This is a genomic window from Gloeobacter violaceus PCC 7421, assembly GCF_000011385.1.
In the GTDB taxonomy this organism is placed as follows: Bacteria; Cyanobacteriota; Cyanobacteriia; order Gloeobacterales; family Gloeobacteraceae; genus Gloeobacter; species Gloeobacter violaceus.
The window spans coordinates 280,054-510,739 of record NC_005125.1 but is presented as its reverse complement, the minus strand read 5'-3'; the positions used below and the strand labels follow the sequence as shown (position 1 = coordinate 510,739).

Annotated in this window: 206 protein-coding genes and 1 pseudogene (1 of these 207 cut by a window edge); 99 read left to right on the top strand and 108 right to left on the bottom strand. The window is 61.6% G+C overall.

Translation table 11 applies throughout. The features are described from left to right. Positions 1-322 carry the 3' portion of a methionine synthase gene (metH, locus tag GLL_RS02485; RefSeq protein WP_011140480.1) on the top strand. Its footprint begins 3,269 nt before the window's first position, so the window shows 322 of its 3,591 coding nt (coding positions 3,270-3,591); its start codon lies off the left edge, out of view; it ends in the stop codon at positions 320-322. Positions 323-412: 90 nt separating this feature from the next. On the opposite strand, the gene GLL_RS02480 is transcribed toward metH, so the two are convergent. Continuing rightward, positions 413-1,951: a YifB family Mg chelatase-like AAA ATPase gene (locus tag GLL_RS02480; RefSeq protein ID WP_011140479.1), complete on the bottom strand. Its 1,539-nt coding sequence runs from the start codon at positions 1,949-1,951 to the stop codon at positions 413-415. Positions 1,952-2,164: 213 nt separating this feature from the next. Here GLL_RS02480 and GLL_RS23585 point away from each other — a divergent pair. Continuing rightward, positions 2,165-2,269: pseudogene (locus GLL_RS23585) on the top strand (hypothetical protein); the annotation flags it as partial. Between the two features lie 281 nt (positions 2,270-2,550). Here the strand turns inward: GLL_RS23585 and GLL_RS02470 are convergent. Then, complete coding sequence (locus tag GLL_RS02470; RefSeq protein WP_011140478.1) at positions 2,551-3,663, bottom strand: glycosyltransferase; 1,113 nt, start codon at positions 3,661-3,663, stop codon at positions 2,551-2,553. Positions 3,664-3,902: 239 nt separating this feature from the next. Next, positions 3,903-4,211, bottom strand: a complete 309-nt coding sequence (locus GLL_RS02465; RefSeq protein WP_231848354.1) for a PipX family protein — start codon at positions 4,209-4,211, stop codon at positions 3,903-3,905. A gap of 68 nt (positions 4,212-4,279) precedes the next feature. Here GLL_RS02465 and GLL_RS02460 point away from each other — a divergent pair, with 68 nt between their 5' ends. Next, positions 4,280-5,212: an NAD(+) kinase gene (locus GLL_RS02460; protein WP_011140476.1), complete on the top strand. Its 933-nt coding sequence runs from the start codon at positions 4,280-4,282 to the stop codon at positions 5,210-5,212. 3 nt (positions 5,213-5,215) lie between these two features. Here GLL_RS02460 and GLL_RS02455 read toward each other — a convergent pair whose 3' ends face one another. From GLL_RS02455 to GLL_RS02400, 12 genes are all read right to left on the bottom strand, one after another. Beyond that, a complete protein-coding gene (locus GLL_RS02455; protein WP_011140475.1) occupies positions 5,216-5,599 on the bottom strand; it encodes a PAS domain-containing protein in 384 nt (127 codons plus the stop codon). A 286-nt stretch (positions 5,600-5,885) separates the two neighbouring features. Next, positions 5,886-6,869, bottom strand: coding sequence for a sugar phosphate nucleotidyltransferase (locus GLL_RS02450; RefSeq protein ID WP_011140474.1), 984 nt, complete (start codon positions 6,867-6,869; stop codon positions 5,886-5,888). Positions 6,870-6,939: 70 nt separating this feature from the next. Further along, the gene (rfbC, locus tag GLL_RS02445; protein ID WP_011140473.1) at positions 6,940-7,494 is read right to left on the bottom strand and encodes a dTDP-4-dehydrorhamnose 3,5-epimerase; all 555 of its coding nucleotides are present in this window, start codon (positions 7,492-7,494) and stop codon (positions 6,940-6,942) included. Between the two features lies 1 nt (position 7,495). Next, positions 7,496-8,371: a glucose-1-phosphate thymidylyltransferase RfbA gene (gene rfbA, locus GLL_RS02440; RefSeq protein ID WP_011140472.1), complete on the bottom strand. Its 876-nt coding sequence runs from the start codon at positions 8,369-8,371 to the stop codon at positions 7,496-7,498. After that, positions 8,371-9,453, bottom strand: coding sequence for a dTDP-glucose 4,6-dehydratase (gene rfbB, locus GLL_RS02435; protein ID WP_011140471.1), 1,083 nt, complete (start codon positions 9,451-9,453; stop codon positions 8,371-8,373). The genes rfbA and rfbB overlap by 1 nt, the downstream gene beginning before the upstream one ends. A 588-nt stretch (positions 9,454-10,041) precedes the next feature. Next, entirely contained in the window at positions 10,042-11,520 is a 1,479-nt protein-coding gene (locus GLL_RS02430) for a hypothetical protein (protein ID WP_164928526.1), read from the bottom strand. 103 nt (positions 11,521-11,623) lie between these two features. Next, positions 11,624-12,769 carry a DUF1972 domain-containing protein gene (locus tag GLL_RS02425; protein WP_164928525.1) on the bottom strand — a complete coding sequence of 382 codons (1,146 nt, stop codon included), beginning with the start codon at positions 12,767-12,769 and terminating at the stop codon, positions 11,624-11,626. 107 nt (positions 12,770-12,876) lie between these two features. Next, positions 12,877-13,764 carry a sulfotransferase domain-containing protein gene (locus GLL_RS02420; protein WP_011140468.1) on the bottom strand — a complete coding sequence of 296 codons (888 nt, stop codon included), beginning with the start codon at positions 13,762-13,764 and terminating at the stop codon, positions 12,877-12,879. A gap of 95 nt (positions 13,765-13,859) precedes the next feature. Next, the gene (locus GLL_RS02415) at positions 13,860-14,798 is read right to left on the bottom strand and encodes a sulfotransferase family protein (protein ID WP_011140467.1); all 939 of its coding nucleotides are present in this window, start codon (positions 14,796-14,798) and stop codon (positions 13,860-13,862) included. A 79-nt stretch (positions 14,799-14,877) separates the two neighbouring features. Next, positions 14,878-16,113: a glycosyltransferase family 4 protein gene (locus GLL_RS02410; protein ID WP_011140466.1), complete on the bottom strand. Its 1,236-nt coding sequence runs from the start codon at positions 16,111-16,113 to the stop codon at positions 14,878-14,880. Positions 16,114-16,264: 151 nt separating this feature from the next. Continuing rightward, a complete protein-coding gene (locus tag GLL_RS02405; RefSeq protein ID WP_164928524.1) occupies positions 16,265-18,139 on the bottom strand; it encodes a hypothetical protein in 1,875 nt (624 codons plus the stop codon). 123 nt (positions 18,140-18,262) lie between these two features. Next, on the bottom strand, positions 18,263-19,153 hold the full coding sequence (locus GLL_RS02400) for a hypothetical protein (protein WP_011140464.1): 891 nt from the start codon (positions 19,151-19,153) through the stop codon (positions 18,263-18,265). A 371-nt stretch (positions 19,154-19,524) separates the two neighbouring features. Here GLL_RS02400 and GLL_RS02395 point away from each other — a divergent pair, with 371 nt between their 5' ends. After that, positions 19,525-20,940, top strand: coding sequence for an IPT/TIG domain-containing protein (locus tag GLL_RS02395; RefSeq protein ID WP_011140463.1), 1,416 nt, complete (start codon positions 19,525-19,527; stop codon positions 20,938-20,940). Positions 20,941-20,955: 15 nt separating this feature from the next. Here GLL_RS02395 and GLL_RS02390 read toward each other — a convergent pair whose 3' ends face one another. From GLL_RS02390 to GLL_RS02360, 7 genes are all read right to left on the bottom strand, one after another. Further along, a complete protein-coding gene (locus GLL_RS02390; protein WP_011140462.1) occupies positions 20,956-22,131 on the bottom strand; it encodes a glycosyltransferase family 4 protein in 1,176 nt (391 codons plus the stop codon). 34 nt (positions 22,132-22,165) lie between these two features. Continuing rightward, entirely contained in the window at positions 22,166-22,825 is a 660-nt protein-coding gene (locus GLL_RS02385) for a sugar transferase (protein ID WP_011140461.1), read from the bottom strand. 4 nt (positions 22,826-22,829) lie between these two features. Beyond that, positions 22,830-24,314: an oligosaccharide flippase family protein gene (locus tag GLL_RS02380; protein WP_011140460.1), complete on the bottom strand. Its 1,485-nt coding sequence runs from the start codon at positions 24,312-24,314 to the stop codon at positions 22,830-22,832. Between the two features lie 13 nt (positions 24,315-24,327). Then, the gene (locus GLL_RS02375) at positions 24,328-25,401 is read right to left on the bottom strand and encodes a glycosyltransferase (protein WP_011140459.1); all 1,074 of its coding nucleotides are present in this window, start codon (positions 25,399-25,401) and stop codon (positions 24,328-24,330) included. 34 nt (positions 25,402-25,435) lie between these two features. Continuing rightward, positions 25,436-26,743, bottom strand: coding sequence for an O-antigen ligase family protein (locus GLL_RS02370; RefSeq protein WP_231848350.1), 1,308 nt, complete (start codon positions 26,741-26,743; stop codon positions 25,436-25,438). A gap of 75 nt (positions 26,744-26,818) precedes the next feature. Further along, on the bottom strand, positions 26,819-28,849 hold the full coding sequence (locus tag GLL_RS02365) for a GumC family protein (RefSeq protein WP_011140457.1): 2,031 nt from the start codon (positions 28,847-28,849) through the stop codon (positions 26,819-26,821). 57 nt (positions 28,850-28,906) lie between these two features. Next, complete coding sequence (locus GLL_RS02360; RefSeq protein WP_231848348.1) at positions 28,907-29,812, bottom strand: polysaccharide biosynthesis/export family protein; 906 nt, start codon at positions 29,810-29,812, stop codon at positions 28,907-28,909. Positions 29,813-30,843: 1,031 nt separating this feature from the next. On the opposite strand from GLL_RS02360, the gene GLL_RS02355 reads away from it, so the two are divergent. After that, a complete protein-coding gene (locus GLL_RS02355) occupies positions 30,844-31,236 on the top strand; it encodes a hypothetical protein (RefSeq protein WP_011140455.1) in 393 nt (130 codons plus the stop codon). A gap of 12 nt (positions 31,237-31,248) precedes the next feature. Here GLL_RS02355 and GLL_RS02350 read toward each other — a convergent pair whose 3' ends face one another. After that, entirely contained in the window at positions 31,249-32,076 is an 828-nt protein-coding gene (locus tag GLL_RS02350) for a hypothetical protein (RefSeq protein ID WP_011140454.1), read from the bottom strand. Positions 32,077-32,242: 166 nt separating this feature from the next. Between GLL_RS02350 and GLL_RS02345 the strand changes: the two genes are divergently transcribed. Both GLL_RS02345 and GLL_RS02340 read left to right on the top strand, forming a co-directional pair. Beyond that, positions 32,243-32,722, top strand: a complete 480-nt coding sequence (locus tag GLL_RS02345) for a hypothetical protein (RefSeq protein WP_011140453.1) — start codon at positions 32,243-32,245, stop codon at positions 32,720-32,722. 15 nt (positions 32,723-32,737) lie between these two features. Next, on the top strand, positions 32,738-33,586 hold the full coding sequence (locus GLL_RS02340) for a tyrosine-type recombinase/integrase (RefSeq protein ID WP_011140452.1): 849 nt from the start codon (positions 32,738-32,740) through the stop codon (positions 33,584-33,586). A gap of 72 nt (positions 33,587-33,658) precedes the next feature. On the opposite strand, the gene pstB is transcribed toward GLL_RS02340, so the two are convergent. Genes pstB through pstS form a run of 4 tightly spaced genes read right to left on the bottom strand, consistent with a single transcriptional unit; the run spans position 33,659 to position 37,433 of the window. Beyond that, positions 33,659-34,465 (bottom strand): phosphate ABC transporter ATP-binding protein PstB, encoded by an 807-nt coding sequence (gene pstB, locus GLL_RS02335; protein ID WP_011140451.1) that lies wholly within the window; start codon positions 34,463-34,465, stop codon positions 33,659-33,661. A gap of 17 nt (positions 34,466-34,482) precedes the next feature. Continuing rightward, positions 34,483-35,370, bottom strand: coding sequence for a phosphate ABC transporter permease PstA (pstA, locus tag GLL_RS02330; protein WP_011140450.1), 888 nt, complete (start codon positions 35,368-35,370; stop codon positions 34,483-34,485). Positions 35,371-35,376: 6 nt separating this feature from the next. Then, positions 35,377-36,354, bottom strand: coding sequence for a phosphate ABC transporter permease subunit PstC (gene pstC, locus GLL_RS02325; protein WP_011140449.1), 978 nt, complete (start codon positions 36,352-36,354; stop codon positions 35,377-35,379). A gap of 35 nt (positions 36,355-36,389) precedes the next feature. Then, a complete protein-coding gene (pstS, locus tag GLL_RS02320) occupies positions 36,390-37,433 on the bottom strand; it encodes a phosphate ABC transporter substrate-binding protein PstS (RefSeq protein WP_011140448.1) in 1,044 nt (347 codons plus the stop codon). A gap of 262 nt (positions 37,434-37,695) precedes the next feature. On the opposite strand from pstS, the gene surE reads away from it, so the two are divergent. Beyond that, positions 37,696-38,487, top strand: a complete 792-nt coding sequence (gene surE / locus GLL_RS02315) for a 5'/3'-nucleotidase SurE (RefSeq protein ID WP_011140447.1) — start codon at positions 37,696-37,698, stop codon at positions 38,485-38,487. Here the strand turns inward: surE and glmU are convergent. Continuing rightward, positions 38,484-39,854, bottom strand: coding sequence for a bifunctional UDP-N-acetylglucosamine diphosphorylase/glucosamine-1-phosphate N-acetyltransferase GlmU (gene glmU / locus GLL_RS02310; RefSeq protein WP_011140446.1), 1,371 nt, complete (start codon positions 39,852-39,854; stop codon positions 38,484-38,486). The genes surE and glmU overlap by 4 nt on opposite strands. A gap of 95 nt (positions 39,855-39,949) precedes the next feature. Between glmU and purS the strand changes: the two genes are divergently transcribed. Next, complete coding sequence (purS, locus tag GLL_RS02305) at positions 39,950-40,216, top strand: phosphoribosylformylglycinamidine synthase subunit PurS (protein ID WP_011140445.1); 267 nt, start codon at positions 39,950-39,952, stop codon at positions 40,214-40,216. Here purS and GLL_RS02300 read toward each other — a convergent pair whose 3' ends face one another. From GLL_RS02300 to GLL_RS02270, 7 genes are read right to left on the bottom strand one after another with little or no spacing between them, the layout of a single operon-like run. Then, positions 40,217-40,627: a hypothetical protein gene (locus GLL_RS02300; RefSeq protein ID WP_164928522.1), complete on the bottom strand. Its 411-nt coding sequence runs from the start codon at positions 40,625-40,627 to the stop codon at positions 40,217-40,219. Then, positions 40,606-40,983 (bottom strand): phage holin family protein, encoded by a 378-nt coding sequence (locus GLL_RS02295; RefSeq protein ID WP_011140443.1) that lies wholly within the window; start codon positions 40,981-40,983, stop codon positions 40,606-40,608. Before GLL_RS02295 ends, GLL_RS02300 begins: the two co-directional genes overlap by 22 nt. A gap of 13 nt (positions 40,984-40,996) precedes the next feature. Continuing rightward, complete coding sequence (locus tag GLL_RS02290; RefSeq protein WP_164928521.1) at positions 40,997-41,359, bottom strand: hypothetical protein; 363 nt, start codon at positions 41,357-41,359, stop codon at positions 40,997-40,999. 60 nt (positions 41,360-41,419) lie between these two features. Next, entirely contained in the window at positions 41,420-42,070 is a 651-nt protein-coding gene (locus tag GLL_RS02285; protein WP_164928520.1) for a chromophore lyase CpcT/CpeT, read from the bottom strand. A gap of 40 nt (positions 42,071-42,110) precedes the next feature. Then, positions 42,111-43,700 carry an ABC transporter permease gene (locus GLL_RS02280; protein WP_011140440.1) on the bottom strand — a complete coding sequence of 530 codons (1,590 nt, stop codon included), beginning with the start codon at positions 43,698-43,700 and terminating at the stop codon, positions 42,111-42,113. Further along, positions 43,697-44,566 (bottom strand): ABC transporter ATP-binding protein, encoded by an 870-nt coding sequence (locus tag GLL_RS02275; RefSeq protein WP_011140439.1) that lies wholly within the window; start codon positions 44,564-44,566, stop codon positions 43,697-43,699. Before GLL_RS02275 ends, GLL_RS02280 begins: the two co-directional genes overlap by 4 nt. Before the next feature lie 53 nt (positions 44,567-44,619). After that, entirely contained in the window at positions 44,620-46,128 is a 1,509-nt protein-coding gene (locus GLL_RS02270) for a long-chain-fatty-acid--CoA ligase (protein WP_011140438.1), read from the bottom strand. Positions 46,129-46,273: 145 nt separating this feature from the next. On the opposite strand from GLL_RS02270, the gene rpsF reads away from it, so the two are divergent. After that, complete coding sequence (gene rpsF, locus GLL_RS02265) at positions 46,274-46,564, top strand: 30S ribosomal protein S6 (protein ID WP_011140437.1); 291 nt, start codon at positions 46,274-46,276, stop codon at positions 46,562-46,564. A gap of 5 nt (positions 46,565-46,569) precedes the next feature. Then, positions 46,570-47,022, top strand: coding sequence for a single-stranded DNA-binding protein (locus GLL_RS02260; protein ID WP_011140436.1), 453 nt, complete (start codon positions 46,570-46,572; stop codon positions 47,020-47,022). Here GLL_RS02260 and GLL_RS23380 read toward each other — a convergent pair. Continuing rightward, positions 47,019-48,155, bottom strand: coding sequence for an FHA domain-containing protein (locus GLL_RS23380; RefSeq protein ID WP_011140435.1), 1,137 nt, complete (start codon positions 48,153-48,155; stop codon positions 47,019-47,021). The genes GLL_RS02260 and GLL_RS23380 overlap by 4 nt on opposite strands. 143 nt (positions 48,156-48,298) lie before the next feature. On the opposite strand from GLL_RS23380, the gene GLL_RS02250 reads away from it, so the two are divergent. The 8 genes from GLL_RS02250 to GLL_RS02215 all read left to right on the top strand — a co-directional run bounded on the left by GLL_RS02250 (position 48,299) and on the right by GLL_RS02215 (position 64,452). After that, on the top strand, positions 48,299-50,389 hold the full coding sequence (locus GLL_RS02250) for a substrate-binding domain-containing protein (protein ID WP_011140434.1): 2,091 nt from the start codon (positions 48,299-48,301) through the stop codon (positions 50,387-50,389). A gap of 11 nt (positions 50,390-50,400) precedes the next feature. Then, on the top strand, positions 50,401-51,036 hold the full coding sequence (locus GLL_RS02245) for an FHA domain-containing protein (protein WP_011140433.1): 636 nt from the start codon (positions 50,401-50,403) through the stop codon (positions 51,034-51,036). A 97-nt stretch (positions 51,037-51,133) separates the two neighbouring features. After that, the gene (locus GLL_RS02240; RefSeq protein WP_011140432.1) at positions 51,134-51,409 is read left to right on the top strand and encodes a hypothetical protein; all 276 of its coding nucleotides are present in this window, start codon (positions 51,134-51,136) and stop codon (positions 51,407-51,409) included. Beyond that, positions 51,409-51,939, top strand: a complete 531-nt coding sequence (locus GLL_RS02235) for a phage tail protein (protein ID WP_011140431.1) — start codon at positions 51,409-51,411, stop codon at positions 51,937-51,939. Before GLL_RS02240 ends, GLL_RS02235 begins: the two co-directional genes overlap by 1 nt. A 2-nt stretch (positions 51,940-51,941) precedes the next feature. Further along, positions 51,942-61,775, top strand: coding sequence for a hypothetical protein (locus GLL_RS02230; RefSeq protein WP_011140430.1), 9,834 nt, complete (start codon positions 51,942-51,944; stop codon positions 61,773-61,775). A 33-nt stretch (positions 61,776-61,808) separates the two neighbouring features. Beyond that, positions 61,809-62,375, top strand: a complete 567-nt coding sequence (locus GLL_RS02225) for a hypothetical protein (protein ID WP_011140429.1) — start codon at positions 61,809-61,811, stop codon at positions 62,373-62,375. 42 nt (positions 62,376-62,417) lie between these two features. Beyond that, on the top strand, positions 62,418-64,091 hold the full coding sequence (locus GLL_RS02220; RefSeq protein WP_011140428.1) for a VgrG-related protein: 1,674 nt from the start codon (positions 62,418-62,420) through the stop codon (positions 64,089-64,091). A gap of 193 nt (positions 64,092-64,284) precedes the next feature. Then, a complete protein-coding gene (locus GLL_RS02215) occupies positions 64,285-64,452 on the top strand; it encodes a hypothetical protein (protein WP_011140427.1) in 168 nt (55 codons plus the stop codon). Between the two features lie 202 nt (positions 64,453-64,654). Here GLL_RS02215 and GLL_RS02210 read toward each other — a convergent pair whose 3' ends face one another. Beyond that, positions 64,655-65,242: a hypothetical protein gene (locus GLL_RS02210; RefSeq protein ID WP_164928519.1), complete on the bottom strand. Its 588-nt coding sequence runs from the start codon at positions 65,240-65,242 to the stop codon at positions 64,655-64,657. 392 nt (positions 65,243-65,634) lie between these two features. Next, the gene (locus GLL_RS02205) at positions 65,635-66,903 is read right to left on the bottom strand and encodes a serine/threonine protein kinase (RefSeq protein ID WP_011140425.1); all 1,269 of its coding nucleotides are present in this window, start codon (positions 66,901-66,903) and stop codon (positions 65,635-65,637) included. A 175-nt stretch (positions 66,904-67,078) separates the two neighbouring features. On the opposite strand from GLL_RS02205, the gene cimA reads away from it, so the two are divergent. After that, positions 67,079-68,650 (top strand): citramalate synthase, encoded by a 1,572-nt coding sequence (gene cimA / locus GLL_RS02200; protein ID WP_011140424.1) that lies wholly within the window; start codon positions 67,079-67,081, stop codon positions 68,648-68,650. Here cimA and GLL_RS02195 read toward each other — a convergent pair. From GLL_RS02195 to GLL_RS02185, 3 genes are all read right to left on the bottom strand, one after another. Further along, positions 68,640-69,500: an SDR family oxidoreductase gene (locus tag GLL_RS02195; RefSeq protein ID WP_011140423.1), complete on the bottom strand. Its 861-nt coding sequence runs from the start codon at positions 69,498-69,500 to the stop codon at positions 68,640-68,642. The genes cimA and GLL_RS02195 overlap by 11 nt on opposite strands. Before the next feature lie 23 nt (positions 69,501-69,523). Beyond that, entirely contained in the window at positions 69,524-69,910 is a 387-nt protein-coding gene (locus GLL_RS02190; protein ID WP_011140422.1) for a four-helix bundle copper-binding protein, read from the bottom strand. 108 nt (positions 69,911-70,018) lie between these two features. Continuing rightward, entirely contained in the window at positions 70,019-71,116 is a 1,098-nt protein-coding gene (locus GLL_RS02185; RefSeq protein WP_164928518.1) for a sensor histidine kinase, read from the bottom strand. 93 nt (positions 71,117-71,209) lie between these two features. Here GLL_RS02185 and GLL_RS02180 point away from each other — a divergent pair, with 93 nt between their 5' ends. The 4 genes from GLL_RS02180 (at position 71,210) to ppc (ending at position 78,542) form a co-directional block, all read left to right on the top strand. Next, complete coding sequence (locus tag GLL_RS02180; RefSeq protein ID WP_011140420.1) at positions 71,210-72,745, top strand: glycoside hydrolase family 3 protein; 1,536 nt, start codon at positions 71,210-71,212, stop codon at positions 72,743-72,745. Positions 72,746-72,781: 36 nt separating this feature from the next. After that, positions 72,782-73,669, top strand: coding sequence for a geranylgeranyl diphosphate synthase CrtE (gene crtE / locus GLL_RS02175; RefSeq protein ID WP_011140419.1), 888 nt, complete (start codon positions 72,782-72,784; stop codon positions 73,667-73,669). A gap of 79 nt (positions 73,670-73,748) precedes the next feature. Next, on the top strand, positions 73,749-75,590 hold the full coding sequence (locus tag GLL_RS02170; RefSeq protein ID WP_164928517.1) for an iron uptake porin: 1,842 nt from the start codon (positions 73,749-73,751) through the stop codon (positions 75,588-75,590). A gap of 132 nt (positions 75,591-75,722) precedes the next feature. Next, entirely contained in the window at positions 75,723-78,542 is a 2,820-nt protein-coding gene (ppc, locus tag GLL_RS02165) for a phosphoenolpyruvate carboxylase (protein ID WP_011140417.1), read from the top strand. A 16-nt stretch (positions 78,543-78,558) separates the two neighbouring features. Here the strand turns inward: ppc and infA are convergent, their stop codons facing one another. From infA to GLL_RS02150, 3 genes are all read right to left on the bottom strand, one after another. Then, on the bottom strand, positions 78,559-78,780 hold the full coding sequence (gene infA, locus GLL_RS02160) for a translation initiation factor IF-1 (protein ID WP_011140416.1): 222 nt from the start codon (positions 78,778-78,780) through the stop codon (positions 78,559-78,561). Between the two features lie 20 nt (positions 78,781-78,800). Then, on the bottom strand, positions 78,801-79,568 hold the full coding sequence (map, locus tag GLL_RS02155; RefSeq protein ID WP_011140415.1) for a type I methionyl aminopeptidase: 768 nt from the start codon (positions 79,566-79,568) through the stop codon (positions 78,801-78,803). A 129-nt stretch (positions 79,569-79,697) separates the two neighbouring features. Continuing rightward, complete coding sequence (locus tag GLL_RS02150; RefSeq protein ID WP_011140414.1) at positions 79,698-80,081, bottom strand: AbrB family transcriptional regulator; 384 nt, start codon at positions 80,079-80,081, stop codon at positions 79,698-79,700. Positions 80,082-80,368: 287 nt separating this feature from the next. On the opposite strand from GLL_RS02150, the gene GLL_RS02145 reads away from it, so the two are divergent. Genes GLL_RS02145 through GLL_RS02135 form a run of 3 tightly spaced genes read left to right on the top strand, consistent with a single transcriptional unit; the run spans position 80,369 to position 82,169 of the window. Further along, positions 80,369-81,085 carry a heme oxygenase (biliverdin-producing) gene (locus GLL_RS02145; RefSeq protein WP_011140413.1) on the top strand — a complete coding sequence of 239 codons (717 nt, stop codon included), beginning with the start codon at positions 80,369-80,371 and terminating at the stop codon, positions 81,083-81,085. 27 nt (positions 81,086-81,112) lie between these two features. Next, complete coding sequence (locus GLL_RS02140; protein ID WP_011140412.1) at positions 81,113-81,721, top strand: ferric reductase-like transmembrane domain-containing protein; 609 nt, start codon at positions 81,113-81,115, stop codon at positions 81,719-81,721. Beyond that, positions 81,711-82,169 carry a hypothetical protein gene (locus tag GLL_RS02135; protein WP_011140411.1) on the top strand — a complete coding sequence of 153 codons (459 nt, stop codon included), beginning with the start codon at positions 81,711-81,713 and terminating at the stop codon, positions 82,167-82,169. Before GLL_RS02140 ends, GLL_RS02135 begins: the two co-directional genes overlap by 11 nt. Here GLL_RS02135 and hisH read toward each other — a convergent pair. Together hisH and GLL_RS02125 are read right to left on the bottom strand one after the other, a co-directional pair. Next, complete coding sequence (gene hisH / locus GLL_RS02130; protein ID WP_011140410.1) at positions 82,150-82,830, bottom strand: imidazole glycerol phosphate synthase subunit HisH; 681 nt, start codon at positions 82,828-82,830, stop codon at positions 82,150-82,152. The genes GLL_RS02135 and hisH overlap by 20 nt on opposite strands. Before the next feature lie 28 nt (positions 82,831-82,858). After that, positions 82,859-83,692 (bottom strand): prephenate/arogenate dehydrogenase, encoded by an 834-nt coding sequence (locus tag GLL_RS02125; protein WP_011140409.1) that lies wholly within the window; start codon positions 83,690-83,692, stop codon positions 82,859-82,861. A gap of 220 nt (positions 83,693-83,912) precedes the next feature. On the opposite strand from GLL_RS02125, the gene GLL_RS02120 reads away from it, so the two are divergent. Next, complete coding sequence (locus GLL_RS02120) at positions 83,913-84,209, top strand: hypothetical protein (RefSeq protein WP_011140408.1); 297 nt, start codon at positions 83,913-83,915, stop codon at positions 84,207-84,209. A gap of 73 nt (positions 84,210-84,282) precedes the next feature. On the opposite strand, the gene GLL_RS02115 is transcribed toward GLL_RS02120, so the two are convergent. Beyond that, entirely contained in the window at positions 84,283-86,199 is a 1,917-nt protein-coding gene (locus GLL_RS02115) for a DUF1565 domain-containing protein (protein ID WP_164928516.1), read from the bottom strand. A gap of 222 nt (positions 86,200-86,421) precedes the next feature. On the opposite strand from GLL_RS02115, the gene GLL_RS02110 reads away from it, so the two are divergent. From GLL_RS02110 to tilS, 3 genes are read left to right on the top strand one after another with little or no spacing between them, the layout of a single operon-like run. Next, positions 86,422-87,426, top strand: a complete 1,005-nt coding sequence (locus GLL_RS02110; RefSeq protein ID WP_231848344.1) for a thiamine phosphate synthase — start codon at positions 86,422-86,424, stop codon at positions 87,424-87,426. Continuing rightward, positions 87,419-87,625: a sulfur carrier protein ThiS gene (thiS, locus tag GLL_RS02105; protein WP_011140405.1), complete on the top strand. Its 207-nt coding sequence runs from the start codon at positions 87,419-87,421 to the stop codon at positions 87,623-87,625. The genes GLL_RS02110 and thiS overlap by 8 nt, the downstream gene beginning before the upstream one ends. Before the next feature lie 4 nt (positions 87,626-87,629). Then, positions 87,630-88,577, top strand: a complete 948-nt coding sequence (tilS, locus tag GLL_RS02100) for a tRNA lysidine(34) synthetase TilS (RefSeq protein WP_164929556.1) — start codon at positions 87,630-87,632, stop codon at positions 88,575-88,577. Between the two features lie 12 nt (positions 88,578-88,589). On the opposite strand, the gene GLL_RS02095 is transcribed toward tilS, so the two are convergent. Further along, positions 88,590-88,940, bottom strand: coding sequence for a hypothetical protein (locus tag GLL_RS02095; protein WP_011140403.1), 351 nt, complete (start codon positions 88,938-88,940; stop codon positions 88,590-88,592). 187 nt (positions 88,941-89,127) lie between these two features. On the opposite strand from GLL_RS02095, the gene GLL_RS02090 reads away from it, so the two are divergent. After that, positions 89,128-89,763, top strand: a complete 636-nt coding sequence (locus tag GLL_RS02090; protein ID WP_011140402.1) for a 50S ribosomal protein L25/general stress protein Ctc — start codon at positions 89,128-89,130, stop codon at positions 89,761-89,763. Here GLL_RS02090 and GLL_RS02085 read toward each other — a convergent pair whose 3' ends face one another. Next, the gene (locus GLL_RS02085) at positions 89,764-90,519 is read right to left on the bottom strand and encodes a M23 family metallopeptidase (RefSeq protein WP_011140401.1); all 756 of its coding nucleotides are present in this window, start codon (positions 90,517-90,519) and stop codon (positions 89,764-89,766) included. A gap of 122 nt (positions 90,520-90,641) precedes the next feature. Here GLL_RS02085 and bioF point away from each other — a divergent pair, with 122 nt between their 5' ends. The 4 genes from bioF (at position 90,642) to GLL_RS22820 (ending at position 93,840) form a co-directional block, all read left to right on the top strand. Further along, a complete protein-coding gene (gene bioF / locus GLL_RS02080; RefSeq protein ID WP_011140400.1) occupies positions 90,642-91,808 on the top strand; it encodes an 8-amino-7-oxononanoate synthase in 1,167 nt (388 codons plus the stop codon). A 196-nt stretch (positions 91,809-92,004) separates the two neighbouring features. Beyond that, positions 92,005-92,145 carry an AbgT family transporter gene (locus GLL_RS02075; RefSeq protein ID WP_231848342.1) on the top strand — a complete coding sequence of 47 codons (141 nt, stop codon included), beginning with the start codon at positions 92,005-92,007 and terminating at the stop codon, positions 92,143-92,145. A gap of 94 nt (positions 92,146-92,239) precedes the next feature. Next, positions 92,240-93,043, top strand: coding sequence for a GTPase (locus GLL_RS02070; RefSeq protein ID WP_164928514.1), 804 nt, complete (start codon positions 92,240-92,242; stop codon positions 93,041-93,043). Positions 93,044-93,051: 8 nt separating this feature from the next. Continuing rightward, positions 93,052-93,840: a tetratricopeptide repeat protein gene (locus GLL_RS22820; RefSeq protein ID WP_165444149.1), complete on the top strand. Its 789-nt coding sequence runs from the start codon at positions 93,052-93,054 to the stop codon at positions 93,838-93,840. 30 nt (positions 93,841-93,870) lie between these two features. Here the strand turns inward: GLL_RS22820 and GLL_RS02060 are convergent, their stop codons facing one another. Further along, positions 93,871-94,797 carry a hypothetical protein gene (locus GLL_RS02060; RefSeq protein WP_011140398.1) on the bottom strand — a complete coding sequence of 309 codons (927 nt, stop codon included), beginning with the start codon at positions 94,795-94,797 and terminating at the stop codon, positions 93,871-93,873. Positions 94,798-94,977: 180 nt separating this feature from the next. On the opposite strand from GLL_RS02060, the gene crtO reads away from it, so the two are divergent. Then, positions 94,978-96,681 (top strand): beta-carotene ketolase CrtO, encoded by a 1,704-nt coding sequence (crtO, locus tag GLL_RS02055; protein ID WP_164928513.1) that lies wholly within the window; start codon positions 94,978-94,980, stop codon positions 96,679-96,681. 194 nt (positions 96,682-96,875) lie between these two features. Here the strand turns inward: crtO and GLL_RS02050 are convergent, their stop codons facing one another. Further along, complete coding sequence (locus GLL_RS02050) at positions 96,876-97,556, bottom strand: hypothetical protein (protein WP_011140396.1); 681 nt, start codon at positions 97,554-97,556, stop codon at positions 96,876-96,878. 411 nt (positions 97,557-97,967) lie between these two features. Between GLL_RS02050 and GLL_RS02045 the strand changes: the two genes are divergently transcribed. Next, positions 97,968-98,756 carry a photosystem II S4 domain protein gene (locus GLL_RS02045; protein WP_011140394.1) on the top strand — a complete coding sequence of 263 codons (789 nt, stop codon included), beginning with the start codon at positions 97,968-97,970 and terminating at the stop codon, positions 98,754-98,756. Positions 98,757-98,760: 4 nt separating this feature from the next. On the opposite strand, the gene GLL_RS02040 is transcribed toward GLL_RS02045, so the two are convergent. From GLL_RS02040 to GLL_RS02030, 3 genes are all read right to left on the bottom strand, one after another. After that, positions 98,761-98,946 (bottom strand): hypothetical protein, encoded by a 186-nt coding sequence (locus tag GLL_RS02040; protein ID WP_164928512.1) that lies wholly within the window; start codon positions 98,944-98,946, stop codon positions 98,761-98,763. A 123-nt stretch (positions 98,947-99,069) separates the two neighbouring features. Then, positions 99,070-99,276 (bottom strand): DUF6800 family protein, encoded by a 207-nt coding sequence (locus tag GLL_RS02035; protein ID WP_164928404.1) that lies wholly within the window; start codon positions 99,274-99,276, stop codon positions 99,070-99,072. 27 nt (positions 99,277-99,303) lie between these two features. Further along, positions 99,304-100,719: a phosphoglucomutase/phosphomannomutase family protein gene (locus GLL_RS02030; protein WP_011140391.1), complete on the bottom strand. Its 1,416-nt coding sequence runs from the start codon at positions 100,717-100,719 to the stop codon at positions 99,304-99,306. A 117-nt stretch (positions 100,720-100,836) separates the two neighbouring features. Between GLL_RS02030 and GLL_RS02025 the strand changes: the two genes are divergently transcribed. Further along, the gene (locus GLL_RS02025; RefSeq protein ID WP_164928511.1) at positions 100,837-102,369 is read left to right on the top strand and encodes a thioredoxin-like domain-containing protein; all 1,533 of its coding nucleotides are present in this window, start codon (positions 100,837-100,839) and stop codon (positions 102,367-102,369) included. Positions 102,370-102,421: 52 nt separating this feature from the next. Here GLL_RS02025 and GLL_RS02020 read toward each other — a convergent pair whose 3' ends face one another. Both GLL_RS02020 and cobO read right to left on the bottom strand, forming a co-directional pair. Beyond that, positions 102,422-103,558, bottom strand: coding sequence for a DUF2283 domain-containing protein (locus GLL_RS02020; RefSeq protein ID WP_011140389.1), 1,137 nt, complete (start codon positions 103,556-103,558; stop codon positions 102,422-102,424). A 327-nt stretch (positions 103,559-103,885) separates the two neighbouring features. Continuing rightward, entirely contained in the window at positions 103,886-104,491 is a 606-nt protein-coding gene (gene cobO, locus GLL_RS02015) for a cob(I)yrinic acid a,c-diamide adenosyltransferase (protein ID WP_197530100.1), read from the bottom strand. A 65-nt stretch (positions 104,492-104,556) separates the two neighbouring features. Between cobO and GLL_RS02010 the strand changes: the two genes are divergently transcribed. Together GLL_RS02010 and GLL_RS02005 are read left to right on the top strand one after the other, a co-directional pair. After that, a complete protein-coding gene (locus tag GLL_RS02010; protein ID WP_011140387.1) occupies positions 104,557-105,153 on the top strand; it encodes a precorrin-8X methylmutase in 597 nt (198 codons plus the stop codon). 117 nt (positions 105,154-105,270) lie between these two features. Continuing rightward, positions 105,271-107,538 (top strand): cation:proton antiporter, encoded by a 2,268-nt coding sequence (locus GLL_RS02005; protein ID WP_011140386.1) that lies wholly within the window; start codon positions 105,271-105,273, stop codon positions 107,536-107,538. Positions 107,539-107,805: 267 nt separating this feature from the next. Here the strand turns inward: GLL_RS02005 and GLL_RS02000 are convergent, their stop codons facing one another. Then, positions 107,806-111,033 carry an efflux RND transporter permease subunit gene (locus GLL_RS02000; protein WP_011140385.1) on the bottom strand — a complete coding sequence of 1,076 codons (3,228 nt, stop codon included), beginning with the start codon at positions 111,031-111,033 and terminating at the stop codon, positions 107,806-107,808. A 46-nt stretch (positions 111,034-111,079) separates the two neighbouring features. Further along, positions 111,080-112,399, bottom strand: coding sequence for a hemolysin family protein (locus tag GLL_RS01995; protein WP_011140384.1), 1,320 nt, complete (start codon positions 112,397-112,399; stop codon positions 111,080-111,082). Between the two features lie 300 nt (positions 112,400-112,699). Between GLL_RS01995 and GLL_RS01990 the strand changes: the two genes are divergently transcribed. From GLL_RS01990 to GLL_RS01975, 4 genes are read left to right on the top strand one after another with little or no spacing between them, the layout of a single operon-like run. Beyond that, positions 112,700-113,767 (top strand): sensor histidine kinase, encoded by a 1,068-nt coding sequence (locus GLL_RS01990; protein ID WP_011140383.1) that lies wholly within the window; start codon positions 112,700-112,702, stop codon positions 113,765-113,767. Further along, positions 113,760-114,398 (top strand): response regulator, encoded by a 639-nt coding sequence (locus GLL_RS01985; RefSeq protein WP_011140382.1) that lies wholly within the window; start codon positions 113,760-113,762, stop codon positions 114,396-114,398. Before GLL_RS01990 ends, GLL_RS01985 begins: the two co-directional genes overlap by 8 nt. A gap of 54 nt (positions 114,399-114,452) precedes the next feature. Next, complete coding sequence (locus GLL_RS01980; protein WP_011140381.1) at positions 114,453-115,682, top strand: bifunctional cobalt-precorrin-7 (C(5))-methyltransferase/cobalt-precorrin-6B (C(15))-methyltransferase; 1,230 nt, start codon at positions 114,453-114,455, stop codon at positions 115,680-115,682. Beyond that, the gene (locus GLL_RS01975; RefSeq protein ID WP_011140380.1) at positions 115,679-116,398 is read left to right on the top strand and encodes a precorrin-2 C(20)-methyltransferase; all 720 of its coding nucleotides are present in this window, start codon (positions 115,679-115,681) and stop codon (positions 116,396-116,398) included. Before GLL_RS01980 ends, GLL_RS01975 begins: the two co-directional genes overlap by 4 nt. Here GLL_RS01975 and GLL_RS01970 read toward each other — a convergent pair. From GLL_RS01970 to GLL_RS01955, 4 genes are all read right to left on the bottom strand, one after another. Further along, positions 116,367-118,100: a sensor histidine kinase gene (locus GLL_RS01970; protein WP_011140379.1), complete on the bottom strand. Its 1,734-nt coding sequence runs from the start codon at positions 118,098-118,100 to the stop codon at positions 116,367-116,369. The genes GLL_RS01975 and GLL_RS01970 overlap by 32 nt on opposite strands. A gap of 16 nt (positions 118,101-118,116) precedes the next feature. Continuing rightward, complete coding sequence (locus GLL_RS01965) at positions 118,117-119,865, bottom strand: amidohydrolase (protein WP_011140378.1); 1,749 nt, start codon at positions 119,863-119,865, stop codon at positions 118,117-118,119. Between the two features lie 101 nt (positions 119,866-119,966). Further along, positions 119,967-121,190: a M20 metallopeptidase family protein gene (locus GLL_RS01960; protein WP_011140377.1), complete on the bottom strand. Its 1,224-nt coding sequence runs from the start codon at positions 121,188-121,190 to the stop codon at positions 119,967-119,969. 29 nt (positions 121,191-121,219) lie between these two features. Further along, entirely contained in the window at positions 121,220-123,094 is a 1,875-nt protein-coding gene (locus GLL_RS01955) for an alpha-amylase family glycosyl hydrolase (RefSeq protein WP_164928510.1), read from the bottom strand. A 102-nt stretch (positions 123,095-123,196) separates the two neighbouring features. Between GLL_RS01955 and GLL_RS01950 the strand changes: the two genes are divergently transcribed. Continuing rightward, positions 123,197-123,820: a helix-turn-helix domain-containing protein gene (locus GLL_RS01950; RefSeq protein WP_164928509.1), complete on the top strand. Its 624-nt coding sequence runs from the start codon at positions 123,197-123,199 to the stop codon at positions 123,818-123,820. A 291-nt stretch (positions 123,821-124,111) separates the two neighbouring features. Beyond that, positions 124,112-125,515 (top strand): IS4-like element ISGvi2 family transposase, encoded by a 1,404-nt coding sequence (locus GLL_RS01945; protein ID WP_011140150.1) that lies wholly within the window; start codon positions 124,112-124,114, stop codon positions 125,513-125,515. Between the two features lie 167 nt (positions 125,516-125,682). Here GLL_RS01945 and GLL_RS01940 read toward each other — a convergent pair whose 3' ends face one another. Then, positions 125,683-126,288 carry a hypothetical protein gene (locus GLL_RS01940; protein ID WP_011140374.1) on the bottom strand — a complete coding sequence of 202 codons (606 nt, stop codon included), beginning with the start codon at positions 126,286-126,288 and terminating at the stop codon, positions 125,683-125,685. Between the two features lie 258 nt (positions 126,289-126,546). Next, positions 126,547-127,581 carry a zinc-dependent alcohol dehydrogenase gene (locus GLL_RS01935; protein WP_011140373.1) on the bottom strand — a complete coding sequence of 345 codons (1,035 nt, stop codon included), beginning with the start codon at positions 127,579-127,581 and terminating at the stop codon, positions 126,547-126,549. A gap of 352 nt (positions 127,582-127,933) precedes the next feature. Here GLL_RS01935 and GLL_RS01930 point away from each other — a divergent pair, with 352 nt between their 5' ends. From GLL_RS01930 to GLL_RS01915, 4 genes are all read left to right on the top strand, one after another. Then, complete coding sequence (locus tag GLL_RS01930) at positions 127,934-129,004, top strand: linear amide C-N hydrolase (RefSeq protein WP_164928508.1); 1,071 nt, start codon at positions 127,934-127,936, stop codon at positions 129,002-129,004. Between the two features lie 143 nt (positions 129,005-129,147). Further along, positions 129,148-129,894, top strand: coding sequence for an aquaporin Z (gene aqpZ / locus GLL_RS01925; protein ID WP_011140371.1), 747 nt, complete (start codon positions 129,148-129,150; stop codon positions 129,892-129,894). A 115-nt stretch (positions 129,895-130,009) separates the two neighbouring features. Then, positions 130,010-130,327, top strand: a complete 318-nt coding sequence (locus GLL_RS01920) for a Rieske (2Fe-2S) protein (RefSeq protein WP_164928507.1) — start codon at positions 130,010-130,012, stop codon at positions 130,325-130,327. After that, entirely contained in the window at positions 130,321-130,836 is a 516-nt protein-coding gene (locus tag GLL_RS01915; protein ID WP_011140369.1) for a DUF2808 domain-containing protein, read from the top strand. Before GLL_RS01920 ends, GLL_RS01915 begins: the two co-directional genes overlap by 7 nt. On the opposite strand, the gene GLL_RS01910 is transcribed toward GLL_RS01915, so the two are convergent. Further along, positions 130,833-131,213, bottom strand: coding sequence for a hypothetical protein (locus tag GLL_RS01910; protein WP_164928506.1), 381 nt, complete (start codon positions 131,211-131,213; stop codon positions 130,833-130,835). The genes GLL_RS01915 and GLL_RS01910 overlap by 4 nt on opposite strands. 235 nt (positions 131,214-131,448) lie before the next feature. On the opposite strand from GLL_RS01910, the gene GLL_RS01905 reads away from it, so the two are divergent. The 4 genes from GLL_RS01905 (at position 131,449) to GLL_RS01890 (ending at position 136,850) form a co-directional block, all read left to right on the top strand. Then, the gene (locus tag GLL_RS01905; RefSeq protein WP_164928505.1) at positions 131,449-132,738 is read left to right on the top strand and encodes an alkaline phosphatase D family protein; all 1,290 of its coding nucleotides are present in this window, start codon (positions 131,449-131,451) and stop codon (positions 132,736-132,738) included. 255 nt (positions 132,739-132,993) lie between these two features. Continuing rightward, positions 132,994-134,070: a PepSY-associated TM helix domain-containing protein gene (locus GLL_RS01900; RefSeq protein WP_011140366.1), complete on the top strand. Its 1,077-nt coding sequence runs from the start codon at positions 132,994-132,996 to the stop codon at positions 134,068-134,070. 22 nt (positions 134,071-134,092) lie between these two features. Further along, positions 134,093-136,303 carry a TonB-dependent siderophore receptor gene (locus GLL_RS01895; protein WP_011140365.1) on the top strand — a complete coding sequence of 737 codons (2,211 nt, stop codon included), beginning with the start codon at positions 134,093-134,095 and terminating at the stop codon, positions 136,301-136,303. Between the two features lie 163 nt (positions 136,304-136,466). Continuing rightward, positions 136,467-136,850 carry a TonB-dependent receptor domain-containing protein gene (locus tag GLL_RS01890; protein WP_011140364.1) on the top strand — a complete coding sequence of 128 codons (384 nt, stop codon included), beginning with the start codon at positions 136,467-136,469 and terminating at the stop codon, positions 136,848-136,850. A gap of 15 nt (positions 136,851-136,865) precedes the next feature. Here GLL_RS01890 and GLL_RS01885 read toward each other — a convergent pair whose 3' ends face one another. From GLL_RS01885 to GLL_RS01870, 4 genes are all read right to left on the bottom strand, one after another. Beyond that, positions 136,866-137,708 (bottom strand): DUF2887 domain-containing protein, encoded by an 843-nt coding sequence (locus tag GLL_RS01885; protein ID WP_011140363.1) that lies wholly within the window; start codon positions 137,706-137,708, stop codon positions 136,866-136,868. Between the two features lie 210 nt (positions 137,709-137,918). Then, on the bottom strand, positions 137,919-138,086 hold the full coding sequence (locus GLL_RS01880) for a DUF4351 domain-containing protein (protein ID WP_164928504.1): 168 nt from the start codon (positions 138,084-138,086) through the stop codon (positions 137,919-137,921). Positions 138,087-138,169: 83 nt separating this feature from the next. Beyond that, a complete protein-coding gene (locus tag GLL_RS01875) occupies positions 138,170-138,490 on the bottom strand; it encodes a type II toxin-antitoxin system RelE/ParE family toxin (protein ID WP_011140361.1) in 321 nt (106 codons plus the stop codon). Then, positions 138,490-138,750 (bottom strand): type II toxin-antitoxin system ParD family antitoxin, encoded by a 261-nt coding sequence (locus GLL_RS01870; RefSeq protein ID WP_011140360.1) that lies wholly within the window; start codon positions 138,748-138,750, stop codon positions 138,490-138,492. The genes GLL_RS01875 and GLL_RS01870 overlap by 1 nt, the downstream gene beginning before the upstream one ends. Before the next feature lie 376 nt (positions 138,751-139,126). On the opposite strand from GLL_RS01870, the gene GLL_RS01865 reads away from it, so the two are divergent. Beyond that, positions 139,127-139,393: a Uma2 family endonuclease gene (locus tag GLL_RS01865; protein ID WP_011140359.1), complete on the top strand. Its 267-nt coding sequence runs from the start codon at positions 139,127-139,129 to the stop codon at positions 139,391-139,393. 115 nt (positions 139,394-139,508) lie between these two features. Here GLL_RS01865 and GLL_RS01860 read toward each other — a convergent pair whose 3' ends face one another. The 4 genes from GLL_RS01860 to GLL_RS01845 form a co-directional block, all read right to left on the bottom strand. Then, entirely contained in the window at positions 139,509-139,982 is a 474-nt protein-coding gene (locus tag GLL_RS01860; protein ID WP_011140358.1) for a TonB-dependent receptor domain-containing protein, read from the bottom strand. A 122-nt stretch (positions 139,983-140,104) separates the two neighbouring features. Further along, complete coding sequence (locus tag GLL_RS01855) at positions 140,105-142,342, bottom strand: TonB-dependent siderophore receptor (protein WP_011140357.1); 2,238 nt, start codon at positions 142,340-142,342, stop codon at positions 140,105-140,107. Between the two features lie 157 nt (positions 142,343-142,499). Next, on the bottom strand, positions 142,500-142,796 hold the full coding sequence (locus GLL_RS23095) for a helix-turn-helix transcriptional regulator (protein WP_231848338.1): 297 nt from the start codon (positions 142,794-142,796) through the stop codon (positions 142,500-142,502). Between the two features lie 90 nt (positions 142,797-142,886). Next, positions 142,887-143,183 (bottom strand): hypothetical protein, encoded by a 297-nt coding sequence (locus GLL_RS01845; RefSeq protein WP_164928502.1) that lies wholly within the window; start codon positions 143,181-143,183, stop codon positions 142,887-142,889. A gap of 79 nt (positions 143,184-143,262) precedes the next feature. On the opposite strand from GLL_RS01845, the gene GLL_RS01840 reads away from it, so the two are divergent. Beyond that, positions 143,263-144,054, top strand: coding sequence for a Uma2 family endonuclease (locus tag GLL_RS01840; RefSeq protein WP_011140354.1), 792 nt, complete (start codon positions 143,263-143,265; stop codon positions 144,052-144,054). A gap of 190 nt (positions 144,055-144,244) precedes the next feature. On the opposite strand, the gene GLL_RS01835 is transcribed toward GLL_RS01840, so the two are convergent. The 3 genes from GLL_RS01835 to GLL_RS01825 all read right to left on the bottom strand — a co-directional run bounded on the left by GLL_RS01835 (position 144,245) and on the right by GLL_RS01825 (position 148,446). After that, complete coding sequence (locus tag GLL_RS01835; protein WP_164928501.1) at positions 144,245-146,509, bottom strand: TonB-dependent siderophore receptor; 2,265 nt, start codon at positions 146,507-146,509, stop codon at positions 144,245-144,247. A gap of 165 nt (positions 146,510-146,674) precedes the next feature. Continuing rightward, on the bottom strand, positions 146,675-147,307 hold the full coding sequence (locus GLL_RS01830) for a response regulator (RefSeq protein ID WP_011140352.1): 633 nt from the start codon (positions 147,305-147,307) through the stop codon (positions 146,675-146,677). Then, positions 147,304-148,446: a sensor histidine kinase gene (locus GLL_RS01825; RefSeq protein WP_164928500.1), complete on the bottom strand. Its 1,143-nt coding sequence runs from the start codon at positions 148,444-148,446 to the stop codon at positions 147,304-147,306. Before GLL_RS01825 ends, GLL_RS01830 begins: the two co-directional genes overlap by 4 nt. Positions 148,447-148,660: 214 nt before the next feature. Here GLL_RS01825 and GLL_RS01820 point away from each other — a divergent pair, with 214 nt between their 5' ends. The 5 genes from GLL_RS01820 (at position 148,661) to GLL_RS01800 (ending at position 155,759) form a co-directional block, all read left to right on the top strand. Further along, positions 148,661-149,989, top strand: a complete 1,329-nt coding sequence (locus GLL_RS01820) for an efflux RND transporter periplasmic adaptor subunit (RefSeq protein WP_011140350.1) — start codon at positions 148,661-148,663, stop codon at positions 149,987-149,989. A gap of 3 nt (positions 149,990-149,992) precedes the next feature. Then, positions 149,993-151,198, top strand: coding sequence for an ABC transporter permease (locus tag GLL_RS01815; RefSeq protein WP_011140349.1), 1,206 nt, complete (start codon positions 149,993-149,995; stop codon positions 151,196-151,198). Between the two features lie 121 nt (positions 151,199-151,319). Continuing rightward, complete coding sequence (locus GLL_RS01810) at positions 151,320-152,114, top strand: Uma2 family endonuclease (RefSeq protein WP_011140348.1); 795 nt, start codon at positions 151,320-151,322, stop codon at positions 152,112-152,114. Positions 152,115-152,380: 266 nt separating this feature from the next. Continuing rightward, positions 152,381-154,654 carry a TonB-dependent receptor gene (locus GLL_RS01805; RefSeq protein ID WP_164928499.1) on the top strand — a complete coding sequence of 758 codons (2,274 nt, stop codon included), beginning with the start codon at positions 152,381-152,383 and terminating at the stop codon, positions 154,652-154,654. Positions 154,655-154,658: 4 nt separating this feature from the next. Continuing rightward, complete coding sequence (locus GLL_RS01800) at positions 154,659-155,759, top strand: PepSY-associated TM helix domain-containing protein (RefSeq protein WP_011140346.1); 1,101 nt, start codon at positions 154,659-154,661, stop codon at positions 155,757-155,759. Between the two features lie 57 nt (positions 155,760-155,816). On the opposite strand, the gene GLL_RS01795 is transcribed toward GLL_RS01800, so the two are convergent. Continuing rightward, positions 155,817-156,560, bottom strand: coding sequence for a Uma2 family endonuclease (locus GLL_RS01795; protein ID WP_164928498.1), 744 nt, complete (start codon positions 156,558-156,560; stop codon positions 155,817-155,819). Positions 156,561-156,945: 385 nt separating this feature from the next. Between GLL_RS01795 and GLL_RS01790 the strand changes: the two genes are divergently transcribed. The 3 genes from GLL_RS01790 (at position 156,946) to dpsA (ending at position 159,254) form a co-directional block, all read left to right on the top strand. Then, a complete protein-coding gene (locus GLL_RS01790) occupies positions 156,946-157,368 on the top strand; it encodes a ferrichrome-iron receptor (protein ID WP_011140343.1) in 423 nt (140 codons plus the stop codon). Positions 157,369-157,586: 218 nt separating this feature from the next. After that, complete coding sequence (locus GLL_RS01785) at positions 157,587-158,408, top strand: class I SAM-dependent methyltransferase (protein WP_011140342.1); 822 nt, start codon at positions 157,587-157,589, stop codon at positions 158,406-158,408. Between the two features lie 282 nt (positions 158,409-158,690). After that, positions 158,691-159,254, top strand: a complete 564-nt coding sequence (dpsA, locus tag GLL_RS01780; RefSeq protein ID WP_011140341.1) for a DNA starvation/stationary phase protection protein DpsA — start codon at positions 158,691-158,693, stop codon at positions 159,252-159,254. Between the two features lie 213 nt (positions 159,255-159,467). Here the strand turns inward: dpsA and GLL_RS23375 are convergent, their stop codons facing one another. Next, on the bottom strand, positions 159,468-159,596 hold the full coding sequence (locus tag GLL_RS23375; protein ID WP_269446169.1) for a hypothetical protein: 129 nt from the start codon (positions 159,594-159,596) through the stop codon (positions 159,468-159,470). Positions 159,597-159,997: 401 nt separating this feature from the next. Here GLL_RS23375 and GLL_RS01775 point away from each other — a divergent pair, with 401 nt between their 5' ends. After that, positions 159,998-161,212 carry a TIGR03118 family protein gene (locus GLL_RS01775; RefSeq protein ID WP_164928497.1) on the top strand — a complete coding sequence of 405 codons (1,215 nt, stop codon included), beginning with the start codon at positions 159,998-160,000 and terminating at the stop codon, positions 161,210-161,212. A gap of 5 nt (positions 161,213-161,217) precedes the next feature. On the opposite strand, the gene GLL_RS01770 is transcribed toward GLL_RS01775, so the two are convergent. Continuing rightward, positions 161,218-161,481, bottom strand: a complete 264-nt coding sequence (locus tag GLL_RS01770) for a hypothetical protein (RefSeq protein ID WP_164928496.1) — start codon at positions 161,479-161,481, stop codon at positions 161,218-161,220. Between GLL_RS01770 and GLL_RS01765 the strand changes: the two genes are divergently transcribed. Next, complete coding sequence (locus tag GLL_RS01765; protein ID WP_231848336.1) at positions 161,480-162,451, top strand: helix-turn-helix transcriptional regulator; 972 nt, start codon at positions 161,480-161,482, stop codon at positions 162,449-162,451. The two genes, GLL_RS01770 and GLL_RS01765, sit on opposite strands and share 2 nt — an antisense overlap. A gap of 490 nt (positions 162,452-162,941) precedes the next feature. Here GLL_RS01765 and GLL_RS01760 read toward each other — a convergent pair whose 3' ends face one another. Beyond that, entirely contained in the window at positions 162,942-164,159 is a 1,218-nt protein-coding gene (locus tag GLL_RS01760) for an IS256 family transposase (protein WP_011140337.1), read from the bottom strand. Positions 164,160-164,249: 90 nt separating this feature from the next. Between GLL_RS01760 and GLL_RS23090 the strand changes: the two genes are divergently transcribed. Both GLL_RS23090 and GLL_RS01755 read left to right on the top strand, forming a co-directional pair. Beyond that, on the top strand, positions 164,250-164,615 hold the full coding sequence (locus GLL_RS23090; protein WP_011140336.1) for a ferrichrome-iron receptor: 366 nt from the start codon (positions 164,250-164,252) through the stop codon (positions 164,613-164,615). A gap of 16 nt (positions 164,616-164,631) precedes the next feature. After that, a complete protein-coding gene (locus tag GLL_RS01755) occupies positions 164,632-166,461 on the top strand; it encodes a TonB-dependent siderophore receptor (RefSeq protein ID WP_231848334.1) in 1,830 nt (609 codons plus the stop codon). A 15-nt stretch (positions 166,462-166,476) separates the two neighbouring features. On the opposite strand, the gene GLL_RS01750 is transcribed toward GLL_RS01755, so the two are convergent. The 6 genes from GLL_RS01750 to GLL_RS01725 all read right to left on the bottom strand — a co-directional run bounded on the left by GLL_RS01750 (position 166,477) and on the right by GLL_RS01725 (position 172,950). Then, entirely contained in the window at positions 166,477-167,283 is an 807-nt protein-coding gene (locus GLL_RS01750) for a DUF4351 domain-containing protein (RefSeq protein WP_164928495.1), read from the bottom strand. A 156-nt stretch (positions 167,284-167,439) separates the two neighbouring features. Further along, positions 167,440-167,757, bottom strand: coding sequence for a hypothetical protein (locus tag GLL_RS01745; protein ID WP_011140333.1), 318 nt, complete (start codon positions 167,755-167,757; stop codon positions 167,440-167,442). Between the two features lie 116 nt (positions 167,758-167,873). Further along, positions 167,874-168,551: an O-methyltransferase gene (locus GLL_RS01740; protein ID WP_197530097.1), complete on the bottom strand. Its 678-nt coding sequence runs from the start codon at positions 168,549-168,551 to the stop codon at positions 167,874-167,876. Between the two features lie 7 nt (positions 168,552-168,558). Next, positions 168,559-171,087 (bottom strand): TonB-dependent receptor domain-containing protein, encoded by a 2,529-nt coding sequence (locus tag GLL_RS01735; RefSeq protein WP_011140331.1) that lies wholly within the window; start codon positions 171,085-171,087, stop codon positions 168,559-168,561. Between the two features lie 157 nt (positions 171,088-171,244). Then, the gene (locus GLL_RS01730) at positions 171,245-172,237 is read right to left on the bottom strand and encodes a helix-turn-helix transcriptional regulator (RefSeq protein WP_011140330.1); all 993 of its coding nucleotides are present in this window, start codon (positions 172,235-172,237) and stop codon (positions 171,245-171,247) included. Then, positions 172,234-172,950: a Crp/Fnr family transcriptional regulator gene (locus GLL_RS01725; RefSeq protein WP_011140329.1), complete on the bottom strand. Its 717-nt coding sequence runs from the start codon at positions 172,948-172,950 to the stop codon at positions 172,234-172,236. The genes GLL_RS01730 and GLL_RS01725 overlap by 4 nt, the downstream gene beginning before the upstream one ends. A gap of 268 nt (positions 172,951-173,218) precedes the next feature. Here GLL_RS01725 and GLL_RS01720 point away from each other — a divergent pair, with 268 nt between their 5' ends. The 6 genes from GLL_RS01720 to GLL_RS01695 all read left to right on the top strand — a co-directional run bounded on the left by GLL_RS01720 (position 173,219) and on the right by GLL_RS01695 (position 182,091). Further along, positions 173,219-174,223 (top strand): helix-turn-helix transcriptional regulator, encoded by a 1,005-nt coding sequence (locus GLL_RS01720; RefSeq protein WP_164928494.1) that lies wholly within the window; start codon positions 173,219-173,221, stop codon positions 174,221-174,223. A gap of 184 nt (positions 174,224-174,407) precedes the next feature. Further along, positions 174,408-174,842: a hypothetical protein gene (locus GLL_RS01715; RefSeq protein ID WP_011140327.1), complete on the top strand. Its 435-nt coding sequence runs from the start codon at positions 174,408-174,410 to the stop codon at positions 174,840-174,842. After that, entirely contained in the window at positions 174,839-176,686 is a 1,848-nt protein-coding gene (locus GLL_RS01710) for an ABC transporter ATP-binding protein (protein WP_011140326.1), read from the top strand. Before GLL_RS01715 ends, GLL_RS01710 begins: the two co-directional genes overlap by 4 nt. Further along, positions 176,676-178,433: an ABC transporter ATP-binding protein gene (locus tag GLL_RS01705; RefSeq protein ID WP_011140325.1), complete on the top strand. Its 1,758-nt coding sequence runs from the start codon at positions 176,676-176,678 to the stop codon at positions 178,431-178,433. Before GLL_RS01710 ends, GLL_RS01705 begins: the two co-directional genes overlap by 11 nt. Before the next feature lie 124 nt (positions 178,434-178,557). Beyond that, the gene (locus GLL_RS01700) at positions 178,558-179,517 is read left to right on the top strand and encodes a helix-turn-helix transcriptional regulator (protein WP_231848327.1); all 960 of its coding nucleotides are present in this window, start codon (positions 178,558-178,560) and stop codon (positions 179,515-179,517) included. Between the two features lie 276 nt (positions 179,518-179,793). Further along, the gene (locus GLL_RS01695; RefSeq protein ID WP_164928493.1) at positions 179,794-182,091 is read left to right on the top strand and encodes a TonB-dependent siderophore receptor; all 2,298 of its coding nucleotides are present in this window, start codon (positions 179,794-179,796) and stop codon (positions 182,089-182,091) included. Between the two features lie 73 nt (positions 182,092-182,164). Here GLL_RS01695 and GLL_RS01690 read toward each other — a convergent pair whose 3' ends face one another. The 5 genes from GLL_RS01690 to fldA (GLL_RS01670) form a co-directional block, all read right to left on the bottom strand. Next, the gene (locus GLL_RS01690; protein WP_011140322.1) at positions 182,165-183,079 is read right to left on the bottom strand and encodes a DUF4351 domain-containing protein; all 915 of its coding nucleotides are present in this window, start codon (positions 183,077-183,079) and stop codon (positions 182,165-182,167) included. Between the two features lie 197 nt (positions 183,080-183,276). Continuing rightward, positions 183,277-184,125 carry a DUF4351 domain-containing protein gene (locus GLL_RS01685; RefSeq protein WP_011140321.1) on the bottom strand — a complete coding sequence of 283 codons (849 nt, stop codon included), beginning with the start codon at positions 184,123-184,125 and terminating at the stop codon, positions 183,277-183,279. Between the two features lie 179 nt (positions 184,126-184,304). Next, on the bottom strand, positions 184,305-185,090 hold the full coding sequence (locus tag GLL_RS01680) for a class I SAM-dependent methyltransferase (RefSeq protein WP_011140320.1): 786 nt from the start codon (positions 185,088-185,090) through the stop codon (positions 184,305-184,307). A gap of 3 nt (positions 185,091-185,093) precedes the next feature. After that, on the bottom strand, positions 185,094-185,444 hold the full coding sequence (locus GLL_RS01675; protein ID WP_011140319.1) for a hypothetical protein: 351 nt from the start codon (positions 185,442-185,444) through the stop codon (positions 185,094-185,096). 91 nt (positions 185,445-185,535) lie between these two features. Beyond that, positions 185,536-186,048, bottom strand: coding sequence for a flavodoxin FldA (gene fldA / locus GLL_RS01670; RefSeq protein WP_011140318.1), 513 nt, complete (start codon positions 186,046-186,048; stop codon positions 185,536-185,538). Positions 186,049-186,496: 448 nt separating this feature from the next. Between fldA (GLL_RS01670) and GLL_RS01665 the strand changes: the two genes are divergently transcribed. From GLL_RS01665 to GLL_RS01655, 3 genes are all read left to right on the top strand, one after another. Next, positions 186,497-188,749: a TonB-dependent siderophore receptor gene (locus GLL_RS01665; protein WP_164928491.1), complete on the top strand. Its 2,253-nt coding sequence runs from the start codon at positions 186,497-186,499 to the stop codon at positions 188,747-188,749. Positions 188,750-188,752: 3 nt separating this feature from the next. Then, a complete protein-coding gene (locus tag GLL_RS01660) occupies positions 188,753-189,865 on the top strand; it encodes a PepSY-associated TM helix domain-containing protein (RefSeq protein ID WP_011140316.1) in 1,113 nt (370 codons plus the stop codon). A gap of 163 nt (positions 189,866-190,028) precedes the next feature. Continuing rightward, positions 190,029-192,221 carry a TonB-dependent siderophore receptor gene (locus GLL_RS01655; RefSeq protein ID WP_164928490.1) on the top strand — a complete coding sequence of 731 codons (2,193 nt, stop codon included), beginning with the start codon at positions 190,029-190,031 and terminating at the stop codon, positions 192,219-192,221. A 15-nt stretch (positions 192,222-192,236) separates the two neighbouring features. On the opposite strand, the gene GLL_RS01650 is transcribed toward GLL_RS01655, so the two are convergent. Together GLL_RS01650 and GLL_RS01645 are read right to left on the bottom strand one after the other, a co-directional pair. After that, positions 192,237-193,085 (bottom strand): DUF4351 domain-containing protein, encoded by an 849-nt coding sequence (locus GLL_RS01650; RefSeq protein ID WP_164928489.1) that lies wholly within the window; start codon positions 193,083-193,085, stop codon positions 192,237-192,239. 128 nt (positions 193,086-193,213) lie between these two features. Then, entirely contained in the window at positions 193,214-193,777 is a 564-nt protein-coding gene (locus GLL_RS01645) for a Uma2 family endonuclease (RefSeq protein ID WP_011140313.1), read from the bottom strand. Positions 193,778-194,081: 304 nt separating this feature from the next. Here GLL_RS01645 and GLL_RS01640 point away from each other — a divergent pair, with 304 nt between their 5' ends. The 5 genes from GLL_RS01640 (at position 194,082) to GLL_RS01620 (ending at position 197,528) form a co-directional block, all read left to right on the top strand. Further along, a complete protein-coding gene (locus GLL_RS01640; protein WP_011140312.1) occupies positions 194,082-194,753 on the top strand; it encodes a Crp/Fnr family transcriptional regulator in 672 nt (223 codons plus the stop codon). 35 nt (positions 194,754-194,788) lie between these two features. Continuing rightward, complete coding sequence (gene fldA / locus GLL_RS01635; RefSeq protein WP_011140311.1) at positions 194,789-195,301, top strand: flavodoxin FldA; 513 nt, start codon at positions 194,789-194,791, stop codon at positions 195,299-195,301. Between the two features lie 78 nt (positions 195,302-195,379). Further along, positions 195,380-195,646: a hypothetical protein gene (locus GLL_RS01630; RefSeq protein WP_011140310.1), complete on the top strand. Its 267-nt coding sequence runs from the start codon at positions 195,380-195,382 to the stop codon at positions 195,644-195,646. A 36-nt stretch (positions 195,647-195,682) separates the two neighbouring features. Beyond that, positions 195,683-196,708: a class I SAM-dependent methyltransferase gene (locus GLL_RS01625; protein WP_011140309.1), complete on the top strand. Its 1,026-nt coding sequence runs from the start codon at positions 195,683-195,685 to the stop codon at positions 196,706-196,708. Positions 196,709-196,805: 97 nt separating this feature from the next. After that, positions 196,806-197,528 carry a Uma2 family endonuclease gene (locus GLL_RS01620; RefSeq protein ID WP_011140308.1) on the top strand — a complete coding sequence of 241 codons (723 nt, stop codon included), beginning with the start codon at positions 196,806-196,808 and terminating at the stop codon, positions 197,526-197,528. Positions 197,529-197,570: 42 nt separating this feature from the next. Here GLL_RS01620 and GLL_RS01615 read toward each other — a convergent pair whose 3' ends face one another. Continuing rightward, entirely contained in the window at positions 197,571-197,975 is a 405-nt protein-coding gene (locus GLL_RS01615; protein ID WP_164928488.1) for a COG4315 family predicted lipoprotein, read from the bottom strand. A 579-nt stretch (positions 197,976-198,554) separates the two neighbouring features. Between GLL_RS01615 and GLL_RS01610 the strand changes: the two genes are divergently transcribed. Then, a complete protein-coding gene (locus GLL_RS01610; protein WP_164928487.1) occupies positions 198,555-200,858 on the top strand; it encodes a TonB-dependent receptor in 2,304 nt (767 codons plus the stop codon). Between the two features lie 4 nt (positions 200,859-200,862). On the opposite strand, the gene pgsA is transcribed toward GLL_RS01610, so the two are convergent. Beyond that, the gene (gene pgsA, locus GLL_RS01605; RefSeq protein WP_011140305.1) at positions 200,863-201,354 is read right to left on the bottom strand and encodes a CDP-diacylglycerol--glycerol-3-phosphate 3-phosphatidyltransferase; all 492 of its coding nucleotides are present in this window, start codon (positions 201,352-201,354) and stop codon (positions 200,863-200,865) included. Positions 201,355-201,433: 79 nt separating this feature from the next. Between pgsA and GLL_RS01600 the strand changes: the two genes are divergently transcribed. The 4 genes from GLL_RS01600 to GLL_RS01585 all read left to right on the top strand — a co-directional run bounded on the left by GLL_RS01600 (position 201,434) and on the right by GLL_RS01585 (position 205,605). After that, positions 201,434-202,369 (top strand): hypothetical protein, encoded by a 936-nt coding sequence (locus GLL_RS01600; protein WP_164928486.1) that lies wholly within the window; start codon positions 201,434-201,436, stop codon positions 202,367-202,369. 136 nt (positions 202,370-202,505) lie between these two features. Then, positions 202,506-203,276, top strand: a complete 771-nt coding sequence (locus tag GLL_RS01595; RefSeq protein ID WP_164928485.1) for a cell division protein FtsQ/DivIB — start codon at positions 202,506-202,508, stop codon at positions 203,274-203,276. Between the two features lie 190 nt (positions 203,277-203,466). After that, positions 203,467-204,618 carry a cell division protein FtsZ gene (ftsZ, locus tag GLL_RS01590; RefSeq protein ID WP_231848325.1) on the top strand — a complete coding sequence of 384 codons (1,152 nt, stop codon included), beginning with the start codon at positions 203,467-203,469 and terminating at the stop codon, positions 204,616-204,618. 78 nt (positions 204,619-204,696) lie between these two features. After that, complete coding sequence (locus tag GLL_RS01585) at positions 204,697-205,605, top strand: D-alanine--D-alanine ligase (RefSeq protein ID WP_011140301.1); 909 nt, start codon at positions 204,697-204,699, stop codon at positions 205,603-205,605. A gap of 45 nt (positions 205,606-205,650) precedes the next feature. Here GLL_RS01585 and GLL_RS01580 read toward each other — a convergent pair whose 3' ends face one another. Together GLL_RS01580 and GLL_RS01575 are read right to left on the bottom strand one after the other, a co-directional pair. Continuing rightward, positions 205,651-206,136 carry a GNAT family N-acetyltransferase gene (locus tag GLL_RS01580; RefSeq protein WP_011140300.1) on the bottom strand — a complete coding sequence of 162 codons (486 nt, stop codon included), beginning with the start codon at positions 206,134-206,136 and terminating at the stop codon, positions 205,651-205,653. A gap of 164 nt (positions 206,137-206,300) precedes the next feature. Further along, positions 206,301-207,011 (bottom strand): helix-turn-helix transcriptional regulator, encoded by a 711-nt coding sequence (locus tag GLL_RS01575; protein WP_011140299.1) that lies wholly within the window; start codon positions 207,009-207,011, stop codon positions 206,301-206,303. 97 nt (positions 207,012-207,108) lie between these two features. Between GLL_RS01575 and GLL_RS01570 the strand changes: the two genes are divergently transcribed. After that, entirely contained in the window at positions 207,109-207,771 is a 663-nt protein-coding gene (locus GLL_RS01570; RefSeq protein WP_011140298.1) for a DJ-1/PfpI family protein, read from the top strand. Between the two features lie 199 nt (positions 207,772-207,970). On the opposite strand, the gene GLL_RS01565 is transcribed toward GLL_RS01570, so the two are convergent. Continuing rightward, positions 207,971-208,675: an SDR family oxidoreductase gene (locus tag GLL_RS01565; protein ID WP_164928484.1), complete on the bottom strand. Its 705-nt coding sequence runs from the start codon at positions 208,673-208,675 to the stop codon at positions 207,971-207,973. Positions 208,676-208,830: 155 nt separating this feature from the next. Here GLL_RS01565 and GLL_RS01560 point away from each other — a divergent pair, with 155 nt between their 5' ends. The 4 genes from GLL_RS01560 to GLL_RS01545 are packed head-to-tail and all read left to right on the top strand — an operon-like array spanning position 208,831 to position 211,337. After that, complete coding sequence (locus GLL_RS01560; RefSeq protein WP_011140296.1) at positions 208,831-209,523, top strand: energy-coupling factor ABC transporter permease; 693 nt, start codon at positions 208,831-208,833, stop codon at positions 209,521-209,523. Beyond that, the gene (locus tag GLL_RS01555) at positions 209,513-209,830 is read left to right on the top strand and encodes a PDGLE domain-containing protein (RefSeq protein WP_011140295.1); all 318 of its coding nucleotides are present in this window, start codon (positions 209,513-209,515) and stop codon (positions 209,828-209,830) included. Before GLL_RS01560 ends, GLL_RS01555 begins: the two co-directional genes overlap by 11 nt. Next, positions 209,827-210,606 carry a cobalt ECF transporter T component CbiQ gene (gene cbiQ, locus GLL_RS01550; RefSeq protein ID WP_011140294.1) on the top strand — a complete coding sequence of 260 codons (780 nt, stop codon included), beginning with the start codon at positions 209,827-209,829 and terminating at the stop codon, positions 210,604-210,606. The genes GLL_RS01555 and cbiQ overlap by 4 nt, the downstream gene beginning before the upstream one ends. After that, on the top strand, positions 210,603-211,337 hold the full coding sequence (locus GLL_RS01545) for an energy-coupling factor ABC transporter ATP-binding protein (protein ID WP_011140293.1): 735 nt from the start codon (positions 210,603-210,605) through the stop codon (positions 211,335-211,337). The genes cbiQ and GLL_RS01545 overlap by 4 nt, the downstream gene beginning before the upstream one ends. A gap of 52 nt (positions 211,338-211,389) precedes the next feature. Here GLL_RS01545 and frr read toward each other — a convergent pair whose 3' ends face one another. Then, entirely contained in the window at positions 211,390-211,911 is a 522-nt protein-coding gene (frr, locus tag GLL_RS01540; RefSeq protein WP_407920008.1) for a ribosome recycling factor, read from the bottom strand. 90 nt (positions 211,912-212,001) lie between these two features. Continuing rightward, a complete protein-coding gene (locus tag GLL_RS01535; protein ID WP_164928483.1) occupies positions 212,002-212,652 on the bottom strand; it encodes a class I SAM-dependent methyltransferase in 651 nt (216 codons plus the stop codon). Positions 212,653-212,766: 114 nt separating this feature from the next. Here GLL_RS01535 and GLL_RS01530 point away from each other — a divergent pair, with 114 nt between their 5' ends. From GLL_RS01530 to GLL_RS01515, 4 genes are read left to right on the top strand one after another with little or no spacing between them, the layout of a single operon-like run. Next, positions 212,767-213,288, top strand: coding sequence for a tetratricopeptide repeat protein (locus tag GLL_RS01530; RefSeq protein WP_011140290.1), 522 nt, complete (start codon positions 212,767-212,769; stop codon positions 213,286-213,288). Beyond that, positions 213,281-213,511 (top strand): chlororespiratory reduction protein 7, encoded by a 231-nt coding sequence (locus tag GLL_RS01525; RefSeq protein WP_011140289.1) that lies wholly within the window; start codon positions 213,281-213,283, stop codon positions 213,509-213,511. The genes GLL_RS01530 and GLL_RS01525 overlap by 8 nt, the downstream gene beginning before the upstream one ends. Then, the gene (locus tag GLL_RS01520; RefSeq protein ID WP_164928403.1) at positions 213,508-213,738 is read left to right on the top strand and encodes a hypothetical protein; all 231 of its coding nucleotides are present in this window, start codon (positions 213,508-213,510) and stop codon (positions 213,736-213,738) included. The genes GLL_RS01525 and GLL_RS01520 overlap by 4 nt, the downstream gene beginning before the upstream one ends. Positions 213,739-213,793: 55 nt before the next feature. Then, positions 213,794-214,690, top strand: coding sequence for a homogentisate phytyltransferase (locus GLL_RS01515; RefSeq protein ID WP_011140287.1), 897 nt, complete (start codon positions 213,794-213,796; stop codon positions 214,688-214,690). Here the strand turns inward: GLL_RS01515 and GLL_RS01510 are convergent. The 5 genes from GLL_RS01510 to GLL_RS01490 all read right to left on the bottom strand — a co-directional run bounded on the left by GLL_RS01510 (position 214,674) and on the right by GLL_RS01490 (position 219,864). After that, the gene (locus GLL_RS01510; RefSeq protein WP_011140286.1) at positions 214,674-215,984 is read right to left on the bottom strand and encodes a sensor histidine kinase; all 1,311 of its coding nucleotides are present in this window, start codon (positions 215,982-215,984) and stop codon (positions 214,674-214,676) included. The two genes, GLL_RS01515 and GLL_RS01510, sit on opposite strands and share 17 nt — an antisense overlap. Beyond that, positions 215,981-216,673 (bottom strand): response regulator transcription factor, encoded by a 693-nt coding sequence (locus tag GLL_RS01505; protein ID WP_011140285.1) that lies wholly within the window; start codon positions 216,671-216,673, stop codon positions 215,981-215,983. Before GLL_RS01505 ends, GLL_RS01510 begins: the two co-directional genes overlap by 4 nt. 8 nt (positions 216,674-216,681) lie before the next feature. Then, the gene (locus GLL_RS01500; protein ID WP_011140284.1) at positions 216,682-218,886 is read right to left on the bottom strand and encodes a TonB-dependent receptor; all 2,205 of its coding nucleotides are present in this window, start codon (positions 218,884-218,886) and stop codon (positions 216,682-216,684) included. A 271-nt stretch (positions 218,887-219,157) separates the two neighbouring features. Beyond that, entirely contained in the window at positions 219,158-219,589 is a 432-nt protein-coding gene (locus tag GLL_RS01495) for a putative toxin-antitoxin system toxin component, PIN family (RefSeq protein WP_011140283.1), read from the bottom strand. A 2-nt stretch (positions 219,590-219,591) separates the two neighbouring features. Further along, positions 219,592-219,864 carry a type II toxin-antitoxin system Phd/YefM family antitoxin gene (locus GLL_RS01490; RefSeq protein WP_011140282.1) on the bottom strand — a complete coding sequence of 91 codons (273 nt, stop codon included), beginning with the start codon at positions 219,862-219,864 and terminating at the stop codon, positions 219,592-219,594. 206 nt (positions 219,865-220,070) lie between these two features. Between GLL_RS01490 and GLL_RS01485 the strand changes: the two genes are divergently transcribed. After that, positions 220,071-220,379 carry a transposase gene (locus GLL_RS01485; protein WP_011140281.1) on the top strand — a complete coding sequence of 103 codons (309 nt, stop codon included), beginning with the start codon at positions 220,071-220,073 and terminating at the stop codon, positions 220,377-220,379. Between the two features lie 277 nt (positions 220,380-220,656). Here GLL_RS01485 and GLL_RS01480 read toward each other — a convergent pair whose 3' ends face one another. Both GLL_RS01480 and GLL_RS01475 read right to left on the bottom strand, forming a co-directional pair. Beyond that, positions 220,657-223,659 carry a bifunctional YncE family protein/alkaline phosphatase family protein gene (locus GLL_RS01480; RefSeq protein WP_164928482.1) on the bottom strand — a complete coding sequence of 1,001 codons (3,003 nt, stop codon included), beginning with the start codon at positions 223,657-223,659 and terminating at the stop codon, positions 220,657-220,659. A gap of 69 nt (positions 223,660-223,728) precedes the next feature. Further along, a complete protein-coding gene (locus GLL_RS01475; protein ID WP_011140279.1) occupies positions 223,729-226,749 on the bottom strand; it encodes an alkaline phosphatase family protein in 3,021 nt (1,006 codons plus the stop codon). Positions 226,750-226,960: 211 nt separating this feature from the next. Between GLL_RS01475 and GLL_RS01470 the strand changes: the two genes are divergently transcribed. Next, the gene (locus tag GLL_RS01470; RefSeq protein WP_407920007.1) at positions 226,961-228,847 is read left to right on the top strand and encodes a S9 family peptidase; all 1,887 of its coding nucleotides are present in this window, start codon (positions 226,961-226,963) and stop codon (positions 228,845-228,847) included. 63 nt (positions 228,848-228,910) lie between these two features. Here GLL_RS01470 and GLL_RS01465 read toward each other — a convergent pair whose 3' ends face one another. Then, the gene (locus tag GLL_RS01465; protein WP_011140277.1) at positions 228,911-229,585 is read right to left on the bottom strand and encodes a response regulator; all 675 of its coding nucleotides are present in this window, start codon (positions 229,583-229,585) and stop codon (positions 228,911-228,913) included. Positions 229,586-230,686 lie beyond the last annotated feature (1,101 nt).

Here is a 230,686-nt window from a genome sequence, read left to right as displayed (position 1 = left end):
GTACCTCTACTACTACGGTCTATCGGTGCAAACCGCCGAGGCCCTGGCCGACTGGACCCACGCCCGCATCCGCCGCGAACTGGGCATCGACGGCCAGGACACAGCCGAGATGCGCAGGCTCGTTGCCGGGGGCTACCAGGGGGCGCGCTTCAGCTACGGCTACCCGGCCTGCCCCAACCTCGAAGACCAGGCGATCCTGCTCGATTTGGTGGGCGCTCGCCGCATCGACTTGGCCATGGACGAGAGCCACCAGCTGTTGCCGGAGCAATCGACCACCGCCATCGTCTGCCATCACCCCGAAGCCCGCTACTTTGCGGTCTAAGCCTACCGCAGCCGCTCGCCTGCAAGGGCAAATTACAGTGTTGGGTTCGAGCAGAGATTGACTATGCCGAGCCCCAGCGGTAGGCAGCCGTCAACCTGTCTGCATCCGCTCCAGCGACCGAAATTGCAGCGCCTCGGCGATGTGTGGGGGAGCGATCTGGTCCGAGCCTGCCAGGTCTGCGAGGGTGCGGGCGACTTTGAGCACGCGCTCGGCAGATCGAGCCGACAGGTGCAATCCCCGAATCGCCCCTTCGAGTAAGCGCCGCGCACTTTCGTCGAGAGTACAGAACAGCCGCAGGTGGCTTGTCTGCATGTGGGCGTTGCAGCGCACCCGCGGATGACCCGCGAAGCGTGTTTTCTGGCGTTCGCGCGCGGCGATGACCCGCTTGCGCACCGCTGCGGAGGGTTCGCCGGGGACAAGGTGGGCGATTTCTTCGGGTTTGGGGCGGCCTACGAGGATCTGTAAGTCGATGCGATCGAGCAGTGGTCCTGATAGCTTTGCCCAGTAGCGCACCCGCTCGCGCACGGTGCAGCGGCAGGGGCGCAGCGCATCGCCAAAGTAGCCGCAGGGGCAGGGGTTGGCGGCGAGCACAACGGCAAAGCGGGCCGGGAAGGTGAGCGACTGGCGGGTGCGGGAGATGAGCACCTGGCCGTCTTCGAGGGGCTGACGCAGCGATTCGAGAACGGGTCTGGCAAATTCGGTGGCTTCATCCAGGAAAAGTACCCCGTTATGAGCGAGGCTCACTTCGCCCGGTTTCGGTATCCCGCCACCTCCTACCAGAGCGGCGGCGGAGATGGAGTGATGCGGCGCTCGGAAGGGGCGTCCAGTTACCAGGCAATCGCGGCGGCCGAGCAAACCCGCTACCGAGTGGATGCGGGTCGATTCGAGCGCCTCCTCGAAGCCGAGGGCCGGCAAGATTCCCGGTAGACGGCGCGCGAGCATCGTCTTGCCGGAGCCGGGAGGACCGAGCAATAACAAATTGTGCCCGCCGCTTGCCGCCACTTCCAGCGCCCGCCGCGCGAGGGGTTGCCCGCGGACGTCCTGCAAGTCGGGCTCGTCCGCAGCAGGCGGACGTTCGAGAAGTGAAAGCAAGTCGCCCGCGAGCGGCTCGAACCTGCCTGGCTCGGCCAAAAACTGCGCCACCTCCTGCAAGCCGCGTAGCGCGTAGACGGCGATCCCGTCCACCAGCGCCGCCTCAGGACCGTTCGCCTCCGGCACGACGATCCCGCAAAGCCCCATCTGCCGGGCACCCAGAGCCAAGCACATCGCCCCGGTGACCGGCCGCAGGCTGCCGTCGAGGGACAACTCGCCCACAAACAAAAAATCCCCCAGCGCTTCGGCTTGCAGTTGTTCGGAGGCGGCGAGCACTCCCAGGGCGATGGGCAGATCGAAGCTCGGTCCTGCTTTTTTGAGATCGCCGGGGGCAAGGTTGACGATGATCCGCCGCATCGGAAAGACAAAACCGGCGTTTTGCAGCGCCGCTTTGATCCGCTCGCGCGACTCCTGCACCGCCGCGTCGGGCAGACCCACCAGGGTCGTCTGGGGCAGGCCGAAGCCGACATCGACTTCGACAGTCACCCCCAGCGCATCGATGCCCGAAAGGGCGGCACTTCGAACGCAGGCGAGCATGGCGACCTTCTTGCAATACCGCCAAACTTACGGGTGCCTGCCGCCATTCCCTCGAAAACTGTTGCACCAAAGATGGTCAATGGGGCCGGACGTGTGGCAGGTAGGAGTAGTAACTCTCATTTAAGTTAGAGCACCGGTCCAGTACTGCCATTTGTCCCAGAAGTGTTGAATCAGTGAGCGTTTGCACACAATTCGAGCGGCCAGACCCACAACCGCATCAAGCTGATTAAGCGTCAGGGCTACGGCTTCACGAATTTCAGGAATCTGCGACTACGGCTGCTCGCTTGCTTTGCCAAGAAAGGCTGCGCCTCACCCTAAGGTCAGGAGAGCCTTCTCGCCAATTCAAAAATGAAGAGAGTCAGACGGTCGATGGAGGGCTTCCGGCGCACGGCGATTTTGTTGAGCGTGATCCAGACATGTCGGCGTCAGGGCCGCTCAGCGGTTGAGTTGATCAGGCAGCCCCTGGAAGCTCGGCAAACCGGCACCACCCTGCCGTCATTGATCCCTGCCGCAAGCACCTGAATAGTTACGACCGCCATACCAGGGAATTACGCGGTTGGCACCTGGCGAGACGGTCTGCTATGCACGGTGCGATGGCTTTACAAAGCTTTTAGGCTTCCCTCGGAGGCAGAACCGCAATCCGCGCTGCCGAGCAACCCGTGGTACACCGCCAGTGTCTCCCCACAGACTCGCGCGACTTTCAAGCCTTCTAAGTTCTGCTTCGCTTTGCCCCGCCAGTATCGAAGGGAAACAGAATCGCTAAGCAGCTTCTCCAAAGCCGATGCTAGGGCTTCACTGTTGCGAGGTGCCACCAAAAGTCCAGCTTGTCCATTGTCCAACGCTTCGGGAATCCCATCCACACGACTGGCCACAATTGCACATCCCACTTCGCGAGCTTCGGAGATTACCAGGCCATAGGGTTCTCGATGCGAGGCCAGAACGAAAATATCGGTGGCAAGCAGGTATTTTTGCGGCTCGAGCTGAAATCCTTCAAAGTGAACTCTATCGAACGCTGAGGTTTTTCGCGCCTCGGCTTCAAACTTCGCTCGGTCGGGACCATCTCCCACTAGATAAAGATGTGCGTCGGGAAATTTCTTAGATATTCGTTCAAAGGCCTCGATCAATTCAGTGATGCCCTTGCGCTCGGCCATTCCGGCAACTGTTGTGATCGCCGGATGTTGCAAGTTCGCCTTCGAGTACTGATCCAGTGAGCGCATGCGCGGACTGCCCAAGGTGCCGTTCAAGACGGTTGTAACCTTGTGAGAAGGAAAACCACGCAACACTATAGCCTGAGCAACAGCTTGGCTGACGGCAATCACCCTATCGGCCAAACCCATAACCCACGCTCCCTTCTGGAACTCAGAGTGAACTGTCGAAACAAGCTTGTACTTCGAGCCAATCCGGAGCAATTTAGCGAGGACCATGCCCGGTATCATGTGGGCATGAACAATATCAGGTTGGAATTCGCGCAAAATCCTTTGATAATGAATTGCCGCCTTCAAGAATTTAATAGGATTCTTCTTTAAAGCTGTATGCTCCAACTCTACGTGCGTAACGCCATAGGCTTGCAGTAGTTCCTGGTACTCGCCGCGGGCAGCGACAAGCAAAACATGGTTTCCTGCTTCCGCCTGTAGACAGGCTAGATCAACAACAACATTCGTGACGCCGTTTCCGTCTCTTCGAATATGATTTACAATATGCAGTATGCGCATGGGTGAAGACCGCAATAGCAGTGACAATGTTTGCTGATTTTCAAAGTTTTGATTGAAGCACCGATCACCGGTTGAACAATCTAGCTTACCATCCGTAACCGCACCTTTGGGCCGGGTAAAGCTCGGCTTTTCACCGAAGTCTCACAAGGTGCTTGCGAGAGAAGCGCCGTCTAGGCAGAATTGGTTGGTGCCCTAGCTGTGGCTAAACTCGCTCAACAAACTCCCCGGGTCCATAGTCCTCAAAAGTGACGTTGCTGGAATTGTTGAAGACGATCCAATGCGGTGTTCTCGCCCAGGGCGCGCAGTATCTTGATGCGGTTCTCGACGATGCGCCGAGCTTTTTCGCGGCCGATGGGTTCGAAACCCAACACCGGGATGAGGGTAACCAGAAAAAACAGCTGCTGAGTGTACAAAGTTGAGTAGAGGGCAGACTCCTCTCCCACCGGACAAATCAGAAACAACAAACCGAATGTGGGATGTGTCAAGTACTGCTCGCTGGTCATCCTGCGCAACATGGCATCGGTATGTCCTTCTAGTAGATCGACCATGTCCGGGCCGGATATGCTGTGGTGAGGGCTGCCTATCGCGGTCGGTCCATCCCAATCGACATATCCCCATGCCTGCTTTTGAAACCGTCGTTATTGCCTACCGGGCCGAAGAAGCCCACAGCCGGATAGCCGCCGACCGGTGCGAATCCCTTCTGCACAAAGTCGGCTGCCGGGTGCTCAAAGGGCCCACCGGTCCCCAAGACAATCCCTACCCGCACTTTCTCGAGGCGACGGGCGGGCACATCGATCTGGCCATCGTCCTGGGGGGCGACGGCTCGATTCTGGCGGCGGCCCGCTATCTGGCTGCCGTCGATGTGCCGATTCTGGCGGTCAACGTCGGCGGACATCTGGGCTTTCTTACCCAACCGCCGGAGGTACTGGGAGGGCGCTACTGGGAACGGTTGCTCGCAGGCGAGTGGGAACTGGAAAAGCGCATGATGCTGCAGGCATCGCTCACCGGGCCGCCGCCGCTGCCGGAGCGGCAGCCTTACTTTTGCCTCAACGAGTTTTGCTTGAAGCCGGCAAGTGAGATGCGTCTTACCAGCATCATTTTGGAACTGGCCATCGACGGTGAGATTATCGATCAGATCCATGGGGACGGATTGCTCGTCTCAACACCGACCGGTTCCACCTCCTACACCGTAGCCGCCAACGGACCGATCATCGCGCCATCGCTGCAGGCGATTACCATCACGCCCATCTGCCCACTATCGCTTTCGAGCCGACCGGTGGTCCTGCCGGCCACCGGCACCATCGAGGTGAGTCCCCTGCGCGACCCCGACCTCAACATCAAACTTTGGAGCGACGGCGCTTTTGCCGCCCCCGTGCACCCTTGCCAGACAGTGCGCATTGAGGTGGCCCGACACCCAACGCGCCTGCTCATCCTGGAGGAGGATCATTCTTACTTTCGTACCCTGCGCGAGAAGCTCAAATGGGCAGGAACGCGCATCCAGGCTGAGCGCGACCCGGAATGCCTGCTGCCCCCCCAGAATCACCCTTGAGTCTTACAACTCGCGTTGGCCTGCCAGTTTATAACTGTGTACGTCCGTGCAGGTGCCAAACCAGCGCAACACCTGGCCGTCGCCGTCGTGGATGGGCATCGCTTTACCAAGGTGCCAGCGGTAGGTGCCGTCGGAGGAACACCTCAGGCGATATTCCACTTCATAAGCTTCACCGCTGCGCAGCGACTGCAGCGAGCGGCGCAACAGCAGGGGCAAATCCTCCGGATGCACAGCGTGCTGCCAGCCGCAGCCCTGCAATTGCTCCAGGCTCGAACCCGTGTACTCCAGGCAGTACTGATTGCAGCATTCTAGATATCCTTCCGGACTCGACGTCCAGACAATATGGGGAACGCATTCCAGCAAAAAACGAAAGCGCCAGTCGTCCATGGAAGTTCTCCTGATCAACGGGAAATCGAAGCAGTTTGCTTATCACACTGAACCGCAGTTGGGCTTATGTGTTAAGCCGATAGATCACTTATCAAGTGTTTCTTTCAACTCTATATGGACGAACCATTTGAAGGTGAAAGAACAACTCTATGACCGAGTATTTGTGTTGGTTGTCATCGAATCTTTACTGTCTGAAGCGTCACACAAAAATTCTGGCTCCGAGAAATCCCGGAGCCCTGATACTGGCCGTTCACAGGCGACGGCACTGCGGTGGCCATGCATCTTCCTAGAGATTGGGCAGTCCGAGTGAGACCTGCATCCCGTCGCCCCAGATCGAACGCACCAGGTCGCCCTTGAGCTTGTGGCCCCACCGCGCGCTCGTCCACACCACGCTGTCCACCACCACGCTGCCCGCGCGGATCGTGCACCCGTCGCTCACGCAGCTGTACCCCAGTACCCGCGCACCCTTCTCGATCGTGCACCCGGAACCGATCAGAGCCTGTTCGGAGACCACCGCCCCGGACTCGACCACCGTGTTCGCCCCCACCCGCTGCTTCAATTCGGGATGGGTCAACAACTCCCAGTGCGTGTACAGATACTGCGAGAGCGTCCCGACATCCGACCAGTACGCCCCCGTGCGCATTGCATATACCGGTGCTCCCTTAGAGACCAGCAGCGGAAACAGGTCGTTGCCGAAATCGAAAAAGGCCGCCTCGGGGATGTGCTCGAACACCTCAGGCTCCAGCACGTAGATGCCCGTGTTCGCCAGACGCGAGCGCTCGCTGCCCTTGGCGGGCTTTTCTTGAAAGCTCTCGACGCGGCCGTCGGGGTCGGTGAGGACGACGCCGAAGCGGCTCGGGTCGCCGACTTCTTTGACGGCCATGGTGGCGACGGCGCCGGATTGCTTGTGGAAGCGCACCAGGGCGCCCAGGTCCAAATCGGTCATCACGTCGCCGGAGATAACCAAAAAGGCGTCGCCGGCCAAAAAGTCCGCCTGCCTGCGCACGCCGCCGGCGGTGCCGAGGAGTTGTTCTTCCCAGGAGTAGCGCAGCTCGACGCCGTGGCGGTGTCCGTCCGCGAAGCGCTCGGCGATTTTTTCACCGCGGTAGTGGAGGTTGGCGACGATCTGGTCGAAGCCGTGTTTGCGGCACAGGGCCAAGATGTGGGTCATGACCGGTTTGTTGACGACGGGCATCAGGGGTTTAGGGAGGGCGTCGGTGAAGGGGCGCAGGCGGGTGCCTTTGCCGGCGGCGAGCACAAATGCTTTCATTCGGTTTGCTCCAATCGGATAGTTTGACGGTCGGTGGCCTTCGGCGTGGCTGGAACCGCATCCCAGGGCCTTACGGATAAGTGGGCAAATCGAGCGGATCGATGCGCGACAGAGGCAGGTTGCAACGGTCACGCGCCGAGAGAACCGGCTCCTCGATGCGCCAGGCAATTCCCAAGGCGGGATCGCTCCAGAGCACCCCCCGCTCGTCTTGGGGATAGAAAAATTCATCGCACTTGTACATAAATTCAGCCTTCTGCGACAGCACCAGCAGGCCATGGGCGAACCCACGCGGGACAAACAATTGCTGTTTGTTGGCTGCGGATAACAGCACTCCAGCCGATTGACCAAAACTCGGTGAACCCTTGCGGACATCGATAGCCACGGCGAAAAGCTCACCGTGCAACGCCGTGTATAGCCTGGCTTGGGGACGGTGCAGTTGGTAGTGCAGGCCGCGAAGGGTGCCTTGGGCTGATCGCGAGCGATACTCCTGTACGAAGCTGACGGAAATGCCCGCCGCTGCAAACTTTTGTCGCTGATAGCTTTCAAAAAAATACCCGCAGCTTTGCTCGTAAACGGCCGGTTCAATCACGACCACACCGGGCAGGGCAGTCGCGATAAAGCGCATCTCACCGGTTTCCCCTTTCGACGAGGTTTCTGAGGTACTGGCCGTACTCGGTCTTGCCCAGCCGCCCCGCCTGCTCCAGCACCGCCTCGACACCGATGTGACCCATCTGGTAGGCGATCTCCTCCAGACACGCCACCTTCAGACCCTGCCGCTTCTCGATCGTCTCGATAAAATTCGACGCCTGCAACAGCGACTCGTGCGTGCCGGTGTCCAGCCACGCCATCCCCCGACCGAGACGCTCCACCCGCAACAACCCCCGCTCCAGGTAGGCGTTGTTGACGTCGGTGATCTCCAGTTCCCCCCGCGCCGAGGGCTTCACCCCCGCGGCGATCTCGCTTATCTGTGCGTCGTAAAAATACAGACCGACCACCGCGTAGTTGGATTTCGGCGCTTTGGGCTTCTCGTCGATCGACAGCACCCGCCCTTGCTCGTCGTACTCCACCACCCCGTAGCGCTCTGGGTCCGAGACGCGGTAGGCAAAGATCGTCGAGCCGAACGTGCGGGTGGCCGCTTTTTGAAGCATTTCGCCCAGGCCGTAGCCATAGAAGATGTTGTCGCCCAAGATCAGACAGGCCGGGCCGCCCTCCAAAAACTCGCGTCCGAGGACGAAGGCCTGGGCGAGGCCGTCGGGGCTCGGCTGGACGCAGTAGCGGATCTCGATGCCGTAGCGCGAGCCGTCGCCGAGCAGTTCTTGGTAGGCGGGCAGGTCGCGGGGGGTGGAGATGAGCAGCACCTCGCGGATGCCGGCGAGCATCAGGGTGGCCAGCGGGTAGTAGATCATCGGTTTGTCGTAGACGGGCAGCAGTTGTTTGCTGACCCCCAGGGTGAGGGGGTAGAGCCGCGTGCCCTTGCCCCCAGCCAATATGATCCCCTTCATCAGGCTGTCCTCCCGCGATAGTTGATGGCAAACCACTCTTTGTAATCACCGCTCAGCACCTGCTCCACCCAGTCGCGGTGTTGCGAGAGATACCAATGGACCGTTTTGCGAATGCCGCTCTCGAAGCTTTCAACCGGCTTCCAACCCAGTTCGCGCCCAATCTTGCTTGCATCGATAGCGTAGCGGCGATCGTGACCAGGCCGGTCGGCGACAAAACGGATCTGTTCGCGGTAACTGCCGCTGCCCAAGCGCGGGCGCTCCTGATCGAGAATTGCGCACAGCGTGCGGATTACCTCCAGATTGGTCTTCTCATTGTGGCCGCCGACATTGTAGGTCTGGCCGGGTGTGCCCGAATCGAGTACTCGTTCAATGGCACGGCAGTGATCCTCCACAAACAACCAGTCGCGGATGTTGGCGCCGTCGCCATAGACAGGCAACGCTTTGCCGGCCAGGGCGTTAAGCAGCATCAGGGGAATGAGTTTCTCGGGATGCTGGTAGGGGCCGTAGTTGTTGGAGCAGTTGGTGGTGAGCACCGGCAATCCGTAGGTGCGGTGGTAGGCGCGCACCAAATGATCGCCAGCCGCCTTGGAAGCGGCGTAGGGGCTGTTGGGCCGGTAGGGCGTCGTCTCCGAAAATGCCGACTCCTCCGCAGACAGCGAGCCGTACACTTCGTCGGTGGATACCTGCAAAAATCGGAAATCTTCCACCTCAGGCTGGGTCAATTGCTTCCAGTGGTGCAAAGCCGCCTCAAGCAGCAAAAAAACACCGTCGACATTGGTTTTCACAAAGGCATCGGGAGAATGAATGGAGCGATCGACGTGACTTTCGGCGGCAAAATTGACGATATAGCGTGGACGGAAACGCGCCAGTAACTGTGCAATCAACTCGGGGTCGCAAATGTCCCCCCGGACGAACACATGCCGGGGATCGGCCTGAAGGGCATGGAGGTTGGCGGGATTGCCGGCGTAGGTGAGCTTGTCGAGGTTGACAAGGGTGCCATTGTGCCGCGAAAGCCAGGCGCAAACGAAGTTGGCGCCAATGAATCCAGCGCCGCCGGTCACCAATATCGTTGGCTTGTCCATTTTTTCTCTCAAAACGTTTTGGTGGGCAGTGGACGACAAAACACGCAGCCAGGGGACTGTGCCGTGGTGCTGGCCCGCAAGGTTGCCGTGACGGCAAACCGGTCGGTGTCGGCCGAGCCTGATAACTTCAGGGTTTTCCCTGAACATTACGGCCAGAGGGGTGGGTTAAAATCAGTCTGCCCGGCAGGGTGTGTACAAGCGCGGCGGGCTTGAGGCAAACAAACGATGCACTAAGGCAGGTTCAGCGATGCATGAATCGATAAAGAGTCGCACCGGTTGGTTATGGTCAAGATTGCTCAGAGCGCTCGGGTCAACCTCTGGCCAGAACGGGTCGGATGCTATGCAGGTCGCTCACTCTGATGCGCCATATCCGCCCGGCTATCTTCAAAAGTTAAGAACAACCACCCTCCAACGACTGTTAAAAGTACATCAGATAGACCTTTCGAACTACGTCCGCTACGGAAACGAGCAGAGAATCACCGACGGCGCGGTTACCGTGGCCGAACTGGTCGATGACTGTCGTCGCTCGATGCTGGCTATTGAAGATGAGCTGGATAGGCGGGGGATTCGACGGCTTTAACTGGCGTATCAAGAGGAGAACCGAGTGATCGAATAGGGCGGCAGAGCAAGGTTCTTTGCGATCCCGCCAGAGGTTTTGCGCAAAGATGCCGGGCTACTCACCAGGGTCAACGGATCGCCTGAGACTTGCTCAAAACTGCCTTGGGGAATCACTGCGGCAGTGGTTATTTGCTGGGTTGAGGATGCAAGATTTACGACAATCGCTTGCCGGTTGCGGCCGTCGCCGAAGCTCCAACCAAGCAACGACGGGTAGCCCGCGCCTCTGCCCGCCCGAATGGTCGGGGCGCCTGGAAAATCGAGCTTTTGTCCCAAGGTCTTACCGGCCAGCGCTGCGCCCACAAGTTTCAGCGCCGAGCCGGTGGCAGTCAGTGCGAGGGGAACCGACTGGGGTGGAGCCGCCGCCCGGGTAAAATCAGTCGGCACCAGAAAACCCCGCTCGTTGCTGAAGATGCTCGCAAACAGGGCATTGCCCAGTAGCGTATGGCAAAGAACATGGGTGATTCTAGGTTCATCGATAAACAGCAGCGTCGTCACTGTCACACCCAGACCGTGGACCCATGTGCCAGCCAGCGGCTGGCTTCTATCGAACAGGTTGTACTCGGTGATCCAGATCTCGCGCCCCACCGGGAGCGAACCAATGCCCTCTGTGCGCAGTTCGTTCCAGGCCACAAATGGCGTGCCAAGAATGCTGGCGATCTCAGTGGCGGAATAGCGCAACGATCGGGAGCGTTGCGAACGGCGATAGGGGTCGGAAAGACCCGTACCGTAGTAATGGTGCAGGGTCAGGGCGTCCCCACCTTGCAAAGTCGACAGCAGATCAGCATTCCACCCAAGCCAGCGACGGTCGCGAACGCGCTTAGGAGGAGCAGCCACAGAAGCCACTTTTGCTTCGGGAAACTCTTTCTTGATTGCTGCTGTCCAGCGGTTTGCCTCCTGAGCGTAAGCGGCGGCAGTCGGAAACTTGGACTTGTGGTCGGCACTGCCGATATAGAACTCGTTGCCAAGCTCGACATACTTGACAGGCAACCCAAGCCCCTTCGCCTCCCGCAGCGACCCAAGCTGGGTTTCGAGATCTGAACTCAGCAAGTTGAGGACATAAACCGGAACCGCACCAGTTGCCCTAATTGACGCCTGAAAGTTCTCGAGACGTACCGAGCGAGGCTTCAGTTGCCGCAGGTAGTTGGGCATCGGAAAGCCAGTAACAAACCACCCCACCTTCCAGTTCCAATAATTGGATTCTGTTCCTCCCGGATAACGCAAAAGTGCAGGTTTGAGTGGTACCAACGCCCTTATCAAGGCGGAATCGTCCCAGGCTACTTCTCCAAGGAAGTTGGCACCGTTGTATCCAAAGTAGTCGGGAGGAAGCTGGCGTTCGTTGCCCGTCGCTCTGGGCGTCAGCACCTGGCTTTGCACCGGCCGGGGGGCAGTGCTAAATAGCAAAACTGCCAAGCAAAGCGTGACGATGGTGTGTGCAGCCGGTGCAACCATCTGCCGTGGGCGAACAGTGTTTGTCTCTCTCCCCATTGCCACCATCTCGGTATCAGTGCAAACCTATTGACGAAAAGTCCGCAATGCAGGAAGTCAGCCTCATCTAGACCTTGCCGCTGTTGAGCAGTGACGGTTGCTTGACAGCCATCGTGTTGCCGGTGGCCAGAGCCACGTAGGCATCTGCAACAGCGTCCCAATCGTACAACTGCTCAATGCGCTGGCGCAGTTGCTTGCTGTGATCCGAAGCGGCGATGGTGCGTCGGAAGTCGGAGGCGAGCGTCCCAACGGTAAAGAACTCCCCCAACTCGCCTAGGGTCTCTCGGCTGAACGGAGTGTCAATGGCCAGCACCCGCGGGCACAGCTGCATCGCTTCAAGCAAGGCGGGATTGGTGCCGCCAACGGAGTTTCCGTGGATGTAAAGAGCACAGTAGCGTCGCAGTACCGTCACCACATCAGCATCGTAAACCGCTTTACAAACCAGAACATGTTCGCCGTGGCGGGCAGCCAATTCCTTCAGCCTCAAACTGTAGGGAGTGTCGTGGCTATAGCCGATCACCAAATGCTTGTATCCTTCCCGGCTCAGACCTGAATCGACAAACCCTTCGGCAGCCTCCACCGGCAGATTGTCTGCCTCAATGCGGGTGATCTGAAGCGAATACTTGCCCGGCTCCACGCCGTACTGCTTAAGAATTTCGGCCGCCCGTACGGAGGACACCTGCGGCAATTGCGGCACACCATAGGGGATGAAAACGGAACTCGCACCAAAACGCTTGCGATAATAAATACTCAACTCCCGAGAGTCCGAAATCAAGTTGCATAGCTTCGCAATGATGGCCGACGCCCCAAAATAGTAGAGCTTAAATGGCAGAGACCACTTCGGTCGCCGCCATTCGAGTCCGTCGGTATTGACGCTCATCGGAATGCCCGTAAAGAGGGTCATCAAGATGCCCGGTAGATTAGCGTTGTTGAACCAGAAGACATAATCGTACTGCTTGCGGTTTGACAGCAGGTGCAAACCCGTCTGGATAGAGGAGACAAACGTGTCTAGGCTTCGGTTGGTCGAACCGGGTACGTAAACGAGTGTTCGTCCCTCGTAAGCGGCCGGTTGCTGCTTGTACATGTGCCCGCGACAAAACACTTCACACTCGACGCCGTCGGCTGCAAGCCGGGAAGTAATTTCCTGCACAGCGGTCTCGAAACCGCCGTACTTGGCAGGCAGACCCCGAGTCCCGCAAAACGCAATTTTCATTCGGACAACTCCTGAAATGATAAGCAACAGCCTGCAATTGGTTAAGTGCGCCCTCGGCAATAGCTGCCGGGGGCGCACGGACTACAGAATCAGCCAAGGACAAATCGTCAACGATTCCAACTGTGCAGCGGTCGATCAAGCATCGAACTGAGGGCGCCGTTGTGGGGGAGAAAATACTCAATAAGGCGTTGCCGAGTCTCGGGTTTCATCGGCGGCGGAGTAAACGGTTTCTCATTGAGGCTAAGCAGGGCTTTGCGGATGGTGTAGCGCAGCTTTGAAGGTAGAAAGGGCCTGATCATCGCCCTGAGGAAATGGTCGTTGTCGGAGGTCATCATCTTGGTCAGTTCCACCGATCGCGACAGGGCAGCAGCGTTTGAACGCCGCTCAAATGAAGGTGTAAACGCCCCATCGACCCCGGCCGCTTCAAAGATCTTGCGGCATACTGCGGCGGGATCTTTCTTCAAATCGTCCACCAGGAAGACTTGGACGCGGTGCTCTCCGAACGTGTTGTAGAGATTGGCCAAATGTTTGTAGTAAGTGCTGCGGTTGAGGTAGGCTCCCGAGAATACCCGGATGTTGTTGCTGCGCAGCCGCTCGGGCTCCTCCGCCAGAGCTTGCTCGAAGGAAGGCGACTCTTCCCAGGCCTTGCAGCGCAAGTACCAGTAGGCGGAGTAGGCACGGTCGATGGGATGGCGCAGCAACAGCACAATCCGGCAGTCGGGATTGTGTTCGTACAGGCGCTGGACCATCTTCGGCTGGTACATCACCTCGATGCACTTGGCGATGATCGTCGAGTGCCCTGGGCTCGCTTCCGGGAAGTACTGCCTGAAGGTGGCATCGTAGCCCTTGGCGTACTGTACATCGGCAAGGAAGCCGCAATATTCTGTTTGATCGTGGGTGGCGATGTCTGGATGTTGGCCTAGATAGTCTTTTAGCGATGTCGTGCCGGCCTTGTGGGCGCCAGCGACCATCAAGCGAATGGGCGGATTTTTCATCGATGCTCTCCGGTGAAATCCTTGGGTGGAATTAGGCAGGCAACACTCTGCGCAGCGGCCTTCAACCGAGGCCAACAACGTGTAGATGCCCTGGATCAAGCCGGGGGGACAAGCCAAGTTGGCATATTACTGTATCCACGCTTTGCAAGCTGATGGGCGAGGCGCTCGTTGTAGGGTGCATAGACAGATTCAAGGTAGGAGCGCGTTCTGCTGGACATTCTTTCTTCAAAGGGCTGGCCGTTGAGGGTGAAGTATAGCCTGCGAGCGGCGTCTTTGAGATCGGGGAACAAGCGCAAAACTCGCTCGGCTTTCATATTAAAAGCGAGCGCCGCCTTGTGCAGCAACGCAACTTTGTAGCTGATGGTTTTATTCTCCACCCTGAGGGTCTCAGGAACGACAGCCTCAACGCCAAGCCAATCATAGAGTTCCGCAAGCAGCAGCGCTGGATCACGCTTAATTTGATCAAAAAAGAACACTCTAATTGAGTCGGGAAAGACTTCAAACCAGTCGTTCATGTAGTTGGCATAGAAGCCGCCTTGAATACCCCAGTAAGGATCATTTGTCTGCTTGCAGACCTCAGTGTAGGGAATGTTCTCGCACAGTTTAATATAACGATCGAAGATCATATCTTTGCTGATATTGAGCATTGCCTTCTGATAGTTATAAAACGAGAACAACCGCTCGACTGGCTCGCGCAAGATCATGACAATCCTGGCTTGACCAAGTTGCTGTCTCATCAAACTAGCGAGTTTGTACCCTCCTTCAAAATAACCAGGCGTTGCTTCCATCACGTAGCGTTCTGTCCGGTATCGCTTGAAATTGAGAAGATATTCGGTAACGGGTGCCGGTTCACCACCGTATCGAACGGGTAAGAAGTAGCACGTTTCCTTCTTACTCGAAGGACAAATGTCCGGGTGTTGGGACAGATAGGTAAACACCGAGGTCGTGCCGCCTTTGACAACTCCGGCGATGACCAGATTTGGCAATACACCCGCTTCGGTTTTGACGATTGGTGCGATTTGCTGAACAGCCATAGGGAGGACACCTTTGCGATTCAATTGCTGGATTGACGCCGCAAACGATCGCTGCGGCGATGTTTGCAATACAAAGCATTTAACGCGGAACGGGCACCTTTGCGCCCATCAAATCGTTGTAGACGCCGACAATCTGTTCGTAGTGGTGATTTTGACTGAAATACCGCTCGATTTTCTGCCTTCCCGCCAGACCCATCTCCATTGCCCTGCGCCGATCGCGGGCCATGGCAAGCAAGCACTCGCGCAGGTGTTCACTATCGCCGGGTGCGAAGAGCAGTCCGTCGGTGCCATCTTCGATCAATTCGGGGATTCCGCCGATGTCGGCACCGATCTGAGGTCGGCTGTGGGCATACGCTTCCAGCACGGCCATTGGGCAGTTTTCGTACCACTCCGACGGCAGCACGCAGCACAAACTGTCTGCGATAAGTTGTTGCAGTTCTCGGCCTCGCTTCGGCCCGAGGACGCGGATGTGGGAGAGGCCTCTGCGGGCCACAGTGGCTTCGACCTCCTCACGGGCCTCGCCATCGCCCACGATCAACAGCGGTACTTCTGTCAGTGGTGCGGCCGCCTCAATGAGCGTGAAGATCCCTTTCAAGCGCTCAAGGCGGCCAAAGTACAGAAAATAGTCGCCCTTGCCGGGGTTGACGGGAATGTTTGAAACATCGACAAAGTTGTGTACTGTCACCATCTTGTGCGCCGGGATTCCCAATTCGGCCAGTTTTCGTCTTTGAAAATGGCTGACGGTGATGAACCGATCGACTTTGTCGATGACACCGCCGAGGGCGTGAGAGTAATACAACTCGGCGGCACTGAGCAACGAGCGGCTCAGCGATCCCCGATTGCACCGCTTTGCCACGGCTTGCCAGAAATCTTTGCCGTTGCAGCTCTGGCATAGCTGACCGTCGGCGGACATCAGCGTCGATACCGGACAGACCAGCCTGTACTCGTGCAGCGTCTGCACTATGGGGATCCCCGCCTCTTTCAACGGCCGCAGAATCGATGTGGTCAGTTGCCCGTAGTAGATGTGCAGGTGGGCAATCGCCGGTCGGTGCTCGCCAAGCAGGCGACTCAAGGCATCTGCAGCTGGTTTTGAGTGCACGAAGCGGAGAAGATCCCTTGCGGAAGGGGATGTGAAGTTAATCGGTTCCGGAAAGTAATGTGCCCAGGGGGTCTCGCAATTTTCTGGTTGGCGGGCTGCAAATGGAATGACCTGATGCCCCCATTTTTCCAGCAACTCTCCCAGACTGAAAAAATATCGGTCTGAGCCTCCCCGAATGAAATAGTTTTGAGAAACATTCAGTACTGTTGGCAACATGGGTTTGCACCAAGCGGTTGAGCAATTTTTTTCAGCTTCAAGCTTCAGGTCTACCTGGATTGGAGCCTTGTCGTTCGAAAGGACGACCGGTGCAGATTACCGGTCGTCCTCGTGCGTCGCTACAAGCGATGACTTGACCTGTACGCCAAGCTCAGGGATTAGCCTTGAGAACCTGGAAATTATCGTAAACAATCTGGATGGATGGAGAATCCTTGCTGTATGCCATGATCCCGGCTTTGCTCTGCAAGTCGAAGTAGCGGCCTTTGTCGCCACCTGCCAGAGTAACGGTTCCAGGCAGATTCACCACACCCGTGTCTAAATCCGCATAAACGGCGCGGTAGGCCGACCTGATGGTGGAACCGTTGGGATCAGCCGTCAGGTACAACTCCAGCGACTGTAGGGTCGAGGGGTTAGCGAGCGAGACAGTACTGATGGTCGTACCCACTGCTCGTCGCTCCTGGTAGAATTCGATACCTATCGTGTTTGTGTCCGTGGCCCTGGCTACGAGTTTGATGAAATTATCTTGATCGGGGCCTGTAAAGATGCCTGCCTGCTGATAAGGCGGCACCGCAATTTGGGACAGCGGGCCTAGGATTTTAGCAGAGGCAGTAAAAGGTACACTTCTGCCGTCAAAGGCTAGTTGCAGACCGTTGACAAGATTGTTGTCCGTTCGGCTGGGGCTGCTGTCAGCTGTTGTTAAGACTAGCGTGCCGGTATTTGCGGTGCTCAGGCGGAGCAACCCCGCATTGTAGGAAGGGGTGCTAGTGAAGGTATCGTTGTTGTTGCGCTGGGTGCTGGTAAACCCCAGACCCGCTCCGTTGACATCCGTGAGGGTGCCGGACACGGCCGAGCGAAAAAAGAGAATCAAAGCAGAGTTGCCGGGCGTTAGGCCGGGCGTTGCAGGGTTGAGCGACGCGCTTTCCGGCCTTACATTAGCAAGCAGGAAAACGCCGTCCTGATAGTCGTAATTCTTGCCCGATTCGGGGGTGGGATTTTTATTACCAGGGTCGACGATCCCATACCAATGGTTCGGCACAAGCGCCCCATTTTTGTCGCGCACGGGGAATATGCGCCAGTTGTGGGGCTGGTCAGGGGTATTCTGTGCATCATTGATGTAAGCGTTGTCGAGCTTGATGCCGAAAGGGCCGTTCGGAAACCGCCCAATGGTGCCAGCCGTCGGGGCGACGTCGGTCCCATCGACCGAAATTTTCGGAAGCAACCGCTGGTTTTCACCACCGCTTTCGTCGCTGCCGCCTTCAAAGACCAAAATCTGGTTATCGGTTCCTCCAGATTTCGGCCGAAGTTTTGTGTAGCCTTGCAAACCGGTTTTGCGCGCCGCATACCTGGCAAGGGGCCAAGCGAGCAGAGGCTTGCTCGCATCGGCGCGAACCCAGTAAGGCGAGTAAAGTTCTTCACCGACGAGGGCTTTATCACCACCAATCTTGAGCAGTTCGGTGCCGATGACGGTGCTCCAGCCGAAGCTTCGCGAGATTTCCGCCGCCGCCGGCTCGTTGTTGCCCTCATAACCAACGGCGTTGAGGCCTGCAAGCGGGATCTTGAAGATCGGCTGTGCCGGGTCATCAGTACTAACACTCAACGTCGCATAGTTCTCGGCATTGGTCGAATGCGTAGAACTGTTCTGGATGATTCCCGAACCACGCTGGGGAGCAAACTGAATCGATAGCTCGAGTGACGCGTTCGGTGCGAGCACCAAAGGCAAAGCAGGTGCATTCAGTATCTGAAAGTCGCCCGCTCTTTTGTAGTCTCCGCTGCGACCGTTCGCCGCATTGACGATCTCATCCGAATCTCCGAGGACAAGACTGCTGATTGTCAGAGGTTCCAGGCCTGAGTTTGTCAAAGTCACCGATTTTGGGGAGCGAATCTCTTCGTCGACTGTGCTGAAAACCACACGATTGTTGACAATTTCAGAGTCTGGAGTTCTCACACTTAGCTTACCGCTTGCTTTGGCGGCGGGGGAGCTCACCAGAGTAGCAAGCGCCAGCAACCCCGCTGTCAGCACCGACATGCGCACGGCCACCAAGTATCGGCAACGATTTCTAATCAACATACGCATCCCTCCAAAGTCGTAGCAGGCTGGTTCACGCCAAGCTCACTATTTCTCATTGACCATCAATCTGTCTGTAGGTATCTATGCCTCCGCCAGCATTTGCTGGTCGGGATACCCTTGTGATCCTACATCTTTCTGGTACATGTCGAACGGCTTTCCATCCCAAAACTTACTAGGAATGTAATGCAAAATCAGCGCCCAGCGCGGATTTGTGTTGTATCCACCCTGGTGGACAATCAGTTGATTTGAAAGAATCAACGTGCCCGCCTGCCCAAGGATGGGTATCGTTTGCTTTTCATTGTAGAAAAGCGCCATATCACCGAACTGGTCGGAACGGCTGACTTTTTCTCGACTCCAACCGAGTGAACGCCAGCGGACGTAAAACAGATTGAGAAGTTTACGAGCAACGTGCCTGTGGGAGTGGGCGATGACCGTGTACGGCCCGTCGTCGATGTTTTGAACATCGCTGAGGTACAAAAAAGCTTTATACCGAACGGTCAGGCCGTCGGTGTGCAATCGGCGCTTAGTTTGCTGGTCGGGCATGTCCAGTTGAACGACGGCGCTTTGGGCCACCAGCGTCTCGCCGGTACGCTTCTCAAGCATTGTCTTGACAGAATACAGCAAGCGGCTGTAGCGCTCATCCAGTTTCTGAACATTGATAAACTGCACCATGCCGAGGTTTATATCGGTGCTTTCAGCTCGATGATGCATGTAGCACTTCCCACCATCTTGCTCATCCTCGCAGTAGTGTTGCGGGGGGATCACATAGCTATGTCCTCGTACATAGCTTTGGGCAAATGCAATGATCTCCCGAGATTCGGCCGAACTCAAAAAATCGGGAATCACCTCGTACCCATCGGAGGTGAATCGGTTGTGCGGCTGTTGCCGAATGCTTGCAGCACTGACAAGAACCTTTCTAACCATCCGTACATAATTTTGCAGATGGGGAAACATTCGCTTCACTGGGCTCACCGCCTCCTCACTGAATTTGTATAACTACTGGGAACAATGTGGCAGAAAGGGCCGGCAAATACCGATGCAAGACCAAAGACGCCTGCACCCGCGTACGGAACGCATCGTATATCCTCCAGGATCCAGTCGTGTCGTATGGTACGGCACAGCTTTCATCTGGGTTGATTGGCTCACCTGTACAGTGGATTTTGTTTTACATCGCAATGATTTCGTGAGATGAATGTCACAGTCTGCTGGCAGCTTGTATTTTTCATTCGCGCGTGAGGATCCCCTTCAAGGACTTTAACTTAAATGCTTTGAAGGCTCCACGTGTTGCGCTTGGCGCAGACTTTACGCAGTAATGCCACCCGAAGCACCCCGATAGCGGAGACATGGAGATAGTTATGTATTACCTTCAACTGTTCAGACCAGTGCCAATTCTCTCATATTGCGCTTTGTTCTACACACTATTGGTACTGCTGGGTCTACCAGAACTCGGCTCGCGCGCGCTTGCGGCGGGTATTTCTGGTTTTTCACCCTCAAGTGGTCCAATTGGTACAACGGTGACCATCGACGGTTCAGGCTTCAAAGATGTCTCCTCAGTCCAATTTGGCGGAGGCAATGTAAGCTTTACACAAACTTCCGACAGCACGATAACAGCCACTATTAACTCCAACGCCGAGACAGGCAAAATTACGGTGAAGGCATCTTCGGGCAGTCTCACCAGTTCAAACTCCTTCACCGTAACCATCGCCAAGCCCAGCATCAGCAGCTTTTCGCCCGCCGGCGGTCCACCGGAAACAAAAGTAGTGGTTAAAGGAGCGAATTTCGAGGGAGTGCAATCGTTCAAGATCGGCAACGTTTACCTTCCTTTTACCTACGATTCGAGTTCTCAGCTAACCGCCACCACCAAAGTAGGCAACGTTACCGGCAAGATTACCATAACCACCTCCGGTGGCAGCGTCACCAGTTCGAATACCTTCACCAGCGATCCTCCGAGTATTACCAGCATCACGCCTTTGCAAGGTTCGGCCTACCCTGCCACTGATATCACCATCAAGGGCATCAACTTGAGTGGTATCGGAGGCGTTGCCTTCGGCAAAGGCTACGCCGAGCGCTGGGAATACATCAGCCATAATGAGCTGCGGACCCAAGTGCCCTGCACGGCAAGTACCGGCAAAGTGACCATCGACACGTTTGCAGGCAAAATCACCAGCTACAACGACTTCACCGTGCCGGACGCCGGTGTACCGAGCGATGTGCCCCAACGCATCGCCTGCGTCAAAGAACCGCTCACCCCCCCGGACGGTTTCACGGCCATCACCTACTGGGGACAGGCGATCGTCGATACCAGCAAAACTGGTGAAGCCACCGTCGAGATCGACTACATGAAACTCTGGTGCACGATCAACGGCACCGAGAAGCTCCTCGCCGACGATCAAGGTTCGGTCTATGGACATCTGTACGTGCGCTCGGGTTGGTACAGCATCCGCGAGACCGAGCCGATGCCCTACACCTACAACGCCCAGAACGACTCGGTCGTGTTGAAACTTTCCCAGCATCCCGACAAAATTTTTCACTGGTACATGAACACTCCGCGGGCTTCCTGGTCGCCGCAGGACACCGTCAGCGGCTGCCGCGTCGAGGGGCGGATGAAAATCAGTGGACCGGCCCTGGTGCAGTTGGGTGCCGACTGGTGGGTGGACGCCTACGCCCCCTGGAACGGCGCGCAGGTGAACAATCGCGAGATGGGCTATACCAACTGGTACCGCCAATCGCCGGATTGGCGTGTTATCGACTTGCCGTGAGGCGAGGACCATCGCTCAATCCGCTGCTTTTTTGGAGGCGGTTTGCTTCACCTGGATGGTCTCGACGATGGCATCACGGTAGTCGATAGCCAACCGGTCCCATCCAAACCGGCGGGAGCTGCGCAAGGCGCGCTCCTGCCAATTTTCAGCAAGTACCTGCCTAAGGCAGCGGGCGTATGTGTCGATGTCCGTGACATCGCACAGCAAACCGGCATCTGCGACAATATGGCGGCGCATGGCATCGTCGGTTGCAACTACCCCTAGCCCCGAGGCCATGGCCTCCACGTAAGCCAGCCCCCAGGGTTCGTCGACCGAGGGTAAGGTAAACGCCTGACACGAACGATAGACCGCCGGCATCTGCTCGAACGGGAACGAGTCGATGCGAGAACGCCCAGCCCCAAGCAAGCGCTCGGCTAGGGCGCTGTAGTAGGGGCGATCCAGGCCGTCGCCGCAGATGAGCAAGCTGACCCCTGGCAAGCGGGAAACCGCTTCGATGGCTAGATTGACGCGCTTGTGGCCGTCTTTGCGCAAAGAAGCGACGCACAAAACCACTGGCGCAGGCAGGCCAAGCTCGATGCACTCGCCCTCCGGACGAAAGCGAGCCAGATCGATACCGTTGGGAATCACCGCTACCGGCTGCTGTGGCCGGTGTCGGCGAGCGAACTCGGCAATCTCCGTCGAAAGGGCAATCAGGCGATCCGGACGAAAGTCCAGGCTGCGCCGTAGATCACGACCGTTGCGCAACAAGCCGCAATGCTCAGTGTAAAGCAGCGGCGTGCCGATCAAGGCACGCACGGTCCAGGCGGCCGCCAACCCCCCCAACCCGTTGATGGGAAAGACTAGGTCGGCCGGTTTTCTAAGCAAGTGGGAAACCGTCGGAAAATAGCCAGTTAGATACTCCCACCACAGCTCAGGCACGTTCGTAAAGCGCCGCCACAGTGGAGCAAGCAGCGGATGGCGAAACACAGCCCGAGAGCGAGTGCGGGAGACAGCGCCGACGGGCGTGCTCAGAGGGCCGCACGGCTCGCCGCTGAGCAACTCGACATCGAAGTATTCGGAGAGGCGCCGGGACATCTCGATGGCGAAAATCTCCGAGCCCCCACTCCAGATCACTCCGGCACTTGTATGGATGAGTGCCACCCGGTACCGTTCGCGTGTACGGCCATCTGCTCGTTGTTTCTGCGTCAGCATGTCTGTCCTTCCAGAAGGGCAATATTTGCCGCTATCAATACGCTCCCCGCTTGACCAAAACAACCTGAACGGTTTTCCAGAGAATGACCAGATCAAGGCGCAACGACCAGGTTTCTGCGTACTGTAAATCGAGATCCAGCATCTGCTCAAAACTCAATTCGCTGCGGCCACCTACCTGCCACAGACCAGTCATCCCAGGCAGCACCGACAGGCGAGCACCGAGTCGGCGCGCATCGAAAAGCGCACTGGCGCGCTGGCAATCACGCTCCTGTAGAGGCCGCGGACCGACCAAGCTCATCTGTCCCAGCAAGACGTTAATCAGCTGAGGCAACTCGTCGAGGCTGGTGCGGCGCAGAAACTGCCCAAAGGAAGTAACGCGAGGATCGTTTTTCATTTTGAACAACACTCCGCCTTCGGACTCGTTGAATTTTTCGAGGCGGGCCAGTTGGGTCTCCGCGTCGGTGACCATCGTCCGGAACTTCCAGACGTGAAAGTACTGGCCGCCCAGACCCATGCGCTGCTGCCGAAAAAAGATCGGCCCAGGCGAATCGAGCCGGATTCGCAAGGCGATATAGGCGAAGATCGGTGCAAAAAGTAGCAAACCTAGTGCGGCACCGGCTAAATCAAGCAGACGCTTGACGGCTTGCTGCATTTGGAGGTTGCGTACCTCGGGCTTGCGAGTAAGGGTTTCCATAGTTCTAATGCTTGGAGGTAGTGTTGGCCAGATCTTGTTGGATGTAAGCTTTGTCTTGGCCCCGCAATTTGGGCAGACGGATGAGTAACCCCGTCACCGATACGAGATAGAACGCCAGCATCATTAACGCCTCAAGGGCTATCGGCAACGTCACTAGCCAGGTGGAAGCGACTGCAAGCACAGCCACTGCGGGCGGCAATAAAATAGGCCTTGCCAGGTCGCCCAAACGCCAGCCGTTGGTTCGGCAGACGGCTAACCAGAACCAGACCAACGCAGCTGGCCCCATGACCACCGCCACCGCCAGGGCCACCCCCTGGATGCCTCCCAGCCACGCACCGGCAAGATAGGCCGGGATTGAAAGCGGTACCAACGCCCAGTTGATCCGGGCATTGATCCCCGGTTTGCCGGCGGCGGTCAGGGAAGTGCCCAATATTTGCATCGTCCCCCGCACGTAGGCAAAGACCAGGACCAGTTGAAAGACCTTGATTGCATCGACCCAGTCCGCTCCGTAGAGAAACGGAATCAGCCAGGGGGCCAGCACAAAGGAAAGGGCGTTGATCGGGGCGGCAATCAGACCGTACTGTTCGATGGCCCGTACCACGTAGGGCCGGCACTCGGCAGGCTCCATTCTTGAGAGGGCCGAGAAATGGACGCGGTTGGTCTTTGCTGCAGCAAAAACCGGCACCATCGCCAGTTGGTAGGCGACGTTGTAGTAGCCGAGCGCCTGGGCTCCAAGCAAGCGGCCGATGACCAGATTGTCGCCGCTGGTGTTGGCTTGGGCGGCCATGCTGATGCCAAGCATGCCGGTAATAAAACGCCGCACTTCTTTGAGCGCCTCAGGATCGGGCTTAAAGGCATAAGCGAAACGATAGCCACTCATGCGCCTACGGGTGACGGCATCGGTGCAGGCGTAAGCGACTTCAGCCACCGCAAAGGACCAGACACCTCCTCCGCACAGTGCACAGATGGCAGCGCCCAGCAGGCGGGAGGCCCCTGCTGCACTGTCGCTGATGGCTATATCCTTGAATCGCTGCTGACGCAACATGACCGCGTCGTGGGCACCAGTGCCGGCGTTAATCAAAAACACCAGCGCGTGAAAAGCTGTCAGCGGCCACAGCAAGGGTTGATCAAAAAACAGCGACAGCGGAAACCCTGCCAGAGCCTGCAAAATGAACATTCCGAAAGAAATGTTCACCCCAAGGCTGTAGACGGCATCGACCAGCTTTTTGTCCTCCAGCCCCCGCTGCACCAGGACTGAACCTACCGCCCCGTCACGAAAAAGCCGTGAAAAGTTGGTAAGCACCAGCACCATTGCCCACAACCCGAATTCGTTCGGCGAGAGTAACCGGGCCAGCAACAGCTGCATGAGAAACTGAGAGCCCCTTTCGAAGAAAAAGGCACTCAGCAGCCACATTCCTCCTCTGGCCAGATGTCCGCGCAAAGGCAGGCGGTTGAGCAGGGGTTTAATCCAGCCAATTTTGTTTCCCATCAGGCTACCCGTCTCATGAGCGGGTAGAGGAAGCGCGCGCCATCCCAGGAACTTGAGCAGCAAGCTTGGTGCGGATAAAGCTGCTTAATCCGAGCAGCAAAACTTCCTTGCCATCCTTAGGGGAGACGACGCAGATCGAGCGGCGTAGCATCCACTTGAGGGCGTCCCAGGGGCGCATACCCGTGCCCCTCGCCTCATCAAGGGTCAAAGCCACAATCTTCAAAAGCGAACATTGGGAGGCACCTTCGTGAAGAGAGAGGAGTGCCAGATACTGGCCGTCACGACTGATATCGAAGCGGCCCGCCACCCCGGTTTGCTTGGCGGCGTCGTTGACAAACTGTCCAACCGCTTTGTAACAATGCACAGCGTGCTCAAAATTCTTGCTGCGGCTACGCCTGTTTTTGCCGTGAATGCGGTAGTACATCAACGGCTCTTTGACAAAGCCCACTTGGCCGTGAAAAGGAGCAACCGCTACCAAGTAGCAATCGGCCCCCCCGTCGTATGAACGGCCACAAACCCACACTTGCCGGTTAGGTATCGGCAGAATTTTGTCCAGCACACTACGGCGATAGGACAGGGCAGATGTGATGGCGCACGGATAGCGGCCCCAGGTAAGCAGCATACGACGCACATCTCCTTGCACCAGACTTTTGGCACCGTAGCCTATCTTGGTATCTTCGGCATCGACAGTCACCCATGAGTGGGACACTTGCACCCACTCTGGATGCTCACCGAAGGCTTCGACTACACGCTCAACCTTGTTTTCGTAGTAGCGATCGTCTGAATCGAGAAAACAAACGATCTCTCCGCGGCTATTGCGCAGACCAGTATTGAAAGCTTCGGCCTGCCCGCTGTTTTTCTCAAGAAAGATGGGACGAACTTGATCGCCATAGGAGCGAATGACTTCAACCGAGTGATCGGTCGAAGCGTCGTCCACCACCACAATTTCGCAGTTACGATAGGTTTGCTTCAGGGCACTGTCAATAGCCTGGCCAATCAGATGGCCAAAATTGTAGTTACAGATGATGATGCTGACTAGCGGTTGGCTCGATATTGGCGAGTGGGAGGAAGGACTTTGAGTGCTCATTGTGTACTCCAAGATGTCAAAAGTACATCGTTCACTACCTACTTGCAGCCAGTTTCTGTTGAGTCCGAGGGAATTGCTTGACGGCCCACATTGCCTCGTCTGTTTCTGTGCGCCCGCGGTCCAACGAAAGCATCGTGCACAGCAGCAGGATGGCCATGCGAGTGAAGTCAAAGGCCACCACGGACGCCAGGATCATAAAAAGCAGTAGTGTCCACCACACGCAGTCCGGACGGTCGGCGCGGGTACGCCAGAGCCAGCGCATGAAAGTCACCGCAAAGATTCCAAAAAGCAGTGTTCCTGCCAGACCATTGCAGTAGAGCAGTGCACCTAGTAAAAAACTGTGGCTTCCAACCTTTGCAGGCTCGTAGCCAGGTACAACGGTACGGCCTGGAATACCGTGGCCAAAAATCGGCGCGTCCCCCAAGCTCTCGAAAGTTCGCCCATAAAGTAGCGAACGGGCTTCGGTAGAAGCCTTGCGCAGGTTATTGGTCGAGTCGACCGTCCGCTCGTAGGTGGTTACCAGTGCTTCGGTCACCGGAGGCAGTGCAAGGGCCCCGAAACTCAGCGCGGCAATCAAAGCGAAAAGCGCCCAGATACCCCCATGTTTACCTAGCGTCAACAACATGCGCAGAGCCAAAACCGCTATCAGCACCGCCACCGAGGAGCGGGCACCGTCGAGGATAAGTGCCACCACCGCGGCCGAGCCCAGCAGCAACGGCCAAGGCGATCGCCCGCTCAGCCCAAGCAAGAAGACAAAAGCCGTAGCCTGGGCAAAAAACTCAGGATGGCCAAAAAAGGCCGCGTAGCGCGGCGTACCCAGAAAACTTGTACCGTCCTCGGCGTCAAATAACCGCAGGTAATTCGTGTCGCCCAGCCCTTCGACATAACGCTCCTGCTTAGAAAGCAGCAGACCGGTCAGTGAGCGCATGATCGGTAAGCTGCTTTCTCCAATTACAAAGTGCGCCACCAGCCATACCGCCAGCACCTCAGCCATCAACACTGCGATGGCCCAGATAGCCACTTGCACGCGCACGCGCACATCGTTGCTCTGGATGTACCAGAGCACCAGCGCTCCACCAATCCACAGCAACGTCGGAGAAAGCAGCGAGTTGCCCGTGATCTTCTCAACGTGCAAATTCATATTGACCGTGACGTAGGCACCAAAGGCAAAGAGCGCCCACACCTCGGGCCGCGGCGCTTTAAGACGGATCCGCCCGAACTGCCACAGTTCTGAAGCAGCCAGACCGGCCAGCAACAGCAAACTAATATAACCAAAGCCAATGCCCCACCAGAGGGGCAACAGCACAATAATGCCGAAGACCGAGCGTTCAGCATGGCTCATCTGGCCCCACATGGCGCGCAGGCTATCCACTAGCCCGGCGCGGATTGCAATCGGTGCATCCATTGGTGACATGACTTATGAATCGGCCGCTTGCAAAGCCGGCCGCTCGTAGCGATAGCGGTAGGCGTCCTTGGCGGACTCGCTGCCGTTGATGACGAGGCTGATGCTGCTGCCGAAGCGCTGCAGTGTGTACAGGCTGCTGTTGACCGAGTCGCGGTTGCTCACGCCCGAGCGCACCACAAAGAGCACGTTGCGGATGGCGGCGGCGATGAGTTTGGTCTCGGCCACCAGATCCTCCGGCGCTGTGTCGATGAGCACGTAATCGTAATTGCCCGTGCGCTCGAGTTCCGCCAAGTAGCGGGTGAACTGGCCTTTGGCGATGTACTCACCTACAGAAAGGCCAGCCTCGGGCAGGCAGGCGGGCAGGAAGTTCAACGACGGCGCGAGGGCGACCGGTTCGCTGCTCTGCCCTTCGATTTGCAGTCGCCGCCCCAAGCCCGCCTGGCGGAAATCAGCGTCCACCACCAGCACCCGGAAGCCCAGTTCGCGCAGTGCCTTGGCAAGTCCTAGGGTGACGGTGGTCTTTCCTTCGCCGACGCCGGAACTGGTAATCATCAACCGACGGCTCTCGAGCGGCAACAGACTCACCACCGAGGCCAGCTGCCGGAACTCCTCAGCCTCCGCCACTTTGGCAGCCGACTCCTTCAGGCGGGGAATGCGCGCCAGAACCGGCAGTCCGGTGCCCTCGAGTTCGCGCAGGGCGAGTAGCGGATTGCGCCGCTCCAGCCACAGCGCCAAGGCGATGCTGCCGGACAGCATCGCCACCAGCCCGCCGACCGCAATCAGCAGCCCCGACGGGCTCGGCCTGGAGTTGACCGAGGGCGCATCGAGAATCTGCACGTTCGGGTAAGCGTCAAAAGCATTCACTTTGGCCTGCTGCATCTGTGCCACCATACCCTTGTAGACGCCTTCGGCGATCTCATAGCGGCGGGTCAACTCGCGCAACCGGCTTTGGCGGGGAGCGAGGGTCTTCAGCTGTGAATCGATGCTGTCGATGCGGTTTTGAATGCGCTCTGACTGTCTGCCCAGGGCAGCACTCTCAGCCTGGGCCTGGATAAGCTGCAAAATCAGATCGATGCGCGAGTCGCGGTAGTTGTTGCCCCCCAAAGAGGTGTTCACTTTTGCGGCGTCGGGCACGATGCTGCCCACTTGCTGTTTGATTTTTGCGAGCAGTTCTTCGCGCTGCAGCTCCAACGACTTGACACGCAGGTTTTTGTCGGTGTATAAACCGCGCGCCTGAACCAGCTGCGATTCGACATCGGCAAGCTTGGCGCGCAGAGCCTGATAGGCCTTGTCCTCTCCCAAATTCAAGGCGGCGGTGGCACGGCCCATGTCCATGCCGACAGCCTGCTCGAGGCTGTCGGCGCGTTGGGCAGCCGCCTCAGATTGAGCCTGCGTCAGCGCCTGGCTGGAGCGCAGCGTGTTGAGCGTCGCTACAAGCCCGCGCGTTTGCTCGTCTGCGTCGAGCAGCCCTGTTGACTGCTTGTAATTAGAAAGCGCAAGCTGGGCGCGCTGCAACTCTTTTTGGGCGCGCTGCAATTCCTCTTTGGAGAATTGATCGCGCCGCTTCGAGTCGTCGATGCGTAACTCATTGAGACGCTGCTGATAGGACTGCAGCACCGCTTCTGAGCGCTGCTTTGCAAGCTCAGAACTAGAACCTTTGGCTTCAAGCACCAAAATGGTAGACTGATCGCCCGCCTTGCTTTTGAAAAGCTTGGCGTACTGCTCCAGGCGGGAGAACTTTTCCGCTCGCTCGGGATCTTTTTCCCAAATGGGGCGAAGCACGTTGCTGCTCAGCAAAATATCTGATTGGATTCCAGTTGGATTGAGTTGGTTGGAGTAGGTAAGCCCCTGCTGCTGCAAATTGCCCAGCGGCCCGAGATTAGCGCTCAAACTGCTACTGTTGTTTGGAATAATCAGCTGCGCAGTCGAAGTCCAGGTGCGCGGATAAAACAAAGCAATGCCCACCGTCGCAGCCAGCAACACACTGTTGAGCGCCAGCAGCGGACGCCAATGGCGACGCCCAATCGCAACAACACTACTCATAAAAACATCCTTCTAGCCAAGCTAGGTTTGCGGTAAATCTGTCAACCCCAACGCCTATTATCGGAACAGCCACACGAACGGCATCAGCAACGGCTGGATCAAGCTCAGAAATCCTTCGGCGTTGGCCGGGGAGCCAGCGTTGACCACGATGCTGTCGTCCTGGAGCAGCTTGAGATCGTTAGTGCCGTCCATCACCTGGGCGACCGGGAAATTCTGGGCCGTGCGCTGGCCATTGGTCGGGTCGGTGCGAATCAAAGTCACCTGGCGGCCACCGCGCAAGAAAGACTCGCCCGAACCGCCCGCCGCAGTGAGCGCTCCCGCCAGGGTGGTGCCGGGCCGGACTTTGACCGGGCCGACCGCGTTGCTGGGCAGATCCTGACCGGAGACGTAGACGGTAATCTGCTCAGGAGCCAACTGCGAAGGCAGGTTCGCCATCTCGTACTGCCCCGGGCCAAGACTCGCGACGACAATGCGATCGCCGCTGATCACCGGAACATCCTGCCCCAGGGGTAGACGCGTGCGCTGGCCGTTGCGCTCCAGTTCGATTTGGGCCAGGTTTGCGTCGGGGCGCACTCCCCCCGCCTCTTTAATGGCGTTGTAAACGGTGCGCACCGCGCCGACTTCCATCTTGGTGGCCACTGAGGCGGGTGGTTGTAAAGTAACCAGACCAGGACGGTAGACCGAACCACTTACGTCAACAGCCACCGAACTCATCGAGACCAGCCGCACCTGCACATCGGGCACGCGGATGTACTCCCGCAACCGCTGGGCGAGTTCCTGCTGCAACTCGAGCTCTTCGCGACCGGCAGCTGGGATGCGGCCCAGCTGGGGCACAAAAATGTTGCCGTCGGCACCGACCACGAAGCCCTGCTCACCCGCCGAACTGAATTCTTCGCCGTTGACAACGGTTACTGAGACCCGGTCGTAGGCGCTCAGGGTCATCGCTGAGGCGGACCCGACCATCGGCGCTGTCCCTAGCAAAGCCAGCAAGCCAGGAAGGATTGTCCACTCTCGCCAGTTGCGCTTTTGCATCGTTGCTCTCCGTGTGACTCAGGCAATTGCCCGTGCAAAAAAAAAATGCGCGAACGGCCTCCCTTTCGAGAGACCGTTCAAGCGCACTCAGAGGTGTCGTCTTAAGCAGCCTGCCGCGGTGCCTGAACCGCATCTCGCAGGGTTTTTACCCTGCATCACTCTTCGTTTGACGATTTGCAAGTGTTTACAAAGTAGCTACGTGTTTTCGCGTAGTCAGTATCACGGAGCACAGAACTATCGAAAAACGTAGGGTGGTTGACTATAAGCCCTGGGGATCGGCAGAAGCTCACTGTTTTTCAAAGAGCGTGAAGCAGATGACGCATTTTTGTCGCTCCTGCCCCCTGCAATGCCCAGACTTTATTACCTGAAAGTTGCTTTTCGGTTGTAAAAGCGACTCCGGGTTCCTTGATTCTTTGCTAAGACAGACTAGCAAATCCAGTTAGTAGTTAAGTGCTAATTTTTATAACGGGCTTGCGTGACATACCTAACGTTTGATAAGGTTCTGGCTGTTAACACTCTGTTTCTCTCACGGGATTGTATCGAGGGGTTATGACTTGTTCACCCTGGTTACCCACTTGAAGAGGCGTAGGATCGCTGGACCAGTCCGGAAGAAGGCGGCTTCTAAGACACCTTCCACAGCTGAGTTGCAGGCTTTTTTGGTTCTTAGTGTGGGTGACCTCTGAGCTTCGACCGCCGTAGGTATGTTAGGTTTTCTCTATGTCGTGTTTAAAGTTCTGTGGGCTCTGCTGATTTGGCGAGGCAAGTGATTGGTCGCTTCGGAGTGTGTTCTTTTGATAGTCGCTCAGCCAGCGGAAGGTCCCCAGGTGAGCCCTGCCCGTGCGCGGGAGACATTTTTACAAACATAGCAAGCCACGCGCTTCGAAGCCGGTCATCCTCAGCGGAGGCGGCGGGCATGCATTTTTCTTTCGAGCACTTCTAGGGCCTCAGGCCGGGAAAGAGTCATGCCGGGCAAGCGCAGCAAGCGAAGTAAGGTCGATCGATTCCACTGCCCCCATTGCGAGGCCCGTCTGTGGCGCCTCGGCAGCCAGAAGTACCACCTGTTCTATACCCACCTTTCGGAAATGACTGCGGAGGGCGGGATTCCGCGCAAGCAGGCTGCTTTGCTCATCAGCCAGAAAAGCGAGTACGTAGATAACTGCGCGTGGTTGGAGGAGTTTTTTTGCGGCGAGCACGGCAAGATGTGGATGCTGGTGCGTCAGAGCAGCGAAGGCGTACTCACCGCAATAGTGCCTTCCGAACACGACTGGAAGCGCACCACCGGTACGCTTTTTCCCAACCGGCCCAATCCCTCCGTCAGTGAGTTTACCTACCGAATGAGCCGAGGAGCCGGCTAGCGGCAGGCATCGCTAGTTGACCGAGCGCACCTGCGACTCGTAGAGAGCATGGGCCTCGTAGAACCATTCAAACAAGGTGTTCAGCGTCCGCTGGTTAAGCCCTGCGACTTCAAGGTCATCCGCCTCAAGCAAAGCCTGGGTAACGTGCAGGCAAAGGTGAGCGGCATCGCGCAGGTGGGTAAAGTTGACGCGACCGCGCACCTGGGCCGCGCGCGAATTTTCCAGTTGCAGATCGAGCCAGCTTCCCGGTGGCGCGAGCAGGCGAATTTTGCGGGCCGGGTCACTCAGAAACTGCAGCCCTTGCCACCGGGCGCGCTCGTCGAGGTTGTCGGCACTCTTAAGCGGTACGGGCCCCCCCTGACGGTTGAGCATCGAGCGCAGGGTCTGGCGGATGGAGACCAGCTCGCCATGCTCTGGAAAAGCGACCAGCTGCTCCTCGACAATGTCGACCAAACGGCGCAGATAGGGTTGAGACTCTGCGACGTAAGTTTCAAAGCCGTGGGGTTTTTCGATGAGATAGAGCATCGTGACCCCCACCCGATAAAGCTGGTCCAGTACGAACCGCGACGCCACCGTGTCGCGGTAAACCTCCAGAGCGGTATGGGAGTAATAATGGCGGACCATACGGGCAAAGAGGGCCGCCACGGTCACACTCAGGGTGTCGGGCTCTTTGTCGCGTTGCACGGCGGCTTCGACCCGCTCGAGCTGCCTGTGCAGAATCCGGGCGGATTTTAGGAATGCCTTTGCCAAACCTGCCTCCGTCCGCTCCAACTTGCGCAGTTCGGGCAAATTGAGCCTGTCGAAACCGGCTCGAAGGTTCTGGGTATACTCTTGAGACACAGATAAAGTGAAATTGTAGGGTGGCAGCCCTTATATAGTAGCGGTCCGGGACGCTTCGCCATAGTCCGCAGCAAAATGACACATACTGTTAACCTCAAGATCGCTCCGCAGGCACAGCAAACGGTCCTATCCTGTACGTAAGCAATGGTCAAAAAGCGAGGTAACCGTGAGCTACACCCAGCAACTGGCACACTTGAGCGCCATGGACTATGTGGTTGTGGGAGTGGCTCTGTGCTACCAAAAGAATGCGGAGGGCAAAACCGATCCCGTGCGGGTGGTGGAGCCTATCCCGGCGACCGCGCTCGAGGCGATGAGCCGCGGCAACCGTACCTCCTATCTCAAGATTTATGCCACCACTCTCGGTGCGGTCATTGTTGATCAGCGCCCGGTGCTGCCCACGGACATTCTGGGCGAAGATGCCCATGTCTGCCACGATTTTCTGGGCCGCACCCAGGCGGCTGCCCGCACCTACAAAGCCAAAAGCGACCTGCGCTTGGTGCCTGTGGGGGAGGTTTGCACTCCCGAGACCGGGCAATTCAGGCTCCATTATGATCCTGCCTTTCGCCGCATTCTGGGAGGAGAAAGGCTGATCAGCGACAGCGACAACGTCAAGCAGCACAGCCACACCCACAAAACGCTGGTTTGAGCAGATGGGGCGGGCGTGAGTTGCCTCGACGACTTTTGGGATTATCTGGAGCGCGAGCGTCGGCTGCAGCCTGCCACCTGCCGGGCCTACCGCTGCGATCTCAAGCAATGGTTCGGCTATCTCCAAACGGCCAATCCCCTCGCAGCGCGGCCGGAGCAGTTGCGAAGCTATCTTGTCCAGCTTGGCGAGCGGGGGATCGGCCACGGCACGTTGCGTCGCAAGCGCAGCAGCCTGCGGGTGTTCTATGGGTATTTGCACCGGCAGGGCGTCATCGCTGCCGATCCGGCGGCGGCTTTGCCCACAGAGACCTCGCGTGTGCCCGGGCCGCCGCCGTTGCGCCCGCAGCAATTGGAAGCCCTGCTGGGTGCGGTGGGCGATGACGCCTGCGGTGTATGCCATCGGGCCTTGATCCTGGCCCTGTATGCGGGTGGATTGCGTTCGGCGGAGGTGAGTGCAGCCAACCTGGAGAACCTGGACTGGGAGCGCGGGCTGTGGCGGCTGCCGCAGCGCGACGTCCTGCTGGATCCGCGCTTGTATGCCGCCCTCCTCGACTACCTTCGGTGTGGCAGGCCAGGTTTGGCGGCCGGCATTGCCGAGCGGGCTTTGTTTGTCTCTCGGCGCGGCCATCGGTTGAGCGTGCGTGCCCTGCAGGCATACCTGTCCCGCTACGGAGTCACTGCACAGCAGCTGCGCAACAGCTACGCCGCCCACCTGCTGGAGGGGGGAACCGATCCGGTAGACGTGCAGGCGCTGCTAGGCCTGCGCTCGACTCAGGCCGCTGCAGGCCGACAACCCACCGTCGCCCAAGGCCTTCGGCGCGTCTACGATCTGGCCCATCCGCGCAGCGGTCTGCACAAAAAATAACCGACTCAGAGGCCCGTTCTTGAAAACAAAAACGGGCCTCGGCCATAGATTGTGAACTCTAGGCGGTGTGAATCAACCGAAGCGGCCGGAAATGTAATCTTCGGTGCGCTTGTCCTTGGGAGAAAAGAAGATCTCCTTGGTGGGACCATTTTCGACCAGTTGGCCGATGCGGCTCTCGTCGGTGTTGAAAAAGAGGGTGTTCTGGGAGACGCGGCCCGCCTGCTGCATGTTGTGGGTCACGATGATGATCGTGAACTGATCGCGCAGCGTCTCGATGAGTTCTTCGATGCGCAGCGTAGCGATCGGGTCGAGGGCTGAGCACGGTTCGTCCATCAAGAGCACGTCGGGATTGACCGCTAGGGAGCGTGCGATGCACAGGCGCTGCTGCTGGCCGCCCGAAAGACCGAGGGCCGAAGTCTTGACTTTGTCTTTGACTTCGTTCCAGAGGGCGGCTCTGCGCAGGCTCGTCTCGACGATTTCGTCGTAGTTGCCCTTAAATCCAAACACCCGCGGCCCGTAGGTGATGTTGTCGTAGATGGTCATCGGAAACGGGTTGGGCCGCTGGAAGACCATGCCGACGCGGCGGCGCAGACGGGTGATGTTGACTTTGGGATCGTAAATGTTTTGACCGAACAGTTCGATTTGCCCGTCGATGCGTACCTTGGTCTCCGCCTCGGCGATGCGGTTGAGGGCCTTGATAAAGGTGGATTTGCCACAGCCGGAGGGGCCGATAATCGCCGTGACCGACTTGGCGGGAAGATCGACGCTGATATTATCGAGGGCCTTCTTGGTGCCGTAGAAAAAGGCCATGTTGCGCACTTTGTAGGCGATACCGGCCTTGGTGGGCACCTGATCGGCTTGAAGCTGCTCACTGCTCATTGCGGAAATATCCCAATTTAGAAACGACGACGGAAGACATAACGGGAGATGATGCTGATGGCCAGCACCAAGATCAGTAGCAGGAGGGAAGCTCCCCACGCCTTGCGTTGCAGATCTGCGTAGGGTGTGGTCGCGTAGTTAAAGATTAACACCGCCAGCGAAGCGGTCGGCTGGCCCACCTTGTCAATCCAGTACTGGCTGAACAGCGCGGTAAACAGCAGCGGCGCCGTCTCACCGGCGGCGCGGGAGACCGCGAGCATCACGCCGGTGATGATCCCCGGCAGGGCCGCCGGGACGATCACCCGGGCGATCGTGTTGAAGCGATCGGCTCCCAGTCCCAGCGAGCCCAGGCGCAATTCCCAGGGCACTAGTTTGAGCGCCTCTTCGGTCGTGCGCACGATGATGGGCAGCATCAAGATGGCGAGGGCGAAGCCTCCCGCGTAAGCCGAGAAGGTCTTGGTGGAGAGCACCACCACGCCGTAGGCGAATACACCGATCACGATCGAAGGCACACCGGCCAGAACGTTGACCCCGAAGCGGACAACTTCAATGATCCCCCGATCGTCGCGGGCATACTCAGAAAGAAAAATACCCGAAAGTACCCCAAACGGGACGCTGATCAGTGCAGCAATGCCCACCATCAGCAGCGTGCCCTGAATGGCGTTGCCGAAGCCGCCGCCGGGGGTGCCGGCCGGGGCGGGCAACTCGGTGAAGATGTCCGGGCTCAAGGAGGAGAAACCCTGGATGAGTACGTAGATCAGCACCGAAAAAAGCGGGATGATCGCAAAGAACGTGAAGACGACCGACAGGGTGGTCATGCTGGTCGTAAACAGCGCCCGCCCCGGTTCGAGCGGGCTTGTCAGATCGTCGGAAACCGGCTGTTCGGGCCTAAGGGAGGTTGTCATGGCGGTTTAGTTGCGCTCCAGCGAGACTCTGCGCACGATCAACTCAGCGACGACATTGACCAACAGCGTGATCACAAACAGCAGCAGAGCTGCGAAAAACAGCGCGCCGATGTGCACCGGGGTGTTGGCCTCGGCGAACTCGTTGGCAAGCAAAGCAGCAATCGTGTAGGCAGGGGCAAAGATCGACGTGTCGATTTGCGGCGTGTTGCCGATGACCATGGTGACGGCCATCGTCTCGCCCAGGGCGCGGCCAAGGCCCAGGATACAGGCGCCGACGACCCCCGAGGAGGCCGCAGGCAGGAGCACCCGGAAAATCGTCTCCCAGCGGGTGGCGCCGAGGGCCAGCGAGCCGTTGCGCAGACTGCGCGGGATCGCCCTGAGCACATCGCGGCTAATGGAGGCGATGGTGGGCAAAATCATAATGGCCAAAAGTATGCCCGCCGTGAGCAGGCCCGGCCCGTAGGGCACACCGAAGATCGATTTGCCGCCAATCTGGATCCAGCCCAGGGTTTGATTTAAAAACGTTTCGACCGCACGGACGATCGGGATCATCACGAAGATGCCCCACAGTCCGTAGACGACACTCGGGATGGCGGCGAGCAACTCGACCATAAAGGCGATGGGAGTGAGAACCCACTCCGGCAGAAAGTCCTCGGTCAAGAAAATCGCGATTCCAAGGCCCACCGGCACCGCCAGGAGCATGGCGATGGCGGAACTGGCGACTGTCCCAAAGACGAAAGTGAGCCCGCCAAACTCCTCGACGACCGGATCCCAGGTCGAGTTGACCAGAAAACCGAGGCCGAATTTGGAGATGGCGGGCAGTGCGTCGCGGGCGACCACGAACGCCATCCAGAAGAGGGTGCCGACGACAGCCAGGGCCGCCACCAGGAACACACCGCGGGCAATGGTGTCGGGTTGTAAAGAACCCCCGCCGGCGGTCAGGTTCTCGGGAGCTTCGAGCTGGTTCGATGGTTGCGTCTGCATAACCCTTCTTGGAATGGCAAATGGTCGGTGGATGTTTACTTGATCTGCTCGGCCGCCTTGATCACGTTTTTGGAGACGGCGGCAGGCAGCGGGGTGTACTTGAGGGGCTCGACGTACTGTTGCCCCTCGGTCAAGGCCCAGTTGACGAACTTCTTCAGTTCAGCGGCCTTGGCCTTGTCGTTGCCTTCTTTGTACACCAGCAGCCAGGTGAGGCCCACGATCGGATAGGAACCGGCCCCGTCCGGATCTTCGATGAAGACGCGGAAATTTTCGGGGTACTTGGTCCCGTCGAGGGCGGTCTCGGTCGCCTTGACCGTCGGCAGCACGAACTTGCCTTCGCGGTTTTCGACCGCGGCCACCGGCAGGTTGTTCTCGGTGGCGTAGGCGTACTCGACATAGCCAATCGCACCGGGAGTCTGCTGGACCTGGGCGGAGACGCCCTGGTTGCCCTTGGCGCCGATGCCGGTGGGCCAGTTCACCGAGGTGCCCTTGCCGACTTTCTCGGACCAATCCGAGGATTTGATCGCCGACAGGTGGTTGGTGAAGATAAAGGTCGTACCGGAGCTGTCGGAGCGGCGCACCACGGCGATGGGCAAATCCGGCAGCTTGACGTCGCGGTTGACCGAGGCGATGGCCGGGTCGTTCCACTTGGTGACCTTGCCCAGAAAAATATCGGTCAAAGCCACGCGGGTGATCCGCAAACCCGACTTCACACCGGGCACGTTAAAGGTGATAGCCACTGCACCGGCGGTCATGGGCAGCATCAGCATCTTCGAGGAGCCGCCGACCTTGGCGAGCTGCTCGTCGTTCATTGCCGCGTCGGAAGCGCCGAAATCAACCGTCTTGTTGGTGATCTGGTTGATGCCGCCGCCGCTGCCGATGCCCTGGTAGTTGATTTTGACATCGGGGTTCTTCTTGTTGTACTCGAAGAACCACTTTTCATAGAGTGGCTGCGGGAACGTTGCGCCGGCGCCGCTGAGGGTCAGGGCGTGGGCGACCTGCGTCAACAGGGGAGAAGCGAGTGAAGCCAGAGCCACTACCGAAACAAAAGCCCTGCGGGTCCACTTGTTGGTCTGCATAGGTTCTCAACCTTTTTTGTCTGGGGAACGTTGTTGTCCAGCACAGTAAACACTGAGCGCCCCCAGGGTAACGAAATTCGATTAAGGCAAGGTTAACAATAGTCAGGGAGCGCCCACACGCATGCGGTGACCGAATGGGTGGCATCACCTGCATTACAGGCGATGCGCAGGCAACGGGCGAGCGATGTGTCGCCGGCATGCTGACATTTACGGTGTTCTGGCAACGCGCGGTGGTCGGGGCGGGGGATGAAATAATAGAGCCATGCGCATTCTTGTCAGCAACGACGACGGCATCCTCGCCCAGGGTATCCGCACCCTGGCCAATACCCTCCATCGTGCCGGTCATACCGTGACGGTGGTCTGCCCGGATCGCGAGCGCTCGGCCACGGGCCACGCCCTCACGATGCACAAGCCCCTGCGCGCCGAAGCGGTCGAAAACCTCTTCGAGCCGGGACTGGCGGCCTGGGCAATCAACGGCACCCCCTCCGACTCGGTGAAGCTGGGTCTTGACGCGCTGCTGGGCGAACGGCCCGATCTGGTGGTCTCGGGGATCAACTGCGGAGCGAATTTGGGTTCGGATGTCCTGTACTCGGGCACGGTCTCGGCGGCCATGGAAGGGACGATCGAAGGCTTGCCGAGCATTGCCGTTTCGCTCGCAAGCCGCGTCCGCTGCGACTTTCAGCCGGCGGCCGATTTTTTGGTGCGCTTTGTGCGGGCTCTGGAGGTGCAGCCGCTGCCGGAGGCGTTCTTGCTCAACGTCAATGTGCCGGCCCTTCCGGAAAGTGAGATCCTCGGCGCGCGCGTCTGCCGTCTGGGAATGCGCCGCTACCGCGACCAGTTCGTCAAGCGCGTCGATCCGCGCGGGGTCAACTATTACTGGTTGGCCGGAGAAGTGATCGAATCGGAGGAAGCCCCCGACAGCGACGTGGTCGCCGTGGGCGAGGGGTGTATCGCGATCACCCCGCTCAAGTACGACCTCACCTACGAACCGGGGATCGGATTACTGGGCGCCCGGCAGTGGGAGAAAATCTTTGATCCCCTGGCGGGCGGCTAACCATCCTCGGTGCGCTCGTAGGGCGCTTTCCAGTCGGGCTTCACCACCTGGCGGCTGCGGGCAATCACCAATCCGCAGGGCACATCTTCGGTGACGGTGGAGCCGGCGGCGACGGTCACCCCGTCGCCCAGCTTGAGCGGGGCCACCAGGCAGGAGTTGGCGCCGGTACGCACCCCGTCGCCGATTTCGGTACGGTGCTTGTGTTTGCCGTCGTAGTTAACCACGATCGTGCCGGCGCCGAAGTTGACCCGCTCGCCGACACTTGCGTCGCCCACATAGCTCAGGTGCGCCGCGTTGGTGTGATCGCCGATGGTGGCGTTTTTGATTTCTACGTAGTTGCCGACCCGGCAGTGGGAGCCCACATCGGCACCGGGCCGCAGGTGTGAGTACGGACCGATGGTGGAGTGCGCTCCCACGCGCGAACGGCGCAAGACCGAGTACAGAATTTCGGTGCCCGCCCCCACGACCGTATCTTCCAGCAGGGTCCCGGGACCGATGCGGCAGCCTCCGGCGATGCGGGTGGCGCCGCGCAGGTGGGTCTCCGGCTCGATCACCACGTCCGGTTCGATTTCGACGGTCTCGTCGATGGTGACCCGCAACGGGTCGACGATGGTCACCCCCGAGAGCATCAACCCCACCAGCGTGCGCTCATTCAGGATGCGGCTCGCCTGGGACAGTTGCAGCCGGTCGTTGATTCCAAAGATCTCCTGGGGGTCTTCCACTGCGACGGCGCGCACGTGGGTGAGCATCGGCAGTGCGTCCGGCAGGTACAGCTCGCCCTGGTCGTTGTCGGCGCTCAATGCAGGCAATACCGTCATCAGCGCAGGCCACCGAAAGCAGTAGACTCCGCCGTTGATCAAGTCGTTGCGGCGCTGCTCCTCGGTACAATCGCGATCTTCGATCACCTGGCGCACCCGGCCATCGGCGTCGAGGAACACCCGGCCATAGCCGCCCGGATCGGCGATCCGGGCGGCGAGAATCGTGGCGTCGGCCGCGAAGCTGCGGTGTTTTTCGACCAGATGGGCGACCGTGCTGGGCCGCAACAGCGGCGCGTCGCCGTTGAGCACCAGGACTTCGCCCTCGAAGCCCTCCAGGTGCGGGATCACCTGCTGAACGGCGTGCCCGGTGCCCCGCTGTTCGGTTTGCTCCACAAACTGGACCCCCGGACGGGCGATGCGCCCGCGCACCAGCTCGGCCCCCTGACCCACGACAATAAAGCATTCGGCCAAGGCAAGTTCGCCCAACGCGGCGAGCACCCGTTCGAGGATGGTGCTGCCCGCCAGGGGATGCAGCACCTTGGGCAGGGTGGAGCGCATGCGGGTGCCTTTGCCCGCCGCCAGTACAATCGCCGCCAATCGCGCACTCATCGTCTCTCCGTCTCTCCTTACTGATGCTCAAACAGTATATCGGCGGGGGTGGAATTGCTAAAATTGGCCCTACAATCAGCCGAAGCAGCAGACGTATGCACTACAAAGCAACTATCCGGGTAACGCTGCGTCCCTCCGTTCTCGATCCGGCGGGTGTGGCGGTGCGCTCCGGCCTGCAACAACTGGGGTACGCCAGCGTCGCCAATGTGCGCATCGGCAAGTACATCGAACTCGAACTGGAGGCGGACAACGACGCCGAAGCGCGCCATCAGGTCGACCGCCTTTGTGATCAGATGCTCGCCAACCCAGTGATCGAAGTCTACAAATTCGAAGTAGTGGCCCTCGAAGCAGCCCGGCGCTAGCTATTCAGGCTTTTTGCCGTCGCCTAGAAACCGCTCGACGACGATGCGGGCTCCCTCGCGCAGGGCGAGGGTGGCCACTGTCGAGACTACCGAGGCGACGAGCGAACTTTTGCCCACCTCCCGGGCGATCACTTCGTCGCGGTTTGCTCTGCGCTTGCTCCCCCCGGGCAGGCCCAAGGCGACCAGGGCTCCGGCGGCGGCGGCCACGCCCACGGCGCCCAGGGGGTAGCGATTCACCCAGGTGCGCCAGTTGAGATCTGCTTTGACGCGCTGTTCGATGGCGCTGGCGGTCTGGGCGATGCGCTCGCGGGTGCGCTGCAGGTCCGCCTCGGCAAGCGGTGCGGTCTCGGGCGCCCCGGAGGGGGCCGGTTTGCCGTTGGCGGCCACGGTTACTTCCTGCGAATCAGCCATGTGATCGTCTCCTGCGCTTCTTCGATGGCCCGCCCCGGGCTGTTGCGCTTGAGGTTGCGCATTGACCCCGCCGCGATGAGGCTGCCGCTACTTAAAAACAGCAAAGCAACAACGATCGCCGCCGCCCAGGTCGGTAGCACCAGTTGCAATCCGACCAGCAGGGCCACCCCGGCAAAGGCCATGCCGAGCACCAACAGGAGCAGCCCGAGCACGACCCCGCCCGCGTGGAAGGCCAGCTTCTGGCCGTCGGCGGTGAACTCCTGCCGAGCCAGGCGAATGTGCTGGACTACCAATTGCTCGAACTGGCCCACCAGTTCGGTCAGCAGATCTTTGAGGCTCGGTTCGCTCTGGCGCATGGACCCGTCTCTCCTAGCGTTTGAGCAAGCGGGCCAGGACAAAGCCGACTCCAAAGGCGATCCCGAGGCTCGCCACCGGATAGCGCCGGACGGTCGAGCGGGTGCGCTCCAACAGATCGTCGACTTCGGCGCCTTCTAAGTAGCGCGCGCCCGTGCGCAGTTGCGAGGCGACTTTTTGGGAGTATTCGCTTGCCTTGGTGCCCTGGGAACCCAGGCGCTCGAACTGCTCGGCGGTCTCTTCGAGCTTGCGCGCCGCCTCGTGCAGCGCCCGATCGAGGCGCTCCTGGACACTGGCTTTCGATTCGGCGCCGGGGGGAGCGGCCTCCGGTGGTGGTGGGGTGCTCTCCGTGGGGCTCGGGTTTTCCTCGGGTGCCATCGTCATCTCCTCGCCTGGGCTCACTTTCAGTATAGAGATCCTGCCCGTACCGCCCGGCCCTCAGGGGGTCAACCGACGAAACCGGTACGGTTCTTCCTTGGCTCCCCACACCTGGTTGCCCTGGGCGTCAAAGCCCCGGTCCCGGGTGTCCATACCTTCTTTATATAAGGTGATCTCGTTGGTGATCCGCGCCGCCCCACGCACGTTGCTCTGACAACCACCCTCCGGGGTGGTGCCCATGTACTTGTCGCCCGCCTGTACCAGCCGCACAGTACAAGTCGGATCGCCGTCCAGAGCCATGGGTGCGATCAGCCGCTCGGCGGCGGGTTTGGCGCACAGTCCCGCCAGAGGTTTCGCCTCGACGAATTTGAATCCTGCCGATTCGACCGCGCGGCCGTCGGCGCTCGCGGCGATGCGCAACAGGCGCTGCCGGTAAGGCGCACCCAGATTGTTCGACATCGTCTGTTCCTGGTAAAGATAGATAGCTTTTGACTTGTCGCCTTCAAGCTGCACAGAGCAGGTGGTCATCCGCACATCGGGCCGGGCGGCATCGCTTTGTGCTTGCTGGGTGGTCGTCATGATCCCCGTCAGGCGCGTGACCACCTCTTCCACCTGCCGCTCGGTAGCTGGAAGCGCATTTTGCTCAGCCGGGGAGGGTACTGCCGCAAGCAAACCGGTGCTGAGCAGCAAACAGCAAATGACCATGCGCATGGGCTGATTCAAGCTCTCGGATTGGCCTGAGGATAACACTTCAATACATTCGGCGCAGATCCCAACGGTGCTTGAGGTGGCAAACGGCCACCAGCACAGCCGCGGCGGCGGCGTAGCCTCCCTGGACAGCCGGTGTGGCCTTGCCGTACCACCCGGCAAAGTCAAGCGTGGATGACTGGCCACCGCCGCTAACAACCAAGTAGAGGAACAGCATGAAAATCAACACAAAAGTCTTTGGACCGCCGGAAAGCATACCACCCGCCAGAGCCGCTGCCGCCACAAACAGCGAACCTGCCATCAGGGAAATGCCTTCACCCGGTTGTACCCACACCAGACGCAGCAGCGGGATCGCCGTGAAGCAGAGCGTCACCACCAACAGCGATCCGTATTTCCAGCCGGCAAAGTTGCTCCTGGCAGCAGGGACGGTCAGCAGCAAAGCGGTCAGACCCGCCTGCCTTTCGCGGGTAGGAATCCCAGCCAGCACGGGTACCAGTGCCACGAACATCAGGGGCAAGATCGTGGAATGCACAGTCTCGATCGGTAGGAAGCTATTGGCTACCGCAAGGCCGACAACCACGATCAAGATTAGGGGCGAGAGACTCAGCGTCAGGAGCGCATCGCACAAAACGAGCCGCAACCAGCCGGGTAGGCCGGCGATAGCGGCGATGGCATAAAGAGGCTCAAGAACACGGGCCAGAGGCTTGACCAGCCCGTTGAGCCAGGCGAGCGGGTTGATTGTGCTGCTACGCTCGGACAACTTGATACGAGTCGGGTCGAAGCGCGCGAAGGCAGTGAGGGCAAGACCGAGAAGAGGTAGGGCCAGGAGGATTGTGGCCAGGCGGGTGAGGATGGCACCCTGGCTCCAACCCACAGTGGTCATCTCCAAAGTAGGCTTACCCCGATCGAAGGGAACTGCCCCTAAACTCACTTCTTTACCCTGGGTTTGCCGAGTAATCTCATCGATGGCATAGCTCAGGCCGGTGGTATCTATGAGTTGCCACCCATCAAGAGCCCGACCCGAAGCAAGCAACGCAGCAGGAACACTCAACAAAACAGCCCAGACAAAAAAATAAATGACATCCCCCAGGCGACCTGATATCCAAGGAAATGTCTCGAAGACAAGGGCTATTGCCGATACAAAGGCGACTGTCGGCAGCAAGATCCAGAGGTAAATCGATAAATATACCAAGGGCTCAAGCGGGGATTCCGCTCGCAGCAGGTGCATGACCATGACGCCCAGCATCAAGCCCACACCGATAGAGCCCAATAGAACGGCGTTGCCGAGGAATTTGCCCGCCAGATATTCGATGTTGCGCACGGGGGTGGCGGCGACAACGAAGCCGGTGCGCGCGGTGATCTCGCGCTGGAGGGAGTGGCTGACTAGATAAAAGCCCGTCAAAGTGAGCAGCACCGAACCCAGAACCGATGTGACCAGGGCAATGACGGTCGAATTGTACAAAACCCGTTGGCCGTTCACCGCCATCAAGGTTGTGCCGCTGCTGGGATCGGGTACGAGACTGTAGGCCGTCAGGCACAGCAGCAAAAAGAGCACGGCTGTGGAAAGGCGGCGAAAGCGAAGCCGAAAATCGGTAACCACGATTGCTTGGATGCGTTGAAAAGCGATGTTCATCCGAAGGCCGTAGGTGCAAAATTCATCAGATACAAAAACGCGTCCTCCAGATTCGCTTCGACAGGGACAGCGTTTTGCAGGGGACAATCTTGAGCGACTATGCGCGCGTGAATACCATCGGGTTTGCGCACAGCAGCGGAAAGCTTGAGGGAGGAGCGGATCCCATCGAACTGGGCCGAGGACAGTACAGCTTCCCAGACCCTGCCACCAGTGGTGGCGAGCAAAGCTTCCGGTGGAGCGCAGGCGAGCAGTCGTCCCTTTTTGATGACGGCAATCATTGTGGCGATCGATTCGATATCCGAGACAATGTGGGTCGAGAGAATCACCAGTTTGCCGGAACCGATATCCCCCAACAGATTGCGGAAGCGGACGCGCTCCTCCGGATCAAGCCCGGCCGTCGGTTCATCGACGATGAGCAGGTCTGGATTGTTGATCAGTGCCTGGGCAATCCCAAGGCGCTGCTTCATGCCACCTGAGAAGGTGCCGGCCGACCGGTGGGCTACGGTGTGTAAATTGACCAGTTCCAGCATCTCAAGGACGCGCGCCCGGCTGGAGACGCCTTTGAGGGCTGCAAAGTAATTTAAAAATTCGAACGCCGTCAGGTTGTCGTATACGCCGAAGTCCTGGGGCAAATAGCCGAGGCGTCGGCGCAAATAATCGGGTTGGCGAAGGATATCCACATCTTGAAAACGGATTTGGCCCGCTGTGGGGGTGGTGATCGTCGCCAGCATCTGCATCAACGTCGTCTTGCCCGCACCGTTGGCGCCAAGTAGGCCAAGAACACCCCCATCAAGCGACAACGACACTCCCGAGATGCCTACGGCACCGGATGGAAAGACCTTGCTGAGCTTGTGGATATCAAGCATCGTTGAGGGCGCGCGGGAGCCCGAGGCGAAGGTGCATGCATTTGTGAGAGTAACTACTGCGCAGAATACCCTTTAAATCCTTCCTTGAGGACGCGCTTAAGGATTTTGCCGGTAGTGGAGCGCGGCAACTCTGCCATCACGGTGACCCGGCGCGGACATTTATAGTCGGCGAGCTTCTCACGGCAGTAGCGGATGATTTCCTGGGCTTCGGGCGGCTCCTGCTCAGAAATGGGTTCTACAAAGGCGTGCACCACCTCGCCGCGCAACTCGTCGAATTCGCCCACCACCGCGGCCATCCGCACCCGCGGGTGCGACTGGAGCACCTCTTCGACCTCGCGGGCATAGACATTCAGCCCGGCCACGATGATCAGATCTTTGAGGCGATCGACGATGTAGAAGTAGCCGTCGCCGTCGCGGTAGCCCAGATCCCCGGTGCGCAGCCAGTCGTCTACAAAGACTTGGGCAGTCTCCTCGGGCAAGTTGAGGTAGCCCTTGAACGTGTTCGGCCCGCGCACCAGGATCTCGCCCACCTCGCCGTCGCTCAAAAATTCGCCGCTCTGGGGATCGCGGATGGTCATCTGCTGCCCCGGCAGCGGAATGCCGATCGATCCGGCTTTGCGCACCCCGCGCAGGGGATTGACGGCGGTGACCGGGGAGCATTCGGTCGGCCCGTCTCCTTCGAGGATCACGGTCTGAAATTTCGCTTCAAACGCTTCGAGGACGGGCAGGGGCAGCGGCGCCCCGCCGCTGATGCAAAAGCGCAGGTTGGTGAGTGCCGTGCCCTCGGTGGTAAGCAGGGCCGCGAACAGCGCGGGCACGCCGATAAAGGCCGTGCACTCGAATTGTTTGAGGTGCGCCAGAGCCTGGGCGGGTACAAAGCGCGGCTCCAGATACACACTCGCGCCGTTGCGGGTGCAGACCAATAGACCGATGGTCATCCCGTAGGCGTGAAACAGCGGCAGAACCATAAAAAGCCGGTCGGAGGGGCCAATTTCAAGCGCCGCAGCGCAGGCCTCCGAGTCGTAACCAAGGTTGCGGCTGGTGAGCATCGCCCCTTTGGGTCGGCCGGTAGTACCGCTGGTATACAGAACGGCCACCACATCCTCGGGGGCTACCGCAGCCGGCTCCAGCAGCGGCGGCGCGGCAAACAGATGCTCAAACGGCGTGCCCAACTCGCCGCCTCCGACCGTGACCACCTGGATATTCAGTTCCGCGATCAATTCGGCGATGGGCGGCAACAACTGACCCAGGGAGACGAGCACCCGCGCGCCGCTGTCGGTGAGCAGATGGCGGACCTCCTGGGGTTTGAGCAGGGGATTGACGGTCACCAGTTGCGCGCCGAGTCTCCAGATGGCGTAGGCTGCGATTGGAAAAGGCAGCACGTTGGGCAGCATCACCGCCACACGATCGCCGCACACCACCCCCAACTGAGCCAGACCGCCCGCCACGGCGGCACTTGCGCGCGCCAACTCCCCAAAGGTGAGCGACTTTTCGGGGCCGATAAAAGCGGGTGCATCGGGGTGAAGCTGGACCTGGCGATCGAGAATGCGCGATAAATTCATGGAGGTCGGACGAAAAACTCTCACCCACGGTATCAGCTTTTGCAAACAGAAAGCCTTCTCCCCGCGGAGGGTGCTTTTTGTTACTGTGGTGAAAGTGTTCCTTGCTCCCTTCGGGGGGCCAGAATCGACCGTAAGGAGCGATCCCGTGTCCACCAAGTACGAGACCATGTACATTCTTCGTCCCGACCTCACGGACGAGATCATCGATCAAACGATCACCCGCTACCAGACGCTGCTTGCCGAGCAGGGCGCCGCCCCCGTCGAGACGCAGCACCGGGGCAAGCGCCGCCTGGCCTACGAGCTGAAGAAATTCAAAGAAGGCATCTACGTCCAGATGAACTACGACGCCCCGACAACGGCGGTGGCCGAACTGGAGAAGGCCTTCCGGCTCAGCGAAGAGGTGATCCGGTTTTTAACTGTTCGCGAAGAGGATTAACCGCCATGAACGCCATTGCTTTGATGGGTACGCTTCAGTCCGAGCCGGAATTGCGCTTCACCCAGGACGGGCTTGCGCGCCTTTCGACCCTGCTCGGCTTCAGTGCCGGCCGCCCCGAGGAACCGGACTTTCAGATCCGGATGGTCGCCTTCGGCAACCTGGCCGAAGAAGTCGCCCGCACCCTCCATCACGGCGATGGTGTCCTGGTAGAAGGCCGCCTGCAGGCGGAGACCAGGGGTCGCCCCGACGGCACCAAAGAAAAAGTCACCGAATTGATTGCCCGCAAGGTCTACCCGGCCACCGTGGGCGAGAGCCTGGCCGGAGCGACCCCTGCTCCTGCCGCCGCCCCAGCCGCCTCCGCCAAAAACGGTGCTCCCGCCGCCCGCCCGGCGCCCCGTCCGGCGGCTCCCGCCCGGCCCACGGCTCCCGAGCCCGATCTCGACGATATTCCGTTCTAGCCGGCCGCTTTGCGACTTTGGTAGAAAAACCAGCCCAGCCCCAGCAGCAGCACCAGCGGCACCGGGATAAAAAAGGCCACCGACTGGCGCAGCAAGAACACCCAGATCACAGCCAGCAGGGCGAGCACGCCCAGGGCGAATAAAGTCACCAACAGCCAGGGGAACTGCGCGGGTTCTTGCAGCAGCGTCGGATTGCTGTCGATGACCGGTGCCGGTGTTTGCAGCATCGTCTGCTGTTCAGGCGGAATGTAGGAATTGGCGTTCGGGGCGGCAGGAGCCGGTCTGGCTGAGGGAGCGGACGGTGCGGCGAAGGATTGAAAGAATGTTTCCTCCGGGACAGGTGGAGCGGACGGTGCCTGGGGGTGGTAGACCGTTGCGTCGGGATCGACTGTTTGCTGGAAGAATGTCTCACCGCCCATTGGCGGCACCGGTGGAACGTAGGGCGCCTGGGCGCTCGGCGCCGGTACCACCGCCGGACGTGGAGGGGGCGGTACGGTGGGGGCGCTCGGGGATGGGGCCGGCGGCATCTGGAGCATCGTCTGCTGCTGGGAAGGCGGCGGTGGGGTGCTCACCGGCGGCAAGGGCAGGGGCGCTGTGCCATTGGGCGACGGTGCCGGCTGGGCCGTAATCTGAGGAAGCGGTGGGGCACTCGGCGGCTGGATCGCCGTCGCATCGGCGGGCATGGCCGCGGCAACGGGTGGCAGCGGCGCGGCGACCGGGCGCGGCGGCGGCAGCGGTGCCGGCGGCAAATCTATAAGCGTCTCGGGCGGGTCCGGCATCTGGGTGTGCATCCGTCCCGGCTCGACAATTTGGGTGAGAGCCCGGTAGCGTACCCGCAGACGCGGGCCGCTCGGTCCCCCGAGTTGCAATTCGTCGCCCGAGCGCAACTCCACCGAGTCGTTGTTGACGCGTTGGCCACGCACCAGGGTGCCGCCCCGGCTCGCATCGGTGAACACGACACGCCCGGCGCGGATGGCAATCAGGCCGTGGTTGCGGGAGACACCGATGTCGATGTCGGCAAAATCGATGTCCTTTTCTTTCTGTTCGCCCCGCCCGAGGCTGATCTCTTCTTGATCGAAGGCAAGCACTTTTCCCGCCAGGGAGCCCGTCAGGCATTCGATGGTGATATGCATGGCCAATTCTCAACGCGGCGCTGGTCGCTGCACACGCCCAGCTTACCTCCCTAGGGAAAATGGCTGTGTTAGATTCTTGGCTAGATCCGTGGCAGTACCGGCATTCTTCTACTACAGGTTCCAGCCCGGGCAGGAGTTGCGCAATGCAACTGTTTGAAACTTCCTACAAGGCTTACCGCTGTTCGCGCAACATGCCGCTCAATTGCGACGTGCTCGTACAGACCGCCCAGCAGATCCCCGGGGCCAAATTCTGCCAGGAATGCGGCTTTCCGACGTTGCTGGCCGAAAAATCCGAGATCCGCGGCACGCGTGGTACCTACCGGATCGTCAAGTTCGTGGGCACCCGCGGCATGGGCAGGCTCTACCAGGCGATCCAGGCGGGGGACAACCAGCCGTGCGTCGTCAAGGAGTACCTGCTTCCCAGCCGCTGCTTCAACAAAGCCGAGACCCGCCAGCGCAAGGACGCCTTCAAGCGGGTGGCGGGTCTATTGCCCGCCGACGGCAAAAACCAGGACTTTCGGCTGGTCAGCCCCTGGGAAGCGATCGCCGACGAGCAGGGCGAACGGTGTTATCTGGTGACCAAAGGCGCGCTCGAAGCGTCGCCCACCCTCGCGCGGCATCTGGCCGAAAGCGGCCCGATGAACGCGGCCCAGGTGCGCTCGGTGCTCAACCAGGTGCTCCAATCGCTGCAGTTTCTGCACAGCCAGAAATTTCGGTTGCCCTCAGGCCAGGTGCAGCCGGGTCTCGCCCACGGACATCTCACCCTCGACAGTTTGCTCATCAGCCGGGGCGGGGCGCAGTTTTTTGTCTACGTCTGCGATCTGGCCCTTTGGGAGCAGTTGTTTGACCCGCCTCCGGCGGTGGCCGACGAGCCGCTGCCCGAGCACGATCTGATCGCCCTCGGGTACGTGGCGTATTTTCTGCTGACCGGTCAACTGGTCAACCCGGCCACCGGCGGCTACTTCGACCCGCGCGACCCGCAGCAGTGGCCGGCCGTGGAGCCGCGTCTGCAGGAGTACCTGTACCGGCTGATGGGCCTCGATGTGCCCTTCGAGACGGCCGAGGCGGCGCGGGCGGCTTTGCTCAAATTGCCGGGAGAAGAGCAATTCGCAGCGGTGAGCGCCCCGGTCGAGTACGACAAAAAGGACAAAGCCAACCTGACCCTTTTTGCGCTGTTGGCGTTCGCATTGCTCGCGATGATCGCCGGATTGTTGTTTATTTTTTGGCCCCAACTGGAGCGCTGGTTCCCGAAGCCGCCCCAGATCGACACGCGCGTGGCGAGCTTTGCGGAAGTGAGCGGCGTGCCGGAGGGCACATTTAGTTACGCCGCCGAGCGCGACGGCACCTGGAGCTATCTATTGCAGGGCAAACCCGCCGACGACCAGCGGCTTGTCGACCTGCTCACCGAGCCGCGCGCCCGCGTCGAGATGCGCTTTGCGCCCGTCGTCTCCCCCAAGATCGACACCGAGAGCGAAGCGGTGCGGCTGGTGCAGCTTATCCGCACCGACTTTGCGATCACCAGCCTGACCGAAGATCTCAGCGATGAACTGGAGAGCAAGCCCATCGCCATCGATGGGCTGGTGGTCTACGTCGCCTTCAGCAAAAAACCGCGCAACCTGCCCAACGCCCTGGGGGGCAAGATCAGCCTCGAAAATCTCCAGAAGCTCTACACCGGCAAGGTCCGCAACTGGAAGGATCTGGGCGGGCCGGATCTGCCGGTGCGACTGTTTGCCCCCACCGAACCGGAGGCTGTGCGCATGTTCGAGCGGCTGGTACTGGGGAACGACCCCCAGCGCGTCGCCACCTTCCGCAGCCTGGCGACGGTGTTGCCCACCAAGGAGACCCAGCGGCTGGTGCTGCCCGAATTCGACAACAACCGCTCGGGGATCATCGCCTTCAGCACCCTGGTCAAAGCCTTCGACCAGTGCTCGGGCTATCCGCTGGCCCTCGATCAGGGCAAAGGCGAAATCCAGCCGCTGGTGCAGACCGACCCGCGCTTCGACGGCCGGCCCATCCACCCCAACGTCAACCTGTGCGCCAAGGCCTTTCGTCTCGACGCCGGGGCGTTCACCCAGCGGCGCTACCCGCTCGGTTTTCCCCTGGCCGTGGTCTATCCCCGCGACAACAGCCGGCCGACCTCCGGCCTCAAATTTGCCGAATTGCTGACGACCCGCCAGGGCCAGCAGTATCTTGAAAAACTGGGCGTCGTCCCACTGCCGCTGTCCAACAAGTAAACGGTACCGCCATGGCCGCTCCCAAGTGCCCCAATCCGCAGTGCGAATACTTCAACCGGACACTGCCCAACACCGCCCAGGTCTGCCCGATGTGCGGCACACCCCTCGGTAACGTCGTGCGCAGCGGCAGCGCCGCCCCGGTCGCCGCCGCTCCACCGCCGCCGCCTATCGTCTCGCCCTACCAGCAGCCGGCCCCGCCGCCGCACGTCTACGCGCCGGCCGCCCCGCCGCCCGCGTACCCACAGCCCGCTCCCGCCGCCTACCCACAGCCGCCGGTCGCCCCGGCCGCCGCGCCGCCTGCCTCCCAGGGGCGGCCGACGCTCAAACTGGTGCACGCGCTCATCGGCCGCGAATTCGCAGCGCCGGGCGACGAAAGTTATATCGGCCGGCGCGGCGGCACGGTCAAACCGGCTCCCGAAATTGATCTGACCGGCATCCCCAACGATCAGGTCATCTCGCGGCCCCACGCCTGTATCCTCTGGGACGCCGCCTACGCCACCTACACGATCACCGACAACAACAGCCGCAACGGCACCTTCGTCAACGGCCAACCGCTCACCCCGGGGGTTTCCTACCAGCTGGTGGACGGCGACACGCTGCAGTTGGGCCGCGAGAACCTGGTGCAGTTCAAGGTGGCCATCGCCTGAAATATATTCCCTAGTTTGGATTCGAGGGCTCCGACTTTTGGCCACTGGTAGGCCGGCAAGGAGCTTCCTACACTGATCCCAGCCTCGGGTCCGACCCATGGATTTCAACTCCAAACCGCCCCAGCTCGAAACCCGGTTCCACGCCTCACCCGTTCAGGCACCCGCCGCTCAGGCGCACTCGGCCGCAGGCACGGCCGCAGGCGCCGCTTTGCAGACGCGCAACAAGCAAAAACTGGCGCTGATGCTGCAGGCGGGCAAAGTGCTCAAAAGCCACCTGGTGATGCGCCGCTTGAGCGACCGGGTCTACGAACTGATGCGCGACGAGCTGGATCGGCACCGCGAGCGCGGACGCGACTACGGGGGGCACTTTTGATGGCACAAAACGGCAACGTCGTCCACGAACTGAACTACGTTCTGCCCAACCGCTTCTACGTCGAGATCGACAGCGAGTTGACCGCGTCGTTCATGCAGTGCAGCGGCATCGGCTTCACGATGAAGAAAAATTCCTACGCCGAGGGCGGGGTCAACGAGCAGGAGCGCATCTACCTGGGGCCGGTGACCTACAGCGATGTCACCCTCCAGCGCGGCATCACCGACAGCCTCACTTTTTGGGAGTGGGCCTACGGGTCGCTCGATCCGGCCACCCCGACCAAACGGCGCAATATCAACATCGTGTTGTTCAATCAGGCGGGCGAAACCATGCAGTGCTGGACCCTGATCGGCGCGGTGGTGACCGGCTTCAAAGGTCCGCAGTTGATGGCGAACCTGCCCGCGCAGAACGCGACGGCGGCCATTGAGCAGGTGATCGTCTCCTACGAGGGCCTGCGCATCCAGAGAAGCGGCGGCGGCGGGGCGATGATGAACCTGACCCGCGACGCGAGCGGCTACTTCGGCAGTAATTAGCGATGGAACCGCAGCCGTCGCTCTCGGATTTTTCGGTTCCGCTGGGCATGTCCGCGCCCGCGAGCGAGCCTGAGACCCTCGCTCCCGAACTGGTCAGCCCGCCCGAGCCGCTCGGGCAGGACATCCAGCTGCCGCAAGCGCTGATTGCCCCGGTGGGAGCGTCGCCGATGGCCGCGGCGGATCTGACGGCGCTGATCCCGGAGGGCATCCCCGGTTACGATCGGCCGCAAAACCCCTTCGAGGGCTGGCCCTTCCAGGCTCCCGAACCGCCGGAACTGCCGCCGCTCGAGGTTCCCGAACCCCTCGCCCCCGGCCAGATGAGCCTGGAGGAGGCGATGGCGGCGGATGCAAGCAATCGAAACGACGACCGCCGCGGTGAAGATCCCCGCCGGGAGCAGCAGGAAGAGCGCACTGTCGAATTGCCCCGCTACCAGCCGGGGGAGTTGGGCGAGTTGGGCGACGAGTTCGAGCCGCCGGAGGCCCTTCGGTTCGCACCGGAACCCGACGACGATCTCCCCGCCGCGGCGGATTTGCCGCCTCCCGCCGCGGCGTTGGCGGACTTTACCAGCGCGGACGATCCCGAGGCCCTCTCGGCGGAGTACTTGAGCCAGGTGCCCGAGTCGCCCGTGGCCGAGGTGCCGGGAGATACTTTGGAAAATCCTCTCGATCCCGCCGAGCATTCTCAGCAACCGGAAGCGTTCTCCCCCCCGGAGGAGGCTCTGCAGGCCTACAACGCCCTGTCGCCTTTGCCGCCCACCGAGCAGCTTTTTCCTTCGACAGCGGCCCAGGACCCGCTGGTTCCCCCCGGGTCGCCGCCGCAGGCAGTCCCCGGAGCCCCCGAGCTGTCCGGCGCAGGGAGCGCGGAGGGTTCGGGGCCGTCGCTGGGCACGGGCGATCCCCGCTCGCTGTTTTCGCTAGAAGCAAGCTTTGCCGCCGAACCGGGCTCGACACCCTTTGTCGCGGGCAACTTGAACCCGCCTTTCCCGGGCGATGCTTCGGCGCTGGTGCCGCCTGGCGGCCCGGGGCAAGATGTGCTCCCTGCCGTCGATCCGCCCGATACCGCCGCCCAGGAATTTCTTTCGCTGGAGGATCGGTTCGTCCAGGAAGGTTTTCTCCTGCCCGATCAGCTGGCTGCCCCCGAGATTCTCCCAGACGAGATTCTCCCAGAGTTGCCATCACCGGAGCTGCTCGAAGCCGAGGTGCCCCCGCCGCCCGATGGGTTGCCCACAGCAGCGGTGGACCTCGCTGCGTCGCCGCCTACGGATAACGGTGAACCGCTATTGGGCGAAGCGGAGAGTTTAATACCCGCTGTGGACCCGGAAGCTGCCGAACCGACGATGCAGCCGTCCATTCTGGAGGCAGCGGCGGACGGCACGGCAAGCCCATTTGCCGGGTATCCCCCCGAGTTGCTCACTGGGGCGCATGGGTCGCCCGTGGGCGAAGGGCCGATACCTCCGGTCGATTTTTTCTCAGCACCGGATGAAGGTAGTCTTCCACCCTCTGTGGCGGAGCCATTCGCCCAGGGAGATGAACTGGCAAGCACCGGGCAGCCGGGCATGATCCCCCAGCCGGAGCCGTTGGGGGCACAATCGCAGCCGCGCGAGCAGTCCGATCCGGCGATTGAACCGCAGTCGATCGCCCAGGCCGAGCCGCTTTCAGCCGCCACCGCCACCCCATCCGAGTGGCCCGAGGCAGAACCGTCTCTGCCTGCCGCTCCGGCAGAGATCCCCTTTCTAGAGCAAGCTGAACCGTTCTACGCCGACGAAAGCGCCCCGGAGTCACCGCCCGGCGATGGCACCAGTCCGGTTGCGGATGCGGAGGAAGCCTTCCCGGTGCCGCCGCTCATTCCCCAGGCGACGGACCCGGCGGCGGACTTCCCATTGCCTGTCGAGCCGGTGATGCTGACGCCGTCGGAGCTGCCGGGCGAGGTCACTGCAAGCGAAGCGCTTCGTGCAACCGCGTCTTCCGAGGGCGAACCACAGCGGTACGTACCGCCGGACGATGCGGGTGCATCCGCATTTTCCTCTGGGGTGCCGGAGTTTTCCACACTACCACCGGAGAGCGAATCGTCCGTCGAGGCACCCGGGCTCGATGCCCCGGTCGAGACGTTGGAAGAGGTTGCGTTTTTGCCGACGCAGGACGAACTGGCGGACAACGAACCGGTCGAGTTCGTCGAGCCGCTGCCGGTGGTATCGGAGATGGAATCCGAAGCGGCCCCGGAGGAGTCGGTAGAGTCGGTACCTGGCCCGGAAGATGCGCTAATCCGTGAAGTTGGCGGCGGTGGGCAAGCTTTTGGCGCACCGGCCGGTGAAGCGGGGATCGCTGATACCTCACTGCTTTCGACCGAAACCTCCCCGCAGGTCTTCCCGTCGCCGGCGACGCCGGACGAGATCGGGCAGAGTGCGGCAGACACTGCAGCGGGACGCGAAGCGGAAATGCCTCCCCGGCTACAAGATCCTGAGCTTCCGGAGAGCCCCCTGGTATCAATCCTCGACTCGCAGACGGTTGCCGAGCAGCCGACAGTCGTCGAGTCCGATCCGCAGCCGACGACCGGGAGCGAGCCGCAGGAATTCGTACCGTCGGCTTTCGAGGCCGCATCGCGATCCCCGTCCGAGGCCCAAATATTCCAACCGGAGCCGCTCGCTGATCCGGGAGTGCCGCTTCGGGAAGAGCCGTCGATCGAACCAGCCGTTCTCTCGACTGCCGAATCGATAAACGCCGGGGATCTTGGGGAGACTTCCGAGTCGCCGTTTGTTGCGTTGGAGGAGCAATTCCCCCGGGAGGGATTGCCCGAGTCGGTCTTGCCCGCCGCTGCGGAACCCTTCGTTCCGGCCGATATCCCGGCGCCGTCGTCGGGTGGTGAGTTGCAAATACCGATTGGCGACGAGCAACCTCCAGCAGCGTTCTACGAGGCTGCCGGGTTGACTGCCCAACCGCTCCAGGCGCAGATGCCGACCCGCCCGGAAGCTTCAGGCGAGCCGATGCCGCCCGAAGGGTTCGCGGCCCAGGTCGAACCGTCGATGTTGGAGTCCCTGGCACCCGAGCCGTCTCCAATTGCCGAGATCTCGTCTCCTACTGGATCGGAATCAATCGCCGTCCCGCAACTTTCGCTCCCCGAACAGCCCGCCGCCGAGCCGGATCTGACGGTGCCTTTGGAACTGCCGCTCGACGACGAGACCACTGCAGAGCAAGTCGCACAGGCACAAGCATCGGAGCTGTCCGGCGAGACACCAGCGCTTTCGCTGCCGCAAACGGTGGAGCTGTCTGGACAATCCGAGTCGCTCCTGTCCTTCGAAACGCAGGCACCGGGCGAAGCGCCCGAGGTGAGCTTTCCAGTCGAAACCGAAACGGTCGAATCGGCCGGTAAAAGCGATGGATCGGTTTCATCCCTGGAAGCGGTGGAATCGATCGGGGAGCTTGAGCCGTTCTCGGTGCTGGAAGCCGAAGCGAGCGAGCCGAGCGGGCAATCGGATACATTCCTGTCGCCGGTAACCACCGAACCGACCGACGAAACTCTATCGGTCGGAATGCCGGCATCCCAATTAGGGATTCCAGGCGGCGAATCTGAAATCTTCGCGCTGCAAGAAGCGGAGACAGCCGCCGCGGTACCCGAGGCGACTCTGCTGTCCGCATTGCAGGGGCCTCCGGCGGCAGAAGCACTGGGCGCTCAACCGGAGGCGATTCTGCCCCTTGAAGGGCAAGATCCGCAGGCGACCGAGTTTTTGGAGACGGCCGGGGAGCCGGTCTTTGTGTCGCTGGAGGCGCAGTTCTCCCGCGAGCAACCTCCCGGTAGCGAACCGGTCGCCGGGCTGACGGCCCAAACTCCGGAACGGCTTGCCCAACCGCAGGCCGTTGGCGAGACGACTGCCGAGGTAGCGGAGTGGTTCGCCCCACCGGAAGCCATCGAGACTCCGACCGAAGCACCGGAATCGCTTGCCCAGCCGGAGGCGTTTGCCGAGGGTGCTTCCGAAGTACTGGATCTGCGCTCTCAGCCGCAAGCCGTCGGCGAGGGCGGTGTTTTCGACGAGCTGGATCCGCTTGCCGACAGGCCGCCGGACCTGCTTGGCCGGCTGCAACCCCTGAGCGAACAGGCACTGCCGGAGCAGAGCGGGGCATCACTGCTTGAGCGGCCGGAGCCGCTTGGCGAAGCGCAACCGCTGACCCCACAAGAGCCCCTGGCAGAGACGGAACTCGCTATTCCGTTGGAGCCGCCGAGTGCAACGGCATCCACCGACGATGCGGTACCGTTTGCTCGACTTCAGACTCCAGAAGAGTTCCAGCCATCGGAGGCGCCCCTTCGGCAAACGGATAGCCCGATCGAGCCAACTGCCGATGAACTGGAGCCGGAGTACGAAGCACTGGTCGAAGCCGGACTGGAGACGCAACCGGTTGCCGTACCCACCCCGGAATTGGCCGCGCCGGCACTTGACGTTTCCGAGGGCGAGTTTTTCTCAGAGCCGCTTTTGCAGGCAGAGCAGGCGGAGTTGCCTCCTCAACCCGAGCCGCTTTCGGCTCTCTCGGCCTTCACGGAGCCGGAGGAGGGCTTTGCACCCTCGCCGACGGCCGAAGTTGCCGCTGTCGCACCGGAGCTTGCGGCGGCTGCAGAACCGACATCCGATGACGAAATAGCGGTGGAAGAAGTGGTGGCGTTCCAGCCGCCGGAGTTGCCTGGCGAGCCGGATGACTTCCTGCCACTGCAACCGGCGGAGTTGTCCGGCCAACCCGAAGCGCTGCTGTCACCGCCACTCGAAGCGCTGGAGCCGAGCGGTGGGCCGGAGACGGTCGCATCGATCGGAGATGGGGATCTCGATGCGGTCTTGCCGCCACCCGAAGCGGCGGCAGCAGGCGGCGAAGCCGGGATCATCCCGCAGCCGGAACGAACGGTTGTAATCGAGCCATCCGAGCCGGACTCACCGTCGCCATCGCTTGAGCCGCAGGCGGCCGAGTTTTTGGAGACGGCCGGGGAGCCGGTCTTTGTGTCGCTGGAGACACAGTTCACCCACGAGCACCCCCCCGGTAGCGAACCGGTCGCCGGGCTGACGGCCCAAACTCCGGAACGGCTTGCCCAACCGCAGGCCGTTGGCGAGACGACTGCCGAGGTAGCGGAGTGGTTCGCCCCACCGGAAGCCATCGAGACTCCGACCGAAGCACCGGAGTTGCTTGCCCAGCCAGAAGCGTTTGCCGAGGGTGCTTCCGAAGTACCGGATCTGCACTCTCAACTGGAGGCCGTCGGCGGTGGCGCTGTTCCCGACGGGTTGAATCTGCTTGCCGACAGGCCACCGAGCGAACAGGCGTCGCCGGAGCAGAGCAGTGCAACGGCATCCACCGACGATGCGGTACCGTTTGCTCGACTTCAGACTCCAGAAGAGTTCCAGCCATCGGAGGCGCCCCTTCGGCAAACGGATAGCCCGATCGGGCCAACTGCCGATGAACTGGAGCCGGAGTACGAAGCGCCGTCCCTGGAGGAACAATTCGCCCAGGAGCAGGAGCAACCGACATCGACTATTTCTGTAGATGGCACGGCAGTGGCGCAGGAAGCGCCCGATACCGAAGTCGGTTTCACAGAGCAGGTCACCTGGACACCGCCGGAGGTGCTCGATCCCGTCGAATCGGTCATGCCGCCTGCCGAGCCGTTACTTCCGGCCGAGGAGTCGGTACCGTCCGAGGTTGGGGTTATCGAGCCTTCGGCGGAACCGGCAGTCCAGCTGGAGCCGCAGGCCGTCGAGCCTGAAGCACTGATTTCATCGGGCTTGCCGGGCGAAGTACTCACGTTTGGGGAAGAAACGGTCGCCCCGCCCGAAGCACTGGTCGAAGCCGGACTGGAGACACAACCGGTTGCCGTACCCACCTCGGAATTGGCCGCGCCGGCACTTGACGTTTCCGAGGGCGAGTTTTTCTCAGAGCCGCTTTTGCAGGCAGAGCAGGCGGAGTTGCCTCCCCAAACCGAGCCGCTCTCGCAATCACCTCCCGAGGAGTCTCCTGCCCAGCCCTGGATTCCCCTGGAAGAGCAGTTTGTCGGCGAGGAGCTTCCCGAGTCACAGTCGCAAGTATTGCCCGACGAAGCGTCTGCAGTCACTTCTCCAGCCGAGGTTCCAGGTGAAGGTCAAGAAACCCCCGAGCTGACGTTCGCCGCGTTGGAGGACCGGTTTTCCCAGGAGGAGGGATTCGAGCCGGGGATGTTCACGGCAGAACCGCCCGTGGCTTCGGAAGACCCATCGATCAACCTCGAGTTGCCGCTGGAGACGGTCCAAAGCGAGTTGCCCGCCGAATTGCCGGGACCGCCTCAAAGCACGGACGGTTTGCCGCAAACGGTCGTCCCGACCGGGACGGCAATCGAGCAAGCCACTGCCGCGGAGACGGCCGCCGCTGCGGCGGAGCCGTTCGGACCATCCCTGGAAGGCGATTCAGCGCTCTTCGAAGAACAGCCCATAGAACCCGAGGCGCAGGAGTTGCCGCTCTCGGCTCTCTCAGCCTTCGTGGAACCGGAGGAGAGCTTTGCGCCGGAGCCGACGGCCGAAGTTGCCGCTGTCGCACCGGAGCTTGTGGCGGCTGCAGAAGCGACTGCCGACACCGAGTTTTTGGAGACGGCCGGGGAGCCGGTCTTTACATCGCTGGAGGCGCAGTTCTCCCGTGAGCAACCTCCCGGTAGCGAACCGGTCGCCGGGCTGACGGCCCAAACTCCGGAACGGCTTGCCCAACCGCAGGCCGTTGGCGAGACGACTGCCGAGGTAGCGGAGTGGTTCGCCCCACCGGAAGCCATCGAGACTCCGACCGAAGCACCGGAATCGCTTGCCCAGCCGGACGAGATTTCTGAGGGAGCTTTCGAAGCGACGGAGTTGCCCGCCCCAACGCAAGCGATTGGCGAGGGCGGGGCTTACGACGAGTCGGATCCGCTTGCCGATACACCGGCAGACCTGCTTGGCCCGCCGCACCCCCCAGGCGAGGAGGCGCCGCCAGAGCACAGCGGGACGTTGCTGCTTGAGCAGCCGGAGCCGCTCGGTCAAAGTGCCGATGAGCCGGAATCGATCTTGCCGGCTGAAGCGTTGGGTGAGCTGGAGCCACTCGCCGTATCGGAGCCGCTCGGGGAGTTGGAGCTGCTTGGCCAGCCGGAGCCGCTTAGCGAAGCGCAACCGCTGAGCTCGCCGGAACCGCTCGGGGAGGGCGGCTCGATTGCACCGGAGTTGCTTATTGCCCAGGACGCACCGGTTGGAGGAGCTTCCGAGGAAGATCTGCTATCGCTGGAGGAGGCTTTTGTCGATCGGAGCGCTGCTCCAGCGGCGACGGAAAGTGCCGCCGCCGAAGCGGTCGCCCTTGAACCCGGCGACTCCGCAACGCCTGCAACCGAGGAGCTGCCGCCAGCGGTTGCAAGGGGTGTCGAGCCTTCGTTGTCCGTCTCCCAGCCAACTTTTGAGTCGTCCGCACCATTGCCCCAGGCAGAATTGCCTGAGGACAGGACCGCCGGCGAACACCCCGAACCCATTCACCAAACCGCGCCCGAAACGGTGTACCCCGAGCTGCTGCTGCCGGAACGCGGCGATGGGCAGGCGGGACTGGAAGATTTGCCTCCTGCACCGACCGCGGTGTCCCCCGGCCAGGAAGCCCCATCCCTTGAAGCGCCGTTGGTCACAGAAGCGCCACCGGTCGCGGAACTGCCGGTGCAGAGCGAGGATGCGGCCGAACCGGCCGGATTGACTGGCGAACTGCCTGAAATTTCGGCGGAACCGGAGTGGCGTCAAGACGCGCAAACGCTGCCCATCGGCGAGTCGCAGGCGGAAGAAACCGAGTCTGCCGATGGACCTGCTGTGGCGGGCCGAGAAGAAACCTTCGAGATTGACGAGCTTGCAGCGGCGACGGAAGGGTCGCTTGAACCGCTGGGGGCGGCGTTCGACCTCGGTGCATTTCCAGGATTGCAAACTCAGCATCTGGGGTCGTCCGACCCGCTCGGCAGCACCGACTACCTCGGCGTGGGCAGCTCTGCAGCGTTGTTGCTCCCCAGTGTCGTCCAGGATCTGACGGTTCTAAGATCCCTTGTCGAAGACGAGGACGATTTAGCGGCCACCCTCCCCGACGGACCGGAGCTGCCGGCTTTGGCGGCCATCGAAGCGGACTTGACGCCGGTAGATCTGGTGCCGGCCGTCGAGCCGGACCTGCCCCCGTTGAGCGAGCGGGAGATCTGGCCCGGCTGGAGTGGAGATCGCAGCACCCCCGACCCGACGGCGCTCGAAGCACTACCGGTTGACGGCGAAGCAGCCGACGACCGGTCGGAATCGCCTCTGGGTGTCGCCCGAGATCTGACGGTGCTTCGTTCTTTGAGCGAAGCGGCCCTGCCCCTGGAGGCGGACGGGATAGTGTCGGCGTCGCCCGCATTTGCGCTGCCGGATGAGCAAAGCGAAACCACCGAGATCGAGCCGACCCGCCCGACAATCGATGACACCCAGGAGATCCCTGACGCGGACGGGGCGTTCGATCCGGCGCTGCGGACGGATGAACCGGCGCCGGAGGATGATCCTGTCGCCGCCGAAGGACCTCTGGGCGTTGCCCAGGATTTGACGGTGCTGCGTCCGCTCGCCGGGGACGGTTTCTCCCCGACCGTTGCTCAGGATCTGGGTGTTCTCACTCTACTGGGGGTGGCGGCGGGCGTTTTCGCAACGGCCGGAAGCGAGGCGATCGACCCGGTGGAGTACGGACCGCTCCTGTACGCCCTGGCCGAGCAGGCGGAGGGGCCGCTCGACGAGGCGGACGGTGGACTGGAAGCGCTTCTAACGCCTCTGGATGCGACCGTTCCCGAACCGTTGCCCTTGGAGTCGGCGGCGGGCCGGTCTGCAGCTGCGGATACGGCGACCTCCCGACCGCTCGGGATGGACGTGCAGCCGCTCGGGGTGCCGGAGGTGCCGGCGCTCGGACTGGAGACGGCCGTTCCCCTGGCGTCCGTGGCCGACCTGCAGGACTTCGACGCGGATCTGCCGGAAGCAGATCTCGAAGCACCGACATTGCCGATAGCTTCCGAGCGCACCCTGGGGCAGGGGCCACTGCTCTTTGCCGCCCAGCTGTTGGCGGATCAACAGCCGGAGGAAGACGCGGAAGAAGAGCCGGAAGTCCCTCCAGACGATGTCGCTTTGCAAAGCGATTTTGCCCAGCAGGAGCCGGACGGTTTCTCCGGCGCGGGTGAGGACGAGATGGAGGTCGAACCGCTCGTCCTGCAGGAATACCTGCTGCAGCTGGAGGCCCGCAAAAACGCAGAGGAAGAGGACGAAGAAGAAGAAGAAGAGGATGGCGGCGGCTCGGATCTGCCGACCGTGGCGGGGGAAGCGGCGGCCCTCAGCGGCGCGGCCTCTGCTCCGCTGCTGTTTGCGGGTTCCGGTGCGCTCACCGATGCCCTAGGCGGTAGGGACCACCAGATTCCCGACAACTGGTCAGACATCGAGGAACTGCTCACCGTCTCAGCCGCCGAAATCGGCCTGGGCACCACCCTTCCCGCGGACACCGGCAGCAGTAGCAGTACCGGTGGCGGCGGCGGCGGTGGCGGCGGCGGCGGTGGCGGCGGCGGCGGTGGGGGAGTGCCGGAGGCCGCCTCGACCTACAGCGGCTACATGGGCGATTCGATGGAGCAGGTGCTGCTGAGCGGACAGCTTCCCGCCCATGTCCCCCCGCCCGCGGGGGCCGCCGCTGCCGCTGCCGCCGCCCCGGGTGACCCGGAGGAAGCGGAGGAGGAGGGCGAAGGCGAAAACGCGGATCTCGAAATGCTGGCCCAGGAAATCTACGGCCTGTTGCGCCAGCGCCTCGAAGTCGAGCGCGAGCGCTCGGGTCACCACTACCTGGGCCGTATGCCCTGGTAAGTGTACGCAGCACGCAAGTGAAGGAGAAAGACCATGACCCTCGTAAAGGCCCAACTCGTCCCCCAAGAAGGCGGCGGCTCGACGATCACGTTCTTGTACAACCCGAGCGCCATCTCGTTTACGCGCACGGTGGAGTGGAAAGAAAACAAAGGTTCGGTCGGCAACAACGACACCCTGCCCAGCACCGACTACAAAGGCGTCAAACCTTACCAGGTGACAATCGAGAACATGCTCATCGACACCTACGAGTCGCGCTCCTCCTGCCAGTCCTATATCGATGCGCTCAAGGACGCCGTCTCCCCCAAACAGGTCTCCGATGCGACCGCCGGTGCGGACGGAGCCGCCGACGGCGGCCTGCTCAACCGCAAACGGCCTCTGGTCTACATGTTCACGATGGGCTCCAACATCCAGTTGCGCTGCGTGGTCACCACACTGACCTACAATTACACGATGTTTCTGCCCAACGGCGATCCGGTGCGGGCGATGATCACCCTCAAGCTCCAGGAGGTGGACGACATCGCCGCGGGCTCCCAGGGGGACAACGCCGGGGCGGCCAACCGGCAGACAGATTCGCGCAGCGCCCGCACCCCGACCGGTTAGCCTCCAGCCGCTGTTCACTATTGCCATTCCAGGGTCTCAGCGATGCCAAAGTACAACTCGAAGCCCAATATCACCCTCGACGGGATGAGCGCCGAGGACACCGATCAGCTCGTCATCAGCACCCAGCAGATCTGTGTCGAGGAGAGCCTGCACCTGCCCGACGCCTTTACGCTCATCCTGCACAACCCCTTCACCCCGGGCCGGATGCGCGACATCCACCACTGGATCAACCACCCGGCCCTCAAAGTCGGTGCAAAGATTACCTTCGGGTTTCGCGCCGCCACCACGACCGCGCCGGAGTTCATGGCGGACAACGCCCTGCCGAAGCTGCTGGTGGGTGAGATTACCGGCATCGAGACCCACTTCACCGAAGATCCCTCCGCCCCGATGGTTCTGCGCGGCTACGACATGTCCCATCGGCTGCACAAGGGCCGCTTCAACCGTTCGTTCGTCAACATGACCGACAGCGACATTGTCCGCAAGATCGTGGCGGAGGTGGGCCTGCAGGCCGGCGGCGAGATCGAAGAAAGCGGCATCCCCCACGACTATGTCTTTCAAGAAAACCAGACCAACATGGCGTTTTTGCGCGAACGGGCGGCGCGCATCGGGTTCGAGTTTTTTGTGCAGGACGAACAGGTGCACTTCCACCGGCCGCGGCAGATCGAGCCGGTGCAACTGCGCTGGGGTGTGCGGCTGAATGCCTTTCGTGTGCGCATGAGCACGGCTGAGCAGGTGAGTTCCGTCGAGGTGCGCAGCTGGGATTACATCGAGAAAAAGACGATCGTCGCCACCGCCCAGAGCGAACAGGTGGTCACCAAGACCGGTTACGAACCGGGCAGTTCCTCCAATAGCCAGTTCGACCTCCAACCGAAGCTGGTCGTGGTCGATCATCCCGTCTTCAACGCCCAGGAGGCCGACACCATGGCCCAGGCTATCTGCGACGAGATGGGAGGCGAATATATCTTTGCCGACGCCCGCGCCGAGGGCGAGCCGAAGGTACGGCCGGGGCGGCTGGTGCAGCTCACCGGATTGGGCGAAAAGCTGACGGGCGATTATTACGTCACCGACGCGCGCCACCTCTACCACGACCTGGTCTACACCACCGAATTCAGCGTGCGCGGCACCCGCGGCGGCAATCTGATGACGGGGTTGTCGCCCCAGCCCAAGCTCAAACCCGGCCAGACCAACCTGGTGGGCATCGTCACCAACAACAAAGACCCCGAGGGCATGGGGCGGGTGAAAGTGAAATTTCCCACCCTCACCGAGGAGCACGAGAGCAATTGGGCGCGTGTCGTCGGCCCCGGCGCCGGACCCAAGCACGGCATCTACTGGATGCCGGAGGTCAACGACGAAGTGCTCGTCTGCTTCGAGCACGGCGACATCCACCGCCCCTACGTGGTGGGCGGCGTCTGGAACGGCAAGGACGACACCCCCGAGACGGTGGACGATTCGCTCACCCCGGTGAAGTTGCGCACGATGAAGACCCGTGTCGGCCACTATCTGCGCTTTGCCGACGAGGACACGCCGCCGGACAAAAAAGGGATCTACATCCGCACCGCCGACAATTATCAAATCCAGATCAACGAGACCGACCAGTTCATGGAGCTGCGCACACCGGGGGGCTGTTTTATCAAACTCGACGACGCCACGGGCTCGATCACGATCGAAGCGCCGATGACGGTGACCATCAAGGCGGGGCAAGTGTTCATCAACTAATTGACACAATTGCGAAGATTTCTGGAAAGGGCTCCACTGGGATAGCAGGCTGTGGTCCTGGCGGGCTGGTGCGGCTGGGATCGCTGTAGTAACCCCCCCTTCGTCGTCGGACCCGGCGGCAAAGCACGAAAAAATTTGCCGGGCACTCCGGTTCGTAAGAATGTACAATTGGCCCAACATTTCAATCCACACCATGCGCGACCAGTTCATCCCGATCGACACCTGCGTCCAGTCCCATCTGCTGTTTATTGCCGCTTTGCGCCGCGCTCTGGCCATTGAGCAGCCCCTGCCTTTGCGCCCGCCCGCCCGTATGCACGACCGCCGTCCCCGGCAGCCCTCGCCAAGAGCGGTGGAGCACTAAGCCGGACGCGCTGTAGAGGTAGAGGTTGTTTAGAGCGTTTCGCGATCTCGGACGTCACACGGGCTGACCTGAAAAACTCACCAGTGAGGGCTTTAGGCTGTTGTGCCGTTCTATATCCGGCTGAAAAACGCTCCAATTATTAGAAGATCAGCACCGTCATCGCACACCTGCAAGCAGGGATAGCTGCCGCTTCTATTTATCGTCAGCCGGGAAGCTTGATGTTTGGATGATGCCGCTTTTCGTGCTCGTGGGCGGCCGACTGTACAGTGAGCATATACGAGATCAGCGCACCGCCGAAGGCGGCAGGCCAGAGGTTTCCAGCAATGTGGCTGCGCAGGTAGGTCTCGGAGACACTCAGCGGAACGAACAATAGTCCAGTTGCGGTAATCAAAAAAGCAGGCACACTTACCGTCAGCACGTTCAATGGAGCGCCAAGGAGTCTCAGGACCAGTATCAGGGCGCCGTTAGCTGCGGCGACGGTGGTTGCAACCCGCAGACACGCCGCCGTGGAAGACAAAGGAGCGATCGAGGAAGCCCAGGGAAACAAGAAGCAGAAAACATACAACAGCAATGTGCAGGCCAACCAGATGACCAGGAATGCCCCGCCCGGCGAGCTCTGGCGCAGCGGACCGAACCAGCCGAACGCCCAGATCAAAAACAACAGTGGAACAAAGAAAACGCTAGGAAAGAGCAGCACGGTCAAGAAGTCCGCTTGGGGCCAGATCGACCAGTGACGGGCAGGCGGCATCAGGAGCACTGCTATCGCCAGTACGAACGAAGCTTTTTGCATAGAGGACATCCGCATGCGGACTGCTGTTGCAGGTTGAATTCTACAGCATTTGGATTCGCAAAAATTAAGGCAAAGAAATTCCTCTGCCGTCGGCTGTTGCTTGGTTTTCAATTGCCTCGCATCCAAATATACCTGCAGCCCAGCGACAGGCAAGCCTTTGTGCCGCAGTCGACACGCATCGTGCAGGCCCTGGAAAAGTCAACCCAGCCCACCCGCAAAATCTCGTACCCGGCCGTGCCCCTGAGTCCGGGGGGTGTCGGGGGGCTGGCAGCCCCTCGACGCGGGGAGGTTGGAGAGCGCGAGAGGGGAACCCGAAGGGGGTTCCGCCTCTCGCACCCACAGACCCGCGTGCCCAGCAAAAATCCACAAACCCCCTCAGTTGTTGCCGATCGTTATCGGTTCAGCCAGCGCTGGACGTGCGCCAGGATCAAGTGGTGCTCAGCCGTTGTCAGATCGAAGCTCAAACGCTGCTTGCCCAGCAAAGCCATGACCCTCCCGGATTTGTTAAAGATGCGTTTTCCCAGAATCCAATGGCTGAGGGTAAATAGCTCACGATCCACTTCAAGACACGTGCAGCACAACAGCCGAAGCAGTGTGTTGCTCGCTGTGAACACCAGTACCCCCCAAAATCCGACGGTCAACAGCACCATGAATATCCACACGGTCAGGCCGTCGCCGGGTTCGAGCACTTTGAGGGTGTGGGTCGAAGCAGTGGCGATCACAAACAAAATAAAGCAGGCAAAACCGGTGAGGATGTCCTCGAAGGCGGGTTCGCGGGCAGCCACTTCGACGCAGAACCTCTCCCGGCCGGGGCGAAGGGCGATCCGGCCCTGGTAGGTGGTCTCGGAGGGATGCGCGAGCGAATCTTTGCACCGCAGACCCGAGATCGCTTCGCGGGCGTTTTTGAAGCGCCGCTCCGGATCGGAATCGACAAGTTTTTCCACCCAGTGCCGCAGGCCGGGGCTCAAGGGCAGCTGCTCGGGGATCCGGATGTGGAAACCGCCATCGACAAGATCGGCAGGGTTCATCCCTGTGGCCAAATGAACAAGCGTTGCTCCCAGACTGTAAAGATCGGAACCCGGGACTGCTCTTCCGCCGAATTGTTCGGGTGCCATGTAGCCGTAGGTGCCCACCACGGTTACTGTTCGTCCGCTCACCTGCTCCGCCTGGACCGAACCGAAATCCACCAGATACAGACGCCCGTCCTCGCCGCAGATCACGTTGCTCGGTTTGATGTCGCGGTGGACCACGGGCGGGGCCAGGCTGTGCAGATAATCCAGGATCTCCAGAATTTCGAGGGCCGCCTGCTCGATTTGCGCCTCGCTCCAACGCTTGCCGCTGTGTACCTGCTCGGCGAGAGACACGCCGGGAATGTAATCTTGAACCAGACAAAAGTAGTCCCCTTCCGGTTGCTGCCACTGAAAGAATTCGTGGTAGCGCGGGATGCGCGGGTGATCGAGACTTTTGAGGGTCTGGGCTTCGCGCTCAAACAGCGCCAGGTTCCGCCAGTCCATCCCGGTGCCGAAGTACAGGGCTTTGAGCGTCAGCGCTTGGCCGGTAGCCGAGTTTTGCACCAGCCAGGTTTGCCGGGCTCCCGTCGAGCCCAACTGGCGTTCGAGCAAGTAGCGATCTTGAACCAGGGCTCCGGATGTGAAGGGCATAGAGCGCAGAGCATCCACCGACAGAAATAACTGTATCTCACCCTATTCAAAGTCGGCATGACAGCAAGCCGGCAGCGATTCCCAGCGGGGTTGAATCTGCCTTGAAAAGGAATAATCGTAACGTAGGATACTGGGGAGAACCTATACTGAAGTCCCGCATCGCCGGACCGAGACAGTGGAACGCATCTATCTTTACGACACAACATTGCGCGATGGCGCCCAGCGCGAGGGGATGAGCCTCTCAGTCGAGGACAAATTGCGCATCGCCCACAAACTCGACGAACTGGGGGTGCCTTTTATCGAAGGCGGTTGGCCGGGGGCCAATCCCAAGGACGATCAGTTTTTCGAGCGCCTGCACAGTACCCGTTTTAAGCACAGCGCGGTGGTTCCTTTTTGTTCGACCCGGCGACCGCAGGTGCGCGCGTCGGAAGATGCCGGATTGCGCAAAATTCTCGCTGCGGGGACCGAATGGGTCACCACCTTCGGCAAGTGCTGGGAGCTGCACGTGCACGAAGGTTTGCGCACCAGCCTCGAAGAAAATTTGGCGATGATCGAAGATACCGTCGCCTTCTTTCGCACCCAGGATCGGCGGGTAATTTTCGACTGCGAACACTGGTTCGACGGCTACTACAAAAATCCCGAATATGCCCTGGCCGCCCTGCGCGCCGCAGCCCATGCCGGAGCGCAGTGGGTGGTGCTGTGCGACACCAACGGCGGCATGCTTCCCCAGCAGATCCGCACGAGCGTCGAAGCAGTCCGGGATTACTGCCGGGAGCACAATCTCGAAGTGCAACTCGGCATCCACACCCACAACGATTCAGAAACTGCCGTGGCCAATGCCCTGGCCGCCGTCGAAGCGGGGGCGCGCATGGTGCACGGTACCGTCAACGGTTACGGCGAGCGCTGCGGCAACGCCAATCTCTGCGCGCTCATCCCGAATTTGCAACTCAAGATGAACTACGCGCTCATCGCCCCGGAGCAGTTGGCCCGGTTGACGGAAGTCTCCCATTTCGTGAGCGAAGTGGCAAATCTCGCTCCCAACGATCACGCCGCCTACGTCGGGGCGAGCGCCTTTGCCCACAAAGGGGGCATCCACGTGAGCGCCGTGCAGCGCAACCCCCAGACCTACGAGCACATCGTGCCGGAGAGCGTCGGCAACCGCCGCCGCATTGTCATCTCCGACCAGGCGGGCCTCAGCAACGTGCTCACTAAGCTCACCGAGATGGGCTTCAGTTTCGAGCGCCACGACCCGGCGGTGGGCCGTATCCTGCAGCAAATCAAGCTGCTGGAGTCCGAGGGTTACCAGTTCGAGGCGGCCGAAGCCAGTTTCGAGTTGCTGGTGCGTGAGTGCCTGGAGATCCGCAAATCCCTATTCTCCCTCGAAGGACTCTACACCGCCTGCCAGACCTTCCCGGACGGTACAGTGCGCTCGGAGGCCACCGTGCGTGTGCGCGTCGGCGAAGTGCTCCAGCACACCGCCGCCGACGGCAACGGGCCGGTCTCAGCCCTCGATGCCGCCCTGCGCAAGGCGTTGGTCGGCTGCTATCCCCAGGTGGCGGGCATGCACCTGGTCGACTACAAAGTGCGCATCCTGGATAGCGCCCACGGCACCTCCGCCCGCACCCGGGTTCTGGTCGAATCGAGCGACGGTCTGGGCCGCTGGACGACCATCGGGGTGTCGGCCAACATTATCGAGGCCAGTTGCCGGGCGGTCATCGAAGGGATTGAGTACGGCCTCAGCCGTTGACCACCTCGCCGCCGTTGGGATGCAGGATCTGGCCCGTGATGTATGACGAGTCGTCGCTGGCGAGAAACACGTAGCTCGGCGCCACTTCCTCCGGCTGACCCACCCGGCCCATCGGCGCAGAACTGCCGTGGGAAGCGGTGCGCTCCGGGGACATCGAGGCGGGGATCAATGGTGTCCAGATCGGGCCGGGGGCGACGCCGTTGACGCGAATGCCCTTTTCGAGCAGTGCCTGGGAGAGAGACCGGGTAAAAGCGACAATCGCCCCTTTGGTGGAAGAGTAGTCGAGCAGTTGCGGCGAACCTTTGTAGGCCGTCACCGAGGTGCTGTTGATGATGGCGCTGCCGGGTTTGAGGTGCGGTAGCGCCGCTTTGGTCATATAGAAAAAAGAAAAAATGTTGGTGCGAAAGGTGCGCTCCAGTTGCTCGGCGCTGATGTCCTCGATGCTCTTTTGCGGGTGCTGCTCGGCGGCGTTGTTGACGAGGATATCGAGGCGTCCGAATTCATCAACCACCTGTGCGACAGCCTGCCGACAGAACGACTCGTCGCCGATATCCCCGGCAATGGTGAGACAACGCTGACCGATTTCTCGTACCAGACGGCAGGTCTCCTTGGCATCGTCGTGCTCGTCGAGATAAAGAACGGCCACATCCGCGCCTTCTTTGGCGTAAAAGATGGCGACCGCCCGGCCGATGCCGGAATCGCCGCCGGTAATCAGCGCCACTTTGTCCTGGAGTTTACCGCTGCCGCGGTATTTGGGATCGTCGGCCTGGGGTTTCGGAGTCATCTCCGATTCGAGGCCGGGCTGGCGCTCCTGTTGCTGGGGCGGCTGGAGTTGCTGGGACTGAGACATGAAGACAACCTCAGAAAATAGATTTAGACGGTGGCGCCCAGGGACGAATCGGCGTAGGTCATTTTCTGGCAGGACTCCCCCGCCCGGCGGCAGGCCTCGGCGCAGGCTTGGAACTGCGGGTCGTCGCCCGCCATCTCGCTGTGGGCCGCCACCTGCTCGCAGACGGCGGCACAAATCGGGCTCAGGCGGGCGTGGTACTCGGAGCGGCGGCTCATCAGATTGGCGTGGGTTTGACAGAGTTCTGCGCAGTCGAGTAGCAGGCGCACCGGCGCCAGACCGGCCGCCTCGCCCCCAAGTTCGATTCGGCGCATCGCCGAAGCCAGGCAGAGATCGTGGGCCTTCAGGCACAGATCGATGCACTGCTGCATTTGGTCTTGGACATTGCTCTCGGCGCTGTACGAACCGTCCATGGGCGTCCTTTCAAGTAGATATGGCTTCCGCTTCACTTTAGGTTGGCCGCCCCGCCCGGCCGCTCTTCAAATCAGTCGAACATCGTCTACGCCCCAAGGCAGATAGTTTCAGCGGACGGTGGCGGTGGGCACCGGCCGCACCGGCAGCCGCACGCTCAGCCAGGCGCCGCCGGTCTCGGGGTGGTTGTCGGCTTTGACTATGCCCTGGTGCGCTTCGACAATCTGACGGACGATGGCGAGCCCCAGGCCGGTACCGCCGGTCTGGCGGGCGCGGGCCGGATCGGCGCGGTAAAAGCGCTCGAAGACCCGATCGAGATCCTGACGCGGAAAACCGGGGCCGCCGTCGATAATCTCGATGGTTACCCAATCGGGCTGTGAGCGCATGCGCACCCAGAACGCTTCGCCCTTAGGGCTGTAGCGCACGGCGTTGTCGAGCAGGTTGAGCAAGGCCCGGTAGAGGCGCTCTTCATCGGCACAGACGTTCACGCTCGCGGGGCTGTCGATCTCTATGCGCACCTGGCGGCGCTCGGCGAGCGGCTCCAGGGTGGCCCAGGTCTGCTCGACAAGTTGCACCAGATCCACCCCTTCTTTGAAATTCAACTGGGTGCGGCCCGCCTGCCAGCGGCTAAATTCGAGCAGATCCTGCACCAACAGATTGAGGCGCTGCACCTCGCCCAGTAGCCGCTCGAGCCAGCGCTGCTGATCCGGCCCCACCCGCGGCAGGACCATCTCGGCCACCAGCCGGATGGAGGTGAGCGGGGTCTTCAGTTCGTGGGCGGCGTCTCCCACCCAGCGGTCGCGCTGCTGAAGGAGTTGGGCCACCGCACTTTGATCGTCAAGGTAGAGTCCCACCCGCAGACCCGGCAGCGGTACCGCCAGCGCACCCACCATCCAGTCGCCGCGGACGGTCTTGAGGCCGACGTTGCGCTGCTGTACCGTCATGCCCCGGCGCGCCTGCAGCACCAGGTCCATCAAGGTGGCGTCCAGTTCGACCACGGGTAAACCGATGGCCGGCAATTCCAGGTAGCGACCGGCCAGGGAGCTGGCGGCGATGAGCCGGTTTTGGCTATCGAGCAGAACGTAGGCGACGGGGGCGGCTTCCAGCAAAGCGCGATAGATGGCGATCGACCCGCGCAGAGCGAGCCAGGTGCCCAGAGCGCCCAGCAGTGCTCCCGAGGCAATACCCACAGCCAGCCAGGGCCACACGGCGCCTTCTCCCCTCGCGTGCCTTCCGCCCCTATTGTGGCAACGCTCCCCTTGGGACACAATCGATGGGCCGTCGATGGGTCGCAGGTCGGAATGGCCAATTTACCGGGCGCCGCACAACTGAACTTAAAAGAAGCGATCGGCCAGTTGTTGGTGCCGCGCATCTCCGGGTTTTTGCTGGATCACCAGCGGCTCTATCCGCAGTGGGAGCTGGACGCAGCCCGCCTCGAAGCGGCGATAGTCACCCACGGCGTCGGCGGTGTGCTCGTCTACGGCGGCAGCCTGGGTGACACGTTCCTCAAAATTCAGGCGCTGCAGCAGCAGGCGGCCCTGCCGCTTCTAGTCGCCGCCGATCTGGAGGCCGGGTGCGGCCAGCACATCCGCGGCGCCACGGTGCTGCCGGTGGCCCGTGCCCTGGGGGCCGCGGCAGAAGCCGACTACGCCTACCACTGCGGGGCGATCACCGCCCGGGAGGCGCGCTCGGTGGGCATCAACTGGGTGCTCGCCCCCTGTCTTGATGTGATGAGCAATCCCCGCAATCCGGTCATTGGTTTACGCTCCTTCGGCGAAGACCCACGGGAGGTGGCCCGCCTGGGGGTGGCCTTTGCCGCCGGATTGCGCGACGGCGGGGTGCTCTCCGCTATCAAACATTTTCCCGGCCACGGCGACGTCGAGGTCGATTCGCACCTGGCGCTGCCGGTGCTCGGGCGCGGACGCGACAGGCTCGAAGCGGAGGACTGGCTGCCCTTTCGGGCGGTCCTGGCGGCGGGGGCCGACAGCTTGATGAGCGCCCACCTGCGTGTGCCCGCCCTCGATCCCGAATGGCCCGCCACCCTCTCGCGGCGGATCCTCACCGAGATCGTCCGCGAAGGGTGGGGCTACACGGGCATCATCGTCACCGACGCCCTCAACATGGGGGCGATCGCCGGTTGGCCCGCCCCGGCGGTGCGGGCCCTGCAAGCCGGTGCGGACGTGATCATGATGCCCGAGAGCGTGCCCGACACGGTTGATCTAATCGTCTCGGCGGTGCGGCGGGGATTGCTCAGCGAAGAGCGGCTCTACGCCTCGGTGGAGCGGGTGCTCGCCGCCAAGGCGCGCCTGGCGCCCCCATCCGCTTCGCCCCTCGCCATCGAGCAGCGCTCCGGCCAGGCCCTGGAGCGGATGATCGCCAAGGCGGCCGTGACCGTCGAGCGCGACCGGGCCGGGCTGTTGCCGGTTCCCTGTCTGAAGCCGACCCTCAACATCCTGGTGGTCGACCGCTGCCTGGACGGCGCGGTCGCAGCCGATTCGCCCATCCTCGAGCGCCGCGAACTGGGGCCGCACTACGAGACCCACTGGCTGGAGGCAGCCTCGGGTGAGGAGTACCTGGCGTTTTTGGGCGAGCGCGCCGCTGCCCATCGGCGCACGCTGGTGCAGGTGCTCACACCGGTGCGCGCCTACCGGGGAACGGCCGGGGTGCACCCGGCCGCAGAGCACTTCTTGCAAAGCCTTGCGGGGGAGCGCACGATCCTGGTGAGCTACACCAATCCCTACCTTGGACGGCAGTTCGAGCAGCTCTCGACGGTGCTCAACGCCTTCAACAACGGCCCCGCCAGCCACGCGGCGGTGCTGGAGCGCCTGGAGAGCTAGGGTCCGGTACAATTTCTGTGCAGCAAACCGCAAGCCATGTCACAGTTCGACCTCGACGCTTACCTGCGCCAGTGCCGCTCGCAGGTGGAAGCCGCCCTCGACCGCTATTTGCCCCAGCAGTACCCGGACAAGCTCTACGAAGCGATGCGCTATTCGCTGCTGGCGGGAGGCAAGCGCCTGCGGCCGATTTTGTGCCTGACCAGCTGCCGGATGTCCGGCGGCAGTGCGGATTTGGCGATGCCCACCGCCTGCGCCTTGGAGATGGTGCACACCATGTCGCTCATCCACGACGACCTGCCCGCCATGGACGACGACGACTACCGCCGGGGCAAGCTCACCAACCACAAAGTCTACGGCGAGGACATGGCCATCCTGGCGGGCGACGCCCTGCTCGCCTACGCCTTTCAACTGATCGCCGAGAAAACCGTGGGGGCGCAGCCCGAGCGCGTCGTCGAGGTGCTCGGCCGTCTGGGCAAAGCGGCGAGCGGCGCCGGTCTGGTGGGAGGCCAGGTGGTCGATCTCGAATCGGAAGGCCGGACAATCACCCTCGAAACCCTCGAATACATCCACACCCACAAGACCGGTGCCTTGCTCGAGGTCTCGGTGATCTCCGGCGCCATCCTGGCCGGGGCCGACGGCGGGGTCGTCGAGCGGTTGACCCGCTACAGCCGCTGCATCGGACTGGCCTTCCAAATCCGCGACGATCTGCTCGACATCACCGCCACCCAGGCTGAACTGGGCAAGACCGCCGGTAAGGACTTGCGCGACCGCAAGGCGACCTACCCGAGCCTGCTGGGCTACGACGGCGCGCGCGACCGCGCCGAGCAGTTGCGGGAGCAGGCGGTGGCGGAACTGGCGGATTTTGGGGCATCGGCGCGACCGCTGACCGCCCTTGCCGAATTTATCGTGCAACGGCGCCATTAAAAAACTGTGCCCGGCGCGAAATCGTATGCGATTATGATTCTGGACCACGTGTGCGCTGAATGGTTGAGGAGTGTTAACAATGCGACATGCTTACGTAAGCTTGGGGCTGGCCGGTGTGCTGGGCCTTCTTGCTGTGGTCGCGCAACCGGCTTCGGCCGAGATGCCGACGACGAGCGTCAACGATCTGAGTAGCCCATCACTGTTCGGGCAACGGGGCCGTTCGACCGCCCAGGTCAACTCGGTCTCGGAGTTGACCGACGTCGATCCAAATTCCTGGGCGTTCCAGGCGCTCAAGAGCGTCGTCGAGCGCTACGGTTGTCTGGAGGGCTATCCCGACAAGACCTACCGGGGCAACCGGCCGCTGACCCGCTACGAATTTGCCGCCGGTCTGAATGCCTGTCTCGAAAAAGTCAACGAACTGATCACCGCTTCCACCGCCAACCTGGCCACTAAAGAAGACCTGGCCACGCTGCAGCGGCTGCAGGAAGAGTTCCGCAACGAACTGGCGGCGCTGCGCGGTCGCGTGGACGCCCTCGAAGCGAAAACCAAAGAAATCGAGTCGAAGCTCTTCTCGACGACCGCCAAACTCGACGCCGAAGTGATCATGGCCGCCAACATCCAGGGCGGCGACGTCAACTACAACTACGTGGATGGCGCCGGCAACTCCCAAGGGTTCGGTGGTCAGGCCAACGCCAACTTCATCACCCGCACCCGCCTCAATATCCGGGCCAATTCGCTGATTACCAGGGGCGACCAGTTGCGCGTCCGCCTCAACGGCCGCGCCGGCGAATCGACGCCCTTCACCTCCAGGCAGGGCCGCGTCGCCCGCGTCGACTACGCCGAATCGACCGGCGGTCCCCTCGACGGCCGCTCCGCGGTCGACTTCGACAAAGTCTACTACGACTTCCCGCTGTCGCTGTTTGGCGGCACCAACAACCTGCGCATCCGCTTCGGCCCGCGCATCGAAAATATTGACCTGCTCGGCCGCAACAAGTTCACCCAGAACGAAGGCCAGCAGTTCTCCTTCCGCAACTTCCGCAAAGACCCGCTGCTGATTCAGATTCAAGAAAGCTCCCACCCCGGCGCCCATATCGACCTGCGCTTCTCGCGGCAGTTTGCCCTGCGCATCTTCTACGCGGCGCGCGACGGCGGTTCGGCCGGTGGTATTGCCGACGAGCCGGGCAACGTGCCCTTCGGCGGTTCAGGTCTGTTCGGCGGCAGCACCCAGATTGCGGCTGAGATTGGTTTCCAGCCCACCCCGTCGATCGACATCGGTATCGGCTACAGCTACGTCAACGTCTCCTCCGCGGGCGGCAGCACCGGCTTTATCTTCGGTGACGCCTCCGGTTCGGGCGGCGGCGACGGTCGTCTGCGCTACGACGCAGGCAACGTCAGCAACGTCGGCCACAACATCTTCAACGCCCACGTCGATTGGGACATTCTGCCCCAAGTCGCCATCTTCGGCCGCTACACCTTCGCCAACTCCAACTTCTACGGCTACGCCAACGGCGGTGCGAACGGCGTGAACGTGGGCGGTTCGCTCGATTCCAACACCTGGATGGCTGGTCTCGCCTTCCCCGATCTGTTCGGCCGCGGCAACGCGCTGCAGGTGGCCTACCTGCAGCCCATCCAGATCTCCAACAACGGCGTGATTGCCTTCCCGACTGAGGGCAGCAACCCGTCCGACGATCCGCGCGGTGCGCAGAACGTGTTCGAAGGCAGCGTCAACCCGATCACCGGCGTGGTGAGCGGCCTGCCCTTCAACCGCACCGGCACCGAGGGCAACGTCGCGGTCGCCTACCGCTTCCGGGTCTCCGACCGGCTGTCGCTCACCCCGGAGGTGCTCTTTGTGATCAACCCCAACAACGTCAACCAGAATGGTCTGACGGTGGGCAACGTCCGGGCCACCTTCGAGTTCTAAGCTGTTTGTCATCGATACAAAAAAACCGGGCCTGGACCCGGTTTTTTTGTATCATCAGAAGACTTTCTATAGCCAATCGCCCCAGGCTGCGCTGGTTCATAGAATGGCGGTACATTCGCAAGAGGCCAAGACGTGAACTGGGACACTCCGATCGACCTTGCTGCCGCCGGTTCTCCCTCGGCACTCTCCCACCAGTCGCTGCGCGACAACATCGAACTGGTAGAGCAACTTTTGCGGCAGGTGGCTGCCCAAGAAGGCGGGGGCGATCTGGTGGAACTGCTCGATCGGCTGTGGGCCTCCCACCAAGATCGCACCGGCGAGGGCCTGGCGCTCATCCGCGAACTTTCGCTCGAGAAATCGGTGCTCGCCATCCGGGCCTTTTCGATCTATTTCCAGCTCATCAATATCGTCGAGCAGCACCACGAGCGCAAGCGGCTGCGGTTGCAGGCCAGTTTCAGCGCCGATACCGCCCAGCCGGGCTCCTTTTGCTGGCTGTTTGACGAGATGAAAAGCCTCGGCGTCTCCACCCCCGAGATCGAGCGCGTTCTGCAACAACTCGATGTACGCCTGGTGTTTACCGCCCATCCCACCGAGATCGTCCGCCGCACGATCCGCACCAAGCACCGCCGGATCGTGCACCTGCTGGATGATCTCGACAACGCCCTCAGCGAATGGCAGCAGCAGCAAGTGCACACGACCATGCTGGAGGAAATCCGCATCTGGTGGCGCACCGACGAGTTGCACCAGGTGCGCCCGACCGTGCTCGACGAGGTGGCCCACACGGTCCATTACTTCGAGGAAGTGCTCTTCGAGGCGATGCCACGGGTGCGCAGCGAACTGGTCCGCTGCCTCGACATGTTCCATCCCTCGCTCACCCGTTCGCTGGGTACCTTCTGCCGCTTCGGCTCCTGGGTGGGCTCCGACCGCGACGGCAATCCCTCGGTGAACGCTCTTGTCACCTGGAAGACCGCCTGCCACCAGCGCAGCCGGGTGCTCGCCAAGTACATCAAGAGCGTCGAGCGCCTGCGCGATTTGCTCAGTCTCGCCGAGGGCAACCCGCCTCAAGATCTGCTGCTGGCCCTGGAGCAGGACCAGCGCGACCTGGGCGAGGTCTACGAACGCTATTCGGTGGTCTATCTGCAGGAACCTTACAGGCTGAAGCTGTCCTACATCCTCGAACGGCTGGAGCACACCCGCGAGCGCAACGCCTGGCTGGAGGTGCACGGTCCCCAGCGCCTCAGCCAGCCCGACGAGCCGGGGTGGCTGCACTATTACCGCCACGCCCACGAACTGCTGGCGGAACTGCACCTGCTCAGGCAGTGCCTGCGCACCACCGGAATCGGTTGCCGGCCCCTGGAGACGCTCATCGATCAAGTGGAGGTGTTCGGCTTTCATCTGGCCGGTCTCGATGTGCGCCAGGACAGCACCCGCCACGAGGACACCCTCACGGAGGTGAGCGCCAAGCTGCGCCTGACGGCCACCCCCTACGCCGAACTCGACGAGCAGGCGCGCCTGGAGTGGCTGGTGCGCGAACTGCAGACCCTCAGACCGCTCATCCCGGCGGAATTGCCCTTCTCGGCCCGCACCGAGGAGACCATCCAGACTTTTCGGATGATCCGCAGGCTGCAAAAAGAATTCGGCTCCGAAATTTGCCACACCTACATCATCTCGATGAGCAAGCAGGCAAGCGATCTCCTGGAGGTGCTCCTCCTCGCCGAAGAGGCAGGATTGTTCGATCCGGCCACCGGCACCGGCACGCTGATGGTGGTGCCGCTTTTTGAGACGGTCGAAGACCTGCGCAACGCTCCGCACGTCCTCGAGCAGCTGTTCTCGCTGCCGCTCTACCGCTGTTACCTTACCTGCCACCAGAATCTGCAGGAGGTGATGCTGGGCTACTCGGACTCGAACAAAGATTCGGGCTTCCTCTCGAGCAGCTGGGAAATTTTTCTGGCCCAGCAGCACATCCAGCAGGTGGCCCGCCGCCACGGTGTGCAGCTGCGCATCTTCCACGGCCGCGGCGGTACCGTCGGCCGCGGGGGCGGCCCTTCCTACCAGGCTATCCTCGCCCAGCCCGACGGCACCGTGAGCGGCCGCATCAAGATCACCGAGCAGGGCGAAGTGCTCGCCTCAAAATATTCTCTCTTCGAACTGGCCGCCTTCAATATCGAGACGGTGACCGCGGCGGTCATCCAGGCGAGCGTGCTGCCCACCAGCCCGCCCGGCAGCCGCAACTGGGAACTGCGGCTGCAGGAATTGTCGGATGTGGCCCGGCGCACTTACCGGCAACTGGTCTACGAGCAAGAAGGTTTCATCGACTTTTTCTGCCACGTCACCCCCATCGACGAAATTTCCCAACTGCAAATCAGCTCCCGGCCGTCCCGGCGCGAAGGCCGCCGGGATCTTGCCAGTCTGCGGGCGATTCCGTGGGTGTTCTCCTGGACCCAGAGCCGCTTTTTGCTGCAGGCCTGGTACGGTCTGGGCACCGCCCTGGACGGCTTCATCCGCTGCAACCGCGAGCGCAACCTGGCCGAGTTGCGCTCGATGTACCGGCAGTGGCCGTTTTTTCGCACGCTGATTTCGAAAGTCGAGATGACCCTGGCCAAAGTCGACCTGCAAGTTGCCGCCAATTACGTTCAGGAGCTGCTGCCAAAAGAACACGAGCACACCGGCGAGTGCATCTTCGCGCTGATTGCTGCTGAACTGGAGCGCACCCGCGAGTGCGTGCTCGCCATCACCGAGCACCGGCAATTGCTCGAAGACAATCCCCCCCTGCAGCGTTCCATTGCGCTTCGCAACGCCACGATTGCACCGCTGGGTTATTTGCAGGCTACCTTGCTCAAATACCTGCGCTACGAAAACCGCCAGCCTCGATCCTATTCGCGCAACGAGCTGTTGCGGGGGGCGCTATTGACCATCAACGGCATCGCCGCCGGTATGCGCAACACCGGCTGAGCGGGCCGGGGGCCGCCTACTTGCGCAGGCGGTAGGTGATGCGCCCCTTGGTGAGATCGTAGGGGGTCAATTCGACTTTGACGCGGTCGCCGGGCAGGATCTTGATGTAGTTGCGGCGGATCTTGCCGGAGATGTGGGCGAGGATGTTGAAACTGTTGTCGAGTTCGACCCGAAACATGGCGTTGGGGAGCGACTCGACAACGGTTCCTTCCATCTCAATGACGTCTTGCTTTGCCAAGGACAACTCCTGAATAAAGGTCAGACCTTCGAACGGTCGGTAAGAATCTCGTAGCCGTCTCGGGTGACCAGAACTGTGTGTTCGAACTGGGCTGAGAGCGAATTGTCGAGGGTGACCACCGTCCAGCGATCGGCCAGCGTGCGGGTGGCGTGGTGGCCGAGGTTGACCATCGGTTCGATGGCCAGGGTCATACCCGACTTGAGCTTGGGATCGGGAATCTCCCGGGTGCGAAAGTTGGGCACCTGGGGCTCCTCGTGCAGGTTGCGCCCGACGCCGTGGCCGACGTACTGGCGTACCACCGAGAAGCCGTAGCCTTCGACGTAGTCCTGGATGGCCCCGGAGACTTGCTGCAGATGCACGCCCTGGCGCACCTCGCGGATGCCCTTGAGCAGGGCCTCCTCGGCCACCCGGATCAGTGTGCGGGCCTCCTCGGCAAGCGGCTCAAGACCGATGGTCACGCACGAATCGCCGTGCCAGCCGTCGTAGATGGCCCCAAAGTCGACTTTGAGGACATCGCCGGGTTTGAGCCGACGCTTGGCGCTCGGAATGCCGTGGACGACCTCGTGGTTGATCGACGTGCAGATGCAGGCGGGAAAACCGTGATAACCCTTGAAGGCGGGGATGACGCCAAAATCGGCGCAGCGGCGCTCGGCGTGGGCGTCGAGATCGCCGGTGGTCAGGCCCGGTTCGGCTAGGGCCATGATTTCTTTGAGAACCGTTGCCACAATCCGGCCAGCTTCGCGCATCTTGGCGATCTCGCGGGTGGACTTGATCTCAAGCAGGGCCATGGCTTTCCTTCATCGACTGTAAACACAGCATCGCTATCATTAATATTATTGCAGAACTTCGTACCTAGCCGCCGCCGCCCGCACCCGCCCGCTCCGCTGGAGCGTTTGGCGGAGGCAGGCGATCCCCAGCTACTCGAGCGGTGCCCCGTCGGTATCGACCTGGACCAGCTTGATGTGCTTGCGGCCGATTTGAATCTCGAATGTCGTGCCGGGTGTCAGACCCATTTGACGGGTATAGGCAGCACCGATGAGCAGGTTGCCGTTCTGTTGAACCTGAATGCGATAAGTCGCCTTGCGCCCGCCGCGCACACCGTTGGTCTGTTCTTCTTCGACGGGTCTGAGGTTGATGTTGTTGGCCTGGAGCACCGCGTTTTGAAAGGCGAGCATCTTGACGCGCTGCTGACCGGTCTTGGTGGTTGTAGTATAGCCGGCCATTTCAGCAAGCTGCTTGGCACTCCGTCCGGGATTCTGTTTGATAAGCTGCAGCAATTCCTTGCCTGCGACTGCCCCCATGACAACTCCTGTGGAAATGAATCTATCTGCTGATTCTAGAGTATTTTGGTTGTTGATAACAACAAGATCAAGGTCGGATTCGACTTTTGCTGTCGGCAACCCGGACGATATGCGCTCCTGTACAGCCCTGTTCTGCGACGTTTCCCGGCACCCATAGCACTGCGCGCGCTGGGAGTCGCCGGGATGCGGGCAATCGCTTCAGAATTCTTAATGGCCTTCACCGGGCTGCCCTTGTGCTCCCGCCGGGAGGGTAAGGCACAATTCATAGGGAGTGTAGGGAGAACAGAATGGAGCCATTGTCCATCATGCTGCGTGAGGGCACGCGCCAGGCCCACACGATGGCAGAGAACGTCGGTTTTGTGAAATGTTTTTTGAAAGGTACGGTCGAGCGTAGCTCCTACCGCCAGTTGATGGCCAACTTCTACTTTATCTATGGCGCCCTGGAGGACGCCCTGGAGGCGCACCGCGATCATCCGGTACTTCGGGGGCTTTATTACCCCGAACTGTATCGGCGCGCGTCGATCGAGACGGATTTGCGCTATTACTACGGTCCCGGCTGGGCCGATCAGGTGCGTCCCTCGGCGGCGGCCGAGCGCTACGTCGAGCGTATCCGCACCGTGGCGCGCACCGAGCCCGCTCTGCTGGTCTCCCATTCCTACACCCGCTACCTGGGCGATCTGTCCGGTGGCCAGGTGCTCAAGGAAATCGCCCAGCGGTCGATGGGGCTGGGAGACGGCACCGGCACCGCGTTCTATGATTTTGAGACAATTGCCGATGCCCGCACCTTCAAAGCCGGGTACCGGGCGGCCCTCGACACCTTGCCGGTCGACGGGCCGCTGGCCGGCCGGATTACCGAGGAAGCGATCGAGGCGTTCCGCTACAACATGCGCCTGTTCGAAGAGCTCGAAGGCAGCTTGATTCGCGCCATCGGCCAGATGGTCTTCAACTCGCTGACCCGGCGGCGTTCCCGCCAGAACCGCGAGGTGGTCACCGCCTCCGAGTAGGGCGCTCTCGCCCAATACACTGGAAGCATGGTCCGCGCCAACACCCCCTGGCTCACCACCCTCGCCGTGCTGGTGGCCGCCTACATCGTCGCCGCTCTGCTGGAGACGGTCACGCTCATCCTGTTCAGAGGCCATCTGCAGGGCCAGCGCCTGGGCGAGTACTACGGTTATGCTTCCCTCGCCTGCCTGGGGCTGGTGCTTAGCGCCCCGGCCCTCGGTCGGCAGCTGTTGCTTTCTTGGCGGCGCGGGCTGGGGCTTTCGGCCCTCGGCTTCGCCGCCGCCCATACCTACTTGACCTTTGAGCATGTGCTGGGCGGGCACTGGGAAGCTCTCGATTTTCTAGGTGGCGAGGAGCGGTTGGTCGCCTGGCTTGGCGTTGCCGCCCTCGGCCTGATGCTGCCGCTGGCGCTCACCAGCACCAACGGCTGGATCCGGCGGTTGGGTCGGCACTGGCGGACGCTGCATCTGCTGGTCTTTCCGGTGGCCGGGCTGGCGCTGGTGCACGCTGTGTGGTTGGGGGCGTCGGGCTGGCCGCTCAAAGTGCTGACGCTCCTGGCCGCAGCGGTTGTGCTTTTGCTGCGGATCCGACCCCGGCCCAAACGCCTTGCGCGCAAGGAGCACATCGATGCCTCGTAAATGGTTTGCAACGGCCGTCCTGGCGGCCACCGCCCTGGCCGGCTGCCAGTCCAGTGCCGACGGTCCGACTGCCACCCTCGGCAACCAGAACATCGGCACACCCATGGCGCCGGGCGGCGAGCGCCGCCTGACACTGCCGCCCACCCAGTACGAGCGGGTGCACTTTCTGGGCCGGCCGGGTCAGAAGGTGCAGGTCGTAGTCGAAGGACCGGGGGCCGCACCGCTATCGCTGTCGATCTTCCCGGTGGTCGCCACCGGTGAAGCCGGCCGCTTCGCCAACGCCCCCAAGGATTTTGCGCTCAAACCCTTTCAGCGCACGGCCCCCCTGCCCCTGAGCGCCGAGGTGGTCCTGCCCGCGGGCTGGAAGAGCACCGATGCCGTCGTTGTCGAATTGAAAAACATCGGCGGGACGGTGGCGGAGCCCACCCTCAAGCTGGAGGGCGAGTAGCGCAGCGGGCCGCTACTTCGGCGGCGCTGCGCGAAGCGGCCCGCTCAACAAAGTTTTTGAGGATGCGCAGTCCCGTGTCCGCTGACTTTTCCGGGTGAAATTGCACCGCCATCAGGTTGTCCCGGCACACGGCGGCGGTGAAGTGCTGGCTGCCATGCACGGCGGAAGCGGCGCGGTCCTCGGCGCGGGCAGGATCGACGTAATAAGAATGCACAAAGTAAACCCAACCGCCCGCCGCCAGATCCCGCCACAGCGGGCAATCGACATTGTCAAAGTGCAGTTGGTTCCAGCCCACATGGGGAATGGTGAGGCCGGGTTCGCTCCGGAAGCGGCGCACCCGACCGGGCAGCAGCCCCAGGCCCGGCAGTCGTCCTTCTTCAGAGGAGTCAAAGAGCACCTGCAGCCCCAGACAGATGCCCAGCATCGGCTGTCCTGCGCGCACCAGTTGGATAATCGCATCTCCCAGCCCCCGGTCGTTGAGCCGGGTAATCGCCGTGTCGAAGGAGCCCACCCCCGGCAGCACGACGCCGTCGGCGGCGCTCAGCGTCAGGGGCTGGCCGCTGAGTGTCACCCGCGCTCCCATCGCCTCCAGGCCCTTGCGGGCCGAGTGCAGGTTGCCGACGCCGTAATCCACCAGGGCAATGTTTGGGGTGCGCGCCATCGCCGGGTCCTCCAGAATTGTTCCCATCTTAAATCCCGCCCTCGCAGACCTCGCGGCGGGTCTTGCGGCACTCGCCGAGCCGTTGCTCCACCGCCTGCCAGTCACCCGCAGCGATCGCCTGCTCCAACCGGCCCAGATGGTCGCGGTAGGAGCACAACTCCGCAAGCAATGCCGCGCGGTTCCATTCGGCCATCGCCGCCCCCAACTGCGGGTTGCCGCCGCCGACCCGGGTGGTGTCAAAAAAACCGCTGCTCGCCAGAGTCGATGCGGTCGGATCGCCGCTCGCAGCCAGGTTCAGCAGCAAAGCGGCACCGACGAACACCGGCAGATGACTGATGCGCGCCACCGCCCGGTCGTGGGTCTCCGGGTCGGTGCGCACCAACCGGGCGCCCAACTCCCCCACCAGGTCTTCGAGGGCGGTGCAGGCGGCGGCCGGGGTGCGCGGCGTCGGGGTAAGCACATAGGGCCGTCCGCGAAACAGCCCCGCCCGGGCGGCCGAGAGTCCCTGCGCTTCACCGCCCGCCATCGGGTGGCCGCCCACAAAATTCGGCCACAGCGCCTCCGCCGCCGGGACGATGGCGGCTTTGACCGAGGCCACGTCGGTAAGAATGGTCTCGGGCGGCAGAACCGCCGCGAGCGCGCGGATCGTCTCTAGCGTGAGGCCAATGGGTGTACACACAAAGACCAGCTCACAGCTTCCGAGCAACCCGAGGGACTCGCCGCCCTGGCGGATGAGGCCCTGGGACAGCGCCTCAGCGACGGTGGCGCTCGAGCGCGAGACGCCTGTGATCTCGTGGTGTCGGCCCAAATCGTGGGCGAGCGACCCCCCGATCAGACCCAGGCCGACGATCCCGATTTTCATGGTCCCTCCAGTAACAATTGATAGAATCCCGGGGCGATTCTCTCTGGAAAATCCTCGGACTAAGCCGTGGGTTTTCTTTAGAAAATAAGGCCGAATCGCTCTCCAGTAGGCTTTTTTGCCTTCGATACCCGCCGCCCACAAGCTTAAAACAAACCAAAAATTGCGGGGCCATAGAGCCGAAGCTTTCTAATATGAGGTATCTTTTGCGGGTTCGGCCAGCATGGAAAGTTTACAAGAAAAGGTAGATGGGTTGTACGGCAGGTTGGAGCAGCTGCAAGCCGCCCTAGAAACGCTTCCAGAGCAAATGATCATTGCTTTGAAATCTAACAACACTCCCGGTCCGGTCGCGATCAAAGATGTGCTCCCCGAAGAGGAGATGACTTCACGACCACCGTCGGCAAATGGCAAGACGCTTTCGCCCGAGGCCCAGATCCAGCGGTTGACGGCCCAACTCACCGCCGCCTACAACCGCATCGCGGCCCTCGAAGACCAACTGATGGCGCGCCGCAGCCTCTAGCGACGCCACTCGCGATATCTCCAAAAGAGGGCGGGAAGAAGCCATTCTTCCCGCCCTCTTGGTCCGCACCAGCTCAACCGGGCTGGTTCACCGGGACCAGAATGGCTCGAAACCCTTTGTCTGAGAGCGTCTGCACCAGTCGGTTGGCGTTGTCTTCGGAGGAGAAGACGCCCACCTGGAGGACCGGTTTGCCCTCGTACATTTGCTGGATCACCCTGGCCACCAGCTCTTTGAGCAAATCGAGATCGGCACTGCCGCTGTCTGTGACCAACACCCGGTAGGCCAGACCGGTGGCAGGTTTGGCAGCTACGGTTTCACCCGGCGTTGCGGTAGTCGGTCCCGCGGCGGCGGCGGTATCGGCAGCGGGTTTAGCGGCGGGTGCCCGTAAGACCGGGCTCGCCAGAGCGGTGGCAGATGCGGCGGGGGTTGTAGCGGCGGGCACAGGAGTAGCAGAGACAGGGCTCGCTTTGGGCGCGATAGGGGGAAGCGGGCTCACCTGAGCGGCGACGGGGGCTTCGGGAGTAGCCGGGCTTGCTTTGACGGCGGGTGCCCCAGGGGAGAGCGGGCCTGGCTTCGTGATGGGAGTCTCGGGAGGGGTTGTTGGGCTCGCCTTGACAGCGACGACCGCCGGGGCGACAGGCTTCGCGGTGACTTGCGGTGCACTTGCCGGTTTGGCGGCAGTGGCGGCAGCCGCTGGTGGTTTGGCGGGAGCCTGGCTGATGGTGGGTTTGGTGGGTTTGCTGGTGGCCAGGTTGCTGCCGGTGGGTTGGCCGGCCGGGACAGCAATGGCGTTGAAGCCTTTTTTGCTCAATTGCTCGACCAGCTTATCGGCGCTCGCCTGGGAGCCGAAGGTGCCTACCTGTTGGTATGGCTTGCCTTCATGGGTCTGGGATTTGGGCTTGAGCGCAAGCCCTTTGATGGCGCGCAGTTGCGCCGGTTTGCCGTTGCTGACCAGCACCCAGAAGCCGACATTGGGGGCGACGTTGCGGGTGGCGAGCGCGACGATCTCCGCTTCGGCGGTCACCTGTCCCTCGAGGCGCGGTTTGTCCCACTTGTTGCCCAGGGCCACCAGCGGCAGGGCGGGCCGGGTGACATTGTTGATGTCGGCCCGGCCGTTGCCGCCAAAGGTATTGTTGCCCGCTTCGCTCTCGGTGCCCATATCGGCGGAGGCGAGCAGCACGACGACCACGCCGCTGCGGCGGTTGCCGGTGATCGTATTGTTTCGCAGCTTCGGGAAGGACCGGCCTTCGATGACGATGCCGTCGACATTGTCGCGCACGGTATTGCCCACGATCTGCGGTCGGGAGCGGCCGGTGACGTTGATGGCGAATCCCGTCTTCTCGAAGATGTTGTTTTCGATAAGCGGCGTGGACTGGTCCGCGGCCGTCAATCCGTCGGCGATGTTGCCCGAAAAGTAGTTGTCGGCCACCTTGGCGCTGCTGGCACCGGTGATGAAGATGCCGTCGTGCAAGCTGCCGATAAAAGAATTGTGGGCGATCACCGGGCTGACCGATTCGATCCAGAGGCCCTTGCCCCGGTTGCGCGGGTTGGTGATCGTCACGCCGCGGATGGTTACTTCTTTGCCGACGACGATCGTCGCATCCTGGCTTGCGAAGGTGGGGCTGACGTGCTTGCCGCCGCCGACGATTTTGATGCCCTGGCCTTTGGTCGCTTCATTGCCCACCAGGTTGCGCATGGCCAGTTGGATGGGAAACTGTTCGCCGGTGGCCTCCGAGTATTCGCCCTCGGCCAACTGCAAAGTCACCCCGGGAGGCGAGCCGAGGATTGCCCGGGTGATCGTTTTGAACGGTTTTTGTTTGCTGCCGTCGGCGGTGCTGTCGTCGCCATTGACCGCGTCGACATAGGTCATGCTCAGATCGCGCTCCAGATCTGCCTGGGCTTGAACGACACTTGCTGAAGCCGTTCCCAAAAGCGACAGGGCGAGCGTCCAACCTACTAGGCGACGCACCACGGTATCGGAGAACTTCATCGTCACTCCTCGAAAATTCGGCCTGGATAAAAGCTTATCGGCGACACCACATTAACATGGCAAAACCCTGAATTGCGGGGATGATCCACAACATTTAGCGCTTTCTCCCCCGCGCAAAGCAACAGAATGGCGCCCCCCGCAATGCGGTGGCAGAGAGTCGTTTTTGGTGGGCCTGGGCAGGGGAGCATCGGCGGTGCTTCAATGGCGGTTGTGGAAGAGCAAGTGGTTCTGAGAATTCTCGATGCCAACCTCGATCGCGCCCGCGAAGGCGTGCGGGTCGTCGAAGAATGGTTGCGCTTCGGCGGCGGTCCGGGCGAGTCCCTCGCCGAGTGCAAAGCGTTGCGCCAGCAACTGGGCCGCTTTCACACCGAGCGGCTGCGCGCCGCCCGCGACACGCCCCACGACCCGGGCACCGGGCTGGAGCACCCCGACGAAGGGGTGCGTAGCAGCCCTCTGGATGTGGTAAGGGTCAATTTTGCCCGCATTCAAGAAGCCCTGCGCGTCCTAGAAGAGTACGCCAAGCTCGTCCAGCCGGATCTGGCCGCCGCGGCCAAGGAATGGCGCTACCGAGTCTATACCCTCGAAAGTACCGCCACCGGCGGCGATCTGCGCACCCGGCTTGCGGCGGCCCGGCTCTACCTGGTCACCTCGCCGCACCCCGAACTGATCGAGATCGTGGAGCACGCCCTGGCTGTGGGGTTGCCGCTGGTGCAATTGCGCGAAAAAGAAGCGCCCGCCCGCGCCGTACTCGATATCGCTCTAAGGTTGCGGGATGTCACCCTTCGCCACGGAGCGCTGTTTATAGTCAACGACCGGGTGGATCTGGCCCTCGCCTGTGGGGCGGACGGGGTGCACCTCGGCCAGGAGGATCTGCCGCTCGCTCGGGCGCGGGCTTTGATGGGACCGCGTTTGCTCATTGGCCAATCGACCCACGCCCCGGCCGAGGCGCAACAAGCCGTCGCAGACGGGGCCGATTACCTGGGCGTCGGCCCCGTCTACGCCACTCCCACCAAACAGGGGCGCACGCCCGTGGGCCTGGAGTACGTGCGCCACTGCCGCGAATCGATCGAACGACCGGGCTTCGCCATCGGCGGCATCGACCGGAGCAATCTGGAGGCGGTGATCGCCGCCGGAGCCGAGCGCATCGCGGTGGTGCGTGCGATCATGGCAGCGGAAGATCCGGGCCGCACGACCGCCTGGTTTCTGGAGAGGTTGAACCGTGGTTGAAACGGTGCGCGTCAACGGCGAGGAGCGGACGTTCGCCCCTGGCACGACGGTGAGTGCGATGCTCGCCCAACTGGCCCTCGAACCGCGGCTGCTGGTCATCGAGCGCAACGGCGACATCCTGCACCGCCAGGACTGGGAGCAGACGACCGTCGCCCCTGGCGATCGCTTTGAGATTGTGACGGTGGTGGGCGGCGGTTAGCGACCTGTCACTGCGGCGCCGCCTGCGCCCTGCCCTCGGCCTGCTGCCGCCGGGAAGCGGCCTGCTGGTCGCGGTCTCCGGCGGCCAGGATTCGCTGTGTCTATTGAAGCTGCTGGTGGATCTGGCTCCCGAGCGCGGCTTGCACCTGCACGTCGGTCACCTCGATCACCGCTGGAGGCCCGGCTCCGAGCGCGATGCCCAGAGGGTGGCGGTACTGTGCAACGTCTGGGGCGTACCTTTTCACCTGGAGATTGCCCGTACCCCACCCGCGAGCGAAGCGGCGGCCCGCGCCTGGCGCTACTGCTGGCTTGAGCAGATCGCCCGCGGTCTGGCGCTGGAGCGGGTGGTAACCGGCCATACGCTGAGTGACCGGGCCGAGACGGTCTTGTTCAACTTGCTGCGCGGCAGCGGCGGCGCCGGTCTGGGAAGCCTCGATTGGGAGCGGCCCCTGGGTGGGGGGGTACGGCTGGTCAGACCTTTATTGGGAATTACCCGCGCCGAGACCGGGGCGTATTGTCTGGCGCACCATCTGCCGATCTGCATCGATGAGAGCAACGCCAATTTGACTTTCCGCCGCAACCGCATCCGTCTGGAATTGATGCCATATCTGCGCGAGCACTTCAATCCACTGGTGGAGCAAACCCTGGCCCGAACCGGCGACATTTTGCACGCAGAATCGGAGTTGCTCGAAAGCTTGCTCGACGAACACTGGCACAGTCTGGTGCAGGAGGGACGGCTGCACCGAAATACGCTGGCTGCTTTGCCGCTTGCCTTGCAACGGCGGGCTGTGCGCCGTTGGCTGAGCGTGGGGCTGGGGAGGCAACCCAATTTCGAGCACATCGCCGCTGTCCTTGGTTGCTTGAGCGCTCCCAACCGCACCCGTACATCGCCTTTGGCCCATAGTCTGCTGGTGGAGGTGCAAGGTGAGTGGCTGGGGCTGGTCGGCGGGTAGGCGCCTTTTCCCTCAAAAGTTCCGCAGATCGTCCCCGCCAGTGAGCCGCACTGCCCAGATCACCTCGCGGCCCTCCGTGGGTTCGTGCTTTTTTTGAAAGTCTTTTTTGAGCCGCTTGAGATCTTCTTCCATCTGGACGATGGGAGGGCTGTATTCCCAGCGGCCGGCGGTCAAGCGGCGGCTGATCGTGGCCCGGGGAGTCTCGATTTTGCCGTCGCTGATGGCGGCACAGGCCAGGTGAAACTCCGGTTGCACCGCTTGAATTTCCGATTCGATGGCAGCCAGCCGCAATCTGAGATCAATCATTTTGTCGATGATTTCCAAATGTTTCTCAACGTCGGTGGCGGCTGTTTCTGTTTCCATGGTGGCCCGCTTGTTCGGTAGAGCCAATGTAGCGGAAAGGTTGCAGGGCCATCAAGTGCGGCCCATCGCACCACCCGCCCCATAGCACCAATAGATCGCCGGTTATTTGCAACCCAGGGAGGAAGCGAAGAGCGTGTGCAGTAGGCAACCATTACCATAGAGAACTCTGTCCTTGAAGGAATTTCCCATGACGATACCACTGACGCTCAAACAACGGGCCACGGGCGCCCAGCCGCGGGCGATGCGCCGCGAAGGCCGCATTCCGGCAGTACTCTATGGTCATCGGGGAACCCAGTCGCTGGCGTTGGAACTTGAACAACGCACCGCTGAAGATTTACTCAAGCGTGTCACCATCAACAACACCATTTTGCCTTTGAAGGTGGAGCGGGGCTGGTCGGGCGATGTGCTTCTGCGCGAAGTGCAGCACGACGCGGTGGGCGGCAAGCTGTTGCACTTGAGCTTTTTTGCGGTCGCGGGCCACGGCAGCATTACCCTCGATTTGCCTTTGGTGTTTACCGGCGAAGCGGTAGGCGTCAAGATGGACGGCGGTCTGCTCGAAAAGGTACTCACCCAACTGACGGTCAACACCCCCCCCACGGACGTGCCTGAGGCGATCGAAGTCGATATTTCGACCATGCAAGTAGGCGACATGCTCTATGTCAAAGACCTGGTTTTGCCCCCCGGCATCGAGGTTGTCAACACCCCGGATCTGGTAGTGGCGCACCTGACCCCCTCACCGACCGGCCGCGCCCTCCAATCGATGGACGCGGCGGAGTCGGCGGTCGAACAACCCGGCGAGCAACCGGCAACGGCTGCCGGGTAATCACTCCGGCTGGTGCTCCAGAGCTTGTGGTCGGGGGCGGTCTGGAACCGCGAGCGGTACCCGGCTGGGCTGTCGCTCCGGCGCGGGTGGTGCCAACAGCCGACGCCGGACCTCGCCGAGGATAGTCGCGTCCCGGGCTGTCACCCTATCGGTGAGCACTCGTCCGCCGTCGACTTCGAGAATCGCCCCCCGGCCGTCAGGCTCACTCACCGTTAATCGGGAACCCTCTTTGTCGAAGTTGTAGGTGTGACCACGGTAGGAACGTGTGCCTTGAGCGTCGGTGTACCCGCGGCGTTCGAGAATCGTCTTGGCGGCGGCGGCAACCGAAGCGGCGCGGCTGGGCTTTGCGGCGGCTTGCAAGTAAGGCATCGGGTCGACCGGGCGGCCGTTGTGCAACAGTTCGAAGTGGAGATGGGGGCCTTTCGATAGACCGGTGTTTCCTGCGCGGCCAATCGGCTTGCCCGCTTCGACGGGTGCGCCTGCCTGCACCCGGACGCTGTCGAGGTGGGCGTAGCGGGTCTTCCAACCGCCGCCGTGATCGATGAGGACGGCATTGCCGTAGCCGCCCTGCCGCCCGGCGGCCTCTACCGCACCATCGGCGGCGGCGTACACTGGGGTTCCGGTTGGGGCGCGCAGGTCGACTCCCTTGTGCAGCCGCCGGGTCCGCCGGATGGGGTGTATGCGCATGCCGAAGCGGCTGGTAATCCGCAGATGTTTGAGCGGTGAGTGCAAATCGGGTTGTTGGGAGGGTGCCATGGTGGTTGCTGGGTGCTTTGGGGTGAATAAGCTCTCGCACTCTAAGTCGCCAGTCCCCCTGACCGAAAGCGCAGGCCAGTCGCCGTCCGCCGCCGGACATCTGCAAGTCGGGGTAATGGGGCGTGGCTGATCCTTACGGATGGATCCGGGCGGATCTTGAGAGCTTGCATCGGGTGGGCTGGTACCGGACGACGCGAACCCACAATGGTCTGGCCGGACCGCAAATGGATGTGGACGGCAAGCCGGTGCTTCAGTTTGCAAGCAACGACTATCTGGGCCTCAGCGGCGATGAACGGCTCATCGAGGCGGCTTGCCGGGCCGTTCGGCTCTACGGCGCCGGGGCGACCGGCTCGCGGCTTCTCAGTGGTGAGCGCGATGTGCACCGCGAGTTGGAGCAAGCCCTGGCCGGGTGGAAAGGCTGCGATGATTGCCTGGTCTTTTCGTCGGGTTATCTGGCCAATCTCGGGACGATCCCGGCGCTGGTGGGCAAGCGCGATCTGGTGGTAGGCGACGAGTACAACCACGCCTGCCTGCGCGGGGGGGCCGAATTGAGCGGTGCCGTCCACCGGCTTTATCCCCACGGCGATTGCAGCGCCCTGGAAAGCTTACTGATCGAGCAGCGCGAGCGCCACCGCCGCTGCTTGATCTGCACCGACTCGGTCTTCAGCATGGATGGCGATCTGATCGATCTGGCCCGCATCGCGGATCTGGCCCGCCGCTACGGGTGCATGCTCTTGGTGGACGAAGCCCACGCTACCGGCGTGCTCGGCCCTACCGGTGCTGGGGCGGTCGAGCAACTGGGTCTCACCCGCTCCCTGGTGCAGATGGGAACGCTCTCGAAGGCATTGGGCAGCCAGGGCGGCTACGTCTGCGGCAGTGCTGAACTTGTCGACTATCTGCGCAACCGGGCGCGCAGCTTCGTCTACACGACCGGCCTGGCTCCGGCTGCGGCAGCCGCGGCCCTGGAGGCGGTGCATATTGCCCGCACCGAGACCCCGCGCCGCGCCCTGCTCCGGCAAAACATCGCTCGCCTGCGCGCGGGTATCGATGAAATCGGCATTGCACAGCTGCCGAGCGATGCGGCCATCCTTTGCCTGTGGGTGGGCGATATCGAAGCCACCCACTGCTTTGCCGGCGAGCTGTTCGAAGAGGGCATTTTTGCCCCGGCCGTCCGGCCTCCCACCGTACCGACCAGCCGCATCCGCCTGTCTTTGATGGCTACCCACACCGAGGCGATGATCGACTCGCTGATCGCGGCCCTTACACAGGTCTCGTCGCGCTTCTCCTGAATGGCATGCCCCCCTCGCTGAGGAGAAATCAGGCAGGTGCAGCCCCTTGACAGGCGACACGGTATCTTAGGCTACAACTTCGAACTCACCCAGCGGCCTACCGGGTGGCCGATCCGTCCACCAACGTGATTGCCCCGCTGCTACCTTACTTTACTTTCCGCTCATCATCGTCTTCGCGCGCAAGTACGAACCCAACTTGCGCTTCGGATCGCTGCTTGTCGCGATGCTACCCTACTCGGTCGCCTTTGACCTCGGTTGGTCGGGCTTGTTTGTGCAGTGGTACCTACTCAACCTGCCGCTCGGGCCGGGAGCACCCCTGCTTTACACCCGCGGTTAGACTTGGACAAGGTAGCTCAGTGGTAACTACCACGGTTGGAAAGCCAGGAACATGACGCCTATAATGTTGAGCACGGTAGCGACTGAAATTGACTATGCCTGACGAGACCGGTGATATCGTCAAGGTTACCAAGACAGCAATTGAATTTTCTGGAGCTGTACTTCAGATCCTTAAAGAGCGTGGAGTACTCGATAAGGTTATCGATTTTTTCTTGAGGAAAGAATCTATCGATATCCTTGTTCTTGGGGCAACAGGAGTAGGTAAATCAGCATTTATTAATGCTTTGCGTGGTCAAAGTTCATTTGCCATAGCAAGTACTAGAGAAAATCAAAATATAGAAGGGATTCTTCGAGGAGTTGTGTTCAACATTATTGACACTCCTGGACAAGTGTTTGATAAAGAGATTCGCGCCAGAGCAATTAGGGAAGCAACGAGAAAAAACTACGTTGGAATCATTAATATTGTCTGCAATGGTTACCATGAATCGGAAGCTCCAGATTTAAAGAGTCGAAATGTCGCTGAAGCCCTCGCTAACGGAGAGCCGTCACCTGAATACCTTCGCAGTTGTCGCCAAAGAGAAATCGATGCTCTTGAAGAGTGGACAATCTTGCTTGGTGGTTATGAAGGTGCAAAGTGGTTGGTGACAGTTGTTACGAAAGCCGATCTCTGGCTGACACCTAGTGCAAAGCAAGCAATACTCAATCACTACACGCAAGGTCCTTATGAACAAGCGTTAGGCGAGGCAAAAGCATTGCGGCGCATTGTGTGCTCGTACTCGTCTACTAATAGGCTTTTCTTTCAAAGAACAGCCATGAGTGGCTTTTACACGGATGAGCAACGCTTCGCAGATCATAATGCATTGGTTGCCACAATTTTGGCTTACTGCGCTAATAAATGAGCACACATATGGACAATGAAGACACTGCCAAAAGATTGCCCGACAATCACGACAGGCTATTTCCCGGTAAAGATTTACCTTTGCTTTTGCATCTTGAGCTGCAAAATAGGCTTGAAGAAGCTATTACATGGAAAGCTTTGGGTGATTTGGAGAAGCAAAATCATAACCTGAAAGAAGCACATGAGTATTACGAGAAAGCATTGGCGCACTATAAAGAAAACAGCTACCAGATTGAAAATTTCAAGAAACGGCAACTTTCGGAAAACTTTCATAGCGATGAAGTAGATATTATATCTAGGTACAAGCTAGTTACAAACATAAGTGAATTAAAAGGTCGTTCAAGAAGCCTTAGAATACTATCTTTAATGGTTCTGTTGCTAACAATTATTCATGCTTTTTTCCCTACATACACCTTGCTTGCTGCGAGTTCATCGCTGAAGATAGGTTGGCCTGCCTCTACAATGCTATTTTACGAGGTGTATGTTTTGACTCTTGTCATTCTGGCAATATTTTTGCATCGAGGAGGATCAAGACAAGGAAAAAAGCAATACCAAAGCATTAGCGACGGTCTTGAATACTATGCTTCCCGGCTGCATACGAAAGATAGCAACAGTTTGTTGTTGGAATCAGAGTCCAGCAAACAAAAGTACTCCCTGGCAGATGTGCAGTCTATCCTTCGTGAATATTTGGAGTCTAACTCTCTGCTACTTTTGCCCGAAGGCTACGGTGCAGCCGTTTACTTTGTCGCGAATTTACTGATGGTTGTTCTCAATGTCTATTTCGTGTTTCAACGGTAGTGTTCCATGCTTCATAAAATTTTGGAACGCTCAGACTGCACTTCGCTCCTCAAGAGATTGAAAACTCTGGCAGCTAACACCTTCCGGAGCCAGCCACAGCGCCAGATTGCGCACGTAGGCTTTGGTGTCTTCTAGCGCGCGCGGATGGGTCTGCATCGTGTCGCCGGGCAGTTCGCACACGAAGCTTGGACAGGGATAGCGGCCGTCCCAGTTGACATCGCTGAAGTGGTGAAAAGTCGATTCGGCCACCGCCCGGCCGGAGTGCGCCGTGCGCTCGATGGCCACCGCCAGGTTGAACAGGCGACCCGAGACCAGGCTCGCGCCGCGGGCCACCACCCGCGCATCGATACCGTCCACTTCCGGTATGCCCACCGCTCCCTCGTGGGGATGAGCCGGCAGATATTCGATCGGGTCGCCCGGAGCGTCGGGACGGCAGAGCAGTTCGTGCATCGGTTCGACCGGGACAATTTTTTGATAGTCGCCGTTGCGGCCGGAGTGGTAGTTGGGCCAGCTGATGTCGGTGGTGTAGATGTCGTCGATGCACTGTCGCTCAGGGTCGTGCTCGGGGTTGTGGGTGTGGAAATTGTGGGCCGCCCCTACCGCCCCCAGGCTGCAGACCGAACAACCGAGATCCATGTGATCGCGGGTGACCATCAGCCCGCCACCGCGCCGGTGGAAGCCGTTGATCCCCGCGCAGTCGGCGGCGCTCAACCCGTCGCCCACATCGACGGCAAACAGCCACAACTCGTCAAAGTCCGATTCGCCCAGGCCGCTCAGCACCGGGTCGTCGCCGCCTGCGGCAGCCCGGTTGCGCGCTGTCACCTCGCACAGCGGCGCGCCGTTTTCGTCTTTGAGAGAACGCAAACATTCCGTCAAAAGCGAAAAGCGCCGAATGTCCCAGTCGTCGTCGGTCTCGGGAATGGTCGTCTGCAGCAAAATCCGGATCGCTCCTGCCATCGCCATCGCCCCCAACGCTTGGAAAAAAGCTACCACGGCAACACAGCGCGAGCTACTGGCCGATTGTTCAGGTTCAAGCCTCACCTGTGCGGACCGAAATCTCTCCGGCGGTGGGCGACAGGCTCGATAACGTTTCGCAATCTGGTGAAGAAACGCAGAGCGATGCCAGGGAGTTCGGACGTGGATACTTACGATGTCGTCATCATTGGAGCCGGCCACAACGGGCTGGTGTGTGCAGCATATCTACTCAAGGCGGGCTACAGCGTCCTGTTGCTCGAAAAACGCGAGATCCCGGGTGGGGCGGCGACCACCGAGGAGGTGATGCCCGACGAAGCGCCGGGCTTTCGCTTCAACCTCTGCGCCATCGATCACGAATTTATCCACCTGGGTCCGGTGGTCGAGGAACTCGAACTGGAAAAATTCGGCCTCGAATACCTGTACTGCGACCCGGTCGTCTTCTGCCCGCACCCGGACGGGCGTTACTTTCTGGCCCACCGCTCCGTGGATAAAACCTGCGGGGAGATTGCCCGCTACAGCGAGCGCGACGCGCGCAAGTACCGCGAATTTATCGATTTTTGGCAGCGGGCGATGGGCGTATTCATTCCGATCTTCAATGCCCCGCCCAAGTCGCTTTTGGACATCGCGGGCAACTTCGACGGCGCCAAACTCGCGGATCTCTTCTCGGTGATCGGCGGCCCGAACAAGACCCTCGATTTTGCCCAGAGCCTGCTGACCAGTCCCCGGGACATGCTCGAGGAATGGTTCGACCTGGAACTGGTTCGAGCCCCCCTCGCCCGTCTGGCCGCCGAACTGGGCGCCCCGCCCTCCCAAAAAGCCCTCGCCTTCGGGGCGGTGATGATGGCGATGCGCCACAATCCGGGCATGGCCCGCCCCAGAGGCGGCACCGGGGCGCTGGTGGCGGCCCTGGTGCGGTTGGTGGAAAGCCTGGGGGGTGAAATCCTCTGCAACCAGTCGGTGCGGCGCATCCTGGTCGAGGAGAACCGGGCGGTGGGGGTGGAGACCGCCGACGGCCGCGCCTACCGCGCCCGCCACGGCGTCGTCTCCAACATCGACGCCAAGCGCGTCTTTTTGCACCTGATCGATCCGGCCGATGTCGATCGGGCCGACGACAAACTGCGCGAGCGGGTCGAGCGCAAAATCGGCAACAGCAACGAGACGATTCTCAAAATCGACCTCGCCCTTTCGGAGCCCCTGCGCTTCGAGCACCACCAGCACCGCGACGAGTACCTAATTGGTTCGATCCTCATTGCCGATTCGGTCGATCAAGTCGAAATCGCCCACAGCGATCCGGCCGTGGGCAAAATTCCCCTCGAAGATCCTTCGATGTATGTCGTGGTGCCTTCCGTGCTCGATCCGAGCCTTGCCCCCGAGGGCAAGCACACCGCCTGGATCGAATTTTTTGCTCCTTACCAGATTGCCGGGGCGGAGGGCACCGGCCAGATGGGCACCGGCTGGACGGATGAACTGAAAAACAAAGTCGCCGACCAGGTGATCGACAAACTTGCCCAGTACGCCCCCAACGTCCACAAAGCTACCATCGCCCGCAACGTCGAGAGTCCGGCGGAATTGGCCGACCGGCTTGGGGCGCTCAAGGGCAACTACTACCACCTGGATATGACCATCGACTACCTAATGTTTTTCCGGCCGCTACCCGAGATCGCCAACTACAAAACGCCCATCGACGGGCTCTACCTGAGCGGCGCGGGCACCCACCCGGGCGGTTCGGTCTCGGGGATGCCCGGCCGCAACGCGGCGCGCGTCTTCCTGCACGAGCAGCGCCCAATTGCCGAAACGGCCAAAGACGCGGTCAAATCGCTCAGCGAGACGGCAAAGTCGGTGTACCGCAGCCTGACCGGCAGCTGATCGCCCTTGCTCACCGACAAAAGTGCTGAAAGCTTCGCCCGTGCCTGGAAGGACGGCAGATCCCGGCATCCCATGGGATGCCGGGGGATTCCAAGCTGTTGATCAGATGAGAAAGTACGCGGCCTTCCTACCTACCCAGGCCCACCCTTTTTGCGGCGGAACCCACCCCGATCCTCGGCGGCAGGAGTTGCGCTTCAGTACTTCAGTGAAGGCAGCACCTGGTGATACGGCACCAGGCCCGCAACGGCATGACTCACCTGAGTCGCCACGCGCGGATTCTGTTTCATCGACCAGATGAGCAGCGTATTCATCCATGAGAACTTTCTAAACGCTTTGATTTGCAGACCCGCCCGTAGATCTGCCTCGAAGTGAGACTCGTAGAGATACTGCCAGTTTGCTGCTGCCACTTCTGAGGAGCGACTCATGTTAATCGCCTGTGCAACATAAAGCCCACTCAGTACAGCATTCGCAATGCCTTCTCCCGTCAAAAGATCGGTCAGATTTGCAGCGTCTCCGATCTTCAGAATATTACCGTCCGCGACTCGATTCCCTTTTTGAGCAGTCGCAAGCGGATAAACTTTTGGCGCGTCCTGGCGAACGGCTTTACTCAGCAAGTGTCGGGTCTGTTGGTTGCTTTGGATGAATTGCTTGAACAACTGAATCACATTCGTGTTGATCTTTTGCAATTCGTCCAACCAGGCTCCCACCCCAACATTCAATTTGACACATTCTCCCTGGGTCGCAACGGGAAAGATCCAACCGTATCCACTCGCGCCCAAACGACGGTCGAAGTGGATTTGGGCTTCGGCCAAATCCACTTCCGATAGGTCCTGGCGGTTGAACGTCCAATAAGCGCGAATCGCGATTGCAGTCACGTCTCCCGCAGAAACACCGCGCGCATCGATCAGGTAATCGAACGTCTCAGATAAGCGCTGAAACTGCCCAGTGTTTTTGCGAACGGTTTGGATGATTGGAACGCATCCCGCACCGATTGCTTTCTCGTGCAGGAGCTGATCAAAAACGAATCGGGGGATGCAGTACGCTTCCAGTGTTGTGGCTTCACTTTGAGCTTTGCGGCTGGCAGGAGCACTAGACGGTGATTTCGAGTGCTGCCGGTGGACCCCTTGGTGATGTAGAGAGTTCCTGCCTCGCCGGCGATCTTGGGGCGAAACTCCAGGGCCACTTTCTCGATGTTAGGCCATGGCGACTTGCTTGAAAGTGTTGAGAGTGTGTTGAGTGCTTGCAATCAACCGTCTTCCCCCAGCACCTACTCTAAAATCAAGGGCATGCCCAGCACTTTGCCCCGCGAAGAATTGCTCAAGCGCGCCGAGCATCGCGACGCGCTCGCGCGCGTGCTCGATCTGGCCGAGACGGCCCTGCGCGACTGGTCGGTGGTCACCTCCGACTTTTACTCGCCTCCCGAAGTGGGCGAATGTCTCGATGTCTTTTCGCGTCTGGTGGAGGTGCACGCCGCCGCCTGGGGCGGCTATTCCCAGGCCGAGCGCCAACGTATCGCGGTTTCCCGCGATAACATTGCCATCGAAACCGCCGCCATTCCGTTGGCTGCCGTCGATATTCGCGGTAACTTTTTGTTCGACGCCGCAAGCCATCGTGATTTTCTGGGGGCCATCCTGGGCACCGGCATCGTGCGTGGCAAGGTGGGGGACATTCTGGTGCTGGGGGATCGCGGCGCCCAGACGCTGGTGGCCCCTGAACTGGTGCCGTTTTTGCAGACTAGCCTCACCAGCGTGCGCACGGTGCCGGTGCAGGTGGTGCCGATTGGCTTTGAGGAACTACGCATCCGGCCGCCCCAGACCAAGGAAATCACCTCGGTCGAAGCGTCGCTGCGCATCGACGCCATCGGTTCGGCCGGGTTTGGTTTATCCCGCAACAAGATGGTCGAATCGATCGAAGCGGGGGAGGTGACCCTCAACTGGAAGACCGTCACCCAGCCCAGCAAGAACGTCCAGACCGGCGACCGCATCACCCTGCGCGGGCGGGGCCGCCTGGAGGTGGGACCGGTGGATACGACCAAAAAAGGACGCTACCGCGTCCAGATGATCCGCTATCAGTAAAGTCTCACTTGGATTCTTCGATCACCGCCATCACCACGGTGGCGGCAGCGATGTTAAGGATCCCGGCGATTTTGACGCCTTTGTACAGAGGCGGTACCGTGCGGTGCAGGCCGACGGCACGGGTGGCGCCGTCGATGATGCCGCTGGTGAGCAGCCAGAAATTGCGATAGCTCTCGATAGCCTGGTACATCGCTGTAATACTCCTTGAATAGACATTCGCGATCGACGGACAAACCCGGGGTGTCCCACCTGCGACCACTGCCATCATCGCCCCCCGCCGCCATCGGCGGGATGTACCCCAGGGTAGGTGGCTCTACTGCGAGGTGACGGCGGCGGTAGAGGGGTTGGCGAATTCTTCGACGCTCAGCCAGGGCGAGAGGCGGGCGGCGCGACTGTAGATGTCTTTGCGCTCCGCCTCGGTCTTGGCGGCATGGTAGCGGGCGCGCAGTTTGGCGAGTTTGGCTTTGCGGTGGCGGCGGCGATCGATTTCTTTGGTCCGCTCGATTTTTTTGAAGGACATGGGTACTTCGCTTTCAGGCACAGCTACTCAGCATAGCACCCCAGGGCCGGTGGCCCAACGCTCCGCCCACTGCAATGTCTCGGTGACCCGGGCGGGGTCGGGGCCTTCGCAGTAGAGCCGGAGCAGCGGTTCGGTGCCGCTGAAGCGGACGAGCAACCAGTGCCCGTCGGCGAGGCGAAATTTGTGGCCGTCGATAGCGCTGTGTTCGATCACTGCCTGCCCGGCCACCGTTTTGGGGGGGGAGTTTTCCAGCTCTCCCAGCAATCGCTGCTTGAACGCTTCGTCCGCCAGGCGCAGATCCTGCCGGTCGTAGTGGGAGCGAAAACCGAGTTCCTCCTGCAATTGGGCAAACAGAGCGCCCAGATCTTTGCCGGTTTGCGCCACGATCTCGACTAGATACAGCGCACACAGAAGCCCGTCGCGCTCGGGCATGTGGCCCAGATAGCCGATGCCTCCCGATTCTTCGCCACCCACGAGCACCGGCTCGCGCAGCATGACGTCGGCGATGTACTTAAAGCCGATGGCCGTCTCCTCGACCGGCAATCCCCGGGCGCGGGCCACCTTTGCAATCAGATCCGAGCCGCTGATCGTCTTGACGACTTTGCCGGCGAGTCCCCGGCGGCGGGCCAGGTGGTCCACCAGCAGGGGAATGAGCACCTGGCAGCTCAAAAAATGGCCGTGGCGATCGGCGGCGGCGATCCGATCGGCGTCGCCATCCAAGGCCAGACCGACCACCGGCCGATTCCCCCGGTAGTCGCGCACCGCCTGAAATAAAGGCATCAGGTAGCGGCCGATCGGTTCGGGCGGGGTGCCGCCAAAAAGCGGATCGTGGCGCTCGCGCACTTCTACCACGTTCGGTCCGAGCAGGTGGGGCAATCCCCCCGCGCCGACGCCGTGCATGACATCGATAAAGATAGCCAGGTTCGCTTCCTGCAGGGCAGCCACGTCCACCCGCGTGCGCAACTGGGCCAGATAGTCCATCCATGGATCGAACAGCGCCAGGCTGCCCCGGGGCCGATCCGCAGGTACTGGACCTTCGAGCCGCTCTTCGACCGCCCGGGTGAATTCCGGCGAGACCGACCCTGCGAAGGCGCCTTTGATCTTGATGCCGCAGTAGGAAGCGGGGTTGTGGCTCGCGGTGAGCACCAGAGCACCCTTGGCGCCGCGTTTTTTGACCGCCCAGCTGAAGGCGGGGGTGGGGGCGGGGCGGTCGGCCAAGAGCACCGATAGACCCAGGCTGCGCACGGCTTCGGCGGCGGTGCGGGCAAATTCGTCGGCTAGAAAGCGGCGGTCGTAGCCGATGACGATTCCCTCGCCTTCAAAAGTTTCGGCAAGGATTTCAGCGGAAGCCCGCGCCACGCGGGTGACATTCTCGAAGGTGAATTCCCGCGCGATAATCGACCGCCAGCCGTCGGTACCGAAGCGAATGGCCGTGCCTGCCATCGGTTGCTCTCCTGTATGCCCGTTTGCACTGTCGAGTATAGGCCACCCGCCATTCGCAGTCCGCCCGTGCAGCCCGGGACAATCGCCCCACCGGTAAGCCATGCTGAAAGTGTGCCCATGGGAACCGCCGTGTCCAGCAAGACCCCCCGTGTCCGCGCCCCCGAGCTGCCCCCAAAATTTCACTGGCTCAACACCGACAGGCCCCTACGCCTGAAGGAACTGCGCGGCCGGGTCGTGCTGCTCGATTTTTGGACCTACTGCTGTATCAACTGTCTGCACATCTTGCCGGATCTCAAATACCTCGAGGACAAGTATCGCGACAGCCTCACGGTGATCGGCGTGCACACCGCCAAATTTGCCAACGAGCAGGACCTGGACAATATCCGCCGGGCGATCTTGCGCCACGACATCGAGCATCCGGTGATCGTCGATGAGAGCCACACCATCTGGCAGAGCTACACGGTCAGGGCCTGGCCGACGCTGGTGCTCATCGACCCGGACGGTTACTACGTGGGCCACGCCTCCGGCGAGGGCAACCGCGACCTGCTCGATCAACTGATCGGCGAACTGGTTTTGCGCCAGACAAACCAGGGCCGCCCGCTGCCCGGTGGGTTGCGCACACGCCTTGAAAAAGCTTCCGCCCCGCCCACGCCCCTCGCCTTTCCCGGCAAACTCACCGTTTACGGCGATCGCCTGTTTGTCAGCGACAGCGGTCACCACCGCATCGTGACCAGCAGCCTGGACGGCTCCAGCCACGAGAGCATCGGCTCCGGCATCCCCGGCTGGCGCGACGGCAACTTCGAGGAGGCCGAATTTTGGGCTCCCCAGGGGCTGGCTCTTTCTGCGGACGGCCGCACGCTGTTCGTCTGCGACACCGAGAATCATCTGCTGCGCAAAATCGACCTGGTCCGCCGCCAGGTAAGCACCTTCGCAGGCACCGGCGAGCAGAGTCTGGGCTATGGCCAGGTCGAAGGGCCAGGTCTGGAGATTCCCCTCAATTCGCCCTGGGACGCAGTGGTGGCGGATGGAGCGCTCTACGTGGCGATGGCCGGTTCCCACCAGATCTGGAAGTGCGACCCGCATAGCGGCAGAATCAGCACCTTTGCCGGCAACGGCCACGAATCGACCCTGAACGGTACGCGCGACGGTTCCGCTTTCGCCCAACCGAGTGGGATCACTACCAATGATCACAGGTTGTTCGTCGCCGACTCCGAAAGCAGTTCCGTGCGTACCGTGGGCATTGCTGAAGATATCACCGCACTCCTGTGCGGCTCAGGCGACCTGTTCGGCTTTGGGGATCAAGACGGCTTAGGGGAAGCCGTGCTGTTGCAGCACCCGCTTGGGGTGCACTGGGACGGTGGAACTTTGTGGTTGACCGACACCTACAACCACAAAATCAAGCGCATCGACCCCGAAAGTGGGCGGTGCGAGACTCTCACAGGCCACATCGACAGCGGCTATCTCGACGGCGACCTTGCCGAGGCGCGCTTCTGGGAGCCTGCCGGATTGTGGCGCAACGGCGATCGGATCTATATTGCCGACACCAACAACCACGCCATCCGCGTTATCGACCTTGTCTCGCGTCGGGTCTCGACGCTCAAAATCCGCAATCTGTGCGCTCCTGGGTACTGCTTTCCTGATAGCGCTTAAAACTCGATAGCCCTCGCTCTGGGCTCCTATGGATTCCACTAGCCAAACCTGTTTATGTAGCCCGTCTTTCTCTGATCTCTCGCCAGATCCCTCTAATCAGTAGGAAGCCAGCCAAGATAGGTATAAGACAAAGGAACCCATAAATGTACGCTACGATATGGTTTCTGGAATATATAAACCACGCTAAAATTCCGAAACCACTTGCGGTTATCAAGCACAGGTACAAGTAGGTAAAGCCTAAGAGTAACTGGTCTACAGGATTTTCGTTGGGGTAGGGTTCTTCTACCGCCTTAAACAGCTTCTGCTCCTCAAGATACAAACTTTTACCGGTGGCTGGGTCTACAATCTTTTTTAAGACTGGTGTTAGAAAGAGTTCATCTAGTTGTACGTAAGGTTCGTTAAACAATCTCCGTTTGACATAGAAAGTAATTACCAAGACAATGCTGAGCAGTCCCAGAGCGATTGAAATCAAATTAACAACATAAAATATATAGGTCGACAATAGATTAATTGTAATGTCTTGTACGTTTTCGCGAATGCCCTCCTGCATTAATGATTTAATTGTTTCCCAAGAAATTATTACAGCCAGGCCAGCGCTGCCAAACGGGCCAAGGATTGTCAACATCAACGGTGAGACAATAACGACGCCAATTTCCTCGCGCATCAGTTTTACTCTTTCATGAAGCGCCACCCACTGAATTTTCACGGCTTCTGAAGGGCTTGCAGAGGCATTTAATTTGTAAACTCTTTCGAGGGGAACAAGAATACGTCTAATGTGGCTAGTAATTAGCAAAAACAACAAGGGCCGGAAGACAGGATACCCCAGCCAAAACATCCAGTTTATACCATTCACACGCCACCAGATTAGCGTGGGCAAAAATTTCATTTTGCGGAGAATCAGTAAATATGTTTCCAGGAGTTTGAGCTGCTGTGCAAAAACAATTTGAACCGGGAGACTTCCGCCACGTTTGCTTGCATGGAGAACCGTAAAGCCAACGACTTGATCGCCTTCGTATCGAATGATCACGTCATCGTCAGTGAGCTCGCTATCGGTAGCGACACTTGGCTTTTTGAAATTGAAATACAACGTGTCGGCTTCAGAGTCGTAGAATGACCAGAAATCCTGCTTTCCCGCCAACTTTTCCAGCGGAAGCACGTTCAAGTAATCGTCTATATTAGTGGTGGCCATAACTGCTTTCTTCGATCTAGTGGCTGGGTTCTGCTGGTTGTGTAAGCGGTGATGATAAATCCATCGTCTTTCAACTCCCGGTACACGACAACGAGTTGTTTTTCGGACTGAATCGGTTTGACCGCTAACAGCTCCCCACCCGTGCCTGCTACGACCCGCTGAGGATCGCCAATCGCTTGCAAGATTTGAGACTTGCTATCCTTGAGTTCCGCGTGTTGCTCAATGATATGCTCCCATCGCTCCTCCGTCAGCCGAATAGGGACACCGTTTTTGGAGATGACACTGACAGGCACGGCGGGTCTGACCATCGCAAGGTCGTGTACTGGCTCAATACTCTATTCCCAGCTGCGCTTTGATCCCCTGGCTGCGGAAGGGGTGTTTGACCAGTTTCATCTCCGTCACCAAATCGGCGGCTTCGATGATGCTCTCCGGGGCGCCGCGGCCGGTGAGCACGACATGGACCATCTCGGGCTTGCGCGCCAGGCCCGCCAGGACTTGATTGGGATCGAGATATCCCAGTTTCATCGCCACGTTGATTTCATCGAGCAGCACGATGTGGTGTCGGCCCGCCAGGATAAGTTCCAGTCCCGCCTCCCAGGCTTCACCCGCTTTGGCGATATCGCGCCCGCGATCCTGGGTCTCCCAGGTAAACCCTTCGCCCATCGCCCGAAAGACTACCAGCTCCGGGAAGCGGCCGAGCAGTTTGGCTTCTCCCGGTTCCCAGGCACCCTTGATGAACTGGATCACCGCCACCGGCAGGCCGTGGCCCAGTGAACGGAAGATCATGCCGAAGGCCGCCGAACTTTTGCCCTTGCCGTCACCGGTGTAGACGATGAGCAGTCCCTTTTTGCGGTCGCGCTCGGCCAGGCGCTGCTCCTGCACCTGCTTGCGGCGCTCCATTTTGAGTTTGTGGGCGGTGTCGGCATCGGTCATGGTCGGGCCTCGCGCTACCAGGCCATCGTGCCACCAATCGGGCGGTCGTGGGATCATTAGAAGGCATGGACCTTCACCCAATCACCGCCGAAAGTTTCGCCATCATCGATGCTGAAATCGGCGAGCACGCCTTCCCACCCGCCGAATATCAGATCGTGCGGCGGGTGATCCACGCGACGGCCGACTTCGAGTACCAACACCTGTTGCGCTTTGAGCACGGAGCGATCCCCGCCGCCCTTGCCGCCATTCGGGCACAAACCCCGGTGATCGTCGATGTGCAGATGGTCAAAGTCGGCGTGGCCGGCAGCCTTGGAGATCATCCTCTTATTTGCGCGCTGGAAGCGGGGATTATCCCGCAGGCGGGTCAGACGCGCACGGAGGCAGGCTTGCTCGGTCTTAGCGCCCGCTATCCCGAAGCCATTTACGTCATCGGTAACGCTCCTACGGCCCTGCTGGCGCTGGTGGAGGCGATCCGTGCAGGCCGAGCACATCCGGCGCTGGTGGTGGGCGTGCCGGTGGGTTTTGTGCAGGTGATCCCCGCCAAAAAAGCCCTCGCCAGTCTGGCTATTCCCCAGATCCGGGTGGAGGGGCGCAAAGGCGGCTCGCCGGTGGCGGCGGCCATCGTCAACGCCTTGATGGCTCTGAGCACCGCCGCTTCCTGAGGAAGAGCCGCGCTTTGGCTACCGTTGCACCGACGAGGCATTGATTAAGCTGGTGGCATGAATAGCGGTTTTCCTATTTGTGCTTCTAGTCAGTGACCAGGCGTGGGTGAGGTAGAGATGGCATCGGAGTTACAACTTATCGTCGATATCGTGACCGTGCTCGGGGCGGCAGCGGCCGGGGGTTTTCTGGCGAGCCGCCTGCGTCAACCGGTGCTTCTGGGGTACTTGCTCGGGGGCATGGTGGTGGGACCGGCGGGGCTGTCGCTGGTGGGGGATGAAGGCGCCATCAAGGCCCTGGCTGAGGTGGGGGTGGCGTTGCTGCTGTTTGCCCTGGGGGTCGAATTTTCGATCAAAGAACTCAACAAGGTCCGCAACATCGCTTTGGGCGGGGGCAGCCTGCAGGTGTTGCTCACGATCTTTTTGGGAGGCGGCCTCGCCTATCTCACCGGCTGGGTGGACACCATTCCGAAGGCAATCTTCCTGGGGGCGGTGCTGTCGCTGTCTTCGACCGCCGTGGTGCTCAAGATCCTCATCGAGCGCAACGAGGTGCAGACCGCCCACGGCCAGGCGATGCTCGCGATTCTCATCGTGCAAGACCTGGGGTTGGGCCTGATGCTCGCGGTGCTGCCCGCCCTCACCCAACCGCCCGAGGCCCTAGGTGGGGCCTTGCTGTGGGCGCTGCTCAAATCGGTGTTGTTTATTGCCGGGGCGGTGGTATCCGGTATCTGGCTCATTCCGCCTCTGATGCGCCAGGTGGCGCGCACGGGCTCCCAGGAGCTGTTCGTGCTCACGGTCTTTGCCCTCTGCCTGGGGGTGGCGCTGGTCACCTCGACCATCGGCCTGGGTATCGAGATGGGCGCCTTCGTGGCGGGATTGATGATCTCCGAAGTCGAGTACGCCGATCAGGCCCTCGACCGGGTGCTGCCGATGCGCGACATATTTGCGACGGTCTTTTTCGCCTCGATCGGCAGCCTGATCGACCCAATCTTTTTGTGGAACAACGCCCCGACGTTACTTGGGTTGGTGGCGGCCGTCATGGTGGGCAAGGCGCTTATCGTGACGCCCGTTGTGATGATCTTCGGCTACCCGTTCAAGACGGCGCTCACCGTCGGATTAGGGCTCAACCAGATTGGCGAATTTTCGTTTGTGCTCGCCGGGGTGGCCCAGGGGCTGGGGCTGTTTTCGCAGGAACTGTACGGTCTGACGGTCGGTACGACGGCGGTGACGCTGGTGGTCACCCCGTTTGTGCTCAAGTCCTCGCCGATGATCTTCAACGCCCTGGAGTCGCTGCCTGTGGTCGGCAAAGCGTTGCGCGCGAGCGAAGCGCCAAAGGCGATCGCCGTCGAAGAGGGCATCCGCGATCACATCGTGGTGGCAGGCTACGGACGTGTGGGCGAGACGCTGGTGCGCATGCTGCGCTCCCAGGGGCACACCGTGCTGGTCATCGACAACAACGAGGCCACCACCGAAAGCCTGCGCAAACAACAAATTCCTTACCTTTACGGGGACTCCTCCAGCGAACTGGTGCTCGAAAAGGCGCACCTGGAGCAGGCGCGGGCGATGGCTATCGCCCTGCCGGACCCGATGGCGACTCGTCTTACCCTCAAGCGCGTGCTGAGCGTCGCGCCGGAAATCGATATCACTGTGCGTGCCCACGCCAATTCCGAAATCGACGCGCTCTACCAGTTGGGAGCGCGCGAAGTCGTACAGCCCGAGTTCGAGTCGGCCCTGGCGATGGGATCGCACATGCTCATCGGCCTCGGCCTCGGCGTGCGCGATGTACAGCAGGAAGTGGTGGCCTGCCGCGAGACACGCTACCGCTCGATTCTGCCCGATAGACCCGACTTCATGGTTGCCAACGAACTGGAAGCAGCCGTGGAAGGTCTGGAGGGCAACTGGTTTACCGTCAAAGCCAACTCGCCGCTGGTGGGCCTCACCCTCGCCCAGGCCGATATCCGCCGCCTTACCGGTGTCTCGGTGATGGCCATTCGCAACGGCAGCGAGACCAACCGCTACCCGGGTCCGCAGACGGTCCTGCAGGCGGGCGACCGGGTACTCGCCGTGGGCAATGTCGAAGAGGACAAAGCTTTCGAGGAACTGCTCGAAGGCCGGGCGGAAGCGAGCATCGGCCGCCCCGAGCGCTGGGTGGAGGTGCCCAAAAATTCGTTCCTGGATGGTCAGACGCTGGCGGATGTAGATCTGCGCCGCCGCCACGGCGTGCTGGTGCAGGCGGTGCAGCGCACCGGCAAAATGGTCCGCTTCCCCAACGCCGACACGGTCGTGCAGGCCGGGGATCGCCTGATGGTCTGCGGCAGCGCCGAATCGATTGAGCAATTGCGGGGGTTGCTACAGCAAGTGCCGACGGTGACTTCCCAGGAGGAGTAGCCTCGTCAAACAGCCCGAGTGCAGAACTGGACGAACGTTCAGCCTCCACCATATAGCTGACGCGTTCCAGATAATAGACCTCTTGCGCGAATGCCAAGATAAACAGCTCAAACCATTGGAAACTCGTTCCGCAATCCGGTTCATGCAAGAGGTCTAATATACATAGAGAACCGCCATTTTCTATATATGTCGCCAACAACATACATAGAGAACCACCATTTCCTAATGCACACCCTGCCAGTTCAGACTACCGATACCTATGCGATATCACCCGGACTGGGGTGCTTCCGGCTGATTGGTTCGCTTCGACGAGCCTCCAGGCAGCAGCTTGCGCAAACGCGCCCAGAGGGAATTGCCGCCGCTGGAACCCGACGGACCACAGATAAGCGGGTAGAGCACCGGCAGGGCAAAGAGTGTAAAGAGCGTGCAGGTGACCAGCCCGCCGATGACCACCGTAGCCAGGGGGCGCTGCACCTCTGCCCCGGCGCTGGAGGCAATCGCCATCGGGATAAAGCCGATCGACGCGAGTAGGGCGGCAGAAAGAATCGGACGCAGGCGCTCTTTGGCCCCTTTGAGAGCCGCCTCGCGCGGCCCGATCCCTTCTGCCTCCTCGATGTCGCGGATGGTGGAGACCAGCACGATGCCGTTGAGCACCGCGACGCCAAACAGGGTGATAAAGCCCACCCCGGCCGAGACCGAGAGGGGAAAGCCCCGCAGGTACAGGGCCACCAGGCCCCCTACCAGCGAGAAGGGCACGTTGAGGAAGATCAAGATGCCCGGCCGCAGGTTGCCGAAGGAACTGTACAGAAGCACGAAAATCAGCGCCAAGGCCAGCGGTACCAGGATCTGCAGCCGCGAGAGGGCCGATTGGTAGTTCTCGAACTGGCCGCCCCAGACCAACCGGTAGCCCTTGGGCAACTGTGCGGTCTGCTCGACTGCCGCCTGGGCGGCGGCGACAAACGAGCCCAAGTCGCGCCCGCGCACGTTCATGCCGACGGTGATCACCCGCTCGCCCTCGCGGTGGGAGACCTGGGCAAGACCGTCGCCCACCGTCACATCGACGACTGTCTCCAGGGGTACGATGCCGCCGTCTTTGGTGGAGACCGGCAATCGGCGCACCGCGTCCACATCGGCGATGGCCCCCTCGTCGAATTTGACCGCCAGGGCGTAGCGCTGCCGCCCCTCGTAGACGGTGCCCACCACCTTGCCGGCGCGGGTTGCCTCGATGGTGTCGAGCACCTCGCGCACGTTGATGCCGTACTGGGCGAGGCGTTCGCGGTCGACTTTGATGTTGAGCACCGGCAGGCCGGTGATCGTCTCGGCGCGCACGTCCGCCGCCCCGGGCACTGCTTTGATCGCCTTTGCCGCCTGGGTGGCTGCGTTGTTGAGCACGTCGAGTTCGGGGCCGTAGATGCGCAGGGCGACGTCTAGGCGGTCGCCGGAGAGCAGTTCATTGACGCGCTGCTGGATGGGTTGGGTGTAGGCGATCGTGATCCCCGGGATCACTCCCTCCAGGCGCTTTTCTATCTTTGCTACCAGCTCTTCCTGGGTCTTGGCCGTCTTCCAGTCCTTCTGGGGCTTAAGCATCACGAAGACGTCGGAGTTTTCGGATTTGTTGGTGTCGGTGGCCAGTTCCGGGTGGCCGGTGGTCGAGAAGATGGTCCTCACCTCCGGAAATTCGCCCACGACCCGCTCGATGATCTTCGTTTGGCGGGCGCCTTCGTCGAGAGAGGCGGCGGGCGGACGGCGCACGTTGATGACCAGCGATCCTTCCGCCAGGTTGGGAACAAACTCCGAACCCAATAGCGGCACCAAGGTCAGCGAGGCGGCGAAGATCGCAAACGAAGCAAGCGACACCGGCAACCACCGGCCCATCAACCGCCCGAGCACCCACTCGTAAGGAGGACGCACCCACCCGAGCACCAGCGTCTCGCGCTCCTCGGGGGGCTTTTTGGCAAAGGCGAAGTAACAGGCAAGCGGCACCAAGGTCAGCGTCAGCACCAGCGAGGCCACCAAGGCCAGGATGACTGTGAAGGCCATCGGCTGGAAGAGCTTACCCTCCACACCCGACAGACCAAAGATCGGGATGTAGACCACCGTGACGATCGTGATCGCAAAAGCCACCGGCTTGGCCACCTCCGCCGAGGCCGCTCCGATCACCGCCATGCGCTCTTTGGGAGTCTCGGGGCGCTGCTCGGAAAGCCTGAGGATGATGTTCTCGACCATGAAGACGGCACCGTCGACGAGCAGACCAAAGTCAATGGCCCCCAGGCTCATCAGGTTGCCGCTCACGCCGCCGATCACCATGCCGGTGATCGCCAGCAGCATCGAGAGGGGAATGATCAGGGCCGTGATGATCGAGGCGCGCACATTGCCCAGCATGATGAGCAAGATCGCCGTCACCAGTAGGGCGCCCTCGGTGAGGTTGAGGGCGACGGTCTTGATGGCGGCAGTGATGAGCTGGGTGCGGTCGTAGTGGGGGACGATTTGGACCCCTTCGGGCAACTCCTTTTGGATCTCGGCGACGCGCGTTTTGACGTCTTTGACGACACCGTTGGCGTTCTGACCGGCGCGCATCAGCACCGTGGCGATCACTGCCCCGTCGGTGCTGTCGCGGGTGACCACACCCTGCCGAAGCTGGTTGCCGATTTCGACCGTGGCGATGTCGCGTACGTAGATGGGCGTGCCGCCGGAGCGATCGACGATCACCCGGGAGATGTCGTCGGTGGTGATCACCAGACCTTCGCCGCGGATAATCGTCTGCTCGCCGCGCTGGCTGCTCAGATAGCCGCCCCCGGAGTTGGCGTTGTTGGTGGCAAGGGCGTCAAAGACCTGCTGTGGTGTGATCCCATAGCCCAACAGCCTGAGCGGATCGAGGCGGACCTGATATTGCTTGACGAAGCCGCCCATCGGGTTGATTTCCGCCACGCCCGGGACCGACTTGAGGCGGGGGATCACCGTCCAATCCATGAGCGTGCGCAATTCCATCGGGGAGCGGCTTTCCCCCTGCAATTCGAAGATGAAGATTTCCCCGAGGCCAGTGCTCACCGGTCCCAGTACCGGGGACTCAGAACCGCCGGGTAGCAACGCTTCGATACCCTTGAGCCGTTCGTTGACCAGTTGGCGGGCAAAATAGACGTCGGTGCCGTCCTCGAAGACGACCGTGATCTGCGACAGACCGTACTTGGAGATCGAGCGCATCTGGGTAAGACGGGGCATGCCGGTCAGGGCAATTTCGACCGGAAAGGTAATCAGCTGCTCGACTTCCTGCGGCCCCAGGGCCGGTGCTTCGGTGATCACCTGCACCTGGACGTTGGAGATGTCCGGCAGACCGTCGATGGGAAAGCGCGTCAGCGAATTGATCCCGAGACCCACGACCGTCACGAGCAAAAGTGCTGCGAGCAACCGGGCCTTGAGCGCTCCGTAAATCCACTTTTTGAGCAGCCCAGGCTTCTTCTGAGCTTGTTCCTCTTCAGGCTTCAATACCGACGTCATGCTTCCCCCTATTGGTCCTGCTTCAGCTGCCTTGAAGCGCGTTCCCTCAAGGCGGCGAATCTCGTTCGGCCCCGGCCCCCAAGGTGGTGATGAGCACCCGGTCGACGCGGTTGCCGTCCATGTCGACGACTTCGAAGCGGCACGGCCCCAGATTGAAGTGGTCGGTTGCTTTCGGGATACGGCCCAGTTGGGCCATGACCAGGCCCCCGACGGTCCGATAGCCGACGCGCGGCAGCTCGGGCAACGGTTCGACCAGGTGCTCCAGTTCGTCGAGGCTCAACGACCCGTCCACCAGCCACGAGCCGTCCTCGCGCCGCACCGCCTGCGCCTCATCGGTCGTGCCGTCCACAGGCAAATCTCCCACCAGAGCTTCGAGGATGTCCGTGAGGGTGACCAGACCCTGGACACCCCCGAATTCATCGACCACCAGCGCCATGTGGATCCCCGACTTTTTGAACTGCTCCAGCACCACCAGGGCGGGTGCCGTCTCCGGTACCACCAGCGGCTGGAGCAAAGCTTCCTCCAGAGTGAGCGGCCGAGCGGCGAGCAAGCGCTCGAACAGATCCTTTACCCGGACCACCCCCAGGAATTTGTCGAGTTCTCCCAGGCACACCGGGAACTGCGAGTGGTGAAACGCCGCGAGTTTGCGCCGGTTTTCCGCTTCGGAATCTTTGAGATCGAGCCAGACGATGTCCGGGCGCGGCGTCATCAGCGCCGCCACCTGCCGGTCGCCGAAGCTGAAGACGCGCTCGAGCAGATCCTGTTCGCTGTGGGCGATGGCGCCGGTCTCGGTGCCTTGCTCGATGAGCAGGCGGATTTCCTCCTCGGTGACGGCAAGCGCCGCAGAGGGTTTGACTCCGAGCGCCTTGAGGGCCAGATCGGTCGAGAGGCTCAACAGTTTGACCAGTGGAGCGGCGACGCGCGAGAGCACACTCATCGGAACGGCGATGCGCGCGGCAATGCGCTCGGGGTTACTCAGGGCCAGGCGCTTGGGCAACAATTCCCCCAGAACCAGCGACAGATAGGTGATGGTGCCGACCACCAGGACGAAGGCCAGCGCCTCGCTGTAGGCAGCGAGCCAGCTTACCCGCGCAAGCTGTGGCGCCAGGGTGCCTGCAATCGTCGCCCCGCCGTAGGCGCCGGCAAAAATACCAATCAACGTGATCCCGATCTGCACCGTCGAGAGAAAACGGTTGGGCGCGTCGGCCAACTCCACAGCCACCCGCGCACCGGTGTTGCCCTCGCCGGCCATCTGCTGCAGACGCGCCTTGCGCGAGGAGACCACCGCCATCTCGGACATCGCAAACACACCGTTGGCGACGACCAGCACCAGGACAATCAAAATCTCAAAGATTACCGAGGGCATAGTTGTAATTTTGAATAGAGCATGCCCCGAAATGGCTTCCGGAGCAAAATATACGATACGCTGCTATCTTCGTCACAGGCATACTCCCATCGACCAGTTTCAAATAGCCGTCGCCAGTCTCAGAACGAAGCCACTGCCCTAATGCAGAAAATAAAACAAGGTCAGCTCTTGAAAGTCGTCGTCCCGATTGTGCTGGATGTGACGAACCATGTCATCCTTTATGGGGAAATTCTAGAGGCTCCATATATATGAATTCATATAGATGCCACGGCCAACGGTAGTGAGGGCGAGCATTCGGCCATGTACACCGCATTCAAGCTTCAGGAGCCGCGCCGACGGGCGCTGTACGGCATTGTCGCCTTGATCTTGTTTGTCGAAACGGTGGAGTATTTCGCTCCAACCGGTTACATATTCAGCTATCTGTACGCCGTGCCAATATTGATTGCCGCCAACCATTTTTCGGAGCGGCAGACGCAATGGATTACATTTTTGAGCCTGGTTTCGACGATTTTGGGGCTGTTTGTTCCCACCTTTGAACTCAACAGCCTCACCCTGGTGAACCGATTGATTATCTGCTCGGCCCTCTGGACGGTGGGCACTTTGAGTCTTCGCTACCGCCAGGCCCAGCGCGAGGCGCAGGAGCAGCGCTTTCGGGTGCAAAGCCAGCAACAACTGCTGCGCGCCTACGAAAATTTCACCGCCGCCCTCACCCACGATCTCAAGACACCGCTACAGGGTATGGCCCAGACGCTGCGCTTTTTTGCCCAGGGGCAATTCGGCCGGCTCACCGACGCCCAGCGCCAGGTGGTGCAGCTATTCGAGCGCTCGCTCGGGACGCTTTTGGAATTGACCGATACGCTGCTGACTATCTACCGCAACGAGCGGGAGCCCCTGGGGCTGAGGTGCCGCAGCGCCGACCTCGATGCCCTCGCGGCGGAGGTGGTCACCCAGTGGATCGACCCGGCGGGGGCACGCCAGGTGACATTGGTTTACGAAGGGCTCGAAGGGGCGCAGGTGGAGGCGGACCCGCTGCAGCTCGGCCGGGCGATCACCAATCTGGTGGCCAACGCCGTGCGTTACACCCGCCTGGGTTCCACCGTGCAGGTGCGTGTGGAAAGCCGTACTGCCGAATATCAAATTCAGGTGAGCGACTGCGGCCCCGGCATTCCCGAGGGTGATCTCGATCGGATCTTCGAGCAATTCTACCAATCGCCCCTGACGCGCCAGAGCCTGGGGACGGGACTGGGGCTCTATCTGAGCCGGCAGATCGTCGAAGCCCACAGCGGGCGCATCTGGGCGGTCAACAACCGCGACGAAGGCTGCACTTTTGTGATGGCGTTACCTAAGACCGACCAAGGCCATGACTAGAAAAACCCGGGTACTGCTCATCGAGGACGACCCGGTGTTCCGGGTGGGCCTGCGGGTCATTTTTGAGCAAAGCGGGGTAGCCGAACTGGTTGGGGAGGCTGGTGAAGGCGAAATCGCCCTGGCGCTCTGTTTGCAAATGCAGCCGGATGTGGTGCTGCTCGATCTCGGTCTACCGGGGGCGATGGGGGCGCGGGAGATCGTGACGAGCCTCAAGGAGCGCCACCCGGGGATCAAGATTCTGGCGCTCACCTCCCACGCCGACGGACCGTCGGTGCAGCAATTGTTGCAGGCGGGCATCGACGGGTACTGCGTCAAGGGCATCGAACCGGAGCAACTGCTGCAGGCGATCCTCCAGGTGCGTTCAGGCCACGTCTGGTGGGACGGCCGGGTGGCCGCTTATCTGCGCTCAGGGCCTGAGCCTGAGCGGCGCGACTACCAGCTCACTCCCCGCGAGCGGCAGGTGCTGGGGTTACTTGCCAACGGCCTGAGCAACCAGCAAATCGGCCGGCAGTTGTTTATTTCGGTGGGTACGGTCCAGGTACATGTGCACACGATCTTGCGCAAGCTGGGAGCGCGCGACCGCACCCAGGCAGCCATCCTGGCCCTTCAGGAGGGGTTGATGGACCGGTAGATCGGTGGATGGCGGTGTTATACTCGCCGCGTTCCGGGAGGCTCGGTACGGCTTATGCACCTGCTTTCCATCGTGGGCATCGGAGCGGACGGTCCCCGCGGACTGTCGGCGGACACCCAGGCCCTCATCGCCCAGAGCCCGGTGATCGCCGGAAGTGCCGAGCAGTTGCGCTGGTGGCCGGGGCGCAGTGGGCGGATCGAAATGGGCGCCGATCTGGCCGCTTTTTTTGCGCAACTGGAGCAGGCGCTCACCGAGGCACCGGTGGTGTTGGTGGCGACCGGCGACCCGCTCTACTTCGGGATTGGACGGCTGGTGCTCGAACGGTTCGGCCGGGAGCAGGTGCGCTTTATGCCGCACCTCAGCTCGGTGCAACTGGCCTGCAGCCGGGCGAAGCTCCCCTGGCAGGAGGCAGCGGTGGTGAGCGCCCACGGCCGCTCCCTCGAAAAGCTCGGCGAGGCCCTGCGCCCGCTTCCCGAACTGGTCGCGGTACTCACCGACCCGGTCAACACCCCGGCGCGCATCGCCCGCTTCGTGCTGGATCTCGCCCCGGTGACCCCGTACCGGCTGTGGGTGTGCGCCCGGCTCGGCGCCGAGGACGAGCAGGTCGAATGCCTGGGCTGCGAGCAAGCCTGCGAGCGGGATTTTGGCGAGCCGAACGTGGTGCTGCTGGAGCGCGCCCCCGCCCGCACCCCGGCCAGTCTGCCCGCCGTGGGCATCTTCGACGATCACTTCGTCACTTTTTCGGACAAACCCGGCCTGATGACCAAGTACGAAGTGCGGGTTCTGGCGATTGCTTATCTGCAACTGGAGCGTGGGCAGGTCTGCTGGGATATCGGCAGCGGCACCGGCTCGGTGGCGATCGAAATGGCCCGCCTGATCGGCGGCGGCAGCGTCTACGCGATTGAAAAGACCGAGGCGGGCTGTCTGCTCATCGAGGCCAACTGTGCCCGCCTCGGGGTGTGCAACGTGCGGGTGCGCCGCGCCCGCGCCCCGGAGGTGCTCGCTGAACTGCCCGCCCCGGATCGGATCTTTTTGGGCGGCGGCGGACGCCAATTGGTGGCCATCCTCGAAGCCTGCACCGCCGGGCTGCGCCCGGGCGGGATCCTGGTGGCCAGTTTCGCCGGGCTCGAGCAACTGGTGAGCGCCCAGGCTTACTTGCTCAAGCAGGGCTGGTCCGTGCAGTACACCCATCTGCAGATTGCCCGCTCGGCGAGCCTTGCGAGCGGTTCGCGGCTGGTGCCCCTCAATCCGGTCTTTTTGTTGCGCTCCACCCGGCCCCTGTGAACCTCGGCACACTCTACGGCATCGGCGTCGGCCCGGGCGATCCGGAACTCCTCACCCTCAAGGGTCTGCGGGTGCTGCGCTCGGCGGCGGTGGTGGCCTGCCCCGCGGACCGCACGGGCCGGCCCGGCCTGGCAGCCCGGATCGCAGCCCCCCATCTGCGTCGCGAGCAGCGCCTTACACCGCTCTATTTACCCTTCGTTTCGGATGAGGCGGTGCTCGCGGCAGCCTGGAGCGCAGCCGCCGATACGCTCTACGCGGATCTGGCGCTGGGCTTGGATGTCGCCTTTATCAGCGAGGGTGATGTCAGTTTGTTCAGCACCTTCACCTATATCCTTCGGGAGTTCCAGGAGCGCTACGCCCAGGTTGCCGTCCGGATCATCCCCGGCATCGCCTCACCGCTGGCCGCCGCCGCCGCTTTGCAATTGCCCCTCGCAATCGGCGATGAAACCCTGACTATCCTGCCTGCCATGCACCGCATTGAGGAGTTGGAAGCCGCCTGCGCCCCCGGTCGCATCGTCGTGCTGCTCAAAGTCGCTCCGGTGTACGAGCAAGTTTATACATGGCTCAAGGCATCGGACCGCCTGGAGCAGGCCCACCTGCTCTGCTGGGTAAGCGCAAAGGAAGAGCGGATCTACCGGCGGCTGCCCGCTGCGGCCGAACGGCTGCCCTATTTTTCGTTGCTGATTATCCGCCCAGAGCCGGCAGCTCGACGGTAAAAACGGCCCCTTTGCCCTCGCCCTCGCTCTCGGCTTGGACCATTCCCCCGTGCAATTCGACGATGTGGCGCACGATGAACAATCCCAGCCCCAATCCTCCCTCCTTGCGGGTGCTGCGGCTGTCCGCCTGCCGGAAGCGCTCGAACATGTAGGGCAAAAACTCGGGCGCAATTCCCATGCCGTTGTCGCGCACGGCAACGTAGAGATTGGCGCTGTCGCCAGCTAGATCCACTTCCACCCGGCCGCCTTTGGGGGTGAACTTGATGGCGTTGGTGAGCAAATTCCAGATCACCTGCTGCAGGCGGGTCGGATCGGCGGAAACTTGGCGGTTCAAGGCCGACGGCTCGCACCGGCAGTCCAGCAGTACTTCCTTCTGCTCGGCCAGGTTGCGCACCGCTTCTATTGCCGAATGCAGCACCGGCGGCAATTCGATCGGTATTGGGGCGATGCTGAACTTGCCCCGGATAATGCGGGAAATATCGAGCAGATCTTCGATGAGCTGGTTCTGGAGCTTGCCGTTGCGCTCGATGGTCTCCAGGGCTTTCGCCTGCATCTCAGGGGTGAGATTGCCGCGCCTGAGCATCTGGGTCCAGCCGATGATCGGGTTGAGGGGGGTGCGCAGTTCGTGGCTGAGCATCGCCAGAAATTCGTCCTTGGCCCGGTTGGCCGCCTCCGCTTCAGCCCGGGCCTGCCGTTCGCGCTCAAGCAAGTGGGTGCGCTCCTGCTCGGCGCGCTTTTGATCGTCGATGTCGGTGCAGGTGCCGAACCACCTGAGGATGTTTCCCTGGGGGTCGCGCAGCGGCAACGCCCGCCCAAGCTGCCAGCGGTAGACGCCGTCTGAGGCGCGCCGAAAACGGTACTCGATGTCGTAGGGCTCCCCGGTGGCGAGGGAATACTTCCAAAGGTGCAGGCATTTGTCCAGATCGTGCGGATGCAGCAGATGGCTCCAGCCCCATCCCTGGGTCTGCTCGAGGTTCATGCCGGTGTACTCGAACCAGCGTCGGTTGAAAAAATCGTGATAGCCATCCGGCCGGGTGGTCCAGACCATCTGGGGAATCGTATCGGCGAGGAAACGAAAATTTTGCTCGCTGGCCAGCAGGGCCTGTTCGGCGCGCTTGCGCTCGGCAATGTCCAGAAAATAGACCGCCAGTCCCTTGGCGGTCGGATAGGCGCGCACCGCCAGCCAGATATCGAGGGGAGCATAAAACTCTTCAAACCCGACGCGCACCTGTCGCTCGACCGCCCGGTGGTACTCTCTGTCAAAAGTCGTGCCGAGCGCCTCCGGAAACTCCACCCAAATGTTCTTGCCGATCAACTCCTCGCGCGAGCGCGAAAGCAGCCGCTCCGCCTGCCGGTTGAGATAGGTGAAGCACCAGTGCTCGTCGAGGGCAAAAAAGGCATCGGTGATGCTCTCCAAAATCTTCGAGACCTGCTCCCCTTCGGCCTGCTCGTCGCAGGGTCGCACGGCGAGGGCAGCGCCGACACCCACCGGCCTCGCCTCGCCATCGTCCCCGATCGGCCCGCTCGGAAAGGCAAATTGCCCACGCGCCCACTGCTCAATCAGATCAGAAGTGCTAATCCCCCGCTGCCGGGCCAACTCGACCAGCGCGGCCCAGGCGGTCTCGGTCAGGCGCAGTGTGCGGCTCTGCTTGGGCTGGGCATAGTTGCGGACGAAATGGCCGTCGGGGCCGCGTCGCCTCATGGCAACCCTCCATGTATCACATGGATTGTAGCAAGCGCTCCTTCGGATTGCGGGAGGCTTCTCCCCCGTTTGCGAAGCGCTCGGCGTCGCGGTAGATCACTTTGCCGTCAAAGACCGTGAGCACCACCTTCGTGCTGCCAATCTGCAGCGGATCGATGGTGAACAGATCTTGGGAGAACACTACGAGGTCCGCCGCCATGCCGGGGGCGATACGGCCTTTGAAGTTCTCTTCAAACGAAGCGTAAGCGCCCTCGGCGGTATAGGCGCGCAAGGCCCGCTGCAGATCCACCCTCTGGCGAGCCACCCAGCCGCCGGGCGGGGTGCCTTCAAGCGTGCGGCGGTTGACGGCGCTGTGCAGCCCGCGCAGCGGATCGAGGCTGATGGCGGCAGGCCAGTCGCTGCTAAAGACCAGCCGGGCGCCGCCGGCCGCCAGATCCGCCCAGGCGAAGGCGCGCTCGGTGCGCTCAGGCCCCACGGCCCGCGACCAGACTTCGACCGTACCGGGATCGGCGTGGATGGGCTCCATCGAAGCGATTACCCCCAGGCGGGCAAAGCGAGGGATGTCCTGGGGGGCGACCACTTCGATATGCTCGATGCGAAAGCGGGGATCGGCGGGTTGGGCAATATTCTTGACATACTCGTAGCCGTCAAGGGCTATGCGCACGGCCCGATCGCCGATCGCATGGGTGTAGAGCTGCAATCCGGCTTTGTGGGCGCGCAGGGCGAGTTGGTTGAAGACCTCGGCGCTGTAGGCGGGTTCCCCGCGGGTGTCGGGTTTGTCGCTGTAGGGGGTGAGCATGGCGGCGGTGTGGGTCTCGATCACCCCGTCGATGAGCAGTTTGGCTGCTCCGGCCCTGAGCATCGGGTGGTTTTTGTAGCGCTCGTGGATCCGGGCGAATTCAGTGAGTTCCGCATCGGTCGTCTGCGGTCCCACCGAGAGGGCGACGGAGGTGCGCACGGTCAACTCCCCGCGCCTTAGCAGTTCTTCGTAGAGCGCAAACGATTCGGCGCTGCCGCCGGCGTTCTGGATGCTGGTGATCCCCAGCGAAGCGGCCAGTTTCATCCCGGCGCGCAACGCCACCAGTTGTTCTTCGCGGGTGGGCTCGGGAATGTGGCGGCGCACCAGGCCGACGGCCGATTCTTTGAGCACACCCGTCGCTTCACCGCTCACCGGATCGCGGACGATTTCACCGAAGCCTTCCGCACGGGTCTGGGGGGTGATTTTGGCTATCTCCAGGGCGCGGCTGTTAACCCAGACGGTGTGTCCGTCGTAGGAGCGCAAAAACACCGGCCGCTTCGCTTCGATCGCATCGAGGTCGGCGCGCGTCGGCAGTCGCCCGCCCGGCAATGCACTGTACTGCCAGCCCACCCCTTCGATCCAGGCCCGCTCGGGGTGGGCACGGGCGTACTCGGCTACCCGCCGCTGGATCTGGGCGAGGGAAGTGGTGCCGTTCAAGTCGACAATCGCCAGATCCAGCGCGCCCCCCAGAAAGTGGATATGGGCGTCGTTGAAGCCGGGGGCGGCCATGCGCCCTCCAAGATCGATGATCTGGGTTTTGCGGCCGGTGAGTTTGCCTATCGCTTCGCGGCTGCCGGTTTTGAGAATACGGCCTTTGGCGACGGCCATCGCCTCCACCCAGGGTTGCTGTGGCACCCCCGTCCAGACGCGGCCGTTGGTGAGCACCAAATCCGCCACCTCGGCGGCGCGGGCGGGGAGCGCCCCCAGGCAGAGGAGCAGAACGGCCATGGCATACCAGATGGGCATGGAAGATGCTGGGAAGAACTTTAGCTAGAACTTGAGAATTTGGGACGGCAGCGAGCGGTTCTGAAAGGATATTGGTATCCAACACCCGAGCCGGATAGCTTTCACTCTGCCATGGACCGCTCCCAGAAGCGCTCCAGGCAGCGCACGAACAGTTCCACCCCCAACCCCAAGGCCGTCTCGTCGAAGTCGAAGCAGGGGTGATGGTGGGGTTTATCGAGGCCGCGCTCCGGGTTGGCCGAACCCAAAAAGAAATAACAGCCGGGCACTTTCTGCAGGAAAAAGGCCATGTCCTCACCTCCCAGCGTTGTCTCCGGGCGCACCCGCCCGCGGCCCAAAAATTCTTCCGCCACCGAGCGCACCAGTTCGGCGACGGCCGGATCGTTCATCAGCACCGGGTAGTGGCGGTCGTACTCGAATTCATAACTGGCGCCGTGGGCCTGGCAGATGCCTGCGATCACCTGCTCGATGCGCTCGGGAAGCCTGGTTTCCAGTTCGGGGCTGAAGCAGCGGACGGTGCCTTCGAGGTAGGCGCTCTGGGCGATGACGTTGAAGTTGGTGCCGCTCTGGAATTTGCCCACCGTCACCACCGCCGGCTCGAACGGATCGACATTGCGCGCCACGATCGTCTGCAAAGCATTGACCACCTGGGCGCCCACCACCACCGCGTCTACGGTCTGCTGGGGGATGGCCCCGTGGCCGCCCCTGCCGAGGATGGTTGCCTTGAATTTGGCGGCGTTGGCAAAGGAAGGCCCGCCCTTGACCCCTACCTGGCCGAGGGGCATGTTGTTCCACAGGTGCAGCCCGACGATCGCCGCGACATCGGGTGAGGCGAGCGCCCCCGCTTCGATCATCGGCTTGGCGCCGCCGGGGCCTTCTTCGGCCGGTTGGAACAGAATTTTGACAGTCGCCGGAAGGGCGTCGCGGTGCTCGGCAAGCCAGCGGGCGGTCCCCAGGGCGATGGCCACATGGCCGTCGTGGCCACAGGCGTGCATGATGCCGGTGTTCTCGGAGGCGTACTCGACCCGGTTGCCCTCCAGAATCGGCAGCGCGTCCATGTCGGCGCGCACCGCCACCACCGGCCCGTCGCCCCGGCCTGCGATAGTAGCCACCACCCCGGTCTTCGCCACCCCGGTCTGGACATCAATACCCCAACTGGCGAGCTTCTGGGCGATGAAGCGGCTGGTGGCCTGCTCCTGGAAGCCCAGTTCGGGAAATCGATGCAGGTGGCGGCGCCACTGCACCAGCTGCGGCTGCAGGGCGCCAATCGAGGGCCGCGGCCTCGGGGTATCGGACATGACAGTTCTCCTTGGCCTTCTGAGAAGCATTGTGGCTCAAGTGCGCCCCGATCGGTGCTTCAGCCTTCTTCCCACACGTCGCGCCACTTGGCGATGCTCTTGTCCGGCACGAAGCGGCGGCGGCTGGTGCGGTTTTCGTTGATGGGCGGGCCGTTCTCGCGGAAGATCACGTACTTGTAGGCGACGATCTGGTTGGCGCTCTTATTAAAAGGAATCTCTCCAAACCAGGTGTTGTCGTTGATGTACTCCAGGCGAAAGGCGCGGCTCAAGTCCCAGTCGCCCAGTTCCGGGCAGTCGCCGATCACCGCGACCACTTCCCCCGGCTGGGTGCGAAAACCGTTGACCTGGATGCGGACGATCTCGCGTCCGCGCACAGGCCTGCCCACAAAGCTGATCACCACCACCTGCCGGGGAGCGAGTTCCAGTTTTTCGAGGCGACCGTCTTGGATCGTGAATGCGGCCTCGCTCAGCACGCAGCGATGCGCGCCGTCGGGCAGTTCGGTGAGCACCGCTTCGAGCCGCACCGCTTCGTGGCTGCGGTTCATCGCCACAAAGCAGCGCGAGTCGCGGTACTTGCGCACATAAGCAAAGACATCCGGGGTGATATAGCGCGTCCACTGACCGCCCCACTTGACCGCCGGGTTGCGCCGTCGCACCTCCGAGAGCACCCGAATATCTTGAAACAGCGGCGTGTCGGTGTCCCAGCGATCCATCATCGGCCGATTGTAGGGGTCATTGCCGCCGTCGGTGTCGTCGTGCAGGTACTGCTCGGTGCCGTAGTATAGACAAGGAATTCCCCGGCAGGTCATGATCAAGTCCACCGCCAGACGCAACGCCTCACCGTCCGCCCCGAGCGACTGGAAGCGCGGCATGTCGTGGTTGTCGACAAAAGTGACCAGTTCGGTAGCCCCCCGGTAGCGCCAGTCTTCTTTGAAGACGTCCTCGATGAGGTGAAAGCCGCCCACGCCGCCCTGGCCGAGGGCCTTGCGGATGGCCACGCACAGCCCAAAATCAAGAATCGTCATCCCCGAATAGTTGGCAAACTCGACCGGGCGCTCGCCCAACGGGTGCGAATAGATCCATTCGCCGAAGACAAATACGTCCGGTTTGTGAGCCTGGATGTCGGAGTTGAATTCCTGCCAGAACCAGATGGGCATGTGCTTGACCGTATCGACCCGCAGGGCGTCGACGCCCTTATCCAGCCAGAGCTTGATGGCACCTTTGATGTAGTTGCGGTAGCGGACGTTGTTTTCGTTGAAGGTGGCCAGCCCCGCCAGGTCGCAGTTTTGCACCTGCCACTCGTCGTCCCAATTGTTCACCTCGCCGTAGTGGTGGTACCAGTGGTCTTTGTCGTCGTTGTAGTCGGCGATGAGCTTGCCGTCGTCAAAAAGTTGACCTTTGATGCCCCCGGCGTCGGGGGAGCTGTGGTTGCAGACGATGTCGAGGACGAGCTTCATGCCGCGCTTGTGGAGTGCTTCGATGAGCCGGTCGAAGGTCGTGTCGTTGCGCTCGAACAGGCGCACCTCGTGCTCCCCCGCCACCCAGCGCGGGTTGATGCGCTTAAAATCGCGTGTCCAGTAGCCATGGATGGGGGCCGCCTCCCAGGCCATCGCCTCGACCTGCTCGAAGAGCGGCGTCACCCAGACGGCCGTCACTCCGAGCTGTTGCAGATAGTCGAGCTTCTCGATAATGCCCTGCAGGTCGCCCCCCCAGTACTTGCCCCAGTCCTGGCGCTCGGGGTCATAGAGGCTCGGGTCCGGTCCGTCGTCGTTGTCGGGGTCGCCGTTGAAGAAGCGATCGACCACGATAAAGTAAATCGTCTCACCCCGAAATTCGATATCGCTCAGCTGCAGCAGATTGACAAACTCGTCTTCTTTCTCCTGGACTTCGATTTGCGAGTGCGGCTCGACTTCGCCGATTTTTTGCGTGTCCATCGGATCCCCCTTAATCCCCCTTGAGTATAGAGAAAGGGCATACCCGCGAAACATGAGAACGTGCCGGTTGGGTAAGATATCGTCGTGGTCTTTGGGTTTGCCATGGACGGCTCTGCGAGGACGCAACCGGTGCTGACGGAATTGCTGGCCGAGGCGGGCTTTGCAAGCCTGAGCGCTTTTTGCCGAACCGCCAAGATCGGTCGGCGCACCGCCCGGCATTTGCAGGAAGGCAACCTCGCCGCCATCCGCCTGGAGACCCTCAGGCGGATCGCCGTGGCCTTCGGCGTGGACGTGGCCGATCTGATCGAGCGCTTCGAGCCGGCCGTTCCCCTCGCTGCCCCGGCCACCACCGATTGGCAGCTGGAGTACGAGCGCCTGCGCGCCCAGTTCAACGAGCTTGAGACCCACCTGCGCGAAGCGTGGGATCTGGCGTTTTTCCGGCGGGTGGAGCTGTTGTTGTTGCAGTTGCCGACCCTGCGCAAAGCGGCCGACCAGAATCCGGATCTCAGCGCCCAGACGGTGCTCGACCTGATGCTGCCTTTCGAAGAATTCGTACACGATGTCGGGTTTGAAACCCTCGGCACACCGGGGGAACAGGTGCCCTTCGATCCGACCCTGCACCAGGGAGCAGGGCTATCGCCGGGCGAGCCGGCCAAAATCAAAACCGTCGGCTACCGCTACCGGGGTCAACTGCTCGCCCGCGCCCGGGTCAATGCTGTAGGGTAAAAACTGTCGTCCAAGAGATTTTGCACAGTATTTGAACAGCTTCACTCCCCACTACCTCCGCAGCCCAACGACCAGCCAGCCCCGCCGCCGCAGTCGACACGCGTCGTGCAGGCCCTGGAAGAATAAGCCCAGCCCACCCGCCGACTCTCCCAGCCACCGTGCCGCTAAGTCCGGGGGGTGTCGGGGGGGTGGCACCCCCTCGACGCGGCTATCCATTACCCACATTTTTGAGAGCGCCTCTGTCTGCTGTGCGCCAGTCACACTGGGAGCGTACTGGCTCAGCCGTGGCCCATGCCGACCATCGACCCCTGGACCGAACACGAACTGCAACACCTCGATTTGGGCGATGCCCGTCGCCACACCCGACTCAAGCAGCTGCTCTCCAGCCTCGCCCGTCAACCCCATGCCTCTCTGCCCCAAGCCTGCGAGGATGCCGCCGCCCTCAAAGCCGCCTACCGCTTTTTGGACAACCCGCAGTGCCACCCTGCAGATATCCGCCAGGCCCATGCCAGTGCCACCGCCGGCCGCCTGGCTGCCCTACCGCTGGTGCTGCTGATTCAAGACACCACCGAGTTGAACTTCACTGCCCACCCCCACACCACCGGGCTGGGCCATCTGTCCAAGCCCGAAAGCCAGGGACTGCTGGTCCACTCGCTTCTGGCTGTGCGGCCCGACGCCGTCGCCCTCGGCTTGTGCTGGCAGAAAGTCTGGACCCGTGCGGCCCAGGTGGAGCATCTGGCCGCTCGACGCCAAAAGCGTCCCCAACAGCACAAAGAATCCCAACGCTGGCTGGACGGTCTGGCGGCTGCCAAAGGCTATGTGCCGCCGGGGGGCGAAGCGGTGCTCATCGGCGACCGCGAGTCGGACATGTTCGGCTTGTTTGCGGCACCGCGCCCGCCGCAGTTGCATCTCTTGGTGCGCGCCGCGCGCCAACGTCGGCTGGCCACCCCCAAAACGTTGCTGTTCGAGGTTTTCGCGGGTGCCTCAGCCCAGGGCCACTATCGGTGCGACCTGGCGCGCCGTCCCGGGCGGGCGGCGCGCCAGGCGAGGTTGCAGGTGTACTGGCAAGCAGTGCAGTTGCAGCCGGGTCGCAATGACCAGACGCACAAGGGTCAACCGCCGGTGTCGGTGTGGGTGGTGCGCGCCTGGGAAGTGGACCCGCCTGCGGGCGAAGAGGGTATCGATTGGTGGTTGTTGAGTAGCCAGCCGGTGACCACGCTGGAGCAGGCGCTGGCCTGTGTGCACCGGTACACGCTGCGCTGGTTAATCGAGCGCTATCACTACATTCTCAAAAGTGGTTGCGCGGTGGAGCAGTTGCAGTTGGAGACGGCACAGCGTTTGGAGCGTGCGTTGGCAGTCTATTGCATCGTGGCGTGGCGGTTGTTGCAATTGACTTACCAGTCTCGCAGCGAGCCGGAGTTGCCGTGCACGGTGGCGTTGGCGCAGCACGAGTGGCAGGCGTTGTATTGTCGGATGACCCAGAGTCGGCAGTTGCCCGAGGAGGCGCCGAGTTTACGTCAGGCGGTGCGGTGGATAGCGCAGTTGGGAGGCTTTGTCGGTCGTAAAGGGGACGGTGAGCCTGGGGTGAAGACGCTGTGGCGAGGCTGGCAGCGGCTGGAGGATTTGGCAGCAGGGTGGCTCATCGCCCGCTCAGCGATGGCGGGCGATGGGAACGAAGATGTGGGTAACGGATAGCGACGCGGGGAGGGGGAGAGCGCGAGAGGGGAACCCGAAGGGGGTTCCGCCTCTCGCACCCACAGACTGTCGTGCCAAACCCACTACCAGGTGTCAGGGTCAAAACCGTTAGACACCAGGGTTTCACAAGGCTGGCTTACCGATATCAAAACAGCTTCTGAAACGCTCTAGTTGAGGGTCTCATCGAGCTGGTCGACATAGTCATCTTGCGGGGCATCGAACTCCGGATCGTAAGCCACGATATCGTCACCCGTCTCCCCGATCTGTTCATACAAGTTGTCGCCAAATTCGCCGGTCTCTTCGGTCCATTCGCCGCCGGCTTGCAAGACTCCGCCGGTCAACTCCGCCGCCTCTCCGAGGGGGCTGCCCTCCGGATCCGCTGCGGAGCGCTCCTCGCCCCATGCCGAGAGTTCTGCGCCGCCGTCCTGGGCCAGTTCTCCAACCTCGGCCAGGCCTTCGTTGACAAATTCGGACCCTTCTGAAGCCACCCCGACGGTCGTCCCGACGACGTCGGCGCCGGCCTCCGCCAAGAATTCACCAGCCTCGACAGTCCCTTCTTGGAGGTAATCGGTGACACCGTCCGCGAACCCGGCGACATTGGCCATTCCTTCGCCGACAATGTCCGTGGTGGCATTCCACGCATCCTCGGCTCCCTGGGTGATGCCGCCCCACAACCCAGCGATCCCCTCGCTCACACCACCAGCGAAGTCGTCCGCTTGTTCGCCTAACCCTTCAAAAAAACCGGGCTGCCCCTGCTCCATTTCTTCTTCCATAGGAAGTGATGCCTCCAAAAGTGTGTTGACTTGATTGGCAACAAACCGAATTTCTGGATTCCGAAATCGTTCAGTACATCCAACCGCAGGGCGGACATCGCGTAGCGCGTATCCAACCTGCGACGGCGGGTTTCTATGGATCGTGTGCGTGGCTCGAAAGGGACCAGGCGAAGATTCTCCGGCAGCGCACGCGGCGTCAATAGTCCTTACGGTTTGCCTATGCCATCACCAAAACAGCCCCGAACGCTCCTCAACCGTTCAGCTTCCCGGCAGCATCGCCACTTTGATGGCTGTCCGATCGCGCATGCGCGCCAGGGCCTCATCCAGTTTGCCGAGGGGCAAACTGTCGCTCACGAGCAATTCAAAAGCAATGCGCCGGCAAGCAATCAATGCCAGCGCCTCGCGCACATGGCGCGGGGTGTTGTGAAAGACCCCCTTGAGGGTCAGTTCGTTGTAATGGAGGTTTTCCGTATCGACGCTCACCGCCGTTCCGCGCGGACAGCCCCCAAACAGCAGCACCGTCGCCCCCGGCCGGGCCGTGGCGATGGCCGCCTCCCAGGCGGCCGGTTTGCCGGTGGCTTCGATAACGATATCCGCACCCCGGCCACCCTCGGTCAATGCTCGTAACCGCCCCACCGGATCGCCTGCCTGGCGGTAGTTGAGGGTCACCTGTGCTCCCAATTGTTCCGCCACGGCAAGCCGGGCCGATTGGCCGCCTGCGAGGATCACCGCAGCCCCGCGCACAGCACAGACGGCCACCAGCATCAGGCCGATCGCACCGTCCCCCATCACCACCACCGTATCGCCCGCCCTGACCCCCGCTTCTTCGACGCCGTGCAGCACACAGGCGAGCGGTTCGCTCATCGCCGCGAGTTCGAGGGGCAACCCAGGCGGGACAGCAAGCAAGTTGTGCCGGACGATGGCAGCCGGAATGCGCAGGTATTCAGCGAACGTTCCGTTGTTGAAGAGCAAGTTTTCGCAGAGGCTGAAGCGCTCGCGCCGGCAATAAAAGCAATCGAAGCAGGGAGCGGAATTGTTGGCCACCACCCGCTCCCCACTCCGCCAGCCGCTCACTCCTTCGCCAAGGGCGGCAATTTCGCCTGCGAACTCGTGGCCGAAAGGCGTCGGGGGGACCAGCATCCGCGCGTGGCCGCCGCGCAGCCAGACTTTGAGGTCGGTGCCGCAGGTGGGTGCCACCGCCACCCGCACCAGCACCTCCCCAGGCCCCGGCTCGGGACAAGGCACTTCCTCCAGCCGCACATCTTCCACCCCGTACAGCATCGCCGAGTGCATCTTTGTTCTCCCGCAGTGACATTCCCATTTTCGCCGGAACACCGGCCAACCCATTCGACAGCAGTGCATATTCTCTGCAAACGCTCATTTGTCCCCGTTTTTCCGGCAAGTTTTTGACTTGCTTGCATTGAATTTTCTTGGCGGTCGGGGGTGAGCGCAGTAAGTATCAATACGAAGGCAAACACCAGGATGAACGCATTGAAAATATTCATCAATCATGGGGCAACATTAATCAGTTTTTCCCAAAGTCAGTCAAAGAATGCTGAAAAAAAGCTGAGTGGGTATCTACCGGGTATAAGATAAACTGCTGCTCAATCAGGAGTAGCCGTAACTACCTGGAGAAGCATCAGTGATGAAGAATATAAAATTCAACAGAGGACTGTTGGGTACGCTGGCCGCTCTGGTGATTGGGCCGATAGCGGTGCAAGCGGCCCACGCCTGCACCCGGGCTGTTTACATCGGTCCGCAAGATACGATCATTACCGTGCGCAGCATGGACTGGTTCGCCGATATTGGTACAAACCTTTGGGCTTTTCCGCGCGGCCTGCAGCGCGATGGCGCCGCCGGAGCAAAAACTATTCGCTGGACTTCAAAATACGGCAGTGTGGTTGCTGCGGGCTTCGATGCCGGCACGGCCGACGGCATGAACGAAAAAGGATTAGTCGCAAACCTGCTCTATCTGACCGAATCGGAATACGTCAAAGCGACCAACGCCGACAAGCGATTACCCCTATCCATTTCAGCCTGGGCGCAGTACGTTCTGGATAATTATGCAACGGTCGCCGAGGCGGTTGAGGATTTGCGCAAGGAACCTTTTTATGTAGTTCCGACCATGACACCGGACGGCAAGCCGGGGCAGTTGCACCTATCGATTTCCGATTCGACGGGCGATTCGGCCATCTTTCAATATATTGGGGGCAAGCTCAATATTCACCACGGTCGCCAGTTTCAGGTAATGACCAACTCGCCGATCTACGATCAACAGCTCGCCCTCAACGAATATTGGAAAGAAATCGGCGGAACCACAATGTTGCCCGGTACCAACCGGGCCGCAGATCGCTTTGTGCGGGCTTCATTTTATATCAAGGCCATCCCACAAACCGCCAACAACACCGAAGCAGTCGCCTCTGCCTTTTCAGTGATTCGCAATGTGTCTGTACCCCTAGGTTTTTCGACTCCCGGGCAGCCAAACATCTCTTCGACAATCTGGCGTACTGTGGCAGATCAAAAGAATAAGCGCTATTTTTTTGAATCGGCTCGCAGTCCGAATGTGTTCTGGGTAAACCTGACCGACCTGGATTTTGCGGCAGGCAAACCGACCAAGAAGCTCACCCTAACCAACGGCACCACTTTTGCCGGCAATACCGCTGGGCAATTTCAACCCGCCGAGCCCTTCAAGTTTCTTCCGGCCGAAGTAAAGTAAGCGCTGTTCAAGAGCGATAACGAGAGCTGTCGGGACATCCTCCAATGTGTTTATCCTGACGTAAACATAGCTTCAACTATTCATCCGGCTTTTGACTTTTTTGATAGGATACCACTACCGATTTTTCAAAGCGGGTTATAGACATGTCACTTGTCAAGCGTTCCGTAGCCGAGTTCATCGGAACTTTTTGGCTGGTCCTGGGAGGTTGCGGTGCCGCCGTGCTCGCGGCGGCCTTTCCGAATCTGGGTATCGGGTTTGCCGGGGTGTCGCTGGCGTTTGGTCTGACGCTTTTGACGATGGCCTTTGCCATTGGCCACATCTCGGGTTGTCACATCAATCCGGCGGTATCGATCGGACTTTGGGCGGCCAAGCGCTTCCCGGCCACCGAGCTGTTGCCCTACATCGCCGCCCAGGTATTGGGCGGGATTGCCGGAGCCGGGGTGCTCTATTTGATCGCCGGCGGCAAAGCCGGGTTCAGCCTGAGCGGCGGCTTCGCCTCCAACGGCTACGGCCTCCATTCGCCGGGCGGCTACACGTTGCTTGCCTGCCTGGTCTGCGAGGTGGTGATGACCTTCATGTTCTTGATGATCATCCTCGGTTCCACCGACCGTCGCGCCCCCAAGGGATTTGCTCCTATCGCCATCGGTTTGAGCCTGACGCTGATTCACCTGATCAGCATCCCAGTCACCAACACCTCCGTCAACCCGGCCCGCAGTACCGGCCCGGCGTTGTTCGTGGGCGATTGGGCGATTGCCGAGTTGTGGCTATTTTGGCTCGCTCCGATTGTCGGAGCGGCCCTGGCGGGTCTTTTCTACCACGCTTTTCTCGACGAACCCGGCGAGGAAACAGAGGGCACTCCCGCCTCTGCCCAACTGCGCACCGAAGCCTAATTTGTCTCCGCATCCTGGCGATCGCGCCTTGAGTGAACCGCCCGCAGGTATCCGCCCTGCGGGCGGTTCGGCATTCGGGCTGAAATAATAGGGCAGGAGCGTGAATGCGACTGGCATGCAGAACAAAGTCCGGGCGGGGTCGGCGGCGCGGGTGACCCCCGAAACCCCGATGGTCTTCGAGTGGCAGGACCGGCAGATTGCCGTGTTCAACATCGAAGGGCGCTTCTGCGCCCTCGACAATCTCTGCCCCCACAAGGAAGCGCCGCTGGTGGACGGCAAACCGGTCTTCGAAGCCGGCCAGATGTGGGTGAGTTGTCCCTGGCATCGCTTTTTGTTCGACCCGGCCACCGGCCGCTGCGATCGCAGCGGGTTCGACACGCGGGCCTACCCGGTTACTATCGAAGCAGGTGAGTTGTACGTCTGGGTATGTTGAAAGCGTTTGCGGTCGGGCTGGTGGGTGTGATGCTGGTACTTCCGGGTGCGGTCGTGGCGGGAGTGGCCAACGGCGAAACGTTTTTTGAGCGCTTCCCGGCCCTGGCGCGGGCGGCCACCGACAACAACAGTTCGACCTACAACTTCGCGCGCTACAGCTTCGATGTGGTGGTGCCCACCGACAGCGGCGAGGGATTGGGAAGCCTGTTGATCGGCATCCCCAACGGCATCCGTCCACCCACGCCGGACATGGTGCAGGCGTTCAACGGCAACGGCGATCCGGTGGCAGTGCAGTCCAATGTTCAAGGCAACGCTGTGCAGGTAACCTTCGCCCAACCGGTGGGACCGGGTAACCGCGTGTCGGTGCAGTTCTATCCGATGCGCAATCCCCGCCGGGGCGGTACGTTTTTGTTCGATGTGAACGCTGCCCCGGCGGGTCCATCACCCCGCGCCCAATTTCTCAGCTACGGACGGATTACTTTTTATACCCCGGGCGGCCGGGGCCACTAACGCGGCTGATCCGGGGTGCTCCCCGCTGGCTGCGGCGTGCAGCGGGGCAGGTTTGACGGCGTGCCGGCCGCTTTTTCGGGGGCAATCACAGCCCCTTTGTCCTCGGGCGTGCCGGGGGGAGGAGCGATGACTGCTCCTTCGTCGCGGGGGGTGCCAGGCGGCGTCGGTACGGCCACAATCTTGTCGTCTTTGCTGCCGATCGGTTTGCCGTCTTTATCGCAAGGCACGATCTCAGGCAGAGTGCCGTTCGGCGTCGCAGGTGAATTGGGAGACGCCACCGGGCTGGTGCGCTCCAGTTGGGCGAGAGCCGGCGGGACAAGGGCCAGAACTAGGCCGCCCACAACCGGGAGCAGCCGAGAATAAAGCGAAAAAGTCATGAAAGCACCTTGATGTCGTGCGTATAACGATCGTCCCCGGTGCATGTGGGGCCTTCCACCGTCCACAGGGGTAGATCCCCTCCTCCGCAAGAAAGGTGTGCACTCTATTGTGCGTTTGAGCAGTGGCAGCCGCAGGGGAGACCTCTGTGCCTTTCAGGTTCTGAGGACTATCGGACAAATGGTGGCCTTGCGCAGTAAAATTGCCCTGACTTGTCTGGCTCATGGGGAAATTCGCGTGTACGGGCGGCGTTCGGTGTTGCAGGGATTGGCTTACGGTTTCCTGGTCGCGGGCGGTGCGGCCAGGCCGACACGGGCTGCGGTGAGTCTTGCGGCCGGTCCGATGCCCGGTTGCCTGCGCCCCGACGGTGCCACACTCTGGTTGCAGGGCAATGCCCCGGCGAAGCTGCGCGTCGAGTACTGGGATGTGCTCGCCCCGCAGAAGCGGATGCTGAGCGGCGAGTACGCGCTGACGGCCGTCGAAGATTACATCGCCTACCTACGCATCGGTGGGCTGGGACCCAGTCGCCGCTATGCCTACCGCGTGCTGCTCGACGGCGTTGTCCAGGTAATTCCCGAACCGCTGCTGTTTCGCACTTCAGGAGCGGGCGGCATCTATGCCCCGTTCAAGATGCTCGCCGGTTCGTGCGCCTACACCAAGGACGCGCCCATCTTCGAGAGCATGGCCCGCCAACGCCCGGACGGGATGCTCTGGCTGGGGGACAACGTCTACTTCCAGCGCTCGGCGCTGTTGATTACCGGCGAATGGGCTTCCGCCGAGGCGATGCACAACCGCTACCGGCTCGACAGGCAGGCTGCCGCCCTGCAGCCGCTGTTGCGCTGCACGCATCACTACGCCGTCTGGGACGACCACGACTACGGCCCCAACGACGCCGACGGCGGCTACACCCTCAAGCGCGAGAGCCTGGACTTGTTCAAGCGCTTCTGGGACAACCCCGGCTACGGCCTGCCCGACACCCCCGGCGTCTTCACCCGCTTCGAACACAACGGCGTCGATTTTTTCTTATTGGACGATCGCTACCACCGCACGGGCGATCAGATGCTGGGTGAGAAGCAGACGGCCTGGCTCAAAGACGGGCTGTTGCGTTCGCGGGGAGTCTTCAAGGTGGTGGCGGGCGGCAACCAGATGTTCAACGACGACAACCGCTTCGAAGGCTGGAACCGGTTCGTCCGCGAGCGCGAGGACTTCGTGCGCTGGCTTTCGGCCAACCGCATCCGGGGGGTGCTGTTTTTGAGTGGCGACCGCCACTTTACGGAACTCTTACGCTATGAGCGGCCGGGCACCTACCCGCTGTACGAACTGACCTGCTCACCGCTTACTTCCAAAGCCTACAAAGAAGCCCAAAAAGCGAGCGCCACCGTCCCCGGCACTTTCGTCACCGAGAACAACTTCGCCAGCCTGGAGTTTGGCGGCGGCGCAACGGATGCCCGATTGCTCCTCCGCTGCTGGAATATCCAGGGCAAGCAGCTCTGGGAGCAGAAGATCCTAGCTGCCAATTTGCAATGAACCGTCGGACCTGACCAGGTATGAGCGAAGTCGCCAGGTAGTCCGGCCTAAAGAGGCCGATGACATCCAAATCAATTGACATCAGTTTGCAATAGCTCTACTCTGTCATTTGTTCGGTCTTGACTCGTCAACCAGAAGAGCCCAGCGAGGCGGGTGTCTCAAGCACCTATGGCACTGGGAGCGTTGCGGTTGGAGTCATTTTTTGTTGCATCATTTCTCAAGTAAGCCTGGGTTTGGAGAAAGTGGAGGTAGCGTATGCGGTCGGTGCTGCTGGCTGTGCACCGTTTTAGCGGTCTGGCGGTAGGGCTGGTGCTGCTGGTTATCGGGTTGACAGGTAGTGCCATCGTCTTTATCCAGCCGCTCGACCGCGCCCTGCACCCGCATCTGTACGGCTCGACTACCGCGAAGTCCGTCTCGGTCGAGCGGGTGGTGGCTGCTGCCCGAGCCGAATACGCGCAGACACCGCCGCTTGCGGTCGGTTTTTTCGACCACAGCCCGCCCTTGGTTTTCTTTGTGCCTTCCGGCGGAAAGTCGGTTCACGCCTTTGTCGACCCAGCCACCTACCGGGTGCGGGGGGTGCGCATTTGGGAGCAGAGCCCGCTGGGTTTTTTATACCAACTGCACACCCAGCTGCTGGCCGGAGAAGTCGGCAAGGCGATCGTCGGCGCCATCGGTCTTTTGATGGTGGCTATGGTGCTCACCGGGCTGGTGCTCTGGCCGGGTTGGAACAAGTGGCGGGCTGGGTTCAGCCTGAGGCTGGGGTCTGACGGTCGGCTGGCCGCCTACGATCTGCACAAGATTTTGGGGATCACCACCGCGGCGCTGCTCGGTTTGAGCGCCGCCACCGGGGCCGCCCTCGCTTTTCGGCCGGCGGTCGAGTCGGTGGCGCACACCGTCGAGGGCACCCCCGCGCCGAAACCTCCGCAGTCGGCACCCAACGGCAGACCGGCAATCGGGGCGGACGCGGCGGTCGAAAAGGCGCTTCCTGCCCTGGCCGGTGCCGGGCTTTACGGGGTATTCTTCCCGGCGGGACCGCAGGGGACTTACGAGGTGATGGGCCGCTTCGAAGGAGAAGCGCCGGCCCGCGAGCTGATCCACGCTTACGTCGATCAATACAGCGGCCGTGTGCTGCGGGTCGAGGACGACCGCCGGGCCGGGGGGGCCGACGCTTTGCTGCACTGGCTGGCACCGCTGCACTACGGCACCTTCGGCGGCCCCGCCACCCAGGTGCTGTACGTGCTTGTGGGGGTTGCCCCTGGGGCACTGTTTCTGAGCGGCTTCTGGTGGTGGCTGGGCAAGTTGCGCCGCACGCGGGCCGTCGCCAAAACCTGAACTTTCATCGAGGACACGCCCTATGAGCCGCCCAGACCGCCTGCCCCTGCAGGCCCGCTTGAGCCTGCTTACTACCTGCTGTTTGCTTGGGGTGTCCACGGCGCACGCCGCCCCGGACGGCGCGGCCCGCAAGTCCGACTTGCAGGGGGATGGGAGCAAGGCGGCGGGGCTGCTGGCGGACGCCCCCCCGGTCCTGCCCGACGGGGAGGAACTCGAAGAGGTGACGGTGAGCGGTGAGCGCATCTACCGGCGCCGCAACGCCGGCAGCGCCACCCGCACCGACACGGCCCTGCGCGACACCCCGGCCTCCGTCCAGGTGGTACCGCAGCAGGTGATCGAAGATCAGCAGGTGACCCGCCTCGACGAGGCGCTGCGCAATGTCAGCGGCGTCACCTTCAACGGCCTCGACACCGGCACCGACGGCCGCTTCAGCATCCGCGGCTTCGAGAACGTGCCGCTGTTGCAGGACGGCTTTCGCCAGTACAACCTCGTCGGCCTGCCCGAGACCGCCAACCTCGAACGTGTGGAAGTGCTCAAAGGCCCGGCCTCGGTGCTCTACGGCGAGGCGCAACCCGGTGGTGTAATCAACGCCGTCACCAAGCAACCGACCGCCACCCCCCTTTACAGCGCCGAGCTGCAGGCCGGCAGTTTTGGCCTGGTACGGCCGCGCCTCGATTTGGGCGGACCGGTGAGTGCCGACGGTACTCTGCGCTACCGGCTCAACACCGTGTTCGAGTCGAAGGCGAGCTTTCGCAACTACACCCAGCAATATCGCAAGTTCTTCGTAGCACCGGTGTTCGCCTGGCAACTGGACGAGCGCACCCGCCTCAATCTAGAACTGCAATACCAGTACAGCGAACGACCCTGGGACGGCGGCACGGTCGCCTTGGGTACGGGGGTGGTGCGGGTGCCGCGCGAACGGACCTTCAACGAGCCGGACGATTTCATCCGGCGCAATTTCCTGAATACCGGCTTGACCCTCAGCCACCGCTTCAGCGACAACTGGTCGCTCAAAAGCGCCTTTCGTTTCACCGAAAACCGGATCTACTCCGACAAACTGACTATCCCGATTTTCTTTGACGAAGCGAGCGGCACCCTCGGTCGGGTCTTTGCCTTCGACGATTTCCGTTCGCGCGACTACAGTCTGCAAAACGCGCTGACGGGCAAGTTCTCCACCGGTACTATCGATCACACGCTGCTGCTGGCGGTGGACCTCAACCGCAACGATTTTACCCAGGTGGCCACGGGGGATCTATTCAACCCGACGCTCATCAACGTCTTCAATCCTGTCTACCGTGCCGTGCCCAGACCGGACAAGGCGCAGATGGGGCTGCTTTTTGACCAGCAGGCCCAGACCGACCGGCTCGGCGTGGTGGTGCAGGATCAGCTTTCGTTTTCCCCGGATTGGAAGCTGCTCGCCTCGCTGCGGTACGACTCCGTCCGTCAAAAAGTCGAGGACGTGCCGGCCCTTTTCACGCCCACTGGCCTCGGTTCCTTTCAGTACAACGATGCCTTCACGCCCCGGTTGGGGACGCTCTATCGGCCGCTGCCGCAATTGGGGATCTTTGTGAGTTACGCGCGCTCGTTCAACCCGAGCGTCAACGCTTTTGCCTTCGACGGTCTTCCTTTGCCGCCCGAACGCGGCGAAGGGTACGAAGCCGGGCTGAAGGCCGATCTGGGCGCCAACCTGTCGGCAACCCTGGCGTTTTACGATCTGACCCGGCGCAACGTCCCCACCCCCGATCCCGCCTTTCCCGGTCTCGGCTTTGTGCTCGCCACGGGCGAGCAACGCAGCCGGGGCGTCGAATTGGACCTGGCAGGCCAGATCCTGCCCGGCTGGAATGTGATCGGCTTCTACTCCTACATCGACGCGCAGGTCAGCCGCGACAGCATCGTGCCGGTGGGCAATCGCCTGCCGGGGGTCCCCGAGCACAGCGCGAGCCTCTGGAGTACCTATCAGCTACAGAGCGGCGCGGCCCAGGGACTCGGCTTCGGCCTCGGGTTCAACTACGTCGGCGAGCGCGCCGGCGATCTGGACAACACTTTTTATCTCAACAGCCACTTCCTGACCAACGCCGCCGTCTTCTACGGGCGCGGCGACTGGCGGCTCGCCGTCAACTTTAAAAACTTGTTCGACGTGGACTATATCGACGGCACCCCAATAGGCCGGGTAAGCGCGGGCGTCCCCGGCGAGCCGTTTACAGTGATTGGCTCGGTCTCGGCCCGGTTTTGAACAGCCCTTTGACCCGCTCGGTGAGCCCCCGGTCGAATCTATACCGTTCGCTGCTGATGGAGAACCGGGCTCAGGCGCAGAGGCGCTGTATGTTTGGCTTATCGGTTCTCAAGATTCTCCTTAGAATGAAATAGCCCTGGGCGAGATCCTACCCGGTTGGAACGTGATTGCCTCCTACGCCTACACCGACGCGAAGATCACCCGCGACAACTCTTTTGCTGTGGGCAACCGCCTGCCCATTGCCCCTTTGCACGGGGCAAGCTTCTGGAGCGCTTATCGCATCGGGGAAGGGCCGCTCGAAGGCTGGGGAGTGGGAGCGGGACTGTTCGCGGTCGGCGAGCGCTTTGAGGATCTGGACAACAGTTTTATCCTCCCCGGTTACACCCGCGTCGATGCGGCGCTCTACTACCGTCGCGGCTGGTTGAATGCGGCGATCAACTTCAAAAATTTACTGGGCGCCCAGTACATCGAGTCTGCTATAGGCCGAACCGCCATCTACCCCGGCGCACCTTTCACGGTACAGGGCACCCTCGAAGTACGCTTTTGACGCTACTCGACGCGCTCAGTCCGGCACCCGGCTGTCGAGCCAGCTTTGTAGATCGGCGGCGCAACGAAACTCCAGCAGCGCCTCGGCCAAAGCATCGATCTGCCCGTCCGCAAGCCCGCCGATACGCTCGACCACCCCAGGCTCCAAGGCACCGACGCGCCTGTGGAGTTGACGAAGCACCAGGGACAACCGGGCCTCATGTCCGGCCTCGGCCTTAATTCCCTGCACGTAAGGGGTCTGCTCCAACTCATCAAGGGTGAACATCGCTCGGATCTCCTCCGGACCGTACCGCAGCTTGTACACAATGATAGTTTCAATAAACTCCAGCGCCCGCCGCCTCGCCTCCCCTGGGGGCAACTGCTCCCGCGTGCGCTCCAGCAACTGCCGCGCCCGCCCCGGGAAGGTCCGTACGTCCTCAACCACCAGCCCGACGAGCGACAGCCCCAGGGGACCATCTTCGGCGACGGCCAGCTCATCAAGATACACCCGCTCGAAGCGCGGTCCACCCGCCAAATCCAGCAGAGCCGTCGGCACGTCCACATCCAGGTTGCGGCCAGCAAAGATCAGCACCGCCCGCCAGTCACCCTGCGGAGCGGACCCGCGCAGGTACAGCAGCAGTTCGGTGAATAGCCGCCAGTAGATGTCTGTGTCCTTTTGAAACTGCACCTCCGCGAAGTAGTGCGGTTGCCCCGACACGGCCGGGACAAAGACCCCATCGATGCGCAGGGCGGTTTCTTTGACCTCGACCGCATCGAAAGCGTAGCTGCCGGGTAGCGGTGTTTGCTCTATACCGATTAGCTCGAACAACGTTTCTGGGAAAGCCTGGAAGAGTTTGTAGAAGATGTGGTCGGTGCGCACCGATTTCGCCCCCTCGCCGGACACTCCCCGGCAGTTTACCAGCGGCGCGCTATCGGCAGCAGGTTCTCCTCTACCGGCGCGGCTGGTTGAATGCGGCGATCAACTTCAAGAATCTGTTCAATGCTCAGTACATCGAGTCGGCCAACTTCAGGACCGGTGTCTACCCCGGCGCACCTTTCACGGTGCAGGGCACCCTCAGATGCCCACCGTTCAGCTCGGCACCCGGCTGTCGAGCCAGTGTTGCAGATCAGCAGCAGAGCCGAAATCGAGTAAGACCTCGGCCAAAGCATCGATCTGCCCATCCGCAAGCCCACCAATACGCTCGACCACCCCAAGAGGAGCAGCCCGAGGACGAAGGGCCAACGCTCTGCTCAGCAAGCCAACAGCGTATTGACGCTAACCCTGAGCTGTCAAACACCCCTACTTTCGTTGAAAAGTCCCACTGTGACAGAGCAGGGTTTCTAAGCCTCTATTTCCAGCAAGTTCCGCCAGTCCCGTGCCGCATGCAGCACACGCACGATTGACACGCCATCAGGGTGCGGTTGATAGAAGATGAGTACGTTGTCGAAGTCCTTGACGCGCCATTTTCGCAGGCCAGCCAGTTCGAAATGCCGCAAAGTCAGGGCGACACCGAGCATGGGCTGTTCAGCCAAGGCATTGAAGCTGGCTTCCGCATTCAACAGAAAACGCTCAGCAATATCTAGGCCCGCGTTTTCAGCAAGGTAAACGAAGTGCTCGATCAAGTCGTTCCTGGCAGCCGCATGCTGAGTGACTTGCGGCATCAGCGCTGTTTCTTTCGTGCTTCCAGCCTGGCCAAGGCTTCCTTGCGAATGCTGCTCCAGTCCGCCGCCGTCAATTCACTTGCGGGGCTGTTCAGTCCTTCCAACAGCTTTGCTTCAAGCTGTTCTTCGGCTTTGCGTTTTTCATCGGCGCGGATCAGCTCGCGCACATATTCGCTGGCGCTGCTGTAGCGACCTTGGGCGATCTGGCCATCCACGAACTGCTTCAAAGGCTCAGGCAGAGAAATGTTCATGCTTTGCATAGGGCACCTCCTTTGCCGACCATAGTCGCACAAGTGGCATTAAATGGCAAGAAATGCCATTTTTTTAGCCTCTATGGCGCAACAATTCGCCTGACCGGTACTCAAGGGGGGCAAGCTCAGTCATTCCCGGTTACACCCGCCTCGACGCGGCGCTCTATTACCGGCGCGGCGGACTGAACGCGGCCATCAATTTCAAGAACCTGTTCAATGCCCAGTTCATCGAGTCGGCCGTCGGCCGAGGGCTCATCACTCCGGGCGCGCCCTTCGTGGTGCAGGGCTCCCTCGAAGTGCGCTTTTGACCGGGCCGCTGCGGCGACCGCCGTGCCCAATGGACCAATAGTTAGAATGAACCCGATCCAAGTTGCGGAGAAGAAGCGTGCAGTCTGCAGCGGGCGAACGGGTGCGGTGGACGACGGCGGACGGGGAGCAAAACGCCCGGCGCGACCGCGAACTCAAGCTAAAACTGTACTCGGTGCGCGGTGTCTTGGAGTATTGGATTGTCGATTGGCAGCTAAAGCACATCGAGATCTACCGGCGGGAGCAACAGGCGCTCAGATTGACGGCGACTTTGCTGGAAACAGACACCATAAGCAGCCCACTGCTGCCGGGGTTTGCCTGTGCGCTCGGGCCACTTTTTGCCTGAGAGGCGCCAGGCCGAAGCGTGAACTCCAGCATCCGTCTGGCCCGCTCGGGAAGAACCGATGGGCACAGCGAGCCGCCGAGCACTTTTGACGCGCACCCCGGTGGCGCATCTTCTTTCAACGGGTCCACCCTGCGCCCGGAGCCACAGCTACAATGGCGCCATCACAGCAACGGGCCCGCCCCATGCACCAGCCGCAATGGCCAGCGGACGTCGTCTGGCCGCCCACTGACCTGTAAAGCGATGTTCCTGGCACCCCGCCCACTTCGGTGCCCACGGCGATGTCGTTGTCGCGGGTGTAGCGCGCATCGATGTAGGCATAGGAGGCGTAGATGTCCCAGCCCGGCAGCGGCCGGCCGGAGAGGTCCACCTCGAAGCCCTTGCTTTGCACCTCACCGGTCTGGATGGAAAATAGCGGGTTGTCCGGGTCGGTGGTCAGCGCATTCTGCTTGGTGAGCTCGTAGAGGGCGGCGGTGGCCAGAGAGCGGCCGCCTGCCAGTTCCGCCTTGGCCCCGACTTCGTACTGGACGCCGGTGACGGGTCTAAAGAGTTGACCGGTGGCGCTGCGGCGGATTATTGGGCATGTAGGCACTCTCGTGCCTAAACCTCCTACCCAGGTACGCCCACTGCATTGACAAAACCATCAAGATGGCTGCCAAATTAAGCCTCGAACAGCAAACGCCCTGGTTTTGCCAACGAAACGAGAAATATTCGTTAGAGTTCCCAACCGATAGAACAGGTGATAGTCAACGGTGCACCTCTTTGAAGAAAAATGTTGTTGAAGCTGCTTCTGACATAGTCCATGTCAAATAAATTGCGAATATTGATGGCGGCGTTTAAGCCACTATTACGGTAATAAAGCTTGGCATCGGTACGCAAGTAGTCCGGTAGCGTGAATGTGTTGGGTAAATCTCCAGCTCGCGAGCCTACGTAAAAAAGCCCCAAGCCGAATCCCAAACCCTTCAGATTACCCTGCGGGATCTCGTAGGTTGTCCAGAGGCTGGCTTGATGCTCCGGCACATTTCTTAATTTGTTACCTGCAGGAATAAGGTTGTCTCCGGTCACTTCGCCGTCGGTGTAAGCGTAAGAACCGATTATCTTCCATCCTGGCAATACCTGTCCTGCAAAATCCAACTCAATTCCCTGGCTTCTTTGTTCGCCTACTTGAATAGAAAATAAAGGATTGTTGGGATCAACAGTTCTTACATTCTCCTTGATTATCTGATAAGCTGCCAAGGTTGTCGAAAGCCGTCTGTCCAGGAAATCAACTTTAATACCCGCTTCATATTGCGCTCCCTTGGTAGGTTTGAACGCCGCGCCATCAGGGTTGAAACCCTGGGTGGGATTGAACGATTGACTGTAGCTGGTGTAGAGAGAAACGGATTCGCTCGGCTGATAGACCAGTCCGATTCGAGGGCTGAAAGCGCTGTCATTCTGTATTGGAGCGTCAGGTGTGCCTGTAGCAAATTTTTGTGAAACCCAGTCTAATCGGCCACCAACCAGCAGCTTTAGGTTGTCGAGAAAAGTAACCTGATCTTGGAGATAGACGCCATAGGACTGGATGGGCTGATAGAAGTCAAAAAATGGAACATAGTCAGGCTTTGGAATGTTATAGTTCGGGTTAAGAATATCTAGAGCGGGTAAATCGGTGTTGAAATAACCATTGTAAACGTCGACAAAGCGATTGAAATCAAAGCCCAGCAAGAGTTGGTGCGATATCGATCCCGTCTTGAATTTTCCAATTAAGTCGATTTGTCCAAAATAGTTGTCTTGCGCATATTTAAGATCGTATGCATCGATGTCCACGAAACGGTCGCTTACAAGGCTTGTCCCGTATACTTGCGCTTCTTTAGTATTGCTGGCAGCCACAGAAAAGCTGTTGCGAATCTGCCAATCATCGTTGAACTGATGACTCAGCGAATAGCCATATTTTTGAGTGACAATATCGTTAAATGCTAAACTGGGATAGGAGAGATAGAGATTCCGAGGCGTCATCCTACCGTCGCTGAGGAGCACAGCGTAACTTTCAGGAGGATTCGCGAAGAATCTAATGTATTCATAGTGTAAGTTCAGAACTGTTTTATCCCCCAGCTTCCAAGTAACCGTGGGTGAGATCGTGGTCAGATTGGTAGTGACAAAGTTCTGAAAACCGTCCAAACCTTGATAGTTTGCGTTGACGCGGTAGAGCAAGGTTTTATCCGAATTCAGAGGTCCGGACAAATCGATGCTGGGCTGATAATAACCGAGGTTGCCTGCCTGAATTGCGACATTGTAATAGGGTTCACTCAGGGGGCGTTTGGTGACAACGTTGATGAGCCCACCAGGTTCCACTGCCCCGAACAGGACCGAAGCAGGGCCTTTGAGCACTTCCACTTGCTCGATCGTCCCAACGCCTGTCAGGGCGTAGTAACCGACGTCTCGATAGCCGTTTCGAAAATTTCCCGACTGTTCAAATCCCCTGATGATTCTGGCTCCTGAGGGAGCACCGAAGAGGTCTCCACCATCGACAACACCGCTGACCGTTTCTACCGCCTCGGTTACATTTCTCACCTTGCGATCTTCGAGCACCTGTTGGGGAACCACCTGGATTGACAGCGGCAGATCCCGGATCGGCGTGTCGATTTTGGTGGCCGTGCTCGTATCGGGCACCAGATACCGCCGCCGTCTCTCGCCGGTCACCGTCACCTCGTCGAGGTCTTCGGCGTCGTCCGGGGGGCGCTGTGCCGTCGGCTCCGGTGCGGAAGCGGCCGGAACCGCCTGGGCCAGCGGACTTGCCAGCAACTCCCGCGCCTCGGTGCGCACCGGCTGCAGATCCGCCTTGCGCGGGATAGATACTACCCCGCCAGCCGTGGCCACAGATGCAGCAAACAGTTGAGAGCTACATCCAACAAAAACTGCCCAAGCAAGGGTGACCAAGGAACCGCAGCGGATCCCTTGCAAACCGCTTCTCATCTGCAAGACCTCAGAAATAATGGCGAGAGCGAAGTAGCCGCAGAAAGGGAAAACGGGCCAAAGCCCGCTCTCCAACTGTCTCCCGCAGACTAGTGCAGAGTAGCGTTAGCTGAGAAGTAATGTCAATAGACATTCAATCGTTTCTTGCTCTTACCGCCTAGCCGAGGTGCTTGTAGGTCCACAGCGCCAACTGGGTGCGATCGCGCAGGCCCAACTGGGCGAGGATCCGGGTAACGTGGTTTTTGACGGTGCCTTCGGTCAGATGGAGCGCCTGGGCGATTTCGCCAGGCGCAGCGGTCTGCGGCAGTTGCCGAGGTATATTTAGACGTACGGTAGTGGTCGATCGAAAATCGTGTCCGTCAGAGTGGCGAAGCCCGGTGAGTTCGAGCGGCTGACCGGTAAAAAAGAGCAAGAGCGCCTTGCTTGCAACCGGCGCGATCCGGCTGTTGCGCACAGACAAGCCGAGTCGATCTTTCACCCGAGATTTTACGATCTTGCCATGCCCTCGGTTGGGGTGAGCGCTTCGCGCTGCTTGCCGATGAACTCAAGGATCCGGTGGGTGGAAGAACAGTTTCTTGAACCCGAAGAAGTTCGCGAAATTCTCTTGAAGCTTCGGCAGGCGGCCCTTCCAATTGTTTTGGTGGGCGGCCAAGCCGTGCACTTCTGGGCCATGCACTAGGCAACCGACGGCGAAGACTGGACAAAACATCACCCGTTTGCCAGCAGGGATAGCGACCAGGGCTTTTCCATGCTCTATTGTTTGCTGGCGCACCCCCCCCTCGGGGTTGACGAGCACCGGATCGATAAGCACGCGCTTCACCGGCCTGGGATTGGCGTTCATAGGTGTGCGGGGTCGAATCTGGGGGAGCGTGCGATGCGAAAAGATAGACTGAAGGTGACCATGCTGCTTGGGTGACTCGATGAACGCATTCAAACCAGGGCTACCGATTCGGTCGGCAGACCTGTCTTTGCTGACGATGTACGATTTACCGAGTGAGAACCCCGAGGAGCCTGGTTTGCCGGATCAGTTCCACGACTGGCAGCCCCAACTGCTCAGTCAAACCTTCAGGCCGCTGGCTGTGCCACCAGATCAGGTGCTCACCGCCGCCGATTTGAACGTCTACTACGACCCGCGCAACCCCAGGTACTACAAGCGTCCGGACTGGTTTGCGGTGGTGGGTGTGCCGCGCTTCATCGAAGGGGGAAGGCTCAGCTATGTGCGCTGGCAGGAAGGGCGCTCGCCCGTCATCGTCGTCGAACTGCTCTCGCCCAACACGATTGAAGAGGACCAGGGTTTGACGCTGCGTGGCCGCCAACCGCCTTCGAAGTGGGAGGTGTACGAACAGATGTTGCAGGTGCCCTACTATGTGCTGTTCGACCGGGTGGGGGACACTCTGCAGCTCTTTCGGCTCGAAGACGGGCTTTACAAGCAGCAGCAGGATAGCCGCTTATGGATTGCCGAGTTGGGAATCGGTCTGGGATTGTGGACAGGGACGTTTGCCGATTGGGAGCGCCGGTGGTTGCGCTGGTATGACAGCGAAGGGCGGTGGATTCCCTCGGAGCCAGAAAAAATTGCCCAGGAGCAGCAGCGCGCGGACCAGGAGCGGCAACGGGCTGAACTTGCCGAGCAGCGTGCCCGAGAAGCCGAACAACGCCTCCAGGAACTGAACGAACGGCTCAAAGCAGCGGGGATCGATCCAGAGGGTCTGTAGAGTGATGGACAGGTTGGTGTTGGGCACACCAGCATTCGGTTTGAGCAGGCTCTGCTGAGCTAGCCGCCCGTGCCACGCTTGAGCGGCAGCGCGCGGCAGCGGCCGAGCGACAAGCCCCAGGCAAACTGCTGGTGGGAACCGGCTGGAAGAGCGTCTGCCCACAGGAGCGAGAGCCCCGCCCGCACTACCATCAAAACGTGTAGCTCAGCGAAACATCCACCGTCGTGGGCGCGCCAGGCGGGATGAAAACCAACGAGTCGTCCGAATCGGTGTAGTAGCGCCGGTTGAACAGATTCTTGAGGTTCACCTGCACCTTCCAGCGCGGGTCGAAGCGGTAGGCCACCATCGCGTCGAAGGTCGTGTACCCCGGCACCTGGAACAAGTTCGCCGTCGAAAATACGTTCCAGCGGTTGTCGCTCCAGTACAGACCCGCCCCCACGCTCAATCCGCGCAGGTCGCCCCCGAACTCGTACTTGCTCCACAGGCTCAGCGTGTTGCGCGGTACACCACCCACCTCGGTGCCGGGGGCGATCACGTTGTCGCGGGTGAAGCGCGCATCGACGTAGGCGTAGGAGGCGTAGATGTCCCAACCGGGAAGCGGGCGGCCGGAGAGGTCCACCTCGAAGCCCTTGGATTGCACCTCGCCGGTCTGGATGGAAAACTGCGGATTGTCCGGGTCGCGGGTCAGCACGTTCTGCTTGGTGAGCTCGTAGAGGGCGACGGTGGCCAGAAGCCCGCCGCCGAACAGCTCGGCCTTGGCGCCGACCTCGTACTGGGTACCTGTGATCGGTTTAAACAGTTGGCCCGTGGCGCTGCGGCCGGAGGCCGGGGTGAACGCATCGCTGTAGCTGGCATAGAGCGAGAGCCAGTCGGTGGGCCGCCAGACCGCACCGACGCGGGGGGAGAAGCGCTGGGCATTGTTAAAAGTCGGAGCCTGCGGGGGGAGTTCCTGGTACCTGCCCGCATCGTAGAAAGAGTACCGTCCGCCCAGCAGCAGTTTGAAGTTGTCGCCCAGGTCGATTTGATCCTGCAGCGAAATGCCGAAGCGGTTGTTAAACTCACTGGAATCAGAGGCGGAACCAGAAGTGGGCTGTAGACTGCGAGGCGGGTTGGTGTACACGGGGTTGTACAGATCGATCGGGGTGGTGGGGCCATCCAAAAACACCGACGGTCTCGAAGAGCGGGTGTAATCGATGCCCGCGAACAGCTGGTGGCGGACCGCGCCGGTGGCGAAGCGGCCTGTCAGGTTCAGCTCGGCGTTGTATCTTTCTGTCGTTTCATCGAAAACGAACTGATTGCGCTCCAACGTGCGGCCGTCCTCCAGCACTGCCAAGGGCTGGGTCGGTTGCCATATAACGCGGTAGCCCGAATAGCCCAGCAGGTTGCGCAGCGTCCAATCGTCGCCGAACTTGTACTCCAACGTCGAGGTGACATTCGTCTGGTAGCTGGTGACGTTGTCGGAAGGCTCGCCGTAGAAGCGATTGAGGGGCAGCGTGTTGACGCTGCTGAACTCGCGAGTGGGGGCGATGAGACCGAATTCGCTCACCCTGAAAAGGTACTGGTAGCCCACGCGCAGGTCCCAACGCAAACGCTCGGAAATCTGCCAGCTGAGGGCCGGGGCGACGAAAAACTTGTTGCCGTTGACCAGATCGCGGAAGCTGTTGGCGCTCTCTTGGCGGGTGCTCAGGCGGTATGTCAATGTTTTGGCGGCGTTGAGCGGACCGGTCGTGTCCAGGGTGGTCCAGACGTTGCCGTAGCTGCCGACGTTGAGAGCGACAGTCCCGAAGGGCACAGGCTGGGGCTTTTTGCTGACCAGGTTGATCAGGCCCCCGGGCTCCATGTCGCCGTAGAGCACCGCGCTCGGTCCCTTGAGCACCTCGACTTGCTCGATGCCGACGTTGTAGAGTTCGGTGCGTGTAGACGTGCGAAATCCGTCCAGGCGGATGTTGTCAGCACCGATTTGAAAGCCCCGGGCGGCATAGAAGTCAGCACCCGTGCCGTCTCTAAATTCCGTGGTGACGCTTGCGACGTTGCGCAGGGCTTCTGTGAGGGTGTTGACATTCTGGTCGAGCAGCACCTGCTGGGGGACTATCTGGATCGACTGGGGGACGTCCATGACGTCGGTGTCGGTCTTGGTGGCCGTGGAGGAGCGCTTCACCCGGTAGCTGCGCGTGCCCTGCACCGTCACTTCTTCCAGTTCCTCTTCCTGTTGCGGCGATGGTGCGGGTTTTTCCGGGTCCGGCGTCTGCGCTGTGGGCGTCACCGGAACTAGCGGTTCCTGCTGGGCAAGAAAGCGCGCCTCGGTGGCCACCGGGGGCAACTCGGCGCGGCGCATCACGGCGTCCGACCCGGCCGGCGGGGCGACCGGCGCGGCCAAAGACCGGCCCGAGACGCAGAGCACCCCAATCAACACTGCCAGCGAACCGCGGCGGACGTTCGACAAAGCGCGTTCCATTTTGCGAGACCTCGACAACAGTGTGGTGAATGCCGGTGTCGATACGGCAGGCGAAAACGGCCCGAAGCCTTTCCCGTGGACTGTTTGCGCCGACACACAAAGCGTACCCTTACTGAGAGTTGCTGTCAATTGTTCGGGGCGACTTGAGCGGCGGGCGCCGGTTTTTTAGCCGAGGTGCCTGTGGGTCCACAGCGCCAGTTGGGTGCGGTCGCGCAGGCCCAACTGGGCGAGGATCCGGGTGACGTGGTTTTTGACGGTGCCCTCGGTCAAATGGAGCGCCTGGGCGATTTCGCGGTTGTTTTTTCCCTGGCCGATGAGACCCAGCACCTCCAGCTCCCTTTCGCTGAACTGCTGGAAGCTTTCTGGTTTGCGGGCGGGCGGGTTTTGCAGTTGCGAGAATACCCGGGCGGCGATCGTCGGTCCGAGCTGGCTGTGGCCCTGGTGCAGCGTCCGGATGGCGGAAGCAACCTGTCGGGCGGGCGTACTCTTGAGCAAATAGCCCAGCGCACCCGCCTGCAGCGATTGCAGAATGTATTCGTCCTCGTCGAAGGTGGTGAGCACCAGGATGCGGATCCAGGGGTAGCGCTGGTGGATCTGGCGGGTCGCCTCGACCCCGTCGCAGACGGGCATGCGCACATCCATCAAAATCACGTCCGGCAGCAGTTGCATCGCCAAAGTAATCGCTTCTTGGCCGTGACCGGCCTGGCCGACGATCTGCATGTCTTCTTCCAGGAGCAGCAGGTCCGCCAGTCCCTCCCGAAACAGCGGCTGATCGTCTACCAGCAACAGCCGGATCATCGGGGGACGCTCAACCGGATGCGCGTCCCCCGACCGGGGGCGCTTGCGATGGCGAGGGAGCCGCCGAGCACTTGCATCCGCTCGTGCATCCCCCGCAAGCCGAAGCCGCCGTGGGTCGCCTGCGGGTCGAATCCCTGTCCGTCGTCCCATAGCTCGAGGGTGACGCTCTGCGGGGTGTGGCAAGCGCGCAGGCTCACCCGGGCGGCGCGGGCGTGGCGCTGGATGTTGGTCAGTCCTTCCTGCACGATGCAGTAGAGCTGGTGGCTCGTTTGCAAAGGCAGCTGGGGCAGGTCGATGTGGACCTCGACGGCGAGCGCCCGGTTCTGGCGCACCTGCTCGGCCAGACCCTCCAGCGCCGCATCCAGGTGCAAAGGCGGGCGGCGCATCGCCTGGACGGCCAACCGCACATCCTGCAGGCACTGGCCGGACAATTGCTTGGCGGTATGCACCGCCTGGCGCGCCCGGTCCGGATCGCGGCAGTACAGCTCCTGTGCCACTTCGAGCTTGACATCGAGGGCGGTGAGTGTGTGCCCGAGCGAATCGTGGATGTCGCGGGCGATGCGGGCGCGCTCCAGATTCGCCGCCAATCCCTCCAATTCTTCGGCCAGTTCCTCCGCCCGGGCACGGCTGCGGCGCTCCGCCACGATCACAAAGCCCAACAAAATCACGAACGTGCTGATACCCAGGTGATAAATCGAAGCGTTCAACATATCAAACCCGATGTTGAGCGTCTCCGAATCGTCGGCGAATTGCTGCCGCCAGGTCGTCAACAAATAAAACACCGCCGTGATCACGACCGTCAGGATCACCTCGCCCCGACCCAAAAACAGGCAACTTTTGATCAAAATCAAGTAGATGAGCGTGTCGTACCCGATGCCGATCCACATGGCGGCAAAGGCCAGCATCAGTTCCGCGGCAATATACAGTTTTTTCTTCCAGGCAGGCGCTTCCAGCGGAAAGTAAAAGCTCAAAGCCCAAAAGATACCGGTAAATCCCAACAGCGCCGCCATCATCGGTACGGCGGCGAGCGAGTTGTTGTTGAGCAGTTCCAGCACCGTGATCATCGCCAGCAGCGTCCATTCGGCACAAAGGACGGTCCACCGCAAAGAGGGCTGGGGGAGGGCGGGAAGTCGCAGCATGCAGAATTTGTGATACAAGCTAGAGTACCGATCAGTATAAACTCCAGAACCGGTGACGATGGTCATGCCCTTCGCTATCTCCGGTCATGGCGAATTGGTGTCCCCGGCCAGCGGCAAATCCGGACGCTTCCCGATACTCTGAAGTCGGGGCTCGCGCGGTACCGGTAGCTCGGTCCACTGTCCGCGCGGATCGTTTCGATAGGAGACGGCACCTGTGTTGCTCAAGTGGAAGCGGCCGTTGCCCTGGTTGATCGGGCTGGCGATATTTGGGACGGGTGCCGCGGCCGTGATCTACGTGCTCGGCGCGCAAAGCGGTCTTTCGCAAGCGCAGGTGGCGGCCATGACGATCCCGGTCGCCACCACCAATCTTGGGCAGCAGGTGCAGGCCAGCGGCCTGGTACAACCCATACGCAAAACCAATCTCAGCCCCAGGCAGGCAGGTCGCATCGGCAGGTTGCTGGTGGACGAAGGCAGACAGGTTAAGCAAGGAGAATTGGTGGCCCAGATGGAAAGCCGCCTGCCCGAGGCCCAGGTGCGACAGGCCGAGGCGTCCCTCGCCCGCGCCCAGGCCGAACTTTTGCAGAAGCGGCGGGGTGCCCGTCCGGAGGAGATCCGCGAGGCGCAAGCCCGCCTGCTAAGCGCCGAAGCCGCTGTGCGGCAGGGGGCGGCCCGGCTGGAGCGCACCGGTGAGGAATTGGCGCGCTACCGGCGGTTGGCGGGCGAAGGGGCAACCAGCCAGAATGCGCTGTCCGATTACGTCAACCGCGAACGGGAGGCTGCGGCCAATCTCGCGGGCCAACGCTCGCAGTTGGAGGCACAGGCTCAGGTGCTAGCGCGGCTGCGCAAAGGCACGCGCATCGAAGAAATCCGGCAGGCGGAGGCGGGAGTCGCCCTGGCCCAGGCGCAGCTCGATTACTTCCGGACACAGCTGGAAGAGACGAGAGTCTACGCCCCATTTGCAGGGGTGATCAGCCGCCGGTTCGCCCAGCAGGGTGACTACGTCACCCCGAGCACCGCCGCCTCCACCAGCGACGGCGCGAGCAGCACTTCGATCGTGGAGTTGGTGAGCGGGCTGGAGGTGGAGGCGAAGGTGCCCGAGGCGAGCCTCGCGCAGATCTACCCGGGGCAGGCGGTCCAGATCCGCACCGACGCCTACCCGGGAGCGGTGTTCAAGGGGCGGGTCAGGCTGGTGACGCCGCGGGCGGTGCGCGAAGAGAACGTCACCACCATCCGCGTGAAGGTAACGCTACTTTCCGGGCAAGGGCAGTTGCGCCCGGGCTTGAACGTCAAAGTGAACTTCACAGCCGCCACCCTCGCGGGTGTGAGCACGATCCCGCTTGCGGCGGTGATCTCCAAGCAGGACGGCCAGACGGGGGTGCTGGTGCCCACCGCCGGCAACCGCGCCCAATTTCGGCCGGTGCGCCTCGGCACCTCGGCGGGCAGCAAAGTTCAGATCCTCGAAGGTCTGCGGCCCGGCGAGCGCGTCTTTTTGCAACCGCCCCCGGAGGTGGTCGTCGAAGGTGTCGATACGCTGGTGTGGTAAGCGATGTTGCTGATTGAAAGCTTGAGAATGGCCGTCGCCACCCTGGGCGCCAACAAGTTGCGCAGCGGCCTGACGATGCTCGGTATCGTCATCGGCAACGCCTCGGTGATCGCGATGGTGGGCATCGGCCAGGGCAGCCAGAATTTTATCGCCGGCAAGCTCGAGGCCTACGGCACCAACCGGATCACCGTATTTACCCAATCGGAAGATCCCGACGGCTACGTCTTTCCGGACTCGAAGCTGGTGCTCTCCGACGCCGAAGCCGTCCGCACCCAGGTGCCGGCGGTGCGCGCGGTGGCTCCGATTATCGAAGTGCGTTTGCCGATTTTTCTAGGCAGCCGCCGGACGGCCACCAACGTGCGCGGCACGACGCCGGATTTTGCCCGGGTGCAAAATTTTGCCGTCGAGCGCGGGCGGCTTTTTTCGCCCGACGAATTGCAGCGCGAGTCCCAGGTAGTGATCCTGGGAGCGACCACGGCGAACAAACTGTTCGGCCGCGCCGCGCCCATCGGCCGGGAAGTGACGATCAACAACTTGCCTTTTCGGGTGGTGGGCCTGCTCAAGCCGAAGGGTTCGTTTGCCGGGGACAACCCGGACGAGACGGCCGTCGTGCCGGTGACGACGATGGCCAATCGGGTGGTGGGGCGGCGCTCGGCCTACGGCACACCCATCACTTACCTGGAGGCGATGGCGGTCGATTCCACTCAGATCCGCTCTGCCGGTTTCCAGATGCTCAACGTGCTGGAGCGCCTGCACGGCCGCAAGGACATCATCCTCTCGGCCAACAAGTCCTTTATCGACCTGGCCAACCAGGTGAGCGGCGCGCTGTCGCTGCTGCTGTCGCTGGTGGCGGCCGTTTCGCTGCTGGTGGGCGGCATCGGGATCATGAACATGATGCTCGTCTCGGTAGGTGAGCGCACCCAGGAAATTGGTTTGCGCAAAGCGATCGGCGCCAAGCAGCGGGACATTCTCAGCCAGTTTTTGTTCGAGGCTGTCCTCCTTTCGGCGGCAGGCGGATTGGCGGGCATCGCCGTGGGCATCGGCGCAACGTTGCCGCTCGCCTGGTTCACCCCGATCCGGCCTCTGATTCCGTGGAGCGCCGTGCTGCTCGCGGTTGGGGTCTCAGGCACCATCGGTCTGGTGTTCGGCGTCTTTCCGGCGCGGCAGGCCGCCCGCCTCGACCCGATCGCGGCCTTGCGCAGCAGTTGATGGATTGCCACCGGAGGATAGACGTTGCCGGCTATGTTTGCCACGCCGGTGACCGTACTTCATCCCATTGTCCCACACCGGGTTTGCTACCCTTGGGACAGCCATTCCCCACAGCACGGCCATGGTGCACTTCGATGCCTCGCTACACCTGCCCACCGCTCTGGAGTTGCCCGACTCCGATGAGACGCCCGTGGATAACGAACTGCAAGACTCCGTTCCCGCCGTGCTCAAAGCCGTCCTGGCACTCCTCTGGCAGAATCGTTCGGACTGGTTTTTCGGCATCGACATGGGCATCTACGCCAATACCGAAGCGCCCGGAACCGCGATTGTCCCCGACGGCTTCTTGAGTCTGGGGGTACCCCGGTTCAGGCCCAAGTACGGCAAGCGCGGTCGCCCCAGCTATGTGCTCTGGGAAGAAGAGGGCATCGTGCCGGTCTTTGTCCTGGAGGTGGTCTCGCAAACCTACCGCGGGGAGTACACCAAAAAGCTCAAAGAATACCAGGACCTCGAAGTGCTGTACTACGCGGTCTACGACCCGGAAGGTTTTCAGCCGGAGCACGAGCGGCTGGAGGTGCATCACCTGGTTGGGGGGGCGTATGTGCGGATGGTCGGTGAACCGGTCTGGCTACCTGAGATTGGTCTGGGCCTCGGTCGAGCGGAGGCGGCTCTGGGCGGTTGGGAGCGCGAGTGGCTGTTTTGGTTCAACGCAGCAGGCGAGCGCTATCCGGTGCCTGAGGAATATCAGCGCTACCGGGCCGAGGTAGCCGAACGCGAAGCCCAGCGGGAGCAACAGACGCGCCTGGAGGCCGAACAGCAGGCCCGGCGGGAGCAGCAGGCGCGCCTGGAGGCAGAAAAACGCGCTCAGACGCTTGCTGAACGGCTGCGGACGCTGGGCATTGATCCGGATAGTCTTTAGCCAAAGCTTTCGAGCTAAAGGCGGCCCGGCCAACCCAGCAATTGACATTTAGTATCAATAGTCTTATGCTCTAGTCCAGGTCGGCATTTCCGAAGCAGATGTTCTCCAGTTGCGGACTGTGGAACGGTTAGCGCTGCCGATCCACGACATTGGAGCATTGGGTGATGATTCGCAGGAATGGTGCCTGGCGCCACGGTCGATTTGCTCTGTCATTACTGATGAGTTCAGCTGCATTTCACTCTCAAGTAAATGCCCTACCGATTGGAATGGAGGCCGCGGACGCAGCACCGCTGCTTATCGAGCGCAAGGCGGATCTGCGGCCGTTCCGCACCGAGGCGAGCGCCTTACTGGGCGAGCACATCGCCCAGGGACCACCGGCCGAACCCGACCCGACCCCCCAGTCTGCGCCTACCGTCGAGGACGATGGGTCCGAGGCGGATCTCGAAGAAGTCGTGGTTACCGCCACCCGCACCCGCGAGCGCCTGTCGGATGTGGCGCGCACGGTGTACGTCGTCCCCCGGCGGACCATCGAGCAGCAGTCGATTCTGACCGGCAGCGTTGTGGATATTTTGGGCAATACCGTGCCGGGGTTCGGGCCGCCTAAGGAAAACCGGGTGGGCAACACCCTGCGGGGGCGCGACCCACAGGTGCTCATCGACGGGATCCCCGTGATCAGCAACTACGCCAGTTTTTATGAATTGAGCTACATCGCTCCGATTGCCATCGAACAGATCGAGGTGGTGGGAGGACCAACGGCCATCTACGGCGACGGGGCCACCGGCGGCACCATCAACATCCTGACGCGCAGGAGCACAGAGAAACCCCAGGCGACGACCCGCGCCGGTTTCGACCTGGGCCTCAGCAACACAGCGGGCGGTGCCGGCAAATTTGTCGAGCAGTTTTTCTCCAGCCAGGCGGGTCCGGTAGATTTTACCATCGCCGCTTCCTACCGCGGCAGCGGCAACTTCTACGACGCCGCGGGCAACCGCACTCCGAGCCTGAGCGATACGCTCGACACCAAAAACGCCTACAGCGCCTACGGCCGCTTCGGCTTCAAGCTCACCCCCGAGCAGAAACTGCAACTGGTGGCCAGCTACAGCGCCGACACCCGCTACGTCAACAGTTTTGCCTCTCCCGCCGTGAACAGCTGCTGCGGCGTGCAGCAATCGCGGGCCATCGCGCGCAACGTCGTTCTCGAGAGCGGTTACGGCCAACCGGTGCTGCAAAACTTTCTGGCCGCCCTCGACTACACCCACGAAAATCTCTGGGGGAGCAAATTGTTCGCCCAGGTCAGTTACCGCGATGCTTTCGAGGTGGGCATCCCCTACGACTTTCGCTTTACACCGGACGGCAGCGGCGGCATCTTCGACTCGTTTTTGCGCTTTTTGAAGGGAAGCGAGCAGGTGACCACTGCCCGGGCGCAGGTGGAAACCCCCCTGGCGGACAACCTCAAAATATTGTGGGGAACCGACTTTAAAAACGATCCGGTGGGCGCCGGCATATTCGAGCTTTTCGACTCCAAGGTCTTCGATGAGAGCAACCAGAGTATCCTGCGCACGAGCGGTCTTGTGACCATCGCGCCGGCCTACCGCGTCGCGAGTCTCGGCGCGTTTTTGCAAACGCAGTGGAACATCAGCGAGCAGTGGGTAGCGAGCGGCGGTCTGCGATTCGAAAACGTCACTATCGAAGCGAAGGACTTTTTTTCAGAGTTTGCCGGTGGGCTGGTCCGGGGCGGCAGTCTCGACGACAGCGCCACCGTCTTCAACCTGGGCATCGTCTACAAGCCCACCACCGAGACGAGCATATATGCCAACTTTGCCCAGGGTTTTTCTGTGCCGAACTTTGGCTCGGCGCTATTCGGGGTGCCCTCGGGCTTCGTGCTGTCGGACTCGCTGCGGGCTTTGCAACCCCAGATCGTCGACAACTACGAGATCGGTTTTCGCGGGCGCTGGCGCTCGGTGCAGGCGACACTCGCGGCCTTTTTCAACTATTCGGCCCTGGGCACCAGCACCGTTCAGACCGGCGCGACCACCTACGAGAACTCGCGCTCGCCCCAGCGCAATTACGGCGTCGAGGCGACCCTCGACTACCAGCCTGCCCCCGGGTGGCGGTTGGGTACCCTCTTCGGGTGGTCCGAGGGCGAGCAGGATTTTTTTGGTGACGGCAACTTCTACCCCTTGAATTCTTTTGCCGTCCCGCCGCTGAAGGCCACCGCCTATATCGAGCACCAGACCGCGCCGGGATGGAGCAACCGCCTGCAGCTTCTGTACTCGGGCAACCGTGACCGGGCGTACAACGCCTTGGTGGACGGTTTTCGCGTCGAGGGTGCCCCCATCTACGACTACGCGACGGTGGACTACATCGGCAATATCAAGTTTGGTTCCGGAACGCTGGAAGTCGGCATCAAGAACCTGCTCAACAATCTCTACTCGCCGGTGTACAGCCAGGCCTATTCGAGCTTTGGATTCGGCCCGACCGACCGCTTCAACGTCGCGGCGCGGGGAGTCACCCTCAACGTCGCCTACACCATCGATTATTAGTCCGATGAAAAGGCACCGGCTGCTATTTCACCTCCATCGCGTCACCGGATTGCTCGCGGGGATTCTCATCGCCATTCTCGGTTTGACCGGCAGCAGCATCGTCTTCTGGAAAGAGCTGGATCACGCCCTGTACGCCCCACTTTTTCACGTGGTGCCCCAGGGGCAAAAAGTGCCGCTCGACCGCGTCGTTGCGACGGTCAAACAAGCCCATCCCAAGAGCGATTTGGAATCTGTTCAATTGCCGCAACAACCCCACGACCCCTACATGATGAACTTGAAGCGCGGCGAAGAGTATTACGAAGTTCATGCCAATCCCTACACTGGAGAGCTGCTTGGAGCCAGGCGATGGGACCAGACTCCCATCGGATATCTTTACCAGATGCACAACACGCTTCTACTGGGGGAGACCGGCGAACTGGTAGTCGGACTCTGCGGCCTGTGGTTGCTGCTGCTCGGGGGAAGTGGACTGCTGCTGTGGCCGGGTTGGAAAAAGCCCGCCACCGGTTTTAGGGTGCGCTGGCGATCTCCCTCCCCGCTTTTGCAATATGATCTCCACAAAATCACAGGGATTTTTTCGGCAGCATTACTGATGATTTCTGGCTTGACAGGTGCGCTTATCATCCTGCTTCACCTGGTTCCGAGCCTATTTTTCGCGATGATCGGCTACGCGCCCCAGCCCGCGGAAGCTACTTCGCGAGCGGGCTCCAACCGGCCGCCGATGCCCCTCGAAGCGCTGTTGGACCGGGCCGATGCAGCTTTGCCGGAAGGCCGGGCGCTCTCCATTGCACTGCTCGAAGGCGGAAGCGTACAGGTGAGAAAGCATATTCCCCCAGCCCCCTTTCCGGAGGAGGGACTGAGCACGGTGGATCTCGACGGTTACACAGGCCGGGTTCTAGCGGTCCAAAAAGTTGCAGAACCGACCCCCGGTATCCAGGTTTTGGCGCTCATTACCACACTCCATTTCGGCTCGTTTGGCGGGCTGCCGACGCGCATCCTGTATGTGTTGCTCGGCCTGACACCGAGTCTGCTTCTGGCCACGGGCTTGCTGCGTCGGCTCCACAAACTGCGCCTTGAGCGCGTAAAAAGCCGGAGTGCTCCCCATTGAGCATCGCGTGACGGCCGGTATCGGTTGCGATTACACCCAGGCACACCGGTCCTCGTCCTATGCCGGGGGCTCAATTCCTAGTTTCCGCAGTTTCTCTGCAAGCCTCTCGGCTTTTAATCGCTCCTGCTCCGCTCTTTGCTCGGCCTGCTCGGCGCGTTGTTCGGCCTGGTCCGCTCTTTGCTCGGCCTGCTCGGCGCGTTGCTCGGCCTGCTCGGCGCGCTGGCGCTCCTGCTCGGCGCGGGCGGCGATTTCTACATAGCTCTCGAACGGCGCGCCGTCCGGCCGCCACATCTGCAACTGGCCTTCGGCATCCACACCGAAGCGCACCCCCAACCCGGGGCTCACCCAACCCGCCATCGGCTCGACCGCCTCCAGCACCCCGCCCCGGCGCACGTAGCCATCCAGTGCACCCGCTTCGGGATCGTATATGTAGTACTCTTCGACATCGAAGCGCTGGTAAAAGGCGAACTTGCGCGTCATCTCCCGGACAGTGTTGCCGGGGGAGAGCACCTCGAAGACTACCTGCGGGGGCACGCCCGCTTCGAGCCACTGCCGGTAGCTGCCGCGCCTGCCCTTGGGACGGCCGAAAACCACCAGAGTGTCGGGAGCCTGCCGGGTCTTGTTGTCTCCTTCAAGCGGGTACCAGAGCAAATCTCCAGCTACGAAGACATCGGGATCCTCCACAAACAGCCACTCCAGTCCCTCTTTGATATAGACGATCCAGCGAAACTGCTCGGTGTTGTCGGACATGGGCAGGCCATCGCAGTCCGGGTAGACGACCGGTTCTGTGGAAACAACCATGGCGTACACCTGTGAACCTGTGCTCACCATCTTAGCGGTGGCCGCGGCGGAGCGGATTTTCCGCCAGGGTCCCGCTTTGCTGCCACTTCTGTTTCAAAGAATGGCGGTCCAGTTGCAGTGCATGTGCAAACTGCGGACGGGCGAGGGGGAGCGGGTGGTTTGTAGCTATTGACATTAGATATCAACAAACCTATGCTGACACCGAACGCTGCGCGCTCTCCGACCCGGTGCCATGGTTCCAAAAATCGACTTTTCGGTGCGGTTTTGCCCGCGGGGGGCATTTGCCCGGCCGCTTGCGATGGCAACTGGAGGCCGGACTTGTTGAGAGCATTCTTGACTGGCTTGCCTCCCACGGCCCGCGCTATTCGACCCACAGGGGTGAACTGTGAACGACCCGCGTCCTTTTGTCCTTGGCGGTTGTCTGGGCCTGGTGCTCGCCCCGGTCGCCTGCGCCGAAGAGGCCCAAGAAGCGAGGCGCCTGCAGCAGCTGGATTGGCCGGCGACCCACGCCGCCCCCCTCGCCCAGGTGGAACCCCAGGCCCAGGTCCAGACCGTTCCCCAACCGGACGACGGCGAGGAACTCGACGAGGTGACGGTGTTCGGCAGCGGCGGGTACCGGCGCAAGAACGCCACCTCCGGCACCAAGACAGATACGCCTTTGCTGCTCACCCCCCAGTCGATCCAGGTGATCCCCCGCCTCCACCCGTTAGAAAAGCAATGTTGTTGTTTGTTCTGCTTGCGCTGCCGGTCCTGGAGCAACCGGCTTGGCTTGTCTAGGCTTACGCCTTCAGTTATTGACATTATTTAGCGATAGGCTTAGTCTGTTGTCATCGTCTTGAAAAAGCTGTGTGTGGGCAAGGGAAGTGGTTACTGCTGCTCCTTGCCCGCATTTCTTATGAACATTGCAGGCCGGCAGCGGGGAATGCGCTCGTTGAAGCCAGTCCGGTCTGTCCCAATGCTCAAGACTTGTTGAGAATTGTTGCAATTACCTGGCCTAACAGTCGAGCCATAGACGGAGAAGCAGCGATGCCAACGACAAAAGTGCAACTCGGAGCAGTCCAGGAGACCTTGCTCATTCCCCTTTGGGCGCGGGCGGCAGAGAACAACCAGCCCGACCCGATCCTCCGCGATCCCAAATCCGCCGAGATTCTCGGACAAATCGACTACGACTTCAGCAAGTTGGCCAAGGCCGAAGGCACCCAGATGGGCTGCTGCATGCGGGGGTGGCTCTTTGATCGGTGGGTGAGCGCCTTTCTGGCCGGCCACCCGGATGGGATCGTCGTCGAAATCGGCTGCGGGCTCAACACGCGCTTCGAGCGGGTCGACAACGGCCGGGTGCTCTGGTTTGACCTCGACTTACCAGACGCGATGGCGCTGCGAGGGCGCTTTTTTGAACCCACCGACCGCCGCCGGTTCATCGCCGCCTCCGCCCTGGATCCCGCTTGGGTAGAAATTGTCAATAGCGCGGGGCCAAGGCCCGTGCTCTTCGTGGCCGAGGCGGTGCTGATTTATCTGAGCGAGGCGCAGGTGCGCCAATTTTTGGCCCTGGTGGCCGAACACTTTGCCGGGGCTTTGCTCGCCTTCGACTCGATGGCCCCCTCGGCAGTTAAAAACCAGCACCGCCACGAGGTGATGCGCTATTACAACGCCCGCTTTCAGTGGGGTATCCGCGACATCCGCGCGATCGAGTCATGGGACAGCCGTTACCGGGTGCTCGAAAGCTGCACGTTTTGGGACGTTCCCAAGCGGTACCACCGGCGCGTGCCCCTGCTGATGCGGTTGCTGTACTCGCTGCCGCCTTTGAATAACGCCTACCGCCTCAGTCTGGTCCGCTTGGGCAGGGAGTAGATTCAACGAAGACCTGGAGCCCATAGAGCAGGCCCAGTGAATGCGGCCCCGTGCCTGGCACTGACAATCATTGTCATACCGATTAACCGTTGAAAAATCGATCGATGCTCCAGGGCAACCGATGGAACCGCCGGCACTTTGCCAATCATTCCAGTGAGTGCGCCTTGCTAAGGCAGACTATTGCCATAATATTTTAAGAGAGTGCATTTACTGAATTGAGGGGCGGCAAATCTAGAGAACCCTTTGTTAAAATGAATACGTCAGTTTTCCCGAGATAAATTCATGGTTACTCTTCGCAATCAGTTGCGCCACGCCTTCGGCCAGGTCCAGGACAACCCGGTCGGCCTCGATCGCAGCGTTACCGAGCCTGTCACTGAGGGCCTCAACCACTTGCTCGCCAGTTTCTACACCCTTTATCACCAGTATCAGAAACACCACTGGGTAGTCGAAGGCACGGAGTTCGGCCAGTTGCACCGGATTTTCGACGAATACGCCGATCAGGTGCGTGGCCACGCCGAGGAGTTGGGCGAGCGCGTCGACGGATTGGGCGGGGTGCCGGTGAGCACGCCGGTTCGCCTGCAGGAGCTGTCCTGTTTCCAGCCGGAAGGCGACGATGTGTTTGACTGTCGCACGATGATTGTTCACGACCTGCAAGCTGAGCAGGCGATCATCGAGCAGTTGCGTCGTCAGATCGCAGCGGTTGCCAGCCTCGGGGACTACGCGAGCGAGTATCATCTCAAAAAAGTGCTGCTGGAGACGGAGGAGCGGGCCTTTCACCTGGCACACTACCTGGCCGACGACAGCCTGGTGCTGGACCTGAAGCTGTCGACCGCGCACGCCGGGTAAATCATCCCTCGTCGCATGTTCTCAACTTCGATCGCTTGCCTTCTCCTGGGCATTGCCCGCTTCTTCGCATCTGAGATGCCTGGTGACTGCCATTCAAGATCCAGCATGCAAGCGTAATAATTGACAATTAATTTCAACAAAGCTAAGCTTTTCCCGCGTCTATAAAAGGCCATGAGTAGGCGATGGGCCAAATCCCTTTGCCCATCGCTTTTCTTAAGATGTGGACAAGCGGAGGTCTTTGGCCGTGGAGAGCGTCGACAATAGTGCCTTGAGCAAGACTCTTGCCGCATTGAGCAGTTTGAGCTTGCTCGGATTGGCGGCACTGGGTTTGGCCAGTGCCATGAATCTCCCTCGCCAGCCGGCAGCGCTCGCATCCGGCATCGGCCGGCCCGGGTTGTCCGCGCTCCGCTTCCACTACCCAGGTGACGCTCCGCCCTCTCTACCATTGGCGATGTCCCGACCTGCCGCCATGGCATTGGATGCGCCGACGGCGGCGGCCGTTCGTGCGTACTTGCACACTGGCAATCCCGGTACGGCAGATGGCCCAGGGCTCCCAGAGCAAGTACCCGGGCCGCTTGCGAACGATCGGGCCTACCATCGTTATTGACAAAGATATGCAAGTAATTTACTCTGCGATCGCGAGCTTAGGTCCGCCGCCTGCGGGCGATCGGCAGAACGGGTGGATGCCTGCAGGGCGGTTCTGCGCCGGTCATTTCTATATCGATTCAGTCTGGAGGAGAACCATGGGGAGTCTAATGGACCGTCTGAGCCAGTCCGGTCGCACGTGCATCTGGCCGTGGGTGGTGTTGGGGGTGGGCTTGATGTCCGGTCCGGCTCTGGCCGGGCCGACCGACGCCAGTTGCTATGCCCAGCGCAATCTGGTGTCCAACAGCTCGGCCTTCGCGCCGCAGATTGTCGATCCGCTGGTGCGCAACGCCTGGGGTCTGTCGCTGCGGCCGGCCGGGCTCGGGGGCCATTTCTGGGTGGCCAACACCGAAACCGGCACTGCCACGACCTATGTCGGCGACACGGACAGCACACCGCTCTACCAGGACGATCTGAAATTCGTGACCGTAGCGCCGCCGCCGCTCGCCGCCGAGGGCACGACCGCCACGCCCACCGGCCAGGTCTTCAGCGGCTCGGATACGGACTTTGTCGTCTCCGGCGAGGGGATCACCGCACCCAGCCGCTTCCTGTGGGTGACCGAGGACGGCACCCTCTCCGGTTGGGCGGAGCGAACCAACCCGGACGGCTCGGTCGAGCGGATGACCCGCTCGGTGCTGGTGGTGGACAAATCACAGCAAGGGGCCATCTACAAGGGATTGGCGGTGACTCCCTACCCGAGGGGCAACCGCCTGTACGCCGCCAACTTTGCCCAGGGGCGCATCGAAGTCTACGACGGCGCCTTCCGGCCCGTTCCGCTGATTCGGACCACCACCCAGGGTTGGATCGAGCCCTTCGCCCACCCGGAGGCGGTCCCAGCCGAGTACGCGCCGTTCAACGTCCAGTTTTTGGGCGAGCGGGTGTATGTGACCTACGCCAAGACTACCGAAGATCCGAACACCGAGGAGCAAGGCCCCGGCCTGGGGTACGTGGCGGTCTTTACCCCCCGCGGTCAGTATCTGCGCACGCTGGAGCACAGCGAGCGCCTCAACGCCCCCTGGGGGCTGGCCATCGCCCCGGAGGACTTCGGCAGCCTCAGCGGCGCGTTGCTGGTGGGCAACTTCGGCGACGGTACGATCGTCGCCTTCGACCGCCAAAGCGGCCAACAGGTGGGTTACTTGAGCGGGCCGGACCGTCAGTCGATCAAAGTTGACGGTCTGTGGGGATTGACCTTCGGCAACGGCGAATCACTGGGTCGAGCGAACTACCTTTACTTTGCCGCCGGACCTAACGACGAGCAGGACGGTCTATTTGGCAGCCTCAACGCGGTGTCTTGCACCGCAGGCGGCGCCTGACCGCCTCAGCAATCGTTCAACCCCGCCGTGGACAGGAAAATGATCCTGTCCACTTTTCTTGTGACCAGTCGCAGGGCTTCGCGTTCCTCACCATGCAAATCTTTTTGCAGGCAGCCTGCCGCAGGGCGTCGCGCTGCAACGATCCTGGCAAAGGAAACGTTCCTTTTCAAGAACCTGCTGAATGCCCAGTACAGTAAAATCACTAATGAAATCATCTTTTGATAAGCTGTTTCTCTAATCCAAGGACATGTCGCCGTGACTATTTCCATGTCCGAGCAAGCCTCCGCCGATTTGGACGAAGAGCTTCTTGCACAGTCACAATGCCCAGACCCGCAAGACGAACTGGATCTGTCGCTCCACTATCCGCCGTGGTTGGCCAACGGTTTTTACCGGAATATTGAACTGCGCGAGGGGTTGGAATTAACCCTCCTCGATTGTCGACTGTGCGATCGCTGGGAATTCGCTTATGCGGAACAGGAGAGCTGGCTGTCTTGTCATTTCCACCTATCGGGGGAGCACCAGGACGCCTGCACCGAGGTGGGCAATCTGGAATACGCCCTTTACGGCAGCGGTCTGGCCCCCAAGGGAACAACCATTTGCCCGGATCGATACCACATTTTAGAAGTATATATCTCGATGCAGTCGGAAGTGTTAATGTCATTCGTCGGTAGGAATGGTGAACTGCCGCCGGAGTTCAAGCACTTGATTTGCAAGCCGGACCAGCAGTACTACACCCGCGTGGGAACGATCTCGCCTGCCATGCAGCGGGTGCTTTGGCAAATCGTCCGCTGTCCGTACTTGGGCCTCGCCAAGCGCATGTACCTGGAAGGCAAGGCGCTGGAGGTGGCTGCGCTGGTCTTGGAGCAGGAGTGCGAGGTGCAGCGGGGACGGCGAGCGCTGCACAATCTGGAGCCTGATTATGTCGATCGCATCTGTCGCGCCCGCGAAATTGTACTCCAGAATTTGGATCGGCCGCTTTCATTGGTCGAACTGGCACGGCAGGTGGAGTTGAACGATTTTTTGCTCAAGGGCGGGTTCCGGCGGGTATTCGGTAAGACGGTGTTCGGTTATTTGCGCGACTATCGGCTGGAGCAGGCGCGCCAGTTGCTGCTGTCGGGCAAGACGAGCGTGGCCGAGGTGATGCGGGCGGTAGGCTTCGCTGATCGTGGGTATTTTGCTGAGGCGTTTCGCAAGCGGTTTGGGGTCAATCCCAAAGACTACACGAAAGAACCGATGTAATCGTCCGTTTGTAAAGATTGCAAGCGGCCACCCGGGACGGGTGGGTTGTCGTTGCATCCGTCGGCAACCCGATCGGTGCTGGGAAGAGTGGCGGGATTGCCGGTGACAAACGGCTTTCAAAGCACTTGCTTTGCCCTCAAAAAAATCCGCCCAGCCCTCAAAAAAATCCGTTCAACCATCGCTTTGTGCTTCACAAAGGCGTCGGCATTCCGGTACTTTGCTAAGAACGACTCTCAATAAAGGTGCAACGGAATGGACAGACGCTTGCAATATTCGGGATTAGCGGCGGGTGTGCCATGGGTTGCAGCGGCTGCGGTTCGGTGCGCGCAGGGGTCAGCAATTGCAATAGACCTCTTGCACGAATGCCAAGATAAACAGCTCAAACCCTTGGACACTCGTTCCGCAATCCGGTTCATGCAAGAGGTCTAATGAAGCAAGCGCGAGATTTGCCGCACTGGGATCTGTCAATTATTTTGTGTAAGTGAATTTGTCATACCTTTAGCCGTCCCTCGAATTCAATCATCAACCGGTTCAGCGCAGGACGCCAGGCTCGAATCGGCATCGTCCACTTCTTCATCTGGTTCTGGATCGCCAGATACACCATCTTCATTACCGACTCGTCATTCGGCATGATCCGGTGATTGCGACTTACCTTCCGAATCGTCATGTTCAATGACTCGATTGCATTCGTTGTGTAGATTACCTTCCGAATGTCCTCGCCAAAGCGAAAGATGGGTATCACCCTTGACCAGTTCTCTCGCCACATCCGACCGACACTCGGATACGGCTTATCCCACTTCTCCCTCAGAAGTTCCAGATGCAACTCCGCTTCATCTTCCGTCGCTGCACTGTAGATAGACCGCAGGTCCGCACACAACGCTTTGCGGTCTTTCCACGACACATATTTGCACGAGTTCCTGACCATATGCACCATGCACAATTGCACCAGACAGCCGGGATAAACTGACTCGATGGCCTCCGGCAATCCCGTCAAACCATCCACACAGGCAATCAGGATGTCCTTCAATCCTCGGTTGCTCAACTCAGTCAGTATCCCTAACCAGAACTTCGCCCCTTCGTGAGCTGACAGCCAGATACCCAGCAGTTCCTTCTGACCTTCTATATCAACGCCCAGAGCCAGGTAGACGGCTTTGTTGACCACTCGACCATTATCTCGAACCTTTACGTGTAGACAGTCGAAGTACGCTATTGGGTAGACCGCTTCGAGAGGCCGGTTCTGCCACTGCCGCACCTCGTCCATCACTGCATCGGTGACGTTCGAGATCAGCGTTGAGGAGACATCGACTCCGTACATTTCTAGTAATTGGGCCTGGATATCTCGGGTCGTCATTCCTCTTGCGTACAGCGCCAGAATCTTCTCGTCGAGCCCGGCGAGCCGAGTCTGGCCCTTGCGTACAACCACAGGCTCGAACTCGGCATTGCGGTCGCGCGGTACAGCCAGTTCGACGGCACCACATTCGGCCTGGAGGGTCTTCTGACTTTTGCCGTTTCTAGAGTTACCGGTGCCCTTGCCGGCGGCTTCGTGTTTTTTGTAGCCGAGGTGGGTTTCCAGCTCGGCTTCGAGAGCCCGTTCAATGACCGCCTTGGTCAGTTGTTTGAGCAGACCGCCCTCGCCAAGAATGGTCTGCGGGTCGGTGCCGTCGTAGTCTTTGAGCAGCTCGTCGAGGATCTCTTTGCGAATGGTCATCAGCTCCTCCTGCCTGAGAGAGTATTGTACTTTCTTTGCTGAGACCACTTACACAATTTACTTTACAGACCCCCGCACTGCGCCAAGACGGTGAAGATCTGTATGCTCAACCGCAAGACCTGCCTTTTGGTGGCGAGCAGTTTTTTGCTGCTGGGCGCCCGTCCCATCCCTGCCCAGCAAGTGGCAGCCATGTCCCCGGAGGCCACGGTGCACCGCCTGGGCGAGTTGCCCTCCGTCTCGACCAGTGCCGCCCATCTGGCCCAACAACCCGCCACTCCACCCCAAACCCAGGCCCAGGCTGCCCCCCAACCGGACACCGAAGACCTCGACGAGGTGACGGTGTTCGGCACCGGCACTTACCGCCGTTCCAACTCCTCGACTGCGACAAAGACCGACACCCCGATTCTCGACACGCCTCAATCGATTCAGGTGATTCCCAGACAACTGTATCGATGACCAGGGAACCGTGCGCGTGCGCGACGCCCTACGCAACGTCAGCGGCGTTTACCTGTCGGACACCGGCGGCAATTTCGGCGAACAGTTCAATATCCGCGGCTTTCGCTCCAACAATTACACCAACGCCTTTTTGTCGAGCATCGTCGATTCGTTCGTCTTCGTGGACAGCGCCAACATCGAGCGCATCGACGTGCTCAAGGGGCCGTCCTCGGTGCTCTTTGGCCGGGCCGAACCCTCCGGCATCATCAACTACGTCACAAAAAGGCCACTGCCCACCCCCTACGCCGCGGTCGGCTTCACGGCGGGCAGCTACGACTTCTACCGCACCACGGTGGACCTGTCCGGTCCGCTCACCTCGGATGGAAACCTAGCTTACCGGCTGAATGTCGCCTACGAGGACGCCAACAGTTTTCGTGGCACCCAGGGCCGGCGGGTGTTTTTCGCGCCGGTGCTGGAGTGGAAGGTGGGTCCGGAGACGAAGCTGACCTTTGAGGTGGAGCACACCCGCGACAACCGCCCCTTCGATCAGGGCCTTTTCGCGGTGGGAAACGGCGTGGCACCGGTGCCTTACAACCGACTCTTCGCAGATCCCAAGGGCTTGATTTCCGGGAACGTGACGCGGGTGACTGCGCTGCTGGAGCACCGGTTTGCGGAGAATCTGACGATGCGCAGCGGGGGCCGGTACACGAGCTATCTCGAATCCTACCCATCGCTCTTTTCTGCTGGGGAACTGCTGCCGGACAACCGCTCTTTGCTACTGGCAAACCAGCGGGGGTATGGTTATACCGAAAGCGTCACATTTCAGAACGACCTGATTTGGAAACCAAGGACAGGCTCTATTGACCACACGGTCCTTTTCGGCCTCGAACTGGGCAAATTTGCCCAAAGCTTTGACGCCTTCTTCGGCTTCGCGAATGTCATCGACATCTACCAGCCCCCGCCCTACGTATTCGAGTCCCCCCCGGGTTCTTCGGTTTTCGTGGGCATCATCACCACCAGCAGTTTCGGGGTTTACCTCCAAGACCAGATTTCTTTTTCAGACAACCTTAAGCTGGTGCTCGGCGGTCGTTACGACACCGTCTCCGCGCCGTTTACGGATCTCCAGACGGGCGATGTCAGTCCCTCGGAAGGACAGGCTTTCTCGCCGCGCGTCGGTCTGCTGTACAAACCCGCATCCAACGTCTCGCTCTTTGCCAACTTCAACCAGTCCTTCGCACCTAGCAGCGGCTTGAGCACCACGGGGACGCCTTTTTTGCCCACCCGCGGCACCGGCTTCGAACTCGGCGCCAAGGCCGACCTGCTCGCCAACCGCCTGTTCGCCAACCTTGCCCTGTTCAAGATTGCCAAAACCAACGTCGTCACTGCCGACCCCGCCAACCCTCGCTTTTCGATTCAGGTGGGCGAGCAAGAAAGCCAAGGCGTCGAGTTGGACGTCTCGGGCGAGCTTCTGCCGGGTTGGAACGTGGTTGCTTCTTACGCTTACACCGACGCCCGGATCAGCCGCGACAACACTTTCCCTGTGGGCAACCGCCTGCCCACCACCCCGCTGCACGGCGGCAGCTTCTGGACTGCCTATCGAATTGGGGAGGGAGCACTGGAAGGCTGGGGGGCAGGAGCGGGGGTGTTCATGGTCGGTGAGCGCCTTGGCGATCTGGACAACAGCTACTCGGTACCCGGCTACACGCGCGTCGATGCAGCGCTCTATTACCGTCGTGGTTCGCTCAACGCGGCGATCAACTTCAAGAACCTGCTGAATGCGCAATACATCGAGGCGGCCAACTTCCGCACCGCCATCTACCCGGGGGCACCCTTCACGGTGCAGGGCACCCTCGAAGTGCGCTTTTGACGGCGCGCGACTCGCTCAACCCGGCACCCGGCCGTCGAGCCAGTTGTGCAGCTCGGCGGCGGAGCCGAAGTCCAGCAATGCCTCGGCCAGGGCATCGAGCCCCTCGTCCGAGAGCCCGCCGATGCGTTCGTTCACCCCCGGCTCCAGGGGACCGACCTGCCGGGCGAGCAGCCGTAGCACCAGAGATAATGCTTTCCTCCATTCGGCCTGCTCGGCGCGTTGCTCGGCCTGCTCGGCGCGTTGGCGCTCCTGCTCGGCGCGGGCGGCGATTTCTCCATAGCTCTCGAACGGCGTGCCGTCCGGCCGCCACATCTGCAACTGGCCCCCGGCATCCACATCGAAGCGCACCCCCAACCTGGGGCTCACCCACCCTGACATCGACTCGATGCCCTCCAGCACTCCGCCCCGGCGCACGTAGCCGTCGAGGGCACCCGCCTCGGGATCGTATAGGTAATACTCCTCGACACCAAAGCGCTGGTAGAAGGCGAACTTGCGCGTCATCTCCCGGACGCTGTTGCCGGGGGAGAGCACCTCGAAGACCACCTGCGGGGCGATGCCCGCTTCGAGCCACTGCCGGTAGCTGCCGCGCCTGCCCTTGGGACGGCCGAAGGCGACCAGCGCGTCGGGAGCCTGCCGGGTCTTGTTGTCCCCTTCTAGCGGGTACCACAGCAAATCCCCAGCTACGAACACGTCGGGAGCGTCCGCGAACAGCCACTCCAGGCCTTCTTTGATGTAGACGATCCAGCGGAACTGCTCGGTGTTGTCGGACATGGGCAGGCCATCGCAATCGGGGTAGACGAGCGGTTCTGTGGAGAGGATCATGGCGTACACCTGTGAACCTGTGCTCACCATCTTAGCGGCGGCTGCGGCGGACCGGATTTTCCGCCACGGCCCCGCTTTGCTGCGACTTGCGAAGAAGAGTCTGTAAAAGATGTGGTCGGTGCGCACGTGTCGCCCCCTCGCCGGTCATTCTCGCGCTCAGTTTGCCGGTGCAGCAGGCGGGTTGCCGCCGTTCCCTTCGCCGCCGAGCCGCCGGATAAGAAAGTCGTTCAGCGCTTCCTGGCGGCGATTGGAGGCGCGCAGTTCCTCCACAGCCTGATCGAACCTGACAATGGCGTCGGTGACCACACCGACGAAGCGCTCGGTGATCCCGGCAAGCCGATCGAGGTTCCGGCTGTTGGCCGCGGTGGCCTCCTGCAACTCACCGATGCGCTGGCTGTTGGCCAAAGTGGCGGCCCGCAGCTCGGCAATCAGCTCGCCGTGCTGGTCGAGACGGCGCTCGATGCGATCTTCCATTCGGTACTCTCCCGCAAAGTTCCGGATGCATGCAAGCTACTGCAGACCTCGGAAGATCGTCCAGCACCGGCGTCGCCGGAGGCGGCCGATGGATCGTGCGCGTCCGGCGGCGCCCGTCAGGGCCGGATTTTGACGGAGAACTCGGTACCGCCTTTGAGGTTGAGTGTCGTCGAGCGATAACCGTTGACGGGGTCGCGCAGGAACTCCACGTAGGGCCTCAGGGCCGCTTTGAAGGTGCCGACGTTGTCGGCGACGACGATGCCGCCTTTGCGAATCAAAGGATCGAGCAGCTTCAGGACGTCGAGGGCCAGATGCACCCAACCGTCCATCAACACCATGTCGATGGCTGGATTCAGATTTTGCAGCGTGACGAGGGCGTCTCCCTCGCGGATTTCCACACTGGAGCCCAGACCCGCCTGCGCGATATGTTTGCGCGCCTGGACCACTTTCTCAGGCACGATCTCGGTGCCGATCACCCGGCCGCCGCCGTTGTCCTGGACGGCGGCGGCCAGGTAAATGGTCGATATCCCGAACGATGTGCCGAATTCGACGATCGTCCGGGCGTGGGTGGAGCGGGCCAGCAGGTACAGCCACTCCCCTTGATCCCGGTCGATGGGAATGTATTTATCCCTGTAAAAATCCGTGTTGGCCCTGTCCCAGGCGATGCCGCCTCCCAGGAGCAACCCGGGCAATTTGGGCAAGTAGTGCAGCCATAGAGCGGCGAGTTGACGGTCGGCCTCGGCGTGGAGCCGGTCGAGCACCGCTTCGGCTTTCGGATTACCCAGAACGCCCACGGGCACCTCATAACTTGAATTTGAATTGGGCGCCGAAGGTCGCGGGGCTGCCGACCGTACCGAGAATCGAGCCGGAGGGGCCGTCCGCCGCCAAGGTCACATAGCGCGTGTCAAACAGGTTGTTGCCATACAGATAGATCCCATAATCGCCGAACTCGTAGCCCAAGCGGGCATTCACCAGCGCGTAGGGATCTTGGCGGAAGCGGTTGCCCTCGTCGAAGTACGTGCTGCCCCGGCCCACCAGTTCCGCCCGGGCAAACACACCGCCCCACCCGCGGTATTGCACAGCCACGTTGTAGGTCAATGCCGGCGCGAAAGGCAGCCGTTTGCCGTTGAAGCTCTGCCCCGTCGCGCGGTCGGTGTAATCGGCAAACCAGGCATCGGCTAGCCCGAACCCGGCGACAAGATCGAGCCCCTGGCTCAATTTCGCCCGCACTTCCAATTCCCCGCCGGTAATCGCCACATCCGCGTTCGTCACGCCGCGGGGGATGCCGAAAGCATCGAGCGGATTCACCTGATAGTTGCTCACCGGGTTGTGGAACAAGGCGAGGTTCACCCCCAGTCGGTCGTCGAACCAGGCGGATTTGAGGCCGATTTCGTAGTTCCAGGAAAATTCCGCCTCAAAAGCCGTGTTGTCCGCAGTTTCGGGGCGGATGTTGACGCCCGGGGGTTTATATCCCCGGGCGATGCTGCCGTAGATCATCGCATTGGCCGCGAAGCGGTATTCCGCCGTGAACCTCGGCAGGAGGGCATCGCCGTTTTTTTCGACGTTGCTGAAGGCGGTGAGGGCCGTGGCGGGGAAGCCGGGGATCGCGAAGACCTGCTCGGCAGCGCGCAGAAGGCTCCGATTGGTCTCGTAGCGCAAGCCCGCCGTCAGCGTCCACGCGGCGCCGGGCTTGTAGCTCGCCTGGCCGAAGACGGCGTAGGTCTGGGCCCCGGTATCGGCAGAACGCAGCAATGAAGCGCCCGCAATTCCCGCCTCACCGAATACCAGCGGCGCCTGCGAATTGAAATTGAAGCCGTCCTTGGCGGTCTGGAACTCCCGCGATTCGTAGTAGGCGCCGAACAACCACTGGAAATCCTTTGCACTTTCGGGGGACTGCAACCGAATTTCCTGGCTCCAGACGGTGGAAGAAAAAACGTTGGTAAAAGTCGCCCCGTCGAGGATGGAGAAGTCCGCGTCGGTGGCGGACTCCTGGCGGGAGAAGCGGCGGGCGGTGATCGAGCTTACGCGCAAATTTTCGTCGCGATAGAAGACCCGTAGCGCCTGGGTGTTGGCGTTGAGCTGGTTGAAGCCGTCGAAATTTTGCTCAAGGCGAAACGGGTCGGGATTGATGCGGATGAGACCCGCGTAGCCGCGGTCGCGGTAGTCATCGACATTGGCATGGAAACTCACCTCCCAATTGGGACTGGGCGTCCACAGCAGTTGCCCCCGGCCGGTCCCGCCCGCCACGCCGCCGAGGTTGGTGCCCAAAAACGTGTTGGTGAAAAAGCCGTCGCGCCGTCCGTAGTTGCCGGAAAGGCGCAAAAAGAGCTGGTCTGCCACCGCAGGGACGTTCACGCTCGCGCGCAAGTCGAGGTTGTTGTTGCTGCCGTATCCTGCAAGACCCGTGAATGCGTAGCGATTGGCGGGTTTGCGGGTGACGATGTTGACGACACCTGCCTGGGAACTGCGGCCGTAGAGCGTGTTTTGGGGACCGCGCAGCACCTCCACCCGCTCCAGGTCGGTCAATTCCTGCGTGATGAAGCTCCCGTAGTCGTAGGGAACATCGTCGATGTAGAACGCCGCGCCGTCCTGGGAGGCGAAGTTGAAATTGGAAAGCCCGCGGATGCTGTAGAAGAAGAAACTGCGCGTGCCGCCGGGATCGAAGATGGTGAAGTTGGGGGTGTTCTGGGCGATACCCCTTAAAGAGGTGATGTCGGCATCCTCGATCAGCTGCCTGGGGAGGACCGTAAGGCTGATGGGCACATCCTGAGGTTTTTGGGGGGTTTTTTGGGCGGTGACGACGACTTCTTCCTCCAGACCGCCAAGCAGGCTCAGCAGGAGCCCCCGTTCCGTCTGCCGCAGTTCGGAAAGCGGCAGCGGCCCCTCCGTCTCGACGATGATCCGAACACCGACAGCGCCGAACGGGGCGACGGTGACGGCCGTGACCCCCGGCGCGGGATCGGCCCGGCGCTCGATTCGACCGTCCGGCAGCCGTAACTGGGCGTTGGGGACATCGACGCTCAGGCGGTTGCCCTCCCCGGCTTTTTGGCCCCGAAGCGGTCGCTTGCCGTTGGTTTCCAGCAAAATCTCGATGCCCCCGTCGGTGGGAGTGAGCTGCACCCCGGTAATTTGTACCGCCGCGTCCGCCGCTGCCGGCGGAAAGTCGATCGCGCTCTGTGCCAGCAAAGCGTCGGCGCGGGTCAGCGGATGGGCAAGCTCGTCCAGGCGCGCAACCGGCGTCGGCTCCGCACCCGCCGCTCGGGCCAGCCAAAGCAACGCGGCCCCCGCCCACCCGACGGCGTACCGGTTCACCAAGCACAGACGCTGCACGTGAGGCCCTCCGTGGTCGCCGACTGCTCAAGTAGAAATCCTTCGCAGTGAGCCTGTAGAGGACGATAGGGGCCTGCGGGCGGGCGGCGCTTGTTCGAAACGGATTATTTTTTGCTCTAGACGGAACGGGGGTAGGGCGGTTTTTCGCCGCACCGGTTCACGGCAACTTGCGGTACGCTCCCGGGTTGACCCCGAAGCGGCGTTTGAAGGCGGCGTTGAACGCGCTGAGGCTGGCGTAGCCGACCGACAGGGCGACCTCCGTCACGTTCAGCCGCCCTAAGACGAGCAACTCCCGCGCCCTCTCCATCCGTTGCTGGTGCAAGCAGCCGAAGACCGTCGTCGCGAACACCTGGCGAAATCCGCGCTTCAGCGTGCAATCGTTCAAGCCGACCTGCCGGGCGAGGTCCATCAGCGACGGCGGCTCGTCGAGCCGGAGCAGCAAGATCTCTTTGGCCAGGCGAATCCGTTCGATGTGCTCCGGGCGCAACTTTGGCGACGGCCCGCAGGGCGCAGGCGGTTCGAAGGCAAGTGCTACCAGTTCGATCGCTTTGCTTTCGAGGTACAGCCGCCGGGTCAATCCCCGGTAGGGGCAGTGCAAAATCTGGTGGATTGCGCTTTGCATGGCGATCGTCGTCTGTCGGGATTGGGCGAAGTAGCCCTCGCGATCGGGAAGTTCGATAAGCCGCCTCAACGGCGCCGGCAGTTGCTCGAATTGCGCGCCGCTCAACTGAAAAATTGCCTCCGGCTCGATAAAAAGCTCAACAAAAGCCAACGGTTGCCGGGGTTGATAGGTCAGCACGCCCGGCAAACCCCGAACAAACCCCAGGTTGACCTGACCGGGGCAACCATCAAAAGGAGTGCGCACCCCTGCGAGGCGGCCCTGGGCATGGCCCGCTGTGCAAAAGCTCAAAGCCAGCGACGGCGTCCCGTGTGCCGATAGTTCGCAGCTTACCGCTTCCGGATACGCGTAGTTGTCGAGGGTCAACAACAGTCCGGGGCGCAGAGCTATCCGGCGGATCGTGCCTTCGCCGATGGGGGGCGGCAGTTGCAGAACCGTTTCGCCATCCTCAAGGCGCACAGCCGCCCCGGTTTGCCGCTGGAGTTGCTCGAACAGCTCGTCAATGTCGCGGACGCTGAAGTGCAGTTTCACGCCGGACCCATGGCGCGCTGGGCGTGGGTGTCGGCGGCAACCGCGAACAGGGCCGTCCTGTGGACCAGTTCGCGGCTGACGCACAGGCGGCGGTCCGCCCCGACGGTGACCAGCCCGGCTCGCTTGAGTTCTGTGAAACATTTGGTGACGGCGACCCGCTGGCAACCGATGGCGACTGCGAGCTGCTCGTGGGTCAGCCGCCCCTGCAGACGCACCCCCTCGACGCTCTCCTGCCCGCACTGGCGCACCAGCAGCACCAGCATCTCCTGGAGGCGGTCGATCACCCGCCGCAGGCCCTTGATGGCGTTGAGCGCCTCCAACTGCAACAACAGCCGCACCAAACCCTGGTTCAGTTGCCAGGCCAGTTGGGGCTGTTGGTGCACCTCCCGCCAGGCCACGCGCGTCAGTTGCACATCCGTCAGGGCGTGGACCGCGCAGGCAGCTTTTTCAGGCACAAGCATCGCGCCGATCGGCATGCGCGGTCCGACCAGCGCCACGAGGGTCTCGTTGCCGGACCATTGCACCGTCCGCACCCAGACAAGCCCCTGCTGCACCAGCCAGAGCGAATCCCAGGCAAGCGGGATGCTCTGACCGGCTTTGTAACAGTCGCCGGCGGCCTGCCCGGCGGCCCAGCCCACTTCGTGTAAATCTCCGGTATCGAACACCGCACCGGGGGATTCGACATCTTGAAGCGGGATTGCGTGTTTGCTCATAAGCCTGGAACCTACGATTTTATAGACTGAACCCAAGTGACTAGCAGCGTAGATCTGTTGAAAATCTATGTCAATAATTTGCCGAATTCCGCTCGCTTGGCTCCCGCGCCAAAGGTGGTGACGGCCGGTCAAAAAGCTTGCCGCTGCAGCAACAGGCGCTCAGATTTGTCCCCTTGACAGAACAGGGGGCATGAATCTTAATGAAAGTCAATTCAATAGCACACCGGCTGCACTGGTCTCAGCGGCTGTGGCTCCTTGGGGATGGGCGGTGAAGATTACGATTTCGGCGGGCAACTTTGCGCAATTTGTCACTGCTTTTCAGGAGTTGACCGGTTGCACCGGCCGGTGCAATGGTGCCGAGTTGACGCTCCACTGGCCGCAGCAGGCAGGCGAAGGATACTACCGCTGGCTTCGGTTGCGCGGCGGCATCGAGCTATTTATCTGCGACTACCAATTGCACCAGTCGGTCACTGTGGACTTGGAGATCTTGGAGTTTCCCTCGCTGTCGGTGGGTTTTATCGTCTCGGGTCATTTTCGCGGTACCCTGCCCGGTGCCGCCGAGAAGCTCGAAGGACGCCCGGGGCAGAGCGGTCTGTTTTTGTTGCCCGCTCACCGGGAAATTTCCGAATTGCCGGCGGCCGAGCGGCTGCGCTTCGTGGGGATGTCCTTCGAGCCGAGTTTGATCGAGTCGGTCTTCGAAGGGCAATCACTGCCGGTGGCCCCGGCGCTGAGGCCCTGGATGGCGGGGCGGGAGGCGCCGCCGTTTTTTCGTCTGGGAGCGATCACCCCTGCAATGGCCACTGCCCTCGATCAGGTTTTGCACTGTCCGTTTGAGGGGGCGACCCGGCAGCTGTTTCTCGAAGGCAAGGCACTGGAATTGGTCGCATTGCAACTGGAGCAGACCCTGACGGACGGGCCGTCGCCGGCCGCGCGCCATCGGTTGCACGGCGACGACATCGACCGTATCCACCAGGCGCGCGACATCTTGATTGCCAATCTCGAACATCCGCCTACGTTGATCGCCCTCGCCCACCAGGTCGGCCTCAACGACTACAAGCTGAAGCTCGGTTTCCGGCAGGTCTTCGGCACGACGGCGTTCGGCTATCTGCACGCCCACCGCCTGGAGCAGGCCCGAGTGATGCTGGCGGCCCGGCAGATCAACGTCTCGACCGCCGCCCGCGCCGTGGGCTACACCAACCTCAGCGCCTTCAGCCTCGCTTTCAAGCGCCGCTTCGGGGTGCTGCCGAGCACCTGGCAGTCGCGCCGCAGTTGAAGGCTTCCGAAAGCAAAGCGATCCGTCCGGCGGTAATCATAATCCGTTTGACGGTAGAAGCGGCGAAGCGCGATCGGATAACCTCACCCTCAGTAGTTGACAGCCAATGGCAACTAGCCCTTGGATTCCGCCCGATCCTTTCGGGTGAGAGGCCTCAGGATCCATCGCAATACAGGAAAAGCGCATGTTGACGGTAGACGAGCAGAAACACCCAATCTATTATTTGCTGTTCGACGGCACACCGACCGCCCAGGACACCGAGGCCCACCTGGCCAGTTGGGAGCGTTGGTTGTCCGAGGGCGAAAGCTTCGGGGTCATTCAGCGGCAGGTAGGCGTCGAGGCGGGCGAGGGCAAACCCCCCAAAGAGGGCCACAAGCTCGAAGTCGATTTTTTTCGCCGCAACCGGCCGCGCATTGCCGGGCTGTGCTTCGGCGTGGCCGTCGTGCTCGATTCGGAGGCGATGCTGGATAAATGGCAGCCGCTGGCCGCCAAGGCGATCGAGAACATGGTCGGCTGCACCGGCCGCGCCTTCGGCACGGTGGCCGAGGCTGTGCAGTGGCTGGAGGAGCGCCAGATCGCCGCGCCGCCCATCGAAGCGGCTCCGGGAGAGCACCGATGACCCAAATTGCTTCCCAAGGCTCCCAGTCGCTGAAACCTGCTGCCGAAAGTCTTCCCTCAGCCGCTGAGGGGACGATGGTGGGCAACGGCCTGGGACTGATCTTTCGGCTGGCGCGCCGCCAATGGCCGGCCCTCGCCGCGGCGGCCGCCTTTGCGGTACTCGCGGTCGCCTTCGAACTGGTGCCTTATCTGGCGGTCTATCGGATCGCTGTGGAGGTCTTCTCAGAGGCGCCTCGGCCCGAAGCGATGGTCCGGCTCGCCTGGCTTGCTTTTGGGGCGGTGGTGCTGCAGTTTGTGTGTATCGCCGTCTCCAACACCGTCGCCCATGCGGCGGCCTTTCGGCTGCTCAGGCAGGTGCGCACCGAACTGACCGAGAAGATGGCCCGGCTGCCGCTGGGCTTTTTCGACCGGCGCGAGAGCGGCGATCTCAAAAAAGCGCTGGTCGAGGACGTCGGTTCGCTAGAAGGGGTGCTCGCCCACAACATTCCGGATATCGTCTCGGGGATTTTGGTCCCCCTGGCGGCGGGGGTTGCCCTGTTTTGGGTGGATTGGCGCATGGCGCTCGCGTCGCTGGCGCTGCTGCCGGTGGGGATCGCCGCCCAGATGTGGGCGTTTCGGGACATGGACGCGCAGTACCGGCTGTGGCACCGCACCGAGGCGGCCGCCAACGCCGGGGTGCTCGAATACCTGCGCGGCATCGCCGTGCTCAAAGCCTTCAACCGCACGGCCGGCTCGCTGGAGCGATTGCGCTCGGCCGTCTACGGCGTGCGCGACGTGGCCACCGCGATGACCCGGCGCTCGATGTACCCGTATGCGCTCTTTTTTATTGCCCTGGGGAGCAACCTGCTGGTGGTGCTGCCGGTGGGGATCGCTCTGCACCTGCACGGCGGGCTGGGCTTGCCCCAGCTGTGTCTGTTTTTGGTGCTGGGCGCGGGATTGACGGCACCGCTCATCAAGTTGATGTTCGTCTTCGGCAGCACCTCCCGCACGATCATGGGCGCCGGGCGGATCCAGGCCATCCTGGATGCCCCGCCGCTGCCGGAGGCGGATGGGCCGGTCCAACCGGCGGATTACGGCGTGCGCTTCGTGGATGTGCACTTTAGCTACGACGGCGCCAAAAGCGCGCTACAGCAAGTGAGCTTCACTGCCCAGCCGGGCCGGGTGACGGCTCTGGTCGGTCCTTCGGGGGCCGGGAAAAGCACGGTGGCCAGGCTGATTGCCCGCTTCTGGGATGTGGATGCGGGCCGCGTGGAAGTGGGCGGTGTGGATGTGCGGGCCTTGGGCCTGGAGGCGTTGATGGGCCACATCGGCTTTGTCTTCCAGGAGGTGTTTCTTTTGCACGACAGCGTGCGCGAGAATATCCGCCTGGGGTGCGCCGGGGCGAGCGACGCCGAGGTGGAAGCGGCGGCGCAGGCGGCCAACGCCCACACCTTTATCCAGGCGCTGCCGGACGGGTACGACACCCAGCTTGGGGATCGCGGGGCGCGGCTTTCGGGCGGCGAGAAGCAGCGCCTCGCCATCGCCCGGGCGATTCTCAAGAATGCGCCGATTCTGTTGCTCGACGAGGCCACCGCCTTTGCCGATCCGGAGAACGAACTGGCGATCCAGCAGGCCCTGGCGGAGCTTATCCAGGGCAAGACGGTGATCGTGATCGCCCATCGCCTCGCGTCGGTTGCCGATGCCGACCACATCGTGGTCTTCAATGGCGGGACCGTCGAAGACCAGGGCACCCACGGGGAGCTTTTGGGGCGCAGTGGAACCTACCGCAGACTCTGGGCCGCCCAGCAGCAGGCCGTGGGATGGACGATGACCACCGCAACGGGGGAAGAAGCGCATGCTGGTTGATTTCGGGTTCGATCTGGCCGGGCGCACCGACGCGCGGCTGTGGCGCGGCCTGACCCTCAGCATCCTGCAGGCGCTGTTGGGCGTGGTGCCGTACCTGGTGCTGTATTTTGCCCTGGAGGCCGTCTTTGCCGGCCGGGCCACCGACGCGCTCGCCTGGGGAGCGGCGGCGATCTTGGGCGTCTGCCTGCTGCTGTTGTGGGTGGTGCGCGCCCACGCCATGCTCGACAACTTTGCCGCCACCTACGCGCTCGTGTGCGACATGCGCCTGCGGCTGGCCGACCACCTGGGCCGCCTGCCGATGGGCTTTTTTACCCGTCGGCGCACCGGGGCGCTCGCGGATGTGCTGACCGGCGACTTCGCCATCTACACCGAGGTTGTCACCCACACCTGGGGTCTGGTGATCGCCAATCTGGCCCTGCCGGTGTGCATCGCCGGGGTGCTCTTTTTGGCCGATTGGCGCCTGGCGCTGCTGGCGGTGGCCACGATCCCTTTTGCGCTGCTGGCGGTCATTTGGAGCCAGTGGCTGCTGGTGCGCGCCGGCGAAAAGCTGATGGACGCCAAGGCCGACACGGTCGGGCGGCTGGTCGAATATATCCAGGGGATCGCCGTGCTGCGCGCTTTTGGCCGCACGGGCGCCAAGCACGCGGCGCTGGCGGCGAGTCTTGCGCGCCTGGAAAAGCAGAGCCTGTATACGGAACTGGCCCCCGCCCCCGCCCTGCTGATGTACGGGTTCACCGTCGAGTTGGGCTTCACGATCGCGGCGGTGGTCGGCGCCTGGTTGATGACCGGTGGGGCGCTCTCCCCGGCGGTGTATCTGTTGTTTCTGGTGCTCTCGCTGCGCTTTTACAAATCCCTTGCCGAACTGGGCATCTATCTGGCCGAATTGCGTTTCGCCTCCGCCACCATCGCGCGCATCCGCGGGTACTTCGGCGAATCCGCCCAGCCCGAACCGGCCGCAGCGAGTCTGCCCACCGGTTGCGACGTCGTCTTTGACAACGTCTCTTTCGCCTACGAGGAGCAGACCGTCCTAAAACGGGTGTGGGCGGTGATGCGCCCAGGCACGCTCACCGCCCTGGTCGGTCCCTCCGGCTCGGGCAAGTCCACCGTCGCCCACTTGCTTACCAGATTATGGGATGTCGATTCGGGTGCAATCCGCATCGGCGGCGTTGATGTGCGCGCAATGGCCATGGCTGCGCTCCAGGCGCACATCGGCATCGTCTTTCAGGATGTGTACTTGTTTCGCGACTCGGTGCTCAACAATATCCGCCTGGGCTGTCCCGACGCCGACGCCGAACAGGTGCTCGCCGCCGCCAAGGCTGCCCGCGCCCACGATTTTATTGTGCAACTGCCGCAGGGCTACGAGACGATCCTGGGCGAGGGCGGCTACGACCTCTCCGGCGGGCAGCGCCAGCGCCTCAGTATCGCCCGCGCCCTGCTCAAGGACGCCCCGATTCTTATCCTGGATGAAGCGACCGCAAGCGTCGATCTGGACAACGAGCGGCTCATCCAGCAGGCGATCGCCGCACTGACCAGGGGGCGCACGGTGATCGTGATTGCCCACCGCCTCTGGACCATCCAGCACGCCGATCAGATCCTCTATTTCGAACACGGCCGCATCGTCGAGCGCGGCACCCACGCCGAGCTGCTGGCCGTCGAAAACGGTCGCTACCGCCGCCAGTGGCAGGCGCAGCAACAGGCCGGAGGCTGGCGAATTGGCGGAGCAACCGGTGTACGGTCTGTCGGATAACCCGCCGGCGGCACGCATCGGCCTTCCAAACCCACTGCTTTCAGCCGCGGGCAAGGGCTTTAATGCGATAGTCTTTTGATAAGCTGTTTGGCTCATCTCAAGGGGTGTCGCCGTGACTATCTCCATGTCTGAGCAAGTCTTGGCTGATTTGGGCCAAGAGCTTAACGCGCACACACAATACCCGGATCCGCAAGACGAACTGGATCTGCTCTGGCGCTTGCCGTCGTGGTTGGCCGAAGGTTGTTTTCGAGAAATTGCCTTGCGCGAGGGATTGGCATTGTGCATCGAAAATTTCCGGCTGCGCGATCGCTGGGAGCTTGCTTTGCCGGAACGGGAGGAATGCCTGTGTTTCCATTTCCACCTGTCGGGGGAGCACCGGGACGGCAGCACCGAGGTGGGCAACCTCGAATACGCCCTCTACGGCAGCGGTCTGGCTCCCAAGCAAACCATGGCCGGCCCGGATCACTTTCCTATCCTGGAGGTGCACATCTGGATGCAGCCGGAGGTGCTGGTTGCCTTCGTTGGCCACAATGGAGAACTGCCGACGGAGTTCGCGCACCTGGTCCGCCCAGCGGACCAAAAATACTACACCCGCGTGGGAACGGTCTCGCCCGCCCTGCAGCAGATCCTTCGGCAAATCGTCCGCTGTCCGTATTCGGGCCTCGCCAAGCGGCTGTATCTGGAAGCCAAGGCGCTGGAGGCGGCGGCGCTGGTCTTGGAGCACGAGCAGGAGGTGCGGCAGGGGCGATGCCTGCAGCATGCGTTGCAATCCGATTGCGTCGAGCGCATCTGTCGCGCCCGCGAAATCGTGCTGCAGAATCTGGATCGGCCGCTGGCTTTGGCCGAGCTGGCGCGGCGGGTGGGACTGAACGAATGTGCGCTCAAGCGCGGTTTCCGGCAGGTGTTCGGCACAACGGTGTTCGGCTATCTGCGCGACTACCGGCTGGAGCAGGCGCGGCAGTTGCTGCTGTCGGGCGAGGCGAACGTGTCTGGGGTGATGCAGGCGGTGGGCTTTGCGGATCGCGGCCATTTCGCGGCGGCGTTTCGCAAGAAGTTCGGGGTCGCTCCGAAAGATTACCGATAAGGCAGATGTAAAGATTGCGGTCGGTCCCCCGGGACGAACGGGTCTGTGATTCGCCCGGCAGCAGAACGCTCGGTGCCGCGCAGACCAGCGGGATTGGGAGAGACAAATCGGCTTTTAAGCATTTGCCTGGCTATTCAAAAGTTCTGTCCAGCCATCAAAAAATTCCGTCCAGCCATCGGCTTGCGCTTCACAAAGGCGTCGGCACCCTAGTACTTTGCTAGGAACCACTCTCAACAAAGGTGCGCTGGGATGGGTGTGGGGTTGCGAAATGCGCGAATGGCGGCGGGCGGGTGGTCGGTTGCGGCGGCTGCGCTCGCGCGGGCGGCAGAGCCGGTGATCGCCATTCGGCGGGCACGGTTGGCCACTTCCGTACGGAGGGTGAAGGCTTGCCTGCCTAACCGCAACGCCAGTCTGTTGGTGGCGGGCGGCTTGTCGCTGCTGTGCGCCGGCCCCGCTGCTGCCCAGCCGTTGGCCACGGAGGTGTCGCGCCTCGGCGAACTGCCCTCCGTCTCGACCAGTGCCGCCCATCTGGCCCAACAGCCCGCCGAGCCGAGCCAAGCCCAGGCTCCTGCCCCACCGGACGGCGAGGAACTCGACGAGGTGACGGTGACCGGCACTGGTACTTACCGCCGCTCGAACGCCTCGACCGCCACCAAGACCGACACCCCGATTCTCGACACGCCCCAGTCCGTCCAGGTCATCCCCCGCCAGATCATCGAGGACCAGGGCTCCGTGCGCATGCGAGAGGTGTTGCGCAACGTCAGCGGCGTCTACCTGAACAACAACTACAGCAATTACAGCGAATCGTTCAATATCCGCGGCTTTACCGCAAGCCAGTTCACCAATGCCTTTGCAACGAGCAAGTTCGATTCGTTCAATGCCGTCGATACCACGAACATCGAGCGCATCGAGGTGCTCAAAGGGCCGTCCTCGGTGCTGTTCGGGCAAGCGGAACCCGCGGGCGTCATCAACTACGTCACCAAAAGACCCCTGCTCACCCCCTACACCGCGATCGGCTTCACCGCCGGCAGCTACGACTTCTACCGCACGACGCTGGATCTGTCCGGCCCGCTCACCGCGGGCGGCACCCTGGCCTACCGGCTGAATGTCGCCTACGAAGACGCCAATACTTTTCGTGGCACCCAGGGTCGGCGGACGTTCTTCTCGCCGGTGCTGGAGTGGAGAGTCACTCCCGACACGACGCTGAGCTTCGAGGTAATCCACAGCCGCGACAACCGTCCTTTCGAGCTGGGCCTTCCGGCGGTGGGCACCGGGGTGGCGCCGGTACCGTACAACCGGCTCTTTGCCGATCCCAAGGGATTGCTGCTTACCAATTCGACGCGGGCCATCGCGGTGCTGGAACACCGGTTCGCGGAGAATCTGACCATGCGCAGTGCGGGGCGCTACGCCAGCTATATCGAAAACTACCCAAGATTGATCTATAGCGCAGGGCTGCTGGAAGACAACCGCTCGTTGCAGCTGGCGGACGACCGGGGGGAGTATTACTTCGAATCGTTCGGTTTCCAGAACGACCTGATCTGGAAGGCAAAGACGGGCTCGATCGACCACACGGTCCTATTTGGCCTCGAACTGGGCAAGTCTCTCCAGTCGGGGTACGGAATCTTTGGCCTGGCGAATGTCATCGATATCTATCAGCCCCCTCCCTACGTGCTCGAGCCCGCCGCGGAATCGTCGCGTTCTCCTTATGGTTTCAGGAACGCCATCAGCTTTTTCGGGGTGTACCTGCAGGATCAGATTTCCTTTTCGGACAACCTCAAGCTGGTGCTCGGCGGTCGTTACGACACTGCCTCGGCGCCCAGTACGGATCCGATAACGGGTGCGATAAACCCTTCGGAGGGGCAGGCGTTCTCTCCGCGGGTCGGCCTGTTGTACAAACCCGCCCCCGACGTGTCGCTGTTCGCCAACTTCAACCAGTCTTTCACTCCCACTTCCGGCCGCAGCGCTGCGGGTACGCCGTTTCTGCCCACCCGCGGCACCGGCTACGAACTGGGCGCCAAGGCCGATTTGCTGGCGGGCCGCCTGTTCGCCAACCTGGCGCTGTTCAAGATTGCCAAGACCAACGTCGTCACCTTCGACCCCACCAACCCCCGCTTTTCGATTCAGGTGGGCGAGCAGGAGAGCCAGGGGGTCGAATTCGACCTCACCGGCGAGATCCTGCCGGGGTGGAACGTGGTCGCCACTTACGCCTACACCGACGCGAAGATCAGCCGCGACAACACCTACCCGGTAGGCAACCGCCTGCCCACCGCGCCGCTGCATGGGGGGAGCCTCTGGAGCGCCTACCGGGTGAGCGAGGGAGCGCTGGCGGGCTGGGGGATCGGGGCGGGGGTGTTCTCGGTGGGCGAGCGCTTCGGGGATCTGGCCAACAGCTTTTCGGTGCCCGGTTACACCCGCTTCGATGTGGCGCTCTACTACCGCCGCGGCGGACTGAACGCGGCCCTCAACTTCAAGAACCTGTTCAATGCCCAGTACATCGAGTCGGCCGTCAGCCGCGGGGGGATTACTCCGGGGGCACCCTTCACGGTGCAGGGCACCCTCGAAGTGCGCTTTTGATTCGAGGGCATGGCGGTCGCACCACAACAGCCCCAGCGTCTGCTCTCATCGACGGCGATTGGGCACCCTTCGCTCACGAGACCGACGGCGGCAGCTGCCGGCGAAACGCCTCGATGTCCGGGGCATCGAGCAAGGCCAGGCCCAGAGTGTCCAGCGCGTCCGTATCGGCTATCGCCTGCAGGGCTGTCAGCATATCTTCCGGCAACGGCCCAAACTTGTGCTCCAGTTGGTGCAGCAGAAACTGAAGTCTGGTGCGTTGCTCCGTTTCATGCACAGCCTGTTGCACAGCCTGTTGCACCAGCTCGCGGGTCAACTCCTGAAACAGCGGCGTCTCGGTCAACAAACTCATCTGCGACCTCCTTCTAAAAAACTCCGTGACGACTTGCGTATCCCTTAATGAGGCCAAAAGACCCGTGACCGTCAGCACCTCGGTGCGCTGTTGGCTCGATTCTATCTCCGCCTCAATGACCCCGGTGCACGCTTCCAGCAGTGCCCCCAATTCCTGCCCGCGCATCAGCGGCACCAGCGGCATCAGCCCCACCAGACCACTGGCCAGCACCGGCTCGGGGTCTTGCTCCCACAACCGCACAAGGTCGTACTCCACCCGCACCCGGCCTTGCTCGAAGCGCTCCGGTACCTGACGGGTGGCAGCGCTGTCCTTGAGCAGGACGAGCACCTGATTGGGCAGCAGGCCGTAGCGGTTCAGCACGAACAGGGCGTAAGTCGCCATACGCACGGGCAGCTCTTCGCGGGGCTCGCCCTTCTGAACAAGCGTTTGGAATTCGACGTGCAGCAAGCGTGCCTCCGCCTGCTCATCGCGGTAGCGAATCAGAAAATCGGCGCGGCGCTGCTGAGCGACGATGACAGAGTTGAGTTCTTGCTCCCACGTCACCTCGGGCCCTTTGAGCCAGGCGAGGAAGTGGCGGCTGTAGAGGGCGGCCAGACCCTGCAGGCTGGTGTCGAATGGGCGGCGTTCTTGCTCGGCCACGCGGTTGCTCCGGCTGTGCTGTCATCCTGCCATGCTTGCCCGGCTGTCGAACCGGTGCTGCAAATCGGCGGCAGAGCCCAAGTCCGGCAGAGGTCGAGCGGTGCATCCGCAGGCTGGGTGATGCGTTCGGTTACCCGGGTGCGCCGTTCACGCTGCAGGGCACCCTCGAAGTGCGCTTTTGAGGGCGCACGACTCGCTTAGCCCGTCGGCCGGCCGTCGAGCCAGCTTTGCAGATCGGCGGCGCAGCCGAAGTCCAGCAGCGCCTCGGCCAGGGCATTGAGCCCTTCATCCGGCAGCCCGCCGACGCGCTCGCTCACCCCGGGCTCCAGGGTGCCGACCCGCCGGGTGAGTAGACGCAAGACCAGGGACAATGCCCTCCTCCGTTCGGCCTGCTCGGCGCGTTGGCGCTCCTCGTCTGCTCTTTGCTCGGCCTGCTCGGCCCGTTGGCGCTCCTGTTCGGCCCGTTGGCGCTCCTGCTCGGCGCGGGCGGCGATTTCTCCATAGCTCTCGAACGGCGTCCCGTCCGGCCGCCACATCTGCAACTGGCCCCCGGCATCCACATCGAAGCGCACCCCCAACCTGGGGCTCACCCACCCTGACATCGACTCGATGCCCTCCAGCACTCCGCCCCGGCGCACGTAGCCGTCGAGGGCACCCGCCTCGGGATCGTATAGGTAATACTCCTCGACACCAAAGCGCTGGTAGAAGGCGAACTTGCGCGTCATCTCCCGGACACTGTTGCCGGGCGAGAGCACCTCGAAGACCACCTGCGGGGCGATGCCCGCTTCGAGCCACTGCCGGTAGCTGCCGCGCTTGCCCTTGGGTCTGCCAAAAGCGACCAGGGCGTCGGGAGCCTGCCGGGTCTTGTTATCTCCTTCTATCGGGTACCACAGCAAATCGCCGGCCACGAAGACATCGGGCTCGCCCGCGAACAGCCACTCCAGGCCTTCTTTGATGTAGACGATCCAGCGGAACTGCTCGGTGTTGTCGGACATGGGCAGGCCATCGCAGTCCGGGTAGACGACCGGTTCTGTGGAAACAACCATGGCGTGCACCTGTGAACCTATGCGCACCATCATAGCGATGGCGGCTGTTGCTTGCCGAGAGCAATTCGGCCGATCGGGGTTTCGGCGACGTTCGCTCCGTGCGCCTTGCCGCCTCCTTCCATTGTTTTTGCTTCTGCCGCTGCCTGTCCACTTTTCTGGAGATGGGCCAGGGCCGCGGGCTAACGATAACGAATGTGAATGATTTTCATCGACCGGCGCACCGCGGGCAGCCGGCGCAGCAGCCGCAGCCACCCCCAGCGGTGTGGGTGGTAGTCCAGGTAATACCATTCCTGGAGGAACTCGACCCCCCCGCTCCAGCCTTCCAGGTGGCTGCCGCGGTCGATACCCCAGCGAAAGGAAGCGGCCTCGGTCCGGTCGTGACGCTCGACGACAACCGGGCTGACGGCCTCCGCCAACAGTTCGGCACAAGGAAAGGCGGCTCCCAGACAAGCGACCAGTTGCCGGGCTTCGCACTCCGTCAGATACATCAGCAGACCCTCCGCGATAAACAGAAACGGCGAGCGGCGCAGCGGCTGCAGGATATCCATCCAGGCAAAATCCATGACCGAGCAGCCCAGATGCCGATGGCGGTCGCTTTCGCCGAACAGGTGGCTCCACGGTCGCTTCAGGGCCGGCAGGTCCAGTTCGTACCAGCGCACCCGGCCGTTGTCCACCCGGAAGTAGCGCGTGCAAAGGCCCGCTCCCAGGTTGACGACCACCGCCTCGGGATGGACCTGCAAGAACCGCTGCACCGCGCGATCGAGGATCTCGGTGCGGATGGCGACGGCCACCTGCGTCGGCCAGACACTGTTGCGCCTGGCCAGGGCGGTGCAATCGAGGTTCAACCTGTGGACAATCTCGATGGCTTTCTGGTCGAAGACGATGCCGTCCTGCCGCTGCGTCTCCAGGTAGCGGGCGCACAAGGAGAACAGCAAACCCTCAGACACACCCGGCAGAGCCCGCATCGGTCATCCCCCTTTAAGCGGCGGGGTCGCGCATCCAGCCCCGCAGGGACAATCCAGGCAATCGCCGCAACGCACGCAGGCAGCAGACTGTGTTGCGGCAACGGGTTCGGCCCGGCCGAAGCCGGCCTCCGGCAGATCCCGCTCCACGCTTAGCCCTTCCGGTTGGCGGCGGTAGGGAATCGGTTGCGCCCTGGCCCACCCGCGCTGCCGCCAGAGGGCTTCTTCGCCGGGGTGGCGGGCAAAGTGCACCACCCAGCGGTCTGCGCAGCGCACGCAGGGCAGCACCTGGGGGATGACGTCGCTGACGCACAGGTAACCCCAAAGATAGCCGCTGAGCAATTGAGTCTCAGGCACCGCTTCCTCCTTTACACGGTCTTCAGGAAAGGGCAACCGGCCGGTGGCGGTCCGCTGTCGGCCCGAACCGGCTGCCCCGGCTTAGCCCAAGCTAGATGCCGAACTCGCGCTTCAACTGCGCCACCCACTGCTTGATACGCCGCTCGGTCTGTTCCGGTTGGTTGTCGTCGTCGAGGGCCAGACCCACGAACTTGCCGTTTTTGTAGGCTTTTGAGGCGTTGAAATCGTAATTGTCCGCCGGCCAATAGCCGACGGTGGTACCGCCGCGCTGGGAGATCTTTTCTTCCAAGATGCCCATGGCGTCCTGGAAGTTGTCGCCGTAGCCGCGCTGGTCGCCGGTGCCGAAGTAGGCCACCTTCTTGCCGGCGAAATTGATCTGGTCGAGATCCGGATAGAACGAATCCCAGTCGTCCTGCAAATCGCCGATATTCCAGGTGGGACAACCGATGATGAGGTACTCGTAGGCGGTCAGGTCCGCCTTGGACGCCCGGCCGATGTCGCGCAGATCCACCTGGGTTTTACCCAATTCCTGCTGGATGACCTCGGCGGCATCCCCGGTCTTGCCGGTGGTGGTGCCGAAAAACAAACCGATCTTGGCTGGCATGGAACCTCCGTGTTCTTGAAATGGGCCGACTGGGTCCGGTCGCGCAGAACTTACAGGCCGAAGGGCAGACGCCCCGCAGCCCGGATGCTCACCGAACGCAAGCGAATACATGAGGACGCATCGCAGCAGCACCCGCCGCCGGTCACGTCGACCGACATCGGGGTTGTGCAGCGCCGCTCTCTTTCTATGGCAGCTTAGTATTGTTGAAACTGACTGTCAATAAATTTTGATCGATACATCGACGCTCGAAACTCAGAGGCCGTGTTCCAATAGCTTTGCAAAAGATATACCACCTGTCGTCGGAGGGGAGTTCAATCACTATTGCTGCTTTTTCCCAATTGCGATATCCTACGCCTGACCATCCGTCGGAGACCGCAATCGGCGCGGGCTGTTGGTTTACCCGATTGGCGGGTCCGTTGGTTTTTGCTTGCCGGCAATGGAGCCGCACATGCGCAGTTTTTCGGGTTATTTCTTCTTGGGATCTGTGGCCCTGGCGGCCCTGCCCAGTTTGGTGGCCGTTGCCCCGGCTTTTGCGCTGCCCGTTGCCGGCAGTGAGGTAGTCCTTGTGCGCAAGGCCGATCTGGAGCACAGCGCGCTCGGGGCGCGGGGATTGCTCGGAGGTGGGCTGGCCCAGGCACCGCCCGCCGCGACACCCGCTGCGCCCAGCCAGGATCTGCCCGGGAGCGACCCTTCTGAACTCGACGAAGTCACCGTGGTCGGACGCTACTTGCGCAAGGACGCCACCACCGCCACCAAGACCGACACCCCGCTCATCGACATTCCCCAATCGATCCAGGTGGTCCCCCGGCAGTTGCTCGAAGATCAAAAGATTATTCAGTTCAACGACGCGCTCAAGACCGTGAGCGGCGTCTTCAACGCCAATCCCACCTTTGCCTCCTTCAGCACCTTCAACGTCCGGGGCTTCAACACCAACAACATCTACCGCAACGGCTTTCGCGACGGCGTCAACAGCCTGGCTGGCTTCGACGTCGCTTCGATCGAGCGCATCGAGGTGCTCAAAGGGCCGGGCTCGGTGCTCTACGGCCAGGGCGAACTGAGCGGCATCATCAACGTCGAGACCAAAAGGCCCCAGCCCAAGGCCGCCTACGCCGCCACCTTCGACGCGGGCAACTATGGCCTGTTTCGAAGCAGCCTCGATTTCACCGGGCCGCTCACTGCCGACAAGGCCCTGTCGTACCGGTTGAACGCCGTCTACCAAAATTCCAAAAGCTTCCTCGATTTTTTCCAGGCGGAGCGCTGGTTGGTGGCCCCTGCTTTCACCTGGCGCATCGGCTCCAATACCACCCTCGACATCGACGGCGAATTCTACAATGCCCGCCAGCCTTCCACCTTCGGCCTGCCCGCCGTGGGCACGGTCCTGCCCAACCCGAACGGCAAAATCTCCACCGGCCGCTTTGTGGGCGAACCTTTGCTCGACAACTACGGCAGCAGCGCCTACCGCTTCAGCTACCGGCTCGAACACCGCTTCAGCCCCAATTGGTCGCTGCGCCACGGTTTTTCCTCCAGCCACCAGCGCCTGTTGTTCACCCAGACTGTGCCCGTCGAGCTATTCCCCGACGGCCGCACGCTGTTGCGGGTGATCACGGGCACGACGGTCCCCGACGGGTATACCTTCTGGCGCGACAGCAACATCGTCGACACCTACCTCATCGGCAACTTTCGCACCGGTCCGGTGGAGCACAAGCTCGTCTTCGGCTTCGACGCCTCCTGGTTCTACAACGCCACCCGCCAGTTCAACGGTGCGCTCATCGCCCCGCTCGACCTGTTCAACCCGGTCTACAGCCCGACCCGGGGGCCGACCATTCTGGAGGCGAACAGCTTCAATTCCCCCTCTTCCTACGGCATCTACATCCAGGATCAGTTGAGTTTTTCAGAGAATCTGAAGCTGCTGTTGGGACTGCGCTACGACAATGCCACCCAGCGGACCGCCGATTTGCTCACCGCCACGCGCACCAGCGAAGATTTCGACGCCTTCAGCCCGCGCGTCGGTCTTGTCTGGAGGCCCATCCTGCCGCTCGCCCTTTACGGCAGCTTCAGCCGCTCCTTTTTGCCGACGCTGGGAACCAACCAGGCGGGGTTGCCGTTTGTGCCCGAGCGCGGCGAGCAGTTCGAGGCGGGTCTCAAGGCGGATCTGTTGGAAGGGAAGCTCTTCACGACGCTTGCCTATTTCGATTTGACCCGCCAGAACGTGCTTACCCCCGATCCGAGCAATCCTTTCTTTTCGCTGCAGACGGGTGAGCAGAACAGCCGCGGCGTCGAATTCGACCTCACCGGCGAACCTGTGCCGGGTTGGAACCTGACCGCCGCCTACGCCTACATCGACGCGCGCATCACCCGCGACACCCAGTTTGCAGTCGGTAACCGTCTAGGCGCCGTCCCCCACCACAGCGCTAGCCTCTGGAGCACCTACCAGTTGCAGGAAGGTTCCCTCAAAGGTCTCGGTTTCGGCCTCGGTTTGTTCTATGTCGGCGAGCGAACGGGAGATCTGGCCAATACTTTTACGCTGCCCGGTTATCTGCGCACCGACGCCGGCGTCTACTACCGCGCCGACAATGTCCGCTATGCTTTTAACTTCCGCAACCTGTTCAACGTCGAGTACTACGAAAGCGCCGGCAGCGCCCTCGATGTGATCGTGGGGACCCCGTTCACGGTGATCGGCAGCGTCTCGGTGGAGTTTTGAGCGATGAACTTCAAAGTGCGGCCTGTGGTTTTTGCGCTCCACCAGTGGACCGGTGTGGTGCTCGGCCTGCTGTTGGTGGTCATCTGTGTAAGCGGCAGCGTGCTGGTGTTCAGCGAAGAGATCAACCGTACCCTCCACCCGCAGTGGACCCGTTCGCGACTGCAAGGAGAGCCCATCTCGCCGGCCGCGGCCATCGGGAAGCTGCGCACCGCCTACGCCGACAGCCGGCTATTGAGCCTGCGCGTCCCGCCGGAGCCGGACGGCACCTACATGGGAGTGCTCCTCAGCGGCGAGCGGTTGCAGGTGAGCTTTGTCGATCCGCGCGGCGGCGCGCTGATCGGCGGACGCATCGATGTGCTTTCGGTGCCGGTTGGTTTTTTGTTGCTGTTGCACACGAGCTTGCTGGCCGGGGCGGCCGGGGGCATCGTCGTGGGCATCGCCGGTGTGTTGCTCACCGTTTTGGGCCTAAGCGGCCTGGTGCTCTGGCCGGGCTGGAGGCGGTGGCAGTCGGGGTTGCGGGTGCGCTGGCGCTCCCCGAGCCGTCTGCTCCACTACGATCTGCACAAAGTCAGCGGCGTCTTTTCTGCCGCGCTTTTGGTGCTGATTGCCCTGACCGGCTCGGCGCTCGTCTTCCACGACCCGGTGGAGGGATGGGTTTACCAGGCGTTTGGTCAAAAGCCGCCGGAGCATCCTGTCTCCACCGTGCGCCCTGGTATCCGGCCTCTGGACATCGAGCGCGTCCTGGACCGAGCGCGCGCCGTGGTACCGCAGGCGACCGTCACGAACATTGCGTTGCCCACGCGGTCGAACGGTGTGGTCTACGTCACCCTGCGCTGGCCCCCCTCCGCAGGGGCAGGCCTGGGTACTGTCGCCCTCGACCAGTACAGCGCCAGCGTTCTGCGAGTGGACAACCCCCGGCGTTTTACCCCTCCCGAGCAGGTGATGCAGTGGCTTTATCCGCTGCACGTCGGCAATTTCGCGGGTCTGCCGCTGCGCGTCCTCTACGCCCTGGTGGGCCTGGCCCCGGCGCTGTTGTTCTGGACCGGCCTGGTCCTGTGGCTGGATCGCCTCAAAAAACGCCTCAACCGCCGCGCCGCCCCTGCCCCCGGCGGGTAGCCCGAGGGCGGCGTCGGTCATCGGGCATTTATTGACACTCGATTCCAACAAGCCCTATGCTTTGTGTGCCCGGAAGCCGGTGGACTTGTTGGATCCTGTCCCGAGGCACTTGCAGTGCCGACGGTCGCGGCAGAAGTCGTTTGCCCGAGGAGGCTCGTTGTCCATGATCGATCGCAACACGTTGCTGCTGTTAGCGGGCGGTTTGTTGCTGCTGTGCGCCGCCCCCACCCCCGCACAGCAAGTGGCCGCGGTACCCCTGGAAGTGCCGCGCCTCGACCAGATACCCACTGCCTCGACTAGTGCTGCCCACCTCGCCCAGCAGCCCGCCGAGCCGAGCCAAGCCCAAGCTCCTGCACAACCGGACGCGGAAGAACTTGACGAGGTGACGGTGACCGGCACCGGTACCTACCGCCGTTCGCGCTCCTCGACCGCCACGAAGACCGACACGCCGATTCTGGACACGCCCCAGTCGATCCAGGTGATCCCCCGCCAGGTCATCGAAGACCAGGGGACCGTGCGCCTGCGCGACGCCCTGCGCAACGTCAGCGGCGTCTACCTGCAAAGCACCGACGGCAATATCGGCGAATACTTCAATATTCGCGGCTTCTCCGCCAGGTCCTACACCAACGCCTTTTTGTCCAGCGGCACCGATTCGCTCCTTTCTTTGGACACTGCCAACATCGAGCGCGTCGAGGTGCTCAAGGGACCCTCCTCGGTGCTGTTTGGCCGCGCCGAACCCTCCGGGGTCGTCAACTACGTCACCAAAAGGCCGCTGCCCGCCCCCTACGCCGCGGTGGCCTTCACCGCCGGCAGCTACAATTTCTACCGCACCACGGCGGATCTGTCCGGGCCGCTCACCTCGGACGGCGCCCTGGCCTACCGGCTGAATGTCGCCTACGAGGACGCCAACAGCTTCCGCGGCGTGCAGGGCAGGCGGGTGTTCTTCGCGCCGGTGCTGGAGTGGAAGATCGGCCCCGACACGAAGCTGAACTTCGAGATAGAGCACAACCGCGACAACCGCGTTTTCGATCCGGGCCTTTTCGCAGTGGGCACCGGCGTGGCGCCCGTCCCGTACAGCCGGCTCTATGCGGATCCCAGGGGACTGATTTTCGGGTATGCGACGCGGGCGACGGCGGTGCTGGAGCACCGCTTCGCCGAGAACCTGACAATGCGCACGGGCGGACGGTACGCCAACTATCTCGAATCGTTCCCGCTCCAGTTCACTCCCGGGGAGCTGTTGGCGGACAACCGCACGCTGGTGCTGGCGTATCTGGAGGGGAATCAATTTTATGAAAATGTCGCCTTCCAGAACGACCTGGTCTGGAGGGCACAGACGGGTTCGGTGGACCACACGGTCCTTTTCGGCCTCGAACTGAGCAAGTTTGCCACCGGCTTCGCAGGCACCTTCGGTTCCGCAAACAGCATCGATATTTTTCAGCCTCCTCCCTACACCTACGAATTCCCCCCGGCCTCGGAGCGCTTTCCCTTCATGGGCAACACCACCACCAGCGGCTTCGGGGTGTACCTGCAGGATCAGATCTCGTTCTCGGACAACCTCAAGCTGGTGCTCGGCGGCCGCTACGACACCGTCTCCGCGCCCTTTACAGATCTGCTGGCGGGCACGGTCAATCCGTCGGAGGGGCAGGCTTTCTCCCCGCGGGTCGGCCTGCTCTACAAACCCGCCGCCAACGTTTCGCTGTTCGCCAACTTCAATCAGTCTTTCGCTCCCAGTTTCGGCAGAAGCGCCACGGGCACACCCTTTTTGCCCACCCGCGGCACCGGCTACGAACTCGGCGCCAAGGCCGAGCTGCTGGGGGGACGTCTGTTCGCCAACCTGGCGCTGTACAAGATCGCCAAGGCTAACGTCGTCACCCGCGACCCGGCCAACCCCGGCTTTTCGATTCAGGTGGGCGAGCAGGAGAGCCAGGGTATCGAGTTGGACCTCACAGGCGAGATCCTGCCGGGGTGGAACCTGATCGCTTCTTACGCGTACACCGACGCGAAGATCTCCCGAGACAACACCTTCCCCGTGGGCAACCGCCTGCCCACGGCGCCGCTGCATGGGGGAAGCCTCTGGAGCGCCTACCGGGTGAGCGAGGGAGCGCTGGCGGGCTGGGGAGTTGGGGCGGGGGTGTTCGCGGTGGGCGAGCGCTTCGGGGATCTGGACAACAGCTTTTCGGTGCCCGGCTACACGCGCGTCGATGCGGCGCTCTATTACCGGCGCGGCTGGTTGAATGCGGCGATTAACTTCAAAAACCTGCTGGGCACCCAATACATCGAGGCGGCGACGTTTCGCTACGCCGTCCACCCGGGTGCGCCCTTTACGGTGCAGGGCACTTTTGAAGTGCGCTTTTGAGGGCGTGCCCCGCGCTCAGCCCGCCGCCCGGCCGTCGAGCCAGCTTTGCAGATCGGCGGCGGAGCCGAAGTCCAGCAGCGCCTCGGCCAGGGCATCGAGCCCTTCATCCGGCAGCCCGCCGACGCGCTCGCTCACCCCGGGCTCCAGGGTGCCGACCTGCCGGGTGAGTAGACGCAGGACCAGGGACAATGCCCTCCTCCGTTCGGCCTGCTCGGCGCGCTGGCGCTCCTGCTCGGCGCGTTGCTCGGCCTGCTCGGCGCGTTGGCGCTCCTGCTCGGCCCGTTGGCGTTCCTGCTCGGCGCGGGCGGCGATTTCCACATAGCTCTCGAACGGCGCGCCGTCCGGTCGCCACATCTGTAACTGGCCTTCGGCATCTAAATCGAAGCGCACCCGCAAGCGAGGGCTCACCCACCCTGCCGGCGACTCGATGTCCTCCAGCACCTCGCCCTGACGCCGGTAGCCGTCGAGGGTACCCGCTTCGGGATCATAAATGTAATATTCTTCGACGCCGAAGCGCTGGTAAAAGGCGAACTTTCGCATCATCTCCCGGACACTGTTGCCGGGTGAGAGCACCTCGAAGACCACCTGCGGGGGAACACCCGCTTCCTGCCACTGCCGGTAGCTGCCGCGCTTGCCCTTGGGTCTGCCGAAGGCGACCAGAGCGTCAGGAGCCTGCCGGGTCTTGTTGTCTCCTTCAAGCGGGTACCATAGCAAATCCCCGGCTACGAAGACATCGGGGGCGTCCACGAACAACCATTCCAGACCTTCTTTGATGTAGACGATCCAGCGAAACTGCTCGGTGTTCTCGGACATGGGCAGGCCATCAGAGTCGGGGTAGACAACTGGTTCTGTGGAAACAACCATAGCGTTCACCTGTGAACCTATGCTCACCATCATAGCGATGACCGCAGGAGACCGGCTCTCCCGTCATTGATTCTGCTTCGCTGTGCGTTCTCAAGGCGGAGTAGCCGTTGATTGCCGCGAACCTAGGATTAAGCGAACAAAGATGCTACCGGACAACGAAAACCCGGCAGCAGAGGACTGCTAAGCGCGTCGGCAGCCAGCAGGGTCACAGCCAGCTTCAACACACCTTCTAGGCGGCGATAGACGGACACCCGCCGCTGCTGCCCATCGACGATCCAGTACTCCTGTACTCCCTGCACCGAGTACAGCTTGAGCTTCAGCTCCCGGTCACGCCGCTCGTTCTGCTCCCCGGGCGAGAGCACCTCCACCACCAGTTCCGGCGCGCCGGTCAGATGGCCCGCTGCGTCCAGAAGTGCGTCCAGGCTCTCGTTGCCGGCCCAGACCACATCGGGGATGACATTGTCGGCGTCGCTGAACAGGATGCCCGGCAAGACGGCGGCCTGACCCTGTCCCGAACTATCCGACCAGGCTGTGAGGGCGGCGAAGATGCGGCCGCAGATGTTCTGGTGCCGCCAGTGGGGGGCTCTGCTCACGAACAACTCCCCATCGATAATTTCGTAGCGGTTGCCATTGTCCGGCAGCAATTCCAGGTCTGCTGCCGTCCAGCGCACCCGCTCACCGGCTGCATGCATACTTTCTTTCTCTCCAAAGCTGTCGTTGCGCCCATTGTAGCCAGCGCCGCTTGCCCGCCGGGATGGAGATGGTCGTCTCATTTTCATAATCCGAATATCCCGACTGTTGACAGGCCGCGCGGGCGACCCTATACTCCAGCTATTGCAAGTTATTCCTAATAGCTTCCATCGTTCGCTCCAGCCGCAAGCTGCCTAGATGACTCGCCCCGAAGGGGTTGGGGCGTTCTTTTTTTGACCATTGAGGCTGCGTTGGTTCTCAATTGCTGTTGCACACAGCCACCTGCTGACGACGAGGAGATCTCCCATGTTCCAGGCCAAATTGTTGCTCCGCTCAGCCGACCACCGCCCTCCGGCCAGACGGATGAATGCTCCGCCAGGTCGAGCCGCCTGCCGGCAGTGCCCCGGCGGCACCCCACAGCACCACGCTGCCGGGCGGACTTTTGCCCTAAGCGGCGATGCGTTTTGGGTGGTGCAGTCCGGAGCACTCTGGATCATGAAGCTTGACTATTGCGGGCGACAGACACCGCTGGCCTTGCTTGGGCCGCAGATGGTCTTCAGCCGCCGGTTGGTCTCACCGTCGGGGTACTACTTTGCCCAGGCTGAGACCGATGTGGAGTCGTTGGTGCTCGATTGGCCGCAGATCCAGCGCTCCGACGCGCTGACCGCCCAGGTGAACGGCAAACTAGTGGACTTGCTGCTGCACATGGAAGCTTGGCTTGCTCTGCGCTGCCGGGGATCGACTGTCGAGCGGCTGCGGGATTTTCTGTTGTTGCTTGCCGAGCAGTTCGGCCGGCCGGGGCCGCGGGGGGTGCGCCTGAATTTGCACCTCACCCACGCGCAAATCGGCATGGCCATCGGCAAGGAGCGGGTGACCGTGAGCGGGGCGATGGGCCGACTGAGGGCGGATGGATGGATCCGCGAGGAGGCCGACGGCCACCTGCTGCTCACCTGGGATCTGGCTGCAGCAAGGTACTGACCAATGAGTGTTTTTTTTGATTTCAGGAGCCGAACATGCCAGAAAAAATTCGTCTGTTTTACGGCACGACCACCGGTAAGACCCTCGATGCCGCCTCGATGATCAAAGACGCCTTCGGCGGGGACACCGTGACGCTCTACGACATTTCGGAGACCGACAAGGAGGATTTGACCGGCGCCGCTCTGCTGATTATCGGTTGCCCGACCTGGGACATCGGGCAGTTGCAGAGCGATTGGGATGCCTTCTTCCCGGTCCTGGGCGATATCGACTTTACAGGCAAAAAAATTGCCTACTTCGGCACCGGCGATCAGGTGGGCTATTCGGAAAATTTTCAAGATGCGATGGGCATTCTGGAGGCAAAAATTTCCGAGCGCGGGGGCACTACCTTAGGCCGCTGGCCGGCGGACGGCTACGACTTCAACGCCTCGCTCGCGGTCAAAAATGGCAAGTTTGTAGGTCTGGCTCTTGACGACGACAACCAATCGAGGCTGACCGACAAACGCATCAAAGACTGGGTGGCACAGCTCAAAAAAGAATTTGGTGTTTGACAGAACCATTGCCGGGCGGCGTGGTTCGGCTGGGAGTCCTTGGCTGCCGCCCTTTTCTATTGCCCTCAAGGAGCGCTCGTGAACGAGACCCAGGTGATTGGTGGTTATGTCTGGAGTTATCTGTCGGACTTTGACGTGGTTCCCCAGGTCTTTCCGTTCGTGCGCTGCGGCGACTGCTGGTGCGTACACTTTGCCCGACACCCCGGCCAGACGGCATTCTGGCTGGAGCGCGGCTGGGCTAAGGCCTTCGAGATTCCCTACAGCCGCAGGCCCGGGTGTCTGCGCGTGGATCTCGATTTGCCCGAGTCCGGTTTCTGGAAAGCGCTGCGCCTCCCGCCAGTTTGAGGTGGCAGCTTTGCGAAGAATGGGACGGAGGGTCCGATGCAGCTGACAGTCGCACCAGAGAACATTTTTGAATCGTTTGCGCTCACCAACGGCCAGATCTCGCGCTCCCTGGCGCTGTCGATCCTTGGGGTAGGCGTGAGCAAGGCCGTGCTCGCCGCTGACCGTACGGGTGTGTTCAAACAGCTCACCGACGCTCCAAGAACCGCCGTCGAGCTGGCCCGGGCGACCAACTGCAGCCTGCACGGCATGCAGGTGTTGCTTGAGAGCCTGGAGGGATTCGGCTTTGTGCACAGAAAAAGCGAGCGCTACCGGCTCACCAAGGAGGTTGCAGGCTGGATCGACAGCGACGGCGGCCTGGCGAAGAGCCTGATGCAGCTGGTGGGGGACAATCTGCAACTGTTGCAGCCGGAGGATGTTGCCGAGGGCACCCCCCCCATCTCCCGCGGCGAGCCCCGCTCCCCCGCCTGTTGGGCCGATTACCTCGCCATGATCAAAAACGGCGGTCACCAATCGTCCCCGCAGTTGGTCCAGTGGGCGAAGCTCGACCCGGCGCCACGGCATTTGCTCGACGTCGCCGGGGGAACAGCGGACAACAGCCTGGCCTTCTGTGGGCGCTACCCCGGACTGCGCGCCGACATCCTCGAATTGCCGGAGGCCGCCCGACAAGGCCGCCGCAAGATCGCGGCGGCGGGCCTGGACGGTCACATTCGCTACATCGAGGGCAACCTCTTCGAGACCGATTGGGGCAAAGGCTACGACCTGGTGGTGTTGTCCAATGTGCTGCATGTGCTCTCCGCCCGTCAGTGCGAGGCGATCCTCGCAAAAGCGTTTCGGACTTTGCAGCCGGGGGGACGGGTGATCATCCACGACCTGTTCCACCCGGGTTCGCGCGGCCGGATCAGCCCTGGCATCGGCCTATTTTCACTGATTTATTTTGTCACCTGCGGCGGGCGCACCTGGCCGAAACCCGTTCTGCTCGAATGGCTTGCCGGAGCCGGTTTCGGCAACATTCGCGCCGCGCGCCGACGGCTGGCGCTGCTCATCTGCGCCCAAAGGCTCTGAGGCTTGCTGCCTCCTTCCATAACGTTTGGCAGCGGCGGAGCACCGGCCCGCGCCCGGCGCCGGGCTAGAATAGCGCCATCTCGACAGGGGCCTGCCCGTGTACCAGCCGAATCAGCCGGCAGACGTGATCTGGCCGCCCACCGATCTGTGGAGCGACGAGCCGCCGATGGAATCCGACTGGCACCGCAAACAGATGCAAGTGCTCATCGATTCGCTCGAAAGCCATTGGCACGACCGGCAGGACTTTTATTGTTCGGGCAATCTGACTATCTACTACAGCCTCACCCAGCGCAAATCCGAGGATTTTCGGGGGCCGGACTTTTTTGTGGTGCTGGGCTGTGAGCGGCGGGAGCGGCGCAGCTGGACAGTCTGGCAAGAAGGGGGCCGCCTGCCCAACGTGATTGCCGAGATCCTGTCGGACTCGACCGCAGATATCGATCGCGGGCTAAAAAAACAGATCTATCAGGATGTGCTGCGGGTGCCGGAATACTTCTGGTTCGACCCACAGCGTTTTGAGCTGTGCGGTTTTCATCTGCTCGAAGGCCGGTACGTGCCGCTGGAGGCGACCGAGGCGGGTTGGCTTTGGAGCGGGCAACTCGGATTGTTTTTTGGGGCACTCCAGGGCTGTCTGCGCCTGCTTACAGCCGCAGGGGCGGTGATCCCGACTCCGGCGGAGCGCGCCGAGGCGGCCCAGCAACGCGCCGAGCAAGCCGAGCAACGAGCGCAAGTAGAAAAGCAGCGGGCCGGGCAGGAGCGGCAGCGGGCCGAGCGGCTAGCGCAACGGCTGAGGGAGCAGGGCCTCGATCCCGATGCACCCTGACGACCAGCGGTGAACACTTAACACGCAAGCCTTGCGCCGGCCTTACGGTCTGGCGGTGTGCCAGACGCCACCGATGCCGTCACCGGTCGCATCCCCCGGCTTTTGATCTTTGACCCACCGGTAGAGGGGTTTGCCGTCGTAGGCCCACTGCCTGGAACCGTCGTCGCGCGTCACGACGGTGTATTTGCCGACCGATTTGGCATCGGCTTGCGCCGACAGCGGCGGCCAGTTCTGGGCGCATTTGTCGTTGCAGTTCGATTTGCCGGCGCCGTCGCGGTCGAAAACATAAAGTGTTTTCCCCTCGCTATCGGTCAAAACAGCCCCCCCGGCCGCCTGGATAGTCTTCACAGACGCCGGTTGCGCCGGTTCCGCCATCTGGGCCGATGCGCCGCCGGCCCAGACAGAGGCTATCAACAGTCCGCAAAGCATCCTACGCACTTTGAGCATGTCAGTTCTCCTGCAAATACGTTTGAATAAAGTCCTTGCACGATCGGGATCAAGCTCGATGCGGCCGAGTGCGATGAGTACAGACACACCATCCAGATCGAGCGCGCAGTTTAACCAAACCAATCATGCCTTGCAATTCGACCGACGGCTATCATCGCCGCCTCAGACAGTCGATATTGTTGCTGAGGACGGGTGCGCAGGGAGGTGACGCTTGCCCAGGCCAAGCCTACACCTCCACCGGCGAGCAGCCCCCCCAGAGAAAGCCTCGGCCATTCCCTGGGCCGCAGTCTAGGATAGCCCCTTGCAGAGCGTTTTCTTCTCGCGCCGCAATGCCCTGGGAGGGCAGCCATTCCTGGCAGCTATTGACTAGAGTTCGCAATAGCGGTAAGGTGTCCCCATCAGGTAGGGGTACCTGCGGTTGGCGAAAGGTGGCGTGTCGCTGCCCTTTGTTCTCCTTGTGATGTTCTGCAGTAAGTCTTGGAGCTCGCGATGGATAAGTCCGGCGGCCCGCTTTGTGGCGGGCGTTTCGCTCTGTTGAACTTGGCGTTGTTTGCTGCTTGCGGTTCTCAATTGACGGCTATGCCTGCTGATACCGGCAACGGTACTGATGCTGCCGTTGCCCACAAATCGGATCTGGCGGGGGTACACACCGAAGTGCGCTGGCTGGCCCAGCAGGCTCCGAGTGCGCCGGTGTCAGCCGAGCCTTCCGGTTCGAGCGAGGCGCCGAACGCAGCCTCGACGGTCGGACAGAGCCCGGCAAATAATGGCGAAGTGGGCGATTTGCTCGACGAGACGGTGGTCACCGCCACCCGCACCCGCGAGCGCGTCCAGGACGTGCCGCGCACGGTGACGGTGGTCAGCCGCCGGCAAGTCGAGCAGCAGTCGCTGCTGACTACCAATCTCGGGGATATTTTGGGATTCACCGTACCGGGCTACAGTGCGCCCTCCGACGGCCCCGCCCGGGGCACTTACCGGGGCCGCGACGTACAGACGCTCATCGACGGCATTCCCCAAACGGGCAACTACGCCTACAGCAACCAGTTGCGCTTCATCGTGCCGGTGTCGATCGAACAGATCGAGGCGGTGGGCGGTCCCTCGGCCCTCTACGGTGACGGAGCCACCGGCGGTACGATCAACATCCTGACGCGCAGGGGCACCGAGACTCCCCAGGCCAAGACCCGCATCGGCTTCAACCTGGGCCTCAGCAACCTGAGCGGCGGTCCCGGTTACCTGTTCGAGCAGTTTGCCTCGGGCAAAGCGGGGGCTTTCGACTACGCAATTACCGCCAGCTACACCGGGTTGGGCAGCGTCTACGACGCGCGGGGCGCTCAGATTCCCAACGAATGGTTCGGGACCCTGGGCAACACCAACACCTACAACCTCTACGGCAAGTTTGGCCTCGATCTGGGGGCGGACCAGCGGCTGCAGTTCACCGCCGGGTATGCCAACGATCTGACCGACCCTAACAGCATCAGCGATCCGGCCGTCACCACCAGCGGCGGCTTGCAGTTTGCCGGCGCCAAAAATGGCCGAATCCAAATCCAAAACAGCCCCTACAGCCCACAACCCACCAAGCGCAATTTGCAGTTGGCCCTGGAGTACAACCACAACAAGTTTCTGGGGGGAAGCAAGCTGCTTGCCCAAGCCTCCCACCGCAACTCTTTTGAGCTGACGACCGTGAACGATAGCCGCTTTACCGCCGACGGCAGCGGCGGTCCGTTCGATTCGATCAACCGCGGTGTGTGGGGCGAGTACATCACCACCGCCCGGGTGCAGGTGGAAACGCCTTTTTCCGACAACTTCAAGCTGCTGTGGGGCAGCGATTTCAAGAACGACCCGGTCGAAGCCTGGCAGCTGGAGACGTTCGATCCCAAAATTTATGACGAAAGCGGCGGCTTTATCCAGCGCCGGTCGGGAAATTTCCTCTTCAACCCGGCCTATACCCTCACCAACATCGCGGGCTTTTTGCAGGCCAACTGGAACATCAGCGATCAATGGATCATCAATGGCGGCCTGCGCTACGAAAACGTCAGCTTTAGCGTTGGTGACTTCGTCGCCTCCAATACGGGCCAATCGGTTACGGGAGGAAGCCTCAACTTCAACTCCACCGTCTTCAACCTTGGAGTTGTCTACAAACCAAGCAACGAGATCAGCTTGTTTGCCAACTTCGGCCAGGGCTTTTCGCTGCCCGTCTTCGCCAACCCCCTCACCAATGCCTCGTCGGGTTTTGCGGTTTCCAATTCGCTCACTGCGCTCCAGCCGAAGCTGGTCGACAGCTACGAGCTCGGAGTGCGCGGCCGCTGGCGATCGATCCAGTCGTCGCTTTCGGCCTACTACACGTTTTCGTCCCTCGATGTCGGCTTTGTGCAGGTAAGCCCCACCCAATTTCAGAGCGTGCGCTCGCCCCAGCGCACCTATGGGCTGGAGGCGACCCTCTACGCCCAGCCTGGCCCCGGTTGGACCCTGGGCACGACCGCCGCCTGGGTGCAGGGCGAGCAAGATCCGTTCAACACCGGCGACTACTACCCTTTGAATTCCTACAGCGTCAACCCGCTCAAGGCGACCTTCTACCTCGAGAATCAGACGGCGCCGGGCTGGCGCAACCGTCTGCAGGTGCTCTTCTCCGGCTACCGCGACGTGGCTTACAACGCCATTCTGCCCACGGGCTTTCGTGTCGAGCAGGCGCCCGTGGGCAGCTACGCGACGGTCGACTACCTCAGCAGCATCCAGATGGGGGCCGGGACGCTCGAAGTCGGTGTACGCAACCTGCTCAACAACCAGTACTCGCCGGTCTACTCCCAGTACCTGTCCGGATTTAACGACCGCAACAACTTTGCCGCCCGAGGCGCCACGCTCAATGTCGCCTATAACTTTGGGTGGTAGTGCCCTATCGGCGCGGCCAGAGGTAGATCCCGCCGGAGATAAGGGTCAGAGCCACCGCTGCCCAAAAGAGCACCTCGCCCCCCGGCCACAGCATGATCAAAAAGATCACCGCCAGGATCTGCACGACGGTCTTGGCCTTGCCCCAGTTGTTGGCACCGCTGATTTTGCTCTGGCCCACCCGCCAGCCCGCCACCGCCAACTCCCGCGCCAGGATCAAAAACACCCCCCAACCGGGCAGTTGGCCCAATTCCACCAGCATCAGCATCGGAGCCAGCACCAGCAGCTTGTCCACCAGCGGGTCGAGAAATTTGCCCAGCTCAGTCACCTGACCCAACCGGCGGGCCAGATAGCCGTCGAGCCAGTCGGTGGCAGCCGCCAAGGCAAAGATCACTGCCGCGGCGATGCGTTGCCCCGGCCCCGGCACGGGTGCCAAAATCACCAACAAAGCCGGAACGGCCAAAAGGCGGCTGAAGGTGATCCAGTTGGGCAGATTCACAGGCGCATGGGATGGCGACGCGTTCCTGTTCAGGATAGTCTGGGCGCAACAGCGGCGGTACATCTGCGGGCCGGATCCTATGAATCAGTCGTTCCTGCAAAGCGAAACCTTTAAGAAAATTCAAAGCCAGCTGACCAGCCCGACCCTGAGCAAACTGCAACGCCAGTTTTCAGGCCCGCAGTACAAGGGCGTCGGGCGGGTCGTGCTCGTCTTCGCGGGTCTGACGCTGCTGACGCTGTGGGTAATCCAGCCGCCCGCTTCCACTACGGCGAGCACTCCCCAAGCCGAACCGGCCCGCACCCCGCCCACGAGCGTGCGCCCGAGCGCGAGCCTGCGCCGGTCGCGGCCCGAAATTGCCGACAGCTCCGAAGAAGCGAGCACTCCCGCCCCTACCCGGGCGCGCACCATCGGCAGCGAGAGCGCCGAACGCCCCGAGCCTTCCGCCCCGCCCGCACCCGCTCCCATCCCGCAGAGCGCTCCGGCGGCACCCGTCGCCGCCGCCCCGCCCGCGCTGGTGCCGCCCCAGGCCCCCCCTACCCAAGCGCCCCCACCCGCTCCGCCCCAACTGGTGAGCATCGCCACCGGCGGCGAGTCGCGCTTTGCCGTTTTGCGCTACGACAACCGCACCCAGACGGTGGCTGCCAGCGACCGCATCGGTCCCTGGCAGGTGAGCCAGATCCGACCCGAGCAGGTGATTCTCAAACAGGGCAGTAAGCAACTGATTTTGTCCTTCTCGCGCACGGGCAATCTGCCCCCGCCGCCACCGGCCAATGCCTCGGGCTCCGAATCGGGCTCCAGCGGACGCCGCCCGCTCACCCCCGGGGCATTCCCCCCCGGCGCCAACACCCCGACCCCTTCTCCTCCCGAAGAAGAAGTGCAGCAGCAGGTCATTCCGCCTCAGCCGGCTCCGGAACCCGGCAACCCCGAGCAGCCGCAGCAACAACCCGGCCAGCAACCCGGCCAGCAACCGCAGGAACAGGAAACCGACGCGGTCCGGCCCGACAGCAACCGCTAAGGCTCCGTGTCCCCGATACACTTTGGGCGCCTCGGCCTGCACGATCCGCCCCGAGCATGGATTTTGTTTGCGTGGGCGCACACTTTGGAGCATGAACCGCTCTAAGATTATCCATATTGCGCCGCAGGGAACCTTTGTGACCACCGTTCTTTCCAAAGCCGTTCTGGTTGCCCGCCGCCAGGAGTTTCGCCGCCGCCGCTGGCTGTGGCGCTTGCTCGGGCTGTGGCGGGTGCTGCTGGCCGCCGGTCTGGCCGCCGGTCTGGTGTGGCTTGCCCGCGAGCCTTTTTGGCAGATTCGTTCTGCCGGGGCGGTGCGGATTGTCGGCTACGAGCGGTTGCAGCTCGATCAACTCCAGCGGGTTCTCAAACTCGATTACCCCCAACCGATTCTGTCGGTCCGCCCCGAACAACTTCAGCAACGCTTGCTGGAAGCTCTACCCCTCGAGGCGGTTCGCGTCGAGCGCCAGCTGCTGCCCCCTTCGCTGAGCATCGAGGTGCAGGAGCGCGAACCGGTGGCCTCTGCACCCCTACCGAATCGACCGGGGATCATCGACCGTAGCGGCGTGTGGATCGATTCGCATCAGTACCGCGACTTTCGCCCTCCCCAATTGACTGTATGGGGTTACTCCGCCGAGAAGGCATCTGTTTGGAAAGAACTCTACCCACAAGTTGCTCGCTCGCCCCTGGTCATTCGGGTAATCGATCTGCGCAACCCGGCGGATGTGATCTTGCGAAGCGAGTTGGGCGAAGTACATCTTGGCGCCTTCGGCCCTCAATTTTCGACACAATTGCGCCGACTCGATCAGATGCGCGAGGCGCTCAAGCGCTACCCGCCCGGCGAAGTTACCTTTATCGACCTGCGCAGTTCGCAGTCGCCGGTGTTGCGTTTGCGCAACCCGATACCTTAAGGAAAGCACTACCCTTTTTGCTACGGGCAGTCTAGTATAGGGCCAATTCATTCGTCCGCCACTACCTGCAGGACAGCAAAGCATGGGTATATTCGACAGCAATCCCGACGAAAAAATTCAGGCCGCTGCCTACTTCCAATCAAAAAGTCATGTAAGATTAAACGAAACTTCCGCGGGTTCTTACCGGGCGATGGCTCCTCAACCAGGCATGGGCATGCGTATAGATGAGATCGTTCCTAGCAGCGTCGCATTAATCAAAGTCGTCGGTGTCGGTGGCGGCGGCGGCAACGCGGTCAACCGCATGATCGCAAGCAACGTCGTCGGCGTCGAATTCTGGGCGATTAACACCGACGCCCAGTCGCTCACCCAGTCGAGCGCTCCCCAGCGGCTGCAGATAGGCCAGAAACTCACCCGCGGCCTCGGAGCCGGGGGCAACCCGTCCATCGGCCAGAAGGCGGCCGAGGAGTCGCGTGAGGAGATCATGACGGCCCTCGAAGGGGCCGATCTGGTGTTCATCACGGCGGGCATGGGCGGCGGCACCGGCACCGGGGCGGCGGCGATCGTCGCCGAGGCGGCCAAAGAAGTGGGTGCACTGACCGTGGCGGTGGTCACCCGGCCCTTTACCTTTGAAGGGCGTCGCCGCATGCAGCAGGCCGATTCGGGCATCGAGGCGCTGCAGGGCCGAGTCGACACGCTGATTGTGATCCCCAACGACAAATTGCTCTCGGTGATCTCCGAGCAGACGCCCGTGCAGGAGGCGTTTCGGATCGCCGACGACATCCTGCGCCAGGGTGTGCAGGGCATCTCCGACATTATTACTATCCCGGGGCTCATCAACGTCGATTTTGCCGACGTGCGCGCGATCATGGCCGACGCCGGTTCCGCCCTGATGGGGATCGGTATGGGTTCGGGCAAGTCCCGCGCCCGCGAGGCGGCGATGACGGCGATCTCTTCGCCTTTGCTCGAATCGTCCATCGAAGGGGCAAACGGCGTGGTGCTCAACGTCACCGGCGGCCACGATCTGACCTTGCACGAGGTCAACGAAGCGGCGGCGGTCATTTACGAAGTGGTCGATCCGAACGCCAACATCATCTTCGGTGCGGTGATCGACGAGAAGCTTCAGGGCGAACTGCGCATCACCGTGATTGCCACCGGCTTCAACGGCATCGCCCCAGCGGTCAAGGCGGGCAAAGCGCGCCTGTCTGAATCATCGGCCGAGGGTTTGACCGGCAAGGCGCCGTCGAACAACGGCCCGAACCCCGCTTCACCCAATCGGGGCACTGCGGGCGAAGACGTGCTGGATATTCCCGAATTTTTGCGCCGCCGCCGGCCGTTGGTCTAGTTCGCCCCTTCCAGTGCGACCCGACCGGCCCCGGTGCCGGAGAATTGTCATGTGCGAGTGATGGGAGGAAGGGTGTAGATGCGCATCACGGTACTGTCGGGAAGCGATTCGCCCGAGCGGGAGGTGTCGCTGGTGAGCGGCCGGGCCGTGCAAGCGGCTCTCGAAACGTTGGGCCATGAAGTGACCATGGTCGATCCCGGCCCGGATCTGCCGGTGCGCCTATTGGAAAACCCGCCCGATTTTGTCTGGATTGCGCTGCACGGCGACAAAGGCGAAAACGGCAAATTGCAGGGGTTGCTCGACTGGCTGGGCTTGCCCTACAACGGTTCGGGGGTAACGGCGAGTGCCATTGCCATGGACAAAGTCGTCTCCAAGCGGTTGTTCGTCGCCGAGGGCATCCCCACCCCCGCCTACCGGGTGGCCGAAGCGGTGCCGCAGGTGAGCGAGTGTCAGGCGTGGTTGGCGGCTTTGGGATCGCCGGTGGTGGTCAAACCCGCGGACGGCGGTTCGACGGTTGGGGTGACGATCGCCCGTGAGGCCGGGCACCTCCCTGAGGCGGTGCGTCTGGCCCTGCAGTATTCGCCCCAGGTGCTCATCGAGCAGTATATTCCAGGGCAGGAAATCACCGTGGCACTACTTGACGGGTTGGTGCTGCCTGCGATCGAAATCGTTCCGCAGGGGCGCGATTTTTATGACTACGAGGCGAAGTACGCCCCGGGCGGCTCGCGCCATCTGATTCCCCCCAATCTCGCAGCCGATGTGCTCAAGGCGAGCGTCGATGCCGCCTACCGCGCCTGCCGGGCGGTGGGCAGCACAGGCCTGGTGCGCGCCGATGTGCGCGTCGATCCTGAAGGGCGGCCGTGGGTGCTCGAAGTCAATACCCTGCCGGGCATGACCGCCACCTCTTTGGCGCCTGAGGCAGCCCAGGCGGCGGGCATCGATTTTGAGCAGTTGATTCAGCGGATTATCGACCGTTCGCTGGATTGAGCGGATGGGACCTTGGCTTTCCATCACTTTGCTGCGTCCGGAAGCTTACGCCTGGGGTCTCTGTAGGCGCAACCGCAAGAACATCGTTCCCGCAACGGGGGTTGCATAGTAAGCTTCCATAGGCTCGAAGCCCGCAGCGCGATACATCGCTTGCGCGGTGACCATCGCGGGCAGCGTATCAAGACGCATCTCGCGATAGCCCTTCTTGCTCGCCTCGCCGATCACGGCGAGCATCAGTGCCTTGCCGATGCCGCGTCCCCGGCCTTCTGAAGCGACGTAAAGCCGCTTCATCTCGCAAACTCCCTCGATCGACAGCGGTCGCAATGCAACGCATCCCAGGGGACTGTTGCTCTCGTCGCGTGCAAGAAGCAGTGCGCCCGCCGGCGGTGCATACTTGCCTGGCAGGCCGGCGAGTTCAGACTCGAAATCCTGATAGCTCAGATCGAGCCCGAGCGACGTGGAGTAGGCTTGAAATAAGCCGGTGATGATCGCGAGATCGTCCGTGCTGCTGGCGGGCCTGATCGATATCATTGTCGAACTTCTATCGAGTTGCGTCGGAACCTTTGAAATTCCTGCAATGTCAAATCCGTTTGAACCGTCAGGCCGGGCATTGGGAAAAATGAACTGGCACCTAACACCTCAAACAAACATGACAGTGCGGATTCGATATAAGGCATCCCTCAGATTAGAGCAGGTTACAGAGTAGATTGAGACCATATTGCTTCAGGAAAACGGCTTGATTTTCCGAGAAGCTGTGTGATCATCTCTGTGCGGGATGTCACCTCAAGCTTTCGGTACATGCGCTTCAAAGCTTGCTTGACGGAATTTTCGGTAATCCACAGTTCAGTGCCGATTTCTGCGTTCGTTCGGCCCAGTGCCACCAGTCCGGCAATCTGCAGCTCACGGGGTGTCAGGCGATGGGCGGCAAGCGTTTGGAACTGGGGCTTTGGGGAGGCGCGGGCAGTTGTCGTCCACACCGACAGATGTAAACAAATGGCGCTCAGGTCGGTCAGATTTTGGTGGTCAAAGGCGGGCATGGATCTTGCGCGGGTGCAGCCCACCGCGCCCACCAGCTGGTTACGATCGAGAACGGGTCCTGCCATCACATGCCAGTGGTCGGGGCGGGGGCAAACGAGGGCCCACGCCCTGGGCGACGTCACCAATCCTTCGTGCACCGGAGTGTGGCGCTCGGCAATGTAGCGCGCTATGGGGTTGCGCTCGATAGATAGGGCAACGTTTAAAACAGGGCGAAGTTTTCGGTCGCTCAGAAGCCGATCGAACAAAAAGATTCCCGACCGCTGGGCTGCAAAGTAAGCACCGATTTTTGGAGCGAGGTGGGATTGGAGGTTTTCTTCACCTTCTATCTGGTGAATTTCTTCGAACAATTGCTGCAGAGAAATCATCACCGTGCCTCAAAGAGTACCCGAACGGGGACTGGCTTCGGGGGATTGCCGTTTCTAGTATAAGGATGAATTGCACCGCAAACACCCACAGGATTGATTTATGAGCGACTTGCAAAAATACATCGTTGGTCTGGTGATGTATCCCGGTATGACAGCCCTTGACATTGTCGGACCCCAGACCGTTTTGGGTGCGCTTCCGAATATGCGACTCCACCGAATCTGGAAAACGCTGGACCCGATCAGCACCGACGATGGGATGGTGATTGTGCCGGACACCACCTTTGAAAATTGCCCGCCCCTGGATGTAGTTTGTGTCGGCGGCGGTCTTGGACAGAGGGCGGTAGTAGACGATCCGCAGGTGCTGGAATTTCTGCGCAGGCAAGGCAGTGGAGCAAAATTTGTCACCTCGGTGTGCGGCGGGTCGGAATTTCTGGCGAAGGCGGGACTGCTGCAGGGCTACCGATCAGCCACCCACTGGACAGCGCGTAAACAGCTGGCAGAACTGGGCGTTGAAGTCGCAGCGGAGCGGGTTGTCATCGACCGCAACCGCATGAGTGGCGGGGGAGTGACTGCAGGTATCGATTTTGGTTTGGTGCTTGCGGCAGCGCTCTGCGGCGAGCAAACGGCCAAGATTGTTCAATTGTTGTTGGAGTACGATCCGGCTCCTCCATTCGATGCCGGTTCGCCGGAAAAAGCGGGACTGGATTTGGTGAATCAGGCGTTATTGTACGCCGAAGGCACACTGAATTTAAAAGTGAATTAAACACACGATAGCCTCAGGTGACAGGCGGTCCGAAGAATTGTTTTTGATTTGAACTGACACCTGACACCTGGTGTTGCACGAGGATCTGTAGGCGGAATGAGTTTACGCTTACAGGGGCACTTGTTCGCTTGCGCAGGAATTGATGCGAGTAGATTTATTACAAGAGATACCGGGCAAGCTTTTCAAACATGCGCGTCTACTACCACGGAATTGGCTTGCGGTCGCGGAAGAAGCCGCCGGTAGGACCGTTGTCGGGCAGTGTCGCAAGCCAGACAACTGTGTCGGCTCCCTGCTCGGGGGTGCGCGCAGCGCCGGGGCCACCCATGTCGGTCTTCACCCAACCCGGGCAGAGGGCGTTGACCAGTATTTTCGTATCCGCCAGTTCGTTGGCCAGAATGCGCGTCACGGCATTGAGGGCCGTCTTCGAGACGCGGTAGGCAGGATAGCCGCTGCCCATGTCGGCAAGTTGCCCGGCGCCGGAAGAGACGTTCACCACCCGGCCACGGCCCTGCATCAAAGGCACCAGGGCGTGGGCAACCAGAACCGGGCCGAGGGTGTTCGTCTCGAAGGTGGTGCGCAGCATGTCCAGGTCAGCATCGAGCAGCCGGGCGGCATCGGCGCCGCCGTCCTGGAGAATGCCGGCGTTGTTGACCAGAATGTCGAGGCGGCCAAAGCGCTCGCGCACGAAACCGGCCAGCGCTTCGGCACTCGCCGGGTCGGTAACGTCGAGCGGGTGAAAAAGTACATCCAGACCTTCCGATTGCAACTTTTCAGCGGCGGTTTTTCCCTGTTCCGGGTCGCGGCTGGTGAGGATCACCCGGTGGCCGAAGTTGGCGAGTTGACGGCTCACCTCGAAGCCGATACCGCGATTGCCCCCGGTCACGACCGCCAGTTTCTTGTCCATGAATGTTCCTCCGAATGTAGCGCCCATCCCATTTTGAACACCGGATCCTTACCGCTTCGCATCCCCCCCGGGTGGATATGGCGAAAAAATGGAGGCGCTATGGTATGTAGAGGCTTTGGGAATACAGGGTGAATTTACGGCTGCCGCTGCTGGCGATGCACATTCCGGATGGGTTTTTGAGCCTGCCCGTCTGCCTGGCCATGGGTCTGGTGTCTCTGGTGATCTTGGGCATCGCCCTGCGCCAGGTCGAGCGCCAGTTCGCCGACCGGCTGGTGCCTTTGATGGGCGTGAGCGCCGCCTTTATCTTCGCGGCCCAGATGATCAATTTTCCGGTGCTCGGGGGCACCAGCGGTCACCTGTTGGGCGGCACGCTGGCCGGGGTGCTGCTCGGTCCCTGGGCCGGTACGCTCGCGGTGATGGTCGTCTTCGGAGTGCAGGCGCTGCTGTTTCAAGATGGCGGCATCGTCGCCTTGGGCGCCAATCTATTCAACATGGGCTTCGTGGGAACGTTTTTGGGCTACTACCTTTACCGGGGTCTGCGCACGCTGCTTGGAGGAACAAGCTGGCTGGCCACAGCCACCGGCACGGCCGTGGCCAGTTGGGTGAGCGTGGTGACGGCCTCGGCCCTGGTGGCTGTGCAGCTGGCCCTCTCCGGCACCGTGAACCTAGCTGTTGTGCTGCCCACGATGGTCGGGGTGCACGCGCTGATCGGCATCGGCGAAGCCATCCTCACCGTCGGCGTCGTGAGCTTCCTGTGGCGCACGCGGCCCGATTTAATCTTCGAGCCCCCCGCGCCCCCACTCCTCGAAGCGGTTCAACCCGTCAAGGAATCGATCCGTGGGCGCTAGGAGCCGCTGGGTGTTGGCCGGTCTGGGATTGGCTTTGCTGGTGGCCATCGTTTCGCCCCTTGCGAGTCCCGACCCGGACGGGCTGGAGCGGGTGGCGACCGATCAGGGCTTTGCCCACCGGGAAGCGCCTTCTTGGGCTGAGAAGTTACCCTTCGCCGAGTGGTTCGCCGGTTACGAACTGCGCGGCCTTTCCGATCCGGCCGCCGCCAAAATCGCCGCCGGAATCGCAGGCACCCTCGCGGTCTTCGGCCTCGCCTGGGGAGCGGGGGCGGTGCTCGCGCGCGCGCGGGGAGCAAAACGCCCGTGATCTTGCTGCACGTACCGACCTTCAGCCTCGCCGCCTACGCCCAGGGCGACAGCTTCTGGCACCGACTGCAGCCGCGGGTGCGTCTGGCCGTGGCACTGCTGTTGGTCCTCGGGGCGGTGCTGTTGCCGGAGGGAGCCTGGAACTATTGGGGCCTCTACGCCGCGGTGCTCGCCATCCTCATGCTCCTAAGCCAGGTCTCGCCCGTCGCTTTGCTGCGCAGGCTCGCCGTCGAACTGGTGTTTGTGGGCGTGCTGTTGCTCACGATTTTGCTCTCCGGGCGAGGGACACCGCTTTGGACCTGGGGGCCGCTGGTGATTGCGGACGGCTCGCTGCTCACCTTTGCCAGCGTACTGGTGCGCTCGGCCCTCTCGCTGTGGGTGCTCAACCTGCTCACCCTCACCACCGCGGCCCCTTCGCTGCTGCAGGCGCTCGCCGGTTTCGGCTGTCCGGCGCTACTGGTAAGGGTGCTCGAATCGATGCTGCGCTACGTGGCGGTGCTGGTCGACGAACTCGGTTCGATGCAGCGTGCCGCCCAGGCCCGCTCGGGGGCGCGGGCGCTGTTGCGCTGGAATATTCTGGGCAATTTGCTGGGAGCACTGTTCTTGCGCACCTACGGGCGCGGCGAGCGCACCTATCTGGCGATGCAGGCGCGCGGATTTACGGGCCGCTTCCCGGAGGCGGACGCCCGCCCCTGGCGGCCGGACGAACGGCTCGTGACCGCCGCCGCCGCCCTGTTTGCCGTCTCGACGCTGACCCTTGCCTGGTGGCGGCTATGATCGAGCCGCTGGTGGTCGAAGAGCTGCACTACAGCTATCCCGACGGCACCGCCGCCCTGCGGGGAATAACCCTGGCGCTGGGTACGGGCGAGAACGTCGCCCTAGTCGGCCCGAACGGCTCCGGCAAATCGACGCTGCTATTGCACCTGAACGGATTGCTCTTGCCTGGCCGGGGCCGCATCGAGGTGGGGGGCAAGCCGCTCAGCGCTTCCACCCTCGAATTTGCCCGTCGCTTCGTAGGCCTACTTTTCCAGAACCCCGAAGATCAGCTATTTATGCCCACCGTCGGCGAGGATGTCGCCTTCGGTCCCCAAAATCTGGGCCGCAAAGGTGAGAAGTTGCGCGAGTGCGTGCGCACAGCGCTCGAACGGGTGGGTCTGGAGCCCGCCCGCTTCCTGGAGCGACAGAGTTACAACCTGTCGATCGGCGAGAAGAAGCGGGTGGCCCTAGCCGGTGTGCTTGCCATGGAGCCGGAGGTGCTGGTCCTCGATGAACCCTCGGCGGGTCTCGACCCGCGCAGCCGCCGCCGCCTGATTCGTTTGCTCACCGAGTTGCCCCAGACCAAGCTCGTCGCCACCCACGACCTCGACATGGCCCTGGAGACTTGTACCCGCACAATCATCATCGATCGGGGCCAGGTGGTGGCCGACGGGCCGAGCGATCAGATCCTCGCCGACCGGGTGCTGCTTGAGACCCACGGCCTGGAATTGCCCCTTTCGCTGGGGCGTTAGCAAAGGCGTTAGCAAAATGGTACGCCCGGCGTGAAGGACCAGGACCACCCCATCAGACGGTCGTGATCTCCTTTTCTTTGGCCTCGAACAGTTTTTCGATCTGCTGGATAGACTTATCAGTGAGCTTCTGGACTTCGTCTTGCAACCGCCTGGCTTCGTCTTCGGAGACTTTGGCGTCTTTTTCTTCTTTGCGCACTTCGTCGATGGCGTGGCGGCGGATGTTGCGCACCGCCACCCGGCCTTCCTCCGCCAGGTTGCGCAACACCTTGACCAGGTCTTTGCGCCGCTCGGCCGTCAGCGGCGGAATGTTGAGGCGGATGGTCTTGCCGTCGTTGCTGGGGGGAAGCCCCAGGTCCGATTCGAGAATCGTCTTTTCAATAAGCCGGAGCGAACTCGGGTCGTAGGGTTGGATGAGCACCGTCGAAGCGTCCGGAGTGGTGATCGTGGCCAGGGTCTTCAGCGGCGTCGGTTGTCCGTAGTATTCGACGTTGATGCGGTCGAGAAGGGAGGTGGACGCACGGCCGGTGCGGATGGTGGCAAAGTTGCCCGCCGTCGCCTCGATCGCCTTGCGCATGTCCTGTTCAGTCTTCGAAACGTTCACCGCAACCTCCATTCATGGGAGCACCAATCACCCATGATCGCCGATGAACGCTCCGTTCCGCTACTACCTCCGGACTTCAGGCGCCCCCTTGCGCGCCGTCACACAATAAAACGGATCGCGCTGTTGGGAGAAAAAGAACGTCAGCCCCGTGGGCAGCTTCCGGTGCACCCGCAGATCGGTATAACCCCCGGCGGCAAGCAGATATTGCTGGACCAGATCGACGCGCTCCTCCTCTTCGCTGTTTTGCCAGCGGTGCACCGCCTTGGTCGGGAACATGCGGTTGGAGAAGCTGATAATCACCACACCGCCCGGTTTGAGCACCCGGTTGACCTCCGCCAGCACTATCGGCGCGTCTACCAAATACTGAATAGAGACGGTGTTGAGCGCCGCATCGAAGGTGCTGTCCGCCAGAGGCAGTTTCGGGTTCTGGTTGAGGTTTTGCACAAAAAATTCGTCCAGGCGCGGGTTGGCCGCCAGTTCGACGCTGTTCATGCCGTGACCGACGACCTTAGCCGTCTTCAGCTCCTCGGGCAGGTGGGAGACCCAACTGCTCATCGTGTCCAGAATCGTGGCGTTCTCGGGCAGGTACTGCCGGAAGACTTCCTGCAGGTTGGCGATAAAACTGAGGTCGATGTGCTGCACCAGCCGCGGCTGCTGGTAGAAAAGCCCGTCGTCGCCTTCGTCGGGGCGGCTCGCTATCGGCAATGTCATCATCGGCTCGTCTGGATACACAACTTCATATTTCCATGGTGCCCCAGCTTCGGCGCGCGGGCTCGTCCTCCGGGGCTGTGTTAGCTTGAACAGTGTGCGGGCGGACGGTGCGGGGCCATGAACGATAATCTTCGCATTTTCTATTTGATCGGTCTGGCGGCGCTGCTGGGCTGGTTGGCATGGCAGGTCTTCCGGCAGGTGCGTCGCAATGTCGGGGTCGAAGGGGTGATCAACAAACTCCAGCCCAAGGTCAAAGGCGGCCAGGCGAGCGCCCAGGATTATTACGAGCTGGGCTGCGCCTATCTTGAGAAGCGGCTATATATGGACGCCACCGAGAACTTTAAAAAAGCCCTCCAGGCCGAGCCCGAGTTCGCTGAGGCCCACAACAACCTCGGCTTTTGCCACTTCCAGCAGCGCCAATACGACCTGGCCATCCGCGAGTACAAAGACGCCGTCCGCTTCAAACCCGATTACGTCTCCGCCCTCAACAACCTGGGCCACGCCCTGGAGATGAAGGGCCAGGCCCTCCAGGCCCTCGAAGCCTACGATCAGGTGCTCACCCTCCAGCCCGCCAACGCCACCGCCGAGCGGCGGGCGCGGGCTTTGCGCAAACGCGTTCCCTCCACCGCCGATGGATAACGACGCAGAGTACTACGTGCTGCTGCGCACCGGCCAGGAGGAGCAGTTCCTCACCGAAGTCGAACTGCAGGCCGTTCTCGCCGATGCCGTTCGGCGGGCGGAGGGTCTCGAAGGCGAAGCCCTGGCCCACCAGGTCAAATTTTTGCTCGACACCGCCTGCGACTACCCGACGCTGCCCGGCGAGTACCTGCAGTGGTACAGCGTGCGTCTCGAAAAAAAATGAGCGCGGCCCCCCGCATCCTGGCAGTCTTTGCCGCCTTCGCCCTGGTCGCTTGGCTGGTGGTGCGCTGCACCGATGAGCAGCCACCGAACAGCGTTCCGATTTGTATCGACAACCCGCGCATCGACCCCGACAACGACAAAAACGGGCCGCGCGCCTCCGAAAGCGCCGGCGACGCCACCCCCTACGCGGGCACCCCGGGCGCGGCGGTGGGCAAAGTCTGCCGGTGAGCTCCAGGCGGTACAATTTGTTGCGGATACTGTTGGTACGGGTACTGGATATCGGATGCCGCCGACGCTGAGAGCCTTCTGGAAATTCACCCGCCCGCACACCATCTACGGCACCGCCGCGAGCCTGGTCGGCATTTTCCTCATCGCCTCGGCAAGTCTGGGCGCCATCACCGCGGAAGGGCTCGCGGCGCTGCTTGTCGCCCAGGTGAGCTGTCTGTGCGCCAACGTCTACATCGTCGGCCTCAACCAACTCACCGACATCAAAATCGATCGCATCAACAAGCCCTACCTGCCCATCGCGAGCGGCGAGATTTCGCCGCGCACCGGGACGGCGCTGGTGGGGATATTGGGGGTGGCGGCCCTGGTGATCGCGCTCCAGAATCTGTACCTGTTTGCCACCGTGGCGGCGAGCGTGCTCATCGGCACCGCCTACTCCCTGCCGCCCCTGCGCCTGAAGCGCTTTGCGCTGTTCGCCTCGCTGTGCATCTTCACCGTGCGCGGTCTCATCGTCAATCTGGGACTGTGGGGCTATTTTCTGGATGGGGCCGGCCAACCGGTGCAATTCGGCCCGGCGATTTTGTGCCTGAGCCTGTTTGTCACCCTGTTTACTTTTGTGATCGCCATCTTTAAAGATATTCCCGACATGGAGGGCGACCGGCGCTTTGCCATCACCACTTTTTCACTGCGCCTGGGCAAGCGTTTTGTCTTCGATCTGTCCTGCTGGTTGCTGGCGGCAACTTACCTGCTGGTGAGCGCCCTGAGCACCCTGTTTCTCTCGCCTGCCGGAATCACCTTTTTGCTCGTCTTTCATACCGCGATGCTGGCGGTATTTTTCTACCGCCGCGGTCAGGTGGATCTCAAAGACAACGCCGAGATTACCGATTTCTATCAATTCATCTGGAAGCTTTATTACGTGGAATATCTGGTTTATCCGCTCACCTGGTGGCTGTGAGGCCGGGGCCGCCGTTTTTACCCTGACGCCTGCTCTCATGGACAGCAGGTAGGCGCACGGTGAAGGTGCTGCCGTGCTCGGGAACGCTCCGGGCGTCGAGAGTACCGCCGTGGGCCTGGGCGATACCGTGGGCGATGGCCAGACCCAGACCGCTGCCGCCCTGGCGGTGACGCGAGCGGTCCGCCCGCCAGAAGCGGTCGAAGACGTGGGGCAGGTCGGCCGGGACGATGCCGACGCCGGTGTCGCTTACTTGTACCAGGATTTCCCTGGGTTCGCGGCTGAGCCGGATCGCGATGCTTCCGCCCTCGGGAGTGAACTTGACCGCGTTTTCGATCAAATTGGCAAGCAGGCAGCGCAGTTGGACCGCCTTGCCCGACACCTGCCAGGAAGCGGGCGACGCTTCGATCGCAAGATCCAGTTGCAAATCGCGCTCGCAGGTGCGCGGGCGGTACTCCGCCGCCAGTTCCCGCACCAGATGCGCCAGGTCGACCGGCTCGGGAGCTGCGATCCCCTCGCCGGTACGCGCGAGCATCAGCAACTCCTGCACGAGGGTGAGCAGTTGCCGGGCGGCATCCTCGATGCGCAAAAACTTTTGCCGGTCGCCGGGGCGCATCTGCTCGGGATACTTGATGGCGACCGCACAGTTACTCTGGATGGCCATCAGGGGATTGCGCAACTCGTGGCTGGCGTCGGCGGCGAACTGTTCCAGTCTGCGCAGGGTGTCCTCCACCGGTCGGATCACCAAGCCCGTGAGCCACCAGCCGCCCGCAGCGCTCACCAGCAAGACCGCCGGGATGCCCGCCGCCAACCCCCAAAGCAGCTGCCCGAAGGGACCTTCCACCGTTTCAAAAGAGCGGGTAACCCGCAGGTAACCCGCGAGGGTGCCGCCGGGGGCGCGCACCGGCTCCACCCAGGCGCGCAGCGGACCGGGCAAACTCTCGAAGCGACCGGTCGCCGGCCGCTCGGCAAGCTGCGCAGCGATCCCCGGCAGTGCGCCCACCTCGCGCAGCAGGCGGCCCTCCGGGTCGAACCATTGCACCTCGGTGTCGGTGGGCAGCGGTTGGGAAGAGGCCTGGGGGGCGGAGCGAAAGTCGAACTCGCCCTCCTCGATGTCGATGGTGTTGAGGGCGGCGTGGGCGAAGGCGGCCAGTTGCTGATCGAAGCGTTGCACAAGTGCCAGGCGAAAAAAGCCCCCCACCCCCGCGCAGAAGAGCAGTAAGATTGCCGCAAGCACCCCCAGAAAACCGGCCAGCAGCTGCAAGCGTGTGCGGGTAAACAGCGACGGCTCAATCATTCGTGTTCCATTGCGCAGCGATTGAAGCAGTAGCCGAAGCCGTGCACCGTCTTCAGCAAGTCCTGCGGGGCTCCGGCTTCTTGCAATTTGCGCCGCAGACGCAACACTAGGGCTTTGACGGCGTCGTCCCCCCCGGCATGGGCGGGTTCCCACAGCCGGTCCAGGAGCATCTCGCGGCTGAAGATCTGGCCGGGGTGGCGCAGCAGGCATTCGAGCAACCGGTACTCCTTGGGGGTCAGGTGCACAGGCAAGCCGCCGTAGGTGGCCTGCAACATCAGCGGATCGAGGCTCAAGGGTCCGGCTTTGAGCACCGGCCCCCGGGTCGGGCCGCTGCGCCTGAGCAGGGCCCGCACCCTGGCCCCCAGCTCCTCCAGGCTGAAGGGTTTGACCAGATAATCGTCTGCACCGCTGTCGAGCCCGGCCACCCGGTCCGTGGTGCGATCGAGGGCGGTGAGCATCAAGATGGGCTGCTCGTAACCCGCCTCGCGCAACCGCCGGCACAGGGCGAAGCCGTCGATTTCCGGCAGCATCACATCGAGAAGGAGCACGTCGTAGTGGTAACTGGTGGCGTAGTGCCAGGCGGCTTTGCCGTCCGCCGCCACATCCACCAGGTAGTGCTGGTGGGTGAGATCTTCAGCAAGCGGGATCGCGATGCGCTCGTCGTCCTCGGCGAGCAAGATCCGGACCATGGCAGTACTCAATAGCGGTAATCGACATTGAAGAAGATATTCGTCCCCAGCCCGTCGAGGGAACTGCCGTGCTCGCGGTAGTTGTTGTTGGTGAGGTTCTGGGCCACCAGCCGCAGCCAGAGGCTCTCGCCAACCGATAACCCGGCACGCACGTCGAAGACGAAAAAGCCGGGGGTGCCGTTCGGGTTGATGCGGTTGTCGCTCCGGTTGTTCGGGGCCAAGCGGTTCTGGGCGCCTGCGTAGCGCAACAGCGGCTCGACGTAGAATTTGCCCGCCGGCGGTTCGTAGCGCACCCCGACGACGCCGTTAAAAGGCGGGATGCGGTCGGCGGGCACCACCTCGCCGGTGTTGAGGGTGGTATCCCCCTGGGTCCAGGTGGCGGTGCCGAGCAGGGCCAACTCCGGGATCACCCGCCACTGGCCGCCGAATTCGATGCCGCCGATAATCTGGCTTGCGGCATTTTCCTGGCGCCGCTCGGCAAGACCCGCCACGGTGTTGCCCGTGAGGACGGTGAGGATGCGGTCGGAGTACTTGCTCCAGAAGCCGAACAGTTCGCCTGTGAAGGTGCCTGTGCGGAACTTAAAACCCGTGTCGATCGAGAAGACCTGCTCGGGGCGCAGGTTCGGGTTGGGGGAGTTGAAGAAATTGCCCTCCACCCCCGCCTGCGACAAGTCGCTGATGTTGGGGGCGCGAAAGCCCCGGCCGACGTTGAGGACGTAGTTAATCTCGGGCGTAATAAAAAAGGCGTTGCTCAGGTTGTAGGTAAAGTCGCTGGAGTTGTTGGTAAATGCCGGTGAGTCGCGCAATCCGTCCGCCGGTACGCGCGCGGTCACAGACGAATAGCGCACGCCGAGCACGGTGCTCACCCGGTCGCTCCAGCGGATGTAATCTTGCAAAAATATTCCCCACTGCTCGAAAGTCGAGCCCGAGACGTAGCGGGAGGGGCGCACGGCGGTCGAACCCGCATCGAAGCGGCGGACGGTGTCGCTGAAGATCACATCGGAGTAAACTTCGCCGCCGTAGGTGAGCGTGTGGCGACCGGCGACACTTTCAAGCGTCAACTGGGTACCGAACAGGTTGCTGTTGTTGCGTTCGCTGTTGTAAAAAGCGTCGGCCACACCGCTGCCGAAACTGGGAAAGCTCGGGCGGGTGCTGTAGGAGCGGCGCAGGCGATCATCCAGGATGCGCTGGTAGCCCAGCTTCAACTGTCCCGAGGTCAGCCAGCTTTCGCGGGGTTTCACTTCGTAGGTGAGCGTCGTAAACAGCCGACTCTGGGGTGTGAAGAAATTGGACGCATCGATCACCGCACTGCCGTAGCCCTGGATGAGGCTGTCGATGGCCGCAAACCTCGGTACCTCGTTGTATTCGAGCCCCAGTACCAGCCGCTGGGTCGGATCGAAATTGACGGCGAATTTCAGTTGACCCGCGTAGTACTCGTAGCCGCTGCCGCTCACCAGCCGCGGATCGGCGTTCGGGAACAAAAGCTGTGGGTTGGGGCTGCCCCCCAGATGAAAATCGTCGAAGCCCCGGTAGGTGAGCCCCAGGCTGAAGGCTTTGCCCTCACTGCCCGCCGACACTTCAAGCCTGCCGCTTCGCTCGGCGTTCGCCGTGCCGTACCCGGCGTAGACCCGCCCCTTCGCCTGGGTCGCTTCACCGGTAAACTGGGGAGTGGCACCCACGACGTTCACCGCTCCACCCAGCGCGTCGCTGCCGTAGAGCACCGAGACCGGTCCGCGGGCCACCTCCAGGCGCTCGAAGGCATAAGGGTCCAATAGCGCCAGGTATTGATTCGGTCCGGAGCGAATAAAGGCCGGGCTGATCCGAAACCCGTCCTGCAGCAGCAGCACCTCGCGCCCGGTCACCCCGCGCACGAAGGGCGTCCCCTGGCCCGGCCCGCTCGATTGGACCCAGACACCGGTTTCGCCTTTGAGCAAATCGACGATCGTCGTGCCGTCGCGCTCACTGGCGCGCTGCTGTGAAAGCACCGTTACCGCCAAGGGTACTTTGTAGACCTGCTCCTCGCGGCTTTTGGTCGCTGTGACCGTCACCTCCGGCAGATCTTCCCCGACCGCCCTGGGCTCGATCAGGCCCTGGGCCTGGGTCTGATCCTTGAGCAAATCGCTTGCCTGCTCGGCGCGCACAGCACCCCCCGCCAGCGCGGCGCTTCCCAGGGCCACCGTCAGCGCGACACCCCTACTCCACCCCAAAACCACAGCCGTCCCTCCCCACCGACGCTCTGGGGGTACCGTAACTGTTCGTGGTTAACAAAAGAGGTGATAAACCCGTAACGGATGAATAAGCACTGGTTAACGGCAGAATATGGAAAGCTCCGCCGCTTTTCGAGCCAAAAATTGAGAATTGTCCCTTAGACGATAGTGTGGCTGGCGTGGGCTGGAAAGCGCTCAGAAACCCAGATGCAGCAGGTACCCCCCGAAAATTGATGGCCTCCCTCCTTGCCACTACCCCTGGTTCGCTCGCACCCCCTCAAACGCCACCGTGCACTGCCCAGAACTCCGCCGGGGTGCGGATCGGGTAGCGGTCGCGCAAGGCCAGCAAGGCCCTGTCGCCGGTGATGAGCGTCTGCGCCTGTCCGCCGCGCAGCGCGGCGACCAGCGTGCCCAGCACGGGCTGGTCGTTGGCGTCGGACAAGGCGGGATCGTTGCTGGCTTCAGGTTCAACGAGTTCGGCCTGGATCGCGAGGGCGTCGATGAGGTCGTCGATCTCACCTGCGCTCAGGCCGTGCCGGTGCGCGAGTTTTGGCAGCACGCGCCGCAACTCGTCGAGGATGTAGGCCGAGAGCACGATGTCCAGCGCGCCGTGCTTCCACGCGGCGATGAGCTTGCCCGGCACACTGGCGGGGTAGGCGATGCCGGACAGCAGGACGTTGGTGTCCAGCACCACGCTCAGCGCGGGCACGGTCAGCGCCCGGCGCGCACTTGGGCAACAGTCGCGTCGATTTCGGCCAGGCCCTCGGCCTCGGGAAGCTGGGCGTACCCGGCCTCGATGCGCTGGCACAAGGCATCGAAGCGGGCCTGCATGCGGCGGATGCGTTCGAACAGACGGGCATCGACCAAGGCGGCCACCGGCTTGCCGTCCTTCTTGATGAGGATGCTGTCGTGACGGTACTGCACCTGATTGAGCATCTCGCCCAGGTTCTGGCGGAAGGCGACGGCGCTGGTTTCGCTGATCATGGTGTTGCGATCTCTATGGTTAATATGGTCATTATGGTTGATGCAGCAAGGCCGGGCAAGGGCTTGTCGTTCACAGGAGGTTGCACGACTGTGTTGCAAATATAATTTGTGATGCAGTTTTTTCCGAAATATCCATCTGCTAGGCGGCTAATCCAAACAGACCCTCAATGAATCTCACCTGCGATTGGGGGGTGCACAATGGAGAAATGAAATGCCCTGCCTGCCAGTCCGATAACTTCTCGAAAAACGGTCATCGACGCGGCGTTCAGTATTACATCTGTAAGGACTGTTGCAAGCAGTTTCTTGAGTATTATACTCCCCAAGGTTATCCAGAAAAAGTGAAACGCAACTGCCTGACCATGTATCTCAATGGCATGGACTTTCGTGGCATTGAGCGGACGACTGGAGTCTGCCGCAATACGGTGATCAACTGGGTCAAACAAGCCGCTCTCGCCTTGCCCGATCTACCACAAACCAAGAAAATTTCTACGGTGGCTCAGCTCGACAAGTTATAGACTTTCATCCAGATAAAAAAACAAGATCTGGGTCTGGACGGTAGTTGATCAGGCTGTTCCAGGCATTCTTACCTGGGTGATCGGCGACCGCAGTTCTAAGACTATTCGAACCGCTATGGCGGATAGTCGAAAATCAGAATTTCTGCAATTATGGACCCGAAAGACAAGAAAAAACTAGAGCGGATTACTAGGCTTAGCAATCCGCTCTAGATTCAATAATTGTTTGTGCTATTTTTGGTCATTTCGCCCGCTGGCTTGCGATCGGGCGGGCTGGGACCTATTTGCGCGGCAGACCGGATGAGAGCAAGATCGCCCGACGCAGCTTCAGCTCGTCCGCGTCCGGCCGGCTGAAGTCGACATCCTTCGTAAGCGCCTTCCAGGCCGGGTTGGCCTTCGCCACGTACTGGATCGGCACGAAGGTGTAGGGCGTGAAGTCGGGGGTGCTGGTGAACATGTCGCGCAGGTCGGTGGCCGCGGCGTCGTACTGGTTGAGCGGGGGAATGCCCAAGATCAAGTGGGTGGTCTTGAAGATGCTCGCGAGGCTGGTGTGGGTTTTGCTCACGTACTCGCGCTTCACCCAGGGGCTGATGGCCAGGAAAATCGTGCGGCTGCCGTCGACGTGATCGAAGCCGTTCTGGGTGTCATCCTCGGTGACGAAGATGACCGTGTCCTTCCAGCAGGGGCTTTTGGAGATCAGCTCGACGGTGAGGCCCAAGGCGGCGTCGTTGTCCTGCACATAGCGGGTGTAATCCCAGGCGGGGCCGTCCGGGAAGATGTCGTTGGCACCACCGCCGTGGTCGTTCGGGTAGAACAGATCTACGTAATCGGGCAATTTGCAGGTGTTGGTCTTGCGATCGACGTACCGGGATTCAAAGACCTGCTTGAAGCGCGCGTAGCGGTTGAAGCGGGTCGGATCTTCCTGCAGGGGCGCGTCGGGGATCTTGGTGTTGTACTCGGGAAAGAGGTGGTCGCTGTTGTCGCGCACCACTTTTTCCATCGGCACGTTCACCTGTTGGCGGATGCCGGTGGGCTCGGTGCCGAAATCCGCCGCGACGATCGCAAATTCGTAGCCGTTGCCGAAATTGACGAAAGATTTGCCGTTGCGCGCCAGGTGCAAGTAGATCCCGCCGTGCTGGTTGTAATCGTGGGGGTCGGGCGAACCGTTGGCGTCGGTGAAGCCCAGGCGGCCCGGGTAGGGGCCGAACACCTCCGGGTCGGTGCCCGCGTCGTTGCGCCGCCCACCGTAGGAAGCCGGCCAGTGGGTCTGCTCGAACTCGGTGGTGTAGGTGTTGGTCAGCCAGCGGTGGCCGTCGGAGGAGACGTTCGGCTCCAGGTAGAAGTTGTCGCTGAAGGCGAAAGCGAGGGCCAGTTCGTGGTGGTTGGGGCTCGCGTTCGCCCCCAGGGCGTAGCGCGGCTCGCCGTTGACGGGAACGCCCTTGCGGGTCTGGGTGATGTCGCCCAACAGCAAATCGTGGGTGACGTTTTCTTTGTTCAGGAAAATCACGTGCTTGATTTGCTTGCTCGCCACGCCGACGCGGCTGGGGATCGGGTTTTCGACGTCGGTGAGCGGGCGGGCCACGAAGCCGTTGTTGGCGAGCACCCGCTGGGTGTAGCGCTCCAGTTGCGGCCCGGAAGGAACGGCGAAGATATTCACCGTGCCGATCGTGCTCGATTTGGGCGAACCGAGATTATCCGGGGGGGTGTCGTTGTTGGGTCCGGCGCCGCGGCCGTTGGCGCTCGCCACGTACAGGGTCCTGCCGTCGGCACTGACTTTGACGCTGCTGGGCCACCAGCCGGTCGGGATATGCCCCATCACCCGGCCGGCCGTGCCTTCGAGGCGCACCATGGCGACGGCGTTGATGCCTGCCTGGGCGACGTAGAGGTATTGATTGTCGGGACTCAGGGCCAGGGCCACCGGCTGGATGCCTTTGACGCGGCGATCGAGTCCCTGCAGCACGCTCAGGTTGATCCGGCTCAGTTCGCGGTAGCTACGCGGGTCGAGTACCGAGACGCTGTCGTTGTTGCCGTTGGAGACATAGATATACGAAGGCGAGATGGCGACGGCGTTCGGGTGGCTGCCGCTGTAGGTCTCGATGCCTTCTTCGACCTCACCCACCAGCGGTCCGGGCTTGACCACTTTTTTGAGCACCGGCTCGGTGGGGGTGGACACGTCTAGGACATAGACCGACGAGGACTCCGGCGCGTTCGGGCTGCCAAGGCCAGGGACGGTGTAGGACTGGCTCTGGGGGATGTAGCCGCAGCGGATGCCCCGCGGATCGCGCAGGGTGGGGGGCAAATTGCGAGGGTCCACCTTGGTGATCTGGATTTGGCGTGAGCGGACGGTCTCCTCGGGATAGCCCGCTCCCGGGTAGCAGAGCGGATAATCTTTGTTGCTGTCGCCGGTCGGGCTTGCGGGTGCGAGGCTGGTGTACTGGAAGACCCCGACGTTGGCTACAAAGAGCGTCTTGCTGTCGGCAGAAAGGGTGATCCCAAAAGGATAGCGGCCCACTTTCACCGAGCGTACCACCGCCTCGAAGTTGTTCGGCTCGGTGATCAAGCCTTGATCGTCGGTGCCGACGGCAATTTTGCCCGTATCGACGACAAAAACCTGGAAGCTGCCTTGATCGACGACATAGAGGTAGCGCCCGTCGCCGCTCAGGGCCATCTGGCCCGGGAAGGTGCCCTTGAAGTAGGGCTGGGGCTGCTGCTTCGGATCGACGGGCGGGGTGTAGGCGCGCTCGGAGCCGTTCAGGTTCACAGAACCCACGATCTTGGCGGCGGCGGTGTCGCCCACCCAGATATTGCCGTTTTCGCCCCCGGCCACGTAGAAGCGGGAACCGTCCGGGGCAAAAGCCGCCCCGACAAAGGTGGCATCCAGGTCGATGCGGGTCGCCTGGGGATTGGCGCTTTTGACGTAGCGAATTAGGGTCACCGAGAAGGGCGTGCTGCCGCTGTTGACGGTGAGTAGCGTGTCGCCGTCGGGGGAGAGCACCATGCCGAAGGGTTTGGGCGCGGTGACGTCCACTTCGATGCCGATGGGCGTGATAAAGCGGCCGTTGGGTAATACCGCCCCCTGGTAGCCGCCCACGGTGTACTGGCGCGTAGCGGGCAAGTCGCCTGCCGGGGCGCGGTAGTACACCGACTGCGAACCGATCGAGCCTGCGACCAGGGCTGTGGAGCCCAGCACGCCCAGCACCACCGCCCCGATGGTGAGCGGGCGCGAGAGGGGCCAGCGCCAACGGGGGAAGGTTGTTTTCTTATCGAGAGGATTGTTATCCATCCTGACAGTCTCCATCTAAAGATGAGAGAGCGCCGGGGCAGGCCGCCCCAGCGCTCTCACCGGGAACGGTTATTTGGGCTGTTTGGCCGTCCAGTTGTTCAGCAACTGGGTGCGGTTGTTGCGCAGATCCTTGCGGTTGCGCTCCTCGGGGTAGGACACGCCGGTGCCTTTGATCCCCTGCCACAACAAGCGGTTGAAGGCGACGACATCGAGTTTGTCTTCAACGGAGAAGTTGAAGCCCTTGCTGGCCTTCGCCCACCATTGGCCGTCGTGCAGAGGCTTGACAGCCACGGTCTTGAGAGCCGCCGCATCGGCGCACTCCGGTACCAGGGTCGGGTCCACCGGCGGGGCGCAGAGGATGCCCGGGATGACCGCCGTGTAGGTATTGAAGTTGGGGACGCGCGTGAAGACGTCCGCCATCGGCCGGGTGTTGGCATCCAGCATTCCCAGATAGTCGAGGCCCAGCAGATCTTCGATCGTGCGCAGGGCGCTCACGGTCGTGTAGTTGGTGCTCACCAGCGCGCCGCGCTTGGTGTAGGGCGAGATGACGTAGGCTATCGAGCGGTGGCCGTCGACGTGGTCGGGGCCGTCCTGGGAGTCGTCTTCGAGTACGACGATGGCGGTGTCCTTCCAGTAGATGGACTTGGAGACCGCCTCGACGAGCTTGCCCAGGGCGTAGTCGTTGTCGGCCATCTGCGTCTCGGCGGTGTCAAGACCCGCCACCGCCTGCTGGTCGAAGCTGCCGAAGTGGTCGTGCATGATGCGCACGAGTTGTAGATTCGGCAGGTTGTTGTTGGCGACATAGCCGTCGAATTCGCGCTTCCACTCTTCGTACAAGAAGATGTCCGAAATCTTCTGGTCGTAGCCGCGGAAGTAGATGTCGGTCTTATCCAGCAGGGCCGGTTTGGTGCCCGGCGCCTGGGGGATGCCCGAGGCGAAGGGGGTGCGCGTAATCGGGATATAGAGCGGGTTGGCCGGGTCGGGTACGGTCGGATCGGCTAGGGAAGTGCCGTAGTAGGCCAGGTCAATGAAGAAGCCGTAGTTGCGCACGGTCTTGCCCGCCCGCAAAGCCGCGTCCCACAGATAGCCGCCGATGGCGCCCGGCTCCAGGTCGCCGTCGCCTTCGGGAGCGTTGGCGTCCTTGGTGCCCGGCAGGATCGAAGAGCTGCCGGACGGATCGAGCACCCCGGTCACCCGCGTGTTGATCTGATTGGGTGTCGGGCTCGTCTGGGGCAGGCCGACGCTGATGTTGCGGTTGGTGCCTTCGTAGTCGTAGGTGAGGCCGCGGAAGTTGGCGTTGCCGTAGAGCACCGACTGGGTCTTCTCGGTGTAGTCGGTGGTGCGGGCATAGGTGCTCCAGCTCCAGCCCACGCCGCTCGATTCGCCGGGGTTGTAGAAGTTATCCAGGATGACGAAGTCGGTGGCGAGCTTGTGGTGGTTGGGCGAAATCGGCTCGGGGAAGAGCGTCAGGCTCGGATCGCCGTTGCCCACCGGCAGATCCCCCAGCACCTGGTCGTAGGTGCGGTTTTCTTTGACCACGTAGATGACGTGCTTGATCTTGGTGCGCAGGTAGGCCATCAGCGCATCGGGCTGCTGGTTGCCGAAACCGTTGTTTTTGTCGACGCGCGCACTGAGGCGCGCCAGGCTCGCCCCCCCGGGTACGGGAATGGTCGAGATGCCGGCTTTTTCAAGCGCCCAGTTGTACTCTTCTTTGAAAGTGGTGTTGGTCGCCTCGCCCGCCGCGGTGGTGCGGCCGTTGGAAGGGTTCGGACCGACGTTCGATTTGGCGTTGACCACGAAGAGCTTGCTGCCGATCACACTCACCGAGTTGGGATACCAACCGGTCGGGATGCGCCCCTCGACTTTGCCGCTCGCCTGATCGACCACCGCCACGGCGTTCTCGCCCCCGAGGGTGACATAGAGCTTCTTGCCGTCGGGCGAAAAGGCGATCGCGTTGGGGTTGGAGCCTTTGTACTTGTAGCCGGGGCGCGACAGCGAGATGGCGCGCACGACATTGTTCGTCACCGGGTCGATGACCGTGAGACTGTCGCTGTTGCCGTTGGCCACGTACAGGCGGCCCTGGTTGGCGGAGAGGACCAGTTTGTTGGGCTGGCCGCCCACCGGAATGCGTGTGACCACTTTGCTCGCCAGATCCACCGCGAGCACTTCGTCGTCGCGCTGGCTGGTGACGAAGACCTTGGCCGCTGCGCCGCGCGCGTCGCTGTAGATGGCGACGTCGAAGGGCAGTTCGCCGGTGGCCACCGTGCCGCCGGGGACGAAGAATTTGATTTCTTCAATCACCGTACGGCTCGCCGTGTCGATTATCGAGATCGAGTCGTTCTGGAAGTTGGCCACTACCAGCGTCTTGCCGTCGCGGCTGATGTCGAGGCCCGCTGCCACCGCGCCGGTGGTGATAAGCCCGCCGGAAGCGGCGTCCGCCGGGGTGCCCTTGAGGATGCCGCCGTCGTAGGCAGGAAAAGGATCGGTCTGGTTGGAGTTGTGGCCCAGCAGAATAAAGGGCGCGTCGGGAACGTACCGGCCACTGTCGAATTTGTAGACGTAGATGCGGTCGTCGATGCCGGCTGAGACGTAGAAACGCTTGCCGTCCGGCGCCCAGACCAGGCCGTTGTAAGTGTTCGGAATATTGATCTGCTGCTTTTTGACCAGCGCGCCGCTGCTCACGTCAAAGACGAACACCCACTCCGCCTGGGGATTGGTGACGGTCGAGGCGAGGCCGGTGATCGGATCGAGCACCGGGTAGGAGAAAAATTCACCGGTGGTCGGATCCGCAAAATACTGGTTGTAGCCGCTGGTGAGCACCAGCAAGGTCTTGCCGTCCGGGCTGAGGGCGGTCTTGACGGCACCCTGGGCGTCGGCGTTGCCGTCCGGGCGCAGCCCGGTGCTCAGGCGCGCGTAGGTCGAACCGGGGGCCGCCGTCGGGGTGACCACCTGGCCTGTAGGAATGATGCTGGCATTGCCGCCGATGTCGCCCACGGGCAAGCTCGTCTGGGCAATCGCCGCCAGCGGCTGCAAAGTGAGGGAGGTTGCGAGCATGGCGCTCAGCAACAGGCGAGAACGTGTCGAGGTCATGGTGCGCCTTATCCAACCGATAGGTCGCCCGCATTGTAAGAAGACCAGGTGACAATACCGGAGGTGTAGATTAAGAGCAGGTCAACCTGCGATTAACGCCCGAAGGTTATATTGAGCCCGGTATATTTCTCGCTTCTACTCGCCGCCCCTTATGAAAACCCGGTCCGGATCGCTCGTGCTCCTGCTCATCGCTGCTTTGGCCACGGCCCCGATGGCCAAAGCCGACATCGTCCCGGGCGAGAATCTCGTAGTGGACAGCATTCCCTCCATACCGTCGAGTCTGGCCGATTCGCTCGCCCGCTACACCGAATTTCGCACCGCCACCCTCGCAGGCTGGCACCCCAGCAAGCGGGAGATGCTCATCCTGACGCGCTTCAGCGACACCAACCAGGTGCACCGCGTCCAGATACCAGGTGGCGATCGCAGCCAGCAGACGTTCTTCGCGGATCGCATCCAGGGGGCTTCTTATCCGCCCAAACCGACGGGGGAGTTTTTTGTCTTCGCCAAGGACACCGGCGGCAACGAATTCAGCCAGCTCTACCGCTACGACCCGGCCGACGGCACCGTGAATCTGCTTACCGACGGCAAGTCGCGCAACACCGGCGCCACCTGGTCCCACACCGGCCGGCAGATTGCCTACACCTCCACCCGACGCAACGGCAAAGACACCGATATTTATCTGGTCGATCCGCTCAAAGCCCAGAGCGACCGCAAACTCGCCGCAGTCGAAGGGGGCGGCTGGGGGGTGCTCGACTGGTCGCCCGACGACAAGAAGCTCCTGGTCCTGGAGTACGTTTCGATCAACGAGAGTTATCTGTGGCTTTTCGACGCGGCCACGGGCGAGAAGAACCTGATTACTCCTAAAGGCGGGACCGAGAAAGTTTCCTATGGTGCGGCCCAGTTTGCAGCCGACGGCCGGGGCATCTATCTTACCAGCGACCGCGACTCCGAGTTTCAGCGCCTGCAATATCTGGATCCGGCGGGCAATACAACCAAAATTCTCAGCGGCGGCATCCCCTGGGATATCGAAAGCTTCGAGCTATCGCCCGACGGCCGGTTGCTCGCCTTTGTCGCCAACGAGGACGGCATCGCCAAACTGCACCTGCTCGAGACCGCCACCGGCAAAGAGCGCCCGGTCCCCAAACTGCCCGTGGGCCTGATCGGGTCGCTGGAGTGGCGGCCCGACAGCCGGGAGTTGGGGATGACCCTCACCGCCGCCCGCTCGCCCGCCGATGTCTTTTCCTGGAATGTCGCCACCGGCAAAGTCGATCGCTGGACGAGGAGCGAGACCGGGGGATTGAACACCGCGACGCTTACCGAACCGAAGCCGGTGCGCTGGAAAAGCTTCGACGAGCGCTCGATTTCGGGCTTTCTCTACCGGCCCCCGGCCCGCTTCACAGGCAAACGCCCGGTGATCATCAACATCCACGGCGGCCCCGAAGCCCAGTTTCGTCCCGGCTTTTTGGGCCGCAGCAACTATTTTATCGACGAACTGGGGGCGGCGATGATCTTTCCGAATGTGCGCGGCTCGGCCGGCTACGGCAAGACCTTCTTGCAACTGGACAACGGCTTTAAGCGCGAGGATTCGGTCAAAGACATCGGGGCATTGCTCGATTGGATCGCCACCCAACCGGATCTCGATCCCGCTCGGGTGATGGTCACCGGCGGCAGTTACGGCGGCTATATGACGTTGGCTGTGGCCACCCTGTACAACGACCGCATCCGCTGCGCCCTCGACGTGGTGGGCATCTCCAACTTCGTGACCTTTCTGGAAAAAACCGAGAGTTACCGCCGGGATCTCAGGCGCGTCGAGTATGGCGACGAGCGCGACCCGAAGATGCGCGAATTTTTGCAGGCCATCTCCCCCGCCAACAACGCCGCCAAAATTTCCAAACCGCTCTTTGTCGTCCAGGGCCAGAACGATCCGCGCGTCCCGTTAAACGAATCCGAGCAGATGGTGGCCACGGTCAAGCGCGGCGGCAGCCCCGTCTGGTACCTGATGGCCAAAGACGAGGGCCACGGTTTTGCCAAAAAGAAGAACGCCGACTTTCAGTTCTACGCGACGGTCACCTTTGTGCAGAGTTATCTGCTCAACTGAGCGGCAAGCCGGAGGTAGACGGGAACAATATCGCCAAAATCCAGCCACCGGGTGCGGACAATATCAGCCGACCTTCGCTTTCAACAATCCGCACTCAGCGGCGATGCGCACCAGACCGGCGGTGTTGCGGGTACCCAGTTTCCCCATTAACCGGGCGCGGTGCGAGTCCACTGTGCGGGGACTGATATACAGGCGTTTAGCGATCTCGTTGTTGGTCAGTTCCTGGGCAATCAACATCAAGACTTCGTGCTCGCGGGCCGTCAGGCGGGGCACAGAACCGGCTGCCCTGCCGAATTTTCCGGTGCCCTGCTCTTCGGCGACCAGCCGGGTGATCGCTTGACCGAAAACCAGGTAGCCCGAAAGTACCAGACCCACAGCGTTCAACAATTCGTGGCCCTGTACACTCTTGAGCAGGCAACCGTTGGCCCCGGCATGAAACGCCAGCATCACCTGCTCTTCGTCGTCGGCCACCATCAGTATTCGGGCCGAGGGATCTTTGCTTCTGAACAGACGGATAACCTCTACGCCGCTCATTTTCGGCAGGACGGCATCGAGCAAAACCAGATCCGGCTTCAACGCGCCCAAAAGCTGAACAGCCTGCTCACCGTCCTCCACCTCATGAACGCAAAACCGTTCTTCTGTGGAACGCAGAAAGCTGCAGAAGCCTCGCCGCACAACAGTGTGACAATTCGCAATCAGTATGCAGATTTCCGCGTTGTTTATAAACACTTCCTTCATCCCTTGTTCGAGGCTTGCTGCTGTATCTGCCGACTATTGCGGCGGCTGCAAATGCTGCGCTTCGCGGCATTGGCGGTGTTCCGCTGTGGGCTGTCGAAATTTACGTCCGTCGCGGTACCCCGGATGCGACACCGCTGCTGGTAGGGAGTGCACCGGCTCACGCCGACCCATGCAAGGCTCGAATCGGATCCACTGCATCGTTCGGCTTTCGGTGTCTCGCTTGCACCGCTACCGGTGTCACCGGGCTCGGGCCGGCATCCGAATGCCCTCCTGCAACCGCCGGTGCAATTTTCTGTGGGGGAGCGACAGATCCGCCCGTACACTTTCACCGTCGGAGCGGCTGTGCGCTCCGTTGCGTACCGCTGTTGCTCGGCAGCGCTACGACTATCGTTCTGGCCAAGCCATGCCTGCCAAGTTGCCTTCTCAGCCGCAGTTGCCGCCATCGGTTGGCAATGCTCGGTTGACGCATTGCGCCTGCTGTCTGGCGCACACATCTGCTGTCGCTCCTATCTACCCCGAGGGCAAGGACAGGTCGACAGCCACCAACAACCTGGAGCACAGCTAGAAAGCGGGGAAGCCGAGATTACGAAAACCGTCAGGCCACCATCCGAACAGGCCGAGAACTGCCGAGTCTGGTAACCTTACTCGGATTCTTGCCCTGGGACCAATCTCAGAAATTACTCACAGGGGACTGGACAGCCCACCACAACAAGCAGGGTCCAGGACGCGGCTACGCACACACGCCCTTTTCCAAAGGGCTGGACAGTCTTTTAACACCTGCATTCTCAAACAAAACGACTCATTCATAGCCATGCACCAGGCGGGTTGGAAGGGATGGACTTTTTAGTCGTAGCGCGTAGAACGGATTTGTGTGCCTACGCATTTTCCGTAGCTGCAACCTAAGATTCCTGTGCGGCCTAGGTCTGTAGTGTTTGCTACCTGCCTAAAGAATTTTTTTCCGCAATCAGTGATTTTACTGAATCCAGCCAACGCGAAACCCAGCATAAAGCAGTTCACCGGTGTCTATAGTCGGACCGGAACGCCCATGAGGACGAACTTTGAGCCTTTCGGGCCGATACTTGCCGATTCAGGCCGGAGCGG

Coding starts and splice junctions, on each gene's coding strand:
- GLL_RS02480 (WP_011140479.1), bottom strand. CDS start 1,951: ATGCTCGCCTGCGTTCGAAGTGCCGCCCTTTCGGGCATCGATGCGCTG.
- GLL_RS02470 (WP_011140478.1), bottom strand. CDS start 3,663: ATGCGCATACTGCATATTGTAAATCATATTCGAAGAGACGGAAACGGC.
- GLL_RS02465 (WP_231848354.1), bottom strand. CDS start 4,211: ATGGTCGATCTACTAGAAGGACATACCGATGCCATGTTGCGCAGGATG.
- GLL_RS02460 (WP_011140476.1), top strand. CDS start 4,280: ATGCCTGCTTTTGAAACCGTCGTTATTGCCTACCGGGCCGAAGAAGCC.
- GLL_RS02455 (WP_011140475.1), bottom strand. CDS start 5,599: ATGGACGACTGGCGCTTTCGTTTTTTGCTGGAATGCGTTCCCCATATT.
- GLL_RS02450 (WP_011140474.1), bottom strand. CDS start 6,869: ATGAAAGCATTTGTGCTCGCCGCCGGCAAAGGCACCCGCCTGCGCCCC.
- rfbC (WP_011140473.1), bottom strand. CDS start 7,494: ATGCGCTTTATCGCGACTGCCCTGCCCGGTGTGGTCGTGATTGAACCG.
- rfbA (WP_011140472.1), bottom strand. CDS start 8,371: ATGAAGGGGATCATATTGGCTGGGGGCAAGGGCACGCGGCTCTACCCC.
- rfbB (WP_011140471.1), bottom strand. CDS start 9,453: ATGGACAAGCCAACGATATTGGTGACCGGCGGCGCTGGATTCATTGGC.
- GLL_RS02430 (WP_164928526.1), bottom strand. CDS start 11,520: ATGGTTGCACCGGCTGCACACACCATCGTCACGCTTTGCTTGGCAGTT.
- GLL_RS02425 (WP_164928525.1), bottom strand. CDS start 12,769: ATGAAAATTGCGTTTTGCGGGACTCGGGGTCTGCCTGCCAAGTACGGC.
- GLL_RS02420 (WP_011140468.1), bottom strand. CDS start 13,764: ATGAAAAATCCGCCCATTCGCTTGATGGTCGCTGGCGCCCACAAGGCC.
- GLL_RS02415 (WP_011140467.1), bottom strand. CDS start 14,798: ATGGCTGTTCAGCAAATCGCACCAATCGTCAAAACCGAAGCGGGTGTA.
- GLL_RS02410 (WP_011140466.1), bottom strand. CDS start 16,113: ATGTTGCCAACAGTACTGAATGTTTCTCAAAACTATTTCATTCGGGGA.
- GLL_RS02405 (WP_164928524.1), bottom strand. CDS start 18,139: ATGTCGGTGCTGACAGCGGGGTTGCTGGCGCTTGCTACTCTGGTGAGC.
- GLL_RS02395 (WP_011140463.1), top strand. CDS start 19,525: ATGGAGATAGTTATGTATTACCTTCAACTGTTCAGACCAGTGCCAATT.
- GLL_RS02390 (WP_011140462.1), bottom strand. CDS start 22,131: ATGCTGACGCAGAAACAACGAGCAGATGGCCGTACACGCGAACGGTAC.
- GLL_RS02385 (WP_011140461.1), bottom strand. CDS start 22,825: ATGGAAACCCTTACTCGCAAGCCCGAGGTACGCAACCTCCAAATGCAG.
- GLL_RS02380 (WP_011140460.1), bottom strand. CDS start 24,314: ATGGGAAACAAAATTGGCTGGATTAAACCCCTGCTCAACCGCCTGCCT.
- GLL_RS02375 (WP_011140459.1), bottom strand. CDS start 25,401: ATGAGCACTCAAAGTCCTTCCTCCCACTCGCCAATATCGAGCCAACCG.
- GLL_RS02370 (WP_231848350.1), bottom strand. CDS start 26,743: ATGAGCCATGCTGAACGCTCGGTCTTCGGCATTATTGTGCTGTTGCCC.
- GLL_RS02365 (WP_011140457.1), bottom strand. CDS start 28,849: ATGAGTAGTGTTGTTGCGATTGGGCGTCGCCATTGGCGTCCGCTGCTG.
- GLL_RS02360 (WP_231848348.1), bottom strand. CDS start 29,812: ATGGTCGGGTCCGCCTCAGCGATGACCCTGAGCGCCTACGACCGGGTC.
- GLL_RS02355 (WP_011140455.1), top strand. CDS start 30,844: ATGCCGGGCAAGCGCAGCAAGCGAAGTAAGGTCGATCGATTCCACTGC.
- pstB (WP_011140451.1), bottom strand. CDS start 34,465: ATGAGCAGTGAGCAGCTTCAAGCCGATCAGGTGCCCACCAAGGCCGGT.
- pstA (WP_011140450.1), bottom strand. CDS start 35,370: ATGACAACCTCCCTTAGGCCCGAACAGCCGGTTTCCGACGATCTGACA.
- pstC (WP_011140449.1), bottom strand. CDS start 36,354: ATGCAGACGCAACCATCGAACCAGCTCGAAGCTCCCGAGAACCTGACC.
- pstS (WP_011140448.1), bottom strand. CDS start 37,433: ATGCAGACCAACAAGTGGACCCGCAGGGCTTTTGTTTCGGTAGTGGCT.
- surE (WP_011140447.1), top strand. CDS start 37,696: ATGCGCATTCTTGTCAGCAACGACGACGGCATCCTCGCCCAGGGTATC.
- glmU (WP_011140446.1), bottom strand. CDS start 39,854: ATGAGTGCGCGATTGGCGGCGATTGTACTGGCGGCGGGCAAAGGCACC.
- purS (WP_011140445.1), top strand. CDS start 39,950: ATGCACTACAAAGCAACTATCCGGGTAACGCTGCGTCCCTCCGTTCTC.
- GLL_RS02300 (WP_164928522.1), bottom strand. CDS start 40,627: ATGGCTGATTCGCAGGAAGTAACCGTGGCCGCCAACGGCAAACCGGCC.
- GLL_RS02295 (WP_011140443.1), bottom strand. CDS start 40,983: ATGCGCCAGAGCGAACCGAGCCTCAAAGATCTGCTGACCGAACTGGTG.
- GLL_RS02290 (WP_164928521.1), bottom strand. CDS start 41,359: ATGGCACCCGAGGAAAACCCGAGCCCCACGGAGAGCACCCCACCACCA.
- GLL_RS02285 (WP_164928520.1), bottom strand. CDS start 42,070: ATGCGCATGGTCATTTGCTGTTTGCTGCTCAGCACCGGTTTGCTTGCG.
- GLL_RS02280 (WP_011140440.1), bottom strand. CDS start 43,700: ATGAACATCGCTTTTCAACGCATCCAAGCAATCGTGGTTACCGATTTT.
- GLL_RS02275 (WP_011140439.1), bottom strand. CDS start 44,566: ATGCTTGATATCCACAAGCTCAGCAAGGTCTTTCCATCCGGTGCCGTA.
- GLL_RS02270 (WP_011140438.1), bottom strand. CDS start 46,128: ATGAATTTATCGCGCATTCTCGATCGCCAGGTCCAGCTTCACCCCGAT.
- GLL_RS02260 (WP_011140436.1), top strand. CDS start 46,570: ATGAACGCCATTGCTTTGATGGGTACGCTTCAGTCCGAGCCGGAATTG.
- GLL_RS23380 (WP_011140435.1), bottom strand. CDS start 48,155: ATGCATATCACCATCGAATGCCTGACGGGCTCCCTGGCGGGAAAAGTG.
- GLL_RS02250 (WP_011140434.1), top strand. CDS start 48,299: ATGCAACTGTTTGAAACTTCCTACAAGGCTTACCGCTGTTCGCGCAAC.
- GLL_RS02245 (WP_011140433.1), top strand. CDS start 50,401: ATGGCCGCTCCCAAGTGCCCCAATCCGCAGTGCGAATACTTCAACCGG.
- GLL_RS02240 (WP_011140432.1), top strand. CDS start 51,134: ATGGATTTCAACTCCAAACCGCCCCAGCTCGAAACCCGGTTCCACGCC.
- GLL_RS02235 (WP_011140431.1), top strand. CDS start 51,409: ATGGCACAAAACGGCAACGTCGTCCACGAACTGAACTACGTTCTGCCC.
- GLL_RS02230 (WP_011140430.1), top strand. CDS start 51,942: ATGGAACCGCAGCCGTCGCTCTCGGATTTTTCGGTTCCGCTGGGCATG.
- GLL_RS02225 (WP_011140429.1), top strand. CDS start 61,809: ATGACCCTCGTAAAGGCCCAACTCGTCCCCCAAGAAGGCGGCGGCTCG.
- GLL_RS02220 (WP_011140428.1), top strand. CDS start 62,418: ATGCCAAAGTACAACTCGAAGCCCAATATCACCCTCGACGGGATGAGC.
- GLL_RS02215 (WP_011140427.1), top strand. CDS start 64,285: ATGCGCGACCAGTTCATCCCGATCGACACCTGCGTCCAGTCCCATCTG.
- GLL_RS02210 (WP_164928519.1), bottom strand. CDS start 65,242: ATGCAAAAAGCTTCGTTCGTACTGGCGATAGCAGTGCTCCTGATGCCG.
- GLL_RS02205 (WP_011140425.1), bottom strand. CDS start 66,903: ATGCCCTTCACATCCGGAGCCCTGGTTCAAGATCGCTACTTGCTCGAA.
- GLL_RS02195 (WP_011140423.1), bottom strand. CDS start 69,500: ATGTCTCAGTCCCAGCAACTCCAGCCGCCCCAGCAACAGGAGCGCCAG.
- GLL_RS02190 (WP_011140422.1), bottom strand. CDS start 69,910: ATGGACGGTTCGTACAGCGCCGAGAGCAATGTCCAAGACCAAATGCAG.
- GLL_RS02180 (WP_011140420.1), top strand. CDS start 71,210: ATGGCCAATTTACCGGGCGCCGCACAACTGAACTTAAAAGAAGCGATC.
- crtE (WP_011140419.1), top strand. CDS start 72,782: ATGTCACAGTTCGACCTCGACGCTTACCTGCGCCAGTGCCGCTCGCAG.
- GLL_RS02170 (WP_164928517.1), top strand. CDS start 73,749: ATGCGACATGCTTACGTAAGCTTGGGGCTGGCCGGTGTGCTGGGCCTT.
- map (WP_011140415.1), bottom strand. CDS start 79,568: ATGGCCCTGCTTGAGATCAAGTCCACCCGCGAGATCGCCAAGATGCGC.
- GLL_RS02150 (WP_011140414.1), bottom strand. CDS start 80,081: ATGGGGGCAGTCGCAGGCAAGGAATTGCTGCAGCTTATCAAACAGAAT.
- GLL_RS02145 (WP_011140413.1), top strand. CDS start 80,369: ATGGAGCCATTGTCCATCATGCTGCGTGAGGGCACGCGCCAGGCCCAC.
- GLL_RS02140 (WP_011140412.1), top strand. CDS start 81,113: ATGGTCCGCGCCAACACCCCCTGGCTCACCACCCTCGCCGTGCTGGTG.
- GLL_RS02135 (WP_011140411.1), top strand. CDS start 81,711: ATGCCTCGTAAATGGTTTGCAACGGCCGTCCTGGCGGCCACCGCCCTG.
- hisH (WP_011140410.1), bottom strand. CDS start 82,830: ATGGCGCGCACCCCAAACATTGCCCTGGTGGATTACGGCGTCGGCAAC.
- GLL_RS02125 (WP_011140409.1), bottom strand. CDS start 83,692: ATGAAAATCGGGATCGTCGGCCTGGGTCTGATCGGGGGGTCGCTCGCC.
- GLL_RS02120 (WP_011140408.1), top strand. CDS start 83,913: ATGGAAAGTTTACAAGAAAAGGTAGATGGGTTGTACGGCAGGTTGGAG.
- GLL_RS02115 (WP_164928516.1), bottom strand. CDS start 86,199: ATGAAGTTCTCCGATACCGTGGTGCGTCGCCTAGTAGGTTGGACGCTC.
- GLL_RS02095 (WP_011140403.1), bottom strand. CDS start 88,940: ATGGAAACAGAAACAGCCGCCACCGACGTTGAGAAACATTTGGAAATC.
- GLL_RS02090 (WP_011140402.1), top strand. CDS start 89,128: ATGACGATACCACTGACGCTCAAACAACGGGCCACGGGCGCCCAGCCG.
- GLL_RS02085 (WP_011140401.1), bottom strand. CDS start 90,519: ATGGCACCCTCCCAACAACCCGATTTGCACTCACCGCTCAAACATCTG.
- GLL_RS02070 (WP_164928514.1), top strand. CDS start 92,240: ATGCCTGACGAGACCGGTGATATCGTCAAGGTTACCAAGACAGCAATT.
- GLL_RS22820 (WP_165444149.1), top strand. CDS start 93,052: ATGGACAATGAAGACACTGCCAAAAGATTGCCCGACAATCACGACAGG.
- GLL_RS02060 (WP_011140398.1), bottom strand. CDS start 94,797: ATGGCAGGAGCGATCCGGATTTTGCTGCAGACGACCATTCCCGAGACC.
- GLL_RS02045 (WP_011140394.1), top strand. CDS start 97,968: ATGCCCAGCACTTTGCCCCGCGAAGAATTGCTCAAGCGCGCCGAGCAT.
- GLL_RS02040 (WP_164928512.1), bottom strand. CDS start 98,946: ATGTACCAGGCTATCGAGAGCTATCGCAATTTCTGGCTGCTCACCAGC.
- GLL_RS02035 (WP_164928404.1), bottom strand. CDS start 99,276: ATGTCCTTCAAAAAAATCGAGCGGACCAAAGAAATCGATCGCCGCCGC.
- GLL_RS02030 (WP_011140391.1), bottom strand. CDS start 100,719: ATGGCAGGCACGGCCATTCGCTTCGGTACCGACGGCTGGCGGTCGATT.
- GLL_RS02025 (WP_164928511.1), top strand. CDS start 100,837: ATGGGAACCGCCGTGTCCAGCAAGACCCCCCGTGTCCGCGCCCCCGAG.
- GLL_RS02020 (WP_011140389.1), bottom strand. CDS start 103,558: ATGGCCACCACTAATATAGACGATTACTTGAACGTGCTTCCGCTGGAA.
- cobO (WP_197530100.1), bottom strand. CDS start 104,491: ATGACCGATGCCGACACCGCCCACAAACTCAAAATGGAGCGCCGCAAG.
- GLL_RS02010 (WP_011140387.1), top strand. CDS start 104,557: ATGGACCTTCACCCAATCACCGCCGAAAGTTTCGCCATCATCGATGCT.
- GLL_RS02005 (WP_011140386.1), top strand. CDS start 105,271: ATGGCATCGGAGTTACAACTTATCGTCGATATCGTGACCGTGCTCGGG.
- GLL_RS02000 (WP_011140385.1), bottom strand. CDS start 111,033: ATGACGTCGGTATTGAAGCCTGAAGAGGAACAAGCTCAGAAGAAGCCT.
- GLL_RS01995 (WP_011140384.1), bottom strand. CDS start 112,399: ATGCCCTCGGTAATCTTTGAGATTTTGATTGTCCTGGTGCTGGTCGTC.
- GLL_RS01990 (WP_011140383.1), top strand. CDS start 112,700: ATGTACACCGCATTCAAGCTTCAGGAGCCGCGCCGACGGGCGCTGTAC.
- GLL_RS01985 (WP_011140382.1), top strand. CDS start 113,760: ATGACTAGAAAAACCCGGGTACTGCTCATCGAGGACGACCCGGTGTTC.
- GLL_RS01980 (WP_011140381.1), top strand. CDS start 114,453: ATGCACCTGCTTTCCATCGTGGGCATCGGAGCGGACGGTCCCCGCGGA.
- GLL_RS01970 (WP_011140379.1), bottom strand. CDS start 118,100: ATGAGGCGACGCGGCCCCGACGGCCATTTCGTCCGCAACTATGCCCAG.
- GLL_RS01965 (WP_011140378.1), bottom strand. CDS start 119,865: ATGCCCATCTGGTATGCCATGGCCGTTCTGCTCCTCTGCCTGGGGGCG.
- GLL_RS01960 (WP_011140377.1), bottom strand. CDS start 121,190: ATGCTTCTCAGAAGGCCAAGGAGAACTGTCATGTCCGATACCCCGAGG.
- GLL_RS01955 (WP_164928510.1), bottom strand. CDS start 123,094: ATGGACACGCAAAAAATCGGCGAAGTCGAGCCGCACTCGCAAATCGAA.
- GLL_RS01950 (WP_164928509.1), top strand. CDS start 123,197: ATGGACGGCTCTGCGAGGACGCAACCGGTGCTGACGGAATTGCTGGCC.
- GLL_RS01945 (WP_011140150.1), top strand. CDS start 124,112: ATGCCGACCATCGACCCCTGGACCGAACACGAACTGCAACACCTCGAT.
- GLL_RS01940 (WP_011140374.1), bottom strand. CDS start 126,288: ATGGAAGAAGAAATGGAGCAGGGGCAGCCCGGTTTTTTTGAAGGGTTA.
- GLL_RS01935 (WP_011140373.1), bottom strand. CDS start 127,581: ATGCACTCGGCGATGCTGTACGGGGTGGAAGATGTGCGGCTGGAGGAA.
- GLL_RS01930 (WP_164928508.1), top strand. CDS start 127,934: ATGAAGAATATAAAATTCAACAGAGGACTGTTGGGTACGCTGGCCGCT.
- aqpZ (WP_011140371.1), top strand. CDS start 129,148: ATGTCACTTGTCAAGCGTTCCGTAGCCGAGTTCATCGGAACTTTTTGG.
- GLL_RS01920 (WP_164928507.1), top strand. CDS start 130,010: ATGCAGAACAAAGTCCGGGCGGGGTCGGCGGCGCGGGTGACCCCCGAA.
- GLL_RS01915 (WP_011140369.1), top strand. CDS start 130,321: ATGTTGAAAGCGTTTGCGGTCGGGCTGGTGGGTGTGATGCTGGTACTT.
- GLL_RS01910 (WP_164928506.1), bottom strand. CDS start 131,213: ATGACTTTTTCGCTTTATTCTCGGCTGCTCCCGGTTGTGGGCGGCCTA.
- GLL_RS01900 (WP_011140366.1), top strand. CDS start 132,994: ATGCGGTCGGTGCTGCTGGCTGTGCACCGTTTTAGCGGTCTGGCGGTA.
- GLL_RS01895 (WP_011140365.1), top strand. CDS start 134,093: ATGAGCCGCCCAGACCGCCTGCCCCTGCAGGCCCGCTTGAGCCTGCTT.
- GLL_RS01875 (WP_011140361.1), bottom strand. CDS start 138,490: ATGCCGCAAGTCACTCAGCATGCGGCTGCCAGGAACGACTTGATCGAG.
- GLL_RS01870 (WP_011140360.1), bottom strand. CDS start 138,750: ATGCAAAGCATGAACATTTCTCTGCCTGAGCCTTTGAAGCAGTTCGTG.
- GLL_RS01855 (WP_011140357.1), bottom strand. CDS start 142,342: ATGAGAAGCGGTTTGCAAGGGATCCGCTGCGGTTCCTTGGTCACCCTT.
- GLL_RS01845 (WP_164928502.1), bottom strand. CDS start 143,183: ATGAACGCCAATCCCAGGCCGGTGAAGCGCGTGCTTATCGATCCGGTG.
- GLL_RS01840 (WP_011140354.1), top strand. CDS start 143,263: ATGAACGCATTCAAACCAGGGCTACCGATTCGGTCGGCAGACCTGTCT.
- GLL_RS01835 (WP_164928501.1), bottom strand. CDS start 146,509: ATGGAACGCGCTTTGTCGAACGTCCGCCGCGGTTCGCTGGCAGTGTTG.
- GLL_RS01830 (WP_011140352.1), bottom strand. CDS start 147,307: ATGATCCGGCTGTTGCTGGTAGACGATCAGCCGCTGTTTCGGGAGGGA.
- GLL_RS01825 (WP_164928500.1), bottom strand. CDS start 148,446: ATGCTGCGACTTCCCGCCCTCCCCCAGCCCTCTTTGCGGTGGACCGTC.
- GLL_RS01815 (WP_011140349.1), top strand. CDS start 149,993: ATGTTGCTGATTGAAAGCTTGAGAATGGCCGTCGCCACCCTGGGCGCC.
- GLL_RS01810 (WP_011140348.1), top strand. CDS start 151,320: ATGGTGCACTTCGATGCCTCGCTACACCTGCCCACCGCTCTGGAGTTG.
- GLL_RS01805 (WP_164928499.1), top strand. CDS start 152,381: ATGGAGGCCGCGGACGCAGCACCGCTGCTTATCGAGCGCAAGGCGGAT.
- GLL_RS01800 (WP_011140346.1), top strand. CDS start 154,659: ATGAAAAGGCACCGGCTGCTATTTCACCTCCATCGCGTCACCGGATTG.
- GLL_RS01795 (WP_164928498.1), bottom strand. CDS start 156,560: ATGGTTGTTTCCACAGAACCGGTCGTCTACCCGGACTGCGATGGCCTG.
- GLL_RS01785 (WP_011140342.1), top strand. CDS start 157,587: ATGCCAACGACAAAAGTGCAACTCGGAGCAGTCCAGGAGACCTTGCTC.
- dpsA (WP_011140341.1), top strand. CDS start 158,691: ATGGTTACTCTTCGCAATCAGTTGCGCCACGCCTTCGGCCAGGTCCAG.
- GLL_RS23375 (WP_269446169.1), bottom strand. CDS start 159,596: ATGGCACTGGCCAAACCCAGTGCCGCCAATCCGAGCAAGCTCAAACTG.
- GLL_RS01775 (WP_164928497.1), top strand. CDS start 159,998: ATGGGGAGTCTAATGGACCGTCTGAGCCAGTCCGGTCGCACGTGCATC.
- GLL_RS01765 (WP_231848336.1), top strand. CDS start 161,480: ATGTCCGAGCAAGCCTCCGCCGATTTGGACGAAGAGCTTCTTGCACAG.
- GLL_RS01770 (WP_164928496.1), bottom strand. CDS start 161,481: ATGGAAATAGTCACGGCGACATGTCCTTGGATTAGAGAAACAGCTTAT.
- GLL_RS01760 (WP_011140337.1), bottom strand. CDS start 164,159: ATGACCATTCGCAAAGAGATCCTCGACGAGCTGCTCAAAGACTACGAC.
- GLL_RS01750 (WP_164928495.1), bottom strand. CDS start 167,283: ATGATCCTCTCCACAGAACCGCTCGTCTACCCCGATTGCGATGGCCTG.
- GLL_RS01745 (WP_011140333.1), bottom strand. CDS start 167,757: ATGGAAGATCGCATCGAGCGCCGTCTCGACCAGCACGGCGAGCTGATT.
- GLL_RS01725 (WP_011140329.1), bottom strand. CDS start 172,950: ATGAGCAAACACGCAATCCCGCTTCAAGATGTCGAATCCCCCGGTGCG.
- GLL_RS01715 (WP_011140327.1), top strand. CDS start 174,408: ATGTTGACGGTAGACGAGCAGAAACACCCAATCTATTATTTGCTGTTC.
- GLL_RS01710 (WP_011140326.1), top strand. CDS start 174,839: ATGACCCAAATTGCTTCCCAAGGCTCCCAGTCGCTGAAACCTGCTGCC.
- GLL_RS01705 (WP_011140325.1), top strand. CDS start 176,676: ATGCTGGTTGATTTCGGGTTCGATCTGGCCGGGCGCACCGACGCGCGG.
- GLL_RS01700 (WP_231848327.1), top strand. CDS start 178,558: ATGTCTGAGCAAGTCTTGGCTGATTTGGGCCAAGAGCTTAACGCGCAC.
- GLL_RS01695 (WP_164928493.1), top strand. CDS start 179,794: ATGGCGGCGGGCGGGTGGTCGGTTGCGGCGGCTGCGCTCGCGCGGGCG.
- GLL_RS01685 (WP_011140321.1), bottom strand. CDS start 184,125: ATGGTTGTTTCCACAGAACCGGTCGTCTACCCGGACTGCGATGGCCTG.
- GLL_RS01680 (WP_011140320.1), bottom strand. CDS start 185,090: ATGCGGGCTCTGCCGGGTGTGTCTGAGGGTTTGCTGTTCTCCTTGTGC.
- fldA (WP_011140318.1), bottom strand. CDS start 186,048: ATGCCAGCCAAGATCGGTTTGTTTTTCGGCACCACCACCGGCAAGACC.
- GLL_RS01665 (WP_164928491.1), top strand. CDS start 186,497: ATGCGCAGTTTTTCGGGTTATTTCTTCTTGGGATCTGTGGCCCTGGCG.
- GLL_RS01660 (WP_011140316.1), top strand. CDS start 188,753: ATGAACTTCAAAGTGCGGCCTGTGGTTTTTGCGCTCCACCAGTGGACC.
- GLL_RS01655 (WP_164928490.1), top strand. CDS start 190,029: ATGATCGATCGCAACACGTTGCTGCTGTTAGCGGGCGGTTTGTTGCTG.
- GLL_RS01650 (WP_164928489.1), bottom strand. CDS start 193,085: ATGGTTGTTTCCACAGAACCAGTTGTCTACCCCGACTCTGATGGCCTG.
- GLL_RS01645 (WP_011140313.1), bottom strand. CDS start 193,777: ATGCATGCAGCCGGTGAGCGGGTGCGCTGGACGGCAGCAGACCTGGAA.
- GLL_RS01640 (WP_011140312.1), top strand. CDS start 194,082: ATGTTCCAGGCCAAATTGTTGCTCCGCTCAGCCGACCACCGCCCTCCG.
- fldA (WP_011140311.1), top strand. CDS start 194,789: ATGCCAGAAAAAATTCGTCTGTTTTACGGCACGACCACCGGTAAGACC.
- GLL_RS01625 (WP_011140309.1), top strand. CDS start 195,683: ATGCAGCTGACAGTCGCACCAGAGAACATTTTTGAATCGTTTGCGCTC.
- GLL_RS01615 (WP_164928488.1), bottom strand. CDS start 197,975: ATGCTCAAAGTGCGTAGGATGCTTTGCGGACTGTTGATAGCCTCTGTC.
- GLL_RS01610 (WP_164928487.1), top strand. CDS start 198,555: ATGCCTGCTGATACCGGCAACGGTACTGATGCTGCCGTTGCCCACAAA.
- GLL_RS01600 (WP_164928486.1), top strand. CDS start 201,434: ATGAATCAGTCGTTCCTGCAAAGCGAAACCTTTAAGAAAATTCAAAGC.
- ftsZ (WP_231848325.1), top strand. CDS start 203,467: ATGGCTCCTCAACCAGGCATGGGCATGCGTATAGATGAGATCGTTCCT.
- GLL_RS01585 (WP_011140301.1), top strand. CDS start 204,697: ATGCGCATCACGGTACTGTCGGGAAGCGATTCGCCCGAGCGGGAGGTG.
- GLL_RS01580 (WP_011140300.1), bottom strand. CDS start 206,136: ATGATATCGATCAGGCCCGCCAGCAGCACGGACGATCTCGCGATCATC.
- GLL_RS01570 (WP_011140298.1), top strand. CDS start 207,109: ATGAGCGACTTGCAAAAATACATCGTTGGTCTGGTGATGTATCCCGGT.
- GLL_RS01565 (WP_164928484.1), bottom strand. CDS start 208,675: ATGGACAAGAAACTGGCGGTCGTGACCGGGGGCAATCGCGGTATCGGC.
- GLL_RS01560 (WP_011140296.1), top strand. CDS start 208,831: ATGCACATTCCGGATGGGTTTTTGAGCCTGCCCGTCTGCCTGGCCATG.
- GLL_RS01545 (WP_011140293.1), top strand. CDS start 210,603: ATGATCGAGCCGCTGGTGGTCGAAGAGCTGCACTACAGCTATCCCGAC.
- frr (WP_407920008.1), bottom strand. CDS start 211,911: ATGCGCAAGGCGATCGAGGCGACGGCGGGCAACTTTGCCACCATCCGC.
- GLL_RS01535 (WP_164928483.1), bottom strand. CDS start 212,652: ATGATGACATTGCCGATAGCGAGCCGCCCCGACGAAGGCGACGACGGG.
- GLL_RS01530 (WP_011140290.1), top strand. CDS start 212,767: ATGAACGATAATCTTCGCATTTTCTATTTGATCGGTCTGGCGGCGCTG.
- GLL_RS01525 (WP_011140289.1), top strand. CDS start 213,281: ATGGATAACGACGCAGAGTACTACGTGCTGCTGCGCACCGGCCAGGAG.
- GLL_RS01520 (WP_164928403.1), top strand. CDS start 213,508: ATGAGCGCGGCCCCCCGCATCCTGGCAGTCTTTGCCGCCTTCGCCCTG.
- GLL_RS01515 (WP_011140287.1), top strand. CDS start 213,794: ATGCCGCCGACGCTGAGAGCCTTCTGGAAATTCACCCGCCCGCACACC.
- GLL_RS01510 (WP_011140286.1), bottom strand. CDS start 215,984: ATGATTGAGCCGTCGCTGTTTACCCGCACACGCTTGCAGCTGCTGGCC.
- GLL_RS01505 (WP_011140285.1), bottom strand. CDS start 216,673: ATGGTCCGGATCTTGCTCGCCGAGGACGACGAGCGCATCGCGATCCCG.
- GLL_RS01490 (WP_011140282.1), bottom strand. CDS start 219,864: ATGATCAGCGAAACCAGCGCCGTCGCCTTCCGCCAGAACCTGGGCGAG.
- GLL_RS01485 (WP_011140281.1), top strand. CDS start 220,071: ATGAAATGCCCTGCCTGCCAGTCCGATAACTTCTCGAAAAACGGTCAT.
- GLL_RS01480 (WP_164928482.1), bottom strand. CDS start 223,659: ATGGATAACAATCCTCTCGATAAGAAAACAACCTTCCCCCGTTGGCGC.
- GLL_RS01475 (WP_011140279.1), bottom strand. CDS start 226,749: ATGACCTCGACACGTTCTCGCCTGTTGCTGAGCGCCATGCTCGCAACC.
- GLL_RS01470 (WP_407920007.1), top strand. CDS start 226,961: ATGGCCAAAGCCGACATCGTCCCGGGCGAGAATCTCGTAGTGGACAGC.
- GLL_RS01465 (WP_011140277.1), bottom strand. CDS start 229,585: ATGAAGGAAGTGTTTATAAACAACGCGGAAATCTGCATACTGATTGCG.